The sequence below is a fragment of the Candidatus Poriferisocius sp. genome (assembly GCF_965214065.1).
Taxonomy (GTDB): Bacteria; Actinomycetota; Acidimicrobiia; order Acidimicrobiales; family Bin134; genus Poriferisocius.
In genome coordinates, this window is record NZ_CBDCAT010000027.1 from 55,683 (window position 1) to 286,368 (window position 230,686).

Here is a 230,686-nt window from a genome sequence, read left to right on the forward strand (position 1 = left end):
CCGCTAGTCGACGCGGGCACCAAGAGACAGTTGGCCTGATCGGCGAACGGGACCATCTCTTTGGTCCCGCTAAGTGCCCAGCCGTCGTCCGTCACCGCCGCCGAAGTGCTCGGGTGGCCGGGGTCGCGGCCCGGCTCGACCAATGCAGGCGACACCAGCACCGATCCGTCGGCCATTTGCTCCAAACAACGATGGTCGGGGCTGAACTCGGCCACCGCCATGGCTGCCACCGGGGCCAGAAACGGCACTCGTGCCGTCGCGCGGCCGATCTCCTCCAACATCAGGCAGGTGGCCATAAATCCCAGACCACCCCCGCCATGCTTCTCTGGCAGGGAGACGCCCACGAGCCCGGCTTCGCTCAGCGCCTGCCACGCTTGGACATCGTGGGCTGCGCCATCAGCCTCTAGTTGCTTGTGCCGTTCTGGGGTTGACAGGTCACCCAGGATCTGGCCGCTCAGATCGGCAACTGCCTGCTCCTGCTCTGAAAGGGAGAAATCCACGGTTTCAGTGTTGCACCCCTCTGTACGGAGAGCGCATTTGGGCCAAAATGGCTTCTCTGACACGTATTCGCACGCTCTGCGCGGCAATCTGCCTGCCGACCGCGGTCGCCCTATTGTCGGCCTGCGGCACCGACGCGCCCCCACCGGTGGCTTTGCCTGAAGCGACGGCTACCGAGGAGGCCCCGGCATCGCCAGAGCCGTCCGCTTCCCCCGCACCTACCGCAGCCCCCACCGCACCGACAACCCCGGGCCCCACCGCACCGACAACCCCCGAAACCACCGCCGCGCCAGCGGAACCGGCAACCCCAGCCCCCAAACCCACCGCCGCGCCGACCCCGGCCCCCACCGCACCGACAACCCCCGAACCCACCGCCGCGCCAGCGGAACCGGCAACCCCAGCCCCCGAACCCACCGCCGCGCCCATCCCGGCCCCCACCGCACCGGCAACCCCCGAACCCACCGCCGCGCCCATCTCGGCCCCCTCTTGGTCGGGAACGCTCAGCTATCAAGTGCTGGCCACCCATCCCCACGACACATCAGCATTCACCCAAGGGCTGCTGTGGTTCGACGGGCTGGTGTATGAGAGCACCGGGCTGCGGGGGCAGTCGGTGCTGCGAACAGTGGACTTGCCCACCGGCCGCGTGCTCCAGGAGACCCCCGGCGAGCCCCAGCACTTCGGGGAGGGCTTGGCCCTGGTCGACGACCAGCTCATCTGGCTCACCTGGCAGGCGGGCGCGGCCACGGTCCACCACCGGGACACGCTGGAGCAGACCGGCACCTTCGCCTACTCCGGCGAGGGATGGGGGCTGTGCCACGACGGCGACCGCCTGGTGATGAGCGACGGGTCGAACAGCCTAACCTTCCGACACCCCGAGACCTTCGAGGTGCTGGGCTCGGTGCCGGTTATCGATACCAACGGACAGCCAATCAACCGGCTCAACGAGCTGGAGTGCATCGGCGACGACGTGTGGGCCAACGTGTGGCTCACCGACCGCATAGTGGTGATAAACCCGGACACCGGCGCAGTCATCGCCGAAGCCGACATGGCCGGGATCATCAGCCCTCATCCGGAGCTGGCCGACAGCAACAACGTTCTCAATGGCATCGCCTACCGGCCCGACACCGGCACCTTCCTCATCACCGGCAAGCGATGGCCCACCGTATTCGAGATCCGCTTTGAATGACTCCGCTCTGGTCGCCGGAGTGGATGCGGCCAAGGGCGGGTGGGTCATGGCCATCACCGGCACCGACCCCGGCTCGCCAGTGGCGTTCTCATTGTGGCCGTCATTTGCCAAGGTGTGGGCCGAGGCCCGGTCGCAGGGGCTGCTGGCCGTTGGCGTTGACATGCCCATCGGACTTCCAGGCCAGGACCTGCGCCGATCCGACATCAAAGCCCGGGAGTTGCTCGGCCCCCGCCGATCCTCGCTGTTCTGGACCCCACCGCTGTGCGTGCTCGACGCCGCCGACCACGCCGAGGCCAACCAGAGGGGACGAGCCCACACCGGCCGGGGCCTTTCCATCCAAGCGTTCCATCTGCTGCCAAAGGTGCGAGAGGTACGTGCTGAGCTGACTCCAGAGAACCTAGACCCCCACGCCAAACCCCGAGCGGCCGAAGTCCACCCCGAGACCAGTTTCGCCGTTCTGGCCGGAAGGTCCATGGAATCATCCAAGCGCCAACCACCGGGGCGAGCCGAGCGATTGGCCGTGCTGGCGCCGGAGTTCTCCAACCTGGCCGAGGATCCCGCCCCTGTGCCGGGCGCTACCGTCGACGACCTGCTCGACGCCGCCGCAGCAGCCTGGACCGCCCGGCGCATGGCGGCCGGCACCGTGATGATCTTGGGACCAGACGAGGTAGACGCCACCGGCTATCCGATGGCCATCTGGGCCTGAGCTCTACGACAACTCGGTGTAGCCGGGAGTCTCCAAGTGAGGGGTCTTGAGGTAGACCTTGGCCTCGGGCGAGCCCTGGAACCGTCCATGGCTCCAGCGCACCTCCACATGGCCATCCACATGCACGGGAGTGTCGGTGGCCTTGATGATCAGATCTCCCCTCCACCGCACCACCGGCTGCACCCGGGCCTCGGGCCATACGTCGAACGACTTGAACGCGAACCGCTGGCGAAAATCCCACGGAGTGTCCACCCGATAGCGCACCGGTCGGCGGCAATGGTCGGTACCCAGCACGAAATAGGGCGCAGGCTGGAGACGCAGCAAGCGCCACAACGCCTCCTCCCGATTAGTCGCCCGACGTCCCAGCGCCTTCAGCCATCGCTCGGCGGAGGCCTGCGACACCGCCACTGAGAACCAGCGAGCCGGCTCAGACAGCGGTTCGGGCCATCGGCGGGCAAAGGGCCGTTTCAGCCGCTTGTGCTGGTCGGCGTTCAAATCGGTGACCGAAGGCGGCAGGTCGTCGAATCCTTCCTCGTGGGCGACCAGGTACTGGCGGGCGGCTTGATAGAGATCCTGGTACTCGGCCAGGGCCACCTCGGCGTACCAGTCCCCCGAACCTGCTCGCCTTACCTCCAGCAGCCGCTCGAACAGATGCCCCGGCGACACGTTGTGCAGCAGCCTCGACCCGTACTTGCAGCTCACCAGATACACATGGTCGATCCGCAGGTCAGCCGGCGTCTGCTCATAGGAGGGCGCCAGGTGCGGCCCCTTCCACTCCACCCGCTTCGGCCGCCTTCCCCGCAGCCCGTCCTCGGCCCCGGCGAAGGCCACACCGTTGGCCCAAGCCTCCTCGAACTGCACCCCGTACTTGCCGTCATCCCTCGCGGCAACCAGCTTTTCGTAGTGCTGGCTCTCCACCCCCACCATCTCCGCGGGACGGTTCGTCAGCGCCTCGTCCACCGACGCCAAACCGAGCATCCCCAGCCCGGTGACGATCTCGGTTATCTCGGTGCGAAGCGAAGCCATCCTCGCCCATCTTGGCCGCTGAACTGCCGCGGTGCATGGAGTTCAACTGGAAAGCGGGAGGCAGAAGAGGACGGGACACGCTGGAGCAGACCGGTACCTTCGCCTACTCCGGTACCGACACCGGCACCTTCCTCATCACCGGCAAGCGCTGGCCCACCCTATTCGAGGTCCGCTTTGAATGACTCCGCTGCCTTCCAGGCAACTCAGAGCCTTTGAGTGACGCCGCTGCCTCCCAGGCAACTCAGCGTTGGTCTTGCACGATGACGGTGTCGGTACCGGAGCGGCCGAACACCTCGGGGGCATAGATCTCCTCGGCCTTGGCCGGGGGCACCACGAAAGTGCCCGGTGTGGTGGCCCGGGCCACGTAGCTGTACTCGTGGACCCCGGCCCGCAGGTACGACGAGAAGGCCTCGGCCCGGTCGTCGCGGAGGTTCTGGTGCTCATACCAACTCCACCACCACGAGGCGCCGACCTCACCGCGGGAGGCGCCGACCTCACCGGTCACCGCCAACGCCGGATTGAGCGGCTCGAAGCCCGCCGGCATGGGGTCCACCAGCGCCATGTTGGTGCGCCGGCTGTCGTTGACCATCAATAGGTTCACCCGCACCTCGGCGCCGGACCGCACATGCCACACGCCGTCGTCGTCGAGCCAGACGTCGTCGGGGTCGTCGACTGCCTCATAGCTGCGCTGCACCACAAACCCCCGGTCGAGGGGATCCAGGTTCAGGTCTTCGGGGGCGTAGCGGAGCCCAAGGCGGTAGTAGAGACGGCCATCGCCGTCCTTTTGGACAATCAGGTCGGCGTCACCGTCGGCCAACAAATCCTTCATTGGTACCAGTGTGAAGCCGCGGTCGGTGCTGCGACCGGCGAACTCGTGCTGCGCCGCATAGAGGTCGCCCAGCCACACTCGGGCCACGAAGTCGGGGTCGGTGGCCTCAAAGGCGCCGAAGTAGCGGTTGAGGGCCAACAAGATGAACGAGTTCTCCTGGACGTTGTTCCAGCGTCCTTTGATCTGATTGCCCAACAGCCCGGCCACCACCTTGGGAATGAGGTCCGAATCGGGGGCCATAGCGATCAAGGCGTCCAGCACGATGCCGTCGGTGCGGCGGTCGGAGTCAAGGATCAAGTAGGCGTCTTCGCCGTAGTCGGTGGTAAAAGTGGCTGCGCCGGCTGTCTCCGTGACTCGGTTGTTGAAGACGCGTTCAATCTCGGCCTCGATTTCGTCATCTTCCACCAGCGGCCAGATCCAGGCCAGGGCGTCCAAGCCCAAATCCGCTCCCCTGCGGTTCCAGAGGCTGCGGGCATCGCGGCTTACTTCGTCTCCGGCTAGGGCGCGCACATGAAGCGCATAGGCGGTCAGCATTTCCCTGGACCGCGGGCCATACTCGTGGGGGATGTGGTCCTCAATGTTCTCCAAGTACCAAAGACCATCCTGGATGACATCTCCTGCAACCGCGAAGCCGTTTTCGCGAGCCGTCAAGAGCGCGTGCATGGCCTGAATCGACGGATAGGGATACGACCCGGCTCGGCGCGACCACCATCCGAAGCCACCGTCATAATTCTGAAGGGCCGACAGCTCGGAAATGTCGCGGCGAACCACCGCGTCGAGCTCATCAGGGCTGCCAAGACCCTCGGCCTCGAAGGCGTCGAGCACGTCTCGCAGAGCAGACACAGCCAAGATGCGGCTGGCATAGGCGTCGCTGCTCTCGTACCGATATTCGGCGAGATACAGCACCGCATCGGTCAGCGCTTGGAGCGCGGTGGAAGAGGTGTTGACCTCTAACCCGCCGAACTGGGGAATCACGTCGGTCGGCGCGGCAATCGGCTGGACGACGGAGCCCTGGTCCACCACGCCATAGGCGGCGAACGCCTCGCTGGTGGCCGGGGTGTACACCGGCAGGGCGACAGCTTGGGCGTCGGCGTGATCGCCCGACACCGACACCGCTGCGGCGCGCAGGCGGGCCTCACCCGGTGAGATCGTGCGAGCCGGGAATCGGACCTCGACCCGGTCGTTGGCGGGCACCTCGACCCGGCGTCCCGGCGATCCCAACAGTTGGAGGTTGGAGGTCTGCACCACCACATCCACCTCCATGACGGCGTCCGTCTGGTTCTGCACCACGATCGGCAACTCGAACTCGTCGCCGAAGTTCAAGAACCGCGGCGCCGAGGGGCGGACCTGGAGAGGCAACCGAGCGGTGATAGCCGATTCGGCTGTTCCGAAGCGCTCGGCGCCGGACACCGCCACCGCCATCACCCGGTAGCGGGTGAGGTTGTCGGGCAAATCGAACTCGACTGCAACCCGCCCGCCAGCGTCGGTAACCGCTTTCGGATCGAACAGTGCCAATGCACTGAGGTTCTGGCGGACGTCGATAGGGGATCCGCCTTGATCGGCGCCAACGGCGGCGGCGCCTCTGGAGTTGGCCGCGCCCATATCGTCGGCCGCGAAGTCTGCCTCGGCGGGTGCAATAGCTGCCTCCTCGGCAAATTCAGTAATCGCGCCCCTTTGCAGCTCCGCCCCATCGGTCGATTCGCCTACTCCTTCCAGCAGGATCTCGCCCCTGCTTCGGAATGTGCCCAAGTACACGCCCCAGGGGCTGTAGAACACGTCGATCGGGTCCATCAGCTCGTAGCCGGACAGAGCCAGCACCGCCTCGTCCACCACGATCAGCAAAACGTCGGCGCCCTCCACGGGAGCACCCTCGGCATCGCTTACCTCCACCTCGATGCCCATGGCTGCACCGGGCTCGGCCACATCAGACGATGGAGTCGCAACCACATCCAGAGCCCTCTTCATAGGCGGAACCCGTAAGATGACCCGGCCTGTGGCATAGGCGGGGCGGGGCGGGGCGCCGTCGATCACGGTCCCGTCGTCAGCGGTGCGCTCAGCGGTTGACACCAGCTCCACCTGCACAGTCAACTCAGGCACATGATCGTCGGTGATCGCAATAGCGAGCACCGCGGCGTGGTCGGAAACCTCGAAGGTCCGGGTCTCGATGATCTTGCTGTGGACGATGGTGACCAGCCCGGTTGCCGACTCAAACGGCGAGACGACGAGGATCTCGGCGGTATCGCCCGCTTCGTAGGCCTCCAAATCGGGGATGAGCTCGGCCTCCTCAAGCTCGACGTTGCGGCTCCGCGCGGAGTCTCCCCCGCCGGAAACCCACCGGGTCAGCTCGCTGCGGCTCACCTGCCCGTCGTCGTCGGCCACTCGGGCATCAATGCGGTAGCGGCCCCCGGTTGCGGCGGCGAATTCGCAGGACACCGGCGCTTCGGCCGAGGTGACAGCGCAAGTCTCCTCGTCCAATGCGACCTCAACCCATTCGCCGTCGATGAACTGGTAGACGATGCGTCCAGCGGTTACCTCGAACGGGCGCCCGGGCACGGCGTTGCCGTCGATGTCGGTCACCACCGCCTCGATGTCGAGCCCGTCTCCGGCTTTGACGAAGGAGCGGGCGGAGCGAAGGCCCACATACAGGCGGGCAGGGTGGACCAGAAGATCGGTTGAAGATGCCCATTGCTGGCGGTTCACGTCGATCACCTCGGCTTGTGCAGTCACCGTCGAGGGGAGGTGGTCGGCCTCGCCCTCGAAGTCGATGCGAAGGACATGGGTGCCGCCGGCATCGGTTCGTCCGGCCAGGTTCTCCCTTTCCGGCTCGACCCACGGATCGCCCGGCCAGAAGCTACCGCCGCCCCACCGCCAGGGGCGCCACACGCCAAACGTGAAGTCGCTCCAGTCGGGCGGGGAGTAAGTCGCCTGGCGGGTTGTGACAGTCCAGTACACATCGGCGTTAGGCAGGGCCCCGCCTGAGAAGTACTTGGCGTCCACGGCCACCTCAGCAGGCTCGTCCACGAAGTACGGCCCCGCGGCAATGGTGCGCGTGGTCACCTCGAACTCAGGTCGGCGGAACTCCTGGATTTGGAAGTAGTGGGTGTGCCCGCTGTCGGCGCCCGAGGAACGCCGTTCGAAGACGATCCAGGCGTTTCCGAGATTCGACTGCTCGCTCAATTCCACCTTGAGGTTGAAGCCGCCGAGCTTGTCTAGGCGGGTGGTGCCGCTGTCCAGTTGATTGCCGAATGGGTCGTACACCTGATAGGCGATCAGCTCGCCCTCGGGGAGAAACTCCAGACCTCCGTTGCCGCCCAGGTCCAGATTTCGGACCCAGCCCTTCAAATTCAACGACTCGCCGGGCCGGTACATGCCTCGATCGTCAGCGGCGTACCAGATTGTCCGGTCGGCTTGGGGCTCCCCTCGCAAGTAGACGGGATACACCGCCTCGTCCTCGCCAAGGGTTGCGGCCACCACCTCAATTGGGAATCGTCCGAGAGTGGTGCGGACTAGTCCGCTTTCGTCGGTCTCTAGGTTCTCCGCTGCTCCTTCGAACCTGATTCCCACCCCACCCAGAGGCTCGCCGGTTCGCAAATCGGTGGTCCAAACCACCAAGTCGCCTTGATGGCTAATGAGGTCTACCCCGATGTCGGTGTCTTGCACCCATGCCACAACCGGTCTGTTGCACCGAATCGAGTCGGCGGCCCCCGCTGGGCTGCCAACAGACTCAACAACGGCGACCACGTGGCCGTGCTGGCCGGCCAATACGGGGGACAGGTCAATGGGAACCTCAACTATGTCGCCATGGTCGATTCCGGTGTCGAGCATCTCTTCATGAGACAACGGCCACGGCACTTCGGGCAGACTCGGATTCAAGGGATCGGACCCGCACCAGTTTCGATCCAAATCCCTCAAGAAACCCTGGTAATCCTGTAATTCGCTCACCTCGACGCCATACAGACGAACCCGAAGCTGCTCCCACTGCCGCACAAGAATCGGGATCGTCTGCTGTGTCCCCAACGGGTCTATGGTGGCGAAGTCCCCCCCTTGTGACATCAAGAGCGGCTGTGGCTTTTCGATGGTGAACTCCAGAGTCTGCGGTGCCCCGAGGGTCTGGCCGAACTCGTCTCCCAAGGTGCCTGGAATCACCACTTCATAAACAGTGTCTCCCGCCGTTCGCCCCCTGATTTCGAGCCAGTTCCAGCTAGCCGAGATAGCGGCGTCGGGGAGTTGGGGGGAGATGGAGAAACCGGCCGCGTCAAGCGTGCTTGGATCGAGGGGATTGTTGAACTGCACGTCGAGCCCGTATCCCGGATAGCACTCATAGGTGGTCGGCTGGCAGCCTGCGTCAACAACTCGCAGTGGCCCGTAAGTGCGAGCCGACACCGTCCACGAGTCATCGCTGGTGTTCGGACCCTCAGCCGATGGCACATGAGGACCCACTTCGATGCTGATAGCGGAGTCGGCGTCCAGCGGTGTCGTCGGGCGGAATGCAAGCCAAGTCCCATCTGTCGCCGACTCGATCCGATCCTTGATCTGCTCGTCCGCCTCGATCTCTTCGTCGGTGGCAAGGCGGATTGCCCGCTCTTGCCCACCCGCGGTCAACATGGTGGATTCGAGAACGGCGGCAGGTTCGATCCTCTGGTCGAAGGTCACCAAGAACACCGGCTGAAGACCCAGAGAGTCGTGCTGGGGGTTGAGATCCAGCATGGTGGGCGGAGGGGTCTCGAACGTGAAACGCACAGCCTCCGCCAGTTCTTTGCCGGCTTGCGACCTCGTGCCGGCGGGGATTTCCACCGCATATGAAGTGGCCATCGGCAGGCGGTCCAGCACCTCCGGGTCGTGCTCGAAGCGGAGCGTACGGGTGCCGATCCACTGCCAGCGGCCCGGCAGCGTCGGCGTGATGGTGGCCGGCACGTCGAGGGTGTCAAGCTGTTCGAGGGTGGCAAGCGGCACCATTGGCTGGTTGAAGGTGATACTGGCGAATGGGGCGAGGCCCACCATTCCTGTGGGTTGAACTCTCAAGACTTCCAGTGGCCCGGGATCGACAGGAGGGGCCTGCGACTCCGGCCCAGCCGGGAACGGGTGCTCAATCGTCGTCCCAGTGCGGGGCGGGGGAAGCGACTCGGGCGGCCGATTGACATCGACGCTGCCGCCCGCGCCGTCGCCTACGGCGCCATCCCATGGTGGCAGTCGGTCGATCACCGCGGCGATCTCCGATTCGTCGAGCGCCTCGCCCTCCACCAGGGCCGCCTCTGGGGGGTCTTCGCCCGGTGTGGTTCCGCCGTGGCTTAGGCGAACCCCAAGCAGGGGTGCCTGGTTCGGATCTTCCACGCTGGCCACTCGGATTGCGGCCCCACCGTCGGCCTGGCCGCTGCCGTCGACGGAGGGCTCTTCTCCACCTAGGCATCCGGCAGCCAGCAGCGCTACTGCGAAGCCTGCGATCACCAGTTGTCTCAGATAGCTCTTCATCGTCTCCCATGCTTCCAGATCAGATTGCGGGTCACCATGGGAGGTAAGACGACGGGAACCGCTGATTAGTTCCCTCGGTGGCGGTCTCGGTTATCCCAGTGCGGAGCGGAGTCATCTTTGCCCATCTTGGCCGCTGGGCTGCTGCTGGGCACGGAGTTCAACCGGAAAGCGGGAGGCAGAAGAAGAGCGCGCCCAAGATGCCAAACCGCATCCGGTGATGGCATCCTTAAGGGGTTCCCCTGAGCCACTCGGAGCACAATGACGTTCAAAAAAGGTGACAAGGTCGTCTATCCCCACCACGGGGCAGCGACCGTCGTCAAAAAAGAGATGAAGCAGGCCTTCGGAGAGAAGACCGAATACTTGGTGCTGCGCATGGCCCACGGCGAGATGGTGCTCTCGGTACCCGTGGACAAGGCCGAGGAAGTGGGCATGCGGTGGCCCATCTCCACCGAGGATGTGGAAGACCTGTTCGAGGTGCTCCGCAAGCGCGACGTGCGGGAGCCAGCCAACTGGAGCCGCCGGTTCAAGAACCACCAGGAGAAGCTCAAGTCGGGCGACGTCTACCAGGTGGCCGAGGTGGTGCGGAACCTGGCGCTGCGGGACCAGAACAAGGGGCTGTCTGCCGGCGAGAAGAGCCTATTCAACAAGGCCCGCAACGTGCTGGTGTCGGAGCTGAGCTTCTCGCTCAACGTCTCCGAGGACGAAGCCCTCGATCGAGTCGAGCAAGCCCTGTCCTGAAGCCAGGACCAGAAAAACAAGCTTCTCGCTGCCACCCTGCCGGAGGGTACGCTTTCCCCCAACACGGGCTGTGGCGCAGTTTGGTCAGCGCACCTGCTTTGGGAGCAGGGGGCCGCCGGTTCAAATCCGGCCAGCCCGACTAGGCAACAACGTGACCGTCAAAATCATCACCCGCACAGGCGCCGAGATGATCGCTATTGCAGAACCGCCCCCCGACTGATTCTGATCGAGTGCCACTGCCGGGGCCGGCTTGCTCAAAGGCGGTTTGAAAACCCTTACCGGCATATTGCCCAACCTCTGGATCATCGGCTGCTGGACAAAGGCTAGCGTCTATGGCCATGGCCTATGACAGGTCTCCCCTGGACAGCTCTCCAGGCTTCTTCGATGAGGTCGTCGATGAGCAGGGGCGCGTTCGGGATCACTATCGGCCGGTGCAGGAGTGGTTCGACCGGCTCTCCTTGAAGCAGGTGAGGGCGCTCGAGGAGCAGCGCAACGAGTCATTCCGCCGCCAAGGGATCACGTTCACGGTGTACGGCGGCGACGAGGGCACCGAGCGCACTTGGCCGATGGACCTGTTCCCCCGGATCATCGACGCCGAAGAGTGGGCCACGCTGGAACGGGGCCTGATCCAGCGGGTCACCGCCCTCAACCGGTTCCTCGACGACATCTACACCGGCGAGCAGGCCATCGTCCACGACGGCATAGTGCCCCGACGGCTGATCACCTCGTGTACCGGCTTCGAGCGGGAGGCCATGAATGTGGCCGTCCCGCTGGGGGCCCGCTGCCTGGTGGCCGGCATCGACTTAGTGCGCGACGCCGATGGCGGCTACCGGGTGCTGGAGGACAACCTGCGCAACCCCAGCGGCATCTCCTATGTGATCGAGAACCGGGCCGCCATGACCAAGCTTTTGCCTGCGGCCTTCTCCGACCTGGCAGTCCGCTCGGTGGACCACTACGGACGCTCACTGCTGCGGGCCCTGCGCTCCATCGCCCCACCGGCCTGCGGAGACGACCCCACCGTGGCGGTGCTCACTCCGGGCATCTTCAACTCGGCCTACTTCGAGCACGCCTTTTTGGCCCGCAGCATGGGCGTGGAGCTCGTGGAGGGGCGCGACCTGGTGGTGGACGACCACGTCGTGGCCATGCGCACCACCCGGGGCCTTGAACGGGTGGATGTGATCTACCGCCGCATCGACGACCACTTCCTGGACCCGGTGGTGTTCAACGCCGGTTCCACCCTGGGAGTGCCCGGTCTGATGGCCGCGGCCCGGGCAGGCACGGTGTCTGTCGCCAATTCGGTGGGCAATGGAGTGGGCGACGACAAGGCGGTATACGCCTATGTGCCCGACATGATTCGCTACTACCTGGGCGAGGAGCCGGTCATCCCCAACGCCGACACCTATCTGCTGTGGGAGGAGGACCAGCGAGCCGAAGTGCTGGAGCGACTGGATCAGCTGGTGGTCAAGCCGGTGGCCGAGTCGGGGGGCTACGGCATCGTGATCGGCCCCAAGGCCACCGACGCCGAGCTGGCCGAGGCCCGCACCAAGATCTTGGACGATCCCCGCAACTGGATCGCTCAAGAGGTGGTCAACCTGTCCCGGCTTCCCGCATGGGCCGGCGACTCCTTCGCCCCCCGCCACATCGACCTGCGCCCCTTCGTGCTTTGCGGCGAGCAGGTGGAGGTGATTCCCGGCGGACTCACCCGGGTGGCCCTGCGGGAGGGATCGCTCATCGTCAACAGCTCCCAGGGCGGCGGCTCCAAAGACACCTGGGTGCTCGGCAACTCCGAGCAGCCCGCACCGGGAGTGCAGCGCTGATGCTGGCCCGACACGCCGAGGACATGTTCTGGGCCGGCCGCTACCTGGAGCGGGCCGAGGACACCGCCCGGATGGTGCGGGCCACGCTGCTCAGCACCGTGGCCGAGAGCCCGGCCCAGGCCATCGACCGGATGCAGAACCTGATCCGCACCCTGCGCCTGGAAATGCCCGCACCCCAACAGGACGTGCAGACCATGGCCGAGAACCTGACGCAGTCCCCGCCGATGCTGCGCAGCGAGGCCGGGCTGAGCATCGACGTGCAAGCCGCAGCTACCGGTCTGGTGGCCTCGCCTGATCTGGCCGGATCGGTGGTGTTCAGCATCGGCTGCGCCCGGGAGAACTTCCGGTCGCTCAGGGACCAGATCCCGTCGGAGCTGTGGGAGCAGATCAACCAATTCCACCTGCGGATCCGCCAAGACGACTTCCCCGCTGCCATGGAGCAAGACCCATTCCAAACCCTCGACTTCATCCGGGTGAGCTGCCAGTCGCTCACCGGAGTGATCAACTCGTCTATGTCCCAGGGCGAGGAGTACCGGTTCTTGGTGTTGGGCCAGATGCTGGAGCGGGCACTGATGACCTGCCGCCTCATCAGTGTCCGCTATCCCGAGCTCGACGGATCGTCCTACGACGAGATGGCGCTCACCTTGCGATCGGTCTCCGCGTTGGAGGCCTACCAGCGGACTAGCCAGTCGTCGCCCCTAGGGGCCGATGTGGCCCGGTTCCTGCTGGTCGACGGCTCGTTTCCCCGATCCGTCCTCTATTGCCTGAGGCTGAGCGAAACCCAGGTGGAATCCCTGGCCCCCCAAGACAAGCCTCCGCCTCTTCGCCGGCTGGGACAGCTCCGGTCAGAGCTGGAATATGCCGATTTCAGCTCCCTGGTTTCCGACCTGCCCAGCCACTTAAACGCCCTGGAATCCGGGGTGCGAGAGGTGGCCGACCTGGTGAGTGCTTACTTCTTCCGCAACGCCGAGGCCTTCGACCTCCACAGCCAGGCCGTAAAGCCGGGGGTGTCGGCGTGAGGCTGGACATCAGCTACCGCACGAAGTTTGCGTTTGACGCCCCGGTGCGGGAGTCCCAGAACGAGCTGCGGGCCTGCCCGGTTTCCGATGAGCGCCAGCAGCTTCTGAGCTACCGGGTGACCGTGGAGCCGTCGGCCAGGATGCTGTCTTTCACCGACTACTGGGGCACCAGGGTGGACCATTTCGGCGTAACCGAATCGCACGCCGACCTAGAGGTGACCGCCGAGGCCTCAGTCGAGACCCAAGACCCCCAGGCCCACTCCGCCAGCCCGGCAATGGAGTCGCTGGGCGATCCCGCCTTCCTCAATGAGCACGACGAATATCTGAAGCCCACCCGCCACACCGACTGGAACCAGGCCATGGCCCACCAAGCCCGGGAGATGGCCACCGCCGACGGGTCAAACGTGGTGAAGGCGGTGTCGGCGCTGAGCGAATTCGTCGGGGGCCGGCTGGCCTATGTGCCCGGGGCCACCGAGATCGGAGAGCCCATCACCGAGGTTCTGGCCAAAGGGGCCGGCGTGTGCCAGGACTATGCCCATCTGGGCGTGGCCCTGTGCCGAAGCATCGGCATCCCGGCCCGCTACGCGTCGGGCTATCTGTTCTCCAGCAACGAGCGCACCGGCAGCATCGACGGCGACCTCGTGCGAGTGCAGACCCACGCCTGGTTCGAAGCGGCCGTTCCGGGCGTGGGCTGGCTGGCCCTCGATCCCACCAATCGGCTGGCCGTGGGCCGCCAGCACGTGAAGATCGGCCACGGCCGCGACTACGACGACGTACCGCCCCTGCGGGGTGTGTATTCGGGACCAGGCACCCCTGAGCTAGACGCCTCCGTGGAAATCCGCCGCATGAACCCCTCCCGCCAGTCAACCTCGCTGATGCGCCCTTCGCTGTTGACCGCGGTCAAGTCCCCCCGTACCCGAAAACAGCAACAGCAGCAATAGCCCTTGTGGCGTGTCAGCGCTCGAGCCAGGTTTCTGCCAAAAAGACCCGGCCCAAGAAGATCTTGAGGTGCTCTCCCCCGTTGGGAAGCGTGAGGTTGTCGACACCGTTCACGTAGTCGTGAGCGGCGGTCAGCCACCGCGAGTGGTAGAGCCAAATGTTGTAGACGCCGTCGGCAAAAGCCCGATTGACCTCCTCGGCCAGCTCTCGCTTCCGCTCCTTGTCGGCGGTGGCGATGGCCTCATCCAGTGCCGCGTCTATCCGGGCGTCGGAAAAACGCCCGAAGTTGAGGGCCGGAACCGGCAGGGGCGGGCTGTAACCGCTGTGCCACCAGAACCGCTCCAACGCCAAGCTGTAACCGCTGTGGTTTACCGAAATGGACACGGAGAAGTTCCCGAACACGGCGGTGGTGACCGCCTCGGCTTGGAGCATCTGGTTGATTCCCACATCCAGCCCGCACTCACCCCACATCTGGACCAACAGCTCGGCTTGCAGAAGGTCCAAGGTGGTGACAGTGGTGGTGATGTCGAAACTGGGCGAACCGAGCCTCTCTATGACAGCCCGGCCGGCTTCGGGGTCGTAGTCGGGAAATCCTGAGTCCTCCAGGTAACCCGGGGTTCCTGGCGAGAACGGGCCGGTGGCGGGAGGCTGTCCGTCCCAAAGCACAGCATTGAGAGTCTGCCGGTCGGTGCATTGGGCCAACGCCCGGCGAAACTCCACGTTGTCGAACGGCGGTCTCGAGGTGTTCAGCAACACATTGATGGTGGCCGAGTACTGCTCGTCTTGCCAGTAGGTCTTGAACCCCTCGTTGTACTCCTCAACTCTCCTTCCCCCGTTGTCGAGGCTGGCGTCCACATCGCCGGCCCGAAGGGTGTTGTACCGGGCATCATCGTCTTCGATCGGGCGGAACTCGATGGCGTCAAGGTAGGGAAGCTGCCGTCCCTCAGCATCGGTGCGCCAGTAGTCGGGGTTGCGTACGAGCCGGGTTGTCTCGTGCTCGACCCACTCGTCCAACTTGAACGGACCGGTGCCGATTGGGTTGCGGGCGCTTTCAGTGCCGAGGTCGTGCATGGCCGGAGCTCCCAAGAGGCCGACCGCGCTGGTGAAGGCCAGGGGGAAATCGACGAATCCCCTTCCCAGGTTGACTTTTGCAGTCAAGTCGTCGACCGCCCCAAAGCTCTGTATAGAGGCTTCTGCAACGACCATTCGCGACAAGGCGCCCGCTTCCAGTTCCTCGAAATGGCGGACCAGGGCAGCCGAGTTCACCGGGGTGCCATCGTGAAACGTGATCCCCGGGCGCAGCGTGAATGTCCACTCGGTGAAGTCCTCATTGGGGGAGAAGCTCTCCAGCAGGAAGGGAATCGGCTCGCCGTCGGCACCCTCGATGACCAGGGGGTCGTAGAGCTGCCGCAGCACTATGTTGCCCGAGGTCGCGGCGGAGGCGGTGATCGGGTTCCATCCCCCAGTGGTCTCCGACTCCAACGCGAACACCAGGGTGCCGCCATAGATCGAGTCGTCTACCGCAGGCGGTGCTTCTACATTCGGATCGGTTGGCACCGCAGCAACAGAAGCAGAGCCCTCGTCGGGGCTGGATTGCTCGTCGGGGCCAGCCGAATCGTCAGGGCCAGCAGGTTCGTCAGGACCGGCCGGATCGTCCTCGCGGGCATCCGTGCCCTGCTCGCCATCGGGAGCGCCCTGTGTAGCCACGGGGGTGGTTTCGGCCACCGCGCCGCCGCGGTCGTCACCGCCATCGCCTTCCCCGCCGCAAGCCGAGGCAACCAGCGCTACTGCACAAACCACAGCCAGCCAACGACAGCGCGAGCCAATACCACTCCAAGACACACCCCTAATCACAGAAGAAGCCTCTCAACCAAAGAGGTCAGAATCGCAGTTCAGGCGAGAGGTAAGTTCCCCTCACCCGTTCGCCGAATTCGGGGCGAGCGAGAGCGTCGGGGCCGTCGGGCACGGCCACACCCCGCTGAGCGCAGTCCTCGGCCATGGTGGCGATCAACGTCGCCTCGTCGAGGTCGTCCAGCCGATGGTCGTACACCTCGGCCTCGTGGGCATCGGCAAACACGAAGGCCTTCCAAGAAAGCGACACCCGCACCTCGTTGAAGGCATGATGCACCGGCTCGTGTCCCGGCTCTTCGATCACCCACTCTCGGTCGGGTGTCAGCGTGATGGCGGCGTCGAATCCGTATTTGGCGTAGTCGGCCTGCGTGCCGATGGACTCCACCCGGTGAGGCATGTAGTCGTTGTCGCCCATCACGCCGTAGTTCCAAGGCGGGTCGACTGTGATCATGTCGCCGTCCCAGCCCTCGGGCCAGTAAGTGAACTCCCCGCCGTCGCCCTCGTAGTACCAGCACACCGCGGTGGCTATCCGCACCCGCCAGCGGTCGAAACACCCCGAGTGCATCATGCAATTGAGCAGCCAAGTGGGATATTGCTCGCGGCCCACCCCCCGGAAAGCGGGAATGTCGGTGTGCCGGGCATACTGGCCGCTGGGGGCGTTGATGTTTACGTAGGTGAAGTGGGGACGCACCACCTCAGCGCTGTAGAGCTGCCGGGCAGCCTCGATGAACCGGGGGTTGTTGACGATGGCATCGGCACCCTCCACCGCTTGGTGCTCGGCGCCCCAAGTGGTGCGAAATACCGGCGGAATCCGCGGCTCGCCGCCTACCACATCGACGAACGAGGGCACGTCGCCGGTCTTGGCGCCGGCCCGCAGGGAGGCTCTGCTCTCGGCGAACTCCGCGCCGGCCAGCGTCAGGGGATGGGGCGACTGCCGCTCCAAGATGCCAAGCAGCACCTCTGAATCCTCCAACGCCTGTTGCATGATGACCGGGGGCCGGGGCAGCGTGGTTGTGCGCATCGCGACACATTACGACACGGGGTAGGGTGAATTTATGGGACGCGTCGAAACCACCACGGTCCTGCTGCCCACCGGCGAGGTGACCGCGCCGGCTAAGCCGCTGGCCATCCGAAAGGACTCGCTGGCCGGCGCGGTGGTGGGCATCATTGACAACGACATGTGGCGGTCGATGGCCATCGTGGCCGACGAACTGTCCCACCGGTTGGTGGACCGGGGCGGAGCAGCCGGGGTAGTGGTGCGGGCCAGCGGCCCAATGCACGGTGCCGATCCCGAGCAGTACCAGCAGGAGATGGAGGCTTTCCACGCCGAAGTCGACGCGGTGATCAGCGGGCTGGGCAATTGAGGCTCGTGTACGGCGTGGTGTATCCACGCCAGCAGCACCCTGGAGGCCATGGGCACTCCGGCGGTGGGTTTGGTGACCGAGCAATTCCGAGGGTTGGCCGAGGCCACGGCCCGTGGGCTGCGGGTGGACAACCAACCTCTGATCGTGTTGCCGTCGGGCTATGACGAGTGGTCGGAGGATGACATCAGAGCCGACATCGCATCCCGCCTCGACGAGATCGTGGACGCATTGGTGACATGACCCAGAGCGTCGCCGTTGAGGGCGGCCCCGACGAGGTAGAGGCCTACCTGCGGGAACGGGGCATGACCGACGGGCTGCCCATCGTTCCCCCCACCCCCGAGCGGGTCGCCGCCGCGGTGGCGGCTTCGGGACTGCCCGCCGACCATGCGGTGGGCGACATACCTCCTCTGAACGCCGCGGCCACCGTGGAGAAGATCGCGGTCAACGCGGTGATGGCGGGATGCCCCCCCGAGGTGATGCCGGTGCTCGTCGCCGCCATCGACGCCTTCTGCGACCCGCAGATGAACGCCCACGGGGTTCAGACCACCACCAACCCGGTGGGGCCGATGTTGGTGGTCAACGGCCCGATCCGCAACCGGCTGGGCTTCAACTTCGGCGCGGGGTGCTTTGGGCCGGGGTCGCACACCAACGCCACCGTGGGACGAGCCCTGAGGCTGGCCCTGGTGAACATAGGCGGGGCCACCCCCGGAGAGGTGGACAAGGCCCCGCTGGGCTGGCCGGGCAAAGCCACCTCACTGTGCGTGGCCGAGAACGAGGAAGCCTCCCCGTGGCCGCCGTATCACGTCGATTTGGGGTTCGGGGCCGACGAAGACGTGGTGACAGTGCTGGCCGTGAACGGCATGTGGCCCATCACCGACATGCACCACGAGGCCGAACAGGTGCTGCACCATGTGACCCACGGCCTGGCCATCAGCGGGCCGTGCGGAGGCCACGACGCCCCAAACCCCTTCCCGACTGTGCTGGTGATGAGCCCGGTCATCGCCGAAATGGTGGCCGGCTTGTTGCCCACCAAACAGGAGCTTCAGGAGCACCTCTTTGCCGAGGCCCGGGTACCGCTGGACTTCTACCCGCCCTACCGTCGACAGCCCACCAGAGATGTGCTCGAAAAAATGGGAGTGGCCGTCGAGAACGACCGGGTGCCGATCGTGCCCTCTGCCGACTACTTCGTGGTCCTAGTGGCCGGCGGCGCGGGCGGGCTTCAGTCAGCAGGGCTGTCGTGCATGTTGGGCATGCCCACCAGCCGCCCGATTCTCAGCGATCCCGGAGGCTGAGCAACTAGATCAGTGGACCTCGAGGCCAAGTTGCTCGAATATCTCAGCTCGGCGGTCCTCGTAGGTTTCCTCGTCCATTCCCCCGGACTGGTATTTCTCGCTCAAGAGGCGGAAATCCTCATACAACTCGGCTTCTGACTTTCCGTTAGAAGAAGGAACTTCTTCCTCCGTCTCAAACGGGTCTTCAAGCTTGCCGTGGCGGCGGGCCTGCTTGGCCGCAGCCCGCTCCCGCTTGTTCTTTTCCCGCTGTCGTTTCTGAAAACTCTCTGATCCTCGACCCATGGCAATCCCTAGTCAGACGTTGTTTGCGCAGAAATGCCATTCTACGCCCCCCACTGGGCTTTTTGGCACATTCCCAGTCGGGGCGGTCAGGCGATAAACCGCTCCGCGAATCGCCGAAGCGAGTCAACCGCTTTGCTGGTGCTCTCCCAGGGAGTGACCACCAGTCGGTGGGCGCCGGCATCCTCCCACCGACGCAAGTCATCAAGCGTCTCGCACCGCCCTTGGGCCGTGATCTCGATGTCGGGCGCACCCAGCTCGGCAAGGCGGTCGGCCGCCGACCGGACCGATTCAAAGGTGTCGCTCATTCCCATCCAGCCCTGGAAGCGGGCCGCCCGTCGCAGCGCGGCATCCGACAGCCCGCCCACCAGAATCGGGGGATGGGGCCTTTGCACCGGCTTGGGCTCGAAGGCCACCGGCTCGAAATCGTAGAACTCGCCGCGGTGCTCCACCTCCGGCTCGGTCCAGAGCCGCACGCACACGTCTAGGGCCTCGTCAAGGCGGCGTCCCCGGGTTCGGGGGTCCATCCCGGCGGCGGTCCACTCGTTGCGCAGCCATCCCGCCCCCATACCGATCAGGGCTCTTCCATTGCTGACGTGGTCCAAGGTGGCGAAGGCCCGGGCGGTGGTGAACGGGTGGCGCAACCCGGCCAAATACACGTACACCCCAAGATTGATGCGGGTGGTCAGCCCGGCCAGATATGAGAGGTACGCCGGGGCGTCGTATACCGGCACGGTGGGCGGCACATTGGGGTGATCGACGTCGCCCAGCGAGCCCTCCATCTCCATTGGGAACACCAGGTGGTCGGCGATCCAGCACGACTCAAACCCGGCCTCGTCAGCGGCCTGGGCAACTTCGACCCATGCCCCCGGGTGCAGCGAGATGAAGGGGAAACCGAACTTCACGATGAAGCCGCCATCGACATCGGAAACCTAGCCGGGGTGAGGCGCAGGCGTGCCTGCACCCAAGCCGCCGTCAGCCGCATAGTCGCTGCCGGTGCAGTAGGAGGCTCGGTCGGATGCCAGCCACACCACCAAGTCGGCCACCTCACCCAAGTCGGCCATGCGCCGCAACGGCACGGTGGCACCGTAATGGCGCTCGTAGTCCTCGTCTTCCCATCCCGGTCGGCGGGTCATGGCCGTTCGCAGCGGACCAGGCACTACCGAGTTGACCCGAATACCGGAGTCGGCCAGCTCCAAAGCCGCGGTGCGGGTCAGCCCTCGGATCCCCCACTTCGACGTGGAGTAGGCCGACATCCCCACTGTGCCCTCGAATGCGCTTGGCGAGCTCAAGTTAACGATGGAGCCACCCCCGCTCGAAGCCATGACCGGGGCGGCAGCTTGGATGCCCAAAAGAGTGCCCACCACGTTGGTGTCGATCACCTTGCGGAACTCTGCGGGGTCGCAGTCCAAGATCGGGATCACCCGCGTGATCGCCGCGTTGTTGACCAAAATGTCCAAGCGGCCGGCGCCAGCGGCCGATGCAACCGCCTTTGACCATTGCCCGGCATCGGTCACATCAAGCTCGACGAATCTGGCCCCGGCCTCAGCAGCGGCCGCTGCTCCGTCGTCAACCCGCTTGTCTGCCGCGGTCACCTGGGCTCCGGTCGCCACCATGCGCCGAACGACCTCTGCACCAAGCCCTCGAGCCGCCCCGGTTACCAGAGCCACCTTGCCGGCCAACTCCTTTGACATCTTCTCCATAAGAGGGACAGGCTACGTCGTTATGAGAAGCCGGCTGGTGTGACCACTAACGCATCCACACACACTGGCCGCCGACTGGGTGAACGGGAGTTCATACTTTTCATCGCCATGGTCAGCGCCGTGTCGGCGTTGGCCATTGACACCCTGCTCCCGGCGTTCTCCGCCATGCGGGAGGCGTTCAACCTCCCAGAGGACTCCACCGGCCTGTCGTTGACCATCACGCTGTTCTTCGTTGGATCGGGCATCGGCAATCTTGTCTATGGCCCGATGGCCGACTCCCTCGGCCGAAAAAGAGTGCTCGTAGGAAGCCTGGTGCTCTACGCCCTGGCTTCGCTGATGGCCACTTTTTCGGTGACGCTGGGCATGCTCTACGTCAGCCGATTCATCTGGGGGTTTGCCGCAGCCGGCCCCCGGACCGCCTCCCAGGCCATTGTGCGGGACTACTACTCCGGCGATGCCATGGCCCGGGTGATGACCCTGGTCATGACGGTGTTCTTCTGGGCCCCGGTCGCCGGGCCGCCTTTGGGAAAGGGCCTGGTGGCGCTGGGGTCGTGGCGTTACGTGATGGCCTTCAGCGTGTTCACCGCCCTGGCGATTGTTCTGTGGTCGCTGCGACTGGAGGAGACGCTGAAACCCGAGCATCGGCGGGCACTGACATTTCGGACCACGTTTGACGGGTTCCGATCGGTTGCATCCCACCCGGTGACGCTGGGCTACACCCTGGCCACCATGTTCTCCGCCGGGGCCTTCTTCTCGTTCCTGGCCAGCTCCGAGCTGATCTTCGACGACGTATTCGATCAAGAGCGCTGGTTCGTCCCCTACTTCTCGATCATGGCCGCCGGCATGGGCCTGGTGGCGCTGCTCAACCATCGGGCGCTGCACTGGTTCCGGGCCCGCAACCTGGCGCTGGCCGCGGGCACCCTGCAAATGGCAGGAGCCAGCACCATGCTGGGCCTGGCCCTGGCCAACGGGGGAACTCCGCCGTTTGTCCTGTGGATCACGATTTTCAGTCTGACCAATGCCTGCCTAGTGGCGTTCTTTCCTTTGGGTCAGAGCTTGGCGTTGGAGCCCATGGGAGAGATGGCCGGCACCGCTTCAGCCGTGCTCGGTTTCACCATGGCCCTGTTCGGCGCCGGCCTAGCCGCCCTCATCGACCAAGCAGTTAGCGGCACCGTCACCCCAGTAGGAGTCGGCTACCTCGCCTACGGCACCGCCGCAATAGCCTGCCAACTGTTCGCCGTGCGGCATCAGCGAAAACTTGCAGTTGTACCCCGTACGGGATTCGAACCCGTGTTACCAGATTGAGAATCTGGCGTCCTAGGCCTCTAGACGAACGGGGCAGGAACGCCGAAGTTTACCGGCTGCGCCGCGGTTGGGGCGACCCAAATGGCGGGCATTCCCCGGCGAGGACACCTATCGGAGATCGCGCCACGCCCAGTCGGCAAATGGCAGCAGCAACTCAGGGTCACCGGTCCACAGCGGTGATTGGTGGCTGACCGCGGTGGCAGCGGCAAAGGCATCGGCGTAGGCCATAGGGTGGTCAGCCTTGATCCGGGCTGCCTGCATGATCCGGTCTGAGGTTGGCACCTCAGCGACGACAACTTCTTGGAGATCGCGGACAGCAGCAAGAGCGTCACGTTCTCCGGCACGCCTGCGGAGGATATAGAACACCTCGCCCAGATTGATCCAGCTGACAATCGGTTTCTGTTCTGCGAGCAGCCCGGCTACCGCAGACGCGGCTGGCTCCCGGTCCTCGAGAAATCTCAGAATCGCCCAGGAATCCAGTACTGCTCTCAATGGCGGGCCTCGCGCAGTCGCTCAGCATTGCGCTCTGCTTCGAGGTCTTCGCTCAGTCCAAGCTCGCGGAATCGCCCCTTGAGCGTTTCCAGGTCGCGGACAACCCGCATCCCAACATGGTCCTCGCAATCCCAGAAACTCACCTCGTCACCTGGCTTGATGCCGAACCGGTCGCGCATTTCCTTGGGGATGACCACCTGCCCTTTTGCTCCAACCGTGTGAGTCATACCATTGAGTATAACTTGTTGAAGCGCATCCAAGCGCAGCGATCTGCCCGTCAGGGGCGGGCTTGGTAGATGATGTTGGCGTTGGTCTCGGTGACACGCTCGAAGCTGGTGAATCCCGCTTGGGTGAACACCTCTCGCATGGCGGCTTCGCCGGACTGGGCACCCAAGCCCAAGCCCACCGGTTGGGCCAGCGAGCACGGGGTACAGAACACCGCTGATGCGCCGTAGGAGGTGGCTGCCATGGGGTTCTCGGCCAGGTTGCGGACGTGGCCATCGAGCGCGAATGGCTCCACCATGAGCACCGAACCGCCCTCGGCCAACTGGCTGCGGGCGTGGGCGGCAATGCCTACGGGGTCGCCCATGTCGTGGAGGCAGTCCAAGAAGAAGATCACGTCGTAGTTGCCCTGGTAGCCCTTGGAGTCGGCCACTTCGAAAGAGGCGTTTTCCAAGCCGGCCTCAGTGGATACCTCGATGGCCTGATCGATGGACGGGCCGTGGAAGTCGATCCCGGTGAAGTGCGACTCGGGATAGGCCGAGGCCAGGATTTGTACCGAGTCGCCACAGCCGCAGCCCACATCGGCTGCGGTCGCCCCAGCCCTGAGCATCTCATCGATCCCATCGGCGGCTGGGATCCACTCGTTGGCCAAGTACATCTCGTACTGGGGACGGAAGAACCGGGCGGTGGAGGTGAACAGGCAAGGGTGGTGATCGCCCCACGCCAGTCCGCCGTCGCCCCGGAAGGCTTCGAGAATGTCGTCCATGTCGGCGAACATGGCTCGGAACATGCCGATGCCGCCGGCCAAGAACGCGGGGCTGACCTCCCAGGCCAGCACTGCGGCGGCCTCGTCGGTCAGCTCAAAGGTGGCATCGTCGTCGCCTTCGCCGTCGAGCTCGACGAGTTCCACGGCGGCCTGTTGGCGCAGCCATTCGGTTACCAGTCGGGGGTTGCAGTCGACGGCTTCGGCCAGAGCGTCGGCAGTCATCGGTCCTGCCCCGGCCATGGCCTGATACAGGCCCAACTCGTCGCCGATGTGGACCATGGCCATGGTGGTGGCCCCGGCCATGTGGGTGGCAACCTCACCGGCCAGTTCGGTTATCCGATCAACGTCGATGTCCATGTCAGATCCTTCGCGGTGATGTATCGGCTGGAACCCTAGGCGGTTGGACTCACGTGGAGTAGCGGCCAGTGGTGCGGCGCTTCCATCCCGCGGCAGCGATGTTGCCGCCGTCGACGTGGATGGTGGTGCCGGTCACGAAGCGTGACATATCACCGGCCAGATACACCGCGGCGGCGGTGCAGTCGTGAACCGAGCCACCCTCCAACCAGGGCTGCGGGGCCAACCCCGACTCATCGTCGGTGCTCTCTCCGCCGAGCAGTCTCTCGCCTTCGGTAGGGATCACATCGGGGGCGATGCAATTGATCCGAATTCTCGACGAGGACAGCTCCAACGACAGGCTCATGGTGAGATTGGCCTGAGCTGCCTTCATGGCCGAATAGATGGAGAAGCCGGGACCAGCCCGATGGGCCTCAATGGAGGTGACGTTGATGATCGAACCGCCTTCTCCCATCAGCGGAAGGCAGCCTCGGATGAATCCGGTGACCTGGGTGAAGTTCTCGGCGATCAGCGCGGCCTCTCCCTTGGGACTGATGTCGGCAAACGGGGAGTTGAACGTGCCTCCGGCGTTGTTCACCAGCACGTCAACCCGCCCATAGGATTCGCCCACCTCTTCGAGCCAGGCATCGCGGGGCGTGGGATGGCGGACGTCGAACAGCCCGGTCAAACACCGTCGTCCCAGCGCCTCCACCGCGGCGGCGGTGCGGGCCATGTCGTCGGCTTCCCGGTCGCAGATGGCCAGGTCAGCACCGAAGCGAGCCAAGGCCACCGCGGTAGCCGCCCCGATTCCCCGAGCGCCGCCGGTGACGATGGCCACCTTGTCGGTGAGCAGCACGCTGGATGGCTCCAATACGTTGTCATCACTCCAGATGGGATCCACCGGGCTCTTGAGCCCGCCCAGAGTCCACTCCCAATCAGTCATACTCCTACCCCCACTGCGGAACCGATTCCATACGTCACGGCCGAAGCCGCAGCCACGAACGCTAGTTGTCGGAAAGAGCCCCGCAAGACAGACCGGCTGGTGGCCAATGCCAACGCGCTGCCAACCAGAACGGCGCCGACCGCACCGAGGATGATCGACGCCACGATGGCACCGTTGCCGCCCCCAAAGAACCAGGGCAGCAACGGCAGCACTGCGCCCAAGGCAAAGGAGATGAATGAGGACATGGCAGCTAACACCGGGTTGCCCAATTCGTTGGGATCGATGCCCATCTCCTCCCGGGCGTGGACCTCCAGTGCTTTCTCCGGGTCGTCCATGATGTTGGAGGCCATCTCCCGAGCCGTTTCCTGATCCACTCCCCTGGACTCGTAGATTTCAGCCAGCTCCTCCACCTCATGCTCCGGGTTGCGGGCGTGCTCCCGCCGCTCCATATCCAACTCCCGCTCCAGCAGCTCTCGCTGGGCTTGCATCGACAGATACTCCCCAGCGGCCATGGAAACCGCTCCGGCGATGAGGCCGGCAATTCCGACCAGGCGAACCAGGCCCTGTCCTGAGCTGCCTCCGGCTACTCCCAAGATGATCGCCAGATTGGACACCAAGCCGTCGCTCACCCCGAACACCGCGGCCCGATACCCGCCCCGGGTCACATTGCGGTGGTGCCCCTCGCCGAGATGCCCCGAGCCGCTGCTCTTTCGTGCGAACACCGTCTCAACCTACCGTTTGAATGGGCGCATGGGCGGTGTATGGTAGAAAAATAAATTCTTTTCTACCATAAGTGAATTTCAATGAGTCTCAATATCAAGAATGACGAGACATGCCGGCTGGCCAGCGAACTGGCCAATCTCACCGGCGAGACCATGACCGGGGCAATCACCGTGGCCCTGCGAGAACGCCTCGAACGCGAACAGCGCAGCCGTAGCGTTGAAGCCCGACTAGAAGCGATGCGGGCTATTGCGCAGCGCTGCTCCAAGCTTCTTCGTCCGGGGCCATCGGCGGTGGAACACGGCGACTTCTTGTACGACGAGCATGGGCTGCCCAAGTGATCGTCGACACTTCAGCCGTGCTGGCCATCCTCTTCGAGGAGCCTGACGCCGAGCACTACCGGAAGACGATTGCCGGGGCCGAGCGCTGCCTCATGTCGGCTGCGAGTTTCCTTGAGACCGCCATAGTGCTGGAAGGTCGTACCGGTATCGCCGGCGGCCTTGAACTCGATCTGTTGGTCGAGAGGGCCCTAATTCAGCTCGTTGCGGTCACGTCCGACCATGCCCAGGCCGCTCGCCGCGCCTGGCGGCAGTTCGGCAAGGGCAACCACCCCGCGGCCCTGAACTTCGGCGACTGCTTCGCCTACGCCTTGGCCAAAGAGACCCGAGAGCCACTTCTGTTCAAGGGCCGCGACTTCACCCTTACCGACGTCGAAGCTGTGCACCACTAGCAGTCAACGCAATCAGGCCCCGCCTTGGGGAGCCATCACCACCTGTTCGCCTTCGCCAGCCCGGACCACCCAGTTGTCGCCTCGGCGGAGGACTTCGGCGCCGGGGGCGCTCAGGTCATCACCTGCTCTAACCCAGCTCACCGCCTGGCTCATGGATACGCCGACCAACCCGGCACGACCAGCGGCTACGGCCTCGGCCGCAGCGCGACACGCCACCAAGCCAGCCACCGGATCGGCGGTAGCATCACCAACGAACCACGGCAATCCGCCGTCTGGGTCCGCCAGCCACAGGCCCCCGCTCACCGCAGCGTCGTCGCCGAAGGCGACCCGGTCGTTGCCGTGGCCGGTGATCGACACCCACACCAACCCGTAGCTCTCCGCTACCTCCAGCCGGTCGACACCCCAGTTGGCCCACACCCGGGGCCGCAACCCGTCGACCACCACGGCCGCCTGCTGGCACAAGTCCAGGAATCGGCGACGGCCATCGTCAGATGCCAGGTCGATGACGGTGTCTTTCTTGCCGTGGTTCAGCCGTTCGTAGAACGCAGGCGAGCCATATCGAGCGCCATCGGGTCGGCCTGGTGCCTCCACCTTCACCACCTCGAATCCGAAGTCGCCTAACAGCGAGGCGCACAGCGGGCCAGCCCACAGCGAGCTCACATCCAGCACCAGACTCCGACCAATTCCTGCCGGTCCGGCATCGGTGAGCGAACAGGGCTCCGTCGGCGGCGCCAGGCGGACTGCCTCCCCCACCGCCAAACCCACCCAATCGGCTCGCTCGATCAAATCGGCTACTGGCCTGTCCCGCACCCCCGCAACCACTGCGGACCACACGTCGTCCCCGACCAAATCACCCCTCTCCAGCCAAGCGGGAACCGCTTCGGTGTCGCTGGTGCGGGCCAACGACACTGCCAACACCCCGTCGTAGGCGGCCACCATGCGACACGCCCCCCCAACCGAGACCGTCCCGCGGCGAGTTCGCCCCACCAACGCCGCCCGCTCTCCCAGAAAACCAGCGGCATCAGTCCTGAGAGACCTGCCCCTCAGCTCGGCAATGTCATCCACCACGTCATCTAGCCGCTCCACCCAGCGCCCTGACGCCACCGCCGGGGGTCCGTGCTCGGGACCGCTCAAGCCCATCAACCCCGACTCGGCCCAGACAAGGGCCGAATGACGGTTACCGGAGGCAGTGTCCATTACCGCAGTTTGTACCTGTTGAGTCTGACGGGAAAAGATTGGAGGATATCTTTCAGGAGGTAGGAATGGACCTGAAACCGGGTAGCCGCCTCAAGAGCTTGGTTTGTGATACCGAGCTCATCGTGGTCAAAGCACCAGACGGCGACGTGGACATCACCTGTGGAGGCGCGCCAATGGCCGATCCGGCCGAGGCCGAGCGAAACGGCGACGTATCCGCCGATGCCACAGATGGCACCGCTCTGGGCAAGCGCTACGTGAACGAGGACGAGTCCCTCGAGGTCTTGTGCACCAAGCCCGGCGACGGCTCTTTGGCGCTGGGCGGCACCCCCCTCGGCCTGAAAGAGGCCAAACCCTTGCCGGCCTCTGACTAGCTGAGCCGCTAGGAGAAGCGTCGCAGGGGATGAACCCATGAACTTGATGATGCTGCTGGAAATGGCATCCAGCGGTTTCGGCGAACGCACCGCGGTTGGCTCTCTTGGACGGGGGCTCACCTACGAGCGATTGTTCCAGCGCTCTGGCGCCGCCGCTGTGCGATTCCGCGAGGCGGGAATCGAACGGGTCGGCATGGTGGACACCAGCAGCGAGGCGCTGCCCATCGCCCTGTTCGGCTCGGCCTGGGCAGGGGTGCCTTTCGTGCCCCTCAACTACCGGCTGACCGTGCCCGAGTTGCGGCACTTGGCCTCCGAAGTGGCCCCCTCGGTCACAGTGTGCAACGACGACGCCCTCGACGCCATTGGCGACCTCGACGGTGTGCGGGCCGTTGACCGGCCGGATTTCCTGGCCCAGTGGGCCGAGGGAAGCGCTCCCGACAGCGACTGGAATGGCGACCCCGACGAAATCGCCATCCTGTTGTACACCAGCGGCACAACGGGCGCCCCCAAAGCTGCGGTACTGCGACACAAGCACTTGGTGTCATACATCATCGGCTCGGTGGAGTTCATGGGGGCGGCCGAGGACGAAGCCACCCTGGTGTCGGTGCCCCCCTACCACGTGGCCGGGATGGCCGCGATCTTGAGCTCGGTGTACGCCGGGCGCCGCATCGTGCAGCTACCCAACTTCGACGCCGCCGACTGGGTGAGCTTGGTCCGGGCCGAGGGTGTGACCCACGCCATGGTGGTGCCCACCATGCTGGCCCGCATTGTGGACCACTTGGAGGAGGTCGGAGGTGGGCTCCCGTCGTTGCGAGCTATGTCCTATGGCGGGGGCAAGATGCCCGCTCCGGTAATCGCCCGGGCACTGGATGTGCTGCCCGAGACCAACTTCGTGAACGCCTACGGCCTCACCGAGACAAGCTCTACCGTGGCGGTGCTTGGACCGGAGGAGCACCGGGAAGCCCACCGATCCAACGATCCGGCCGTGCGGGCCCGGCTGGGATCGGCCGGCCGCCCGCTGCCTGCCATCGAGGTGGACATCCGCGACGAGGAGGGAACGCCGGTGCCCACCGGCAGCTCCGGAGAGATCTGGGTGCGGGGCGAGCAGGTCTCAGGCGAGTACCTGGGGCGGAACTCCCGGGTCACGCCCGACGGCTGGTTCCCCACCAACGACGGCGGCTCACTGGACCCCGACGGCTTCCTGTTTGTGGAGGGCCGCATCGACGACATCATCGTGCGGGGAGGCGAGAACATCTCACCCGGCGAAATCGAGGATGTGCTGCTGAGCCATCAGTCCATCGCCGATGCAGCCGCTATCGGAGTGCCCGACGAGCAATGGGGCGAATCGGTGGCCGCGGTGGTTGTGCCTGCCAGGGGCCAGACGGTGGACATCGCCGAGCTCCAGGAGTTCGTAAAGGCCCAAATGCGGTCGTCGCGCACCCCCGATCGCATCGAAGTGCGCGACGAGCTGCCCTACAACGAGACCGGCAAGCTCCTGCGCCGGATCCTGCGCGACGAGCTCGCCGAAAGCCGCTGATTCCCGCCTGGGCTAACCTGCGATCACTCAGTGATGGCTGCGCCAATCCAAACCACAGGCCTGGCTGAGGCCCATGCGCTCCTGTCCCACCCCTATGCCGGTGAGGACTTGGGACTGGCCGATTGCCCGGTGATCCTCGTCGAGTTGACCGCTGCCGACCTGTCGGCGCGGCCTTCCGAAGAGGTGGCCGTGATGGTCAAGAGCACCCCTGCGGTGATGGCAGTGGCCGTGCCCGACAGCATCGGCAGCGCCGATGGTGCCAGGTTGGCCGAGCTCTGTGAGCCCTTCGACATCGTGCTGGCCCCAAACGATGTACCGGCCCCTCTGGCCGTGCCCCCAGGCGAGCTGGACCAGATCTCGGCGGCGGCCATGGCGTCGCCGGCCGCGGCGGTGGCCTTGGTGCAGCTTCTCCGACTGAGCGAGAAATGCTCCACCGCCGACGGTCTGGTGGCCGAGTCGCTGGCCTATTCCACCCTCCAGTCCGGGCCACAATTCCAGGCCTGGCTGGCCACCCAGCCGACCCGGCTGGTGGCGGTCAACCCCGAGCCCGCGGTGCTGGCCGAGCGCGCGGGATCCACCCTGCGCCTCACCCTCAACCGCCCCGAGCGGCACAACGCCTTCAGCGCCGAGATGCGCGACGGACTGGTCGAGCAGCTCCGGGCCGCGTCGATCGATCCCAGCCTGGACGGCATCGTGCTCGACGGTGCTGGGGCCACCTTCTGTTCCGGCGGCGACCTGGCTGAGTTCGGCACCACTCCCGACCCCGGTACTGCCCATCGCGTTCGCTCGGTACGCAGCGCCGCGTTCTGGATCGACCGACTGGCGGCCAAGAGCCGGGTCATGGTCCATGGCACCTGCGTGGGGGCGGGCGTGGAGCTGCCCGCCTACGCCCACGACGTGGCCGCTCACCCCGACACCACCTTCCGCCTCCCCGAAGTGGCCATGGGCCTGGTGCCCGGCGCCGGGGGCACCGTCAGCATCGCCCGCCGCATCGGCCGCCAGCGCCTCTGCTACTTCGCCCTCACCAACACCGAAATCGACGCCGCATGTGCCCTGTCCTGGGGCCTCATCGACCGCATCAACCCGCGCTAGAACAGGCTGGGCACTCCTAGTTCGGTGCCGCCGGTTACCGGGAGGGTTGCCCCGGTGATGTAGGCGGCCCTGCGTGACGCCAAGAAGACGATGGCGTGGGCCACGTCGTCGGGCTCGCCCATGCGGCCCAGCGGGTAGCGGCGGCCGAAGTCGGCTTTCTCCTCGAGGGTCATCGACGCGGTGAGGTGCATGGTGTCGATCGGGCCGGGGGCCACTGCATTCACTCTCACATCTGGGGCGTATTCGGCGGCCAAGTCCCTGGTCATGGCGATCACCCCGGCCTTGGCCGAGGCGTAGGCCACATGGGGAGTGGTGAACCGCAAAGCGGCGATGGAGGCCACGTTCACCACGTTGCCCTCAGTCTCAGCCAGCGCGGGATAGGCCCGGCGGGTGAGAAGGAAGAACGACCGCAGGTTGGTGGAGAGCTGGTCGTCCCACTCCTCTGGGGTGATCTCAGCGGTGGGCTTGAGCAGCCACGCTCCGGCGTTGTTCACCAGCACGTCGAGACGGCCAAAGGCGGCCACTGTGTCGTCGATTATCCGATGGGCGCCGTCGGGGTCACCCACGTCGCCGCCCAGACGCAGCGACAGCGCCTCTACGGCCTCCATTGCTTCGACGTCTAGGTCGGCCCCGACCACAGTTGCCCCGGCGTCGGCGAACTGGGCTGCGGTGGATCGGCCGATACCCCGGGCTGCGCCGGTTACCAGCACCACCCGGTCTGCGAACTCGGCCATGAATCCGCTACAGGCGCTCGATGATGGTGACGTTGGCTTGGCCGCCGCCCTCGCACATGGTTTGCAGCCCGTAGCGGCCGCCGGCGCGCTCCAGCTCGTTCAACAGGGTGGTCATCAGCCGGGCCCCGGTTGCGCCCAGCGGGTGGCCCAGGGCGATGGCCCCGCCGTTCACGTTTACCTTCTCGTGGGGCACTTCGTGCTCGCCCATCCACGCCAGCACCACCGAGGCGAAGGCCTCGTTGCACTCGAACAGGTCGATGTCTTCGATGGTCATCCCAGTGCGGGCCAGTGCGTGCTCGGTGGCGGGGATGGGGCCGGTGAGCATGTAGATGGGATCCGCCCCCCGCACCGACATGTGGTGGATGCGGGCCCGGGGCTTGAGGCCGTGGTCGGCCACCGCCTGCTCCCCGCAGATCAGCATGGCGCAGGCCGCGTCGGAGATCTGGCTCGACACCGCGGCAGTCAGCCGCCCGCCTTCCACCAACACGGACAGACCGGCCATCTTCTCCATGGTGGTCCCCCGGCGGATGCCCTCGTCTACTTCCAAGCCGCCTAAGGGCAGGATCTCGTTCTCAAACCGCCCCTCGTCGGTGGCGGTGGCCGCCCGCTCATGGCTGGCCAGCGCGAACTCCTCCATCTGCTCCCGGCTGATATCCCAGTGCTCGGCGATCATCTCCGCACCCCTGAACTGCGACACCTCCTGGGTTCCGTAGCGGTCGACCCAGCCGTCGGAGCCGGTAAAGGGGTCGGGATCGGTCACCCCCACATGCTCGGCCACAGTCATGGCCGCCCCGATGGGGATCATGCTCATGTTCTGGACGCCGCCGGCCACCACCATGTCGTTCACTCCGGCCATCACCGCCTGGGCCGCGAAGTGGACGGCCTGCTGGGCCGATCCGCACTGGCGATCGATGGTGGTGCCGGGCACGTGCTCGGGCAGCCCGGCAGCCAGCCATGCGGTGCGGGCGATGTCGCCGGCTTGGGGGCCGAGGGCATCCACGCAGCCGTACATCACATCGTCGACCGCGGCCGGGTCGACGCCGGTCCGGTCGATCAAGCCGAGAATGGGATGGGCCCCAAGATCGGCCGGGTGGATCTGCGACAGGCTGCCGCCCCGTCGCCCCACCGGGGTGCGGACCGCGTCGATGATGTATGCCTCAGCCATGGCTGCTCCTCTTTCTGGTCTTAGAGATCATCGCGGCTCGCGAGGCAGGCCGAGAACCCGCTCGCCGATGATGTTTCGCTGTATCTCGTTCGATCCGGCATAGATGGTGTGGGCTCGGCTATACAGAAAGGTGCGCTGCCAGGAGTCCAGCGTGTACTCCTCGTCATCTTCGGCCGCCACCGCCATGCCATCGGCCCCCCGCACCCCCACCATCAACTCCCCCAACGAGCGGTGCCAATTGGACCACACCAGCTTGCCGATGGACATCTCCGGACCCGGCACTCCGCCGGCGTCCACCACGGTGAGCATCCGCAGGTTGTTGTACCGCATGATCTCCAGCGTGGCGTAGGCCTGGGCCAGCTCCTGGCGGACCACCAGATCACCGGCAGTGCCGTTGGCCCGGGCCTCGGCCATCAGCGCATCCAGCTCCTGGCGGAAGTAAGTCTGCTGGCCCAGCGTTGACGCCCCCCGCTCGAAGGCCAGAGTACCCATGGCCACCTCCCAGCCCCGGCCGGGCTGGCCCACCACGAGATCGGCTTCGGTCACCGCGTCGTCGAAGAAGACCTCGTTGAACTCGTTTCCCCCGGTGACCTGCACTATGGGGCGGATCTCGATTCCGGGCTGGTCCATGGGTACCAGCAGGTAGGAGAGCCCAGCGTGGCGGGCCGAGTCCGGGTCGGTGCGGCACACCACGAAGCACCAGTCGGAGTACTGGGCTAGCGAGGTCCAGATCTTCTGGCCGTTGACCACCCAGCGGTCGCCATCGAGCACCGCCTTGGTGCCCACATTGGCCAGATCCGAACCGGCATTGGGCTCTGAGTAGCCCTGGCACCAGAACTCTTCGCCCGACAAGATCGAGGGCACAAACCGCTCCTGCTGCTCAGGAGTGCCGTAGGCCACCAGGGTCGGCCCCAACAGCGTGACCCCCATATTGGGCAGCCGCCCCGGCGCCCGGGCCTCCACATAGATCTGGTGGAAGAGCACCTGCTCCGAAAGGCTGCACTCCCGGCCCCCCAAGCGGGCGGGAAAGTCAATGCCCAGCCACCCCCCGCCGGCCAGCTCGCGCTCCCATGCGATCTGCTGCTCAGCTGGAATGTCTTCTTGGCCCATACCGCCCCGGCCCCGCAACCCGGCAAACTCCCCCACCAAGTGCTCCTCCAGCCAAGTCCGCACCTCGTCGCGGAAGTCCTCTTCGGCAGGGCTGAGGTCGAAATCCATCTGGCGAGAATCTACCGGCGCGCCAGCCGATCAGCCCAAGGCACAATGGGGAATTAGGCCTGGTCGGCTCTTACTTGGATGGTGTGCCAGCCGGTGGCGCCGTCGGGGGCGGGGTTGCTGGTCTCTGAGGTCTGGGTGGTGCCGGTGCCGTCTGTGGCCCGCACCCGCACTAGGTGCTCGCCGGGGGTGGCGTTCCAGGTCACCATCCACTGCCGCCAGGAGTTTGTCGTGGTCTCGCGGCTGAGCTCGGCCTCCACCCAAGGCTCGTCGTTCACCTGCACCTCCACTTTGTCGATGGAGCGGCTGGGGGCCCAGGCCACCCCGGCAATGGCCGTGGGGCCGGGGTCGATGGTGGAGTCCTTGCGGGGCACATCAATGCGGGACTGGGTCTTGATCGGCCCCTCCTTTGACCAGCCGCGGGGTATCCAGTAGCCGTCGAAGCCCTCCCAGGTGGTGAGCTCGATGTCTGACAGCCACTTGGTGGCCGACACGTAGCCGTAGAGCCCGGCCACTACCAACCGGGCCGGAAAGCCATGAGAGATGGGCAGCGGTTCGCCGTTCATCTGCACGGCCACCAAGGCCACCCTTCCGTCGAGCGCCACCTCGGTGGGAAAGCCCGCTGTCCAGCGGTCTACCGAACGGCCCACGATCTGGGTGGCGCCGGGCTGTACCCCGGCCTGGTCCAACACTTTGGCCAGCGGCACGCCCACCCATTCGGCGTTGCCCACCAGGCGGCCGCCCACCCGGTTGGACACGCACGACAGGGTCACTTGCTCTTGAACCAGGCCCAGGTCGAGCAGCTCGTCGAAGCTGATCTCCACCTCCCGGTCCACCATGCCGTGGATCCGCAGCGACCAATCCGCCGGATCGATCTGGGGATATGAGAGTGCGGTGTCGATCAGATAGAAATCCTCGTTGGGAGTGATGAGCGGAGCGATGCCGGCGATGTAGTCGAAATTGGGCTCCCTCACCGGCTCAGCGGTCACCGAGGGAGTGGGCACTTCGGTGGCCTCGGGCATCGCCTCAGGAGTGCCATCGGCCGCGGGGGTCGATGCCGCTTCAGCCGTGGCCGTCGGGGTAGACCCGGCCGTAGCGGTGGCTGTCGGAGCAGGTCGGGTAGTCGGAGCAGGTCGGGTAGTCGGAGTGGCGATGGTGCGTCCTTGGAGGGATTCGGCAACCCCCTCGCGGGCGCCCTCCACGGTGTCGCGCCGCCGCAGCCACCGACCGAGCAGGCCGCCGGCCAGAGATGCACCGGCCATGATTCCCACTGCTCCCACGAAGCGGCGCCGGTCGTCGAACCGGCCCCGGCCCACCATCGGCACCTTCTCGGTTTCAGCATCGGAGGGAACTTCATCGACCGGCAGACGGGAGAACAGGGCCAGTGCATACAAGCTCATGAACACCGCAATGCCGAAGGCCCCCGACAACAGCCCCGACATCCATCCCAACCCGTCGCTGGACAAGGGGTTGCGGGCCGCGGCCCATCCACCGATCACGGCGAACACCACCATGCCAGCAGGCATCATCCACCAGCGCTGGCGGGAGAACCAACCCAGCACCGCGCCGAGAAGGATCGAAACCACCACAATGCCCCAGACCAGCACCGGCTTCTGGTTGCCTCCCAATTGCTCGATGGACCATCGGGCTATGTCGCCGGGCGTGTTGTCCACGATTATGTCGGCCACCGAGACCACCAGCGACGGGATCTTGCGGCTCAGCCCCGACAGGATCTCGCTCAAGCCCAGTGCAGCACCGGCGGCCACAATGCCCGCGGCAATCGCCTGGAGCGGCGAGATGACCGCTCGCCGCTCGGCAGATGCGGTCGCTTCCGATTCACTCATATCTGGATTCCGATCGGTCGGGGTTCTTGATCCGGCGGTGTGGATCTAAGGCTATTGTGATTTTCCGCTGTGTGGGTCAATCAAACCAGTACTTGGAGCTGAAACATGGAACTCTTGCCAATCTGTAGCCCATGACGCCGCTGGAGGCCTTGGGCGTCGACCAGCATTGGCGGGAGCTGGCCCAAAGGCAGGCGGGACGACTGGGCCGGGTGGTGCAGGTGGACCGGGGCGAGTGCGAGGTGATGACCGACGAGGGCCAGATCCGGGTCACATCTGACTCCCAGCGAGCCCAAGGCGATGTGGCCCCGGTGACCGGCGACTGGATCACCGTCGTTCCCGGACCCGACGACAGCCTCGTGGTGGAACAGGTTCTGGAGCGCCGCACTCGGGTGGTGCGGAGAGACCCGGCTGAGGAGGCCCGACCCCAGACCCTGGTGGCCAATGCCGATGTGGTGGGTGTCGTACACGGACTCGACCGGCGCATCAACCCGGCCCAACTAGAGCGCTTCTGCGTCGTCGGCTGGCAGTCGGGCGCGGCGATGGCGGTGATCTTGGCCAAAGCCGACCTTCGCCGCAACCCCGAGCGGGATGCTGAGAAGGCCGCCGCTCTGGCACCGGGGACGAAGGTGCTGGTAACCGCCGCGCTTCAGGGCGAGGGCCTCGACCGCTTGGCCGCCCTTTTGGAGGGGAACCGTACTCTGGCGCTTCTGGGGCCGTCGGGAGTGGGCAAGTCAACGCTCATCAACGCCTTGGTGGGGACCGAAGTCCAGGCCACCCAGCAGGTGCGGGCCGGAGACGGCCGGGGCCGCCACACCACCATCGCCCGGCGGCTCATCGCTCTCCCAAGCGGGGGTTCAATAGTGGACACCCCCGGCATCCGAGCCGTGGGGCCGTGGGATGCGTGGGAGGGGTTGGCCGCGGCCTACGCCGAGATCGACGCCCTCGACCACGAGTGCCGCTTTGCGGAGGACTGCTGGCACGAAGACCAGCCCGGCTGTGCGGTCGCAGGCAACGTCGACCCTGACCGCCTGCGACGCTACTTGGAGCTGGCCGAAGAACTGGCCGACCAAGATCTAGACCGGGCTCGGCGGCGGCGTAGGTAGCATTCCTCGGCCCAGCCGATCAGACGACCAGGGCCCCGGCGGCTCAGTTGGTGCCGCCCGTGTCGCGGAACGGGGGCACTCCCAGTCGCGTCAGCGGGCTTCGGCCTCGGCCTGGGCGCGGACTCGGATTTCCTCCTGCTCCTCGGTGCGGGCAGGCAGATGGTGGGTCAGCCAGCCGCCGTCCACGAAAAGGGTGTGGCCGGTTATGTACGAGGCCTCGTCGCTGGCTAGAAAAACCGCGGCGTCGGCGATGTCGCCGGGCTCGCCAAAGTGGTTGAGCGGAATCATCTCGGCCATCCCTTTCTCGAGTTCAGGCACCGCTCGCAACCCCTCGGTCATGCGGGTCGTCATATAGCCCGGCCCTACTGCGTTCACCCGGATGCCGAACTGCCCCAGGGCCATTGCCCCGCTGCGGGTCAGCGAGATCACCCCGGCTTTGGATGCGGCGTAGGCCGGGGTCTGGGGATGGCCTTCCGCCCCAAGGATGGAGGAGGTGTTCAGCAGCACACCGCCGCCGCCTCGCGCCACCATGTGGCGGGCCGCGATCTGGTTGCACAGAAACACCCCGGTCAGGTTCACCTCGAGCATCCGGCCCCAGAACTCGTCGTCAATATCCAGGTACGAGGGGGAATTGGCGATGCCGGCGTTGGCCACCATGATGTCGAGGCGCCTGTGGCGCTCGACTGCCCCGTCCACCAGGGCCTGCACCGATTCCCGGTCGGATACGTCGCAACTCTGAGCTTCCACCCCTAGCTCGTCGGCCACGTGCCCCATAGCCGCTTCGTCCACATCGGCGATCACCACCACCGCCCCCTCGGCGGCAAACTTGCGGCTGATGGCCTCTCCCAGACCGTTGGCCCCGCCGGTGACGATGGCCACCCTTCCTTCCAAGCGCATGCTCATGGCGACATCTTGGCAAACCCCGCCCTCCGGCATCGATGTCAGGCCAGCGCAATCGCCTCCTCGATAGGAGCGGGAGCAGACGGGATGCGCTAGAAACCTCAGATGCCAAGCGCTACGCCATTAGCCGACAAGATCGCAGCCGTCACCGGTGGGGGCGGGGGAATCGGAGGTGGGATCTCCCGATTGTTCGCCGAAGCAGGTGCCGCGGTGGTGGTCAATGACATCGACGCCGACCTGGCCAACGCCGCCGTGGGCGACATCACCGACGCCGGCGGGCGGGCCATCGCGGTGGTGGGCGACATCACCGACTCCGTAGTGGTGGCCGAGTTCCACCGGGCCGCAGTCGAGTTCGGCGACGGCCAAGTGGACGTGCTGGTCAACAACGTGGGCGACTACCGGCCGGGCGCGGGCAAGTTCATCCGCACCACCGAGGCCGACTGGGATGCCCAGATCAACATCACCTTCCGCCATGTGCTTCGCTGCACCCGCGCGTTTATGCCCACCATGGTGGAGGGGGGCGGCGGCACCATCGTGAATGTGTCCACCGTGGAGGCCATGCGGGCAATGCCCCGCATCGCGGTGTACTCGGCGGCCAACGCTGCCATTATCGCCTTCACCCGATCCATCGCCCTGGAGATGGCCGACCAGAACATCCGGGTCAACTGCATCGCCCCCGACATGGCCGTCACTCTGCAAACCCCCCTCGACCAGATGCTCCGAGACCGCCCCCTCGAGCAGGTGTCCCGGCTGATCCCCCTGTGCCGATTCGGCAACCCCGACGACTTCGCCGAGGTGGCCCTGTTCTTGGCCTCTGACCAGTCCCGCTTCATGACCGGCCAGACCATCCCGGTGGACGGCGGCACCATGACCGCCCAGGGCTGGTACCGCAGGGCCGACGGCCGGGGCTTCACCAACCTCCCCGACGCGCCCTGAGCACTCCGACCCTGCCGGGTTTGCTCAGTCCAGGCCGTACTGAGGGAGGCGGCCGTTGGCGATCATGGTGAGGCTGCCGGTGCCGGTCTCGTCGCCGTCATCGGTGGTGACGGTGACCGGGGCGATGCGGTGCATGGGGGTGAACACCTCGCCGGTGGCGGGCACCACATCGGCGGGATGGCTGACGTCCCATATCTCGTGTTCGAGACACGACTCGCCCCGATACACGCCGAGGCCGAGCTCGTCGTTCCAGCCGCCGCTGTAGCCCAGCCCGGCCATGGCCACCGCCGAGCCCAGCGGCGTCGAGCACAGCCGCAGCGAACCGCCGTCGTCCAAACTCACCGCCATATCGGCCGATGAGAATCGCCGGGTGCCAGCGAAGAACTCCAGGGACAGATCAGCCTGGGTGACGTGGCGGTCGACGTCGGGAGCATGCCGGTCTCGGATGAGCCCGGTGAGGTACACCCGCTCGGATCCCCGCTCCATGATCTGCACATGGCCGGCCCGCCGGTTGGTGGAGAAGAACAGGAAGTAGAACAGCGTGCCAACCTCGCTGTGGCGACGGGGCGGGCCCGTCACCGGCTCGGGGATGCCCATCGCGGGGCGCACTCCCCAGGAGTGGTCGCGTCCGCCCCACCAGCCGTCCACCGTCAGGCCCTCGTCTCCCACGGTTATCCAGCCGTCGACCACGCCCACCTGGTTGAACCGCTGGTAGTCCTGAGCCACCCGTCCCCTCTCCCGCTCCACGTGTGGCTTCTCTATCTCCGGGGCCAGCTCGGCCCGCCACACCAGATCGCAGGCGATGGAGTGACCGCCGGGGGCCAAGATCACCCTTAGCTCCTCCAGCGGGACCGTCGGCTCCACCCGCATCGGCCCTACCTCAGGCTCCAGGCGGGGGCGAAGGGCCCGAGACGCCCGCAGGTTGTGCTGCGTGCCGTCCCGCACCATCACCACCCCGCCGTCGAGCACGTTCATGTTGTTGTACGACCCCATGGTGAACTGCATCGCTCCCTGGCCAGCTGGGTCGTAGATGGCGAACCAATAGCGGTCGAAGAAGCGGGGATCGGACGTGCCGACGTGCTCGAACGGCTCGGCGATCTGGTGCCACAGTGTGTCGTCTAAGGGTCCGAGCATGTTCATCTCAGCCTTTCTGTTGATTCGGCCAGGTAGGCCCGCACCGCGGGGGACGGCTTAGACCCGCTCATGATCTCATCGGTCAGCCGAGCCCGGAGCCCCTGGTGATACTCCTCGGCCGCGGCCAGGTGGACCACCCCGGGCACCGCTTCTTCTAGTTCCGCTGATTCGACGCCCAAGACCTCTTCTAGAGCCCGGATGTCTTTCACCAGTTCGGGCAGCACCTCAGGCCATCGTGCCGCGGCGTGCTCGAGGGCCGCGGCCGCGAAGGTGATCTGCTCCTGCAAATAGGAGTCAGACACCTCGGGCGCGGCCAACTCCACCAACACCCGCCGGGCCCCCATGATCTGCTCGCTCAGTGTCGGTCTCATCCCAACTCCTCCGCGGTCTGGGCCAACAACACCTTTGCCAGAAGTCCAGCTCCAGACCACACCCGAAGGGTGCGACCGTCACAGAAGCTACGAACCCCCGTCATGACAATGGCCACCAGTTTGTAGTTGGCGAGCACCTGCCAGAATCGCAGAGCATCCCGGTCGACGGTCCGGCCGGTGCGAGCCTCGTAGGCCGACACAAGATCATCCGCCTCCCAGCGTCCAGGAATCTGGTGCTCAATCCGGCGAACCGGATTGGTCACCCATCCCACATCCTCGGCCGGGTCTCCCAAGTGGACGGTCTCCCAGTCCAGCAATACCTTCACCTGATCGCCGTCAAACAGCACATTGCCCGGTTTGATGTCGCCGTGGACCACAGTGACCTCGCCGGGCTCCGGCCGGTTGCGACGCAGCCACTGCTCGATCAGGGCCAACAACGGCTGAGGCTCCAATGACTGGCGCTCTATCACCGCGGCCCATTCGTCGATAGCTGCGGCTGCCGGATCGGCGGGTACGGCCAGCACTTGATCAAGCCCGGCACCCTTCCAGTCCAGGGCGTGGATCTCGATCATCAAATCCACCATCTGCGACGCGATGTCGGCTCGGGTGTCCTCGTCGAGCCGGCTGGAACCCCCATCCAGAATGAAGTGGTCGTTGTGCCCGTCGTAGCGGGTCATAACCAGCGCCGGGCGGCCCAACTCCGATCCGTCGGCATCAAGCCACACCACCTCTGGGGCCCGCACCGGCTGGTCGTGCAGCCGCCGCAGCACCTCGTACTCCACCCGTCGGTCAGTTTCCAGCACGCTGCCCACGGGGTCGCGCCGCAGAAACAGGCGTCGATGGTGCGACTGCCCGCCGTCTTCCCACAACAAGTCGAACGGCCAGTTCTCCCTCGATTGGCCGCCGGTGGCCCGGGCCTCGCCTTCCACCCGAAGCGCGTCCACACCCTCCAAGCGCCGCCGGATGAACGCCTCCAGCGCATTGTCGAAATCACTGGCCATCGCTAGAAAGGTACTTGCCGACCGCTTAGTGGAGCTGAGCGGACTCGAACCGCCGGCCTCCTCGTTGCGAACGAGGCGCTCTAGCCAACTGAGCTACAGCCCCAAGTGCGACCAGCCTACTAGCGGCCTACTCCTGAACAACGAGTGGAATCAGCCGCGGACGGTGGTCAGCTTTGTCCGCTTGAGGCCGCGCTCCACGGCTCATTCGTCGAGCCGTCGACGTCAAGCGGGCTGAGGCGCTCTTCGCTTGTCCGCTGGTGCTGCACCAGCAGCAGTGCATAGGCCAGCAGCAGGGCGTCGACCAGCAGATGGACCACGAGGGCGACTCCGCCGAAGTAGACGGCAAGCACGAACGTGGCCAGCGCGCCGATGATGAGCGTGACGAGGATACGCCGCCGACGGCGACGAGCGTCGATTGAGGAGAGAGACCTACCTCGCATCGGGGTAGAAGCCATCTCAGAAGCGTATACCGAAGGAGATATCCCGATGTTGGGGCGAAGGGCCACTACCGGTGCGGCTACCGCACCTCGTTCGGCCAAACGGGGATGTACCGATCGCCTGGGAACATTCATCCCCCACTGCGTTCGACGCCTGCCGCCAAGCTGACCGCTACGCGCTCGGCGGATCAAGGGCGGTATCAAAAAGGCAGCCCAAGCGGCAGCCAAGATCATAAGTAACACAGATGTCACCAATCTCGGAGGTCCCTTACAATCGAAATGGTAAACCACGGCAAGGTGCTGGCTGGTGAATGGTCGCGCTTTACACACCTATACAGGGCAAACGAACGCGCGGTCGCCATATGCGGTCGGACGTTACAGGGATCTGACACTTGTTACGGTTCTACTACAAAAAGTCCACCCTCGCCACCCGTCTTCCGCTCTCAGCCGAAGCGCAATTTCAAGTGTGGGTTCAATTGTCGTAGCCGACACCTTCATCCCCCGGGCGTCGGTAGTGGCCGGAGCGGCCCCCCGACTTCTCCCAAAGGGCCACTTCGCCAATCACCATCTCTTTGTCACGCGATTTGCACATGTCGTAAACGGTCAGCGCGGCCACCGTGCAGGCAGTGAGAGCCTCCATTTCGACCCCCGTCCGGTCCACCGTTTCCACCTCGGCCTCGATCTCAATGTAGGTGTCCTCGATCCGGAAGTTAACCAGCACCGCACCCACCAACAGCGGGTGGCACAGCGGAATCAGCTCGGGAGTGCGCTTGGCCGCCTGGATGCCTGCCACTCGGGCCACCGCCAATACGTCTCCTTTGGCCACAGCCCCTCGGGCCACGGCCGAGGCAGTGTCGGCGCTCATGAACACCCTGGCTCGGGCGATGGCCCGGCGGTGGGACGCCTCCTTGGGGGTGACGTCCACCATGCGCGCCCGGCCGAGGGGGTCGATGTGGGTGAACCCGGCATCAGACATGGTCAACCCCCGATCTGCGACATCGAACGGCCGGGGCGGATGAAGTGAACCTGGTTGATGGCGTGCCCGGCCCACTTGTCCTTCACGACATCGGAGATGACAGCGGCGATTTCATCGTCGCTCGCTCCTGAGCGCAGCAGCTCCCGGAGGTCGTGTTCGTCCACCGCGAACAAACAGTTGCGGAACATGCCCTCGGCGGTGAGCCGCACCCGATCACAACTTCCGCAAAAAGCGTCGGTCACGCTGGCGATCACGCCGAACGAGCCCTGGCCGTCGGCGTAGTGCCACACCGCGGCCGGCGAGTGCGAGCGCTCGACAGGGGCCAGCGGGAATGCCTCGGCCACCGTAGAGACGATCTCGTCAAGGGTGACCACTTTGTCGTTGCTCCACGACAGGTCGGCATCCAATGGCATGAACTCGATGAACCGGACCTCTACGCCCTTCTCCCGGCCGAACCGGGCGAAATCCACGATCTCGTCGTCGTTGACGCCCCTCATCATCACCGCATTGATCTTCACCGGATCCAGGCCAGCAGCCACCGCGGCGTCGATTCCGTCCAATACCCTGTCCAAATCGTTTCGGCGGGTGAGGCGCTCAAACCGTTCGGGGTGAAGAGAGTCGAGCGAGATATTGATCCTCCGCAACCCGGCAGCCACCAGCTTGTCGGCCAGTAGCCCCAGAGTGGCCCCGTTGGTGGTCAGGGCCAGGTCTACGCCCAGCGCGGCGAGCTTTTCCACCAATATCGGCAGGTTGGCCCGCACGGTGGGCTCCCCGCCGGTGAGCCGGATGCTGTCGATACCGAACCGATTCACCATCAATGCGGCTAAGCGCTCGATCTCTTCGAACGTGAGCAGGTCTTCGCGGGGCAGCCAGTCGAGCCCGTCGGCCGGCATGCAGTACGTGCAGCGAAAGTTGCACCGGTCGGTCACCGAGATGCGCAGATCCCGGTGGACCCGCCCGAAGGTGTCGATAAGCGGCACGCTCACCTTTACATTCTGACCGAATAATCCGCTGAGCACACTGTGGAGAGCCAAACTGGCTTCGGTCAGCGCAGTACCAGCAGCGACACCGGCTCGCCCTCATCGAGCCCAACGCCGTCGGGTAGCACAGCCAGGGCATCGGCTGCGGCCATAGCCGAGAGTTGGTGCGAGCCTTGGCCTCCGGCCGATCTGACCAAGAATTCGCCATCGGCGTATTCAACTCGCACTCGGGCGAAGTGGGTCTTGCCGTCGGGCCGGCGGCGCAGGCGCTGGGCCACGCGGCCCGTTACCCGCTGGCGGTGCCAAGTGTCGGGGGAATGGCCCATCATCTTGCGCAGACCGGGCCGGGCGAACAACTCGAAAGACACCATGGACGACACCGGGTTGCCGGGCAGCCCGAAAACAGGGATGCCTTCGACCAATCCGAAGGCCAAGGGCTTGGCCGGTTTGATGGCCACTTGCATCCACGACATATCGCCTATCTCTTCGAGCACCTTTTTCACATAGTCGTAATCGCCCATGCTCACCCCACCCGAGGTCAAAAGGGCGTCGCATTTCTCCACTCCAGCCCGGATACCGGCGGCGATTCCCGCCTCATCATCGGCCATGCTGCCCAGGTCCACCGGTTCGCACCCGGCCTCGGCCAAAAGGGCCAAGAGCGTGTGCCGGTTGGAATCGCGGATTTGGCCCATCTCCAGCGGCTGGGGCCCCTCCACCAGCTCATCGCCAGTGGACATGACCCCCACCCGGGCCTTTGGCCTCACCTTCACCTGATACATGCCCAAGCTGGTGAGCACCCCCAAGTGGCCAGGAGTAAGCACCTCTCCCGGTCCGAACACCGTCTGGCCCACCGTCAGGTCCTCGCCGGCCCCGCGAATGTGGTTGCCCGCGGGCACCGACTGGGCCACGGTCACTTCCTCGCCGTCAGGGCTGGTCTCGGTCAGCTCCACCATTACCACTGCGTCTGCGCCGGGGGGGATGACTGCTCCGGTCATTATGCGGACAGCCTGCCCGGCACCCACCGTGATGTCGGGCGGCACCCCGGCGGCAATCGTGCCCGCGATGTTCAGGGTCACCGGCGCATCGACCACATCGGCCGACCGCACCGCAAAGCCGTCCATCGCCGTGTTGTCGAACGGAGGCACCAACTCGGGCGCTACCACTGTCTCGGTGGTCACCAATCCCCGAGCGTCGCCGACGGCCAAGGTGACCTCATCCAGGATGCCGCAACCCGCCAGCACCCGCTCTTGGGCCTCGGCCAACGGAATCATCACCAAAGCGCCGGTTCTTGTCTGCGCCACATACGGCGAATGTTCTCATGGTGGCGGGCGATAACCACCACCGCCACCCCGGCCACCACCAACACCTCCACCGCTGGCCACCCCTGAATGGCCACCGCCGCCGGCGCCGCTGCCGTCGCCGCCAACGAGGCCGCCCCGGCCCGCTTGGTCAAAGCAAGCGACAGCGCCCACACGCCGATCAGGATCACGCCCACCACCGGGGCCAGCGCCAACAGCATCCCACCGAACGTAGCCACGCCCTTGCCTCCCTGCCGGTAACGCCCCAACGGCACGATGTGGCCCACCACTGCCGCCGCCCCACACGCCGCCCCCACCAGCTGGTCTCCGAATATCAAGCCGATCCCCGCAGCAATGACCCCCTTCCCCACATCGCTGAGAAGCACCCAAGCCGCTGGCCAGCGCCCCGCCACCCGGTACACATTGCTGGTCCCCGGATTCTTCGACCCCTCCCGCGTCGGATCATGCCCCGTATACCGCCCCACCAACAACGCCCCAGGAAACGTCCCCCACGCATAACCAACCAAGACAAGCCACCAAGCCCAGCCCACGACCCAACAATACTGAAACACGCCCCACCGCCCCCCTCTCTCTCCCAAAGCAGGTGAGCGCCCAGCCTGCCGGACGCTGGTACCCCCCCCTCAGATAGCCAGAAAACGCAACCCGCCTCTATCCTTAACCCTCGTGCCCGCCTACGACTACAACTGCCAAACCTGCGGCACCCGCTTCGAAGTCATCCAGTCATTCTCCGAAGACTCCCTAACCATCTGCCCCCAAGCCGACTCGATCGCCAGTCCCGCAGCCTGCACCCAGCCCGGTAAGGGCCAAGTCGCCAAGGTCTTCAGCGTCCCCAGCATCACCTTCAAGGGCGACGGCTTCTACCGAAACGACAGCCGCTCGGGCGCCAAGTCGTCCACCACGGCCGGCTCTTCAGCCAACGGCGACAGCACCAACGGCAAAGAAGGGTCAGACGCTGCAAAGCCCGACGCAGCCAAGTCCGACAACAGCTCGTCGGACTCCTCTGGCCGCGAGCCGGCCAAAGCCGCTTCGGGTTCGTCAGACGAATAAATGCCCGAGATCGGCGTCATTGGCGGCTCCGGTCTCTATTCCCTCTTGGACGACGCGGTCGAAATCCCCTGCGACCACGCATTCGGGCCGCCGTCAGGACCGCTCACCATTGGATCGGTCGACGATATCGAGGTGGCCTTTCTGGCCCGCCACGGCCCCGGCCACCGATTCCCCGCCCACAAAGTCAACTACCGGGCCAACCTGTGGGCGCTGCGCCAAGTCGGGGTGAAGGCCATCTTCGGCCCCAGCGCCTGCGGTTCGCTGCGCCCCGAGCTGGCCCCCGGCGATGTGGTGGTGTGCGACCAATTGGTCGACCGCACGTCGGGCCGGGCCGACACCTACTTCGACACCGTCACCAACCACGTCTCACTGGCCGACCCCTACTGCGATGAGCTCCGCCAAGCACTGCTGGATGCCACCCAGGCTGAGGGCATGACTGCCCACGACGGGGGAACAATGGCAGTCATCTCCGGCCCCCGATTCTCCACCCGAGCCGAGTCTCGCTGGTTCCGCGACAACGGCTGGGACGTGGTGGGGATGACCCAGTACCCCGAGGCTGCCCTAGCCGCCGAACTGGGCATCTGCTACGCCACTGCCGCCCTGGTCACCGACTACGACGTCGGCCTGGATGACGACCCGGACATCAAGCCGGTGACCCAAGACGAGGTGTTCGCCTTCTTCGCCCAGAACCTCGAACGCATGCGAGCCGTGCTCTTCGGCGCCATCAGAGCCATCGCCAGAAACCTGCCCGACTGCTCCGACCGCACCAATGGCATCGACCCTCCCAGACCTGCTTCTTGAGCCCCCTTCCCAAGACGGCCAACTCCCGCTAGCCTGACCAGCGCTTCCCCCTTGTCAACCTTGGTGGAGGGGCGCGCCCGTGGACGCAACTCCCGGAACTGTCGATCAACCTCTCACTTGGCGGGGCTCTGTTTTGGCTCGGCTGCCGGGCGGGCGGCGCAGCTACTGGCTGGTGGTGGCGGTGGCCGCGGCGGTCACCGGGCTATTAGTGGCCGCCGTCGCAGGGCTGGCCGGGGGAGAGCCGTCGCTGGGTGTCCTTACCCCGGTGGTCGTAGTCACACAGCCCATCGAAGCTGGAGAACCGCTCGACGAGGACAACGCCGAGGTGCGCCGGTATCCGGCCCAAACCCTGCCTCCCGATGCGGTACCCGCCTTGAGCGGCGTCGATGTGGCCTCGGCTGCCCTCCACCCCGGCGACGTGGTGACCACCGCTCGGTTGGGCGGCCTGCCCATTGGGGATCGAACCGAGGTGGCGATACCGGCCCACACCGCCCTGCCCCCGCTGGTCCCCGGAGACCACGTAGACGTGCTGGTGACCCTGCCGATCCCCACCGATAGCGGTGGCCAAACCCAGGCCACCCTCACGGTGGCCGCCGCCGCGGTGGTCACCGACAAGGCCGAGCACGCCATTACCATTGCCGTCACCGACGAGGAACTCCTCCCGGTGGCTTCTGCCGTGATCCAGGGCTCGGTCACCCTGGCCCTGGTGCAGTCAGGCTGACGAATCAGGCCCTCAGCGCACCGAAGCGGTAATCAGGCTGAGGACGAGCAGGGCTAGCAGGATCCGATATATAGCGAAGGGACCGAAGCTGCGGGTGCGAACTAGGGCCAGCAGCGCCTTGACTGCGGCGAACCCGGTCACCGCTGATGCCGCCGTTCCCCACACAAACCCGGCCCGGGCATCGGCGGGAATGCCTCCCCACCCGCCGATGTCTATGAACTGGAATACCCCGGCCCCGGCGATTACCGGCACGCTCATCAGCATGGCCAAGCGGGCGGCCGATTCACGATCGAAGTCCAGCAGGCGACCGGCAGTGATGATCACCCCTGAGCGAGATACTCCGGGCTGGAGCGAGCAAGCCTGGGCCAGCCCCAACAGCAGCGCGTCGCGCACCCCAATCGATCTGGCATCTCGGCGCTCCTGACGCCGGTCGGCCCACCACAGCAGCACCCCGAACACCGCCAGCATCACCGCGGTGAGCCAGACCTCGTCGTCGGCCTCGTCGATCACCGACCGCAATCCCACCCCCACCGCGGCGGCCGGCACGGTGGCCAGCACCAGAAGCCACCCCAGCCGGCCCTCAGCGGTCATGGGTCTTTGGCGCTTCACCACAGCGCCAATGCCATCGCGCACCAGTGTCCACACCTCCCGGCGCAGGCATGCCACCAGCCCCACCAGCGTGCCCAGGTGGAGGGCCACGTCGAACGCCCTCTTGAGGTCGTCATTGCCCTCGAAATCGTCCCACTCGGCCAGCCAGGGAATGATCTGCAAGTGTCCGCTGGAGGACACCGGCAGGAACTCGGTCAGCCCCTGAGCGATGCCCAGCAATATGGCGTGCAGGACCGACATGGTCCTTCTACTTGCTAGGCGCCGGACATGGTGACTTCGGCCACCACCAGCGTCACTCCTGCCGAGCTCATCGGCAGCCAGGTGAGATCGGACCCCACCGCGGCAACGTCCAGCAACATCCGCTGGAGGGTGGAGGCAATGGTTATCTCCCTCACCGGCTCGGCCAGTTCTCCGTTGCGGATGCGCAGTCCCTCAGCGCCAGTGGAGAAGTCGCCGCTCACCGAGTTAACCCCCGAGTGCAGGCCCGACACGCCTTGCACCAGCACCCCGTTGTCGATGCCGGCGATTAGCTCCTCCGGCGCAAGGTCGCCGGGTACCAGCGATAGCGCCTGGCAACCCACGCCGGGAGTGCTGGCGTAGCCCCGCACCGCCGAGCCGGTTGACGCGGTGCCCGAGCGCCGGCCGGTGTAGCTGTTGTGCAGGAACCGTTCGAGCTGGCCGCCACCGATCAATTGGTTGCGCCGCGTGGCCAAGCCCTCGCCGTCAGCGTCGGAGGCGGTGAAGGCCTCGGGGTTGGTGGGATCGTCAACCAGGGTGACCCCCAAAGCGGCCACCTGGTCGCCCAGGCGTTCGGCGAACAGCGAACGGCCCTTGAGCACCGCCTCACCCGACAGAGTGCCGCCGATGATGCCCAGAAACTGGGCGGTCACGAATGGGTCGAGCACCACGGTGACCCGCTCAGTGTCGGGCTGGGTAGCGCCCAACATACGGGTGGCTCGCTCCACAGCATCGGCCGCGGCGACGGCCACATCGAGACTGCCGGGCTCCCGGCCTACCGAGAATCCGAAGCCGGTCTGGGTCTCGTCGTTTTCTGAGGCCAGTGAGTAGGCGGTTAGGTAGCACGACGTGTCTCGCCCCGTGCTGCGGATACCGGTGGTAGTGGCAATGGCGTCGGCACCCACCGCGTCTCCGTAGTCGGCCGACTCCACCCCCACGATTCGGGGGTCGCCGGCCTGCACCGCCCGCTCCAGCTCCAGGGCCAGGTCGATCTTGGCCTCGGTGCTGAACGACAGCAGGGCTTCGTTGTAGAGGTCGAGCTCCGGCGGATTCACCCCGTCGGGCTCAGCCAGGCCGAAAAACTCGTCGGGGGCGCCGTAAACCGCGTTGTCGCGGGCTTCGGCCAAGGTCTCTTCCAGCACGTCGGGATCCAGGGTGCCGGCGTGGGCGAACCCTTGACGCCGCCCGGCGATGACCCGGATGCCAACCCCCTGCGACTCGGCCACCGACAGCGACTCGATCTCCCCCTCGTACACCCGCACCTCGGTTTCCTGGCTGTGGCCGACCACCGCCTCGATCTGCTCGCCGTCTCGGCCCCAGCCCACAATGCGCTCGGCGACCTCCAGCAACTCCTCGGGATTCATACGGCAGTCCTGTCGGTGTTCGGCCGCGTTCGGCGGGGGGTCACGCCGCGGTTCCGCCGATGGTCATCGACGCCACCCGCAGCGTGGGGGTGCCGTCGCCCACCGGCACGCCCTGACCGTCTTTGCCGCAAGTGCCCGGCGATCCCATGGCGAAGTCGTTGCCCAACGCCTCGATTCCAGTCAGCACCTCGGGACCGTTGCCGATCAAGTTGCCCTCCCGAATCGGGGGGCCGATCTCGCCGTTGACGATCAGATAGGCCTCGCTCATGCCGAACACGAAATCGCCGGTGGCGGTGTTCACCTGCCCGCCGCCCAAGTGGGCCACGTACACACCTCGGTCGGTGGCCGCGATGATGTCGGTGGGATCCTCGGTGCCGTTGGCCAGGTAGGTGTTGGTCATCCGCACCATGGGTAGGTGCTGGTAGCTCTGACGGCGACCGTTGCCCGAGCTTTCCCGGCCCTCTTTGCGAGCCCGCAGGAGATCCCACATGTAATCGGTGAGCACCCCGTTCTCGATGAGCACATTGCGCTGGGCAGGACGGCCCTCATCGTCGATGGCGTAGGCGCCCCACTCCCGGGCCATGGTCCCGTCGTCGATCAGGGTGACTTCGGGGTGGGCCACCTGCTCTCCCACCCGGTTGCGGAACACCGAGGCCTGCTTGGCCACCAGGTCGGCCTCGAGGCCGTGACCGCAGGCCTCGTGGAACAGCACGCCACCGCCGCCCGGGCCGATCACCACCGGCATCGAACCGCTGGGCGCGGGCTGGGCAGCCAATTTGGTGAGCGCCCGGTCGGCCGCGGTGCGGGCCAAAGCGTCTACTTCGTACTCATCGAACAACTCGAAGCCGATAGGTCGGCCCACGCTCTCGAAACCGGTCTGCATGCCGGTGTCGCCCACCGCCACGCATGACACCGCGAACCGGGTGCGCACTTGGTCGTCGCCAGCCAGCAGTCCGTCGCTGTTGGCCACCAGAATGCGGCGGCGGCCGTCGGCGTAGCGGGCCGACACCTGGGAAATGGCCGATCCGGCCGCTCGGGCGGCCTCATCGGCCCGGCCCAAAAGCTCCACTTTGGTCGCCTTGGCCACCGCTTCGGGCAGCACTTCGATCTCGTTGGGCGACGGAGCGTCCACCCGGTCGAGCGCCACCACTTGGTGGCCCCCACCACCTCCTCGGGCGGCGGCCGCCGCGGCCCGCGCCGCTTTGGCCATGCCGGCTTCGCTCAGATCGGAGGTGTGGGCAAACCCGGTGGTCTCCCCCACCACCACTCGGATCCCCGCTCCCCGGGTACGGCCTGAGGTCAGCTCCTCTACCTTGCCGTCGTCCAACAGCGCCGACGACGAGCGCCGGTCCTCCACAAAAACCTCGGCAAACTCACCGCCGGTGCGCAGCGCCTCCGAAAGCGTTCCCGCAACCACAGTCTCGTCAATCACGGCCGTTCTCTCCCCTTGTCATGACGCCGTAGCCTACCGATCCTTCACCCAACCCGGGAACAGGGGGCGCCGCCGGTGCGCTGACCTCAGCCCAAGTTGGAACGGCGGGGGTACGCGTGTTCCGGGTCGCAAATCACGTTGACCACGTAGGGGACCCCGGCGTCCAACGCCCGCTTTAGAGCAGGGGCGATGTCGTCGGGACGCTCTACTGTCTCCCCGGCCCCGCCGAGGGCAGCCACCACTTGGTCGTAGCGGCACCCCTCCTGGAGGTCGGCGGCGACGTCGTAGCCGTACATCTGGCGCATGGGGTGCTTCTCCAGCCCCCAGCAACTGTTGTTGCCCACCACAATGGCCACCGGCAGGTTGTGGCGGACCAGAGAGTCGGCGTCCATCAACGAGAACCCGGCGGCCCCGTCGCCCAATAACAGCACCACCTGGCGGTCGGGATGTACCACCCGGGCGGCCATGGCGTAGCCCAGTCCGGTGCCCAGACAGCCGTAGGGGCCCGGATCGAGCCAGTGTCCCGGCCGATAGGAGTTCACGAACCGCCCGGCGTAGGAGACGAAGTCACCACCATCGCCGATCACCACCGCATCTCGATCCAATACCTGGCGGAGCTCGCCGTACACCCGAGTGGGCAAGATGGGATCTGCCGCGGTGGTCAGCAGGTCCTCTTCGTCACCCTGAGCGGCATCTTCGGCGTCGCGAAGCTTCGCCACCCACCGATCTCGCTCAGCGGGATGAGCTGGCGCCTGGCCATCGGTCAGAGCCGCCAGCGTCTGAACCAAATCGCCCGACACTGTGGCCGAGGTATTGGCATGAGTGGATACCGACTCGGCGCTGTCGGTCAGATGCACCACCTGGGCATCGCCGAACCGGCCAAATGAGAGCCGGAAGTCGAGCGGGGTGCCGGCCACGATCACCAGATCGGCGTCGGAGCGCAGCATCCGCCGGGTGCGACTGAAAAACAGCTCGTGGTCGGCGGGCAGGCACCCTCGGCCCAATCCGTTGGCGAAGGCCGGCAGCCTCTGGGCCTCCACCCAAGCCCGCAGCTCTTCCCAAGCGCCGTCCCAGTACACATCGGTACCCACCAGCAGCGCGGGGCTCCGGGCGGCAGCCAACATGTCGGCCACCGCTGCCACCGCGTCGGGGTCGGGAGCCGCGCCCACCGGCATGGGCTCGTCGGGCACGGCGCCGGTGCCCTCAGAGAACAGCACGTCCATGGGGTAGTCCACGAATACCGGTCCCCGATGCGGGGTCATGGCCGACTGCACCGCCCGGTAGGTGGCCGCGGCCAGATCATCGCCGCCTCCCGCGGTGAGCGATCGCTTGGTGACCGGGGCCAGGATGGGGACGTGGTCCAGTTCTTGGAGCGAGCCCGACCCCCATCGGGCTTCCGGGGCCCGCCCGCCCAGCACCACTAGCGGGGCCCCGTTGAGCCAGGCGGTGGTCACCGCGCTCACCGAGTTGGTCACACCGGGACCAGCCGTGACCGCGGCCACCCCTGGCCGGCGGGTCAGCTTGGCCAGTGCCTCAGCGGCAAACACCGCGGTCTGCTCGTGGCGAACGTCGTAGAGCACCACATCGCCCTGCTTCACGGCAGCGTCATACAGTGGGAAAATATGACCCCCAGACAGGGTGAATAGCTCCTGCACACCGAAGGGGGCCAGTGCAGCCAGCACCTGATCGCCCCCGTGGCCCGTCACCTGTTTCCCCGACATTCGCCTCACCGTAATCTCCAATGAACCTCGCCGGGACAATAGCCTTGGCGGAATGACCCCGATGGCCGCCTCAACCGTTAGCGCGTGCCCGGAGTCACCCCTACACGTCAGCGAGCCCGGGCTTGTCTGAGAAGCACACCACCCGCCGGGTGCTCAGCATCGTGCTCCGGGTGGGCATCAGTGTGGCCCTGTTCTTCCTGTTGATCTGGTGGCTTCCATCATTCGACGCCAACAAGCTGTGGCCCGACTTCAACTCGGCCACTCCGTTCTGGCTGTTCGGCGCACTTGCCCTCACCGTCATCGGCAACATGGCGGCCACCGCCCGGTGGTATGAGGTAGCCAGCGCCCTCGGACTTCAGGTGAGGCCGAGGCGCATGTTCTCGCACTATATGGCGGGAATGTTCATCTCCAACTTCGTCCCCACCACTGTGGGCGGCGACGTGCTACGGATATCCCGTCTCTCCAACGACACCGGCGACGGCCCTCACAGCTTCGCCTCGGTGCTGTTGGAGCGGCTCAGCGGCTGGATCGTGCTGCCGGTGTTCACGCTCTTGGGCTTGGCGCTCGACGAAGAGCTGCGGGGACTGGGCGCGCCCGCCCGGGCGGCCGCCATCACCGCCGGGCTCACGCTGCTGGCCCTCGGCTTGATCTTGCTACTCGTGGGAAATCAGCGGTTCGGCCGCTGGGTCAGCCGGCGCAACGGCTGGGTCCGCTTCGTAAACGGACTGCACATGGGCATCGACGAGCTACGGGCCAAGCCCCGCGACACCAGTCGAGTGCTCATCACTGCCTTCGCCTACCAGGCGATAATGCTGGCCGCCGCTGGATGCGCGGCCAAGGTGGTGGGGATCAACGGCCTGGGGCCCACCGAGCTGATGACGTTCATCCCCGCGGTGCTCATCATCCAGGTGCTGCCCATCGGCCTGGGAGGGCTTGGCCTGCGAGAGGGCGCCCTGGTGCTGTTCCTCCACGACTTGGGCGTGATCGACGAGCGGGCCATCGCCATGGGACTGCTGCTGTACTTCCTCACCGTGGCCGGCAGTTTGGTGGGATTGCCGACTCTGGTCTTCGGCGGCCGCCATTGGCAGAGGGCCTCACGCTCACGGCGTGGTCGCTGACCGCATTCGGCGCTCGTAGCCATGGCACTGTCTTCCCTGAAGCTGGGCACTTCATCCAAGAACCGCACGCGGCCCCGCTGGTATCTGGAGTTGGCCGTAATAGGCGCGTTCTACGGCATCTACTCCTGGGTGCGCAACCAATTCGGCTCCGCCGCGGTGGAACCGGCCAAGGCTCAGGCCAACGCCGAGCTGGTGATCGACTGGGAACGCAGCATCGGGCTTTACTTCGAGCGCGACCTCCAAGACCTGTTCATCGGCTGGGTGGCATTCATCCAGTTCTGGAACCTGTTCTACGGGCTCTTTCATTTCGCGGTCACCGCCTTCACCCTGCTCTGGCTCTACTGGCGCTTCCCCCGGCACTACCCGTTCTGGCGCACCACCGGGCTGCTGACCACCGGGTCGGCCCTCGTGGGGTTCGCGCTGTTCCCGCTGATGCCACCCCGGCTGCTGTCGGTGGGCGGCCGCTACGGCGGCGACCTGCCCGAAACTGGATATGTCGACACGGTGACCGATCTAGGCGGTTTGTGGTCGTTCACCTCAGGCGCGGCCGAAACACTCTCCAACCAGTACGCCGCCATGCCCAGTCTGCACTTTGCCTGGGCCATGTGGTGCTATCTGGCGCTGCGCCAGCATTTGGTGAACCCGGCCGGCAAATGGGCAATCGCGGCCTACCCCTGGCTCACACTGTTCGCTATCGTGGTGACCGCCAACCATTTCTGGATCGATGCGGCGGGCGGGCTGGGCGCGCTGGGGGTGGGCTGGGCGGCAGCTTGGGGCTACCACCGATGGAGAAACCGCGAGTAACCTTGAGTCCCCAACCTTTTGGAGGGACGTGGACACCAACCATCTTGAGAAGATCACTCGTCCAGCCGATCTGCGCCGATTGGGCGACGAGGAATTGACCGAGCTGGCCGAGGAGATCCGCGAGTTCATCGTCGAAACGGTCAATACACATGGAGGCCACCTGGGCTCCAACTTGGGCGTGGTGGAGCTGACGCTGGCCCTTCATCTGGTGTTCGACTCGCCCCGGGACATCATCTTGTGGGACACCGGCCATCAGGCCTACGTACACAAGATGCTGACGGGGCGGACCGATCAGTTCAAAACCCTCCGCAAGCCTGGGGGCCTGTCGGGATATCCGAGTCGAGAGGAATCCCCCCACGACTGGATCGAGAACAGCCACGCCTCCACCGTGTTGAGCTATGCCCACGGCCTGGCCACGGCGCAGGGGGCGTCCGGTGGCGAACAGCGACGGGTTGTCGCGGTGGTGGGCGACGGATCCCTCACCGGGGGGGTGGCCTTCGAGGGTCTCAACAACATCGGACATTCGGGCTGCGACGTGACCATCGTGCTAAACGACAACGGGCGCTCCTACGCCCCCACCGTCTCCCGGCTGTCGGAAAGCCTGCTGCGAGTTCGGATGGACCCCCGCTATGTGCGCACTGACAATCAGATTCGCAAAGTGCTAAAGGACATCCCCTGGGTGGGCGATCTGGCCGGTCGAGCCCTCGGGGCCACCAAGGCTGCGGTGCGGGAGATGGTTGAACCCCGCACGTTCTTCGACGAGCTGGGCATCAACTACTTCGGCCCGTTCGACGGCCACGACCTGGGCAAGCTGGAGCGGGTATTCAGCCGAGTGTCCCACTTGGAGGGCCCCTGCCTGGTGCATGTGCTCACTCAGAAGGGCCGGGGATACGCGCCAGCCGAGAACGACACGGTCAAGAACATGCATGACATGTCGATGTCCAAGCCGGGGAGCTACACCGAGGCGTTCACCGAGGCGATGATCAAAGAGGCTGAGGCTCGACCCGAGATGGTGGCCATCACCGCGGCCATGCCCGACTCCACCGGGCTGTTGCCATTCGCCGAGCGGTTCCCCGAACGGTGCTTCGACGTCGGCATCGCCGAGCAGCATGCGGTGACCGCGGCGGCCGGTATGGCCATGGGCGGACTCCGCCCCGTGGTGGCCATCTACTCCACTTTCCTCACCCGGGCCATCGACCAGGTGAACCTCGATGTGGGGCTGCACGGCCAGCCAGTGGTGTTCTGCCTCGACCGAGCGGGCATCACCGGCGACGACGGTCCGTCGCACCACGGCGTGCTCGACATGGTGCTGCTCACCAAGATTCCCGGTATGACCGTGTTGGCGCCGTCGTCATATCAGGAGATCCAGCAGATGTTGCACGACGCCTTGGAGATCACCACCGGTCCGGTGGCCTTGCGGTGGTCCAAGACCGCTGCTCCTTCGGTGCCCGAAGATGAGGTGGGTCACGGACTCAAGGGCCGCAAGGTCAAAGAGGGCACCGAGGTGTGTCTGCTGGCGGTGGGCAAGATGCTGGCCAACGCCCAAGAAGCCGCTGAGCTCCTAGAGGCCGACGGGGTGTCGACCACAGTGTGGGACGTCCGCTGCGTCAAACCCCTCGACGAGGACATGCTGAACCACGCGGCCGGACATCGGGCGGTGGTGACCATGGAGGACGGTTGGCGAGAGGGTGGCGCGGGCAGCTCCGTGGCCGAGCGGCTGTTACTCACTGAGCGCGACGGCCCGGCGCCGGTCATCCGAGTACTGGGCGTGCCCAACGAGTACATCCCCCAGGGAGTGCCCGACAAGATCCTCGCCGACTGCGGACTCGACCCCGCTGGCATCGCCAACACCGCCCGAGAAGCGCTGTCCGTAAAGGCTTAGGCGAACTGGCCAAGGACTTCCTTGACCGCCTCGCCGTAGGCGTCCAGCTTCGCCGGTCCGATTCCGGAGATGGCTCGCAGCCCGGCGTCGGAGGTGGGGCGTTGGGTGGCCAGCTCGATGAGGGTGGCGTTGCTGAACACGATGTAGGCGGGCACATTGTCGGAGCGGCTTCGCTCCAAGCGCCATGCTTTCAGTGCTTCGAACGCGGCCACTCCCACAGGGTCGGCCGGAGGCTGGGGCTTGGGGTGTTGAGTCGGCTTGGCCGGTCTAGACGAATGTGCTGAATCAACCACACTTGGTGGTGTAAGCAGACCGATCGTTGGGCCCTGTTCCGGTTCGGGAGGGGGCTGGTAGCGAGTGGCGAGCTCGCCCCGAAAGTCGGTGGGCGGGTCGCCGCAGATGAGGGTGACCGATTCCGAACACCGGGTGATGGCCACATGAAACACCCGCCGCTCCTCTTCGAGGTCGCCGGCCAGGCGGTGGGGTATCAACCCCTTCGACGCTTCATAGACGATCACGTGGGGCCACTCTCGGCCCTTCACCCGGTGGACGGTGGCCAATTGCACGCCGCGGCCGCCGCGCTCCCCCTCGAACCCGTCCGAAAGCCGGTCGAACAGCCATCTCCGAAAATCGGTCGGGTCGGGATGCAGGTGGGCCACCGAGATGAGCGCCCGCAGGTCATCGCCGTGAGCCGAGCGGTCGACAGAGCGGCGGGATGCGTCCAACCGGGTGTCCAGGCTGCCGCCGAGACCCATTTCGTCTCGCACCGTCTCCAACAGCGATCGGGTGGTGACGTCTCCGCTTGCCTTCTTGAATTTTGACCGCAGCATCTCAATGTCGTCGGCAAACTCATCAACCTTCTTGGAAGACCGCTCGTCTTTGATCCGACCCGCCAAGGCTTTGATCTGGGAGGTGCTCTGCTGCTCGGCGATCCACTCGATGACTCGGGGGGAAATGCCCCGGGGTGGACGGCGGGCCGCGTCCGAAAGCGCCCGGGCCGGCAGGTCGCGCTCGGAAGCGGTGGCGATGTCGAGCCAGGCCAGCGCGGCAGCCACCCCCGTGCGCTGCAAGAACAGGCGGCCCACCGGCTGATTGGACGGCACTCCCATGTCGCCGAGGACGACCTGGGGAACCAGCAGAGTGCTGTTCACCCTGGTCAACACCGCTATTTCATGGGGCTGGGCACCGGCTTCAAGAAGCAAACCTATGGCTTGGCGCAGCACAGGCGCCCCATCAGATGCCGTTTCGACGGTGATCGCCGAACTCCGGTCGCATTCGACCCGGTCAGCGCGGTTCGGATCCGCGGCGATCTGTTTGTCGATGCGGCGGCGGTTGTGGGTGAGCAGGTTCGACGCCGCCTCCACTACCTCGGGAGGGCAGCGATAGTTGACGTGGAGCTCGTGGCGCTGCGCTCCGGGAAAGTGCTTGTCAAAGCGGATGAGCCATTCCGGGGAGGCACCCGAATACCCGTAGATGGTCTGGTCGTCGTCGCCCACCCCGAACACGTCCGCCCGAGGCCCGGCCAGCAACCGCACCAGCAACAGGTGGGCTGGTGTTAGGTCTTGGAATTCGTCCACCAGCAGGATCCCGCAGGTCCGCCGGGCGGCAACTCGAGCAGCAGGGTCGCACAGCAAGATGTCGATAGCCCGGATGATCTGCTGGTCGAAGTCCACCAGACAGCGCTCGTCGAGCAGGTCCACATATTGGGGGGCGATCATCGAGAAGTCGGGCACATCAGGGTGGTAATCGCGCTCCACTTCAGCGGGATCCCGCAAACCCAGTCGGGACGCGCCCAGCGCCTCGATCCAGGGGGCGAGCTGGTCAGTCATGGCCCGCCGCTTTCGGGGCACCATGCCATCGAGCAGATCTCGCACTCCCCGCTCGTCCACCACCTCCACTCGGCTGTGGTCGCGGGGACGGGTAAACGGCCCGGTGCCATTGCAGATGGCCAAAGCCAGGCTGTTGAGGGTGCGCACTTCCAGGCCGGGCAGATCGGCAGTGCGCTCCTGCATCTCCGCTCGAGCCCGCACGTTGAACGCCACCAGGCACACGGCTCGGGGGTCGACGCCGAGGTCGCGCACCAGGTATCGAGCCCGCTCAGTGAGCACGCGGGTCTTGCCCGAACCGGCCGGGGCCACAATGCAGGCCGCTCCGCCCAAGTGGCCGACGGCAGCTCGCTGGTCATCGGCCAGATCAGCCTGGGGGGGCGCTGGAGTCAGCGGTGCCAGGCTGCCCACCGCCAAGTTCGCCGCCGGAATCAATCCGGCACATTCTGCATCAAGTTCCTCAGGCGCCAACACCGCAAACGGGCCGCCGTCGCACCACATTGGCCCGGCATCGGTTGTCACATCTCCCGGCTCGCCGGCAGCCGCCAATCGCGCTCCCAAGGCCACAGCCCGACTGCTCGCCTCGAATCGCGGCTGTTCGGGGTCGCGACAATCCACGGTGTTCGCAAGCAGCAAATGGCGTAGCACCTCAGCCGGCATAGTGAAGCCGGGCTTGAGGTCCCACCATTGGGCGTGCATCACCGGTTCTGATGGAGGCAGCTCGCCGTCCAGCTCGAATACCAGCGGATCGCGCTCTACCCAAGCCCTTCTCAGCTCCCGCCCAACCTGGGGGTCGAATTCACCAGAGGGAAGCGTCAGCCGTTGGCAATCCTTCCACTCCTCAGGTGCCTCCTGGCCCAAACCGACCAAGACGCTTCGGCCCAGGCACGTAGGGCCTCTCACAGCCACTTCGGTGCTCGTCGCTCGAGGAGAAGTAGCTAACCGCGGATGAGGGTGCCGGGGCGGGCCCCGGTGGGTTGGCCGATCCGGAAGGTGACCTGGCCGGCGCAGACGGTGGCGTCATAACCCTCGGCGGATTGCAGGAGGCGGCAGGCGCCGGTGGGCAGATCGCCCACTACTTCGGGCAGATGCAGGCGCATTCCGTCTAGGTCGATCACGTTTACATCGGCCCTCTTGCCCACCGCCAGCACTCCCCGATCGTCAAAGCCGTACAGCTCGGCCGGCTCAGAGGTGAGCATCTTCACTGCCTCGGCGATGGACAGCTTCGGACCCCGCTGCCGGTCGCGCACCCAGTGCTGGAGCATATAGGTGGGCAGGCTGGCGTCGGAGATCACGCTGCAATGGGCTCCGCCGTCGGCCAGCCCGACCACGGTCATGGGATGCACCATCATCTCCCGCAGGTCTTCCAGGTCGCCGTGGCGATAGCCGGTGAAGAACACCTGGAGCATTCCCCGCTCGCACATCAAGTCGTATATGAGCTCGATCACATCGGCACCGGTGTTTTCGGCCATGGCAGCCAGCGACTCGGACGGGTCGGGCTCGAATACTGGGCCACCGTCGAAGGGGAACGTGGCGTGGAGGGAGTGGCGCAGGATGCCCATGGCCGGATCACCCGGGAGGTCTTCGGACAAGATGGCAGATCGCACCTCGGGACGGCGCAGCTCAACTAGCCTCTCCTCCAGCGGTAGATGGTCTAGCGGCTGATATGTGGGCCGCTTCTTGAACGGATTGAACTGGTCCCAGCCGGCCAACAGCCCGCCGGGGCGTCCCTGAACCTGGGGCACCAGCTTGGCTCCTTCGGCGTTGGCCCGCTCCACGATGTCCATCTGCTGGCGCCACTGGCCGGGGTTGACGTGGACCTGGACCATGGTGAAGGTGATGGCCCGGCCGGTCTCCAGGCTGAGGCGCCGGTAGAGCTCCACCTCGCGGATGGGGGCATCGGGATCCTCGCCCATAGAGCCGGCTGGTACCACTTCCACCAGCGACTGGCCATCGAGAGCGCCCATGATGGCGGCCAGCTCCTCGTGGTCGGCGAACGTCCCCGGAACCGGCACCCCCGACAGCGAGGTGTGCATCGGCAGCCGATTGGTGGAGAAAGCCACCGCGCCGGCCTGCGTCCCCTCGCCCACGATGCGGGCCATCTCGGCCAGCTCGGACGCGGAGGCCGACTCGGTTGTGGCCCCTCGGTCGCCCATCACATACGCCCGCACCGCACCGTGGGGCACCTGGGCAGCCACGTCGATGGTGCGGCCCAGCCGCTCCAACTCGTCGAGGTACTCGGGAAAGGTCTCCCACCGCCAGGTGATCCCTTCATGGAGGGCTGCGCCCGGGATGTCCTCCACGCCCTCCATCAACTCGATCAGCCAGTCATGGCGGCTGGGATCGGCTGGGGCGAACCCCACCCCGCAGTTGCCCATCACCACGGTGGTCACGCCGTGCCAAGCCGAAGGGGCCATGATCGGATCCCAGGTGGCCTGGCCGTCATAGTGGGTGTGAACATCCACAAACCCGGGGGTCACAAAGCGCCCCGCGGCATCGATCACCTCGGCGGCATCGGCATCGATCCGGCTCTCCATGGCAGCCACCCGCCCGCCCGAAACCGCCACATCGGCCACAATCGGCGCACCCCCGGACCCATCGACAACCGTGCCCCCGCGAATCAGCAGATCAAACATGGGGCCATTCTGTCAGGGCGCAGTGACAACGCCCATGCCGTGAATCCTCCCCGAATGCAGTCCGGGACTCAGGCCCGGGCGAAATACGGGTTGTCGCCCGCCTCGTGGTCGGTGGCGTCCACCACTTCGGTGATCTCGGGGATGGCCTCGGTGATCATTACCGTGATGCCTTCCCGCAGGGTGGCCGCGCTCATGGCGCATCCCTGGCAGCCGCCGCCCATGGTGATGTAGGCGGCGTGCCCCTCAACTCCCAATAGGTTGGCGAAACCACCATGGGACGCTAGAGAGGGATTGATGTGTTGGTCGAGGAGCTGCTGGAGCTTCTCGGGGATTGTGCCGCTGAGCTCTAGGTCGGCACCCTCCAAGAGATCGGGTTTGTTGGGGTTGCGGATTACCAGTCCGCCCTGCATGGGGTTATTGGGCAGATCCAGGGTGCCGCCGGTGAGGTTCTCCACCGACTCCTCGGGGATCATCACGGTAAGGCCCTCCGAGGTGAAGTGGCGGTGACCTTCCGTGCAATTGGCTACCTCTTCGAACGCCAGATCATAGGTGTAGTCGGCGCCGCCGACCCCGGTGATCTCGATGCGCAGGCCAAGGGCTTCGGGGTCGTCCTCGTTGGACCGGATTTCGAGCACCTTGGCAATGGCCGCCTCGGTGACATCGAACAGTTGGGCTTCCACGGTTTCGCTCACGGCCACCAGCCTACCCGAGCCCGACCCCGGCCACCATCGCCCAGAAGCCTCATTTCGGACCGGAGTCAGCCGCGGCGGATGCGGCCCCGCAACGACCGGAAGGCCAGTGTTTGGGCCAAAAGTCCCACCACGGCGATGGCCAGCAGCGCCCGCCCCAGCGCCCAGCCGTCCCAGCCCGAGAACAGCGAGCGCATTCCCTCCAGGGCATAGGTCATGGGGTTGAACCAGGTTATGGCAGCCAACCAGTCGGTCATAACCTCCCGGCTCACCCAGGCGGTGGTCAAAAACATGAACGGGAAGAAGAGCAAGAAGCTGGAGTTGACCGCCCCCGGATTCCCGGTGCGCAGCGCGATGGCGTAGGGAAAGCCGGTGAAGGCCAGGCCCCAGAGCGCCCCGAACAGCACGAACACCAAAAGGCCCAGCACCCCGGTAGCCCCGAAACTCACCCCAATGGCGAAGCCCAGAGCGATCACCGGCACCGCCATGACCACGAACAAGGTGAAGTCGGCCACCATCAACCCCAACAGCAGGGCGTAGCGGTTCACCGGGGTCAGCAGCAGTCGGTCGAAGTAGCCATCGGAGATGTCGATCACCAGCGCATTGGCCCGGGACATCCCGGTCACCGAAGTCATGATGGCTACCGGCAGCTGGAAGGCCTTGTAATCGATGTCGGAGACCACATCACCGGCCAAGTTCTGGATGGCCCCGATGGTGACCAACAGGAAGAACAACGGGATCAGCATGGCGGGGACGATCGCCTCCAGATCACGGGGCAGCAGTCGCAGCGCCCGGCTGGACACCGAGGCCATGTCGCTGAAGAACCCCGACGGCCGAGCCCTCATCACCTCGACGGGCGACAGGGCAGCGGGGGCGACCTCGCTCATTCCTCCACCTCGATCCGGGCCCCGGTGAGCTCCAAGAACACGTCGTCGAGCGTGGTGGGGTGGATCGATAGATCGCTTACTTCCACCCCGGCGGCCGACAACGCCACCGCCACCGGGCTTACAACCGAAGCCCCGTCGCCGGTGGCCGCACTCACCTCGTTGCCGTATACCTCGACGTGGCTGATGCCCGGCACACCACCGATGGCCTGGGCGGCCGCCTCAGGATCGCCGGCCACTCTGGCCACCACCACGTCGGAGCCCACCGTTCGCTTCAGCTCATCGGGCGTGCCCTCGGCCACCAGTCGGCCATGGTCCAAGATGCCCACTCGATGGGTCAGCGCGTCGGCCTCCTCCAGGTACTGGGTGGTTAGAAAGATGGTCATGCCCAGGTCTCGGTTCAAACGCCGGACCTGCTCCCACACCACTGCCCGGCTGATGGGGTCGAGACCGGTGGTGGGCTCGTCTAGAAACAAAACCTCGGGGTTGTGCATCAGCGCCGCAGCCAAATCCAATCGGCGCTTCATTCCCCCCGAGTAGGTGGACACCCGCCTGTCGATGGCATCCATCTCCAGCAGGGGGGCCAGCTCCTCAATGCGGGTCTCGATGTTTGGCCGCTCCAAGCCGTAGTAGCGGCCTTGCAGCATAAGCGTCTCCCGCCCGGTGAGCTTACCGTCGAGGGCGGCATCTTGAAGAGCCACTCCGATGCTGAGGCGCACCAGGTCGCCCTGGATGCCAACGTCGTAGCCCGCCACCGAGGCTGACCCCGCGGTCAGCGAAGCAAGGGTGCACAGCATCCGCACCACCGTGGACTTGCCCGCGCCGTTTGGCCCCAGGAATCCGTAGACCTCTCCGGCGGCGACCTCTAGATCGAGCGAGTCAACCGCCACCACTTCGCCATAGGTGCGGCGCAAACCACGAGCGGAAATAGCAGCTGACACGACTAATGATGCTACCGATGAGCACCGCGATATCCTCATCGCCCATGTCCGAGACATCGTGCCCCTCAGTCAGCTATGGACTGACCGGCGACGTGGCCACCGTCCGCCTCGATGACGGCAAAGTCAACGTCTTGACCCACGAAGTGATCGCCGCCCTGCACGACTGCCTGGACCGAGCCGAGCAAGAGGCCAAAGCGGTGGTGATGGCGGGTCGTCCCGGCAAGTTCACCGCCGGTTTCGACTTGAAGGTGATGCAATCCGGCCCTGAGGCGGCCAGCGGCCTGTTCCGGGCCGGCATGGACCTATTCGTGCGGCTCTACGAGTTCCCCTTGCCAGTGGTGGCCGCCTGCACCGGCCATGCCTTTGCCGCCGGAGCCATCTGGCTGATGTGCTGCGATGTGCGCATCGGCGCTGACGAGCCCACCAAGATCGGCCTCAACGAGACCGCCATCGGCATGGTGCTGCCGGCGTCGGTGGTCACGCTGGCCCGCGATCGCCTATCGCCCCGCCATGTCCACTCCTCGGTGCTGCTGGCCCGGCTCTATTCCCCGTCCGAAGCAGCCGAAGTCGGCTATCTGGACTGGGTGGTTCCGACCGAGGAGCTCGAAGAGGCCGCGATTTCCGAAGCGGCTGGGCTGGCCGAGGGACTCGCATTGAAGGCCTTTGCTGGCACCCGGCGCGTGATCCGGGGACCGGTGGCCGAGTCGGTGCGGGAGATGCTCGACCACGACACCCGGTCATTCACCGTTGGGTTGACTTGATCGGTCGAATACAGGAGGACGGCAAGAATGAGCGACCCGGTTGTTGATCTGTTGGAGTCGGTCTGGGTATCGATCGCCCACCTCGGCGCCGACTTGAGCAACGAGCAGTGGGACACTCCCACGGAATGCCCCGGATGGTCGGTGCGGGACCAGGTGAGCCACATCACCGGCCTCGAGCTGATGCTGGCCGGGGAGAATCCCGAGCCTCCCGCCACCGAGGGCGGACTCGAGGGCATTGCCGCCTTCAACGAGGGGCAGATCGCGCCCCGCCGGTCCCGCCCTGGCGCAGAGGTGCTGGCCGAGATGAACGACATATGCGCCCGGCGGCTGGAAATGCTGCGCGGTTTGCCCGAGGAGAAATGGGATGAGGTGGGCTTCACCCCCATCGGCGATGCCCCTTACCGAACCTTCATGCATATCCGAGTGTTTGACTGCTGGGCCCACGAGCAGGACATGCGCCGAGCGCTGGGCATTCCTGGCCACCTGAGCGGCCCGGTGGTGCAGCACTGCCTCGACTGGCACACCCGCAACATGGGCTATGTGGTGGGGAAGAAGGCCGGAGCCCCCGACGGCAGCACCGTGGTGTTCGACATCGTCGGCGACGCCGACGGCCCCCGGGCCGTTGCCGTGGCCGACGGCCGGGCCAAGCCCTCGGCTCCACCCGACAACCCCACCGCAACCGTGCACGCCGACGTGGACACGTACAACGCTCTGTGCTGCGGCCGAACCGATCCCTCCGGTGCACTGGCAGGCGGACTGGTGACCGTCGCCGGCGACATTGATCTGGGCGAACGGGTGATCTTGGCCCTGCCCTACGTTTCGTGAACGCCGAGGCCCCGGTGGAGGCCGTTACGTTTTTTTGGCGGCCGGGATGTGGGTTCTGCGCCCACTTGCACCGGGAACTGGACAAGCTCGACGTGCCCATGGAAATGCACAACATCTGGGAGGACCCAGCAGCGGCCGCCTTCGTCCGCTCGGTTGCCAACGGCAACGAGACGGTGCCCACCGTGATGGTGGGCGACACCTCGATGGTGAACCCCACCCCGGCCCAGGTGATGGCCGCGCTCGCCGACTGCGCCCCCCAACTGGTGCCCGAGGGATACGAGCCCTCCAAGCCCGGCCCGGTGGGCCGCATGCTCAACCGACTCATGGGCGGTCAGTGACCGCTAGAGAGCAGCTAGCCCCCGCCCATTCGAGCCTCTAGATAAAGGGCCCGAGGGCTCACTGAGAGGTCGAAGTCGGTGCTGCCCAGCGTGCCTTCGTTCCACACCTCCCGGTCAGCCAGCCAGTTGCCCCAACCAGAGAACCAGCCGTCGTGATACGACTCGAATTGGGGTGCCCACCAGTCCCGCAACGGCATGCGGGTTACCTGGTGTTCAGCCAGATCGGGAGCAACCCCGGCGATGCCACTCTCGGGAAGGCTGAGCACGAAGTCGGCGGAGGCGTGCTGCGCCGAGGCGCTGTCCGACCACACGAGGGCCTCGTAGTTGCGGAAGTACCACAAGTTGGGCACCGAGATGGCGGTGTCCACCGCCACCGTCACCGGCCCCTCGCCGACGGACTTGCTGTAGGTATTGAGCGCCTCGATGCGGTGAACGGTGTCGAGGTAGTCATCGGTGGTGTGAACCTGGGTCAAGAGCTCTCGAGGGTCGCGCTGGTTCACATAGTTGGATCTCCAGGAGATGAACAGCGTGCTGGCCAACAGCCCGGCCAGAATCACCCAAACCGGAAGCATCCACGCCTTTCTCCTCCTCCGCCACAGCACCTGGACGCCATAGCCAGCCAAAAAGGCCATCGGCACCAGAATGTGCAATGCCAGCCAGGGGAACCGCTCGCTGGCCCAGGAGTACGAGAACCAGCTGGCCACCGCAGTCCAAACCATGAACTTGCCTACAAAAGTGGGGTTGCGGAACACGTGAACCGCCCCGATCACCGCCAAGATGCACACCAGATACTCATAAAGCGGGATGGTGTACAGGTAGTAGTGCCACGGCTCGCTGCCCCGGTTGGTGTCCTGTTCGCCCCGCCAGTAGGTGATCCCCTCGGTGAGACCATCGATGAAGCCCTCTGATTTGGTGAAGAAGACGGTGAACCACAGGGCGAAAAAGACCAGGAACACCGCGGCGGCCAGCGCCCACCCCCATCCGGGCACGCCCCGAGCGGCTCGCACCACCGGCAGCTCCCATATCGACTGGGGGCTGGACTTCATGAGGATGAACATCACCATGATCACCCCGTAGACGCCCAGGGTGAGGAAGACCTCCGCCTCGTAGTAGGCGCTCACTCCGAAGGCGATGCCCATGGGGACCAGCCCGGTGGGCAACATCCAAGACCACCCGGCGAGCCCGTTGCGCGGGCTCTCGGCACTCCCCTCGCTGTTTGCTGAGACTGCCTGTTCGCCCAAAAGGGCCAACAAGAAGCCGCCGAAGATGAACACAACAATGAACGTGGTCTCTTTGACCGCGAAGCCCGCGGCTAGCAAGAACCCGATAAGCACAGCCAGCAGCAGCCGGGGGCGGTCCAGAAATCTGACGATCACCACCATCATGGCCAGCGTGATGAACGCAGTGAGCGAGTCTTCCCGGCCCAAGCGAGTCATGTAGAGGGCAATGGGGCTGAACGCCAGCACCGCAGAAGCGGTGAGCGTCACCGTTCGGCCGAGGGACCGGCGCAGGAACCACGGAAGCACGATCATCCCCACCCCGGCGAGGACAGCCACCATGCGAGCGGTGGTGTGCGACTCCCCGAACACCCAGAAGAACGCCGCGGTCAGATAGAAGCGCAGTGGCCCGTGGTACACCGGGTCGTAGCCCTCGTAGGTGCCCTCCAAGAACTTCCACGAGTACCAGGCATCGATGCTCTCGTCGTGATGCAGCGGACGGTCGGCCAGCTCGACGAGCCGCAGCACCAGCCCGGCCACCGCCACTGCCGCCACGGCGATGGCCAGCGCCGTCTCAGGGCGGCGGCGCCAGAACTCCGCTGGGCTCCGGCTGTCCAATGCCACCTTTCCCTCGCGTTTCATTGCTCGCACTGCTTAGCGCACCTCATAAATCGCATACTCGCCCTGGGCAAACGCCAGCGCTCCCCGGGAGGCCCAAAACTCCTCGCTCACCCCGACCCGCCGCTCGATAGGTCCGACCACCACGTAGTCCACTCCATAACCATTCAACAGTTCCTCGGTACCCTCGAATCCGCCCAGCATGGTACGCGCCTGCTGATGGCGCATCGGCCAGTCGGTTACACCGAGGTCGTTGATCCAGCCGGCGAAACCCACCACCGTCTGTCGACCGCTGAGGGCCGGAACGGGATGGGTGTGCTCGAAGCCGATCAGAAACACACTGTCGGGCGGCGTCTCATCTCGGGCCCACTCACCGGCGGCCACCCCGTCGCCCGACGCAATCGGATGGGGCCACACATTCACCTCGGGGTCGACTGCCTTCCAGACGTCGAGCGCCCCGGCGAAGGTGAGGGCAAAGAACAGCAGCACCGCCCCCACCAGCCCCAGCCATCCGATGGAGGCCATTCTCACCAGCACCGCGGCTGCCAATAGCGACCCCAGCAGGATCGCAGGGACGAACCAATGGGTGTTGTTCCAGGGGTGGGATGGCGCCACCCGCACGAAGTTGGGAACAATGAGCCACAGCCACACCGGAATGGAACCCCACTGAAGTACTCGGGGCAGCGTGCCCTTCCACACCTGCGCCGCCAGCATCAACACCAAGAACACACCGGCGTTGCGCCACCAGAACGTGAGCGGGTTGTCTTGCTCGATCGAGTAACCGGGGGGCTGCATCCAGGGACCGTTCACCCAGGTCTCCCACACGATCTCGGTGTTCAGCGGCTCGATCCACAAGGCCGCGGGCAGCGAGAACACCAGTGCCGGTATCGCGAACAGAGTCCATTGCCAGCGGCGGTCCAGCACCGCCCAGATCAACCCCAATCCCAACGCCATCCCGAAGGAGTACACGTGGAATATCGGCATCAACCCCACGATCACCCCGGCGGCGGCAAACAGCCGGCGGGATCCCGACTTGTGGGCCTCCCGCAGTAGCACAACAACCACCAGCAGCAGGGAGAATCCGGCCAGGGTCGGCCGCTGGGGGAATAGATTCCCGGTGACCGCGTTCTCCATCAATATGTTGCCCACGTGGTGGCGGGTGTAGTCGGTGGGCAGGTCCCAGATGACGCTCCAGCCGCCCTCAGCCCGATCGTGGAAGAAGCGGAGCCATCCCAGCCCGCCGAACAGGGTGAACACCAGCACGGCGGTCACCCCCACCGCTCGGCTGGAGAACAGCCTCACCCCCGTCAGATAAAGCACGGGCACAAACGCGAACGCCAGATAGCCCGACGACACCTCCAACCCGCCGAAGGCGCTCAACCCGGCCCGGTCGAGCATGGCGGCGAAGAAGTCGATGCCGAAGTGATAGGGCAGCCGATCAACGCCCAATGCAGTGGGCAGCTCGGGTGGGAAGTTTTCGGCGTGGGCGAACGACGAGGCATAGGTCAGATGGGCCTGCCAGTCGGTCCATGACGAGAGGTGCCCGGCCAGCACGCCCCCTGAGCCGTCGGGCAGGTAGGCCTGGTTCAAGATCCAGGCGGTGATCGCCCAGGCCGGGGCAGTCAGAAGCAACAGTGGCGCCGGGTTCTCCGGACGGGAGATGGGCCGCATCAGCCGGCGTCGGAAATCGTGGCACTCGGCGCCGATCTGCTGAACACCCGACCGCCAACCGGTTGCCGAAATCGCGGTGGCCACCAAGGCGGCTGCCAATACCACTGGTCCGCTCAACCTGCCGGCAGCCCAGCCAGCGGCATAGCCCACCAGGGTGATGGCCATGAACCCGACCACCGCCCCGTATGCCACCCGCTCCTCGATACGGAGCTTCAAACCCGTCAGGTAGGTGAGCCCAATGCCGATGAGCACGCAGTCGGCCAGAAGCAACGCCACCCACAGCTTCATTGGCTCACGAAGCTAGTTCGCAGGGAGCCACCGGCCGCAGTAGTCCCGGGGCCAAGGCTGGTCGCCCCTTCGGGCATAGAGAAGGCGAGCTCGGGCATCTTGTTCTTCGGGCGGGGCGTGAGCCGGATTGCCGACACCGCCCACAGTCCTCCACGTCCGAGGCTCAAACTGGTAAGCGCCGTAGAACAGGCCGTTGGCGCTCTCGGCGGTGTAGTTGTTGGTGGACTCGCAAAAACGGAGGTTGTACCAGTGCCGTTCTGTGGGCTCGATAAACCCGTTCTGGACCCGCTCGCGGTCGGCCATATCGTTGATCTCCGCGATGTACACCACCCACTCGGCCGCTTCGACCGACTGCTCCGCATCGAACAGGCGGCTGCTCAGATAGGGGATAGCGTCGTTGAGCCGCCCAATGCGGGCCTCGGTTCGCTCCCGCTCCCCAGGCACATCGTCCACCGCGTTCAAGGCCTGGTCAACGAGCTCGGAAACCTCCGACAGCAGCGCCTTCCGCCAGAGGGCGTCAGTGGCCTCCGACACCCCCAGAATCAAGACCACGTCTTCGACGTCGCCCCCCGATATGTACTCCTGCACGACCAGTCGCTCGGCCTCGTCCATGAGCAGCTGCTTGCCGGTATCGGTGTCGAGGAGTTGGTCTAGCCGGGCCAGTTCGAGGTGGAGTTCGTCCACGGTGCGGTTCATGGCCACCTGAACGGAATCGCGGACTCCCAGGGCCAACTCCAAGTCCGTTTGGGCCCGGTCCAGATCGCGCCACGCCGGTATCGACGACTCAACCTCGACGGGCTGCGCGGCCTCGTCACCGCTGTCGGATTGTCCAACAGCGGCACCGGCGGCGGCCGCCAAGGTGGCGACCATCACCACAAGCAGAACCGTCAGGCGACTGCGTTCTTGAGCCCGCAAACTCTCTCCCAAGTTCGGCTACCCTCGAAACGGGTTTACCGCACTATCGCTTTGGGCGGCAAAGCCCCCTACTCGCCCCCAGAAGCCTACTGACCATGCCCACTGCACCTTCAAACGATCCTGCACAGCTCGGATCGGCCGTCGAGTTCGACGCGATACTGCTCGTGTCGTTCGGCGGGCCGGAGGGACCCGACGACGTGATGCCGTTCTTGCGCAACGTGACCCGGGGTCGGGGCATCAGCGACGACCGATTGGCTGAGGTGGCCGAGCACTACCACTTGTTCGGCGGCGTTAGCCCCATCAATCAGTGCAACCGCGACCTCATCGCCGCCCTGGTCGAAGAGCTCGCTGAACGGGGGGTAGATCTCCCTGTGTACTGGGGCAACCGGAACTGGTCGCCCATGCTGGCCGACACGGTGGCCCAGATGAGCGACGACGGCGTCTCCCGGGCGGTCGGCTTCGTCACCTCGGCCTTCGGCTCCTACTCGGGCTGCCGCCAATACTCCGAAGACATCGAGCAGGCCCGGATTGCGGCCGGCCCCGACTCTCCAACAATCCGCAAGCTGCCGCCGTTCTGGGACCAGGAGGGCTTCTTGTCGGCCATGGCCGACCATCTGGCCGCGGCCCGCCAGACCGAGCCGACCGCCCCGGTGGTGTTCACCGCCCACAGCATTCCCGACACCATGGCCGCCACCGCCCCCTATGTGGCCCAACTCAATGAGGCCTGCGGCCGGGTAGCGGCCCGAACCGGAGTGAGCCAGTGGTCGCTGGCCTATCAGAGCCGCAGTGGCCCGCCCCAGGTTCCCTGGCTCGAGCCTGACATCAGCGAGGAGTTGGACAGGCTGGCCGACAACGGAGCCGACGCGGTGATCGTGGCGCCGATCGGTTTCGTAGCCGACCACATGGAGGTGATCTACGACCTCGACACCGAGGCCCGCCAGCGGTCCGACATGCTGGGACTGCGGTTCACCCGAGTGCCCACCGCAGGCACCCACCCGGCGTTCGTCAAGATGATCGCCGACCTGGTGCTGGCTCCCCCACCAGCCTTCTGCCCGCCAGACTGCTGCCTGCGCTAGTCCGAATTATTCGCGAGAGCCGATCTCGGTGTTGATCCAGGCGATGAGCTGCGCCTGGTTGCGGGTCTGGGTCAAGATGTCGCCCGGGCCGGCGAAGTGGAACACAAAGCCCTCGCCCGACTTCATCGACTGAATCGAGCGGCCTTCTACTGCCCGGCGCAACTCGTAGCTGACGGTGTCGGGGAAGGCCAGCATGTGGCTGGTGTCCACCACCACCGTCTCGCCCGCGGCCAGCGAGATCACGTCGATGGCACCGTAGGAGGCCACCACCACGTTGCCGGTGCCCTCAGCGTGGGCCATGAAACCGCCCTCGCCGCCGACCAGCGACTTGAAGCCGCCCCACTTGGTGTCCATAACCACCGAGGCGTCTGAGGCCAGCCAATTGCCCCGCTCGATGATCCAAGACTGCGAGCCGTCCAACTCGATCACCCGAAGGTCGCCGGGCAGCTTGGCGGCCACATCCACCCAGCCGCCTTCCGCTGGAGCGGTGTAGGTGGACACGAACAGCGACTCGCCGCCCAACACGCTCCGCTTGAGCCCCTTGAGCATCCCGCCCTCCACCTTGGCCTCCAGCGACATCCCGGTGGAATGGGCCGACATGGCCCCGGCTTCCACTTTGACCTGTTCGCCCCCGCCCAGGTTGCACCGGGCGACCGCGAAGCTGGGGGCATGACGAATTTCTACCTGCATGACCGGCAGCCTACCCACCGCTTCCAGCGAATTGGGGGCGGGCTAGGGCGATTTTCCCCGGCTGTTACCCGACGTTTTTGTCCTGGCCCTCCCAGTAGGGGGCCCGCAATTCCCGCTTGAGCACCTTCATGGCGCCCGACAGGGGCAGAGGCTCCGCCCGGAACTCCACCGACTTGGGCACCTTGTAGCCGGCGATGGTCTGGCGGGCGTGCTCGCACACCTCTTCTTCGGTGAGCTCGCGGTCGGGAGCGGGCACCACCACGGCATGGACCGCCTCGCCCCAAACCGGATCGGGAATGCCGATCACCGCCACCTGGGCGACGCCTGGATGGGTGGAGATGGCGCTCTCCACCTCCGAGGAGTAAACGTTCTCGCCGCCGGACACAATCATGTCCTTCACCCGGTCGACCAAGAACAAGTAGCCCTCGTCATCGAGGTATCCGGCGTCGCCGGTGTGGTACCAGCCGTCCCGGAACGCCTCGGCGGTGGCCTCGGGCTTGTTCCAGTACTCGCTCATGAAGTTGCCCCCCCGGGCGCACACCTCGCCAATATCGCCGGTGGGCAGCATCTTTCCGTCCTCGTCTTGGATGCAGAGGTTCACGCCCAACACCGGGAGGCCCACCGACCGCAGCCTGGGGCTGCCAACCACGTGGTCTTCGGCCGAGAGAAGGGTGAGCACCGAAGAGCACTCGGTCATGCCGTAGCCCTGGCGCAGGTTGACGCTAGGCAAGTGCTCCAGCAGGTGGCCCAAGACAGCCTCGGGCATGGGTGAAGCGCCGTAGACCAGCTCTCGCAGCGACGCCAGCCGCTCGGGCCGGTATTCCGGGTGTTGAAGGCACATGCCGATCATGGTGGGCACCATCACCGTCTGGGTGATGCCCTCGGCCTCGATGAGGCTCATCACCCCGGCGGGGTCGAATGCCGGAATGGTCACCATCTTGGAACCAGAGGCAGGAATCACCAGCAAACTGGCCATGGAAGCGGCGTGGAACAGCGGCGTCTGGCTCAAGAACACGTCGTCGTCTCTGGTGCCGCCCAGCCCCATGCCCACGTGGTACACGTTGAGCATCTCGGCCCGCTGCTGCAACAGCACTCCCTTGGGCAGCCCGGTGGTGCCGCCGGTGTACATGAGCACAACCGGGTCTTCTTCCTCGGGCTCCGGCGGAGTGGTGTTGTCGCCCGCGGCCACCAAATCCTCGTAGGCCACGTCGTGGGGCACATCGCCCTGTCCTATTAGCACCACCTTGCGGATGGGGCTGTCGCCCGCGGCCTCCATGGCCTTGACAAAGGGCTCGGCAAAGAAGGAGTCGACAAAGGCCACCTCGGTACCCGAGTCCCGAACTATGTAGTCCAGCTCTGGGCCAGCCAGTCGCAAATTCAGCGGGTTCACCACCCCTGCACCCAGATAGCAGGCGTGATACAGCTCCAGGTAGGACGCGCTGTTGAGGGCCATGATCGCCACCCGGTCGCCCCTTTTGACACCGAGCTCGCTGCCCATGGCATTGGCCAGCTTGGTGACCCGTTCCCCGTGGGCAGCAAAGTCTGCCCGGTACGCACCGTCGACGATGGCCTCTTTGTTGGCGTACCGCTCCACTGCCGGGTAGAACAGCCGGTGATAGATCAGCTCTTTCATGAGGGCAACCGTAGCGCGAGACCGAGTGTGCCGGAGCGGGTCGAAGGAGGCGAGATGAACGTCGAAACCACAGTGCGCTGGCTGAAGGATCGGGAGCTGATCAAAGAGGTTCCCCAGCGGTACGCCCGGGGAATCGACCGCATCGACTTCGACCTGGTGCGGTCAAGTTTCCACCCCGATTGCCAGATCTACGGGACGGTCATCTCCGGACCCCTCGACCCCTACTTGGACTGGACCGAGAAGGAGCTGCACAAGTTCGAAGCCACGCTGCACTTCATGGGCAACCAGTATGTGGACTTGGAAGAAGGCGCCGATGAGGGCCACATCGAGACTTGGGCGGTGGCCTACCACATGCGCCCTGAGGACTCGGGCGTCGACGACCTCATCTTGGGCCTGCACTACTGCGACGACGTGGCCCGCTTCGACGACGGCTGGCTCATCACCTCCCGCACCGCCAGACCCCAATGGGCCCGCGGCGCCTTCCCCGACCCACCCGACGAACTGCGCAGCGACTGGCACGACGTGGACATCCGCCACGTGTGATGGATTAGAAGGCCCAAGACCACACCACCCAGCGCGACGACGCCGACTAGTCGCTTTGGCCGCAGCAGGGCAAAGGCAGGCAAACTACGGGCCATGAGTGATCGACCTGTCGCATTCGTTACCGGGGCTAGCCGGGGGATTGGGAAGGCGTGTTCGGTGTATTTGGCCCGGGCGGGCTTCGATGTGGCGGTGTCGGCCCGCACTGTGGCCGAGGGCGAGCAGCGGGAGCACTCCTCGACGGTGCAGCGGTCGGACACCTCGCCGCTGCCCGGCAGCCTGTCGGCTACGGCCGCTCTGGTGGCCGAAGCGGGGGGCGACGCGCTGATCGTGGCCGCCGACTTGCTCGACTACGACTCCTTGGAAGCGGCAGCCGCTACAACGTTGGAGCATTGGGGCCGGGTGGACGTGCTGGTGAACAACGGGCGCTATATCGGGCCGGGCCACATGGACCGCCTGCTGGACACGCCCATCGAGCTGCTCGACAACCACCTGAAGGCAAACTGCCTGGCTCCGCTGGTGCTCACCAAGGCGCTGTTACCCCAGATGATCGAGCGGGGCAGCGGCACCATTGTCAACATCTCGTCGGCCTCTGGCTACGCCGATCCCACCGAGGCGGCGGGCGACGGGGGCTGGGGAATGGGCTACGGCATCAGCAAGGGTGCCTTTCACCGGGTGGCCGGGTTCATGGCCGTGGAGCACGGCAAAGACGGCATCAACACCTTCAACGTGCAACCCGGCTACATCTCCACCGAGCGCATCGCCCAGGACATGGCCCAGTTCGGCTTCGAGGACAACGGCCAGCCCCCTGATGTGATTGGCGCAGTGGTGGCCTGGCTGGCCACCGACCCCGAGGCCCGGGAAATGAACGGCACCAACGTGGAGGCTCAGTTCTTCTGCCACGAGCGGAGACTGCTGCCCGGCTGGAAGGGCCCGGAGCCCAACACCGCCGCCATCCGCTACGACCTGAGCGGCGCCATCTTGGCCGAGAAGGAGGCGCAGCTACTGGCTGAGAGCTCCCAAGAGTGACCCCCGAGGTCCGGCTCGACCTGTGCGCGGTCATGCCGGTGTACAACGAGGAGGAGATCGTCGGGGAGGTGGCCGAGAGCTGGCTCGGCGTGCTCGACGGGCTAGGAATCGAATACGAGCTGGTGGCCATCGTGGACGGGGCTACCGACTCCAGCGAGCAGGTATTGCGGGCGGTGGCTGAACGCCATCAGCGCCTGGTAGTGGACGTGAAAGCCAACAGCGGCCACGGGCCGACAATCTTGCGGGGCTACCGCCGGGGGGCGGTCACCGCCGACTGGGTTTTCCAAACCGACTCCGACCACGAAATGCCCGCTGCTTCATTCGGTGAGCTCTGGGAGCATCGCCACAGCGTCGACGCAGTGATCGGCATCCGCACCAACCGGAATCAGTCGGCGGGCCGACGGGCCATCACCAGATCGGCCCGGCTGACCGCCCGTGCGGCCTTCGGGAGTCGACTGGCCGACGTGAACTGCCCCTACCGGCTCATGAGTTCGAGCGCTCTGGCCCCGCTTCTGGCCGTGATTCCCGACGACACCTTTGCCCCCAACGTGGCGATATCGGGAATGCTGGCCCGATCCGGAGCCCGTTTGGCCGAGGTGGCGGTACCCCACTGCGACCGCACCACCGGAACGGTGTCGATCCTTGGCTTGAAGGCGCTGCGGGCTGCGATTCGCTCCTTTGGCCAGACCGTGCGCCTCAGCCGCACCCGGATTCCCGCCAACTGACCAAAATACCGGGTTGATCTGCCTGATTGACCCCTATATGTCGCAGCTACCGGGTACCTTCTAAACAGGGGTAAAACCCGTATTTCCCCCTACGAATATCCGCTAAGGGAATCATGCCCCCACAATCACAGTTGTCCCTCGACAACGTGTCCGACGACCGCCACACCGATGTCGATTTTGCCCGCGAGATCGTGCCCGTCCCGGTGGCCGAGGAGATGTCGGAGTCGTTTTTGGCGTACTCCCTGTCGGTCATCACTTCTCGGGCCATCCCCGACGCCCGCGACGGCCTCAAGCCCGTGCAGCGCCGCATCCTCTTCTCCATGCTCAACATGGGGATCCGCCCCGACGGACCCCACCGCAAGAGCGCCCGGGTGGTGGGCGACACCATGGGCAAGTACCACCCCCACGGGGATGCCGCCATCTACGACGCCCTCGTCCGGCTGGCCCAGGAGTTCTCCCGGCCCGTCACCCTGATCGACCCCCACGGCAACTTCGGCACCCTTGACGATCCCCCGGCCGCCCCCCGATACACCGAGTGCCGCCTGGCCGCCGCCGCCATGGAGATGCTGGCCGAAATTGACGAGGACACCGTAGACCACCGGCCCACCTACGACGGCGAGAGCTCCGAGCCCGAGTGCCTGCCGGGGCGGCTGCCCAACCTGCTGGTGAACGGCACCACCGGCATCGCGGTGGGCATGGCCACCAACATGGCCCCCCACAATCTGCGGGAGGTCGCCGAGGCCATCCGGCTGGTCATGACCAAGCGTCGGCCCAAGCCCACCATAGAAGAGCTCTTGGGTGTGCTGAAGGGCCCCGACTTCCCCACCGGGGGAAGGGTGATCGACTCCGAGGAGGGGGGCCTGCGCCAGGCATACGCCACCGGACGGGGATCGATCAGGGCCCAGGCCAAGATGAAGCCGGTAAAGCTGACCCGCAGCCGAAAGGGGATCGAGGTCACCGAACTGCCCTACATGGTTGGGCCCGAGAAGGTGGTCAAGCGCATCAACGACCTCATCGTCGACGGCAAGCTCCCCGGCGTCCACGATGCCCGCAATCTGTCCGACCGCCACCACGGTTTGCGCATCCTCATCGAGTGCGAACCCCACGTGGAGCCCGAGAAGCTCTACTACGACCTGTTCCGGCTCACGCCGTTGGAGGAGACCTTCGGTGTCAACAACGTGGTGCTGGTGAACGGGGTTCCCACCACCGTGGGGCTCTACGACCTGTGCTGCCACTACATCGACCACCGTCTCGACGTGGTGGTGCGGCGCACCCGGCATCGCTTGGGCCGGGCCCGAGACCGCCACCACATCCTGGAAGGGCTGATCGTCGCCCTCGACAACATCGACGAGGTGGTGGCCATCATCCGGGGCTCCGATGATGCCGCCGAGGCCCGCCTGCGGTTGCAGGACGCCCTAGACCTGACCGAGATCCAGGCGGCCCATATCCTCGATATGCAGCTTCGGCGGCTCACCGCGCTGGAGAAGCAGAAGATCATCGACGAGCGAGACGAGCTGATCGCCGAAATCGACCGGCTTGAGAAGCTGCTGGGCTCGGAGCAGCGCCAGCGCACGTTGGTGCTCAAGGAGCTCGATGATTTGGTGGAGCGGTTCGGACAGGATCGCCGGACCGAGATCGTGGCCCACCAAGACGCACCGGTGTACGAGCCCACCCCCGCGGCTGAACTGGCCCCCAAGGCCGATGGGCCGTGTGTGGTCACCCTGTCCACCACTGGCATCGTGGGCCGGGCATCGGCTGGGGGACGCCGTCGTTCCCAGTTCGGCCGTCACGATGTGCTGACCGCTTTGCTGGAGGCCGACTCTGGCGACACGGTTCTGGCTGTCACCTCGGGGGGCCGGGTTATTGCGTCGCCAGTCATGGCCCTGCCCGAAGTCTCGGGCCGCAGCCGGGGTGCTGGGGCATCCGAGGTGTTCGGGACCATCCGCAGCGAGGCAGTGCTGACCCTGGTGATGCCGGGGGACGATCCCCTGGTGCTGGTCACCGCCGCAGGAACGGTGAAGCGAGTCGATCTGTCGGATGCCGACAAGGGGCGGGCGGCCAAGCAGGTCATCAAGCTGAAGCCCAAAGATAAAGTGGTCGCCGCCTTCTGCGCCCCCCAGGCTGTGGAGATGGTGCTGGTCAGCGCCCAAGGCCGGGCGCTGCGGACACCGGTCGAATCGGTACCGGTCCAGGGGCGGTGGGCTTCAGGGGTCAAGGGCATGGCCACCCGCGACGGCGACCGGGTGATTGCGGCCGGAGGCGTGAGCGGGGACGAGGCCGTCATCTTGGTGGAAGTCACGGGGTCGGTCGCCATCAAGTCGGTCACCGACATCCCACCCACCGGCCGGGGCGGGGTGGGTACAACCCTGGGAGGCGATAACCAACTAGCCATGGCCGCAGTGACGCCTCCCGCCGACCTGTTGGCCGAAGTGGACGACAACGGAAAGCCGGCCAAAGAGCCAGTGCCCTTCTCGCTGGCTCACGGAGAAGACCACCGCGCGGTGGTCTTGAGCGTGGGGATGCCCCGATGGTGACCAAGACCTCCAGCGGCCAGGGCAAGAGCGGCGACCTGTTCGCCCCTCCAAACGGCGGAAACGGCAACGGCAGCTACGACGCCTCCGATATCGTCACCCTGCAAGGGCTGGAAGCCGTGCGCAAGCGCCCTGGCATGTACATCGGGGGCACCGGCAGCGAGGGCCTGATGCACCTGGTGTGGGAGCTGATCGACAACGGGGTGGATGAGGCGGGCGCCGGGTTCGCCAACCGCATCGAAGTGACGCTTCATGCCGATGGCTCCGTGGAGGTGAGCGACAACGGCAGGGGCATTCCGATCGACCCCCACCCCATCAAGAAGGTGTCCGCCCTGGAAGTGGTGCTCACCGAGCTGCACTCAGGGGGAAAGTTCGGCGGAGGGGTGTACGGGGCCTCGGGCGGCCTGCACGGGGTGGGCGCCTCGGTGGTCAACGCCATGTCCACCCAGCTCCGTGCAGAAGTGGACCGCGACGGAGCGACTATGCAGCTCTGGTTCGTCAAACAGAAGGCCGGCCAGTTCGATGGCGACAAGTTCGTCAAAGGGCACAAGCTCCGCCGGGTCCGCTCCACTCGAAAGACCGGCACCCGGATCCGCTTTTGGCCCGATCTGGACATGTTCGACCCCGATGCCGCCGTCGATTTCGAGGCAATTCGCCTAAGGGCCCAGCAGGCCTGCTTTTTGGTTCCCGGATTGCGAATCAAGCTGGAGGACAAGCGCCGCGGCTTCGACAACCAACCGGTCGAGCTGATCTCCCACGGGGGCCTCGCCGACCTTGTTGCCCACCTGTCTTCCGCGGAGACCGTGACCGAGGTCATCTCCATACCCGGCGAGGGCGAATTCGAGGAGAAAGTCCCAGTGGATGGGGCCATGACGACGGTCACACGGCAATGCCAGGTGGACATCGCCATGCGCTGGGTAAAGGGCTACGACTCCAAGGTGTCGACCTTTGTGAACACCATCCCCACCCCCCATGGCGGCACCCACTTGGCCGGCTTCGAGCGGGCCTTGACCAGGGCGGTCAACGACAGCTTGCTGGCCGACTCCAAGAAGCTGGCCCGTCTGGCCAAGCAGGGCAACGACCGGGCTCAGCGCGAAGACGTGCAGGAGGGTCTGGTGGCTGCGGTCAAAGTCACCCTGCCCGAGCCACAGTTCCGAGGCCAGACCAAACAGGAGCTGGGCACGCCGCCGGTGCAGTCCATCGTCTACAACGTGCTCAAAGACGGCTTGGAGAGCTGGTTCCAAACCGGGCCCAAGAGCCATGTAACCGCTTTGCAGTCGAAGATCGCCGATGCGGTTGTGAATCGGGTGTCGGCCCGCCAGACCCTGGAGAACAAGCGCCGGGCGGCCTCGCTGGGTTCCACCGGGATGCCCGACAAGCTGGCCGATTGCCGGGTACACGGCCCGGAGTCGGAGCTGATCCTGGTGGAGGGAGATTCGGCCGCCGGGCCGGCCAAAGCGGGGCGCAACGCCGAGAACATGGCCATTTTGCCCCTGAGGGGCAAGGTGGTGAACGCGGCCAAGTCCTCGGTGAAGCAGGTGCTGGACAACGCCGAGGCCCAGGCTCTGTTCACCGCCATGGGGGCTGGCTCCGGCGATGATTTCGACATCGACAAAGCCCGTTACGGCCGCATCGTCATATTGTGCGACGCCGACGTGGACGGCAGCCATATCCGCTGCCTGCTGCTAACCCTGATCCACCGCTTCATGCGCCCGATGCTCGATGCGGGCCGGGTGTTCGCCGCCCAGCCCCCGCTGTATACCGCCAAAGTGGGCGACCAAACCCACCGGGCCTGGTCGGATGCCGAGCGAGACCGAGTTACCGCCAAGCTGTCCAAGGGCAACCGCAAGGCCGAGAACATCCGCTGGTCCCGCTTCAAGGGACTGGGCGAGATGGACACCGACGAACTGGCCGAGTGTGCCCTCGACCCCGAAACCCGGACCCTTCGCCAGCTCACCCTCCACGACGCCAAGACCGCCGAGGAGATGTTTGAGACCCTGATGGGCTCCGACGTGAGCCGCCGCAAGGACTTCCTCATCGCCCACAGCGAGCTTGTCGACCGCGACGCCCTCGACTACTGACCATCAACAGAGAAATCGGGTAAACAGACATGACCATGACCCAATCCGCCGTACAGACCGAGTCGGCTGAAAAACCCGCCAGCGACAAGCTCATGGAGATTCCTGAGCGCTACGTGCCCAAGTATCTGTCCCCCTCTAGCGCTTCGTCCTTCCGGGAGTGTGCCCGGCGCTGGAAGTTCCGCTACGTCGACCGCCTGCCCGACCCGCCCGGCGAGGCCGCGGTAACCGGCACCTTCGCCCACATGGTGCTGGAGAGGCTGATGCAGGAACCGGTAGAGAACCGCACGGTGGACCGGGCCAAGAAGCTGGCCCGCGAGCTCTGGCCCAAGATGGAGAACCACCGTGACTACCAGGGCCTTGAACTAGATGAGCAGGGGGGTTTGGGCTTCCGCAAGAACAGCTGGCGGGCCATCGAGGGTCTCTGGGAGCTGGAAGACCCCCGCCAGGTGTCGGTGGCGGCCACCGAGCAGGATGTGAGGGTAGAAATCAACGGGGTCCCGTTCCGGGGCATCATCGACCGAGTTGACGAGACCGAGGAGGGTTTGGTGGTAACCGACTACAAGTCGGGCAAAGTCCCCTCCGAGCGGTTCTCATCCAACTACGCCACCCAGATGCTGCTCTACGCCGCGGCTCTAACCGAGCTGGAGGGCCGCAAGCCGGCCAAGGCCCAGCTCTTGTATCTGGGCCAGAAAGTGGTGGAGTTGGAGATCACCGACGACAACCTCGCCGAGGCGGTCGACGAATTGCGGTCAACCTGGCTGGCGATCATGGAGAGCTGTATCTCCTTAGAGTTCGAAGCCTCCACCGGCCCCCTGTGCGGCTGGTGCCCGTTCGTAGCCCAATGCCCCGAGGGCACCGCCGAGGTGCTCCACCGCGACAAGATCGGCAAACTGCGGTCCGATGCCCCCGCCCTCGAGCGGATCGCCCAAGCCTCTGGAGCAAGCACAGACGCTGCCGACTAGAGCCTGGCCAGTCGCGTCCCGGCCAGGCGGCCCATGGCGGGTCGCATGAGCGATTCTTGTCGCTGAGTGGCTCGGGCCCAATATTGGGCGGCCTCAGCGTCATCGTCCATGTCGAAGCGCTCACGGTCGATGAGGTCCTGTTCGGCCAGCTTCGGCCCGATGCGGTCCACCATGTCCAGATAGCGCACCAACCGGGCCACGGACTTGGACCGAGCAGACGCGTACCCGTCCACCGCGGGGGTGATCACCGTGCGAAGGTCATCCAGCACCGCCTGGTAGGCCTCGCTGGCCTCGGTGTCAGCCGGCTCGGGCACATCAACCGGCTCCGGCACCACTCCGAGGGCCTCGCACAGCAGCTCAGCGGTCACCCGGCGATGGAGGGTGGAGAAGAGCATCCGCATGCCCAAGTCCCCCCCGGCTGCCCCGGTAACTCCCAGCCCGATCAGATTGCGAACCTGGCAGGCGAGCTGCCAATAGCGCACCCGCTCGGCGTCCACCGGGCCGCCGTACCAACCGAAGGCGGTGTCGGTATCCACAAATGGGGTGAGCATGGCCCGCACCGTGATCCAGCCCAGATCCTCCATGGGATCACCCACATGGGCTAGCTCCCAGTCACACAGCCCAGTCACCCTGCGGCCGTCATGCAGCACATTGCCCGGCCCAAGATCGCCGTGAACCAGCACCGCCCGATCCGGAGGTCCCGGCGCAGTCTCCTCTAGTCGGCGCAATCCCAGATCAATAAGCGGGTCGGGCTCAGCGCAATGCTCCCGATAGAGCATGGTCCACACCGCCAGGTCATCGTGGGCCAGATCAGCCGGCGGCTCCAGCCCATGGAGAGCGTTGACCTGCTCCATGAAGTCCCTGGCGAGGTCTGGATCGTCCATCGGACCCGGCCCCCCGTCTACGAAGTCCAATAGCAGCGCCCGCCCATCAGGACTGACACCGCAGAATCCGGCCGCTCTCACCGGCTTGTCGGTCAGCCACTGATACGCCCGGGCCTCTCGAGCCAGGTCGTAGCCCACCGCAGACAGCGCCGAGGTTCCCGCGTCCATCCGCAAGAACCGCTTCGCCCCGTCATCCAGCCTCACCACCCAAGCCTGCCGAGAAGCACCTCCTGGAATCCGAACAGCATCAGCGACCCCTTGCCCACTGCACTGTTCCACCCACGCCAACAGATCGTGATCCAATTCGCTCACTCACCCAGGCTAAGCCCATCGGCTACCCGGAATAAGGCCCGAGGGCTCTCCGCCGTCGTTTCTGCTCAATACCAGCCGTCGTTTCTGTATCATGGGCATCGGCCCCAGTCCACCAGATGGCCGACCCGGCCCTTGCCGCCCGGCTCCTCGGCGTGACAGATGAATCCCTCCTCACCGGCGCCGACGGGACCATCCCCGCCGCCAGACCGGGCTCTCTTATGGGCGCGCTGTTCCAGTCCCTGGTCACCCAGTCGGCACGCGTCTACGCGCAAGCCAACGAGGCCAACGTCTTCCACCTCAGAACCCAAGGCGGCGAGCACGAGATCGACCTGATAATCGAGCGACCCGACGGGCGGGTCGTGGCGCTCGAAGTCAAGCTCTCCGCAACGGTCAAAGACCGCGACATCCGGCACTTGGCATGGCTCGCGGATCGGCTTGGAACCGATCTGCTCGACTCAGCCGTGATAACCACCGGCCAATACGCCTACCGCAGAAAAGACGGCATAGCCGTCATCCCCGCAGCGCTCCTCGGCCCCTGACCTCTTCAATCGACTCGGCCAAGCGCCTAGGAGAAGGCGGGTCTTCGGTGGGCATTGCCGCAAGGCCCCCAGCCCGTCGATCGGCATGCAGGACTTGGCCGATCATCTATGATCCCAAGCGCCGAACCCGTCTGAGCGAAGGAAACGACCATGTCGCCGAACAGGAAGCTAGCTGCCGCCATAGCGGCGGTGTGCATGGTGCTGTCAGGCCTCGCCGCGGCCGTTCCGACAGCCGCGGCGGCGGGTTCGCTTGTCGAGGAGATCGAGGTGCGCGACCGGCTGATCGCCGACCAAGAGGCCCTGTTGAACGCCTACCGGTGCATGTTCACAGTCGATGTGGCAGCAGTGCCGGGAGGATGTGCGAACGGGGCGCCGGCGCAGCCGGCGGGAGAGCCGGGCCCTCCACCCCCCAACCCAACCAAAGCCGACAAAGACGCCAGGGACAACCTGATCGCAGCCCAAGAAAACCTGCTCAACACCTACCGCTGCAACCACAACATAGACACCCAACTAGTCCCCAGCGGCTGCAAAACAACCCCAGAGCTTGGTGATGATATCCCAGTTGATGACACTTCAGAAGCTCCAGAGGATGATACAGAGACAAACCAACAATCTGACGATGATGGAAGCGATTCTGGTTCTGACGATGGTTGTTCGCATTTGGGTGATGGATGGACAATGGTACCTAGTACTGGTCAATGTGCTCCTCCTCAAATCAGTGTATGTCTACCGGGTGAGGTTTTGGTGGAAGAGAACGGCCAGACAGTTTGTCGTTATTCTGATTCAGATGAGAATGATTCTTGAAATGAGAATCATCATTTAAGTTGTGCTTTCTAGCTAAAAGCACAGCAACAGGTTGCTACTCCCTCCTTGTTTTTAACAAGTGAGGGAGTGGTAATCTACATATACTAAAGAATTTATTATTAGGATTTAAATGAAGCGGGTATCTAGTCTTACTTAAGTAAATCTAGATGCCCGCGGGCGGGGCGGGGAGTCGACCCGTAGGGCGTCTAGGTGAGCCCGATGCCTAGCATGGTGCCCCAGATCGTGAGCATGAACCCCGACATGATGAACACCATCGTATGGTCGACGTCGAGACCGGGGAAGTGTCATAGCAAGTCTCTAGAGTCAGACCCGTGAGCATTCAGGTGATCTGCACGCCCTATGGGCCGCCTGCCGCAAAGCGGCTGGGCGAGCAGATCGCCGTGCTCAAGAACGGCGACCCGTTGGCGCCGGTCACGGTGGTGGTGCCCACCAACGTTGCTGGGCTGGCCACACGGAGGGCGTTGGGGGCACAACAGCACGGCATCGCCGCGGTGGACTTCCCCAGGCTTTACGACCTGGCCGAACGCCTGGCCGGACGGCAGATGGCCAACCAGCACGATCGCAAACCGCTCTCAGACCGAGTGCTCGGCGCGTCGGTGCGGAACGCTTTGAGCGCCACCCCCGGCCTTTTCCAAGCCACCGCCCGCCATCCCGCCACCGAACAGGCTCTTGTTGCTTCCTACAAAGACCTAAAAGAAATCCCCGACCACGCTCTCGACAGCTTGGCGGCCCAGAGCGGTCGGGCCGCCGACGTTGTCCGCATCTGCCGCCGTGTCCGAGACCATCTCCAGGGCGATTGGTACGACGGGCCCGACTTGATCGACATGGCCATGGAGCGCATCGAATCGGGGGCAGCCGATGCCGCCCTCGACGAGATCGGCCCAATCATCGTCTATTTGCCCCAGCGCCTCACCCCATCCCAAAGCCGCCTCATCGCCGCCCTCGCGCAATCAGCCGGAGTGTGGGTGATCGCCGGCCTCGCCGGCGACGAGAGGGCTGACGCTCCGGTCATAGAATCCATAGACCTCATAGGGTCAGGGCCGCTAAACCCATCTCGCATCGAAAAACCCCACGGTCAGCGGGTCATAAGCGCCGCCGACGCCGACGAGGAGATGCGGATCGCCGTCGAAAGGGTGGTCTTGGCCGCCCGAGAAGGCGTCCCGCTGAGCCGTATCGCCGTGCTCTGCGGCGGTGGATCAGACGCCGTCCGCCAACTCCACGAGCATCTGGATGCCGCAGGGATACCCTTCAACGGGCCCAGCGGCCGCACCCTGGCCGACTCGCTGCTCGGCCGAGGTCTTACCGCCCTGTTAGATCTGGAAGACCGGGGGTTTCGGCGCGACGACGTTTTCGCTCTGCTGGCGGCAGCCCAACCCGACCTACCAGGTGCTGAGCGGGCCGATCCCACCCCTGCACCGGTGATGGCATGGGAGCGGGCATCGCGTCGGGCCGGAGTGTCCCAAGGCGCTGAGCTGTGGGGGGCAAGGCTGAAGCAACACGCAACCGACCTGCGCAACAGAGCCGACGACATGGGCAACGGCGCTGACGATCCAGATCTCGTCGAATACCGCCAAGATCGGCTGCGGCGAGATGCCGGCCATGCCGATTCCCTAGCCCAGTTCACTGCCGAGCTGATCTCCGACTTGACGCCCGACCCCTTGCCCACAACCTGGATCGAGTGGCACCGATGGATTTGCAGCCTCATCGGTCGCTATCTCGGCGATGAGGAGCAGCGCCGAGACTGGCCCCCATACGAGAAGGCGGCAGCCGAGGAGATCCATTCGGCGCTCGACCGCCTAGCCGAGTTGGACGAGATCGAACCCAGGCCGAGGCCCGGGGCTTTCCGAGCGAGCCTGTTTGCAGAACTGGCCGCCCCGACACCGCGTGTGGGGAGCATTGGCAACGGCGTGTTCACCGGCAGGATCGGCGATTCGCTGGGCATGGAGTTAGACCAGGTGATCTTGCTGGGGCTGGCCGAGGGAGTCTTCCCCCACAGCCCCCCAGAAGACCCGCTGCTGCCCGATAGGGAGAGAACCGCCGCCGGCGGGCACCTGGCCCAGCTCTCCAGCCGAACCGGCGACCTTCACCGCAGCCTGCTGGCAACCATGGCCTCGGCCGGCCATAGCACGCTGGTCTACGCCCGAGGAGACTCGCGGGGCGGCGCCGAGCAGTACCCCTCTCGGTGGCTGCTGGACACTGCCACCGCCCTGGCCGGCCGAGCAGTGGACAGCACCGGCTTGGAGAAACTGGCCGGCGACGAAACCGCGGCCTGGTTCGAGCATGTCCCGTCGTTCTCGAACAGGATCGCCAACGCCGAGTTCTGTGCCACCGCCCAAGAGCACCGGTTGCAGGCTCTCCTCAGGCACCCCAACCCTGCCGAGGCGCTTGGTGCCAACGACTGCTCAGGCAATGGCGACCCCGGCTGGGACATCGACGATGACATTCTCAGCCTTGGGGCTGAGATGGTCGCCGGGCGAGCCTCTGATCGCTTCACCCGCTTCGACGGCAACCTGGGTGGCGAAAAGATCCCCAAGTCAATAGCGGTGTCGCCCACCAGTTTGGAGGCATGGGCAGACTGCCCCATGCGCTACTTCTTCCAGAGGGTCTTGCAGGTCCATACCACCGACCACCCCGAGGATATCCTGGAGATCTCCGCGTTGGAAAAAGGCTCGCTGGTACACAAAGCCTTAGAGGAGTTTCTCAAAGAGCAGCTAGGGAAACAGGCTGTACCCTCTCCAAGCCAGCCTTGGAACACCGAGCAGAGAACCCGGCTGCTGGCCATCGGCCAAGAGCTGTGCGACGAGGCCGAGAGCAAGGGATTGACCGGCACCCCGGTGTACTGGCGCCACCATCGCCAGCAAATCCTCGCCGACTTGGAGCGCTTCTTGACCGCAGACGACGAGCAGCGCCTAACCCGAGGGGCCAGCCCCATCGCCAGCGAGCTGGGCTTTGGGGAAGACGGCGAACTGGAGTGGGTTGCCATCATTTTGCCCAACGGAAAGCAGGCGCTCTTTAGAGGCCAGGCCGATCGGGTGGACGCCATCAGCTGCGACCGCAGCCTTTTGGTCACCGACTACAAGACCGGCAAATCCGATCGGTACAAGAAGCTGGAAAAGGGCAAACAGGGCGACGACTGGGATCCCGTTCAGCGGGGGACCCGGCTTCAGCTCCCGGTATACGCGCTAGCCGCCCGAACCCACACTGGCGATCCCCGGGCCCCAGTGAGAGCCCAGTACTGGTTCGTCACCGCCAAAGAGGGCTTCAAAACCTATGGATTCGACCTGGACGATGCCGTGCTAACCCGCTTCTGGGAGGCGACAACTGCCATAACCGAGGGCATAGAGGCCGGAGTTTTCTGCGACAGGCCCCAAGCCGACAAGACCGATGGCCCGTTCAGCCAACGGTGCGAGTACTGCAATCCCAATCAGCTGGGCACCGCTGACCAGCGACGGGCCTGGGAGCGGAAGCGAGGGCAGCCGGAACTGGCCGCATACCGCGACCTGTGCGAGCCGCTCAGCGAGGAGGAGGGCGACAATGGCGCCGGCCAGTGACATCCCCGCCCGAAGCGACACGCCGCAACGGGTTGAGCCTCAGCCCACCCCTGGCGACCAAGCCGACCGGGATGCCATCGCCGCTGATCTGGATTCGACGCTGTTCGTTGAGGCCGGCGCCGGGTCGGGCAAGACCACTGCCTTGGTGGGGCGGGTGGTGGCCCTGCTCGACGCCGGAGTGGCCATGGATGACATCGCGGCCATCACCTTCACCGAAAAGGCCGCTGCCGAGCTGAAGAATCGCCTGCGCAAGGAGCTGTCGGAATCCGGTGGCCACCGAGAGGCCCTAGACCAGCTCGACACCGCCGCCATCACCACCCTCCACGGGTTCGCGCTGCGCATACTCTCCCAGCACGCCCTCGAGGCCGGGCTCCCGCCCAAGATCGAGGTGAGCCCTCTCGACGCCTTTGAGGACCGCTGGGAGCAGATGCTCCGTCACCTGCTGCACGACCCGGAACAGGAGGCTGCACTGGTGCTGGGGCTGATAATGGGCATCACCGCTGGCCACCTCCACAACCTGGCCCAAGCCCTCGACAACAACTGGGACCTGGTGGAGGAGCGCATGGGACGAGGGCCGGCCCCAACCGACCCGGTCGGGGGATTCGACTTCGGCCCCCTGGTAGGCCAGATGGCCCAAACCGCCGAATTGGCCCGGTATTGCTCGAACCCTGAATGCACGCTGTCGTCCCGGCTCTCAGAGATCGACCAATCCGGGGAGCGCCTGGCGGAGGCCGGATCAGACGAGGAGGCGGTTCGCGTTCTGTTCGGGCCGATGCCCAGCTTCAAGGCGGGGAATCTGGGGCGCAAAGAAGACTGGACCAGCGATCTCCCGGTAAGGGATGTCCGCAAACTGGTGGCGGCTCTGGGCACCGCGGTGGAGAAGGCCAAGCTCCATGTAGCCGACGCGGTGATCGGAAGGCTGGCCCGGGTGCTGGGAGCGCTGATCCTCGCGGCCGCCGAAGACCGGTGCAAGCAGGGGGTGCTGGAGTTTCACGACCTTCTGGTCTTGGCCAGGAACCTCCTGAGGCACCCTGAGCACGGCCCCCCTGCGAGAAGGGTGCTGGCGGCGCGCTACCCGAAGCTGCTGATAGACGAGTTCCAAGACACCGATCCCATCCAAATCGACCTTGCCAAGCTGATTGCCGCGCCCGCTGAGGACACCAGCGCGTGGCCCGACCTCCGCGACGAACCCGGACGGCTGTTCTTCGTCGGCGACCCCAAGCAGTCGATTTACCGGTTCCGACGAGCCGATATAGCCGTCTTTGCCCAAGCGGGCCGCGCCCCAAACGTTGTGCAAAAGTCGCTCACCCGCAACTTCCGCTCTGCCGAGCCGATCATCTCCTGGGTCAATGGGCTGTTCCAAAGCCTGATGGGTGAAGAAGGCGACCATGTCCAGCCTCCCTACACTCCGCTCGATCCGGTGCGGGGGCACCCACCGGAGGGTCCGGCGGTGGCCGTTTTTGACACGGAGCACTCCAAAGGGACCGAGATGGCCAAGCTCAGAGAAGCAGAGGCCAACGAGGTAGCCCAAGCCGTGTTGACCGCAGTGAAACAGGGATGGTCTGTTGGCGCTGGCAAAGGAGACGCCAGCCAAGAGGCGTGGAGGCCGGCGCGGCTGGGAGACATCTGCATCCTTCTCCCCACCCGCACGTCGCTGTCACAGCTCGAGGTCGCACTGCAATTCCACTCCATCCCCTACCGCATCGAGGCGGGCTCGTTGATATGGGCTTCCCAGGCCATCCGGGAGACCATGAGCGTGCTGCGGGCACTAGCCGACCCCACCGACGAGGTCGCCTTGGTCAACGCGCTGCGCTCCCCCGCCTTCGGCTGCGGCGACGACGACCTGCTCACCTTCAAGACGACTCACAACGGCCGGTGGGACTATTCGGCCCGACTTCCCGAGACGCTGGGCGATGAGCACCCGGTGGGCCGCGCGATGGGGTGGCTCGCCGAGCAGCACGCCACAGTGAGGTGGACCAGCCCCAGCCACCTGTTGGAGCGCATAGTGCGGGAGCGCCGCCTGCTGGAGACAAGCTGTTTCGGCTTTCGCCGGGCCCGAGACGTGTGGGGCAACCTCCACTGGCTGATCGATCAGGCCCGCCAATTCGAGAGAACCGGCGGGAAAGGCGTGCGAGAGTTCATCGCCTGGGCCGACCGCAGGATCAGTGAGCGGGCCCGGGACTCCGATGTGGTCGCGTCAGAAACCGATGACGACGCTGTGCGCATAACCACCATTCACGCGGCCAAGGGTCGCGAATTCCCCATCGCAGTGCTGTCAGGCACCTACAGCCGGCCCCGCCCCATGACCGCCAACCTGCTTTGGCCTCCCGAAGGCGGCTTCGGCGTTCGCTTCAGCAACTCTCTGCTGACCAGCACCTTCGCCGACCAACGAGATTCCGAGGACGGAAAAGCCAAGGCCGAGCAAGTGCGCCTTCTCTATGTGGCTACCACTCGGGCCAAAGACCACCTGGTGGTATCGGCACACCGCATGGCGCCGGGCGGCGCCGACTCGGATACGGATTCAGCGTCGAAGCGGTCGATGGCGCACATGGTGGCCGACGGCGCGCCTGCCCTGCCCGGCTGGCAGTGGGCGCCCGCACCCCTGGGCAAAGCGCCTGCTGCGGCGCCACAGGCCAGCGGCGCTTTGTCGCTGTATGAGTGGAAGACGCAGCGAGACCGCGCCATCGAGGAGGCCCAGCGTCCGCTGGTGGTGAGCGCCTCGGCGATATCCCAGCAACACACCCCCGGCCTTTCCGAAGACTCTGAAAATTCAGCCCAAGACCCGGGCTTGGCCAAGGACGGTCCCGTGGACGGCGACGACCATCGGCCGCCCTGGCTCAAGGGCCGCTACGGAACCAAAGTGGGATCAGCCGTCCACGGCGTGCTGCAAACCGTGAGCCTGGACGCCGATCTGGGACTCATCGAACCTGTTGCCGCAGCCCAGGCCGAAGCCGAGGGGGTGGCCTCCAAGTGCAGCTCAGTGCTTGCCCTGGCCCAGTCGGTGCTGAGGACGCCGAGCGTGCGCGAGGCGGCACAGGCCGAACACAGAAAAGAGGTGTATGTAGCCTCAAAAGTGAAAGACGCCGTGTTGGAGGGCTACATCGACCTTCTGTATCGCACGCCGGAAGGACTGGTGATAGTGGACTACAAGACCGACGACATCCACGACGACGAAACGCTCCAGGCCAAAGTGGACCGATACCGGCTTCAGTTGGCCGCCTACTCCCTGGCGGTGGAGCAGGCGGTAGGAGAGGCGGTGGCCCGCTGCGTGTTGGTGTTCGCCCGCAAAGGTAAACAAGCAAGAGAGGTCGTCATCGCCGACGGCGACCTAGCCTCGGCCCAGCAAGAAGTCCGCCGTAGGCTGGTGTTTTCGGCAGCCTGAGAAAGATAGAGCATGTTCACACTGGTGGTGATGGCCGCGGGGCTGGGGTCGCGCTTCGGCGGAACCAAACAGCTCGCCCAGGTGGGGCCCAACGGCGAGGCCTTCTTGGACTTCGCCATCTGCGACGCCCAAGCCGCGGGTGCCGACCGGGTGGTGCTGATTGTGCGAAGCGACATCGAGGCCGACGTGAAACGGCACTTCGAGTCTCGTGGGGGCCTGCCTGCCGACCTCGAAGTGGCCTACGTGCGCCAGAACGAGCACGGCCCTCCCCGGCCCAAACCGTGGGGCACCGCTCACGCCGTGCTATCGGCCTCCGACGCGGTGACCGGTCCGTTCGTGGTGTGCAACGCCGACGACTACTACGGCCCCACCGCGTACGGCGCCCTGGCCCAGGCCATCGAGAGTATGGCCCCAAACGAGGGCTGGCTGTGCGGCTACCACCTCGACCACACCCTGCCCGCCGAGGGCACCGTAACCCGGGGGGTGTGCCGAGTAGACGGCGGCCGCCTCACTGGAATAGTCGAGCAAGAGGGCATCTCCCGAGCCGACCACGCGCTCCCTGCCAGCACCATCGTGTCCATGAACCTGTGGGCCTTCTCCCCGCGATTCATGGACAGCCTGCAAAACGGCTTCACTCAATTCCTCAAAGAACACGGCGACAGCCCCACCGCCGAATACCTCCTTCCCCACGCCGTCGCCTCCGAAATGGAGAAGGGCGCGCTCACCGTCCGAGTAGTAAACACCGAAGAGACCTGGATCGGCGTAACCAACCCCGACGATCTAGAGGTCGCCCGCGCCGCCCTCAGTTCCCGCTAATCCGTGCCCGAACTGCCCGAAGTCGAGACGATCCGCCGTCAACTCGCAGCCCGGCTGCAAGATCGCCTCATCAGGGAGGCCGACAGCCACCCCTCAGAGAAGTTCACCCCCGCCAAAGAAGCCATCGGCACCACGATCCAGGGACTGCGCCGCAAAGGCAAGTACCTAATCGCGCCGTTAGACGATGGGCAAGAGCTCATCATCCACCTGGGCATGACCGGCGCCCTCGCCATCGCATCAGAAGTCCCCGACAACCCCTACATCCGAGCATGGTGGCAACTCGACCGCGACGAAGTCCTCGTCTACCGAGACGTCCGCCGGTTCGGGCGCATCCGCTGCGTGACCGCGGGCCAGTACGACACCATTCCCACCCTGGCCGCCCAAGGCCCTGACGCCCTCAGCCCTGAATTCACCCCAGAGGCCTTCTATCAAGCCCTCCGAAAGAGCCGCCGCCGCATCCCCACCCAGCTCCTGAGCCAGAAACCGGTGGCCGGCGTGGGCAACATCTACGGAACCGAAGCGCTATGGATCGCCCGCATCCACCCGGCCAAACGCCAGATCAGTCGGCCCGCGGCCACCAGACTCCACGGCGCCCTAGTTGAGGTACTCGAGGCCGGCTTGGCCAATGGAGGCACCACCCTGCGGGACTATCGCAACGCCGAGGGAGACGAGGGCAGCCATCAGCACGCCCTGGCCTGCTACGGCCGCTCGGGCCAACCCTGTCTGCGCTGCGCCACCCCGCTCCAACATCGCACCTACGACGCTCGCACGCTTACTTTCTGCCCTCAATGCCAGCCGCGATAACGTCCGCTCCGGTCGAAGGGGAGAGAACATGAGCGACGAGATGACCGACGCGCAGAAAGAGGCGTTCATGGCCAAGCTGCGCCGAGAGGTTGGGAGCACCGGCACTCCGACAACTGCTCGCGATCCGGTCAACCAGCCCATGATTCGCCACTGGTGCGATGCCACGGAGGACGCCAACCCCCTCTACACCGACCCCGACACGGCCAGCAGCGGCCCCCACGGGGAAATCACCGCCCCTCCGGCCATGCTCAACGCCTGGACCATGATCGGGTTGGTCCCCCGGGTAAACGACCCCAAAGACCCAGCGTCCGGGGTGTACGCCATGCTGGACGAAGCCGGCTATGTCGGCGTGGTGGCCACGAACTCCGAGCACGTCTACCACCGCTACCTCAAGCTCGGCGACCATCTCACCGGCGTGGTCAAGCTGGTGGACGTCTCCGAAGAGAAGCAGACCGCTCTGGGCATCGGACACTTCGTAACCACCGAGACCGAGTACCACAACCAGCACGGCGACCACGTCGGTTCCATGTTCTTCCGCATCCTCAAGTTCCGACCCGGCACCGGACGTACCGCCAGCCCCAGCGACGGCGACATCGCATCCGAGCGCCCGCCCCGCCCCCGGCCCAGCCGCAACCAGGACACCGACTTCTTCTGGCAGGGCAGCCGGGCCGGCGAACTCCGCATCCAGCAGTGCCTCAATTGCGGGCGACTCCAACATCCACCCGGCAACCGCTGCCCCGCTTGCGGGTCCACCGAAATGGGCTACACAGTTGCCTCAGGCAAGGGCACGCTCTATTCCTTCGTGGTGTCCCACCACCCCCGGGTCCCCTCCTTCGACTACCCGCTGAACATCGGGCTGGTGGAGTTGGAAGAAGGCGTCCGCTTAGTCTCCAACATCACCGACTGCGACCCCGGTCAGCTCAAGGTGGGCATGCCGCTGGAGGCTTGGCACATGCAGACCCATGAGGATGTGAGCCTGCCGGTATTCAGACCCGCCCGGGTGCCTCGCAACCCAACCACGCTCACCTTCGACGAGGTGAGCGTGGGCGATGAGCTGCCCCTTTGCCCGATTCCGCTTACCCCCACGCTGATCGTGTCCACCGCCATCGCGTCGCGCGACTACCAAGATGTGCACCACGACCGGGACATGGCCCTAAAGAAGGGGTCTGAGGACATCTTCATGAACATCTTGACCTCTAGCGGCCTCTCCGCTCGCTACATCAGCGACTGGGCCGGCCCCGACGCCGTGTTCAAGAACCTGAAGATCCGCCTCGGGGCCCCCAACTACCCCTACGACTGCATGACTATGTCGGGATCGGTAACCGCCAAGCGGGAAACCGATGGCACCGACATCGTCGAAGTTTCGTTCCGAGGACAGAACAGTCGCGGCCCCCATGTGACCGGAACCATCGACCTGGCCCTGCCCCGCCACTAGGAGATCACCATGACCCTCAAATACGCCTACCACTCCGCCATCGCTGGGATCGGTGCCACCCCGTTCACCAAGGACTCGGGCCGCACTCCTATGGACCAGGCGGTGGAAGCCTGTCTGGCCGCCTGTGAGGACGCCGGCCTTCCGCCTGAGAAGGTCAACGGCATGGTGACCTACTCGGCCGAGCAGAACCCCGAGATCGAGGTGGCCAGAAACCTGGGCATCGAAGAGCTGACCCACTTCTCCATGGTCCATCACGGCGGGGGCGCGGCGTGTGGCGTGGTCGCGGTGGCATGCCAAGCCGTGTACTCCGGCGCCGCCGACTACGTGCTGTGTTACCGGGCCTTCAACGAGCGCTCCTGGCACCGCTTCGGGGCTGGGGTGCAGGACCGGCCCGCCGGCGCCGAAGCGGTCGAGGTCAGCTTCTCGTGGAGCTCGCCGTTCGGGTTAGTCACGCCGGCCTCATGGGTGGCCATGTTCGCCACCCGCTATATGCACGAGTACGGCGCCACCACCGAGGACTTCGGCCGGGTGTCGGTGGTCGACCGGGCCTTCGCGGCCACCAACCCCTACGCCCACTTCTTCCAGCGGCCCATCACCCTGGAAGACCACCAGAACAGCCGCTGGATCGTCGAGCCGCTGCGGCTGCTGGACTGCTGCCAGGAGACTGACGGCGCTCAGGCTCTGCTGGTGACCACCGCCGAGCGGGCCAAAGACCTCAAGCAGACACCGGCGGTCATCGCCTCGGCCGCTCAAGGGGTAGCCGAAGACCAGCACATGATGAGGAGCTATTACCGGGACAACATCACCGGCATCCCCGAGATGGGACTGTGCGCCCGCCAGCTCTACCAGTCGAGCGGCCTGTCGGCCGACGACATCCAAACCGCCATCATCTACGACCATTTCACCCCGCTGGTGCTCCCCCAGCTAGAGGAGTTCGGGTTCTGCGACCGAGGCGAGGCCAAGGAATTCATCCGCGACGGCCACCTCGAAAGAGATGGCCGCCTGCCCATCAACACCAACGGGGGACAACTCGGGGAGGCCTATATCCACGGCCTCAACGGCATCGCCGAAGGCGTGCGCCAGATCCGGGGCACATCGATGAACCAAATCGACAACGTGGAGAATGTTCTGGCCACTGCCGGCACCGCCGTTCCCACCAGCGCGCTCATCCTCTCCCAGCCCAGCTGACCTCTATCTCTGGCAATTTCTCAGTTACGCGGGCCCATCTGGCTTCAAATTGGCGCTTCTCTGTCCTTGGGTCCATTGGCTTGTGTATCATTCCGGCTGACAAAATGATCCAGGACAGGACCCAACAAGAGAGGCCCACAACATGGAATTCAGTCACGACCGCTCCGGCGACACCCTGGTCGTAAATGCATCTGGCCGGGTCGACGGATCTAACGCCTCCGACTTCCTCGAGTCTCTGCAAGGGATGTTCGATCCCGGCGACCAAAAGATCATCTTGGACCTCGGCGGTCTTGAGTACATCAGTAGCGCCGGGCTGCGCGTGCTGCTCATGGCGGCCCAGAACCTCGATAAGCAGAATAAGTCGTTCAGCATCTGCTCTCTGACCGAAGCAGTAGGCGACGTGTTCCGCATTAGCGGCTTCGATCAGATCATCAACGTATTCCCCTCGGTAGACGACGCCAAACAGGGGTAATCCCTTGACCCAGACCTACAGGATCCTGGTCGTCGACGACGAGCCGGATCTTGAGCCTCTGATCTTGCAGCGGATGCGCCGCCAGATCCGGTCAAACGAATACGAGTTCGTATTCGCCCGTGACGGAGTGGAGGCCCTGGAGAAGCTCAACGCCGACCCCACCATCGACATGGTGCTGTCCGACATCAACATGCCCAAGATGGACGGGCTCACCCTGCTCCAGCAGCTTCCCGGGGTGGATCCCAATCTGCGAGCGGTGATCATCTCCGCCTACGGCGACATGGACAACATCCGCACTGCCATGAACCGGGGGGCGTTCGACTTCATCACCAAGCCCATCGATTTCGACGACCTCAAGATCACCATCACCCGCACGCTGGAGCACTTGGCCGAGTGGCGCGAGGCGCTGTCCTCGCGGGACCAGCTCGTGGCCCTCCAGAACGAGTTGAGCATCGCCAGCCAACTCCAGCAGTCCATCTTGCCCAAGAACCCGCCGGTCACCGAGACGTACGAGGTCTCGGCCAACATGGAGCCGGCCCGCAACGTAGGCGGAGATTTCTACGACTTCTTCAAGCTCGATGAGCAAGTTGCCCTAGTCGTGGCCGACGTATCCGACAAGGGCATTCCCGCATCGATGTTCATGATGTCCAGCCGGACCGCGTTGAAAGGAGCGGCCATCGGCGTCCGGGACCCCCAGATGGTGCTGGAGGAAGTCAACAACCAGCTCCACCAGGACAACCCCACGTTCATGTTCGTCACCCTCATCTACGCCCTGTTCAACCCGGATACCGGCACGCTCACCTATTCCATCGCGGGCCACGACCCCCCGATGCTGGTAAGCGCCGACGGCGCCGTCACCGAACTGCCGCTCACCAAGGGCGTGGCGCTCGGAATCGCCCCCGACATCGTCTACACCCAAGAAACGGTCACCTTGGCACCAGGCGACACCGTCGTTTTGTTCACCGACGGGGTGACCGAGGCCATGAACGCCGAAAACCAGCAGTTTGGGCTGGAGCGGTTGGCGGATGTGTTCGACGGCAACCCGCCCGCCAGCGCTCTGGCCGCCAACGAGACAATATTCGAGCAGGTGCGGGATTTCGCAGGTGATGCCCCCCAATCCGACGACATCACCTGCCTGACCCTTCGACGCCCCTGATGTTCGCACTCCTCGACCGGTCACTGCCTCCCCTGCCCGACACGAGGAACTGGTGAAATGCAAAGATCCCTGCACTTATCTCACCCACCGGAACAGGGTCATCCCTCCGACGCATTGCCCCTGATCGAGGACATCCTCAATGAGATGGCCGAGGAAGGCGACTGGCCGATAACGCTGACCATGAGGGCCAACCTGGTCCTAGAAGAGCTAGTGCTCAACACCCTTACCCATGGCGACACCAGCGGCCTCACCAAGATTGACCTTGAGCTGGAGTCCGCGGAACATGTGCTCACCATCTGCCTCACCGATGACGGGGCACCCTTCAACCCGCTCACCGACGCCCCCGAGCCCGATGTCACCCTTCCCTTGGCCGAGCGGCCCATCGGGGGGTTGGGGGTCTATCTGGTGCGGACCATGGGCGAGGAGCTGGAATACCGCCGGGAAAACAACCGCAACCACCTCAAGCTCGTCGTACACCCCGAGTCGTGAGGCATTCGGCACAAAGAAGCCTGCCTAGAGCGCGGCAAGCTGCCCTGGCAATTGCCGCAGTTGCCCTCGTGCTGTCGGGATGCGGATCCAATTCTCCCGACGACCCCTTACAACCTGAAGCCACTCCCGTAGCGACCTCCAGCGCCCCTGAGACCCTCACCCAAAGCGGTGGGGTTCCGGGGGTCTTCGACGACCGTGTGGTCTTCGGGCAGTCGGCCGCCTTCAGCGGCCCTGCCCAACAGTTGGGCATCAACATGAACTTGGGAATCATGGCGGCCTTCGAAGAGGCCAACCGAAATGGCGGTGTGCACGGACGCACGTTGGAACTCACAACTCGAGACGACGCCTACGAGCCCGAAGCGGCCATCATCAACACCCAAGCACTGATCAACGACGAGCAGGTGTTCTCATTGATCGGCGCGGTGGGCACGCCTACATCCCGCTCGGCCACCCCGGTGGCTGCCGAAGCGGGCATCCCCTATGTCGCTCCGTTCACAGGCGCCGGCTTTCTCCGAGACGACAACTGGGACAACATCATCAATCTGCGGGCCTCCTACGCCCAAGAGACCGAGGAGATGGTCGAGCGGCTGACCACCGATCTGGGCATAACTCGAATCGCGGTGATGTTCCAAGACGACTCCTTCGGCAGGGCCGGGTACAACGGGGCGCTGGCCGCGCTCGAACGCCGGGGGATGAACCTGGTGGCCACCGGCGTCTATCCCCGCAACACCACCGCGGTGAAATCAGGACTGCTCGACCTGAGGCTGGGCAACCCCGAGGCGGTGATCCTTATAGGCGCCTACCAGCCGGTGGCGGCCCTCATCTCCTGGGCCCGCCACATCGGGTTCGACCCCATCTTCATGACCGTCTCGTTTGTGGGCAGCAACGCTCTGGCCGACGAACTCGGCGCCAGGGGCGAGGGCGTTTACGTCACCCAAGTGATTCCCTTCCCCACCGACCTCTCCATCCCCGTTGTTGCCTCCTACACCGATGCCCTGGTGGCCTACGACCCAGAAGCCGACCCGGGATTTGTGTCCTTGGAGGGCTATATCGCCGGCCGATTGGCCATTTCGGGCTTGGAGGGCTGCGGGGAAGATCTCACCCGCGATTGCTTCTTGGAGAACATCTTGGGCGCCGGCCGCTTCGAAATCGATGGATTCGTCCTGGATTTCGGCGACGAAAGCACCCAGACAGTGGACAACCAGGGTTCCGATGCGGTCTTTTTGACCGCGATAGACGCCAACGGCAGGTACCGCTCGGAGACTTCAATGGGAGATGCCAACCCATGACCGAGCCAATCGACCTTGAAACCTCGGCATCGGGGGACTCCAACACCCAGGCTCAGAGGCCCGCGATCCACCGACGGATCTCCAGCCAGCTTTACGCGGGGATTTTCAGTGCAGTCATCTTGACAATTGTGGCCAGCGTTGTGAGCTGGATCTCGTTCACCAATGTGGATCGCAGCCAGAAGCGGGTAAGCGAGGAGAGTGTGCCTGAGCTGGCCCGCGCATTCAGCCTGGCTGAGTTCAGCAATGCGCTGGTGGCCGCCGCCCCCCGGCTGACCACTGCGCCACCCGACCAGTTCATCGAGATCTCTGCCGAAGTGTCCGAAGCTCAGACCCAGTTCCAAGAGCGCTTGAGGCCCCTTTTGCGCGACAACCCCGATGACATCCACGTTCAGGGCATCGCCGAGGCCGCCGATGCCCTGGAGAGCAACATCACCACGATTACATCCGACATCCCCCACTTCTACGGCTTGAACAGGCAGATCGAAGGACTCCAGGTCCAGATTCCCGCGCTGAGAGATGAGGCCCAGGCCATCATCATCCCTGCCATTGACGACCAGCTCTTCTTCCAGGTGACGGGGTTTCGAGACTTCACCACCGAGCCGACGGATGCCATTACCCGAACTTCAGGTGACGAACTCCTCCTCTACCGACACCTGAACGCATTGCAGGCCGATGTCGCCCGGGTATCCGAACTCATGGGCAGCGCCCTCATCGCATCGGAGTCCGAATTCGTCGAACCGCTTATAGAGAGCTTCGAATCAGCCGCCGATCGCATTCAAATCAGCCTGTCGTCCATTGCCGAGTCGGCAATGGTCCCAGGGCTGGAATCATCGATCAACGACCTGTTGGCTCTAGGCAGCGGTGACCAGAGCGCCTTCCAAGTCTCGGCTGACCGGTTGGAGATCATTGAGCGCCAAGACAGCCTTCTGGCCCAAAACCAGGAAGTGGCCGTCGATCTCCTAGCTGAGGTCAACGCCATCGTCCAAACCGCCCAGGCCAGCGCCGACGAGGCCACCGAGAACTCAGCGCAGACCATCAGCACCGCCCGCATCCTGCTGGTGCTGATCAGCACCATCGGCGTCCTCGTCGCCGGACTGATCTCCTGGCTCTTCGTAGGCCGTGTTCTGCTGCGCCGGATCGGACGGCTTTCCGCTCGCATGCGGACGCTGGCCAAAGGCGAATTGGAAGAGGAGGTGGAGGTCAGCGGTCGCGATGAGATAGCCGAGATGGCGTCAGCGCTGGAGATGTTCCGCCGCCAGGCCCTGGAGATCCAGCGGCTGAACCTGGTCGAGGAGCTTGCCCAAGAGCTGAGTGAGCGCAACAACGAGCTGCAAGTGGTGCTGGCCGAGCTGAGCCAAGCCCAGGACCAAATTGTCGCCCGGGAAAAGCTGGCCGCGCTGGGCGAGGTCACCGCCGGCGTTGCCCACGAGATCCGCAACCCGCTCAATTTCATAAACAACTTCTCCGCGGCGTCGGCTGAACTGCTGAAAGAGATGGCCGAGATATATGAGGAGTTCGAAGAAAGCCTCACCGATGAGCAAAAGGACTTGATTGCAGATATCAACCAAGACCTGAACGACAATCTCGAGCGCATCCAGAACCACGGCAAACGGGCCAACCGAATTGTTCAGGACATGCTGCTGATGGGCCGAGGCGGGGGCGAGACGCAATTGACCAACATCAACGATCTAATCCACGAGCACTCGCTGCTGGCGTACCACAGCGCCCGGGCCCAAGACAACGAGTTCCAGGTCGCCCTTGAAGAGGAATTCGACCCCGATATGGGTGAACTTGAAGTGGTCCCTCAAGACATGGGGCGAGTGTTCTTGAACTTTGTGGCCAACGCCGGCTACGCCACTAACAAGAGGCAAAAGGAGCTCATGGAGTCGGGCACACTCGGCGACTACGTGCCCACCGTGGTGTTGAAGACCCGCCGTACCGAAGAAAGCGCCATCCTCAGCGTGCGGGACAATGGAGGCGGCATCCCTCCCGATGTGGCCGCAAAGATCTTCGACCCGTTCTTCACCACCAAGCCCACCAACGAGGGCACCGGCCTGGGCCTGGCGCTCTCCAACGACGTCGTTCGCGAGCACGGCGGCACCATCACCGTGGAAACCGAGCCCGGAGAGTACACCGAGATGGTGGTGGAATTGCCGTTGACCCGCCAGCAGCCCAACACCGTCCTCACCGAAGACACAGGCGACCCAGACGACGAGGGTGACGACGTTTAGCCAGCCATTCTTATCTGGCAGGTCTGAGCAGTACACTGCCAATTGCGGCTGCCGCCCCTCCCGCATAGGCCACAAACAGACCCAGGCCAACCTGGGTCCCGGCCAAATCCAGGTCACCATCCATTGCCAGTCCTTCTGCGATGCAGAAGCCCATTTCTGCCAGTCCCACGATTAAAGTTGCCAGCCACATTCGTTGGCTCTTCCCAGCCAACGCAAACACCTGAAGCGCCCACAGCGTAAAGGCGGCCATCAAGATCAGCAGCCACGAATCAGCCACGCCCCCTGGGCCCACCAGCCACGGTAAGTCGCCGTCCAGAACTCCCTGATCGCCTGCGTCGTCTTCGGCCCAGGGAAGAACCAGTCCGGTGACCAGCAAGGCCACCGCAGCTCCCAAAAAAGCGAGCCCGATTCTTTGCTGGCTCGAAGAGGGTCGGTTGCCGTTCCCGCCCCCGACCGGCCTGGCCAGCTGCTCGACCCACAACCCACCGTCCCAATATCGATACTTACCCTTACCCTGCTCGGCGTACCAGCCCGGTGGCGCCCGGCGAGTTGGCGGGTCGCTCATTCTGGCTCCACATAGTCGGTGTAGCGCACGTCTCCCTTGGAAAGGTCGAAGGTGAGGTGCTCGCGCATATCCCCTATCTGGTCGACAATTACCATCCGTCGGGCGAATCGCCACTGCTCGTCAACCAAGGCGAAGTCGTCTTCGTAACGGCCGGCGACAATGGGCTGCAACGGCAGCGCATCGGTGCCCTGATGAACGGCGAAGTACGAGCGGGCAGTGGCCGTCTGACCGTCTTCGGCGACGTCGACGATCACGTTGCTGGCCACATGCCGGGTGCGCAGGGTGCCATCGCCGTGGACTTTGTTGGTGGCGGCGTAAAAGGCGGCAACATCGTCGCCCGACATGCCGTCGCCAGAGTCGGCTGCGCTGGTGGACGTGAGCTCGCCGTGGGAGAAGAGCTCGCCGAGCTCGTTGAAACGGGCCAAGTCCACGCATTCGGCATAGGTGTACATGAGAGCCTTGATCGACCGCACTGCCTGCTCGTAAGGGGACACGAGAGCAAAGCTAACCCACCGCAACCAGCTACGGCCCGGTAGCGTCGGAACCGTGAACCCGAAAACCGGAAGGCTCACGGCTTACTCCCACGGCGCCGGTTGAGCCGGCAAGCTCGGGCCAGCCGAGCTGGCGCAGGTCGTGCGCTCTCTGCCAACCCCGGTCCACGAGAACCTGATCGTGGGCACCGAGACCGGTGACGACGCTGCGGTGTGGCGTCTTGGGGAAGGCCGCGCCCTGATCTCGACCGCCGACTTCTTCGCTCCAGTGGTCGACGACCCTCACACGTGGGGTCGCATCGCCGCCACCAACGCCGCTTCCGATGTCTACGCCATGGGCGGCACGCCGCGGTTCGGGCTGAATCTGGTGGCCTGGCCCCATGGCGAGCTTCCGTTGGAGGTGCTCTCAGAAGTGCTGGCCGGCGGGGCGGCAGCCGCTGCGGAGGGAGGTTGGGCAGTAGTCGGCGGCCACACGGTGGACGGTCCCGAGCCCATGTACGGCCAGGCCGTCACCGGAGAGGCCGACGAGGAGACCCTGTTGACCAACGCCGGAGCCCAACCCGGGCAGTCGCTGGTACTGACCAAACCGCTGGGCACTGGGCTATTGGCCACCGCGGTCAAGCGATCCAAGCCCGAGGCGATCCAGTCCGGCGGCTGGCTGGCGGAGACTTATACCGAAGCCGTGGCCCAGATGACCCGGCTGAACGACGAGGCCGCTTCGGCTGCCATCGAAGCCAATGCCACCTCGGCCACCGACATCACCGGTTTCGGATTGCTGGGCCACCTCCAGAAGCTGGCCGCCGCCAGCGGCACCGGCGCGGTGATACGGGCAGAAGCCGTGCCCGTGCTTCCCAGCGCCTGGGAGCTGCTGGACAATGGGTTTGCACCGGGCGGAACAACCCGCAACCTCGACCATGTGCGTCCTTTGGTCAGAGGATCTGACGACCAGCGGATCTTGACCATGCTGGCCGACGCCCAGACCTCCGGTGGCCTGTTGTTTTGCTGTTCAGCAGGCGCGGCTGCCGATGCGGTAGCTCGATTGAACGACACTGGTCACACCGCGGCCGTAGTAGGCGAAATTACCGCAACTGATCCCGGCGCGATCGTGGTGAGTTGAGCCGCCTGGTCTATTCGGCAGGCTCGGTGCGGGGTGGCATTCCGTCCAAATGGGCGGCGTCGTTGTATCGCACCAGCCGCCACACTCCGGGCTCATCTGTGGTCACGAACTCGGTGATGGAGGTGTTCAGGGTCCACAGGACGAACTGCGAATTCATCCCCAGGCCCATAAAGAGCCTCATGGCGATGTCGATCACGCCGCCATGGCACACCACCATCATGGTGGTACCCGGATATCCCTCAACCAGTTCATAGAGCGCCTGGCCGGTGCGATAGGAGAAGGCCGCCAAGCTCTCCCCTCCAGGTGCGAGTGGCAAGTGGGGGTGGAAGTCCCCGGTCCACTCGAACAAGGAGCCGAACTCCTGGTAGCCCACACCGTCGGCCTCTCCAGGGCGGCGCTCTACCAGGTCGGGATGGGTATGCACCTTCAATCCGCCCAGCGAAGGAGACAGCAGATCGGCCGTCTCTATTGCCCGGGGCAGCGTGCTCGACCACAGCGCATCCACCTTGGGCTCATAGCTCTGCATGTATCGCTCTCCAAGGGCTTCGGCCTGTCGGCGTCCCAGCGGCGACAAACCCGTGCACGCCAGATCACCGCCGATGACCTGTTTGACCGTTACCTCCGATTCACCGTGGCGAATCAGCAACAAGCGGGTTCGTTCACCGGAGCTCATCTCGGCCCCATCTTGCCACGCCAAACTCTCATACCGGGCCTCGAGAGATTCATCTTCATCAACCTGTGGCAAAGCAGCCCTGGCTTGGGGCAGAATCTCTACCGATGATGTGGGGGACTTTGGTGCTAATAGTGGCTTTTGCGGCCGGTGCGGTCCCGTTCTCCTACATGATCGCCCAGTCGCTGGCCCGAACCGACCTGCGCCAGGTGGGTACAGGAACGGTTTCGGGAACCAGCCTCTATCACGTAACGGGGTTCATCCCCTTGGTAGTGGGCGGCCTGTGCGATGTGGGCAAGGGCGCCCTCGGCCCATTCTTGGCGGGTGACCGCTGGCTGCTCATGGCATTCGCCGGCGCAGTGTCGGTGATCGGCCACAACTGGTCGATGTTCCTCAACGGTGCCGGAGGTCGGGGCCTGTCACCAGCCCTGGGTGCGTTCGCGGTGATTGCCTGGCCGGCAGCGCTCTTCCTGTTGGGGGGATTGGCCCTCGGCCGCATCCTGCGCCACACCGGCTTGGTGGTGTTCATAACCATGCCCGCGCTGCCCCCCTTCCTGCTGCTGGTGGCCGGCGGCCAAGCCGCCATCGCCAGCACAGTGATCATTGTCCCGATACTGATCAAGCGCGTTTTGGGCAATGGGCCGCTGCCGACCCCGAACCGCTTGAAGGCCGCCGCCCACCGACTGGTTTTCGACAACGACAGCTGGGTCTCGGCAACCCCGTCCAACCCTTGAGACTGAGAAGCCCCGGCCAAACCAACAGCCCCGTGAGACTTCCTACTCCGGCCCCAGGTCGGCAACCTAGAGAACGTTGAGCCTTCGCACCCAGGTCGACTTCCGTCGCCTCCTCGTCGGGCAGGGGGCGTCCGCGCTCGGCGACTGGATGGGCACCTTCGCCCTCATGGCGCTGGTAGATCACCTGAGCGACTCGGCCGCCGCGGTGGGCGGCATCTTGGCCTTCCGGCTCATACCCGCGGCGTTGGGGGGCACGCTGGCCGCCAAGCTGGTGAACCGCTGGGATCGCCGCCGAACCATGATCACCATGGACTTGCTGCGGGCCGGGATGATCGCCGTGGTCCCCTTCGTACAGGAGCTGTGGTGGGTGTACTTGTGGGCATTAGCGCTGGAGGCCCCCAGCGTGGTGTTCCTGGCCTCCCGGGACTCCTCCATACCCGAATTGGTCGACGAGTCCGACCTGCCTTTGGCCAATGCCGCCATGATGGGATCGTCCTACGGCAACATCCCGATTGGTGCAGGTCTATTCGCGGCGTTCGCCGCCCTTCCGCTCGACGATGGCTGGCTGGGCTCGCACCCCTACGCCTTGGTGTTCTGGATCGACGCCCTCACCTTCGGTGTTTCCGCCTTCTTCATCGCCCGAGCCCTCGGCCTTCAGGGCCGGGGCACTTCCACCGAGGCAGCCGGGGAGAGTCCAGTGGCGCTGGACAGTGAATTATCGGTTTCCCCCGGCCGCTTGCGCGACGCCTGGTCGGTGCCGCTGGTGCGCCGGATTCTGCCGGCCACCGCCGCCGCCGCCATCGGATTGGGGGCGCTTTTCTCGCTGGGAATCAAGCTGGTGCGAGAGGAGCTGAATGCCTCCGACATCGAATACGGCGTGCTCATCGTGCTGTTCGGCGCCGGAGCGGGCATTGGACTGGCGCTCACCCACAAATCCCGACATGTCGATCTGTTGGTCCTCACCCGGCGCGGTGCACTGGTTATGGGGGCACTCGTGGCGCTGATGAGCCAGAGCCCCACCGTTTGGCTGACCTTCCTCGGGGCGGCCGGTTTCGGGGCCGGCGCCACCGTGGCTCTGACATCGGGGATGAGCGCTCTCCAAGCCCGGATCCCCCAAGAGGAGGAGCGGGTGCTGGCCTTCTCGGCGTTCCACGTGGTGATCCGTATCGGTCTGGGCGCCGCCGCGCTCGGTGCAGGGGCCATCGGCGACGGGCTGAACGGGGCTGGGCTGCCCGGCACCCGTTCGGTGCTGTTGGCCTCGGGTCTGATTGTGCTGGCCTCGGCCGCCACCGTTCGTCCGATTGTCGATGTTGACAAGGTGGCTTGAGTGGCCGTTGGCATTGTCACCGACAGCACCGCCGCCCTACCCGGGGAGGTGCGCTCCCGCTGGAACATTGCCGTGGTCCCGCTGATCATCACCGTGGACGGCCAAACGGTGGACGACGGGGAGCTGGACACCGCCGAGATCTTGGCCGCCAAGAACCAATCGTCTTCCGGCCCATCGCCAGGGGCATTCGCCGAGGCGATTGCCGGACAAAACCAGGGCGACGGCGTGGTGGTTGTGACGGTGACGTCCTCGCTGAGCATCACCCACCAGTCGGCGATACTGGCCTCCAAGGGCGCGGCTTGCCCGGTGTCAGTGGTGGACAGCCGCACTGCGGCCGGGGGGCAGGGGCTGGTAGCGGTAGCCGCCGCCCGAGCGGCGCAGGCCGGGGCAACACTCGACGAAGTGGTCGCCCGAGCCGAGCAGATAGCCGGGCGGGTCAAGCTCGTGGGGGCGCTGGCCAACCTCGACCAGCTGATCCGCAGCGGAAGGGTGCCGGGCCTAGCTGGCCGGGCCGGAAACCTGCTCGGTCTGCGTCCCATGTTCGACATTCATGACATGGTGATCCGCCGACTTCGGCCCGCACTCAGCGACGACGCCGCCCTTCAGCGTCTCCTAGGCATCTGGCGGCGCACAAAACCGACTGGCGGCGACGGCCAGCTCCATCTGGTGTGCATCCATGCCGGCGTTCCCGAGCGGGCCGCCGAGCTTATGGACGCAGTCACTTCCGAGGTCGTGCCGGCCGACGCGTTCATCTGCGAGTTCGGGCAGGCCATGATGATCAATTCCGGGACCGGAGTCCGCGGCCTGGCCTGGTACTGGGACTAGAGCCCGGGAACAGTTTCGGGGGCGGGTGCCCATTCGCCCAAGTCGGGCACCAACTGGCGGGACACGTAGCGCCACTTTCCGTCCTCTTTGCGCAGTTGGTCGCGGTACACGCCGGTGATGGCCAGCTCACGAGGCTGACCGGGAGGTGCGGTGTGGTACACCTCCAGGTACACCGACGCAATCGCTTCGTTGCCGTCCCCGTCGATGGACAGATTGCTGATCACATGGCGGGTGGCCGGGTTTATGGCCGCGCCGAACGCGGCCAGATCCTCGTGGCCCTTGACCCCTTCGGGCATGCCGAACTCCAGCGTGCCGTCAGGCACGAAAAGCTGGGCCCAAGCCTCAGCTGAGCCGCTGTCGATCAGGTGGTTGTAGTCGGCGGCCAGCTTCTGGATGGCCAGGATGTCTTCAACGGGAAGTGCCATGGCCCCATCATGGCAAGTTTGCCCGTCCTCAGCTAATGCCGAGTCGGTCAGTCCCCGGAAAAGACCTCGGCAGCACCTTCTCCCGCGGGAGTGCGGGTGAGGATCTCCGCACCGTAGTCGAGGCACAACAGGGTGTGCTCGAACTGAGCGCTGCGGCGCTGGTCGGCGGTCACCGCCGTCCACTGGTCGTCCCACATGTACAGGTCGGGGGAACCCAGTGTGAGCATGGGCTCGATGGTGAAGGTCATGCCGGTGGCCAGGGGCGTGTTGTGGTTGCGCTCGTAGTAATGGGGGATCTGGAGCCCGGAGTGGAACTCGGTGCCAACGCCGTGGCCGATGAACTCCCGCACCACTCCCAGCCGATGAGTGCGGGCGTGGGATTCAATGGCCCGGCCGATGGCGTTCACCGGCGCGCCGTCCTTGACTGCGGCGATGCCCAGGTACATGGCGGTACGGGTTTCCCGCACCAACAGGCGGGAGTGCTCGTCCACCTCTCCCACTTCGAAGGTGGTCGATGTGTCGCCGTGAACGCCGTCTAGGAATACGGTCACGTCGATGTTCACGATGTCGCCGTCGGCCAGCGCCCGGCTGTCGGGGATGCCGTGGCAGATGACCTCGTTTATCGACGTGCACACCGACTTGGGATAGCCCCGATAGTTGAGCGGGCTGGGATAGGCCCCCCGGCGCACGATCTCCTCGTGGACTTCGGCATCGATACTGTCGGTGGTGACCCCAGGGGCCACCAGTTTCCCGGCGAACAGCAGTACCTCGGCAGCCATCTGCCCCGCCCGGCGCATGGCTTGTATTTCCGCCGCGCTCCGCACCGACGACGCCGCCGACGGCCCCGGCTCCCCCGTCCGAGCATACGGAGGCCGCTCGATATGACCAGGCACTCGCCTCCGGGGACCGACCAGCCCCGGCCGCACCGGCGGATCCGAAACCGGCACCCGCTCCAACGTCGCGCCCCGCGACCGCTTGCGCTTGGCCATCGCCCGCTAACTCTACTGGGCTGCGCCGTATCAGGGCTCAGCGCAGGTAGCGGGTGAGGCTTTCCACGACGCAGGCGGGTTTGGGGCTGTCCTCGACTTCGACGGTGATGGTGATGACGGCTTGCACGCCGCCGGTGATCTCGTCCACTGAGGTGAGTTCGGCGCCCACCCTGACCTTTGACCCCACCGGGACCGGGGCGGGGAACCGCACCTTGTTGACTCCGTAGTTGATGCCCATCGAAAGCTGCTCCACGGTGATGAGGCTGGGCAGGAACATGTTGGTCAGCGACAGGGTGAGATAGCCGTGCGCGATGGTGGTGCCGTAGGGGCTCTCGGCTGCGGCTCGCTCAGGATCGATGTGGATCCACTGGTGGTCGCCGGTGGCGTCGGCGAACTGGTTCACCCGCTCTTGGGTGATCTCCATCCAGTCGCTATAGCCCAAGTGCTGGCCGACGGCGGCAGGCAGGTCGTCAACAGTGGCAAAAACGGTTCCCATGGGCGGGAAACTACTGCCCTTGGCGGCCCGACCACGAGGGGGAGCGCTTGGCCAAGAAGGCATCGATGCCCTCTTGGGCGTCGGCGGTTGCCGAGTTGGCCGCCATGACCTGTTTGGTCAGTTCGTAAGCCTCGGGCTCTCCGCAGTCGAGTTGGCGGTAGAACGCCTGCTTGCCGATGGCGATGGTGTGGTCGCTGAACCGGGTGATCCGGCCGGCCAGCTCGTCGACCGCGGCCCGCAGCTCATCGGGAGGCACCACCCGGTTCACCAGGCCCCAATCAGCCGCGGTAGAAGCGTCGATGGGCTCGCCGGTGAGCAGCATCTCCATAGCCCGCTTGCGGCCCACTGCCCGGGAGATGGGAACCATCGGAGTGGAGCAGAACAGGCCGATGCGCACGCCGGGGGTGGCGAAGGTGGCCTCGGTGGATGCCACCGCCAAGTCGCAGGCCGCCACCAGCTGACAACCGGCGGCGGTGGCCACCCCAGCCACCTCGGCGATCACCGGCTGGGGCACGGCGTGGACGGCCTCCATCAACTCGGTGCACACTTCGAACAGGTCGTCGTAGAACTGGGCGTCCCGGTCGACCATCTCCGACAGGTCGTGGCCGGCGGAGAACGCCGGACCCTCGGCCGCCATCACGATCACTGCGACGTCGGTACGCTCCCCCAACTTGTGGAGCGCCTCGACGAGGGCCTCCATCAACTCTAAGCTCAGCGCGTTGCGCCGCTTCGGATTGTTGAGGGTTACGCGGGCTACCGGTCCATCGCTCTCAATGCTGAACACAACACGAGAATACCCGCCCTAGGTGTGCTACCCATTGGGGCATGGCCGCAGGAGGCAGCACCAAGGCAGTATTGGCCGCTCTATTCGCCAACTTGGCCATCGCCATCGCCAAGTTCGTGGGCTTCGCCGTGACCCGCTCGGCCTCCATGCTGGCCGAGAGCGTCCACTCCTGCGCCGACACCGGCAACCAGGCCCTGTTGCTTTTGGGCGGCCGGCTGTCCAAGCGGGATCCCACCCCCCGACATCCGTTCGGCTACGGCCGGGAGCGCTACTTCTGGTCGTTTGTGGTCTCCATCATCCTGTTCACCCTGGGCGCACTGTTCGCCATCAACGAAGGGATCGAGAAGGTGCGCCATCCCCACGAACTGGAATCGCTCTGGGTGGCCATCGGGATCCTGATCTTCGGCATCGTGGTGGAGTCTTTGTCGTTCCGCACCGCCATCGTGGAGTCCAACAAGGTGCGGGGCAAGCTCTCGTGGGGCACGTTCATCCGTCGCTCCCGCACCCCCGAGCTGCCGGTGGTGCTGCTCGAAGACCTGGGCGCCATGTTCGGCTTGGTGTTCGCCCTCATTGCCGTGGTGCTGGCCGAGGTCACCGGCGAGCCCCGCTGGGACGGCGTGGGCACCCTGGTGATCGGCGTGCTCTTGGGGATCATCGCCATCGTGCTGGCCATCGAGATGAAGAGCCTGCTGATTGGCGAGAGCGCCACCGCTGAAGACCGGGAGCGACTGCGGTCGGCGCTGGAGAATTCGCCCGAGATCGACCGGCTGGTGGACCTACGCACCCAGCACCTCGGCCCCGAGGAACTGCTGGTGGCCGCCGAAGTGGACTTCGCCGACCACTTATCCGGCGACCAGATGCCCGCGGCCATAGCCGCGGTGGAGGCTCGCCTGCGCGACACCGTCCCCGCTGCCACCCACGTCTACTTGGAGCCCTCCAGCTAGCCAGTGGTGTGTCGTGGGTTTATTCGCTCGTGTCCTGCTAGGCATCGACGCCCCTCGCGGCGTTGCTCCTCCTCGCCGTACGCTCTGAGTATGGCTGCGTCGGTGCGCCTTGCGAGGAACGCCGCTGCCGTCGCAATCCACGGCGCTAAACCCACGACACACCACTAGCCAGCCGGCTCGAAGTAGGGCAGGGTGATTTCTTCGCTCATCTCCACGAAGACGGTCTTGACCCGCATTCCGACGTGAACGGCGTCGACTGGGCAGTTGATGAGGTTGGCCAGCAGCCAGAAGCCTTCGTCCAGTGTCACGATCACCGCCACGTAGGGAACGGTGAATGCCGGGGTCTGGGGGCGCCACACGGTGGTCCAGGAGTACACCTCGCCCTGCCCGGTGCTGACCTCCCAGTCGAGGTTGGGCGAGAAGCAGGCCGAGCAGGCCGGTGCCGGGTCCATGGTGATGGCGCCGCAGTCCCGGCACCGCTGGTAGCGGAGCTCGCCGATCTGGCAGCCATCCCAGTAGGGCTGGGAGAACAGGGTGGGCACCGGCAGGGGGATGCCAGGCGACTGGGGTTGCAGGATTTCGCTCATGGGGTCTCCGCTCCCAGCAGCATCACATCGGTGAACAGCGCACCGGCACCGCCGTTGGAGCACATGGCCACTTGGGCGTCGGGCACTTGGGCCGTGGCGCAAGTACCCCGAAGCTGCTCCACCCCCCGTATGACCCGCTGGAGCTGCTGCACCGCGGCTCCACCGTGGCTGAACGACATGGTGCCCCCGTCGGTGGTCACCGGACACCGGCCGCCGGGGCCGATGCAGCCGTCCATTATAAAATCGCCACCCTCGCCCTCCTCGCAGAACCCGTAGGCCTCGAACTGGCGGATGATCTCGAACGAGAACGGGTCGTAGAACTCGCACACGTCCACATCGGTGGGGCCGAGCTCGCCCATGGCGAACGACTTCTGGGCCGCCCACCGGCCGGTGTAACCGTTGTTGCGGCCGCTGGGACCGGCCAGATCCCACGCCGGGGGATGCTGGTAGGAGGGCCCGAAGCTATCGCACGCCCCTCCCAGGATGTACACCGGCTTGGTGGGCAGATCCTGGGCCCGCTCCCGGGTGGTGAGGATCAGCGCACACGCCCCCTCTGAGGTCATGGCGCAGTCGAGCAGGTGGAACGGGTCGGCCACCATGCGCGACGCCAAGATGTCGTCTGGGGTGAACGGCCCTCGCCCGTGGTACACCGCCTCGGGGTGGGCGTGGCCGTTGTTGCGGATGGTGGCGGCCACCGTGGCCAACTGCTCAGGGGTGGTGCCGTGCATGTGCATGTGGCGCTGGGCGATCAGGGCGAACTCAGCCGCCGTGAACATGCCGTAGGCCACCACAAACTCGTGGGCTGGCCGGGTCCACGGCGCGGTGGAGGCCCGCTCGGTGTAGACGCCGGCCGATCCGTGGGCCACCAACACGGTGTGGCACTGGCCGGTGGCGATGGCGGAGGCGGCATCCAGAATGATGGGGATGGACGGGGCCATGTGGTTCCGCCAGGCTGGACCATTGCGCATGTAGTAGGTGAGCGGGCCGCTAAATGGGCCGGCGGCGATGCCGTCTATGTCTGATGGGGTCAAGCCGGTGTCGGCTAGGACGCGGTGGACGGCTTGGAAGGTGATCGTCGTGGAGTCATGGCCTTCGAGGACACGGGCCTGTTCGGAGTTGGCGATGCCGACGATGGCGACGTCGTGAAATGGGTGTTTGGCCACGAGCTAAATGTCTAGTCGCCCCTGCACGCCCCCGGCGACACGACCGCCACCATGCCTCCAGTTTCCCGAGAAAAAGCCCTCGGATTTCCCGAGATAAATGCCTCTAGTTATCCAGAAACTCGTCTGAAGTGGTACTTTATTGCTATTCGGGAGCTGATCCGCCGAATTGAGGATGTCGTCGTCCAGCAGATGGACGAGATACCCGTGATGGCCCTTCAGGGGCCTCGGTCGGTGGGAAAATCCACCCTCCTGCGCTCGCTGGCATCAGCCGCGGGCCATAAGGTGATCGACCTCGACGACCCGGACACCAGCTTCTGCCGAACAGTCCGCGGAGAATAGGGGCCAACAGGCTGGATTCACCTAGTGGATGCAACACCTTGTGGCTGTATCACCGCGGTAGGGCGGGAGGCCACGGAGCCTTCCGCTCACGAAAGACACCGACCATCAACAACCTCCGTGAGTAAGCACCCGAACCACGCGCAGACTTCCACGCTCCTAGTCGTGGGATAGGTCTCGGTGGAGGGAGGGATGCGGAGTTTGGGGAAGACGGTGACCTAGTCGTAGACGTCCTCGGTTCTTGTCTCTCCGGTCGGCTCTTCTCTGTATTCGCCGGTTTCGCGGTCTTGCCATTCGCCCTCGTGGGCATAGGCGGTGGCCCCCGGCACTAAGGCGGCGACCAAGGCCCAGACGACAATAGCGGCCAGGGTTGCCCGGCTTGTGCGCTGGAAGCGGCGGACGAAGCGCTCTTCGCTCAAGAGGGACCTGTCTCGCGGCTTACTCCACCGGTCGAAGAAGAAGCCGAAGCCGATGAACGCGGGAACCGCGATAGAAACGAAGCCCCACAGAATGTCGTTGTCGATCGGCTGGGAGAACTGGAGCAGCAGACATGTCGCGGCGATGATGGCCGCTGTGGCCAGCGAAGCGAGGAATCCCATTTGGCTCTCCTTGTTGGAGCTTGTGGTCGCAAGGGAAACCGCATGTTTGGTGGCCCCAGGTCAAGGATTTCGACTGCAACTCCAGACCGTAGCTGATTCCTCGCATGGAGGCAGAAGACCAGCTACGGCATCACTCGCCCTTGGGGAGCTGACCGCCACCAGTTCCGCTGGAGGCCTCGGGCTTCGAGGCCCTGGGCCCCTAGAGCGCCCCTGGGGCATCTGAGGCCACCGCGCCGGAACTCATTGCCCTGAGCGCTCACGGCAGCAGCTGAGGCGCTGAGGCCACCATGCCGGACGCTGGCCGCGTCGGGCGCTGAGCGGCAACCGCGCCGACATCTGGGGCGTTCCACGTATGAACAGACCCCCTCCCCAGCAGAAGTTATGCCGGGGAGGGGCCCATCTCTGCCTTAGGCGATCACCACGACTTGTAGTACCAGGCGGTAGCCCCGCCTGGTGCCATCTGCCCATAGGTCCAGGTACCGGCGCAATAGTTGCCAGGCTTGTGAGGTCTTGGATCAGGGGTCGGCGTCAGATCAGGGGTCTGCGTCGGATCGGGCGTCGGACCCGGCGTTGGGTCGGAGCGAGGTATGGAGCAATAGCCAATGTGGGCAACCATGATGGTGAGACCGACATATCCGGCGGCTCTGGCCACCTGGGTGGCGGTGCGGCCCGCTTCCAGGGCTGCTTGATGTGCCGCTGAGGCGGTCCAATAGGAGCCGTAAGCTCCACCGACTTGGCCATAGGGCGTGCAAACGTAAGTGAAGATCACCCTGTCTAAAGCTTGGTAGCTGCGCGACTTCTCCAGTTCTGCTTCGCCCAGGTATTCCATGATGCCGTTGATGTAGTCGCGTATGCCGCTGCCGATTCGGCTCCAGGGAATCCGAAGGCTGGAACAGGTAGGGCGCATCGGGGCCCAGCGGAGTCGTCGTTCGCAAGAGGGAGCGATAAGCGGTGGCGGGCTAGCCGCACTTGTTCCGGGTTTCCGCCTCGGCGGCGATCATGTCGGCGCGCACGCTGAGGAGCATCTCTGCCGAATGGTCGTGGTCGGCGAGCGCGGAGCTTGATCCGGGGTTGTGCAAGTAGGCTTCGTCGGCGAGGAGGTGCCGCTCGAACTCCTCCTGCCACCGCTGCTCGGCGTGGGCTTGGCCCATAGCTGACTGCTCTCAGTCTCCGGCGCTGCCGGATGCGCAGCACGCTACGACCAGGAGTCCGGCCAGCGCCAAGGCGACGCCTAGCCGGGTCACCGCCCGCGCCGGTCGCAGCGCCTCGGGATTTCAGCGCCGACGAGCGTCGCCGCGACGAGCACCGCCAGGCTGACGGCCAGCTTCGCATTACCCGACAGGTCGAACACCGCGGTGGCGACCAGGATGGCGATGCCTTCTGCGGCTGTCACCCCCAGAATGAAAACGAGCATGGCGACCATCGACGTGCACAGCCGCCCCGATAACGGTACCGTCGGGCTCCAGAGCGACCTGCCCAGCGGCAAAAGCCATCCGACCGGAGTCGCACACGATCCCCTGGGAGAACGGCTGAGGATGCTCAAAGCCCGCATCAGACGGGTCCCACACCCCTGCCGGTCGCAAAACGTGCTTATCGACCATAGGTTTCAAGCCTCCACGCAGAAAGCGCTGACAATCCCCTGCCGGGCAAACCCTACGGTCCGATTTCGTCCCAATGGGCGAATTCTCAGGCATTTGGCAAATCACCTCAAGATGGCGGCGAACTCCTCGACTAATCGGTTTCCGCCCCGCTTTTCTCGCTGTACTCGAGAAGGCACCGAGCCGATTGACTCGATGCTTTCTCAATTGCCAGATGTTGTCAGGCAGGAGCTAGCCCAGCAGCCACAGCGTCAAAACGACTGCGAAGGATGCAACAGCGACCACCTGAATGGCGATCTTCTCGGTCCTTGTCAGCGGAGTGTCCAAGTCGTAACGGAACGTCAGGAACCTGCCGATGTCCTTGGCGACAGCTCTAATTGTGCCCATGTGGCTATATCTATCCCCTGACTCGCTGCCAGACCCATCGCCCTGTGCACACGAGAGCGACGGTAGCACCAGCATACCCAACGTTGGCAGCTACCCTGGCAGCCCCAGCAGCGCTCTTGGCCAACCCCGCTCCAGCAAGCCCGCCGCCCGTCACGGGGTGGCATGTCACCACCCAGACCTTGACCCACACCCAGGTGACGATTTGGTTGGTGAGTTCCGCTGCATCACTTGCAGGGTGCCCCTCACACATCCAGCTGGGGAGGAAGCACTGAGCCGAAGCCTGTTCGTCTGTGCCGCCGATCAGCGGCACATCGTCAGATATCGGAGTCACTGTGAGCGCCGTGGCGAGAACAGCGGTCACAAGTGCCAGGGATAGGGCTCTCCTCGCAGAGCCCAGGGTAAGCAGTCGAGGCATTTGATTCCTCCATTTTGAAGGTGGCGGTTAATTGCCCTTAAGCACTGCTTTGGAGCCACGGCCTCAAGGGATAGGCGGTGGCGGGCGAGACTCGGAAACCGCTGCGGTACAGGGGGATCGCTCAGTTTGGGTCTGGCGGGCTCAAACCGGGTTCTCGGCTTTGGGCGGGGCTGCTATGGCGGTGTGGCCAGTATCGCTCAGCGCCAATTCGGGCCGGTTCCCGCCTCGGAGGCTGTCCATCCCGAAGGTTTCAGCTAGCGGAGGGGCCGGACATAAACCCAGGCCCGCGAGCTGTCGGCATTACCTGGCCGGACCTCCGGGCTGGCAAGGTTTCCAGGTTGGTTGACAAGCGCCCCGGTTCCCAGCTAAAGGTTAAGGGCAATTAACCGTTGCATAGGTGTATGAGCGGTTTGTAGCTAGGGCATGGGCATGCGATGATGCCAGCGCTCCGCCGGGCTGCTATTGCAGCGGCCATGAACCCCACAACAGGAAGTTTCACCAACACTGCGCGGGGCGACGTCGTCGCGTGCGTATGCGGGGCCGACAGCCCCAACGGCGCGCCGATTCCTGATGCCTCGCCCGGCCCCGGGTTGAGCGCTGAGGACATGGACCGGTTGGTCGCCGATGCCAAAGCAGCCAGTCTTGCCCCCAGCACCCGCAAGACCTACCGGTGCGGGTGGAGGAACTGGTCGTCGTGGGCGTCCGACCACGGTGTGCCGGTGCTTCCCGCCCGCCCCCAAGACCTCCAGAGGTGGCTGGTCTGGCTGGCCGACCAGGGCAAAAAGCCCAACACCTTGGACGTCTACCTCGCCGCAGTCGCCCACAAACACGACGAACTACTCGATCCCAACCCCGCCCGCGACCCCCGGGTGCGCCGTGTGCGGTCGGGGCTGAGACGCCAGGCCGCCGAAGAGGGCTATATCCCCAAACAGGCCGCCCCCCTGCGCCGGCACCACCTCGATCTGATCGCCGACGCCGCCTTCGAGCCGCGGCGCAACCAGCCCGGCGCGCGGCTGGAAACCCCTGAACAAGCCGCACAGCGCGCGGTGATCGACATCGCCCTAGTCGCCGTCGCCCACGACCCCCTGCTGCGCAGTTCCGAGCTCCTCGCACTCAGGTGGTCCGACATCAACATGGCGGAAGACGGGAGATGCGGCTTGGTGCGGATCCGCCGCTCAAAGACCGACCAGACCGCCAATGGCGCGTTCGCGCCCATCTCCGAGTCCGCCTACCAGGCACTCCAGCGCATCAACCCCCCAGACGCCGATCCCGAAGACCGCATTTTCAACTTCTCAGCCACCACCCTCAACCGCCGTATCAAAGCAGCCGCCCAAGCCGCCAGCATCGACCCCGCCAACATCTCCTCCCACTCCCCGCGCGTAGGCATGGCCCAAGACCTCGTCGCCAACAACGTCGACATGGCCGCCATCATGCTCGCAGGCCGATGGACCACCCCCGCAATGATCGCCCACTACACCAAACACCTCGCCGCCAACGACAACCCAGCCGCCAAACACCTCCAAACCCAACACCCCCCCACCGCCAAAAGACCACGCCGACAGCCCCTGTCGCAGACCAAGGCCAACCCACTAGCCGCATAGGCCGCGCAGACCTCCAGGGTCTGTCAGACGCTCCCTTGTCAAGCGGCGAGCGCGAGTGGCTGGTTTCGGGTTTGTTCGTCGCGCCACATTCGGCGGATGACTCAGTTGGCGAGGTGGCGTTTGTGGCCTCGGCAGGCTTCGCGTCGGGTTTTGCCTTCGCCTGTTTTGCGGGTGAGGTAGGCAATCGCTTCGGGCTGGCTGCGCTGCTGGGTGACCGACGCGATGTGCAGCACTGAGTTGATGCGCCGGTTGCCTTTGAAGTCGAGCCGGTGCTTTACGGGATCCCCGTTGCCTTCGCCCGAGGACAGGGCGACGGCGCCGGTGCCGCACCAGCGGGCGAATTCGGGGCTCGCGGTCGAATCGGGTGGGGTCGCCGACCTCGCACAGCAGCGTGGCAGCTGAGATCGGGCCGATGCCTGGCTCGTCGCGCAAGGTGGTGCCGTGACGGTCGAGCAGCTCGTCGATCAGCCGTTCCAATCGGCGGATCTCGCTACGGGCGGCACGGTGTTGGCCGGAGAAGTTCTGGAGCCATTGGTGCCGGTGCCGGCCCGCTGGGGTCGTGCATGTTTCGGGGTCGATGTGTTCGAGGCGGCGCAGCCGGGCTTCGATCTTGCCGCCGGTGTCGAGCTGGTCGCGCACCTCGGTGGGCAGCTTGGCGATCTGGTCCCCGACGTGGTGAAGCATCAAAGTGCGAGCTGAACCTCTCCGGGTTTTGCGCAGGCTGTGGTGGTCCCTGGGTTTGGTGTAGGCGTGATGTTGGATTCACGCTGCCGGTGAGGTTCAGTGCGGGTTGTTGACTTAAGTTGTAGTGCCGGTATCTAATGGGCGGCGAAAGCCAAATGCAGATGACATTGGATGTGTTCGGCTAGCTGGCCCATTTGACGCCTTGGGGCAGATTGGTGGTCCAGTCCCAACAGGTGATGGCACGGTCAGTCCCGATGGCGCAAGTGTGCGTGCTTCCAGTCGAAACGGCTGTACTGCGGCCGGTGGGCACGGCACGCGGGGGCAGAATCGAGGTTGGGGCTGGAACAGGAGCCGCGGGAGCACCACTGGCATTTGCCTCAGCTGCCGATGCAGACGGGACAACGTCAGCAGACCGCGGATCAGGATCCGCCTTAGCAGCAGAATCGGCGATGGCTGCGCTGGGTGTCGGCGCTCCGGGATCGTCTCTCGCGGCGCAAGCCGTGATGACAAGCGCAGCCAGCAGACCAAAGCATCTAGGACTAAGGGTAAGGATCAGTTCCCCGTCCACCCGTCTTGGGTGTTTGACCATGGGCAAAATGACTGGTCGCCGACTTGGTGGGTTGCGACTTGAGGAGTGATAAGCAAAAGAACATGAAGCCGTTATCGGGGGTTCGGGTTGTTGACTTGACTCGGGTGGTTTCGGGGCCGGTTTGTACTTGGTTGTTGGCTTCGCTGGGGGCGGAGGTAATTCGGGTTGATCCACCGGGTGGGGATGTGACTTGGCGGATTCCGCCTTGGGTGGGGGCTGATGGTGAGCAGTCGGAGGCTATGGGGCCTGATGACATCGGGATCAGCTATCTGCGCAAGGGGCGGGGGAAGCGGAGCGTGGTTCTGGATTTGGGGCGTTCCGAAGGAGCGGACGCTTTTCGGCGGCTGGTGGCCAATGTTGACGTTTTGGTGGACAACTTCCGGCCTGGGGTCATGGACTCGCTGGGGGTGGGCTATGAGATACTTTCGGAACTGAACCCCCGGCTGATTCATGCCTCCATTACCGGCTATGGGCCAGATGGTCCCGACGCCGATCTGGCTTCTATGGACCTCATCATTCAGGGGCGGTCGGGGCTGATGGCCAAGTCTGGGTTCCCCGACGGTCCGCCCATCAAGGCCGGGGCCACCGTTGGCGACCAGTTTCCCGCCGCGTTGTGCGCCCTCGGCGTAGTAGCGGCATTGCGCCAACGGGACATCGACGGGCAAGGCCAGCACATCGACGTGGCCATGCTCGACAGCCTGGTCACCATGCTGTGGGACGAGCCTCTGGACCTCTACCGAGAGCGGGGCATGCCCGACCGGATCGGCAACGGCGACCCCCGGGGCATCTTGGACACCTTTGAATGCCAAGACGGCTGGGTGACCCTGGTGGTGACCTCCGACTCCCAATTCGAGCGTCTCACTGAGGAGATGAACCGCCCCGACCTATGGGATCTAGGACCCACTATTCCGGTTCGAGCAGCCAATCGGGCCGAGATATGCGAAGGGGTCTCAGAGTGGATGGCGGCCCGCACCACCGAGGCGGCGCTGGCCCGTCTTCACGCCATCCGGGTACCCGCCGGAGCAGTGGCCTCGGCCTACGCATCGGCCGACGACCCCCAGATCCAGCACCGCCAGGCCCTAGTCCCCCTCCACCATCCCCACTCCTCCGAACCCAGCGATCGGCTCGGACCGGCCTTCCCCATCAAATTCTCCCGCTCTAACACCGACCAAACCCCAGCCGAAACCCTCGGCACCAGCACCTATTCAGTCCTAAAGAGCATTGCCGGCCTCACGGAAGAGGAAATCAACCGCCTTAAGTCCGCAGGAGCCCTCGGGTAGGCGGGCTTCGGGGGGCCGCAAAATGGGTCGTGGTGGGGGGTGGCCCGGCCCAGCCCGCCGCCCGCAGCTCTGCGAAGACGGCGGGCTGGGCCGGGACAGGACCCGCCACCAAGACCCCATCAAACAGAGCCCCCCGATGCCCGCCGGGTGGTGGTAACAACAAAGTCCGCCGTCCCGCCGGATGGAGCAACCAACGACACGTCTGAAAGGCTGGCGGGATGTTCAGAGCCCTACTCCTTAGCCAAGACGACGACGGCAACCGCTCCCACGCCATCACTGAGTTGGACGATGCCGAGCTGCCCGACCGGCCGGTGATCGTGGACGTGGACTACTCCACGCTCAACTACAAAGACGGCCTGGCCATCGTGAACGGCGTCCCCATCGTGCGCAACTGGCCGATGATCCCCGGCATCGATCTGGCCGGCATAGTGGCCAGCAGCGGCGACCCCGCGTGGTCGCCGGGCGACGGGGTAATCGTGAACGGCTGGGACCTGGGCGAGTCGTACTGGGGGGGAATGGCCGCCAGGGCGGCACTGGACGGCGGCTGGCTCACCCCCTTGCCCGACGCCTACACCACCCATCAGGCCATGGCCGTGGGCACCGCGGGCTACACCGCCATGCTGTGCGTACTGGCCTTAGAGGAGCACGATATCGCCCCCGATTCCGGCCCGGTGGTGGTGACCGGCGCCGCCGGCGGGGTGGGTAGCGTGGCCGTGGCTGTACTGGCCGAGCTTGGCTATGAGGTGGTGGCCTCCAGCGGCCGCATCGAGTCTGAAGGCGACTACCTGCGAGAGCTGGGCGCGGCCGAGCTGATCCACCGCGACGAGCTCTCCGGCCCAGCCCGACCCCTGGGCAAGGCCCGCTTCGCTGGAGGAGTCGACACCGTGGGCAGCCACACCCTGGCCAACATCATCTCCCAGACCCAGCCCCACGGATGCGTGGCTGCATGCGGACTGGCCCAGGGCATGGACCTTCCCAGCTCAGTGGCCCCGTTCATCCTGCGGGCCGTCACCCTGGCTGGCGTCAACTGCGTCTACGAGCCCGCCGAGCGCCGAGCCCAAGCATGGAACCGCCTGGCCCGCGACCTCGACACCGCCAAGCTCGACGCCATGACCACCACCATCGGCCTTGCCGACGTCCCCGCCGCCGCCACCGACATCCTCGCCGGCGCTATCCGCGGCCGGGTAGTCATCGACGTGAACCGCTAGCCCGCTGCGGTCCATTTCCGTCTACTCGCCCCAGACAAAAGCGCGAGGGCGCCTATAGCCAAAAGCAGTGGTATATACGTCAATCGACTTGTATATACTAATTTTTCGTGGGAAAACACCTGATAGACATTGATGAGAAGGCTCTTTCTGCGGCCCGTGCAGAATTGGGGACCGACACCATCAAGGCAACAGTCAATGCAGCACTAGAAGCCGCGGGCCTCCCCCGCGCTCCGCGAGTTACCGAAGCGCTCGACTTGCTCGCCGAAGCCGATCTTGAAGACCGTGAGCACGCGTGGCGGTGACCCACCTTCTTGATACAAGCGTTTTGACCCGACTGTCTCAGCCCTCGATTCGAGTGGTTGTAGAGCCGCTGGCTGTTGTTGGTCGCGCTGCTCGGGCTGGCATCACCGACCTGGAGATCGGATTCTCTGCCCGAAACGCCCAAGAGTGGGACAAACTCGCTAACAGCCTTTCGGAACTGGGACTTATCGAGACAACCGCCGTGCACATGCGTCGAGCACGCCAAACGCAGCGTCTACTGGCCGAACAAGGCCTAAGAGGGCGAAAAGTCCCCGACCTGCTCATCGCGGCCGCCGCCGAACTGGAACAGCTCACCTTGCTTCACTACGACTCCGACTTCGACTTCATCGCTACGGCAACCGGCCAAAAGTGCGAATGGATCGTCACGCGGGGGTCAGTGGATTAGTGGTGTGTCGCAGAAATAATCGCGCGTGTCCTGCTAGGCATCGACGCCCCTCGCGGCGTTGCCCCTCCTTGCCGTACGCTCCGGGTATGGCAGCGTCGGTGCGCCTTGCGAGGAACGCCGCTGCCGTCGCAATCCACGGCGCTATTTCTGCGACACACCACTAGCTGTGCTACGTGGGGATCACCTGTCCAAACCTAAGATGGCAAACATCAGCCGGATCGCTCCATAACGGGAGAAACCGATGGAACATCACATCGTCATCAGCGCAGACACCCATTGTGGGGCTGATCTGCGGGACTACAGGCCCTATTTGGAGTCGCGCTATCACGCCGAGTTCGACGAGTGGGCCGACTTTATGGACGGCCTCAACGAGCGGCGCAAGGAGATGTTCGCCGGCATGGAGCGGACCCCTATGGAGGTCGGGGTCGACGGCGATCCCGACGTGTGGGGCCACCGCAATTGGTCGTCGTCTGACCGCCTAGCCGAGCAGGAGGCCGACGGATTCATCGCCGAGGTGCTGTTCCCCAATACCCAACCCCCGTTCGCCCCTCCGGCGGCCACCGCCTTCGAGGCCCCGCCCTATAGCGACAACTTCGAGCACCGCTGGGCCGGACTGCGGGCTCACAACCGGTGGGTGGCCGACTTTGTGAGCCAGGCCCCCGGGCGCCGGGCCGGCATCGCCCAGGTGTTCTTGGGCGACGTGGAGGGCTCGGTCAAGGAGATCGAGTGGGCGGCCGAGAACGGCCTGACCGGTGGCGTGCTGATCCCCGGCGCTCCGCCCGACTCGCCATTTGAGCCGCTGTACTCCAAGAGCTACGAGCCCATCTGGGCAGCCACCGCGGCTGCCGGTCTGCCGCTGAACCACCACGCCGGGGGCGGATCGCCCAACTACGGCAACCACTTCCCCTCGTCGTTGGCCATGTTCATCCTGGAGGCCACCTGGTGGACCCAGCGGGCGCTGTGGCACCTCATGTTCTCGGGGGTGTTCGAGCGCTATCCCACCCTGAAGTACGTGACCACTGAGACCGGTACCGCCTGGGTGCCCGAGACTCTGGAGAAGCTGGAGAGCTTCTTCCACCGGATGAAGTACTCCAAGTACGGCTCCGAGACCGTGTTCGGCAGCCAGGCGGTGGCCGACATGTCGCTCACCCCCAGTGAATACTTCGCCCGCCAGTGCTATATCGGGGCATCGTTCCTGAGGCCCTCTGAGGCACTGACCACCCGCACGGTGGGGATCGACCGCGTCATGTGGGGCTCCGACTATCCCCACATCGAGGGGTCGCACCCCCACACCCGCCAGCACCTGAGGCTCACCTTCGCCAACCTCACCGAGGCAGAGACCACCAAGATCCTCACCACCAATGCTGCTGAGGTTTACGGGTTTGACTTGGAGGTGCTGGCCCCGCTGGCCGAGCAGTTCTGCCCCACCAAGGCCGAGGTGGCCACCCCCATTGACTACGCCGAGATCCCCGAGCGGGCCAAGGGCTGCCCGGGGATGAACCCCCTCAACCAGGTCCAGCCCGCGGCCTAGATCCCCGGGGTCAACGAGGCCAGGAACTCCCGGGTGCGCTCGCTGGAGGCGATGAGCTCGTCGCGGCCGTCGCCTACCGGCAGTACCCGCACCGACAAGTCGGTTACCCCGGCGTCGGCGAACGACCGCAGTCGGGCCAGCACCGCGGCCTCGTCACCCACAGCCATGATGTCGGACACCCCGTGGGCGTCGCCCCGGTCCAGCAGCCGCTGGTAGTTGGGGGACACCTCGGCCTCGGCCAGCAACCGCTCGGACCGAGCCTTGGCGTTGTCCACCTCGCCGGGAGCGCACAAGCACACCGGCACCCCGGCCACGATCCGAGGCGGGGGGCGACCGGCCTCAGCGGCCGCGGCGTTGATCCGGGGGGCGATGAACTCGCCGACGGCCCGCTCGTCGGCCAGCCACAGCGTTGTGCCGTCGGTGCGGGTGCCGGCCAGCCGCAGCATCACCGGCCCCAGCGCGGCCAACAGCACCGGGGTGGCGGGCTGGTCGGCGATGTCCAGCGGGTTGTCGATCTGGAAGTGCTCATTGTCAACCTGGACCGGACCGGGACCGGCCAAGGCCTGGTCCAGCACGTCCAGGTAAGAGCGGATCTGAGCCGCAGGCCGGTCATAGGACAGCCCCAGCATGTCCTCCACGATCCAGTGGTGCGACGGCCCCAACCCCAGGGCGAAACGGCCTTCGCAGGCCAACTGCACCGATAGCACCTGTTGGCACAGGGCGATTGGGTGGCGGGTTTGGGCCACCACCACCGCAGTGCCCACCTCCACCCTCGAGGTGGCCGTCCCGATCAATGTGGCTGCGGTCATGGCGTCGAACTCGTCGGGGATCTGGGGTATCCAAATCGAGGCAAAGCCGTCATCTTCGGCCTGTTGGGCCGTTTCGATCATGCGGGCCGTCTTGGTGGCATACCGGCGCCGCTCAGGCCCGACCATCAGTCCTAGCCGCATGAAGACCCCCTGCGACAGACCACTAGGTTCCCAGTTCGAAAAGGGGAATGCCCATCGAGCGGGCGACCGCAGTCATCCGCTGGTCGTAGCTAGCCAGCGCCACCCCCTGGCCTTGGTCGATCAGATACCCGCATGAGGCCAGATGCAGGGCATCCAGAGTCCGCAGCTGAACAGGTCCGGGAAAGGGGTCCAGTGCTCGAGCCAGCACCTTCGGGGACATCTCCAGGATCGCAATCCTTCCGATGAGCTCCCGGACAGCCTCACCGTGGGACTCGGTCAGCCCTCGCGCATGAAGCGGCGTCCACATCTCGTATTCCAACAGCCTGCTTGAGACCAGCGTCTCCTCCCACAGCGAATCCGGGGGCCGGCGATCCTCCGCCAGAAGTTGCGCAAGCGCGACGGATGTATCGAGGTAGATCACCGATCGCGTCGATTTCCATCCAATTCAGCCATGACCTCGTCGAATGAGGCAATTGGGCTGGGACGCGGTGGAGGCCCCGAAGCAGCTAGTGCTGGAGGTTTCAATACCCCGGACCGCACGGCGTCGGCCAGAAATGCGTCAGCAAGGATCGGGCTACGGGTCTCCCTCAGCGGGCCCAATTCCGCCACAACCCGGTCGCGATCGGTAACCAGGATTGTCTCTCCCGACGCGGCGAGACGGACATACTCGCTCAATCGGCTATTTAGTATTTTTATCCCAACCGACCTCATGGACATAAAGTAGCTACAAGTAGCGCCTTTATCAACAATCAGCACCGGCTAGGTTCGATTACCATCCGGGCAGAAATGCAAGGAGGATTGGGTGAGCAGCTCGGCCGACAACACCGACAACCTTGGCAGGAGGCCGCGGATAGCCCCGCTGGAGTTGCCGGAGTGGACGACCGAGTCATTTGCCGCCATGGAGCCCATGCGCCCCCCAGCGGGATCGGCCTACGACAAGCGCAAAACCGACCGCAAACAGCAGGTGAGGCGGCCCAACAACGCCTTGTCGGTGCTGGCCCACTATCCCGAGTTGGCCGAGGCGTTCTTGTCGTTCAACCGCCACCTCCTCTACTTCAACACCCTGCCTGGACGGGCTATCGAGCTGGTGGTGCTGCGGGTGGCGTGGCTGCGCCGCAGCGAATACGAATGGGTCCAGCATTCGGCCGCCGCCATCGAAGTGGGTCTGACCGCCGAGGAGGTCGATCGTACCGCCGCCGGATCCATTGAAGGATGGGCTGCTGAGGATGCACTGGTGCTTCGGGCGGTGGACGAGCTTCACCACAACCACCGATGGTCGGATGCCATCTGGAATGAGCTGGCCGAGGCCTACGACACTCGGCAGATCATGGACCTGCTGTTCACCGTGGGGGCCTACGACACTTTGGCAGTGGCCTTCAATTGCTTCGACCTGCCCCTCGACCCCGAACTCGAGGGCAAGGGCTTCCCCGCCGACCCCGAGCGTTAGTGGTGTGTCGTCGATATTCCCGCCACTGGAATATCCCCAGGGCATCAGCGTTCACAGCCTATTGGAGTCGGCCGCTGATCGGATCGGAGACCGGGTGGCCATCCGGTTCGAAGACCAAGCGCTGAGCTATCGGGAGTTCAATCGACAGGCCGACGGGTTCGCTCGCCTGCTGGCCGATCGCGGTGTTCGTGCCCACCAGCGGGTGGCAGTGATGGCCTCCAATCGACCAGAGTTCTTCACCTCCGTATTCGGGATCATCAAGCTCGGAGCTTCGGCGGTGATGATCAGCTCTGCTTGGAAGCAGGCCGAAACCGCCCACGCCGTAGACCTCACCGAGCCGGTGCTGGCCGTGACCGACGGTGACACCCATCTTCGCCTACCTCCTCAGCTGGTCGACCGGGTGATCCACCTCGACGACGATCCCGCGGTCGCAGCCGTGGCCGACAGTCCGGTCGAGCCCGTCACCGTCGACCTCGACTGGGACCAAACCGAGGCCATATTGATGTTCAGCTCGGGTACCACCGGGATGCCCAAAGCGGTGCTCCACACCCATGCCAGCATCAACGCAGCCACCATCATTTGGGGGTCAGTGCTAGGCCTGATCCCAGAAGACCGCTTTCAGATCACCACCCCTCCGTTCCACATCCTCGGGCTGCTCAACCTGCTCTCCTCGGTGTGGGCCGGATCATCGGTGCGCCTCCACCCCCGGTTCGACCTCGACGCCATGCTCGCCGCCATCGAAGCCGATCGCATCACCCTGGAGATGGCGGTCGCCCCCATTGCGATCGCCATGGCCAACCACCCCGACCTGGAGCGGTACGACCTGTCGTCGTTGCGCTACATCATGTGGGGGGCCACCCCGGTGACCGAGAGCGTGGCCCAGCGGGTAACCGAGCGCACCGGCGTTCCGTTTATGCCCGCCTACGGCGCCAGCGAGGCCCCTGTGCTCACCAGCAACCCGGTAAACCGGCCTGATTTGTGGCGGCTCGACTCTCCCGGACCGCCGGTTCACGACGTGGAGCTTCGCATCGCCGACCTTGAAACCGGAGAAGTACTGCCACCAGGCGAGGTCGGCGAAATCCAGGCTCTGAGCCCGGCCATGATGGCCGGTTACCTGCCCACCGAGGCCAACGCCGACGCTTTCACCGACGGCTGGTACCGCACCGGCGATGTGGGATGGATGGAACCCGACGGATGGCTGCACATCACCGACCGGGTCAAGGAGATGATCAAGGTCAAGGGCTTCCAAGTGGCTCCCGCCGAGGTGGAGGCCGTGTTGCTGGGCCATCCCGCAGTGGCCGACTGCGCGGTTTTCGGAGTGCCCGACCCCGACGCCGGCGAGGCGGTGACCGCCGCGGTGCAGCTCATCCCCGGAGCCGATGCCACAGTCGAGGAGCTGAAGGCGCTGGTGGCCGATTCGCTGGCCGCCTACAAGCGCCTCCATACGTTGCACATCGTGGAGGCCATCCCCCGTCTGCCCTCGGGCAAGACCCTCAGGAGGGAGCTGAAGCTCCAGTTTGCGCCGCCGTCGGCTTAGTTGCCGGCCAAAAGCTCGTCTTTCATCACCTTGCCGGTGGCGTTCATGGGGAACGACTCCCGCAGCACCACCGATCGGGGCACCTTGTAGTTGGCCATGCGCTCCCGGCTCCAGGCGATCAGCTCGTCGTGATCGACAGCCGCGCCGGGCCGGGGCACGATGAAGGCCCGGCCCACCTCCCCCAACCGTTCGTCGGGCACACCCACCACTGCGGCCTGGGCCACGTCGGGATGGCCCAGCAGCATGTTCTCGATCTCGGCGGGGTAGGCGTTGAAGCCGCCGACTATGAACATGTCCTTTATCCGACCGACGATCTTGAGGGATCCCCGGTCGTCCATCGTTCCCAGGTCGCCGGTATGGAGCCACCCGTCGTCGTCGATTGCCGCCGCGGTGGCCTCGGGTTCGTCGAAATAGCCGGTCGTCACGCTGAAACCCCGCACCAGAACCTCGCCGACTTTCCCTCGGGCTGCTTCATGGTCGCCGTCGGCTACCCACACTTCGAGGTCGGGCATGGCCCGGCCCACAGTGGTGGCGATGGTCTCGTAGTCGTCGCCGGATCGGGTTCCTGTGCAGGTCCCCGCCTCGGTGAGGCCGTAGCCGGTGCAGATGCGCTCGAACGGCAGTTCCTCGTGCAAACGGCGGATCAGCTCCACCGGGATATCGGCCGCCCCGGTGACCGCCACCCTCAGGCTGGACAGGTCGCGATCAGCGCGAGAGGGATGGTCGAGGATGGTCTGGTACACGGTGGGAGGGCCGGGAAACACGGTGATCTGCTCGGCTTCCACCAGCTCCAGCACCCGGTCGACATCGAACACCGGCAACGGGTACACCACCGCCCCCCGCATCAGGCAGGCCAGCCAACCGGACTTGTAGCCGAACATGTGGAAGAAGGGGTTGACGATCAGATACCGATCCTGCTCTCGCAGATCGGCAAAGTCGCACCAGTCGGAGAACTGCCGCAGGGTCTGGCCGTGGGTCATCATCACCCCCTTGGGGGCGCCGGTGGTACCCGATGTAAAGAGGACGTCGCTGATCAGGTCGGGGACCACCGCCCGGCGCCGGGATTCCACCGCGGCGGGGGGCACGGCGTCGCCGGCGGCCAGGAAATCTGTCCATGACACGCTGCTGGGAACCTCGCCTGACTCTCCGGGCGACAGCACGACAATCTGTTCCAGCTCGGATAGGTCGGCATCGGCTTGGTCGAACAAGCCAGCGGGGTCGATACCGGCGAATCCGGCTTCGACCACCAGCAGTCGAGCTCGGCTACGGGCCAGGATGTAGGCGGTCTCGGCCGGTTTGAATCGGGTGTTCACCGGCACTAGCGCAGCCCCGGCGGATTGGAGTCCCAGCGCGGCGATGATCCACTCCGAGCGGTTGGAGGCCCAGACCGCCACCCGGTCGCCGGGCTGCACCCCGGCAGCCTGCATAGCTGCGGCCGCCTGATCGATTCGCTGTCCCAGCTCGGCGTAGGTCATGACGTTGTCACCCTCGACAACAGCAGGGGCACCACCAAACCGCTCGGCGGCTGATTGGGCCATCAGCGGAATACTGGCCCACTCTCCCGTTTCTGCCATGTCGGCCCCGGCCCGATGGTCAGGCGGCCGGTTCGGCCAGGGTCTTGATCTCGAGGAACTCCTCGAAACCGGCCACGCCCATCTCCCGGCCGATGCCCGATTGCTTGAAGCCTCCGAAGGGAGCGTCGGGGGCGTAGTACAGCCCGCCGTTCACGCTTATGGTGCCCGAGCGGATTTGCCGGGCCACCGCCCGAGCCCGTTCGGGGTCGGCGCTGCTCACCGCGCCCGACAGTCCGTAGATGGAGTTGTTGGCGATCCGCACCGCTTCGTCGTCGCCTCCCTCGTATCCAATGATGGCCAGCACTGGCCCGAAGACCTCCTCTTGGGCAATGAGGTCGTCTTCACCAACCCCGGTGAGCACGGTGGGCTCGTAGTAGTAGCCCACTGGCAGGTGATCAGGGCGCTTGCCGCCGGCGGCCAGCGTCGCCCCCTGGTCCACCGCCGCGGTCACCAGATTGTGGACCTTGTCTCGCTGGCGGGCGTTGATGAGCGGTCCCATCATCACGCCGGGATCGGTGGGATCGCCGTAGGGGATGGCGGCCAGCGTGGCCGAGATCACCTCGGCGGCGGTGTCGGCCATCGACTGGGGGACCACCAGGCGAGTGGTGATCGCGCACCCCTGCCCGGCGTGGGTGCAGATCATGAACGAGCTCATGGCCGCCGCGCCCTCCACGTCGGCGTCATCCAACACCACATAGGCGCTCTTGCCCCCCAGCTCCAAGAAGGTCTTCTTCACCGTGGCGCTGGCTGCGGCCATGATCTTTCGCCCGGTGGCGGTGGAGCCGGTGAAGGTCACCATGTCAACATCGGGGTGGGTGGTGAGCACCTCGCCCACCGAGTTCTCCGCCGAGCTCAAGATGTTGACCACACCGGGTGGGATGTCGGTCTCGTTGGTGATCAGATGACCCAATGCCAGCGCCGACCACGGGGTGTCGGGCGCCCCCTTCAGCACGACTGTGTTGCCAGCGGCCAGGGCCGGTCCTAGCTTGGCCAGGTTGAGCTGGACTGGGAAGTTGTAGGCGGTAATGGCGGCCACCACCCCCACGGGCTCCCGCTCGATCCACCGCCGGTGGAGGCCGCCGTAGGCCTCAACCTCCCCAAGGTCCTCGGTCCACTGGTAGTCGTCCATCATGTCGGCCACCCACTTGACCGAAGCCACCGGGGCTTCAAGCTGCGGGCCGCCGTGGGTGAGCATCACCGGCGAGCCCACCTCGGCCACGGTCAGCTCTCGCATCTCCTCAAGATGGCGCTCCATGGCAGCGTGGAACTGGCGCAGGCACCGGGCCCGGAACTCATGGTCGCGAGCCCAGTCGGTGGTGTCGAACGCCCGACGGGCCGCAGCCACTGCGGCCAAAGCGTCGGCTTCGGTGGCGTTGGCCGCCACGCCGAGAGCCTCCTCGGTGGCCGGGTTCACCGTCTCGAAAACACCGCCCCCGCCAGCGTCCCGCAGCTCGCCGTCGACCAATAGCCGCTCCTCGTGCCACATGGCTGTTTTCTCCCTGATTGCCTGAAAACTGGCCTCACCCTAGTGGTGTGTCGCAGAAATAATCGCCGTGAACCTGCCGAAGCTCAGGAGCAACTATCGTCCCGCCGATGGACTCGGAGATGCTCCACCCCCGGCGGTTCGCGGCCCAGATGCCCGACCGTGCCGCGGTGATCATGGGGCGTACCGGTGAGGTGATCACCTATCGGATGCTGGACGAGGAGGCCAACCGGCTGGCCCATCTGCTCCGGTCCCGGGGCCTCAAGGCCGGTGACCACCTGGCCATCGTGTCGGAGACCACCCCGCAATCGTTGGCAGTGTTCTGGGCTGCCCAACTGGCCGGGTTGATCTACACCCCGATCAATTATCACCTCACCGTTGGCGAGCTACAGGCAGTGCTCGACGACTGCGGAGCCGCCGCCGTGGTCGCTTCGGGTCGAACCACCCCGGTAGTGGCCGAGCTGGATCTGGCCCGGGTGCCGGTTCGCCTCACCACCGGCACCAAAGGGATCGCCGGATTCGAGCCGATGGCTGAGGCCGCGGCCGGCCTGCCCACTGCGCCGATCATCGACGAAGGCGAGGGGCGGGAGATGGTGTACTCCGGGGGCACCACCGGGCGGCCCAAGGGCATCCGCAAGCCGACGGCCCAAACTGCCATCGGCGACCCTGCCAACCCCGCGGTGCAGACTGCGCTGGGCATGGCCAACTACGGCGTGGACCACACCAGCGTGTATCTGTCGCCCGCTCCCCTCTACCACTCGGCCCCGCTGGTGTTCTGCATGTGCGTGCATCGGGTGGGGGGAACCGTGGTGCTCATGGAGCGGTTCGACCCGGCCGACTGCCTTCGCTTCATCAGCGAGTACCGGGTGACCCACGCCCAGTTCGTGCCCACCATGTTCTCCCGGATGCTGAAGCTGCCCGCCAACGTTAGGGAGGTCGCCGATGTGTCCAGTTTGCAGTTGGCCATACACGCCGCCGCCCCCTGCCCGGTGGAGGTCAAACGGCAGATGATCGAGTGGTGGGGGCCGATCCTGTTCGAGTACTACGCCGGCACAGAAGACATCGGCCATAGCGCCATTTCATCGCAGGAGTGGCTGGCCCACCCCGGATCGGTGGGGCGGCCGTTGCAGCCGGTACACATCGTGGGCCCCGACGGCAACGAGGTGCCGCGCGGTGAGATCGGAGTGGTGTACTTCGACGGGGGGCGGGACTTCAAATACCACAACGATCCCGAGCGCACCGCAGCCGCTGCCCACCCCAACGGCTGGCGCACGCTGGGCGATATGGGGCGGCTGGATGGCGACGGCTACCTGTACCTCACCGATCGGGTGGCCCACACCATCATCAGCGGCGGGGTCAACATCTACCCCCAGGAGATCGAGGACGCGCTGATCATGCACCCCGAGGTGGCCGATGCCGCGGTGATTGGCGTGCCCAACGACGACTTGGGCGAAGAAGTACTGGCCGTGGTTCAGCTGATCGACCCGGAACGGACAGGCGACGACATCGAGGCTGCTCTGCTGGCTTTGTGCGCCGAGCGGGTGGCTGCCTTCAAGTGCCCTCGAGCGGTGGACTTCGATGAGTCGCTGCCCCGCGACCCCAACGGCAAGCTGATGAAGCGCTATCTGCGAGACCGCTACTGGTCGGCCGATTCCGAATCACGCATCGTCTGATCTGGCCCGCCGGGGCCGGCGCAACGGACCACTAGCGAGGCTCATCGCCCTCGAAGGTGATCCGGTGCATGACCCGGAGTTGGCCGTGGTAGTCGTTGATCGGGTTGTGCATGGCGCAGCGGTTGTCCCACAGCGCCAGCGATCCCACTACCCAGCGGAACCGGCAGGTGAACTCTGAGCGGGACTGGTGGGCGAACAGATACCGCAGCAAGGGCCTGCTCTCCTCCTCGGTCATTCCCTCGAACCGGGCGGTGTGGGCCACGTTGACGTATAGAGACTGGCGGCCCGTCTCTGGATGGGTGCGGACCACGGGATGAACAGCCTCGTAGTCTTCACCGGCCTCGTGTCCAGCGTTGGCGGCATCGGCGATGCGGTCTTCCCGAGTCTTGGACACGTCGGCCAGCGCCGAGCTGTTCACCGCCCGCAGACTCCGCAGGGAATCTTTGAGACCGTCGGACAGCGCGTCGAAGGCGGCGTACATGTTGGCGAACTCGGTGTCACCGCCCGCGGCGGGCACCTCCCGGGCCAGCAGCATCGACGCCATGGGCGGCCGCTCCAGATAGGCCGTGTCGGTATGCCAGATGCCGCCAAAATTGATTGTCTCGTGGGGCAGCTTCTTCACCTCGATGATCTCAGGGTGGTCAGGCAGCCCCGGCACGAACGGGTACCGACCGGGAGTGCCGATGCGGTGGGCGAACGCCGAGAACTGGTCGAGAGTCAGATGCTGGCCCCGGAAGAACACCACTAGATGGGCCAGCCAAGCCTGGCGAATCTCGGCGACTACATCGTCGGCCAGATCCTCGCTCAGATCCACTCCACCGATCTCCGCGCCTATGCAACTCCCCACCGGGGCCACCGTCAAGTGCCGGTACTCGCCCACGTAAGCTCCACTGTGAATGGCATCAAGTCATTAGGGTAGCGATACGTGCAGAACTCTGAGCCCTTTGACCTGTTCGGGAAGGTAGTGCTGATTACCGGGGCCAGCCGGGGAGTGGGCGCGGCGATTGCCTTGGCCGCGGCAGCCAAAGGGGCCAAGGTGGCGTGCGCAGCCCGCTCTACCAAGGCATCCCCCAAGCCGCTTCCCGGCACCATCGACGAGACCGTGGAGACGGTGGTCACCGCCGGAGGCGAGGCGCTTGCCGTCCCCACCGACCTGACTTCGGCTGACGATATCGAGGCCATGGTGGCTGCCCCGGTGGAGGCTTGGGGCCGCCTCGACGTGGTGGTCAACAACGCAGCGGTGACATTCGTCGGCGAAGTGGACATTCCGCTGAAGCGCTACGACCTCATCATGGACATCAACCTGCGGGCCCCGCTGCTCACCGTGCGAGCCGCCCTTCCCCACCTGCGGGCCGCAGGGAGAGGACGCATCATCAGCCTGTCGTCACAGGCCGCCCTCCGCCCGGTGCCGGGCCTTATGTCTTATGGCATGTCGAAGTTGGCCCTAGAGCGGATGACCACCGATTTGGCCCGGCAGCTCTATCCCGACCGCATTGCGGTCAACTGCTTCCGCATCGACATCCCGGTGGCCTCCGAGGGCACGCTGGCCAACATGGGCGACATCGATCTCTCCGATTGGGAGCCCACGTCGGTGCCCGCCGACGGCATCATCTGGATGCTGGAGCAGCCCGACCAGTACTCGGGGCGGTGCGAGAGCATGTGGGACCTTCGCCACCGGGAGAAGATCATGCCCACCCAGGCCGAGCGGGAGTTCACCACCAAGCCCCCGCTCCAGTTCATAAACGGCCTCTTCGACCTCGACACCGAAGACGCCTTCGCCCGTGGCGCCCAAGAGTCCGGGAGATGAGCGTGGACCTCCAAGGTAAGACCGCGCTGGTTACCGGGGCCGCGTCGGGCATCGGGGCGGCCTGTGCCCGCCGCTACTCCGCCGCCGGGGCCCACGTGATCTGCACCGACGTGGCCGACGGCGCCGGTCAGCAGGTTGCCGATGAGATCGGGGGTTGGTATCGCCACCTCGATGTGGCCGACTCCTCGGCCTGGGCCAAATTGGCTGCCGAGTTGACCGATGACCCAGGCAGACTCGATCTAGTCCACCTCAATGCTGGGGTCATGCTGGGGCTGGGCGACATCGCCGCGATGACCGACGAGGACTACCACCGCATCATCGGATCAACCAGCACGGCGCGGTGTTCGGCCTGCGGGCTGCGCTGCCTCTGCTGGAAGCCGCCGGGGGCGGACACGCGCTGGTCACCGGCTCAATGGCCTCGTTCAGCCCGCTGCCGGTGGACTTGGGATACTCCATGTCCAAACACGCCATAGCCGCCCTGGTCCGCAGCGCCGCCCCCAACCTCGCAGAGCGGGGAATCAGCCTCAACGCCATCTGCCCAGCCACCGTCGGTACTGGATTCTTGGGCGGCAATCGAGACCGTCTAGAGGCCGCGGGCATGGTCATCATGGACTCAGAAGAGGTGGCCGAGGCCGCCATGGCCATCCTCGATTCGGGCCTCACCGGCGAGTGCTTCGCGCTGTTCAAAGGCCGAGAGCCCGAGCCATTCCCGTTCGCCACCGTCCCCGGCAGCGACTACCGATCGCGCCGCTGACTTCCCATGCCTCCTCAATCGTCGCCCAACGCCAATATCGGCCTAACCGTCGCAGAGTCCACGCCCCGCCCCCCGAAATTGCCCCGAGCTCCTCAGGGGGCGCCCAACGTATTGGTGATCCTCCTGGACGACACCGGTTTCGCCCAGCTCGGCTGCTTCGGGGCCGACATCGCCACCCCAAGCATCGACCGGCTGGCCGCAGGCGGCCTGGCCTACAACCGCTTCCACGTGACCGCCCTGTGCTCGCCCACCCGGGCCTCTCTGTTGACAGGGCGCAATCACCACGCGGTGGGCATGGGCTTTCTGTCCGATATGACTATGGGGTTCCCCGGTTACACCGCCCGCATCCCCTCGTCGGCCGCCATGCTGCCCCGCATCCTGCGGGATGCCGGCTGGGGAACCATGGCCATCGGCAAATGGCACCTCGCCCCCCGCGGCGAGCGCAGCGCGGCCGGGCCGTTCACCCTGTGGCCCACCGGGGTGGGTTTCGAGCGCTACTACGGGGTGCTCCACGGCGGGGCCAACTGCTGGGCCCCAAATCTGGTGCGCGACCAGCACTACATCGACCCCCCGGCCCACTACGAGGACGGCTACCACCTCAGCGCCGATCTGGGCGACCAAGTGATCGCCACCATCACCGACCAAAAGCATGCCGCCCCCGACAAGCCGTTCTTCTGCTACTACGCTGAGGTGGCCACCCACGCCCCCCACCAAGTGTCCCCCAAGTGGGTGGAGCCCTATCGGGGAAAGTTCGACGACGGGTGGGACCGATGGCGGGAGCGGACCTTCGAGCGCCAACTTGCCTCGGGCATCGCTCCAGAGGGCACCACGCTCACCGAACGGCCCCCGTGGGTTCAGCCCTGGGAGGACCTCGATGACGATGCCCGACGGCTGTTCGCCCGCATGCACGAGGTGTACGCCGGATTCGTCACCCACACCGACGCCCAGATCGGCCGGGTGATCGACCACCTCGAGGCGATCGGCGAGTTGGACAACACCGTGGTCATGCTGTGCTCCGATAACGGGGCCAGCGCCGAGGGGGGCCACGTGGGCTCGGTGAACGAGCACCGGTTCACCAAGGGCCTCCCCGAGTCGGTCGCCGCCAACCTGGAGTGGTTCGACGAGTTGGGCGGACCCCGCACCTACAACCACTACGCCTGGGGGTGGGCGTGGGCCGGCAATACCCCGTTTCGGCTGTGGAAGCGCTATGCGTGGCTGGGGGGAACTCGCACCCCGCTGGTGGTGCACTGGCCCGCGGGCATCGCCGCCCGAGGTGAGGTCCGCTCCCAGTTCTGCCACGCCATCGACTTGGCCCCCACCGTGCTAGAGCTCTGCGGGGTGGACGCCCCTGAAGAAGTGGACGGGGTGGCCCAGATGCCGATGCACGGCGCCAGCCTGGCTGCCACCTTCGACGACGCCGATGCTCCTGCATCCCGATCCGAGCAGTACTTCGAGGTCCAGGGGTCGCGAGCCATGTACTTGGATGGTTGGAAGGCCACCACCGACCATGTGGGCCAGGCCCACGGCGACGAAGTGGCTCTGATGGAGGGAAGCCGCTCGTTTGACGACGACACTTGGTCGCTGTTCAGCCTCGACGAGGACTTCTCTGAAGCCCATGACCTGGCCACCGAGCACCCCGAGAAGCTGGCTGAGTTGCAGGCTGCCTGGTGGTCAGCAGCCGGGCGCTATCACGTGCTGCCCTTGGACGACGGTTACGCCGGGCGCATGCCCGCCATATACCCCCCGGCCTATCCGCCCCCCGCCCGAGCCCGGTATCGACCCGGTGGCGGTCGAGTGGCCGACGAAGTTATGCCCGTGCTGGTACGGGGATTCACTATCGATGCCAAGGTGACGGTGGACCCAGCCGGTGCCGAGGGCATCGTGTGGGCCATGGGCGACTGGACCAGCGGCTTGGCCCTCTACGGATTGGATGGTGCCCTGGTGCTCGGCCTGTGCCTGTCGGGCGACCAGTACCGACTGGCCACCCCGCCGATTCCCGCTGATGCCACCAGCCTGGGATGCCGCTATCAGCCGACTTCGCCGGCCTCAAGCCTCGTGGAATTGCTGGTGGACGGCGAGGTGACGGCCCAACTGGAACTGGACCGGACGCTGCCCAACTCATGGCAGAACGGCGGTACCGGTTTGATCATCGGCCACGACTCCGGCTTCCCGGTCAACGACGAATACCAGCCTCCGTTCCCGTGGACTGGAACCATCGCTCACGTCGATGTCACCACCCCGAGCGCCGCACCTCCCGACCCAGCCCAAGTCGCCCGGGAATCTCTCAACGCTGATTGAGCCTGAGCGGTCCGTTGGGCCGGCCGCGAAAAAACTGCTAAACCACAGCCGTCGGCCATCACAGGAGGCACCATGAGCAGCGATACCCCATCTGAGCGACTCGACGTCAACGGCATGGTGGCGGTGGCCACCGGCGGGGCCGGTGGCATCGGCAAAGGCATCGTGACCGCGCTCTTGCAGCGGGGTGCCACCGTGGTGATCGCCGACATCGAGGCCGACACGACTGAGGCCACCGTGGCCGAGCTGTCCGATATCGGACCGGTGTCTGGCTGTCCCACTGATGTGGCCAACGAGCACTCGGTGGCCGCCCTGGCCGACTACGTCTACGACACCCACGGCCGCTGCAACCTGCTCTTCAACAATGCCGGGGTCACCTCCGGCGGGGGCGGCAAGCCCTGGGAGCAGGAGCCCAACGACTGGCGGTGGTGCTTCAGCGTGAACGTGTTCGGCGTGGCCATCTGCACCACCGAGTTCGTGCCCCGCATGTTGGCTGGCGGGCTGCCCGGTCAGATCATCAACACCTCCTCGGGCGACGGCGGCTTCGCCCCCGTTCCCACCGCCTCGGTGTACGCCGCATCCAAGGCGGCGGTGAGCTGTTTCACCGAGACGGTCCACACCAACCTGATCCGGGAAGGCAGCGACCTGCGGGCCTCGGTGCTCTATCCGTCGGGCGGCATGTTGGACACCGGCCTGTTCACCGCCCAGCGCAACCGTCCCGCCCACCTGGCCCGGGTGGGCGACGCCACCGGACGGCGCAGCATGACCTTCCAAGAGCTCAAGGACATCATGACGGAGATCCGGGGATATGAGCCCGAGGTGGCCGATCTACTGGAGCACGGCAATTTCGTGGTCGACTGCGTGGAAGAGCGCCGCTTCATCATCGGCCGCAACATCGAGGACACCGTCGCCCTCCTCCACCGCCGAGCCGAAGCCATCGGCCGCTACGAAATGCCCGACTACCACGACATGGGGCTCTGATCGCACAAATCGTCGCTCAGAGGCCGAAGCACCTCTGGGCGTTGAGCCCCAAGATCTTGTCTTTGCGGCCTTCGGTCAGGTCCTCCCGATCGGCCAGCGCCTTCACCACGCCGGGGAATACGCCGTCGGGGTGAGGGTAGTCGGTGGCGAACACCACGCAGTCGTCGCCCAGGCAGTCCATCACGCCCGGAACGGTCCGCTCCTCGGGGTCGCAGGAGATGAAGCACTGCCGCTGGAAATACTCGGTGGCGTTCAGCTCCAACGGGGCCGAGGCGTGGCCCCAGGAGTCCAAGTGGTCGTCGATGCGCTCCAGCCAATGGGCGATCCAGCCACAACCCGACTCCAAGAACACCACCCGCAACTCGGGATGGCGCTCCAGCACACCGCCGGCGGTCAGCTCCAAACAGCCCATCTGCTGCTCGTGGGGATGGGAGCACACGTGGCGGAACATGAAGTTGTCGTATCGGTCCAGCCCCGACTGGGGCACATTCTGGGTGGTGCCCTCGTGCAGAGCCGCGGGCACGCCCCGGTCGGCTAGCAGCGACCACAGTCCGTCGTAGGCCGGATGGTCGAGGGTCCGGCCGGCAATCACATTGGGGCGCAGCATCACGGCCACGAAACCCAAGTCATCGATGGCTCGGCGGGCCTCGGCCAACATCAGCGCCGGGTCCACTTGGGGCACCACCGCCACCCCCAACAAGCGGGATGTGTCGGTGTCGCAGTAGGTGCGGAGCCAGTCGTTGTAGGCCCGGCACAAGGCGTTGTTCACCGCGGCGTCGGCAATGCCCCCGAACATGAGCCCGGTCGTGGGAAAGATCACCGAGACGTCCATGCCCTCGCTGTCCATATCGGCCAACCGGGCGTGGGGATCAACGCCCCCTTTGGGGCGTTCCTTGTCATAAGCGTCAGAGTCAAAGGGGATGTAGGGGGCCATCTCCCCACCCACGAAGGTGCGGGGCCGCCCCTGGCTGTCGAGCACCCGTCGGGGGGCGAAGGCCAGGAACTCTGGATCGCAGAACTCCTCCCACAGTTCGGGGGGCTCGCTGATGTGCCCGTCTGCGTCTATCACCAATCTGCGCATGGCATTGCCCTCTCTGCTGCTCACCGCAGCGTGGCCCGGCCCTTGTCGAAGACCGTCGTGCCCCGATTGGAGACCACTCGGAACAGCACCCCGTTCTCTTCAGCGGGGTTGTGCCAGATCTGGGTGGTGAGCACATCGCCGTTGTAGCCGGGGGAGGCAAAGCGTCCGGCCATCGAACCCAGAGCTAGCGGGTCGCCCCCGCATACCGTCTCTACTAGGGCTCGGCAGGCGAAGCCGTAGGTGTTCAGCCCCATGAGGATGGGGCCGTCGAAGCCGGCCGCCGCCGCCACCGCAGGGTCGTAGTGAATCAGGTTGGGGTCGTTTCCCCCGTGCCGGTAGAGAAGCGACTGCACCGGCAGGGTCTGCCAGTCCACGGTGGCGTCGGGCGGAGACTCACCGACATTCCAGGGCGGGGCCTTGGGCCCGGGATCGCCTCCGAAGCCGCCTTCGCCTATCACGAACAGCTTCGAACCGGTGGTGAACAGCGGCTCACCGGTGGCGGCGTCCACCGACTCGCTCTGGGAATGGATCACCGCACCTGAGCCTTTGTCGTAGATACCCACCACCGTGCTTGTTCCAATCACCGACCCCGTTGGGCCGATCTCGCCGTGAATGGTCAGCTCCTGCTCGCCGTGAACCAGTTGGTGGACTTTGTAGTCGCCAAATCGGAACATGGGATTCCCACCGCTGCCGGGCTTGTCTGACCGCCCTCCCGAGCAAACGAAGCTGGGATAAACCTGCTGGGGGTGGCCCGACGCCTTCTCGCCCACGAACGCCAGATCGTCGAACCCCGCTCCCACGCTGAGCGCATACAGCGTGCAATCCCGTGGCAGCCATCCCCGCTGGGACGGCTCTCCCCGGTGCCCTACCAAGTCCATGTACATCGCCATGGGTGCCATTGTGTCCCAAATCGGCACCATTCTTCCCGCCGGCCCAGCGACATATACGGTGAGGCCATGGCCGATGAACGAGTACAGCTCACCAGGGACGGGCACATCGCTGTTATCACCAACAACAACCCCGCCAAGCACAACGCCTTCGACGACGAGATGGATTTTGCGCTGTTCGAGATCCTGGACGAGATCAAAGCCGACAAATCCATTCGGGCCGTGGTGTGGAGGGGCGAGGGCAAATCGTGGTCGTCGGGCCGCGATGTGGCCGCCATCGGCGGCCAGCAGGTGGAAATGGCCCACCACGCCCTTATGGAGCGAGGCCAACGGGGCATCCAGCAGCTCTGGGAAATCGATGCCCCGGTGATCGTGGCCATCCAGGGATGGGCTATCGGCGGCTCCTTCCAGCGGGCCCTGCTATGCGACATCCGAGTGGCTGCCGAAGGCGCTCGGTTCATGCTCCCCGAGGTGACCCACGGGGTGATCCCCGACACCGGTGGGGTGGGCCGCCTATTCGAGATCTGCGGATCAGGGCTGGTCAGCGACATGGTTCTCACCGGCCGTGTTCTCAACGCGGATGAGGCCCTGACCCACGGCATCGTTTCGCGCATCGTGGCGCCTGAGGAGTTGGACGACACCGTAATGGAGATGGCCAACAAGGTCGCCGCCGCCTCGCCCTATACGGTGCAGCTCGCCCGACGGGTGATCCGCAACCTGGCCGACGAGAATCTGCGCCGCTCCATGAACGACGAGTACGCCTACCAGACGCTGGTCAACCGATCAGACGACTACGCCGAGTTCCGGGCAGCCCGAGCCGAGCAACGCGATCCCGAGTACAAGCGTTCTTGAGAAACGACCCCAAGGAGGACTTGAGCCATGGCTGAGATAATCGGACTGCCCGAGCCAGCCCCGGAGGGCACCACCGCGCTGGTGCCGGGAACCTACGACGGCCAAACGGTGTTTGTCACCGGCGGGGGCACCGGCCTGGGCAAGGCCATCGCCACCGAATTCGCCCGTCTGGGGGCCAACCTGGTTATCGCCAGCCGCAAGCCCGATCACCTTGAAGCCGGCCAGGCGGCCATCGAGGCGGTCGGCGCCGAGGTGCTGGTGGTGGGCTGCGACATCCGCCAGGCCGAACAGATTGCAGAGGCTTTCGACGCGGCTGCCGACCGGTTCGGCCTGCCTGATGTGCTCATCAACAACGCCGCGGCCAACTTCCCGGTGCCCTCGGAGGACATGTCGCCCAATGCGTGGCGCACGGTGGTGGACATCACTCTCAACGGCACCTTCTTCTGCGCCCGGGAGTTCGCCCGCCGCCATCTGGCCGCAGGAACGCCGGGGTCGATCGTCAACATCGGGGCGTCCTACGCCTGGACCGGCGGCCCCGGATTTGCCCATTCGGCCGCGGCCAAAGCCGGGGTCAAGTCGATGACCGAGAGCCTGGCCGTGGAATGGGGACCCTACGGCATCCAGGTGAACGGCCTGGTGCCGGGGCTGTTCCCCCACGAGGACATGACCGCCGATATCCGCTCCAGCCTCGACCGGACCCACGAGAAGGATCCCTGCCAGCCAGCCATGCGGGTGGGGCGGCTGCGGGAGCTGGGCTGGGCGGCCACCTTCTTGGCCTCCCCCTTCGCCCAGTTCATCAGCGGCCACACCATGGTGGTGGACGGAGCCAACTGGCAGCGCCGCTCCATGACAAATCCGGCGGTGACCACCATCCGCGACCAGATGGGCAAGGGTCCGTTCGAGCTTTGAGCGCAGGGCTCTGATTGCCATGGACCACGCCTAACCGATGAGCACCGATCACCGCCCCTCCGATCCCATTGCGCTGGAGGTGGTGAAGAACGCCTTGGGAGCCATCGCCGAGGAGATGGGGCTCACCACGGTGCGATCGGCCTACTCTTCGGTGGTCAAAGAGGGTGGCGACTCCACCGCCGCGGTTTTCGACCACCAGGGCCAGTTCATCGCCCAATCGATGGGCGCGCCGCTCATGCATTTGTCCAGCCTGCGGCCGTCGCTGCGCTCCCTGCTGGATGACTTCCCGCCCGACTCCATGGCCGACGGCGACGTGTACGCCTCCAATGATCCCTACCGGGGCGGCATCCACTCCAACGACGTAATGGTGTTCCGCCCGGTGTTCATCGACGAAACCCTGGCGTTCTTCGCCTGCGCCCTGCTGCACGTGGCCGATCTGGGCGGCATGGCCGCCGGCGGGCTGCCGGCCAATGCCACCGACATGTTCCAGGAGGGCCTGGTGCTGCCCCCGGTGCCGCTAACCAAGGCCGGGGTCCCCAACCAGCCGATGCTGGATGTGATCGCAGCCAACAGCCGCACCCCGGAGAAGGTGCTGGGCGACATTCGGGCAATGATCGCCGCCACCAACCTGGGGGCCGACCGGCTGGCCGATCTGGCCAATCGCTACGGACTGGAGCGGCTGCACCAGATCACCGACGAATTGTTGGACTACACCGAGCGCCGGACCCGGGCTGGCATCGAGGCACTGGCCGACGGCACCTACACCGGCTCGTTCATCATCGACGACGACGGCGTGAACCCCGATGCCGACCACGAAGTGCGTGTCTCCCTCACCATTAGCGGCTCGACCATCACCGCCGATTTCGAGGGCACCTCACCCCAAGCGTCGGGACCGATCAACGCCGCGGTATCGCAGACCACCTCCGGGGTGCTGTTCGCGGTTCGCTGCCTGCTGGCCCCCGACATCCCGGTGAACGACGGCGCCTTCCGGCCCTTGGAGTTGCGCCTGCCTCAGGGGACCCTGGTGAACCCCAACCCGCCCGCCGCGCTCAACGCCCGCATGGCTACAGTCATGGCTGTGGCGGAGGCCATGTTGGGTGCGTTCTCGCAACTCGACCCGGCCCGAGCGGTGGCCGCCTCCTGCAACGTCCACGTTTACATCATGAACGGAACCGGGGCCGACGGCCGTCCATGGGCGTTCATGGACCCCCAGTTCGGCGGCTCTGGCGCCCGCTCCGACCGCGACGGCGTAGACGTGACCGGCCCATTGGTGCTCGGTGCCGGCGGAGCGTTCCACACCGTTGAGGCCTATGAGCAAGAGCACCCGGTGCGCTTCGAGCGCTTCGAACTGTGGACCGACTCGGGAGGACCGGGACGGTGGCGGGGAGGAACCGGAGCGCGCCGCGACATCCGCATCCTGGCCGACGGCCAGTTCACTGGCAGGGCCACCGACCGGTGCCGCCGCCCTCCTCCCGGCATCTACGGTGGCTCACCCGGCGCAGGCGGGGGCTGGGTCCTCAACCATGGAACTCCCGACGAACAGCCGCTTCCGGCCAAGGTCACCGCCCACACCCTGCGGGCCGGAGACATGATCACCATGCTCACCTCCGCTGGCGGGGGCTTCGGCGACCCGTTCGAGCGCGACCCTGAGTTGGTGGGCGCCGATGTGCGAGACGGGCGAGTGTCGCCCGAGGCCGCCCGCCGGGACTACGGGGTGGTAGTCCTTGAAAGCGGGGAGGTTGACCCGGCGGCCACCGCGGCGTTGAGAAGCCGATGACCGTCGCCTTGGGCATCGACATCGGCGGAACTTTTACCGACGTGGTGCTGATCGATCGCACCGACGGCAGCATCTGCACTGCCAAAGTGCTTACCACCCCCGACGACCCCGCAACCGGGGTGCTCAACGGGATTGCCGAGCTACTTGACGACGCCGGGTGCAACCCAGACGAGGTCTCTCAAGCGGTCCACGCCACCACCTTGGCCACCAACCTGATCTTGGAGCGCAAGGGGGGCCCGGTGGCCTACGTCACCACCGCCGGGTTCGGCGACGTCTTGATCATTGGCAATGAGCGCAAGGGCGACGCCGAGAAGTATGACCTCTTCTACACCAAACAGGCGCCCATTGTCCCCCGGCGGCGCACCGTGGACGTGGTGGAGCGCACCGGGGCGGACGGCTCGGTGGTGGTGCCACTCGACACCGAGCAAGCCCGCACGGCGCTGGCCGACCTATTGGCCCGCGAGCCGGTGGAAGCAGTCGCGGTGTGCTTTCTCCATTCCTACGCCAACGGGGAGCACGAGCGCCGGATGGCCGACATCATCGCCGAGCTGAACCCCGACCTTTACGTGGCGGTTTCCAGCGAGGTGTGGCCTGAGTACCGGGAACTGCCCCGAGCGTGCACCACGGTGATGTCGGCCTACGTGGGCCCCACCGTTACCCGCTACATAGCCCGGCTGGACGAAGAGCTGGCCCAACAGGGCATCGGGGCTCGATTGCAGATTATGGGCTCGTCAGGCGGCATCATCTCGGCGGCCACCGTGGCCCGGCGGCCGGTGCAGTTGGTGGAGTCGGGGCCAGCCGCCGGGGTGATGGCCGCCGCTCACATCGGCCGCCTCAGCGGCATCGACGATCTGATTTCCTTCGACATGGGCGGCACCACCGCCAAAGCGGGGCTGGTGCGCAACGGCCAGGCGGCCATCGCCCATGAGTTCTTCGTGGGGGGCACCGCGTCTTCGGGCGTGAAGCAGATCAACACCGGCTATCCCATCAAGATCCCGGTGATCGACCTAGCCGAAGTGGGCGCCGGCGGCGGATCGATCGCCTACCTCGACAGCGGGGGTGCATTGCGGGTGGGACCGGATTCCGCCGGGGCCGAGCCGGGTCCAGCCTGCTACGACCGGGGCGGAACTCGACCCACGGTGACTGACGCCGACCTGCTGCTGGGCTACCTGAACCCGAACTTCTTCCTCGGGGGCCGAATGGCCATCCGGGCCGATCTGGCCCATGACGCCCTGGCTGAGCTGGCCGAGCCCATGGCGCTGTCCCCGGAAGAGGCCGCCGCCGGTGTGTACGAGGTGGTCAACGCCACCATGGCCGCCGCAGTGCGGGTGGTGACCCTGGAGCGGGGCATTGACCCCCGCGACTTCACCCTGCTGGCCTCGGGCGGCGCCGCCGGAGTGCATGTGGCACGTCTGGCCGAGGAGTTCGGCATCGCCGCGGTAGTCATTCCGGCCAACCCCGGCGTGGGCTCGGCGGTGGGCCTGCTGGCCTCCGACGTGGTGACCGATCACGTCCGCACCCAGGTGATCGACTCGGTTGGCGTCGATACCAGTGTTATCGAGGCCATCTACACCGAGCTGGAAGCGATGGCCGTCGCCGAGATCGGGGCGGAGGGGTTCGGAGCCGACGAGATCGTGCTCGAGCGCGAGATCGACGTCCGCTACCGCCACCAGGCCCACGAACTGACCGTCCCCCTCCATGGCGGCGACCTTAACGGGGCGGCCGCCGCCTTCAACGAGCAATACGAAGAGCTCTATGGCATCCGCCAAGCCGACCCGGTGGAGTTCGTCAACTACCGGGTGAGGGTTATCGGCACAGTCCCGAAACCCGACTGGTCAACCGACGAAGTAGCAGCCCAACCGCCGGTACCCCTCTCCTTCCGCCCCGCCTGGTTCGACGGCAAAATGGCCGACACCCCCGTCTACCGCCGCCACACGCTCCTGCCCGGCCCCACCATCGCCGGCCCCGCCATCATCGAAGAGTCCTCCTCCACCGTCGTCGTCCCCGAAGGCTGGACCGCATCAACTGACCGCCACCTCAGCCTGGTGCTGCGCCCGGGCTAGGCAGGGTAGGCCAGGAGATCGCGGACTCGGACTCGCCTGCCGACTGGATGGCCTGCCATACCCGCTCGGGGGTTAGCGGCAGGTCTATGTGGCGGATGCCGAGGTCGCTAAGGGCGTCGATCACCGCGTTTTGCACCGCGGGGGTGGCGCCGATGGTGGCAGCCTCGCCGATGCCCTTCACCCCTAGGGGGTTGAGGTGGGTGGGAGTGATGGTGCTGTCCACGGTGAAGTCGCAGAACTCGGCGGCCGACGGCATGGCGTAGTCGGCCAGGCCGGTTGTCAGAGGATTTCCGTCGGAGTCGTACACGACGTGTTCGTACAGCGCCTGGCCGATACCCGACGCCACCCCGCCGTGCTGCTGGCCGGCCACGATGATCGGGTTGAGCAGGTTCCCGGCATCATCCACTGCCACGAAGCGCAACAGCGTGACCATACCGGTCTGGATATCCACCTCAACCGCACAGATGTGGGTACCGAACGGGAAGGTCGGTCCGTCGGTGGTGTGGTCCAACTCGGCCCGCAGCGGCTCCTCGGCCAATGCAGCTACCTGCTCCCAGCTGACCGCCGCACCGGGCACCCCGGCCACCCCCAGGCGGCCGTCGTCGGTAACCACGATGTCATCAGCGCTGGCCTCCAGTAGCTCCGCCGCCCGCTGTCGGGCGATGTCCAGCACCTCCATGGAGGCAGCATGGATGGCGCTGCCTCCGAGCTGGGCGCTGCGCGAACCACCGGTCCCGTCGCCTCTCGCCACCAGTGCGGTGTCGGACTGCACGAAGGCGATGCGTTCCATGTCGATTCCCAGCCGATCGGCGGCGATCATGGTGAAAGCGGTCTCATGGCCCTGCCCGTGAGAAGCGGTGCCAACTGACACTGTGGCCGACCCATCCGGATGTACTTCAACCGAGGCGTGTTCTTGCTGCCCGACCGGCGCGGTCACCTCCACATAACTCGACACCCCTAAGCCCAACCGGCAGGGGTCGCCCGCGGCCCGGCGGTCGGCCTGCTGTTGGCGCAGCTCTTGGTAGCCGGCCAGCTCGCATGCTCTGTCCAACGCCTTTTCGTACTCGCCGCTGTCGTAAGCCCCGCCAGTTGGGGTCACCAACGGAAAGCTCTCGGGTGCCAAGAAGTTGCGGCGGCGAAGCTCCACCGGGTCGATCCCCAACTCGGCAGCGGCCAAGTCGGCCATGCGCTCGATTGTCAGGGTGGCCTGAGGCCGGCCCGCGCCCCTGAAGGCGCCCAGTGGCGCCCGGTTGGTTGCCGCTACTGCGTAGTCGAACTGCACCTTGCCGATGCCGTAGACCCCCGGCGACATAAGCCGAGTTGCAAAGGGCAAAACGCCCCCCAACCCCGGATAGGCCCCTGCATCCGCCACCGCCACTACCTCCAGAGACACCATTCGGCCGTCGTCGGTCACCCCCAGACGGGCGTAGTGAACATGGTCGCGGGCCTGCATGGAGATGAGGTTCTCGGCCCGGGTCTCAGTCCACGCCACAGGACGGCCCAGTCGCCGGGCAGCGGCAACCACTGCCACATGCTCAGATCCCCACCCCCCCTTAGCCCCAAATCCGCCTCCTACCCAGGGCGCGATCACTCGAATATCATCGTGCTCCAGCCCGAGGGAGTCTGCGATGCCATCTCTTGTGGCGTGAACACCCTGGGTGGATACCCAGACCGTGAGTTTGTCTCCCGTTGGGTCGGCCAACAAGGCGTGGGGCTCCATGGACACCACCGCCATCCGGTTGTGGACGATGCGAGCAGTAATCACCTTGTCGGCCTCGTCGTGCAGGCCCTCAACCGGGCCGAATGCCGCGACGATTGCATCTGAGCCCCGCTCTGGAAACAGCAGCGCCTCGCCACCAGTCACTACGGCCTCGGCGTCCATCGACACCGTCAACGGCTCGTATTCGACTATGACCAAATCGGCAGCATCCTGGGCTGCGGACAGAGTCTCGGCCACCACCATGGCCACCGGCTCACCCACAAAGCGGACCCGGTCGCCGGCCAGAGCCTCCCGATCGAAGTGGGCGTCGAGTTGCATGCGAGGCTTCACTTTGCCCAAACCCAGCGTGGCTGCGGTGAACACGGCCAACACACCGGGATGCCTGGCTGCCACCTCGGTTTCGATGGACTCGATAGTGCCGTGGGCCACCGGCGATCGTACAAAGCAGGCCGTCAACAGCCCCTCGGGTCTAATGTCGCCGGTGTACCGACCCTCCCCGGTGAGCAGGGTGCCATCCTCCCGGCGGATAACTTCAGTCCCCAGAATCGATCCAGCCATAGGGTGGCCATTATGGATGGCGCACTGTCAGAACCTGGAATGGGAGGGTGAATTGGGATGGAACTGCGTGAGATAATCGATCCCGCGACCACTGCTTTGGTGCTTCAGGAGTGCCAGAACGGGGTGATCGGGGAGCTATCGGCTCTTCCCGCTCTGGCTGAGGCCGCCAAGGAGGGGCTGATCCCCAATGTGGCGGCGCTGGCGGCCGCAGCCCGAAACGCAGGGGTGCGGGTGATCCACTGCACGGCACAGCACCGGGCCGACGGGTGGGGCGGCAACCGCAACGCCCGGCTATTTCGGGCCATGCCTAAGATGCCGGTGCAGTTGCACATGGGCACCCCCGCGGTGGAGGTTGTGCCCGAGATCGGGGTGGCCGACGCCGATGTTGTGCTGCCCCGCCACCACGGCCTGTCGCCGTTCGAGGGCACCGAGCTCGACTCGCTGCTGCGCAACGAGAGCATCCGCACCATCGTGGCCGTGGGGGTGTCGGTGAATGTGGCCATCATCAACCTGACTTTCGACGCCGTCAACGCCGGCTACACGGTGGTGATCCCCCGCGACGCGGTGGCTGGCACCCCGCCCGAATACGTAGACGCCGTGTTCGAGCACACCCTCGGCATCGTCGCCACCATCACCGCCACCGCCGACGTGGTCGGCGCCTGGGCGGGCTAGGTCAGCCCAGGCCGCCTCTCACGTAGGCCACCACGGCGGCGATCCCAGGGTCGGTGAGCTTGGAACCGAACTCGGGCATCTCACCAAGGCCATCGCGCACTATTGCCTCCATCGCCTCAGCCGAGGCGTACTTCTCCAGGACCTTGCCGGGGCGGATGTCGGGGCCGACGATGCCGCTACCGTCGACGGCGTGACACCCCACGCAGCGCTGCAAGTACACACCCTTGCCCGTGGCGATCTCCTCAGGAGATGCGGGTTGGCTTTCCGGGGGATCCTCCGGTGCAGCTGGCTCCACGGGATCGGTCCCCTCACTACAGCTGGCAACAGCCGCCAGTGCTAAGCAGCCGCTCAGCAGCAGTGCTCCAAGGCTCCTTCCCCGATGGGGACGAGACAGGGTCAAGCTCCCACCGGGGCGCTGGGGGTGAACGTCACCGGCATTGCCTCGGGGCCGACAATGAAGTTGGACGCCCGCCACGGCAGCAGGTCGTCGTTGGCCAACTGGATGTCGGGCATTCGCTCGGCCAGCCGCTGGAACATGATCTTGAGCTCCAGGCGGGCCAAAGACGCCCCCAGGCAGAAATGCGTTCCCCATCCGAAGGCCAGATGGTTGTTAGGATCGCGCTCCAAGTCGAACTTGAACGGGTCGTCGAACACCCGGTCGTCCCGGTTGGCCGACGGATAGAACAAGATGATCTGGTCGCCCTCGCCGATCGTCTCACCGTGCATATCCACATCCCGGGTGGCGCTGCGGGACATGTTTTTGATGGGCGTCACCCACCGCAGAATCTCCTCCACCGCCTGCTCCATCCAGGGGTCGTCAGCCGCCCGCTGATCGAACAGCGCCATCTGGTCGGGATGCTCCAGCAGGGCCAGCATCCCCCCGCTGATCACATGGCGAGTGGTCTCATCGCCGCCGATGAGTATCAGCAGCGTCTCTTGTACCAGCGACTCGTCGTCGAGCTTCTCGCCGTCGACTTCGGCATGGCACAGCACGCTGACCAAATCGGATTGGGGCGGGCGGGAGCGCCGGTCGGCAATCACCTCAAGCTGGAATTCCCGGTAGGCGATGCCGGCCAGCATTCCCTTCTCGGCGGCGGCCGGGTCGGTCTCGGTGGTGGCCCGGATCATGTCGTCGGACCACTCCAGCAGGCTGTCATAGCTCTCGCGGGGAAAGCCCAGCATGTCGCCGATCAGAATCAGCGGCAGCGGAGCGGCAATGTCCCACACGAAATCGCACTCGCCCCGCTCGCACACCTTGTCCAAGATCTCGTCGCAGATGGCGGTGACCTCGGCGGCGCGGTCTCGCACCCGCTTGGGGGTGAAGCCCCGGTTAACCAGCTTGCGGCGCTGCTTGTGCAGAGGGTCGTCCATCGAGATCATCATCGGTAGCGAGTCCCCGTGAGGCCGGGGACTGCGGTGCGACGAAAACGTCTTGGGGTCCTTCTCGATGGCCAAGATGTCGTGGTAGCGGGAGATGCCCCAAACGTCGCTGTTGGCGTCGTAGTACACCGGGGCGTGCTCCCTCATCCAGGTCCACGCCTCGTGGGGCTCGTGCTGGAACCAGTATCCGTCCATGAAGTTGACCCCGTCGAAGGTGGGGTGATTGGGCATGACTCCTCCTGGTGCTCGTACTGCTGGTTAACCCTCGCCCATGAGCCGGGCGATCATCTGTTGGCCCTTCTCGGCGTCCCACGCCGCCACCATGTCGTCGATGCCGTCTTGCCACGACACCGAACACGGTCCGGTGATGGAAATGCGCCTGGCGCTGTCGTAGGCCCGGCTATGGGTGCCCATCGGGAAGTACTGGAAGTCGGGCTCCACCCCGACCTGCTCCCCCATGCGGCGGCACATGTCCTCGATGCTCACGTTCTGGTCGCCGCCCCAGTTGACGATGGTGGCCGGCACGGTGGCCGACTCCAAGAAAGCCTCGGCGTGGGCGCACATATCTTGCTCGTGGACCGGCGAGAACATGTTGGGCTCCGAGTCCTTGAGCATGACTGGCATGCTGCTGGTCATCATGGCCAGCAAGATGGCCGGTAGACCCCCGTTTTGGCCGTAGGCCACATTGATGCGACCGATCACGGTGGGCAGGTCGTAGAGCCGGCACATGGTCCGGGCCACCGCCTCGGCGGCCATCTTCGTCACTCCGTAAGTCTCCGAATAGGGCTGCTCGCTGTCGCCTAGCGGATCGCCCTCGGAGTAGACGTAGGTGTGGTCGGGGTTGTTCTTGTACGCGGCGGCGGTGGACGCGTGCAGAAAGCCCTTGGCATTGCGGCAATGCGCCATAAGCAGGCCGGTGGCCTCGGCGTTCTGGGTGAGGGCGAAGTCGTAATCAGGGGTCGCGGCCATGAATGCGGCCATGTGGATCACGTAGTCGAAGTCGTCAGGCAGTCCGTTCAGTTCGCCGGAGGCCAGATCTGCGGCGTGGGGAATGGCCCCGGCCTCTTCCACCTGCTCCCGGGATCCCGGCTGGCTGAACCGGGCCAGCCCCCACACCTCGTTGTTCTGAGCAAAATGGCGGGTCATGGGCAGGGCAATCTGTCCTGCGGTCCCGGTAATCAGAATCTTTTGGCCTTCCACAGCGGTACCTCCTCGACTATTGCTGACCTTGTACTAGCACGGCGAGCACTCAGCGTTGACATGATAGGGATAGAGACATGATTCGCACCGAGCCCATCGACGCTCCCCTGGGTGCGCTGGCATCAGGCTGGGATCCGGGCATGCCGCTGTCCGACGACGACCTTGCCGCTCTGCGCCAGGCACTGGCCGACCGGCTGGTGGTGGTGCTGCGGGGCCAGAGGGAGTGCGACGCCGACGAGTTGGCCGCGCTGGCCCGACAGTTGGGCGAGCCGTTCCCCGCCGATGAGCTCTACAACATCCCGACCGAGGTACCTGAGGTGCTGGCTGTGTCCAACGAGTTGAACGACGACGGCCACGAGATCGGCACGGCCGGCAGCGGCCCCCTGCCGTGGCACACCGACTACGCCTTCCTAAACACCATCGCCCGGGAGTCACTGCTCAACGCCCAGCGGGTGCCTGCCGACGGCGGGGCCGACACCTCATACTGCGACATGTACGCCGCCTATGAGACTTTGCCCGGCCATCTGGCCGAGAGGCTGGCCGGACGCATCGGGCGCTACACCATCACCTCGGAGAACAACACCCGGCTTCACCAGAACCACCACGACGAGGATCCATCTGCGGCAGCCGACCGCCGACTGCGGGCCAACCCCGACATCGTCTATCCCGGTTCCGGCGAGGTGGTGGAGCACCCGGTGGAGATGCCCCATCCCGACACCGGACGGGTGGCGCTCTATGTCTCGTCGTTCTCCTGCGGCTTCGAGGGCATCGACGACCCTGAGGAAGCCTACGCACTCACCCAGGCGGCCCTGGACCACGCCATCGTCGGTGAGCGCACCTACACCCACCGCTGGCGCCAGGGCGACGTGGTGATCTTCGACACCGTGGGCACCGTCCACCGCCGGGAGATGCCCCACAGCACCGGCCCCCGCTCCCTTCGCCAGCTGTCCATCAAATACCCCTGACGCTGCTGAATGCCCGATAGCCGGCCGCGCCCGTAGTGGTCCGTCTGTGAATTGGCAGGTGCGGATTGCGACGGCAGCGGCGTTCCTCGCAAGGCGCACCGACGCAGCCATACCCGGAGCGTACGGCAAGGAGGAGCAACGCCGCGAGGGGCGTCGATGCCTAGCAGGACGCCCTGCTCAATTTGCAGACGGACCACTAGGCTGGCGCCATGCCAACGCCCGCCCGAGTCGCCGTCGTCCCACAGGAAATGGGCCAGCCTTTGCGGATTGAATCAGTAGAGCTGCCCGACCCAGGACCATTCGATGTGGTAGTGCGCCAGTACGCCAGCGGGGTTTGCCACAGCCAGCTTCATGAGATCCACACCCCCCGGGCCAGCGACGTCGTGCTGGGCCACGAGTCCACAGGTGAGGTGGTGGCGTTGGGTGACGAGGTGAGCCACGTGGCCCCTGGCGACCGGGTGTTCGTGACCTGGCTGCCCCGTAGCGTCCACCCCCCTGATCGCCGTCCGGCCATGGCCCAGGTCGTCCAGGGCGACGGCTCAACGGCCAACAGCCTGGGGGTGTTCACCTGGGCCGACCACACCATCGCCGATGAGTTGTTCGTCGTTCCGCTCCCCGATGATTCGCCCACCGACGTGACCGCCATCATCGGCTGCGCGGTGATGACCGGTGCCGGGGCGGTCATGAACACCGCCGGGGTCGCCGCTGGTTCTTCGGTGGCGATATTCGGCTTAGGCGGCGTGGGCCTCTCGGCGCTGGCCGCGGCCAAAGCGCTGGGCGCCGACCCCATCATCGCGGTGGACCTCTCCGAGGAGAAGTTGGACTTCGCCCTCCGCCATGGGGCCACCATCGGGGTGAACGCCTCCGAATGCGACCCGGTGGCCCGCATCCACGAGCTCACCCCCCGAGACGGCCTCGACCTAATGGGCGCGCCGTGCTCGGGGGTGGACTTCGCCTTCGACTGCATCGGCGCCGCCGTGTCCCAGGTGGTGCCGTCGCTGCGCAACAAACGCTGGGGGTCCGACGAGCGGGCGGTGGCGGTGCTGGTGGGGATCCCCACGGCCGCACTCGACGTCGACATCGGCGATCTGCTGATGCACGAGAAACACCTCACCGGGAGCATCGGGGGCACCTGCCATCCCGAGCAGGACTTCCCGATCTTCATGGACTGGTACCGCCAAGGCATCCTCGACCTCGACAGCCTGGTCACCCAGCGGTTCGCCCTCGACGAGATCAACGACGCGGTGGATGCCCTGGAGAACGGGCGGATCGCCGGTCGGTCCATCCTGGTATTCGACTGAGCTCGGAAAGACAGGAGCCAGCCATGCCCGACACCGTGCTGTATGAGCAATCCGGCCATGTGGCCACCATCACCTACAATCGCCCCGAGGCGCTCAATGCGGTCAACGGTGAGCTGCGCCAGGACTTGAATGCGGCCTGGGACCGGTTCCGGGGCGACAACGATGCCTGGGTGGCCATTCTCACCGGGGCGGGCCGGGCGTTCTGCGCCGGAGCCGACATGCGCGACGGCGCCGGGTCTGTTGGCGTGTTCGAAGGCACCTTCTGGGAGAAGCCCACCATAAACTCCTTCGAGTCGGGCTTGGAGTTGTTCAAGCCCACCATCGCCGCGGTGAACGGCCACTGCCTGGGCTATGGGCTGACCGCTGCGCTGGCCTGCGACTTCCTGATCGCCAGCGACCGGGCCACTTTCGGGTTCCCCGAGGTGCGCCTGGGAGTGCCCACCATCGTGGGCGCCATCACGCTGCCTCGGCGGGTGCAGTGGGCCGACGCCATGGAACTGCTGTTGACCGGCGAGCGGGTGGACGCCGAGCGAGCCCGGGAGATGGGTCTGGTGTGGCGGGTGGTGCCCCACGATGAGCTCATGGACGAAGCCCAGGTTCTGGCCGAGCGGCTCGTCTCCTCGGCACCGCTGGCCGTAAGGGCCACCAAGGAAGTGGCCACCCGCACCCGTACCATGTCATGGGTGGAGGCAGTGCGCTTCGGCGAGACCATGCGGCTGGTGGCTGGGGCCACGGATGACGCCGCCGAGGGCATGACTGCCCGGGCCGAGGGCCGTCCTCCCGACTGGCAGGCCTGCTAGCTCGATGGGCGTACGGGCCATTATCTTTTGCGTGGCAGTGGCTGGCTTGGCCTTCGTTGCCCTCTCATTTGCGGGCTTCGTTTCCACCTGGGGCTTCGACTGGGTAACCATCGAATCGGAGGAGCCCGATCCCGATTCCACCCCCGAGCCCACTCCTACCGCCACGCAGACACCCCCGCCCGCGCCCGTGGAGGTCGAATTGGAGATCGACCCCCGCTATCCTCCCGACACCCAGTGGAGGGTGTTCGACGTACCCTCAGCCCTAAACGTGCGAGCCGGCCCCAGCACCGCTCACGAGGTGTTGGGAACAGCCAGTTTGGATTCCACCGTCACCCTCACCGGCCAAGTGGTGGAGTCGCCCACCAGCGGCACCTGGGTGCAAGTCCACGCCAATTCCGTCTCCGGCTGGGTCTTCGCCGCCTACCTCACCCCTGTCAGCTAGAGCTTCTTGGCCCCCTGATGAGGGCTATGAGGTTCCCAGGGAGCCAACAACGGGAATCTGGTCGTCTGGGATGGGAACCATGGGGGTGCGGCGGGCGAGGGCGGCTTCAATGTGGGGGGCGAGACGGGCGGCTTTGGCTGCTTCGCGCTCGTCTTCGCCCTCTTTGAGGACCGGCATGACCTCTTTGGCGAACATTTCCAGCGACTGGCAGATGTGGTCGTGGCGGTTGCGGCCCGACTGCTGGATGAACATCACCTGGTCGACTCCGACATCGGCGTAGCCCTGGAGCTGGCGGGTGACCATCTCAGGTGTGCCGATACCCATCGTTTCGCCCAGGCCTTCTAATGACTCCTTGGTCGTCTGGAAGTTGTCCCACACGTTGGTTCGCCCCGGCTGGTGCTGGCCGGTCACGTAGTAGTGGAGCAGGCCGTGGCCGAAGAACTGGAAGCCCTCGAGGCCGCGGCGCTCGGCCTCTTCTCGATCCTGGTGCATCGACAGACCTACCACCATGGCGATGTTGGGGTTGACGGTGTGGCCGATGGGCACGCATTCTTCCGACAGGATCCGGTAGTAGTCATCCACCCACTGGGCGGCCTCATCGGGGTCCACGAAGGCAAACGTAAGCGCTCCCATACCCAGGCGGGCGGCCAGCTTGATGGTCTCCCGATTGGAGCACGCCACCCATAGCGGCGGATGGGGCTTCTGGGCCGGCTTAGGCACCACGTTGCGGCATGGCATGGAGAAGTACTCGCCCTCATAGCCCGGGTAGGGGTCCATCACCATCATGTTGCAGCACTGCTCGGTGGCCTCGGCCCACGCTGGGCGCTTGTCGGCATGGGCGATGTTGAACCCACCTAGCTCTACCGCGGCCGACGACTCACCGGTGCCGAAGTCCACCCGGCCATTCGAGATCAGATCCAACGTGGCGATGCGCTCAGCCACCCGGGCCGGGTGGTTGTACTTGGGGGGCATCTGCACGATGCCGTGCCCCAGCCTGATCCGCTCGGTGCGCTGGCTGGCCGCGGCCAAGAACACCTCGGGGGCCGAGGAGTGCGAGTACTCCTCCAAAAAGTGGTGCTCCACCTCCCAGGCGTAGTCAAAGCCCAGCCGGTCGGCCATTTCCACCTGGTCGAGGGCCTCGTGCAGCAGCCGCTGCTCATCGCCGGGTTGCCATGGCCGAGGCAGCTGATGCTCATAGAAAACGCCGAACTTCACAGGCGGAGCCTAGGCGGTGCCCACCACCGGAGGGTCACCCGCCCTCAGAGGCAATCCACCGCCACTTCCAATGCGGCACACACCTCCCGCATCCGGTCGTCGCTCAACCGGCCTAGCCGCTGCACCAGATATCCCAGGGGTGCGTTCTCCACCGAGTCGAGATTCACCGCCGACACGGCTGGAACGGGGTCATCGCCGGGCTCAAGGATCACCTCGCTCGGCAGTCCCCTGATTGTGGTGGTGCAGGGAGCGACAATCGCCATCTTGCGCCGGTCCATTGCCGCGTCCCGAGAGAGAACCACCACCGGTCGCCGGCCAGCGTGGGGCGACTCCCACCACCAAACTTCGCCCCTGCGAATCGACGCTGTCATCAGCGCGATCCGGTGGCGTTAGGCGCCTGGTCGACTGCGGCCCCAGCCTCATGGCGAGCGGCTCGATTCACCTCGTGAAAGGACGCCAGATCGCCCCACTCATCAGGCTCATCCAGGGGAAGGTGGTCGTAGGCCTCATAGGCGGCATCGATCACCGCCGCTCGATAGCGGGCAACAAGCGCTTCAAGAGCGGCATCCAGCATCGCCGCATCGTTGGGCCACGGCTCAAGATGGCGAGCCCGGTAGAGCAGACCGTCGTCCACTGTGGTGCTCACTCGCATTCGACCCATGCCATAACCATACCACTATTGTGCTACCGAGATTGAGGGCTTCCTACCGCTGGTTTGCTCCGACCAGCGGAGCGTGCAGGAAAGTGTCTACCATCGCCGCGATGAGCAGCGATCGGGCACCGGTGTTGGTGGGCGTGGCCCAGTACGTGGGGCGGGAGACCGATCCAACGGCCGCTCCCGACCCGTTGACCATGATGATCGATGTGGCCACCCGAGCCGCCTATGACACCGGGGTGGGCCAAATCCTGTTCGACCATGTTGACGCCTTCATTCAGATCCCCTTGGCCTTCTGGACTCCGGTGAATGGTGCTGCCCTTACCGCCGAGCAGTTGGGCATCAACCCTCGGGCGAGGGTGCAGAACACCGGGGGAGGCGGGGAGATGGGAGTGCTGGCCGCCAACCATCTGGCCGATGAGATCATGGCCGGCCGTACCGAGGTGGCGGTCATGACTGGCGGCCAAGCTTGGAAGACGGCCGAACGAGCCAAGGCGGCCGGCGTGGAGCTGGACTGGCCCACCGGCGGCAATCCGGCTGGCGCCGACGACCGTTTCGCCCTGACGACCAAGCCCATGGTGTCGGGGTTGGAGGAGCGCCACCAGCTGACCCGGCCCATCCATGCCTACCCCCTGTTCGAGAACGCCCTGCGGGCTGCTCAGGGAATGACCCTGGTCGAGCACGCCCAACGGCTGGGCGAGATGATGACCGAGTTCACCGCGGTGGCCGCAGCCAATCCCTACGCCTGGTTCCCCACCGAGCGCAGCGCCGAGGAGCTGGCTACCCCCACGGCCGAGAACCGCATGATCGGATTCCCCTACACCAAATACTTGAACTCGGTGCTCAACACCGACCAGGCCGGGGCCTATGTGATGACCTCGGTGGCCAAGGCCCGGGAGTTGGGGATCCCGTCCGACCGCTGGGTGTATTGGTGGGGCGGCCACAACGCCGCCGAGGAGGCCTGGTTCGCCAGCACCCGCCCCAACTTCGCCGAGTGCCCCTCGATGAAAGACTCGTCAACGGGGGCGCTGGATCAGGCCGGCGTGGGCGTGGACGACATCGCATTGTTCGACTTCTACTCCTGCTTCCCCGTGGCCGTGCGGATGGCCTGCGCCATGCTGGGAATCGACGAACTGGACCCCCGGCCCTTCACCGTCACCGGCGGCCTCCCCTACGCTGGCGGGCCGGGCTCGGCCTACAACATGAACTCGATTGCTGCGATGGTCGAGCGGCTGCGGGACGCCGACGGCTCGATCGGGCTGGTCACCGGCAACGGCTTCTTTCTCACCAAGCACGCCGCCGCGGTGTTGTCAGCACAGCCCAAGCAAGGGGGCTGGGACCGCCCCGACGGCCCGCCTCCGTCTGCTGCTATGGAAACCGCCCCGGCCATTCCCGACGAATCGGCCACCGGTCGAGGCCGCATCGAGGCCTACACCGTGATGCACGACCGCGACGGCCAACCATCAATGGGCTACATCTGTGGACACCTCGACAACAACGGCTCTGAAGGCCACCGCTTCCTGGCCAACACCCCCGAAGACCCCGACCTGCTCCGCGATCTGCTGGCCGCCGAGACCGTCGGCCGAACCGGCGACGTGCGCTACGACGCCTCCACCGGCCGCTGCATCTTCACCCCCGCCTAAGCCTGCGGGGCCTGACTGGACCGCACCTCAGTCGGTGGGAACCCCGACAGGGCAGGTAACGCCGGTGCCGCCGAGACCGCAGTAGCCGCCGGGGACTTTGGCCAGGTACTGCTGGTGGTAGTCCTCGGCGTAGTAGAAGGACGGGGCGGCGATGATCTCGGTGGTGATCTCTCCGTAGCCGGCATCTTGCAACCGGGCGCCGAACTGCTCCCTTGACGCCTCGGCGGTCACCTTCTGGTCATCGTCGAAGTAGTAGATGCCCGACCGGTATTGGGTACCTACATCGTTGCCTTGGCGCATTCCCTGGGTGGGATCGTGGTTTTCCCAGAACAGCGCCAGCATCCGCTCGTAGCTGGTGGCCTCAGGATCGAACACAGCCAGCACCACCTCGTTGTGGCCGGTGAGGCCGGAGCAAACCTCCTGGTATGAGGGGTTGGGGGTGAAACCTGCGGCATAGCCCACCGCGGTGGTGAACACGCCGGGCGCCGGCCAGAACACCCGCTCCGCCCCCCAGAAACAGCCCATGCCCACCACGATCTGCTGCATCCCTTCGGGGAAAGGCGGCTTCAGCGGATTGCCGTTCACGTAGTGGAATTCCGGCACCGGCATCTCTTCATCCCGACCGGGCAGCGCATCAGCCGGCTCCACCATCAACGACTTCTTCATCCCGAAAAAGGCCATGCCTCGAAGTGTAGAGGCTGCCGCAGACAATACCTTCCGGTTGCAGAATCGGTTTGCACGGAGATAAGACCGGAATCAACAAGCTGTTGAGGTCGTTTGACTGCATTGAGACCGCATAGTCTTGCCATCGCGTCTCAAACGAAGAACGTCACTATGCCCACTAGCTAATGAGGAGTACGGGGTGAAACGAGCAAAGAGGACAATGAGGACGGCGTCAACGGCTGGGGTGGTCGGCGCCCTACTGGCGGGGATGCTGGCCTTTGGCGGCACTGGAGCGGCTTCAGCCCAGGAGCCGGTCCTGATCAGCGAAGAGGTAACCACTCAGGAAGAGCCGAGCTGTGAGACCGTCGATCTGGGCATGCTGGACAGCACTCCGGGCAGTTCGTTGGAGGCGAGCGGTCGCTGGAGTGCCGAAGACTGCGATTCGCGATTCCGTAGCAACAGCGACGCTCACACCTACCGGTTCGAGATCGCCGAGACCGGGCGAATCAGAGTCGACTTGACGTCCCCCGATGCCGATTCCTACGTCTACCTGCTCAACGAGGAGGGGAACCGGATAACCGAGGATGATGATGGCGGCGTGGGAGCCCTCGATGCTCGCATCGAAAGGGAGCTCCAGGCAGGCGTCTATCTTGTCGAGGCCACCACCACCGCGGGCCGGGTCCGGGGGGCGGCTGATTTCGAGGTTGTCGTCACGCAGGTCGCCACCTGCGATCCGCAAGTTCTGGGCGCTTTGATGCCCGGCCAGGACATCGAGGTGACGGGCTTTTGGACCCCCGAGTCCTGCCAGTCGATCTTCCTTACCGGACACCCCTCCAACTACTTCGTGTTCACCCTGCCCGAAGGGGCAAGGGTGCGCGTCGATCTGACATCCGAGATTGGCGATCCCGCGCTCATCGTGGCGCCGATCGTCGCCCTGCGGTCGGTGGTTCCCGGCCAAGTCGCCCACAACGATGACGCCGGCGGCACCCGCAATTCCCGCATTGAGCAGTACTTTCCGCCTGATGTCTACGGGATCGAGGCAACCACGTACCGGGCCAGAGACCTTCAGGGCCCGCTGATCGATTTCACCCTCACCCTCACCATCGTGGAGGAAGAGGCATATCAAAACAGTCCTCTGCTCAAGATCGAGGAGATCGACATCCCCACAGAGGTGGTGGTCGGCGATCCCCTGCCGGTGAATTTCCGCATCGGCAACGTGGGCGGTGACGGCTTCCCTGACCAGGCCGGCTACGCCATCTCGTATGCAATCGGCCCCCGGGTGTACGACAGCTCCGAACCTTTGTTGTCTCGTCTCTGGCCTGCTGGCGCCTCGTATCACACCAACGAGGAGACAGCCAGCACAACAAGCGCAGCGTCGTCGCAAGTGGCCCCGTACTCGGTGACATTCCGCAGACCTGGTCCTACATGGGTGTTCACCGCGGTCATCGCGTTCGACGGCAACGAGGATGAGCTCGGATTCCACGGCCTCTGGCACGACCTCCTGGTGTTGAGCAACCCGACCTACGACCCCGTGCTGGTGGAAGTGGACGGCGTGGCCTACTCGGTGTCCGCAGCGCTCGCCGAGGTGGTTCAAGGCGAAGAAGAGGAAGAGGAGATCGAAGAAGGAACGGTGGTCACCACGGTGACTTCCGTGGACGACCCAGAAGCCGATATCGACCCTGAGACTCAAGAGAAGGCCCAATACGCCGCCGGGGTCCGCACCCAACTGCTCGACGGCATCTTCGATCGGCCGGCGATCGCGAGGCTGGCAGAATCGGCTGATCCGGTTTCGATCGCCGTCACAGGAGCCTCGTCGAGTGCACTCCTAAAGGCGACTGCGCCGCAGTATGAGGCTGTGGTACAGGCTTCGGGGCTACTCGAGACCCTGGCCGACGGGGAGGCGATCAGCCCCGTAGCAGTTGAGGATCTGGTGCTCGCCATGGCCGACGGGGCGTCAGGGACCTACGCGTCTGTGGCTGCTTCTTGGCGCGGCCTCTTGGAGCGGGTCGACAGCGGCGGAGCGTTAACGTTCGACGAATCATCAGCCGTCCAGGCCCAGTTGGCCTACGCAGAGCGCGTCATCGCCCCAACAGTGTCGGCCGGGGAGATCGTGGCTTCGGCCCGGGCTGCTGAGCTGGGCTGGAATGATCCTGAAGTCCAAGCAATGCTGTCTGGCCAGCCGAGCTGCGACACCGGCGATGATCCGCTGAGCGACCCGCTGGCGCTGGCCGGCACCGAAGACGCCGACACTCTGGTGGCCCTCGATGCCGAAATGAGGGCGGCACTGTTCGCCTACATCGTGGCCATCGACAACGTGCTCTGCGCTATCGAGAACGTCGATGCCGCCAACTCCCGGTTCCTTGAGCGCCTAGGCCTCGGCCAGAGCGAACAGCTTCTGGCATTGATCGAACCCGAGTCGCTTCCCGAGCCGGAGCCGGAGGAGGAAGAGGATCCGACTCACCGCCTGCGCATCCTGGCCCGCCTCGGCGAAGACGGGCGCATCGAGCACGGTGTGGAGCTGTTCAGCGGTTTCGAGATTCTGCCCGAGAGGCGCTACCTGCCCTCCGATACAACGGTCGGCACGTGGTACTCCACCCAGGATGTTGAGCTCGACGGCGTCTCCATCGGCCAGATTAGGGCTCGGCGCTTGGCTGACGGCCGTGTGGAGCTGAGTTTCCGCGACTTCGACGGCGATATCGTCGCCCCCGACATTGCCTACCTGCCCGCCGACCTCGACGAAGGCGTCTGGTACCGCAGCAGCCTGGTCGAAGTCCCCGTGCCCCCTGAGCCCGAAGAGGACGAGGAGGAAGCCGAAGCTGACGAGGCAGCCGAGGGGTAGCCCGAGGGCAACCTCTCGGCTGCCATCACATCGGCGGACGGCATCCGCGAGACTGTCGCGCCATGGCTGCCCGATTGACCGGCCAGAGCGTTGACCGCGTCGAAGGCCCTCGGCTGCTGCGCGGCGAGGGCCGCTTCGTGGGCAACATCCGCCATCCCGACCTTCTTCACATCGCCTTCGTGCGCAGCCCGGTGGGACACGCCGACATCCTGGGCAACGACATCGAGGCGGCAGAGAACACCCCCGGCGTGGTGGCGGTGCTCACGGCCGACCACCTTGAGGGGGTGGTGGCCCCCATCGCCGTCGCCGGCCCCCCCGAGTTGGCCGTAACGCCCTTTACCGCGCTGGCCAGCGACCGGGTTCGCACTGTAGGCGAGCCCATCGCAGTGGTGGTTGGCCGAACCAGGGCCGCGGCGGCCGACGGCGCAGCCGCGGTCGGGGTGGACTTCCACCCCCGGCCCGCAGTGGTGGACATGCACCAGGCCGCCGCCGACGGCGCTCCGTTGCTGTTCGAGGAGCTGGGCACAAACGTGGTGTACGAGACCAAGCAGTCGTGGGGCGCCGACATCGACGAGACCTTTGCCCAAGCCGACCATGTGTTCGCCCGCACCTTCACCCAACACCGCTTCGGACATGCCCCCCTTGAAGGTCGGGTGTTGGTGGCGGGCTACACCCCCTCGGACGGCCAGCTCGACATTCAGATGGCCACCAAGCGCCCCCACGCGGTGAAGCTCAACCTGGCCAACCTGCTGGGCCTGCCATTCAGCAACATTCGGGTGCGCACCGGAGACATCGGTGGCGCCTTTGGCTCCAAGGGTCAGCTAGGGCGAGAGACGATCTGCACAGCCGCGGCCGCCGTGCTGCTAGGCGCCACCGTGCAGTGGACCGAAGACCGCTCCGAAAACCTCCAGATGGCCGGGCATGGGCGTGAGGAAGATCTGGTGGTGGAGTTTGCCGTCCAAAGCGACGGCACGCTTATGGGTATCCGGGCCGACATGACCATGGACCAGGGGGCGTATCCCATGCCGCCCTATCCGTCGTCGCTGTTCTGCAACCTGGTGAAGATGCTCATCCCCAACGCCTACCGAATGGAGGCTTATGCCTTTCGGGGCCGAGTGGTGGCCACCAACAAGTGCAGCTACATCGCCTATCGGGGGCCGTGGGCGGCGGAGACCTGGGTGCGGGAGCGGATGCTGGACGAGATCGCCGCCGAGTTGGGCATCGACCGGGTGGAGATCCGCCGCCGCAACCTCATCGACGAGGATCAGCCCTCCAAGATGATCACCGGCCCCACCGTTTCGGGAATTACCGCTCGCCAGACCCTGGACCGGGCCGTGGAATTGATGGACTTGGACGGCTTCGCCGCTGAGCAAGCCGCGGCCCGAGCCGAGGGACGACTACTGGGCCTGGGGTTTGCCACCTTCATCGAGATCGCCCCCGGCCCTCCCGATTTCGCCCAGTCAGCGGGCTTCGATTTGCGGGGCGAGTTGGCGTGGGCCCGGTTGGAACCCACCGGAGATCTGACCATCGCCAGCTGCCAGTCGCCCCACGGCCAGGGACACGAGACCACTATCGCCCAAGTAGCTGCCGATGAGCTAGGGGTGAGTCTCGACCAAGTGCGGGTGGTGTTCGGCGACACGGACTCAACCCCGTTCACCGTCTTGGGCACAGGTGGCAGTCGGGCCTCGATGATGGCTGCCGGGGCGGCCCGGGCCGCCGCCGCCAAGGTGAAGGACAAGGTTCTGGCAGTCGCTGCTGAGCGGTTGGAAGCCAACCCGGCCGATCTGGAAATCGTGGACGGGAACGTCTCGGTAAGGGGCACACCCGGACACTCGGTCCCCCTCGCAGGCATAGCCCAGCAGGCCTGGTTTGCGCCATCGTCGCTGCCCAATGGAATGGACCAGGGCATCGAAGTGACGGTGGAATACCGCACGCCGCCGGGAGGCTGGGCGTCGGCCACCCACTGCTGCTGGGTGGAGATCGACCCCGACACCGGCGAGATCACCATTCCCCGCTATGTGGTGGTGGAGGACTGCGGGGAGATGATCCACCCGGCCATCGTGGAAGGGCAGATCCAAGGCGGCGTTGCCCAAGGCATCGCCGCCGTGCTGTTCGAGCGCCACCACTATGACCAAGACGGCAACCTGCTCACCGCCTCTCTGGCCGACTACCTGGTGCCCTCAGCCGCCGAGATGCCCGTGATCGAAGTAGAGCACCTGGAAGTCGAGCCCCTGCACGACGCCGATTGGCGGGGTGTGGGCGAAGGCGGCCTTATCGGCGCACCGGCCGCAGTGACCAACGCAGCGGCCGACGCTGTCCGCCACCTTGGCCTCGACATCACCGAGCAACACCTCCCACCCCAGCGAATGCGCGAGCTACTGAACGCCGCGACAAGCTGACTCTCGACTTCCCATCCTCCCCATGGGACCGAGCCCGCGGTTGGCAAGTAGGCTCGGCGGCCTACTGATGAATGAACCCAGAATCCATTAGGGGGATACCGATGGCTGTCGCACCGGAGAAGATCCGCAACGTCGCGCTGGTGGGGTCACAAGGATCGGGAAAGACCACGCTGGCTGAGGCGCTGCTATACCGGGCCGGGGTCATCGACCGCACGGGCCGGGTGGAGGAGGGCACCACGGTGTGCGACTTCAGCCCCGAGGAACAGGCCGCCACCCACAGCCAGTCGCTGGCCCTGGCCAGCTTCGAGTGGCACGACCACAAGATCAACCTGCTCGACACCCCCGGCGCCCCCGACTACGCCGGCGAGCTGCACGCCGCCCTCCAAGTAGCCGATTTGCTGGTGTTCGTGATCGACGCCTCCAGCGGCGTGGACCACCGCACCACCGCCATCTGGCGACAGGCGGCCGACGCCGGCCTGCCCCGCATCGTGTTCGTCAACAAGCTCGACCGGGAGCACTCCAGCTTCGACAACGTTCTCTCCGAGCTGCAAGATGCCTTCGGCACCGGCGTAGCCCCCTTGGAGCTGCCTATCGGCACCGGCCCGGACTTTCACGGCATCGCCGATCTGCTCACCGACAAGGCTTACATCTACGACAGCGGCGCAGCCGAGGAAGCCGAGATCCCCGCGGAGATGGAGGACCAGGAGGCTGAGGTCCACGAGCAGCTCGTAGAGAACATCGTGGTGGCCGACGACGAGATGCTAGAGCAGTATTTCGAGGGCAACACCCCCAGCCCGGAGGAGCTCGAGGTGGTGCTCGGACGAGGTGTGGCCGACGGCTCGGTATTCCCTGTGGTATGCGGCTCGGCCACCGGTCCCATTGCGGTGGACCGGCTGGCCAACTTCCTGGTGGAGATCGGCCCACCCCCCACCGCCCGGGCCATAACCGTCACCATGAGCGACATCGACACCGAGCCGGCCTGCGATCCCGAAGGCGACCAGCTCGCCTGCGTGTTCAAGACCATCAGTGACGACTACGTGGGCCAGATCTCGCTGTTTCGGGTGCTCTCGGGCACCATCCGCCGCGACGACAACCTCACCAACTCCACCTCCGGCGACAGCGAGCGGTTGCGAGGCCTCGTAAACCTAGTGGGCGGCAAGCAGCAGGACATCGACGGCATTTCGGCCGGCGACATCGGCGGGGTCACCAAGCTCCAGCAGACCCGCACCGGCGACACCCTTACCAACGCCGGGCGAGCCGTCGTCCAGCTCGATGCATGGCCCGAGCCGGTGCTGGCCTATGGGCTGCTGCCCAAAACCCGGGCCGCCGAGGACAAGCTGGGCACCGGGCTGCGGCGGCTCACCGACGAAGACCCGTCTTTGATCCTGGAGCGCAGCGAGGAGACCCACCAAACGCTGCTTTGGGGTCTGGGCGAGGCCCATTTGCGGCTGGCCATTGCCCGCCTCGACCGAATGGGCATCGAGGTGGAGACCGAAGACCTGCGGGTCCCCTATCGCCAGACTGTGACGGGCAACGGCGATGCCGAAGGCAAGCACAAGAAGCAATCCGGCGGGCACGGCCAATTCGGGGTGGCCTATGTGCGCATCGAGCCGCTGCCCCGGGGCAGCGGATTTGAGTTCGTAGACGCCATAAGCGGCGGCGCAATCCCTCGGTCGTATATTCCCGCGGTGGAGGCTGGCATCCGCGACGCCATGGCCGACGGCGGAGATCTGGGCTTTCCCATCGTGGACATCAAAGCCACGGTTTACGACGGCAAGCACCACTCGGTGGACTCATCGGAATTCAGCTTCAACATGGCCGGCAAGCTGGCGTTCAACGCCGCCTTTGCCCAGGCCAACCCAGTGGTACTGGAGCCCATGGCCCGGGTGGAGATCACCGTGGCCCCCGAATACCAGGGAGACGTGATGGGCGATCTGTCGTCCCGCCGGGGCCAGGTGCAGGGCACCGACGCCGGACCGTGGGGCGAACAGGTCATCCACGCCATCGTCCCCGAGGCAGAGCTGGTGCGCTATGCCATTGAGCTGCGGTCGCTCACTGGCGGCCGGGCCCGGTTCAAGGCCGAGCGGGTGGCCTATGAGATTCTCAGCGGCGCCCTCCCCGAGGCGGCCACGGCGTAGACCGTTAGACTGAAGAGATGCCCGAGCCGGAAAAATCCGAAGACCTGGAGGCGGGATTCCAGCAAGAAGGCGCTGATACCGAGGATCTGGAATTCCAGTGGACTGATCCCCGGGACTACCAGCCAGCCGATGGCATAGTCCGCAAGGTGACCGGCTCCGCGGGTGGATCCGCGCTCGGCGCGGCCATGGTGGCGCTGGGCGAGATCTTGGAACCGGAGAAGACCAGGGTGGAAGTCCAACAGGAAGACGACGAGCCCGAACCGGACATGCCCTTCACGATCGACTTCGGCGACCTGCCCCCGCTGACCTAGCGATCCCCAACCCCGGCGACCACCGGGCTGAGAAGGCCGACACCGAGGCTATGGCCGCGGCCAGCACAAAGATGGCGAAGAATCGCTCGGCCGAATCGCTCGATCCCAGCACGGTGATCATGATGGTGATGCCGGTGGCCGCTCCGATGTGGCCGATCATTTGGTGGGCGCCCGATGCCACCCCGAGATCGGCGTCGTCTACCGAGTTGGCCACCCCGGCCACCGCGGCGGGTCGAATGGTCCCCTGGCCTACCCCGGCCACGAAGAGCAAGACGATCACCGCGGCCAGCCAACCGGCCAATATGGCCGCCCCGGTCCCGGCCAGCGCCGCCGACATGATCAGCCCTCCGGAGATCATGATTGTCCGACCGCCCAGCCGGGACTCCACTCTTCCCGCGTACCAGGCGCCCACGCTGAAGCCCACTGGACGGGCAATGAGAGCTGCGGAAATGCGGCTGACATCGGTGATTCCGAACGCCCCCTCCAGCATGAATGGGGCCACGACGAGCGTGCCCATATACGCCATGTGGCCCAAGAACGTGACCAGATTGGGAACCACGAACCCGCGACGGCCCAGAAAATCGAGGGGAAAGAGCGGATCTGCGGTAAGGCGCTCGATGGTGCAAAACGCTGCTATAGCAGTGGGGCCAACCGCCAGCCCGGCCAGCACCAGCGGGTGCCCCCATCCCCATTCCGGCCCCCGATTGATGGCCATAAGAAGGCCGGCCACCGCCAGTCCCAAGCTGACTGCGCCACCGATGTCGAAGCGCACCTCAGGCTTGCGGGCGGTTTCGGGCAGAAGCGGAATGGCAGCTAGCAGCGCGATCATCGACGGCACCGCCTGGATGAAGAAGATGGTGCGCCAACCGAAGGCGTCCACCATGAACCCGCCTAACGCCACCCCGATGGCCGGAGACAATGCCGTGACCGCCGACCAATAGCCCAGGGCCAACGCCCGCTCCCGACGGGCGAACACCGTCATGATGATGGCCATAGACGCAGGGAGCGTGGCCGCCCCGATGAATTGGCCCAGTGTTCGCATGGCCACCAGTGAGCCGACGTTCCACGCCAACCCGGTCAGCACCGCGAAGCAGGTGGCCAACGCGTAGCCCCAGAGGTACAACCGCCGATGGCCGTATAGATCGCCGACCTTGCCGGCAACGGGAGTGCCCACCGCCATGGCGATCAACGGTGCGGTTTGCACCCAGCTCACTGCGCTCTCCGAGGTAGTGAGATCGGTGGCGATCTCGGGCAGCGACGCCGACAAGACGGTGATGGGAAAGCTGGTCGAGGCGATCCCGGCCATGGTGAGACCCAGCACCGCCCAGCGGTAGTTGGGCCAATCCTGGAACCGCCGACGCCGGTCAGTCCACGGGGATGAGGTGCTCACCCCCCGGCCGCAGGACCGGCGCTAGGCCCGAGTTTGGCCCGCAGGTCGGCCTCGACGGCCTTGATCAGCTCTCCGGCGTGCTGGTCGCGCAGCTCAGCTAGCCAGGGGGCGCCAGCGGCCGACTCGGCGTCCCACTCGTCGGCAAACCGACCCGAGGTGATGTCCTCCACCAACTCCCGCATGGTGGTGGCCACGTCCACGTGGTCGAATCGGCCCCGTCGGGAGAGCTGGCCGTACTGGCTGGCCGGGGAATGGTGGTCGAGTTGGGCCACAAACCCGGTCTCCCGCAACAGCCGGTAATTGCGCTCCACCTCGCCGGAGTAGAACAGCTCGGTGGTGATTGCCTCCAGCGGGATGCCCAACTCCAGCATCACCAATACAAAGTTGGTGTTCACATGGGTCAGCACCGGCGACAGAAGCTGCTCCACCGCCAGATCCAGCACCGCCTCTTGAGTGGGCGTCATGGCTATAGCCCCCTGGCGCAGCCCGCCGATGGCCTGGGCCACGGCCAGCATCCGGGCCTGGGCGGTGCCGGTGACGTCTTTGTGCACGCCCACCGCGGTGATGAAGCCGACTTCCTCCTCGTAGCAGCGCCGCACCTCGGGGCCCAGCATCCGGGGGGCGACCATGGCGATGTCGCCGTCAGGAGCGAACCGGTTGAAGGCCAGGGTGTAGCCGCTGGCCACGATGGTGAGCGCTTCGGGTCCCGGAGAAATTCCCAACCCTTTGATCGAGTCGTCGGGAATCAGCACGCAGATGACATCGGCCGACGAGGCATCGGAAATGTCTCCAGCGTCGAACCCGTCTGCGATGGCCTGCTCCCTGGTCTCGTCGGCCCGCACATGAACCGACACCGACAGACCCGAGTCCCGCAGGTTGAGCGCCCACGGCCTGCCCTGGTTGCCGTAGCCGACCACGGCCACCCGCTGGCCGTCCAGAGCGGAGAGATCCGCGTCCTGCTCGTAAAAGAAATCGGTCATGTCCCCACTCTCCCAAATCGTCAGACGATCAGCCGAGGCGGGCTGACGCCTTCGCTGTGCTTGTGCCAGTATTTGCCATGAGCTCGACTGCCCCATCCACCGCCCCATTGGAGGCTCGGACAGTCATCGATCCCCATGTCTGGGCCGATCCCTACTCATTTTTCGAGCGGTTGCGCCGAGAGCACCCGGTGTGGCTTGTACCAGGGCTCGACATGGCTTTCGTGGCCACTCACGATCTCATCGTGGACGCCCTTCGCCGGATCGACGACTTCTCCAGCCACCTCGATGTGTTGCTGGCCACCGGCGAAGACGGCAATCCCATGCTGTTTCGCACCGAGGAGTTCGGCGAGGGAACCACCACCCTGGCCACCGCCGACCCGCCCGAGCACACCATGCATCGCAGCGTGGTTTTCCCCGAGCTGGTGGCTCGTCGCATGGAGGCCATGCGACCCGAGATCGAGGCCTATATCGGCGAACAGTTCGAAAATGCCCGATCTCAAGGCACCAGGGTGGAGTGGGCCAACACCGTGGCTCATCCAGTTCCCGCTCGGGTTATCGGGCGATTAATCGGTCTGCCCGACGAGGACTGGCCCAATGTCATGAGGTGGGCTCTCCACGGTGGCCTGCTGCTGGCTGGTTTCCACACCCCGAAAACCATGAACGCCATCTCCCAAGAAAACTCCGATGCGAGCCGCTTCTTGTACGCCAAACTCGCCGAAGCCGGCAACGACCCGGGTGACGACCTGGTCGGGGTGTGCGCCAAGGCAGTGGCCAACGGCGATCTGACTAGAGGCGAAGCCATCGGCACTCTCACGGTACTTCTCGGCGCAGGCGGCGAATCCACCGCATCGCTGATCGGCAACGCGGTGCGAATACTGGCCGACGATCCCGCTCTGCAAGAGCAAATCCGTGCTGACCACAGCCTCATCGAGAACTTCATCGAGGAGGCCGTGCGACTGGAGTCACCGTTTCGAGGCCATTACCGCCAGGTCAAGCGCGACTGCGAACTGGGAGGCGTCACCCTCCCCGCTGGCACCACTGCGTTCTTGCTGTGGTCTTCGGCCAACCGCGATCCCGCAGAGCTCGATCGTCCCGACGAGGTTGTTCTGGACCGTCGCATACCCCGCAGCCACTTGGCCTTCGGCCGGGGCATTCACCACTGCGTGGGCGCTCCGCTGGCCCGCTTGGAGACCCTCTGCTCGTTGGAGCGGCTGCTCCAGGAGACCTCATGGTTCTCTCTGGCCGAAGACGATCCGCCCCGCTGGGAAAAGAGCATGTTCATCCGCCGCCACGAGCACCTGCCTTTGCACGTGACCTGGAACTAGCCGGCGGTCAATGGCGCGAGCAGTGCGCCGCTCAGAGGGGTTTGCGGACCAAGAAGCAGTACAGCGGTGTGAAGATGCCGGCCTTGCCTCCTGCTACATAGGCGTTGGCGGTGCGGTCCATCAGCTTGATTACATCCGCGGCACCCTTGGGGAAGACTCCGATCACCTCGGCCACTCTTGTCGCCCCGAACATCACCTTGCGGCCTAGCGGCGTCCTGCGCAGGGCGTTGCCCAGGGTATTGCGTTGACTGGCCATCGGCTGATACCACGGAGTGGTCGTATCACCCTCGCCAACGGCGTGGTCCCCTGCCTCAAGTACTTGAAATCCCACCGCGGCGAGGGCTTTGTTCACCTCGTCCATAGTCGCGATGTCATTGAGCGCTATGCCGTGCTTGAGCTCTTCCTTGATAGCCCGGTGCCGGTCGTCGTCGACATCGAACTCGTCAGTCAAGCACATTTCCTGACCCCACAAGAGGGCTCCGGGTTTCAGCACACGGAAGATCTCGGCAAATGCACCCTCTTTGTCCGGGGCATGGCATGTCGACTCAATCGCGTATCCCCGGTCGAATGTGTTGTCGGCAACGGTGCCCATGTCCATGAAACTGCACGGCAGGTACTCAACCATGTGGTCGAGCTCCGCCGAAGCATTCAATGACTTCGCCTTCTCCAACTGGTACTCGCTGCTGTTGACTCCGACAACCTTGACACCGGTGTCGCGGACAACCTGGCGCATTGGGCCGCCGATCCCACAGCCGACATCGATCACCTCCATGCCTTCTTGCAGTTCCAGCTTGGAGATCATCAAGCGCTGATGTCGGAGCTTGGATTCCTCCAGGCTCTCCTGGGGCGACAGCGGCGCGAAATGGAGCGACTCACCCCAGCCGAACACCATGATCTCGGTGCAAAGGTCGTAGTAATCCGCGACGGTCTTGGCGTGGTCGTAGTCTGTCGTGTCGGCATCACCCGATGACGCTCTGCCCATCCATCCGTTGAATTGCTTTACCAGGCTGCGGGCATCTGAACCGCGGTACGCGTCCTTCATCCCGGCGGACAGCTTGTGGAATTGCCGCAGTTGCTTTGAAATCGGGACTTGCATTCCCCACCCAACTAGAAATTCGGAAGCTGGGCGCGCCACAGCAACCAGCAGGTCTTAGGGCACTGTAACCGTATGAACGGGCTGTTCTACAAGCGTAGCGTCGGCTGGAATGGCCAGTAGGGTTCCGCATGTGAGCGATTTCTCTGGCCGGTCTGGCGGGGCGCTGGTCACCGGGGGCAGCGGCGGCATCGGCGCAGCCATATCCGTGATGCTGGCCCAGCGGGGCAGCCCGTTGGCATTCACCTACCGGTCCAACGCAGAAACCGCCGAACAGGTGGCCGCCACGGTGCGCGCCGCTGGCGTGGACGCCCATATTGGAAATCCCCCGCTGGAGGACGCCGATGCGATGCGGGCGTTTGCCGACGAGGCGGCCGAGCGGCTGGGCGGGCTGCACACCGTGGTGAGCGCGGCGGGGCCCCACGTGCCCCAGATGTACCTGTCGCAGACCGACCCCGCCCTGTTCGCCCAGCAAATTGAGGCCGACGTGATCGGGGCCTTCAACCTGACCGTGGCCGCGCTCCCCCATCTGCGACCCTCGGGGGGCAGCATCGTGTATGTGACCACCGCGGCCACCACCGTGTTTCCCAAGCGCGACGCCCTGTCTTCGATACCCAAGGGCGCGGTGGAATCGCTGATGCGGGCGGTGGCGGTGGAAGAGGGCCGTTTTGGCATACGAGCCAATTGCGTGGGGCCCGGAATGCTGGAAGACGGCATGGCCGCCCGGCTCATGGCGGACGGCGATCTTGATGAGCGGGCGCTGGAGGTGGCCCGGACCAATATCCCGTTGGGCCGTTTCGGCAAGGCGGTGGACGTTGCCGAGGCCGCTTGCTTCCTCGCCTCCGACGCCGCCAACTACATCAGCGGCCAAAAGCTCGACATCGACGGCGCGTTCACCATCTAACGCTGAGCGCCTAGTCCCACTCCTCCACCGTTACCCGGTGCATGAGGCGGCGCTCGATGTAGTCGGGGACGGCGAAGTGCTGGACGGACCGGTTGTCCCAGAAGGCGATGGAGTCGGTGCCCCACCGGAATCGGCACTGGAACTCGGGGGAGCGCACATGGTTCAACAAGAACGGCAGCAGAACGATGTTCTCGGCTTCGGATACCCCCACTAGGCGGGAAGTGAAGTTGCTGTTCACGAACAGGGCCCGCCGCCCCGTTTCCGGGTGCACCCGCACAACCGGGCGGATCAACTCCGGGTATTCGTCCTGCATCGTGTCGAGGTGCTCCTTGGCCAGACCTTCGTCGATGGCCCGGGTGAGGGTATAGGTGAGGTCGTGAGCTGCCTCCAGCCCGTCGACAAGCGTCCGCATCGGCTCAGACAGCTGTTCATAGGCCTTGTACATGTTGGCGAAGCAAGTGTCGCCCCCCACATCGGGCATCTCCACCGCCCTCAGGATGGTGCCGAGTGGCGGTTTGGGCATGTAGGTGTTGTCGCTGTGCCACCGGGCGGCCAATCCCCCCACGGGGGCGACTTGGTCGAGCACGGTAATCTCCGGGTGGGAGTCCAGCTTGGGACCGAACGGCGCCACGTTGATGGGGCCGAATCGCTGGGCGAAGGCCAAATGCTGATCGGGGGTGATGGCCTGGTCGCGAAAGAACACCACCAGGTGGTCGAGCAAAGCCTGGCGGATGGCGGCGACGGTGGCGTCGTCAAGTTCTTGGCGCAGATCCACCCCGAATATCTCGGCACCGATATCGGAGGTCAGAGGACGGATATCCAAGGCAGTCATGAGCTTGCTACTCAGCAAAGTCTCCGGCATCGTGGCGGAGCGTGCGGATGGCGTCGTCCAACGCTCTAAGGGTGTCCGCCGACAGCCCTGCCAGCCCGAACTCAATGTCGGCCAACGCATCGGCCGCCTTGGCCACCACCCGACGGCCCTCATCAGTGATCTCGGCCAGCACGGTGCGGCGGTCGTCGGCATGGGGCATCCGTCGAACCAGTCCATCGCGCTCCAAGCGGTCGATGGCGTTGGTGACGCTGGTGGGATGGACCATCAGCCGATCGCCCATCTTTCCCAGTGGCAGCGAGCCACGGCGGGAGAAATGGAGCAGGGCCAAGGCCTCGAATCGGGAGAAGGTCAGGTCGAACGGCGCAAGGGCTTCGTTGATCCGTCCGATTACCAGTTGGTTGGCGCGGGTGATCGAAGTGGCCGCCGACATGGCGTCAACGGCTCGCCAATTGTTGGCCTTCCAATTTCGCCGGGCCTCGCCGATGGGATCGAATGGGAGCATTCGACCGCCACTTTAGGTGACCACCGCTCGGCCCACGCCTGTCGGGGGGCGATCCCTCCACCTGCCTCACGAATGGCTAATCTTTACCCGCTTGCCCCACCATGAGGAGCTTCCATGATCGTCGTTGCTGGTTCCGTTACCGTCCCTCCCGACAACTCGGAGGCATTCATGGTCGCCGCCGCAGACGTCTCCGCTACGTCACGAACCCTTGACGGCAACATCGACTACTGCATCTCGATGCAGGCGCCGGGCGTGTTCAGGTTCTTGGAAATCTGGGAGACCGAGGAAGCCATGATGGCTCAATTCGCCGGTCCCCACTTCGGAGCGTTCCAGGCCGCGGTCAACGAACTGGGCATGGCGGGGATGGACGGAATGAAGTACGAGGTTTCCTCGGTCGCCCCGCTGTTCGGTTAGCCGCAACGATAATCAGCCCGATCGCGATTCCTACTGCCCCTCTGGCTACGCTGTGACCGCTCATAACCACTTTGAGGAGATCCCATGATCGTTATAGCCGGCACTGGCTCCCTTTCCCCCGAGAACACCGAGGCGTTCATGGCGGCCGCCAACGAGATGGCCGCCGCGTCCCGGGCCGAGGACGGCAACGTTGAGTACGTCTTCTCGGTGGAAGCGCCGGGCAAGATCCGCTTTTTCGAGATATGGGAGAGTGAAGAGGCGTTGGGCGCCCACTTCACCGCCCCGCATATCGCGGCATTCGGCGCTGCTATCAACGAATTGGGCATCACCGGGATGGACGGGAAGAAATACCAGGTCTCCTCGGTCAGCCCGCTCTTTGGGTAGCCCGTTCGGCCACCTTTCGTCCAGGGTGGCGTGAAGAACCAGCGGGAGACGGGCAGACTGAACACGGTGGAGGACTATTTCCAGCAACTGGTGCGCTCTTGGCGCAGCGTCACCTCCCGAACGGTGCGCGAGGCCGTGGCCGTTCTGTTGCTGTTGATCGTGGTGTTAGGGTCGGGTTTCTCCGCGCTCACCACCTATGCCGATCTGGTGGTGTTCGACGAAGACCGCTTCACCGAGGAACTCGCCGGGATCTTTGACGACGAAGACGTCCACAACGTGGTGGCCGCTTCCTTCATCACCACCACAATTGAGATGGCCGATCTGCCGGTCACGCCCGCAGGCTCGGCCGGCGCTCAGCAGGCCATCCAGCAGGAGGTCCCCGCGGTGGTGGGGGAGTTGCTCACTGATGAGGCCAATAGCCAGCTGCTGCAGCAGGCAGTGCGACAGGCTCACGGCGATGTGTTGGCCGTAGTAGGCGGCACCCGGGTGGCCAACCCGCCCATCCGGAGCGTTGAGATCGATTTGGGGCCGATCTTCAACCAGACGCTGGCTGAAATCGCCACCGGCGAAGAACTGGCCTTTTTGAACAGCGTGACACCGCCGGTCGACGCCGGGGTGGTGACCGTGCTCCAGCGCACCGAGCCGGGCGACAGATTCTGGGAGTTCCTCGGTCAGCTCCAAGACCGGCGGTCCTCCACCATCACCCTGATCCTGCTGTGCGGCATGGGCGCACTGTTGATATCGCCGTCTCGCACTCGCGTGTTGTGGAGCATGGGCGCCGGCATCGTCGCCATGGCCGGGATCCTGGGGGTGGGAATCTACGGCTCCCGGGCGCTGCTGGCTGTGCTCATCGACAATACCGACACCGTGCGGGCCGCCCAGTCGATTCACGAAGCCCTGCTGGGGGATTTGAGCGGCCGATTGGTTGATATGGCTCTCATCGGGGTGCTGATGATCGTCATCGGCGCGGCCCTCGGCTGGCTCTGGCGCCGCTTCGGCCCCACACCTCCCGAAGAGAGGGCCTTGGCCGTTTCCGAGGCCAACCCAGTTCTTTGACCCTGATGATTATGAACCGGTGAACTTCGCCTTGCCGGGGCCGCTCTCGAGGAAGCTGGCTATGCCGATGTGGGCGTCGTCGGTGTCGAAGCAGGCGGCGAAGGCATCCACCTCTACCTCTAGGGCGTCATCGAGGGAAAGGAAGTAGCCGTCGAGGATGGCTTTTTTGGCCAGGGTGATGGCGGCAGGGCCTGAGGCGTAGCGGGCGGCCAGCTTGATCGCCTCGTCGTACAGTTCGTCTTCGGGATGGACGGCAGAGGCCAGTCCTATGGCCACCGCCTCATCGGCTCGCACGTTACGCCCGCTGTAGATCAGTTCTTTGGCCATGGTTATGCCCACCAGGCGACTAAGCCTCTGCGTGCCTCCCCCGCCGGGAATAAGGCCCAGCAGAATCTCCGGTTGACCCAACACCGCGCTTTCCCCAACCAGGCGGAATTCGGCGGCCATGGCCAGCTCGCACCCTCCACCGAGGGCGTAGCCGTTGATGGCGCAGATTGTGATCTGGGGGAGAGACTCCAGCGCCCGAAAGGCGTCGTTGATCCGCTGGCTCAGGTCCCGTGCGTCCTCGATGCTCATCCCGGAGAACTCAGTGATGTCGGCGCCGGCGGCAAACACCTTGGGCCCGCCCCAGATCACCACCGCTCGGATGTTTCTGCGCCCGGCCAGCTCGTCGGCCGCCTGATGCAATTCGGCCACGACCTGGGCATTCAAGGCATTGACCTTAGGTCGGTCTAACCGCAGCGTCGCCACCCCATCGGCGGTGCCGGTCTCAATCCTGACAAATTCGCCCATTTCCATGCTCCTTGCCATTTGAACCCGCCAACCGTATTCCCTCCACAAGGCGGGTACTCAGTCATCCCGAAATGGCACACTCAGGAGATGTGGGCAGAAACCATCAGGGCGTCGGGCAAGCGGTTCTCTGACCGTCCGGCCCTTGTGGCCGAGGAGGGATGGCGGGTCAGCTTCTCTGACCTCGACCAGCTGACCGACGAGGTTGCGGTGGGTTTGGCCCGCAGAGGCGTAAGCCACGGCGAGGTGGTGGCCCTGCTGGTGCCATCCTCGGTGGACTACATCGTGCTGTACGGGGCGCTGGCCAAGCTGGGGGCCATCACCGCCGGAGTTAGCAGCCGCCTGCCCGCTCCCGAGCGTGCCGTGCTGGTGGACGAAGTGGCCGGCGCCGATCGGGCCATCGCCACCGCCGCCATGGCAGAAGGGATGAGCCTGGACATCGACGTCATAGAGGTCGCCCTTGCCAACAGGCCTGGTTCGGTGTGCGCCGATCTCCGGGTGCGTGACGAGGCTCCTACGCCACTTCCCCCCGACGGCAACCGGCCGGTGGCGGTGGTGTTCACCTCGGGAACCACCGGCGTGCCCAAGGGGGCGACGTTCACCGACCAGATATTGGCCGACATCGCCGTCGTCGACACCGGCAACGGTTGGGGGGAAGGAGGCCCCATCACCTCCAACACCCAGATGGCCCATATCGGAGTGATGGGCAAAGTGCCGGCCCAGTTCGCGGTGGGCACCACCCTTCATGTGATCGACAAATGGAACGCCACTGCGGTGTTGGATGCCGTATCCCGCTACCGGATGCCCGCAATGGGCGGCGTGGCCCCGCAGATCGCCCTCATGCTCCGCCATCCCGACTTCGACCAGTACGACTTCTCATCGGTAAGGCTCGTGGTCACTGGCGGGGCGCCTTCGCCCCCCAATGTGATCGAGGAGGCCCGCCAGCGATTCGGGGCCGACTGGACTCAGCGGTACGCCTGTACCGAGGCCGGGGGAATTGGAACTTTCACCTGGATCGACGCCCCCATGGAGGAGATGCTCTACACCGTGGGGCGGCCTCGACCAGGCATCAAAGTGGAGGTGCGCGACCCCGACAGCGATTTGGCCGTGCCCCCCGGGACAGTGGGAGAGGTGTGCTTTCGATCCCCCACGGTGATGGCCGGGTACTGGCGCAATCCCACCGCCACCGCCGAGGCGCTTCGGGGCGGCTGGCTCCACACCGGTGATCAGGGCTGGATCGACGACACCGGTTGCCTGCGCCTGGTGGGCCGCCGGGGAGAGGGTTTCCACCGGGGCGGTTATGTGGTTTTTCCCGTGGAGGCCGAGAAAGTGCTGGCCTGGCACCCCAAAGTGGCCGGTGTGTGCGTGGTTCCCCGGCCCGATGAGGTGATGGGAGCCGTCGGAGTGGCCGTGGTGATCCCCGCCGACCCCGCCGACCCACCCACCCTGGCAGAGCTGCGAGCCTTCGGCCAGCAGCACATCGCTGCCTACAAACTCCCCGAGCACCTCCACCTCACCGATGCCTTCCCCCTAACCCCCATGTCCAAAATCAACCGCAAAGCCCTAGAACTCCAACAAGTTGAAGAAGCGGAGAAGCGGTAGGCGGGTTGGGGGGTGGCCGGGCTCAGGGTGCCTGCCGCCCGCAGCTCTGCGAGGACGGCGGGCTGGGCCCGGACAGGACCCGCCAACCCGCCGGAGGATGGTAAACCCAGTCAGCGCGGCTCCTTCGGCAACCCCAAAACCGCTTCTCCCACGCCGTTCTTCATAACCTCGTCGGTGCCACCGCCGATGCGAATGGCGCATGCTCCAAGCAGGAGCTGCTTCCACGCGTAAGTGCCCCACTCGCCGGTGTCGGCGCAGATGCGAGGGCCAAGCAGCCGGGCGATCATCGACGCCGCCCAGTTCATGTGCCGGGCGGTGCCGTACTTGGTTGCCGCCGGGGCCAGCGGAGGCCGCCGGTTGGCATTCCACTCCACCAGCCGGTAGCCGGTGTACAGGCGAGCCAGGTCTTGGCGCACCACCGGATCGTCAGCCAGGCCGAATTGTTGAGCAAGCTGCACCACCTTCTGGGGGGCAGCCAACCCCGCCAGCCCGCTGCCGCCGTATCCTGCACCCCGCGAGCCAATCGAGGCCCGCTCAGATTGCAACGAGGTGCGGAACACCGACCACCCAGCGTTGACATCGCCCACTCGGTAGCGGTCACTGATGCGGGCTCCGTCGAAGAAGACCTCGTTGAACTCCGCTCCGCCCGTCATCTGCCGGAGAGGCCTCACGTCAGTGCCCGGGGTGTCGAGCGGGTAGATGAAGGCGGTGATGCCCTGGTGCTTGGGTGCTTCGAAGTCGGTGCGGGCCAGCAGAAGGCCGATGTCGGAGAAGTGGGCCCGAGAGCTCCACACCTTCTGTCCGTTGATCACCCACTCGTCGCCATCGGCAGTCGCCCGGGTGCTTAGCGAGGCCAAATCCGACCCGGCCTCCGGCTCGCTCAGTAGCTGGCAGGCCAAGACGTCCCCCCGGTGCAGCCGGGCCAGGTACTGGTCTTTGAGCCATTCAGAGCCGTGGGCCAAGATCGTGGGGGCCACCACCCCCAGCGAACTGCCGAACATGGTCTGCGACGGCACCTGGTAACCAGCCTCCAAGTCGAGGTAGATGCGTTCGTATTCCGGGTCGAGGCCCCGTCCCCCGTAGGCAAGCGGCCCGGTGATCCAGCCGAACCCCGACTCCCACATCTTGGCCCGCCACTGTTGAGCGGCCCTGACTGCCGCCTGCTCATCCGCAGCGCTCTTCTCGGCATACACGGTAATCTCGTCAGAGCCGATTCCCCAGATGAACTCGCCCGCAAAAGCCCGCTCGGCGTTGGCATCCAAGAACGCCCGGGCCGCATCGCAGAACTCAGCCAGAGTCGGGGTCACGCCCCAAGTTTGGCTGCTGCCCGAACGCCACTGGAAGGCCAAAGCCCAACTTGGACGTGCCATCTGCCCGTACGCTTTGGCCAAATCCGTGCGATTTAGTTTCACATCTGAAAAACTGTGGTCAGTTTTGACTACTGGAGTCGGACACAACGGACCGGGGGTATGACGTGTTGTCATCTTTGAGTGCCATTCAGCGCGGAGGCGTGTACATCTTTTTCGGGGGCGTGATATCTGCCATCGGCAGGGCGCTCAAGCCAGGGGTTTTCGTTGACAGCGTCGACTGGAACAACATCGACGGACTAGTGCGTGCCATGGACGACAATGCGGTTCTCACCCATACCTCAGCGGTGCTGTACGCCTTTGGACTGATGTTCCTCCTCACTGGCCTCAACAGCATTAGGCACTTTGTAACCGAGCAAGGTCTGGCAGGAGACATGATTCGCGGCGGGACGCTGCTGGGAATGCTGTGCCTCTTAGTCATGGCAGTGATCGAAGGGTTCGACCATATGGCCGTCAGGGTGCTCGACGACGGCATCGGCAGGAACGGCCTCGCCAGCATGGACATCGCAGTTTCTATGCAGTCGGCCAAGCTCGCGATGCTGCTGATCACCTGGCCGATCTTCTATGCGTCAATAGGCATCGCCGGCCTCGGCGGCCTCCGCCTGCTGCCCGCAGGAGCTCACCGAACCATTCAGGGTGTCGCCTCACTGGTGATGCTGCTGATCTCAGTGCTGCTCCTCATGTCCGCGGCCCTGGAGGCCAACGGCTTCTGGATGGCCATCCAGTGGATCATCGCCGTAGTGCTCGCTATCTGGAGCTTGGCTCTGAGCCATGCCTCCTTCATCGGCAAGGTTTCGGAATCGAGTTCCTAGCCACTTGATCATCACGACTTTTCTGGCGTCGGCCGAGGAGGGCTGAAGCCAGAAAGATCCTAAACAATTTGACAATATCAATGGCGCAGTGACCGGAGATGGGTGGCCGAGTCTTCCCGTTTACCGGTCGCTGCGCCATTTGGGCCTCTGATCGGCTAAGCAAGGCGCCATGACAGCGCTGCTCTCCATCAATCTCCGCACCTTCGCCGCCTCCGACCCTGGCCCCGGAGGTTGGCAGCCCGTGCTAGATCTGGCCAAGGCCGCCGATGCCGCCGGTGTGGACAAGGTAGTGGTCAGCGACCATGTGGTGTTCGGCGAGCGCCTCGAGGCCTACGGCCAGCCCGAATTGGGGGGCATGGCGGGAGGTCGCCAACCCACCGGACCCGATGGCCACTGGCTGGAGCCAACCACGGTGTTGACGGCGCTGGGAGCCACCACCAGCAACCTTCGGCTGGGCAACAACATCTTGTTGGCCGCTCTGCGCCGCCCAGTGATCCTGGCCAAGCAGCTGGCCACCCTCGACGTGCTCACCGGCGGCCGCGTTGATCTCGGTGTGGGCGTGGGGTGGCAGGCCGAGGAGTACGAGGCCGCCGGACTGGACTTCGCCGAGCGGGGTGCCCAGCTCGACCACACCCTGGCGGTGTGCCAGGCCCTATGGGGCTCCTGCCCGGCCGATTTCAGCGACGACCAGCTCGAGTTCTCCCGCATCTACATGCAGCCCCAGCCGGTGCAGCCCGGCGGGGTGCCCGTTTGGGTGAGCGGCACGGTCAACCCCCGGGCCATGCGCCGCCTGGCCCGCTTCGGCGCCGGCTGGATCCCCTGGGGCGACTACATGGGCGGCGACATGGCCTCCCACATCGACCAGATGCGGGCGGCGGTGGCCGGTTTCGACCGCGACCCGTCTGACATAGGGGTGGTGGGCACTCTCCCGATCGTGCGCACCGACGACGGCGTTGACCTGGCCGCCACCATGGACAGCGTCCCGGCCCTGGTCGAAGCCGGCGTCACCGACTTCCGAGCCCACCTCCCCATTCCCTCCGACGCCGCCGAGGCCCACGACTTCCTATCCGAGGTAGTAGCCGCCTTCCGCCCCTCCGCCGGCCGCTAGATGTTCAGGGCGACCGACCCGAGCCAGATGTTCTTGCCGAAGGTGGCGAGGATGGACTTGGGGGATTCGTAGGCGGGCATTAGGCGGGCGACGATGGCCCAGAACTCGGGGGTGTGGTTGGTTTCGTGGAGGTGGGCGAGCTCGTGGACAACGATGTAATCGATGAGGCTGGGCGGGAGCTGGAGGGCGGCCCAGTGGACGTTGATGCGCTGAGGGCCTTCAGTGGGGCGGGCTGAGCCCCAGCGGTAGCCCAGGTCCCTCACAGCAACATCGATGGAGCCTTCTCCTATCCGAGCGGCCCAGGGGCGGATCCTCTTTCGGAGCCATTGAGTGCCGGTGCTGGTGTACCAGCGGCGCATAGCCGCCGGTCCCTGATCTACCTGAGACGGGTTCATGAGGAAGCGGCCTCGCTCAAGGCGGACGTCGGCTACCTGGTCAGTGAGGGTAAGGCGGTAGCTGCGACCGAGATAGGCGAAGCCCTCCCCCTCGACGAATTGCTTTGTGATCGGCGGTCCGGTCAGGGCGTCTTTCTCAGCCAGCTTGCGGTACACCCACCGGCGCTTGTCGATCACGAACTGGGTCGCCCGTTCGATGGATGTGTCTAGAGGAGCTCTGAGAATCAGCGAGGCATCCCGCTCAACGGTGATCTCAATCGTGGTGCGGTCGCTGGGGGGAGCGATCGCCAAAGCGAGGTCGCCCACAACAAGCTCGGGAAGCTCGTGGAGACAAACGACAGCAGCGGCCGTCATGCCAGTCGCTGCTGATTGGCCTTGGCCAGGTCGACGAGCTCAACAGCCAACTCGTCGAGGCTCTTGAAATCAAACAGGTCGCTCTTATCGAGCTTGCGCTTCACGGCCTTGCGGAGTTCGTCTTGTTTGGTGGGGTTGTCCCAGAATCCAACGGTCTTGATAGTGCGTCGGATATCGGAGACGATCTCCCGGGTCTGGGCGATGAGCTGATCGGAAGCATCAGGATCGGAGCTGGCCACCTTCTCGGCCATCTGCCCGTGGAAGGGCAGCTCAGTGGTCGGGTCGAGCCCGGTGTTGTCCTCATCAGTGCGTCCGACGTTGATATCGGCGATCAGCTCTTCGAATTCAAGGGCAATCTGATCCCACCGGTCTTCAAGCCGCTCAAGAATCTCGTCGATGCGCTTGGAGAGCTTGCCGTAGTAGGCGGGATCTTCGTCGAGGTGCTCGCGGATGTGGTGGCGGGCCGCGTGCTCCATCTCGGACGCCTTGGCCCGATCAGAGTTGATTTCCTTGATTCGGCTCCGGAAATCGGGGTCGGTGATCCTCAAAGGCGCGATCTTCTGAGACAGGTCGAGCACCGTGATGTGCTCGTCGATCAGCCGACGGACCTTCTCCTTATACTTGAGCGGATCGAAGTCGCCATCGGGCGTATCCCGGTAGCGGCGCCGGGTGGCAATCTGGATCTCGCCGAAGAGGTTGGCGTCGTCCACGAACCGAAGGGCCTCGGGCCGGGGCAGCACGGTGTCGAAGGTGGTGAGGAACATCCGCAGCGCCACATCGAATTCGGCTCGTAGCCGCTCATCACTGAGAAGGTGGACGCAGTCTTCGATGGCATCGACGGTTACAGCCGGCTCGATCCCCCGCTGCACGAAGATCTGGCGAACCCGTTGGCGCTGCGGCTCCAGCTTCTCGATCTCAGCCGCCAGCGGACGAAGCGCACCTTCCACGTCCGGATCGATTTCGCCATCGTCGCCGGCGTAGGCGGCCAGTGCCTGGGTTAGCTGCGAAGACACGCCGTAGTAGTCCACCACCAGCCCGTAGGTCTTCTTCGGTGCTGTCCGATTGACCCGAGCGATTGCTTGGAGCAATTCGGCCTCTTGGATCATCCGGTCGAGATACAGGACTTGGGCCCAAGGTGCGTCGAATCCGGTGAGCAGCATCGACTTCACAATCAAAAGCGACAGTGGACTGCGGTTGTCGCCCTCTTCTCCCAGCGGCGATTTGAAGCTGTTGATTCGGGCCTCTTGGTTCGCCTTGTCGGTCCACTCGGCGTAATGCGGAGGATCGTTGTGATCGCCCGAGATCACCGGCGCGAATTCCAGCGCACGGATCAAATCCACCTGACCCGCCGCTCCCCGCAGAAACGACTCTTCAGGATCGAGGAGACGAGAGTCGCTAGAACGGTCCAGAAGGTCGTTCCGGCGCTGGTCGAGCTCGATAACCAACTCGTCTCTGGCTGTGTTCAATGCGCCGAAGTACCGCAGGCATGCCTCCCGGCTTGTGGCCACGATCATGCCCTTGAACCCGTCGATCAAGTTGGCGTGCAGCGTCGACGCCTGTGAGCGATGCGCCTCATCGACCATCACCAGGATCGATTCCGACTCGTTCAGCGTTTCGAACGTCTCGCCTTCGCCCAACCCATCGGCGTCGTCCCCAGAGGTGTCGCGGTACTTCTGGATCATCGCCATGACCACGGCCGGGCCTGGCTGGCGCAGCAGTTCTCGGACTTCGGCCGCGCTTCGGGCGACCTTGACGGTCTCGCCGACCAGTGCTGCGGTGCTGTTGAGCTGAGCCTGAAGGTCGGTGCGGTCGGTGACCAGGACAATCTTGAAGCTTCGGAGCTGGGGGTGGCTGCGCATGGCCCGGATCAGGAAGACCATGGTCAGGCTCTTGCCCGAACCCTGGGTATGCCAGATGATTCCGCCGCGGCGATCGACATGGCCATCGACGGCGCGTGTATCTCCGGTGAGCAGCCGCCGAAGTGCTTTCTGGACGCCGCGGTATTGCTGATACCGACCGACGAGCTTGATCGTGCGGCCCGCTCCGATGTTGGTGAACAGCGTGAAGTGCCGGACGATGTCCAGCAGCCGCTCGGGCGCCAGCATTCCTGCCGTCAGCAACTCCTGTTGCGTGACGGCATCGGCGGGCTTGCCGAGCGAGGCGGCGACCTCGTCGACAGTGGCGGGGCATGGGTCTTTCCATGCCATGTAGTGCTCGGGTTCGGCCGAGAACGTCCCCGCCTGAGCGCGCTCGCCCGTCGTGGCGACGGTGAGCTGATTCGTCCAGAAGAGCTGCTCGGCGCCTTCATTGGCTCCACTGTCTCGTTGGTTGGCGTATCGGCGGAGCTGGTCAATTGCATCGGTGATAGCGCTGTCATGGCCAGGCGGTTTGGCCTCGATCACGACCAGAGGAATGCCATTCACGAACAGCGTCACGTCGGGCCGGATGTTCGGCGCCTGCCCCGGCGTGGCCACCGAGAACTGCGATACGGCAAGGAAATCGTTGGCCGGCCAGTCATCCCAGTCGATGTGGTTGACGACTTGGTCTCGGCCTCTGTCCCAGCCGTCGAGCCCCTCGACCGTGGTTCCGCCCAGCAGCAAGTCGGTCGACAACCGGTTTGCCTCCAGCAACTTGGCACCCGCCGGCATCGACCGCAGTTCCGCGATCGCAGCGCTGATTCGAGCCTCGTCCAGCCACGCGCTGCCGTCGGGACCACGGTTGATCTCTTTCAGCGCCTCACCGAGCCGCCGTTCCAGAAACACATCGCGATCCGCCGCACGGGCGTCGACTCCGTCAGCCTGCCGTTCGGACCAGATCAGCGTTTCCCAACCCAACGAGGACAAGTGCTCCAGCAGCGGCCGTTCCACCCGTTCCCATTCCGGGCCCGACGTCACGTCGCCACCGTCCGAACCCGTCCCGACAGGAGGTCCGCTGCGAGACCGGCACGAAGCCGCCGCAGCTTCGCCAGCTCAGCCTCCTCTGCCGACACACGCTTTTCGTGGGCCTGATACAACGTCACAACCCGCTGCTGCTCGGTCAAGGAAATTCGATCTACCAAGAGCGCTCCCAGAAGCGGCATCTGCAATCGGCCAGTGCCATGGCTTGCCTCGTCCACGAGCCTCAGCACCTCTGACTCCCGCGCAGAAAGCTGCAGGTGGAGGTATGCGGGAAGCCAGTCGCCCGTTGCCTGCAGCGCCTTGCAGTCCTGCCCGAACGCGAGCGGCACGGCGGCGACACCGACGCGGAACTCGCTCTTGAGACTCATACCGCGCACCACGCAGATCAGTGTTCCCGGCGGCACGAGTCGGCTCCCGGCGCGCACCCCGGCGGCCGTGAGCGTCCGCGTCGAACGCGAGAGGTACTTCTCGCGAAGGCTCGACGCCGTAATCCAAGGAATCGGTCCGCCCCAGAAAGACGGCTCATTCGTATTCGGCGTACCTCCCGAGAGCCAGTCACCGACGCTATTGAGCGGCACCGGCGTCCCGTTGTCGGCGCACTGAAGGGCCAGTTGGGCCAGCAGGGCGCTCCGTAGATCGCCCAGCTTGGCGAGCACGCTTTCTGAAGCGCGGATGGATCCGTCGATTGTGTCAAGGACATCTGCGATCCGCCGCTGCTCTTCCAATGGCGGCACGCGGACTAGCCATCGAAGAGTCTCAGCAGGCTTTACTCGGACGTGCGAATTCGTAGTTCCGGTTGCTACTGCCTGCAGCCTCCGTGCGTACCGCGTGCCCGACAATAAGTGCTTTAGGTAGGGCAGGTTGAGGTCGTCGACGCGCGGCACATACACCATGAACTCGGTTGATGCCACAGCTCGACGCTCGCCCGTGAACTCAAACGCTTGTACTCGCATCTTTCGTGGATTGAGCTTCGATACGAGCACCGCAGACTGCACTAATCGAAACTTTCTGCTTTCAATGTGCCGTCCCGCTTGGGCAAGTGGGCCACCGATGGCGTCGAAAGCCGGCAGGCTGTAGTGGGAAAATATCTCGTCCGGAAAGGCTGTTGGCGCGATCTGCTGACTCTCAATCTCGACAATGAAGCCAAGTTCCTTAGTGACCCAGTCAGCCATATCCCAGCCTCATTAGGTGCTCATCGAGACGAGCAACGGAAGTGTCGCGTTTGGCTTCGAGATCGCGCAGGGTGGTGCCGTACTTGCTGACAAGACCGTCGTACCAGGCGAGGGCGCTGCGTTGGATGTCGGAGAAGTGATCCCCCATCAGCGCCTCGATGCGGTCGTGCAACACGCCGATGGTCTCGTGGTGAGATTCGACCTCCGACATGGCAGCGAGGGTTTGGCGGGCCGTAGCAAGAAGTGACGTGTCGATGGCCTTGAGCAACTTCTTGGACCAAGAGCGCTCCGACCTCATCTTCTTAATCTCGGTGGATGTCGGGCTGTCCTCGTGGAGCTCTTCCTCCTCATCGCCGGAAACCTCGGCCACCTTGATCTCGGCATCCAAGCTGGCGAGCGCGGTAGCAATCTCGGTCCGGGAGTTCAGCTGGGGCCCGGCCAGGAGTCTGATCGCAATCTGATCAGTCAAATCGACAGCGTTCTTGTCGTCTTGGCTGGCTTCGGCAGTGGTGAGCCAGGCCTCGATGACTGCCTTCCAACCCCGGCTGGCCGCAGTTTGAAGTTCGTGGACGCTGTCCTCCCACCATGTGGCTGCAATGCCGGCCGCGACGAAGCCGTCTACACCGGCATCGGCCATTTTGGCGCTGAAGTCCTCGACAAGCTGTCGGCGTACGCCGGCGAGGCTGTCCAAACCGGGCAGGTCGCGCAGCATTGGCTCGACGGTGCCGGCCCACCATTGGGGCCATGAAGTGGCGGCTGAACGTTGGGCCACGGCGTAGCCGATGGCACCGTGTGCGGCTTCTCGCCCTTCGGGAGAGGCGATGTTGTGGCACCAGTCGGCGTAGCCATCGCCGCGATCGGAGAACAGGACCTCAAGGGCATTCAAACCAGCCCGCCCCAACAGCTCTGCGGCATCGGCGATCTCAACAATGGGCACGCCGCCGTGGAGGTGGGCTCGAACGTCGTGGGGCTCGGGCGGTGGGGAGTTATCGGCATAGCGTCGGATGTTGCAGTTGAAGTCGTTCTCGGCCAACTCGTCGATGGTGGCGATCTTGGCGAAGCCGTCCACGTCGGCGAAGTCCCGGTAGGTCGCCGTGATCTTCTCTTCGTCCCGGGGACGCAGGTGATTCTGCGCACGGCCCTCGCCGTAGTCGCGATCGGCGTTGATGAACAGCACCTTGCCCCGCCGCTCGGATGGCTTCGAACCCTTGGCTCTCAGGATCAGGATCGCAGCGGGGATGCCGGTTCCATAGAACAGATTCGGGCCGAGACCGATGACGGTGTCGAGGAGGTCGTCTTCGACGATCTTCTGACGGATGGACCCTTCGACCCCGCCTCGGAACAACACCCCGTGCGGCATGACCGTGGCGACGATGCCGTCGTCGGTGAGGACGGCCAGCATGTGCTGCAGGAACATGAGGTCGGCCTTCTTGCCGCCCTCAGGGGTGTAGCCGTAGTGGAACCGCTCGGTGTGGGCGAGCGAGTCCTTGTCGTAGTTCTGGCTGAACGGCGGGTTGGTGATGACACGGTCGAACCGCTTCAGCTCGCCGCCGCTGGTGTGCTCGGGGTTGGTGAGCGTGTCGTTGTTCTTGAGGTCGGCGTCCCGGATGCCGTGCAGCAGCATGTTCATCTTCGAGATCGACCAAGTGGTGCCGTTGTTCTCTTGGCCGGCCAGTACGAGGTTTGCAGGATTGCCGCCGTTGTCGACCACATGGTTGCGGGCGTAGATCAACATGCCGCCAGAACCCGAGCACGGGTCGTAGATGCTCATGCCGTCCTGCGGGTCAACCAGGCGCACCATCAGCTGGACGACCGGGCGAGGTGTGTAGAACTCGCCGCCCTTCTTGCCCGCAGAGTCGGCGAAGTCTCGGATCAGGTACTCGTAGGCCGCGCCCAGCAGGTCGGGAAACTCGAAGTCTTCGTTGCGCAGCCGGTACTTGGTGAAGTGGTCGATGAGGTCGCGCCACTTCTTGTCGGTGACCGTCGATGTGCCCACCCGCCGGTTGAAGTCGATGTGCTGCAGGACGCCTTCGAGCGAGTGATTGTGCTCTTCAAGTGCAGCGAGCGCCTTGTTGAGCCCGTCTCCGACCTGGTGGTGCAGTTCGTCGCGCAGCGTCGACCAGCGAGCCTGAGGCGGTACGAAGAACGCTTCGTTGTAGTAGTCGGGGTCGTCGGCGCGCTGCTCGGCTTCCTCCTGCGAGCGGCCCTGCGCAAGCTGGTCCTCGATGACCCGGCGGCGCTCCTCGTCGAACACATCGCTCGCCCGCTTCAGGAACAGCGCTCCGAAGATGTACTCCTTGAACTCCGACGCATCCATCTTCCCCCGCAACGAGCTAGGAAACTACGTAGAGACCCCTTAGCTATCAGTATTGGAGTGGTCGTCCATTGCAATGCTGGCTGGAAGGTACTTAGCATGAGTGCGTCGCAAATATTCGATTGCGGAACCTTCGTCAGCATGGTGCTCTAAAGCCTCCTTCATGAATAAGAGACGCCGACGATGGTCCTCAATGAGACGGGACCATGGAAGGACCCATATCGAATAGTTGTCGCCAAGGTCTGCAAGACCAGGTTGGCGGTCTTTCTGATTTTCAACTAGTCGCGTAAGTGATCCATCAAGCTCGTTGCCGAGCAGCCAAAACTCCCAATGCGTCTCCGAATTGTGAAATCTTGAATTCCCCAGCACAGCCGTTGCATAGTCTTGAACTTGACCATATTCACTCATGCTCAAAGTCACTGAAGGTGCCTTCAGCTCGACGACAAGGTGTTCGGCCTTCCTCGAACCACGCCCCGCAATGCGAGCCGACAGCATCAAGTCAACCCTTGCTGTCGTGCCATCTTCCCGCAATACTGGCTCTTGTATCAGTTCATCCCGCCCAAGAATTGATATGTGCTCCCTCAGGACGTTTGTGAGTCCTCGTTCGCTTATTGCTGATTCGAAGTGGTCACCGAACACCCATAGTTCTCCTTCAAGGATCGGATGCAATTGTTTCCGTTCACCTATCTCAGAACTGAGATCAAACAAGAGGAGATCGAGCGCCTGAATGAAGTTAAGCCGATCAGTCACTTGTCGAGTTGCTGCGATAATTTTCGACAGTTCAGTATGCTCCAGCAATTCGGCAAGTTCATTCAGTCTTTGTACATCTAAACGCGCAACTTGCCCAAGTATCCGGTGGATGCTGTCAGGTGAGAGTTCAACCGCCTCTTGAAGTAGGCGGAGTGTGACCCTTTTGTTTGCTGGTTCTGATCTTGCAAATGCTGGGCTAGCGGCGTTCATCGTGAGAGCAACCAGATCGAACACCTGCCGCTCTGCCTGCTCTGCAGAAGTAAGTGTCACCGCCTCCTGATCTTCATAAGGATAAGCACCCTCTTGCTTCCACTCCTTGATGACTTCCGAATCTCGCTCATCAGCGCGGCGGCGAAAGTGCTCTCTGAGTTGGTCTTGGGCAACCCGAATTATCGGGGCGATATCCTGGCTCAACTCGCCCAAGCCGAGAACCTGTTCATATTCTCGAAAACCATCCCAGTGGGCATAGGCTGTGAAGTTGAAGGTGGGAGCCTGAATCCCCGGAGGTATGGAGTGAAGCGAGAAACCAGCCAAATCACATAGGTGAAGGGCACGGTCAACCTCCTGGTTCCACTCGACAATTGTGAGCGATGCCCTACCATGCTCCTCGTTCTCCAACTCCATCTCATACTCAGCAACGTTTGATTGGATCGATTCTGGGTCGAGTTTGACGCCGTTCAGTCGAATCTCAAGACCGCGCTGCTCGCGAATGCGGAGGGCAAAAGTGCCTGTGAGCTTTGCCCGGACCTGGTCTTCATCGACAAACCACTGGGCCAACTTTGCGGGATCCCTGATCGAGACAGTCGTACCGACTTCATCGCCGGCCTCCTCAGGACCTTGAACTTTGCAACACTTCAAACTGGCCTTATGGATCGAAAGGCGCGTACGGATGCGGTCCTCTCCAATTGCTGCAACGCTGTTCCACTCAGCCACTCCGCCCAACGCAAGGGCCTTGAAGCGTCCCTGACCCGCATGACCATGAAGCTGGACTTTTCGATTTCTGCTCCGGTCGCTCGTAGCCTTCCACGAACCACCTAGATGACCGAATGCATCAGATACCTCTTCAGGGGCAATTCCATGGCCGTTGTCAATGACCTGAATCCATCCCACCCCTTGATCGCCTGCCAGAGCGGAAGGGTGGATGACCACATCGACTACATCAGCCTCAGCGTCGAGCGCGTTCCAAATGAGCTCGCTGACTGCTGCAAGAGCCGTTGCCTTGGCCACTCGTTCGAGATGGTCTCCCTCCACGACAAGGTCTAAGTTCTCCACTACTTCAGCCTCCCACGAGGGTGCGACACCTCGAAATCAATCTTGCCCCCCGGTAGACGAAACGGAACGGCGGTCTGCCAGCCCGTTTGCGCTTGGGGAGCGTCATCGCCACTTGGCGAAATCCAACCTGTCAAGCCTCCTGACCTGGCCTTTTGAGGTCCTGCATGACAAATGCGGGTCAGTGATCTTAGGTTTTTGGGACGGTTAGTTTGCGTCAAGCACCATCCCTGTTGAGCGTAACACCTTGCTTAGCACAGTGCTGCGGGATTCCGAATGGACGAGCAAAACAGCGGCGGTACGGGGACAACTACTCGTCCCCGCATACGATCGGGAGGTCTGGCACGCGAGTCACAAAGTACTGCGCCCATGTGTTCTCTCACGCTACAGGTGGTAGGTCTTCCTCGGTAAGCACATCACCCCATATCAGCCAAAGGTCACGAAGCAAGGGATTGTCGAGGCGATCTTCCTTGCCAAGCTCGTAGAACCTGCGCAAGCCAAGCCCGGTCGCTTCCGCATTCCTCCTCAACATCTCAACGATGTCCTCTCGTGGAACAGTCAAACTGGCCATGGGGCCTCCTTAGCGTCTCCCCAGGTTGTGGCACTTGGGGAGCACCTGCTTAGAGCTTGCTAGCGGTAGCCACAGCCAGTACCACTGCTTGTAGAGCAAGTAGCCGGGGAGTCTGCTGATGGCGTCGCTGTCTTCCCGCCCTCTGCTGGTTGCTAGTGCCGAATCGGCCTCCACCGCGGATAGCCTCAATTCGGCTGCCTGGCGGCACCAATAGCGACCTCCCGGTCGCCCTCACTTCCACCCACCAAGACGTAACCCCGGCCGTTTGCCGAAGCATTGACGGTTCCGGGGTTTTCACGAGTGAGGATACCGACCGATGCCCGCTTCGTCAACGTTCGATCCCCAGGTCATCCTAAGTCGCCTGACCATCGACCGACTGAGGTCGTACCTCGAGGACTGCGACGACGACCTAGATCTGGCACTCGACCTCTACGCTTGGAACGCGCAGATTGCTGCCGCCTTCCTCGAAGACCTTGGACGGCTCGAGGTGGTACTCCGCAATCGATTCGACGAGGCCCTAACCGCCCTTGCCGCATCGGACGGCTTGCCCCACCCCTGGTACGACCACCGCCCGCTCTTCCCCGGCCGCGGCAGCAGGCATATTCTCAAGGTGATCGCGAAGGCTAAAGGGCGGGCTGCTCGACATGGGCAGCCACATCCACCCCAAAGCAATGTGATCGCCGAGTTGGGATTCGGGTTCTGGCGCTTTCTATGCACAGAGCGCTATCTCACATCACTGTGGAGTCCGGCCTTGGCCTCAAGATTCCCGCACCATCCCACACCAAATAACGCTGTTCAGATTCAGATCGACGTTGAGTCACGGATAGATCGTCTCCACTTCTTGAGAAACCGTGTCGCCCATCACGAGCCCTTACACCGTCGAGAATTGGCAGCTGACGCTGCGTTGATCTTGGAGCTCATACGATGGATGTGCTCCGACACGTATGCCTGGATGGCTGACTTGTCCCGCATCCCTGCCGTATTGGCGTCCAGACCGGCCTGACAATCTGCTCAGTCCCAAGAAAGTCGTTGCCCCAAACTTCTGCGCCTCGCAAACTTGGTGCCCTAGACCTCGGAACCGTTCCTGCTTCGGCACGCGGCCGGGGTTACGCCTTTGTGAGGGTCTTACTGATCGCTGCGACAAGTGTGTCGGATTCTGCTTCGAGGAATTCGCTCACGTTGCGGGCGGGAGGTCTTCCTCGATAAGCACATCACCCCAAATCAGCCACAGGTCCACGTGAGGGGGATTGTCGAGGCGATCTCGCTGCTCATTCTGTTTCGTGTAGAAATCAGAACGTGATCACGATCATTAATGGGGGGACGCAGGGGTTGGGTGAGGCGGTGGCGCGCAAGTTGGTGGAGGATGGGGGATCGACGGGGTTGGTGCTGGTGGGGAGGTCTGCCGATCGGGGTCAGGCGCTGGCTGATGAGCTCACCGGGCTGGGCACGCCGTCGGTGTTTGTGGCGGCCGACATTGGGGAATCGGATGCGCCGGGCATGGTGGTGGAAACTTGTGTAGAGCGGTATGGGACGGTGCAAGGGGTGGTGAACGTGGCGGCGCTCACTACCCGGGCCACGCTGTTCGACGACACCCCGGAGCATCTTGACCGTCACTTCGCAGTCAATGTCAAGGGGCCGTACTTCCTCATCCAGGCTGCGACTCGGGTGATGATCGAGACCGGTGTCGCGGGATCGATCGTGAATGTTGGCTCGACCAGCGGCCACGGCGGGCAGCCCCGGCTGACTGCCTATTCGATGTCCAAGGGGGCGCTAGCCACTATGACCAAGAACCTGGCCTACGCCCTGATGCGCCACGACATCCGAGTGAACCAGGTGAACCCAGGGTGGATGGAGACCGAGTCGGAGCACCACACCCAGATGACCCAAGACGGAGCTCCGGAAAATTGGCTGGAGTTGGCCGCCCCTGCCCGACCGTTCGAGCGCCTCGTACAACCCTGGGAAGTGGCCAATGCCATCGCATTCTGCCTGTCGCCCGATTCGGGCCTTCTTACCGGCAACGTGATTGACATCGACCAAACCGTGCAGGGTGCCGGCGAACCACCCCTGCCTGGCAGCGAGGAAACCCCGCTGTTATAGGGCCGCGTACCAACGACTGAAGAAATCTCCTCAGCGGATGATCGAAAAGATTTCGTTTCTTGGTGACATTTATGGAGTATCCTGCCAACGCCGATTTCTGAGAGGACGTGAACATGTCAGGAGCAGTCGGAGTACGCCACTGGTCGCACGTGATCATTCACCCAGTGGACGTTGATGCCTCGCTGGAGTTTTACACCAAACTGCTGGGCTACGAAGTCCTGTCCGACGAGCAGATCTCAGGACCAGGACTGGACGCCATCGTCGGCAGAGAAGGGGTCCAGGGCCGGGTGGTAGTCGGGCTGGTCGGAGGGCAGAAGGTGGAGTTCGTCTACCTGGGCGACACGGGGATGAGCGACCCTCAGGAGAACCAGCGCGGCTTGCAGGGATTTACCGTCCGGGTTGCCGACATCAATGAGGCGGCGGACGCCTGTGAGGCTAACGGTGTCCCAATTGTCAGCGGCCCTTCGGAGATCAAGGGATTCTGGCAATTCATGATCCTGGACCCCGACGGCGTGATGATCGAGATCTCCCAGACGCCCCCCGGCGTCGAAGTATCAGGACCGTTGTCGTGAGCAATCAAGCTCAGCAAGCGTCCAGCCCGGTTGCGCTGGTTACCGGCGCGAGCCGGGGAATCGGCCGGGCCAGTGCGTTGGCTCTCGCCAATGTGGGATACGACGTGGCCATCACCGCACGGACGGTGAGGGAGGGCGAAGGGACGATCGGGCCGCCGACTTCGGACGGCGGAGGCGACGTGGCCGTGCCCGGGAGTTTGGAAACAACGTCCGCCGAGATTGCCGACCGAGGACAGCGTGCCCTGCCCATCACCATGGATCTGCTGTCTGAGGAGTCGGTGCGTGCCGCCGCCGATACAGCCCTCAGCGAATGGGGTCGGGTCGACGTCTTGGTGAACAACGCCATCTGGAGCGGCCCGGGCTTGCTCGACCCGGTGGGGGTGCTCGACCTCGGGGCCCTCGATACCGCGTTTACCGCCAATGTGCTGCGCCAGGTGCTTCTCACCCAGCTCATCCTGCCCTCGATGATCGAACGGGGATCGGGGCTTATCTTGAATCTCACCTCGTCGGCCGGCCAGGTCGACGATCCGCCCTATGAGGTGGTCAAGATGAAGATGCTCGGCTTTGCCCACTGCGCCTCTAAGGGCGCCTTCCACCGCATGGCGCCGCTGATTCAAGCCGAGCACGAGTCAGATGGAATCACCGCGGTGAACATCGATCCCGGATTCACCTGGACCGAGACGATGGAGGCGCTCGACTTGCACAACTTCGGCGGAGCGCCCCCCGAAGCCACCGGGACGGTGGTGGCCTGGCTGGCCGAGGACCCCGAGCGAACAGCACGGTGGCGTGGGCGCACCCTCAATTCGCTGGAGCTGTGTGCGGAACTCGGGCTGGTCGAGGGATGGCCACCCCAAGACGGCTGATGGCGACCTCCGACATACCGCCGACGATTCATCTTCGGAGCCTCCTGCCCAGCTTGACTCCGAAGCTTGCCATCGTCGCAGAAGAGATCCTGGCCGATCCCGCGATGGTGGTCCGTCTTTCGGTCTCGGACTTGGCCCAGCGAACCGGAACTTCGATGTCGACCATTGTGCGACTGTGCCAAGAGCTCGGTCTGCGCGGCTTTCAAGATTTGAAGCTCCGCCTCGCCGCGGAGGGAACGGCCACTGGTTTCGACGGGCCGTTCGACGCTGACGACCGGGAATCGGTGCTATCCAAAGTCCTGGCTTCAACGGTGGATGCGATCAGCCACACCCAGCACACGCTGGACAAGGCCAGCTTCAATCAGGTCGCCGAGCGGCTCTTCAGGGCCGGCACCATCATCTTCTTGGGTGCGGGGGCCAGCGCAGCAGTGGCATTCGACGCCGCCTTCCGGTTCCGGACGCTGGGATTCCGAGCCGAATTCCACTCCGACTCACATATGCAGCTCACCGCAGCCCGATTCCTCCGGCCGGGAGACGTCGCGATGGCTATCAGCCACTCGGGGTCCACCCGTGAGACCCTTACCGCAATCGAGGCAGCTTCAAGCGGAGGCGCACATTCGGCCGCCATTACGACGTTTGCCCGATCTCCGCTGGCCGAATCGGTTGACCTCGTTTTGCTGGCCGGGGGTACCGAGTCGGAGTTCCGAATCGCCGCGGTCTCCAGCCGACTGGCCCACCTAGCGGTTGTTGATGCGCTGTTCGTCGCAGTGGCCAACTTGCAACCGGAACGGGCTCGAGCCGCCCAGGGGCTGTGGAGTGAAATGATCGCCGAACACCGACTAAGCCCTCCGTGGGCAGCCCGCCGAGAGCCACACGGCTGATTCACGGCTGTAGCAGGTGTTGCCCTAGAGCGTTGATCTCGGCAGGGGACAGAAGCAGTTGATCACGGGCGTACCTGTCGATCCCCCCGAATTCGTGGTCGATGATATCGAGCGAACACTCAATGTAGACCGGATTCGCCAATCCCAATGCCAGAAGAACATCGCGCGAATCCTCGGGGTATTCCGCCAGCCTGAGTTGGAACGTACTGGACTGTTCGACCAACCGATCGTTGGTCAGCATGTAGTCGGCGACGATCTGGTCTCGGCCCACGCCCAACAGCGAGAAGATGACCGCGGCCGCGACGCCGGTTCGGTCTTTGCCCCCCGCACAATGGAAGAGGACTGGGGACTGCCCAATGATCGAGCGGATCAGCGCGGCGAACATCGGGCCACCGGTTCTGGTGATGTGACGATAGGAGTCGAAGAGAATCTCATGGGCATCGTCTGGGGTCAGCTCACCGCCAACCAGAAGCTCCATGATCTCAGCAGCTGTCCTTTCCCCCGGGGGGAACGGTGCGGGCATGATCCCAGCACCGCGGGGAAGCCGAGACGGCCGGGCTTCTATCTCCTCGGAGTTGCGGAAATCCACAATCGTGCGGACTGAGCGCTGTTCAAGCTCGGCCAGATCGACTGCGCTGAGGTCAGCGAGGTCATCAGATCGGTAGACGAGACCGAACCGCACCTGTTCTCCCGCCACTGTGGTCACCCCACCGAGATCTCGCACATTGAGAGCGCCGTCAAAACGAAGAACCCGGCGGAAGTAGCGGGACGCCTGCTCCTCGACGCCATCGGTATTGTCGTGTGCTGGCTGCATCGTCCTGCTAGCTGCCTAGAGATCGGATCGGGCAATGGCCCGGTCGTCGGTTCCCAAATAGCTGGCGACGACCAGTGGATCGGAGCGAACCTCGGCTGGGCTTCCCTCAGCGATGACCTGCCCCGCCTCCAAGCAGTAAACGTGATCGCTCACGCTCATGATCAGCGGCATGTCGTGCTCGATGATCAGCATCGAAGACCCGAGTTCGCTGTTGATGCTGACCAGCAGTGGGCCAAATGCCTCGGCCTCTCGCTGGGCGACGCCCGCGGTGGGCTCGTCCAAGCACAGGAGGTGGGCGTCGAGGCCCAGAAGGCCTCCGATTTCGACGATCCGCCGCGTACCGGTCGACAGGTCGCCCACATAGGAATCGCCGTATCGGCCCAAGCCGAGGAAGTCGATGATCTCGTCTGCGGCCTGTCTGTGCGCCCGGGAGATCCTGTTCGAGGGCGGCAGGCCCGCTGCGGTGGCGATAATCGGCGTTCGCTCCCGGGCCTCAAGTGCCACTTGTACCGTCTCGCGCACGGTGAGCTCGGGAAACAGCGTCGCCCCCTGGAACGTCCGGCCCAAGCCGAGCCTGGCCCGGCGATGGGGGGCGAGCCGGCTGATCTCCGTTCCATTGAGCCTCACGGAGCCGCCAGCCGAGACGAACCCTCCGACGGCGTTCATGAACGTCGACTTTCCCGCGCCGTTGGTGCCGATGAGCCCGACGATGCGATTGTGGGGAATCGACAGCGATGCACCGCTCAATGCCTGGTTTCCGCCGAACGCCACGCTCAGATTGTCGGTTTCGAGAACCGCAGGCCCAGTGTCGGCGCGGACGCGATTCGTTCTCGGCAGCCGAACCGACCCCTGGACACCCTTGGGCGGGATCGACAAACCGTAGCGGCTCTCCGCCCAACTCAGCGCCGACGACCTCCACGAATAGAGGACCTGAACAAAGCCGCCGGGGAAGTACATCACCACCAGCAAAAGCCCGATGCTGGAGGTGAACAGCGCCACCACGCTGCTGTCGTTGAACAGGGCCGGGAGGCCCTCGATCCAAAGAGCGCCGAGCACCGGTCCGATGATCGTTCCGAGACCGCCGATAACCACGATGCCGACCAGCCTTATGGAGTCGTCCACGGTGAAGAACCGCTCCGATAGCGGGACGCTTTGGACCAATCCAGCGAGCACCGCCCCGCCTAGGCCGACAATGCCGCCCGCCAGAGCGAAGGCCGACAGCTTCACACGAGCGGAGCTGACGGTATAGGCCGACGCGGCGTCGACGTTGTCTCTAACCGCGATCGCCCCCCGGCCGATGCCTGATCGGCGAAGCCGCGACAAGACGAATAGGACAACAGCCAAAAGGGCTAGGCAGAAGTAGTAGTAATTGCGCTGGCTGGACAGATCGATGCCGAACAAGTCGCCGCGCAGAAATGAAACTGTCCGAGCGTTGCCGTCGTTGAAAATCGGCCGCCGGAAGATGTAGAGCGACGCGGCCAACGCCAGCACAAGGGTGGTGACCGCCAGCATGAGTCCTTGCACCCGAAGAGCGCCCACTCCCACCACCACGGCCAGCAGGGCTATTGCCGCCGGCGCGATGAACACGGCCAGCCCAAACGGTATGGGGGCGGCGTGGAAGTCAATGAACCAGAAGTCCATCTCGAGGCCGCGGGTCAACGCGGCGGCAATCAGCGCGCCGATCCCGGCAAAGCTCATCTGGGCTAGCGAGACCTGGCCCGACCAACCGGTGATGACGGTGAGCGAGCTAGCGCACAACGCGAAGGCGAGAACCGACGCATAGGCCAGGTTCCGGCTCGGCTGAGTAACGATGAGCGGCAACAGGATCAACGCCAAAAGCCCAACGCCGAATCCGAGCCGGTTCATGTGGCGAATCCACCAGATCTGGCGGAGGTGATCGGGTATCGGGGGGATCTTGGGGGTGAACGAGAACGACTCGGCCGACAGTTTCTGGCTTCGCTGCATGGCTACCGCGCCCAACACGGCAACCAGCAGTAGAAAATCGAACAGCCCCGGTTGGCCTAGGAAATTGAACTGAATCGTGAACTCGATGACCCCCAGATAGATGCCGGCGGCCATGGCCCGGGGGAATGAGGTCATCCCCGCAATTGCGGCGGCAACCAGGGCCCGCGCCAGCGTCGAAGGGCCAAGCCCCCCAAGACCGGACACACTGCCGCTTTGCCCCGACAGCAAGACGATGGCAATCGTGGAGATGAGCCCGGCAAGTACCCACACGAACGTTGAGACGACTTTCGGGTTGACGCCTGCCAGCCGGGAGAGGTCGGAATCTTCGGCCGCGGCGGCCACGTTCTTGCCGAACCATGTGCGGTTGAGAATCACATATAGGCCGAGAGCGACGAGCGGGACCGCTATGAGGATGGTGAGCTGAGTCCCAGAAATGCGAATCCCCTTGGGGTCTCCCCCGCCCGAGACCAGCGCGAGCACTCCAAAGGTCAGCGCCAACCCGACCACCCATGTCCTCAGCCAAATGTTCCGCCGGCTAGAGCGGAATTGCGGGGGGCGGAGTGCCAGCAGCCCCCAGCCGACCGCGGCGATCACCGCCGGGGCGGCCAGCACCGTCCAGAGCTGGACTTCGCTCACCCCCAATCCTTCGAAGGGTCGCCAGCTAGCCGACGTGACCACTGGATACCGCCGAACACCTTTGACATTGAGCTCTGGGTACGTGAGGGGGATCACCTGACAGAGCTGGGCTACACCCACCGTGGCCACCAGCAAGATGACCCTGGGCGACCGGAAGAGCCGCCGGATGACGGTGAGCTCGACGATGCCCCCGAATACCGCGCCCATCACCAGAACCAGAGCGACGGCCACCCAAAACGGGAAATTGTACTGAAGAACGAGCAGCGGCAAGAGCACCCCGCCGATAAGGCCCATATTCCCCACTGCAAAGTTGATCACCTTCGTCGACCGGTATGTCAGCACGATCCCCATCGCCAACAGGCCTATGACGATGCCGGTAACCGCGCCGTTGAACATCACCTGTGGATTGATTCGGCTCGCCGCGAGAATGGCCGGAAGCACCGCTAACCGCCCTCTTCTCCTAGGAAGACTGCTCGAACGATGTCGTCGCGCTCGGCCAAATCGGCGGTAAGCCCTTCGAACCGCACCTCGCCCTTCTCCAAGAAGACGGCCCGCTCGGCGATAGACAGCGCCACGTTCAACGATTGCTCGACGATGACCATGGTCTGGCCAGCCGCCTTCAAAGACTCGACGAGCTCTAGAAGCTCAGCCACTACCGCTGGCGCAAGCCCGAGCGACAGCTCGTCGATTAGCAGGATCTCGGGCTTGTGGAGCATGACCCGGGCCAGGGCGAGCATCTGCTGCTGTCCGCCGGACAGGTCGCCGGCCAACTCCTGTTGGCGATCCTTCAGCATGGGAAACAGGTCGAATACGTAGTCCAGCCTCTGGTCCAGTGAGGCGCGATCCTGGCGGTAGCGGCCAGCGCCGACCAGGATGTTGTCGGCAATAGTCATCGACCTGAACACCCCGCCGCCGCCGGGAAGCATCTGGACGCCCATGGCGACTCGCTGCTCGGGAGTGGCGAAGGTGATGGTACGGCCGTTGAGACGAACGATCCCCCGCTCCGGCGTGTTCAAGCCGGTAACGACCTTGAGGGCAGTCGACTTTCCCGCCCCGTTGGTCCCCAGCAGGGCTAGCGTCTCGCCCTTTTGCACCTCAAAGCTGAGATCGAACAGCACCTGCACTTGGCCGTAGCTGAAGTCGATGTTGTGGAGTTGTAGCGCGGGGACGCTCGCCCCTGGCTTGGCCCGGCGCTCTTGCTCTTCTTCCTCCTCTTTGAGCTCGGCCACCACCAACGACAGGTCGCGGCGCATCCGGCTCGACCCCCGCATGATGTAGAAGGCTCCGAGGGGCATGGCGATCAAGGTGATCGTGATGATGGTGGATCGCTCTCCGATCTCGTCTTGGAGGACCGACGCGAGCAGCCCGCCGCCCACCGCGCCGATGGCGAACATGAAGAACAAGATGATGGCCATCCCCATGCCGCGTAGGCGATAGGGAAGGACCGTTTGGACGGCGGGCCCGATCATCGCGAACGAGGCTCCGAGGAGCGTCCCATTCACCACCGCCATCGCCACAAAGAGGTAGACGTTGGGCATGAAGTACTGGATCGGCACCGTCACCGCCAGCGGGAACAGCAAGGCGCCGAGGATACGGAGAGCCCGATTGGGATCCCGCTTGAACGTCTGGTCGAACCGCTTGCCGATGAAGGGCAGAAATAGAAGCAGGCCGAAGGCGGTCGGCGAGGTGGCCATCCCCCGTTCCAGGGCGTCCAAGCCGAACTCCTCCTCAAGGAAGAAGCTCTCGATCGACCCAGCCGGGAAAAGGGCGAACCCGAGGGCGGCCAGAGCGATAGTCATGTAGCGGATGGTGTCGATGCGCCAGATGCGGGCATAGGCGGCTTCGACAGAGATCTCCATGTCGTCCTCGGCGTCGAGCCCTTTGCCGAGGACCTCGCGCTTCTCCCACTGGCCGCGTTCGGGCTCGGGGAGGCGCAAGGCGTAAAACCCCATAACCGCAATCGGGATGCTGAAGATCAGGTAGGCCCATCGCCAGCCCTCATCACCCCCCGCGACGGTAGCCACGGCACCGACCAGGATTGGGCTGATCGTCCCGGCAACACGGGAAATGCTCCTCTCCAGCGCGTACATGCGGCCCCGGATGGCAATCGGATAGGCGTCGGCCAACAGCGCGGGGTGAATGGTGAGGCTGTTGGCCTTGGCAATGCCAGCGCCGAAGCGCAGCCAGAACAACATGAAGGCGCTCACCGCCAGGCCGGTGGCAAAGGAGAAGAAAGAGAAGACGATGGTCGCGATGGCAACTATGGGGGTTCGGCGCATTCGATCAGCCAGCCATCCCATGGGGGCGGCGCCGAGCACCAAGAAGGCCGCCGACGCTACCGAGATGAAGGTGATGGTCCCGTCGGAGACGCCGAAAGTGTTGGCGATGTCTGGGCCCAAGACGTTGAGAGCAGCGCCCTCCAACTCGTCGAAGGCCTCGATGGCGGCAAGGGTACCGAACGTGAGCATGCCGCCCCGTCGAAGGCCGTCTCGCAGATTCATCTCTTCAACGCCAACGCCGGGCAGCACGGCGTCCTCGTAGACCACATCGCGCCTGGCGGCTTCAGCGGCCTGCGTCCGGGCCTCCTCGTTGTCGAGGATGGTGGAGCTCAGCGTCGAGGCGGCCCCCTGACTCGGGCCGTCGGCAGTCTCCATGTCACTGGCCACGCCAGATGGATAGCACCCAAAACCACTTCGGGAAAGACAGAGTTTCGATTCTTGTCTACAGTTATCGAAATTGTTGCGAAATATTCGGCGGCTTCTCGCTGAGATGCCACCTTGTTTCGCTACGTTGTCACCACAACGGAGACTTTGGAGGTTCAAGTGTTCAAGCGACTTCTAGGGGTGCTCATCGCTCTATCAGTGCTCGTCACCGCCTGTGGGGGGGATTCAGATTCCGACACCACCGGCGACACTCCGGTGGAACAACCGACCGGCGAGCCCGCCGCCGAAACCGAAACGACTGACGAACCGGCGGAGGAAGAGCCTGCCGCCGAACCCGAGCCCGCGGACAACGAACCCGAGCCCGCGGACAACGAGCCCGCTCCCGATCCCGAGCCCGCGGACGACGAGCCCGCCGCCGAACCTGAACCGACCCCAGAGCCGCTGACGGCCTCATTCCGGGGTGTGACCGAAACGGAGATCCGCATCGGCATGACCTCCCTCAATGCGGAGATGTTCGGCTTCGACCAGGGCGACCTCGCGGCCAAGTGGCAGGTGGCTGTGGACGCGGTGAACGCGGCCGGCGGGATAAACGGCCGGATGCTGGTCCCCTTCATCGAAGTCTTCGATGTGCTCGGGTCGGTCGGAGCAGACGCAGCCTGCGTGAAGTTCGTCGAGGACGAGATGGTCTTCGCGTTCGTCGGGTGGCTTCGCGAGGACAACGAACTCTGCTACACCGAGCTCAACAACACCATTGCCGTGAACGGCAACGATGTGACCCCTGATGCCATTAGCCGCTCCAATGGGTTGCTCTTCGCCACCGAGGCCACCACGCTGGGCATCGAGGTGAACATGATCGCCGCGGCTGCGGCTGACGGGCTTCTCGATGACAAGAGCGTCCACCTCAGCCTATTGGTCACCGAAGAGGCTCTCATCGACCCCCTCGTTGCTGCGCTAGAGGCTGGCGGCGCCTCCATCAGCTCGGTCAGCACGGTCACCGCGGTGGACGATGTGCCAGCCGCCGAGGCCAACCACGACGTGATAGTCCAGCGGATCGCCGATGAGAGTCCTGATCTGGTGTACTCGCTTGAGCCTTCGCTAATGACCGCGGCCCTCATCAGGGCGGGGATCGACATCCCGGTGATGACCAGCGAATCTGACGAAGACATCTACCTGAACTTGGGCGTGGATCCCAACGACATCCAGCTACACGTATTCGCACCGGCCCAGAACAAGACGATCTGGGACCAAGGGAACGACCCCTTGCTCATCGAGTGCGTCGAGAATTACAACAACGCCCAGATCACCGACGAGGATGGCAACGTCGAAATGGTCAACGTGACCGAAGACCCCAGCCAGCCCATCAACTTGGATCTGGTCGTGAGGGCATGCCAAACGGTCCAGCTGTTCGCGGCCATCGCCACCGCGGCTGGCCCCAATCTCACCAACGAGACCTTCCTAGAGGCGGCGGCCAACCTCGGGTCCATCGACTTGCCGGGTATGTCTGCGGCCTCAATCAGCGAGGGCAAGATCGGAGCCGACGACTCACCGATGATCAAGGTGGTGTGGGATCCCGACGAAGAGGAGTTCGTACCGGCCGGCTGATGGGCGTTGACGTCTTCGAGCAGTTGGTCCCCGTGAGGGGCACCAAGAACCTGCGCGACCTCGGCGGCATTCAAACGGCCGACGGCCGCGTGGTTCGAGGAGGGGTTCTGTTCCGCTCCGACACGCTGCATGAAGCAATTGGGGAGGACTTGGCCAGCCTTGATCTGGCCTGCGTGGTCGACTTCCGCAGCGCCGCCGAGGTGGAGCGCCGACCCGACCGGCTCGATGGTTTCGACGTGCGCTGGGTGAATCTGCCCATCGACAACCCCCGAAGCTCCACTGCCCTTCTCGCCGGCCGAGAAGAAGAACTGTCGGAGTTCCGGGCTGAGATCATCCATCATTGGCTCAACCGGGACTTCGATGCTGTGCTCAAGCTGACCAATGAGCTGGACCTCGACATCGCGGGCGACCGCGTGAAGCGGTATGTGAGCTTTGCCACCGATTTCGCCCCCGTCTTCGCCGAATTCTTCGCCGAAGTCGCAACGGTCTCCGGTCGACCCCTCCTCTTCCACTGCGAGGGCGGAACCGACCGGACTGGAGCGGCCACCGCCTTGTTGCTCGGCGTGCTCGGCGTCGAGCGCGAGGCAGTGGTGGAGGACTACCTGGCCACAAACACCGTGACCGCCGACGAGCTAGAGGAGCTGCGCCAATTGGCTCCGCCTTCGCTGTGGCCAATACTCGGCGCCCACGAAAGCCAGATCCAGGCCTTCCTCGACCACATAGAAGACAATCTTGGCGGCTTGGACTCCTACGCCCGTTCCCACCTCAAACTCTCCGATGAGGCCATTGCTCAGCTCAGGTCGAACTACCTCGGCCCCCCGCAGTAGTTCAGTGGGTGGCCCGACGGTGTCGGTGGGCGGTTAGCTGCGCGGCGAGCTCGTCGGGGGTGGTCTTGATGGCGAGGGCTTCGAACACCAGATCTTGCTGTGACGGTGGCGTGAGGCCGCCTATGGGCACGTCGCGGTCGAGGTTGGTGGGAAAGGCATAGCCCTCCGCGCTGGCCGCCACCGCGCAGGCGATGAGAGCGGGGTCGAGCCCCTCTTCCTGGCGGCGCAGCAGTGCGGGGTAGATGGCGTTGACGATGCGCTCTCGATCCACGGCCTCGGTGGCCCGGCCCATGGCCGAGGAGATCTGCAACAGGTTGGCCATCCGCCGCACATCGTTGGTTTGGTTGTGGCCCCCGGCATGGAACACCGCAGGGCTGAAGAACACCAGGTCGCCCTTGTGCAGCTCGATCTGCACGTGGTGCTCGGCGAAGTATTCGATCAGCTCGGGGCGCCGCCACGCCAGATAGCCAAGCTCGTACTTGTGGGAGTGGGGCAACAGCATGGTGGCCCCCGTCTCCGGCGGCATGTGGCAGTGGGCCACACCCCCCTGGAGGGTCAATATCGGCGACATGCGGTGGGCGTGGATGGGATAGCGCTCGGCCACCTCGTCGGTCATGAAACCCATGTGGTAGTCCCGGTGGGGCATCTGCGCCGCGCCGCCAGGGTTTATGGCATTCACCTGGGCGGTTATCTGGTAGCCGGGTCCGAGCCAGGCCAGCGAAGCCAAGTCGATCATGTCGCAGGCGTGGTAGTCCACAAAGGTCTCAGGATCGGCCACGGCCAGTTTCTCCAGCGCATTCCACAGCCGGTCGTTGGCCCCAGGCTTGGCATAGTGATCGCCCCCGCCGGTTCCGGCCTCGCGCTCGGAGGCGATGATCTGCTCGAACACCTCGGTAGCCCGGTCGACCACCGCAGGCTCGATGGCCCCGGTGATCACGATCACCCCCGGACCGTCATAAAGTGCCCGGGTCAGCTCGTTGCAGACGGCGGCGGCCTGGTCGAGCTCGCGCAGGGGTCCCTGCAAGTCCTCGGTGCGATATACCAGCGCCCGATCGACCACTGCATCGGCTAACGGATAGTCCTCCAGCGCCTCATCGACCTCCACAATGCAGCGCAGTTCGTCGAGGTCAAACCCCTCCCGACTCGTAACCGCAGCCTTTCCCGCATTTGCTCGGAATGAGTCGAATGGTGTGGTGGTCATACCAGTGAAAACCTCATATCCGCTTTCTGGCAACGGTACTCCACGTCTGTTAGCGTCGCCGCGAGAATCGTCTAGCGGTGAGCCCGGAGGGGAATCCGATGAGTCACATCAAGTGGCGTAACGTCATTTTCGCGTTAATTGCAGTGTTTGCGCTGGTCGCAGCGTCGTGTAGTAGTTCGGAGGATGCTGACGAACCCCAGGTTGTCGAGCCAGCGCCCACGAGCGCTCCAGAGCCCGCCGAGGAGCCTGAGCCCGCTGATGAGCCCGAACCCGCCGAGGAGCCCGAGCTGGCCGAGGAGCCCGAGCCCGCGGATGAGCCGGCCGACGAACCCGAACCTGAGCCCGAGCCGACGCCCGAGCCCACGCCAATCCCCGTGCCCGAAGGGTCAACGGTGGGCATCACCGACGACACCATCAAAGTGGCCATCCTGCGGAGCGACTCTAAGTCCCTCGAAGAGGCAGGCATCTTGCCCGACACCGGCGATATCCCGCGCAACTACGAGGTCTTCGCCGAGCAGGTCAACGCCCGGGGTGGCGCGGGCGGCCGCAACATCGAGATTGTGCATCACGACTATCCGCCGGGGGCGTCGGCCACCGACCAACAGGCGGCCTGCATTGCTGCTACCGAGGACGACCAAGTGGCCATCGTCCACTTCGTGGGCGGTGTGGCGGCCGAAACCGTGCTGTGCGCCACCGAGGGCCACGAGCGGATCGCCTACATGCTGTCGGGCATCTTGCCCCAGGAGATATACGACCGCTCCGACGGGCGGCTGTTCTCCCAAGCCATGACCACCGAGAGGCTCGTGGGGGCTTGGCCGACCATGGCCGATGCCCAGGGCCTGCTGGAAGGCCGCACCCTCGGGCTGATGCGGGGCGACATCGGCGAGCACGAGGTGGCCGCTGAAGCGCTGAAGGCGGCACTGGCCGACGCCGGCTATGAGCTCGCCGACGAAGTGGCCCTGCCCTGCCAAGGCACTTCATGTTCTCAGGTGGACATCGGCTTGGAACGCATGCAGGCCGCCGGCGTGGACACGGTGTTCTCCATACTGCCTCCCTCGCCGTTCGGAATCGGGGTGTTCCTGGCCAGTCAGGGGGGCTGGGAGCCGCAGTGGCTGGTCAGCGATATCGAGAACCTGGTGTTTGCCTCGGTGGCCCAAGCAGTGTTCAGCCGGGGTCCCGATCCCACCCTCTTCTACGGCTTATACGGTCTGAGCTATGGCCTCGACCGGCTGAGCCCTGACGAGCACTCCATCGAGTGCAACGCCGTCTTCACAGAGGTCACCGGCATTGAATACGACATAGTCGAAAACGAAGACGCTTGGAGCGCGGTGGGCAGCACCTGTTTGTTCATCAAGAACCTGGAGGCGGCGGGCAACTGGTCTCAAGAGACCTACGGCACCGTCAACCAGACCACTCTCATCCAGGGCTTCGAGTCGCTCACCGACTACAAGCTCGGGGACATCACCGGCTCGTGGAGCCCCACCAAGCACGACGCCCCCGACGCGATCACGCTCAAGGAGTACAGAGCCGATTGCGCCTGCTGGGTCGAGATCGACGGCGCCCGGATGATGCTCGACCAATAGACGATCCGTATTGGTCTGACGGCTCTCGGAGCCATCTGAAGGGATGACCGAATCCCCACGGTCGGAGACACCGGCGGACCTGGTTGCCAGGGTCTTCGACGAAGAGGAGCGCCGCCAACAAGAGATCGCCGCTGCCGAGGCCGCCCAGCGCGGCCCGGCGGGTAGTTTCGACGCCGAACAGCTCACCTTGCGCCAAGGCCTGCGCCGAGGCGGAAAGGGGCTGATCGGGTTCATCGGCCTGCTCGGCTTCGTGGAGACTCTGGAGACGTCGGCCTTCGCGGTGATCGCCCCCGACATCCAGAAATCGCTCGACGTCTCCGACGGAACCATCGGCGCCATCGGCGGCGCCTTCGGCATCTTGTTCTTGCTGGGCTCCATCCCGCTGAGCTCGCTGGCCGACCGCGTGCCCCGCAAGCTGGTGGTAGGGGCGGCGATGTCGCTGTGGTCGGTCGTGGTCATGGTCACCAGCGCCATTTCCAATGCCTTCTTGCTGTTCATCGCCCGAATGGGCGCCGGACTCGGGCAGTCGTATTACATCCCGGTGGCCGGACCCATGCTGATGGACGGCTACCCAATCGGAGCCCGGGCCAAAGTCTTCGCTCTGAACGGCTGGTTCCAGATGGCCGGCCAAGCTCTGGGACCGCTGGTGGCTGGCCTGGTGGTGCTCATCGCCACCGGCGACGAGGGCTGGCGATGGGTGTTCCTCACCATGGGAGTCATGGGCATTCCTTTAGCCCTCAGCGCCTTTTTTGTGCGCGAGCCCCGGAGAGGCAGCCACGAAATGCAAGCCGTGCTCGGCAAGGAGCTAGAGCAGTCCGACAATGAACTGCCCATCTCGCTGTCGGTGGCCTTCGAGCGGCTCCGCAAGATCAAGTCGTTCTACTACTACCTCACCGGCATGGCGGCCATCGGCTTCGCCATTTTCACCACCATCATCTTCATCAACCTCCATCTGGAGGACCACTTCGAGCTGAGCGCGTTCGAGCGGGGAGTCTTCGGGTCGCTGACTGTTCTGCCCGGCTTCGTGGGTGCTGCGGTGTCGGGCAAGCGGGCCGACGCCCTGTTCAAAGAGCACCCTTCCCGGGCCATGGTCTTCATCGGCGTCCTCGTCGTCACCTTCGGCGCCATCCAAGTGGTGGGGATATGGATGCCCACGGTCCTGCTGCTCGGAATATTCCTGGGCGCCTCAAACGCCTTCGCCCGAGCGGCCTTCGCCATCCTGCCGGGCGTGATCGCTTCGGTCATCCCCTACCGGCTCAGGTCGCGGGGCACCGCGCTTGTGGGCATCTACATGTTCTTGTTCGGGGCTTTTTTGGGCGCGGTGATCACCGGCATGCTCAGCGATGTCCACGGCGAGCAGACCGCCCTCACCATCGTGATCCTGCCGGCCACTCTGGTGGGGGGATCGCTCATGGCCTACGGCTCCCGGTTCATCGAGGGTGACATCGCCTTGGTCATCGAGGAACTGCACGAGGAGCAAGACGAGGCCGAGCGCATGGCGGGCGCCGACGCGGCCGACATTCCGGTGCTCCAAGTGCGCAACCTGGATTTCTCCTACGGCAAGGTGCAGGTGCTGTTCGATATCGGCTTCGAAGTACACCAAGGGGAGTCACTGGCCCTTTTGGGCACCAACGGCGCGGGCAAGTCGACGGTGCTGCGGGTGGTGAGCGGGCTGGGTGTGCCCCAGCGGGGCGTGGTACGGCTCCACGGGCGCACCATCACTTATGCCGACCCAGGGATGCGGGCCAAGATCGGGATCGTGCAGTTGGCCGGAGGCAAGGCCATCTTCCCCGGCTTGTCGGTGGAGGAGAACCTGCGCATGGCCGGGTTCCGCTACGGCCCCGCCGAACTAGAACCGCGCCTTGAGCGGGCCTACGACCTGTTCCCGGTTGTCGCCGAGCGCCGGTCGGCTGTGGCCGGTGATTTCTCCGGAGGCCAGCAGCAGATGCTGTCGCTGGCCATGGCTCTTATGCACGACCCGGAGATCTTGATGATCGATGAACTGTCGCTCGGCTTGGCCCCCGTCACCGTGCAGTCGCTGTTGGAAGTGGTGGAGCGGCTGCGGGCCGAGGGCCAGACCATGATCATCGTGGAGCAGTCTCTGAACGTGGCCCTGGCGGTAGCCGACCGGGCCATCTTCTTGGAGAAGGGGCAGGTCCGCTTCGAGGGTCCGGCCCAAGACCTGGCCGAGCGCGACGACCTGGCCCGAGCCGTCTTCCTGGGACAATCGGGATCGGGCGGCTGAGCGTGCTGGCCACTATCAACGGTGTGCTCGGCACCGTCGACAGCGTGCTGGCGTTCACCTTCAACCGCCAGATCGTGTTCAACGGGCTGGTTACCGGCATCACCTATGGGGTGATGGCCGTTGGCCTAGTGCTGATCTACAGATCCTCACGGGTGATCAACATCGCCCACGCCGAGGTTGGGGCGTTCGGCGGCGCGCTACTGGGCCTGCTGGTGGCCAAGTACGGCGTGCCGTATCCGATAGCGCTCGTTGCCGGGCTGGCCGCGGGGGCTGCATTCGGCGGGATCATCGAGCTCACTGTGGTGAGACGCCTGGCCAATGCTCCCAAAGTGATCTTGTTCGTAGCCACCATGGGCACCGCTCAAGTGGTGTTCTTGGCCGGCTTCTGGTTGCCCAACTACACCGCCATTGCCAGCTTCCCTACCCCGTTCGACGGCCGCTGGGAGCTGTTCGACATCAGGATTCGCAGTGCGCAGCTACTGGTGCTGATCGTGGTGCCAGTGCTCGTAGCCGCGCTGGCGCTTTTCTTGGAGCGGACCAAATACGGCACGGCCATACGGGCCTCGGCCGAGAACCCCGATGCCGCCCGGCTGTCGGCCATCAGCACCAAGGCCATGTCCACCGCGGTGTGGACCATCGCCGGGCTGTTGTCGGCCATCACCGCGGTGCTGGTCGCCCCGCTCAAGGGCCAGGGCACCGTGATAGAGGCGGCCACGCTGGGGCCGGGGCTGTTGCTGCGGGCCCTGGCTGCGGCTCTGATCGCCCGGATGCACTCGCTGCCAGTTGCGCTCTTGGCCGGTGTAGTGATCGGCGGGGCCGAGGCGACGCTGCTGTTCAACTACTTCGAGGAGCCGGGGCTGATCGACGCGGGGCTCTTTGCCGCCATGTTGATCTCGGTGCTGTCTTACCAACGGCGACAGCGAGGCAGCGAAGGGGCCCAGTCGATGTCGTTCGCCCCCCGGGTGCGACCGGTGCCCCGCCAGCTCCAACAACTCTGGTGGGTGCGCTATCTGCCCCAGATCACCGTCACCGTTGCGCTGGCGGTGGCCATCGTGCTCCCGCTGATAGTGACCCGACCGTCGCGCCACTTCCTCTATTCCCTCATGTTGTTGTTGGCCATCGTGGGCATGTCGCTCACCCTGCTCACCGGTTGGGCTGGACAGCTCTCGCTGGGGCAGTTCGCCTTCGCCGGACTTGGCGCCATGCTCACCACCGCCATGGTGCGGGGGGTCAGCTTCTCCATTGGCGGCAGCGATTTCGAACTGCCGGTGATCCCGTTTGAGGGGGCCATATTCCTGGCCGCCTTCGCCTGCCTGGTAACCGCGGTGGTGGTGGGGTTGCCCGCGCTGCGCGTCCGGGGGCTGTTCTTGGCCGTCATCACGCTGGCCTTTGCGGTAATGGCCCAAAACTGGCTGTTCGAGCGCGACATTCTCACCGGGGGCGACTTGGTGGTGCGCCTGCCCCGGGCCCGGTGGGGCGACAGCTTCGACCTGAAGTCGCAGCGCACCTATTACTACGTGTGCTTGGGGGTGCTCTGCTTGTGCGCCATCTTGGTGAGCCGAATACGCCGCAGCGGGGTGGGGCGGTCTCTAATCGCGGTGCGCGACAACGAGCAGAGCGCGGCGGCGTTCACCGTGTCGCCCACCCGCATGAAGCTGGTGGCGTTCGCCATCTCCGGGGCGCTGGCCGGACTGGCCGGCGGGCTCATCGCCGGGCTGCGGGTGCAGTTCGGGCCCACCGCGTTCTCCCCCGATGAATCGCTGCGGGTAGTGGCCATTGCCGTCATCGGCGGACTTTCGTCGATCTGGGGGGTGATCCTGGGTGCGCTGTGGGTGGTGGGCATCCCGTCGTTCTTCGCCGAGTCCGAGCAGGTGCGCCTGCTCACTTCAGGGGCGGGCGTGTTGATCCTGCTCATGTACCTTCCCGGCGGACTGATCCAGGTGGCCTACTCGATTCGCGACGCCATCTTCGCCGCGGCAGCCAAGCGGATCCCCGACACCTCCACCGAACGGGAGCCCGCCCCCATCCCCGCTCGAGCGGCCTCGGCCGCGCTGGCCGACCGAGCAACCCCGGCCGGAGTGCCCGCTCTGGCCACCGGCGGAGTATCGGTGCAGTTTGGCGGGGTACACGCAGTGGAAGAGGTCGATATCTGTGTGCAACCCGGCGAGGTGGTCGGCCTCATCGGCACCAACGGCGCGGGCAAGACCACGCTCATGAACGCTATCGGCGGGTTCGTGCCGTCGGTGGGCCAAGTAGAGATATTCGGCACCGACGTGACCCGGTACTCCCCCAGCCGCCGGGCCAGCCTGGGGCTGGGTCGCACCTTCCAACAGGCCGACCTGTTCCCCGACCTCAGCGTGCGGGAGACCATCCAGGTGGCGCTAGAAGCCCGAGGCCGCTCCCAGGTCATACCCACCCTATTGGGGCTGCCCAGCGCCCGGCGCCGGGAGCGCAACCGCCAAGCCGAGGGCGACGAGCTCATCAGCTTCTTCGGATTGGGCCGCTATGCCAGCTCATTCATCAGCGAGCTCTCCACCGGAACCCGCCGCATCGTGGAGCTTTCGTGCCTCATTGCGCTCGAAGCCCGTGTGCTGTGTTTGGACGAACCCACCGCGGGGGTGGCCCAGCGGGAAACCGAGGCGTTTGCCCCGCTGGTTCTGCGCATCCGCGAGGAACTGGGCGCATCGCTGTTGGTGATCGAGCACGACATGCCGTTCATCATGGGCATCAGCGACCGGGTGTACTGCCTGGAGGCGGGGGCCATCATCGCCGAGGGGACCCCCGACGAGGTTCGGAACGACCCGCTGGTGATCGCCAGCTACCTCGGCACCGACGAGCGGGCCATCGCTCGCAGCGGCGTAGCCGCGCCCCATGACAGACTCGAACCCGCAGAGGAGCCCAGCCATGACTGATCTGGAAAGCCGGAACTTCTTCACCGACAAAGAACTGGTGGCCAACCCCTACGAGTACTTCGACCGCCTCCGGTCGCAGTGCCCGGTGCACCCCGAACCTCACCACGATGTGATGATGATCACCGGATATGGCGAGGCCATCGAGGTCTACAACGACAACGACGGTTTCTCAGCCTGCAACTCGGTGACAGGGCCCTTCCCCGGCTTCCCGGTGCCGCTGGAGGGCGACGACATAAGCGACCTCATAGCCGAGCATCGCGACAAGCTACCCATGTCGGATCAGCTCCCCACCATGGACCCGCCCGCCCATACCGACCACCGGGCACTGCTCATGCGCCTCATCACCCCCAAGCGCCTGAGCGAGAATGAGGAGTTCATGTGGCGCCTGGCCGACCGCCAGCTCGACACCTTCATCGAGCAGGGTCAATGCGAGTTCATCCGAGATTTTGCCCAGCCCTTTGCCCTGTTGGTGGTGGCCGACCTGCTGGGGGTGCCCGACGACGACCGGGACCGCTTCACCGAGAACCTCCTGCACCGGCCCAAAGAACACGGCATCGGGTCGACCGACGAGCACGCCATGGCCCACAACCCCCTCGAGTTCCTCTATGGCCAGTTCACCGCCTATATCGAGGATCGCCGGGCCAACCCCCGAGACGACGTTCTCACCGGGCTGGCCAGCGCCACGTTCCCCGATGGTTCGACCCCGGAGGTGATCGACGCGGTGCGCATCGCCGCCAACTTGTTTGCGGCCGGCACCGAGACCACCGTGCGCCTGCTCAGCACCATGCTCTACTTCGTGGCCGAAGACCCCGAGCTCCAAGAGCGCCTCCGCAGCGACCGCTCACTGGTCGGCAACTTCGTGGAGGAGTCTCTGCGCATAGAGAGCCCGATCAAAGGCGACTTCCGCCTCACCCGCCGCCCGGTAACCGTCGGCGGAGTTGATGTGGGGCCAGGCACAACGGTGATGGTGCTCAACAGTGCGGCCAACCGCGACCCCGGCCAGTTCCCCGACCCCCACACCCTCGACATCGAGCGGGACAACGCCCGAACGCATTTGGCCTTTGGCCGGGGGGCACACACCTGTCCCGGCGCTCCCCTGGCCCGGGCCGAGGCCAAGGTGAGCCTCAACCGCATCCTCGACCGCATGACCGACATCCGCATCTCCGAGGAAGTTCACGGGCCGCCCCGCGATCGGCAATTCACCTACGTACCCACCCATATCCTACGGGGTCTCGCTTTCCTCGGTCTCGAATTTGACGGGCAGTAGCGGTGCGAGTTTCGGTGAACGACGACCTCTGCGGGGGCCACGGCGTGTGTACAGTGCTCTGCCCAGATGTCTTTGCCCTTGAGGACGCCGGCTACGCCCGGGCGCTGGTAGAGGAAGTACCCGCCGAGCACGAGACCGCGGCTCGCGAGGCCAAGAGGCGGTGTCCGACCCGGGCCATTCAGATCAGGTGACAGGAGAAGAGCCATGTCAGATGCAAAAGGCACTCCGCCCTACTACGACCCCTACGACTTCGAGATCGATGCCGACCCCTACCCGGTGTGGAAGCGCCTTCGCGATGAGTATCCGCTGTACTACAACGACAAGCACGATTTCTACGCCGTCACCCGCTGGGACGACGTCGAGTCGGGCCTGAAAGACCACCGCCGGTTCATCTCGAGCCGCGGCTCAGTTCTGGAAATCATCAAGTCCGGGGCTCAAATGCCCCCGGGCCTGCTGATCTTCGACGATCCTCCCAGCCACACGGTGTACCGGGGCCTGCTGTCCCGGGTGTTCACACCGCTGCGCATGAACACCATTGAGCCGCAGGTCCGCCGCTACTGCGCCGACGCGCTCGACGGGCTCCGGGGCACAGACCGCTTCGACGTGATCGCCGAGCTCGGCGCCAAGATGCCGATGCGGGTCATCGGCATGCTGCTCGGCATTCCCGAGGACGACCAAACCGTTTTGCGCGAGCAGATCGACGACGGGCTTCGGATAGAGGCCGGTGAGATGCCCGAGGCCATGCAAGAGTTCAACAACGATGCCGCCGAGGGGAACTTCGGCGCATATCTCGACTGGCGAGCGGAAAACCCGGCCGACGACGTGATGACCCAGCTCGTGCACGCCGAGTTCGAGGACCACACCGGCGTCATCCGATGCCTGACCAGGGACGAGATTCTGGGTTATGTCAGCCTTCTGGCCGGAGCGGGGAACGAGACCACCACCAAGCTGATCGGCTGGATGGCCAAGACTCTGCCCGAGTACCCGGATCAGCGCCGCGAGCTGGTGGAGAACCCCGCGCTCATCCCCAAGGCTGTCGAAGAGATGCTCCGCTTCGAGGCGCCGTCACCAGTACAGGCCCGCTACGTGGCCGAAGACGTGGAAATCCATGGCCAATCCGTCCCCGAAGGCAGCGCCATCGCCTTTGTCAACGCCTCGGCCAATCGCGACGAGCGCAAGTGGGGCGACACTGCCGACCGGCTCGACATCCACCGCCGGATCGATCAGCACCTCTCGTTCGGCTTCGGACTGCACTTCTGCTTGGGAGCGGCACTGGCCCGCCTGGAGGGCAGGGTTGCGCTCGAAGAATTCCTGAAGCGCTTCCCGGAGTGGTCGGTTGACTTCGACAACTCCGAGCGGTCGCATACCTCTACCGTGCGGGGTTGGGACCGCCTCGAGCTGGTAGTCGGCTGAGCACGCGATAACCCAACAGGCTGCAACTGGTGGATTCGCTCACCAAGCAGATCATCTCTGATCGGCGTGGCGCGCTTGGAGGGACTCGAACCCCCGGCCTTCTGATCCGTAGTCAGACGCTCTAATCCAACTGAGCTACAAGCGCGAGCAGCAACCAGTGTACCCGGCGGCCTGAGTGTGTTCGCTAGTGGTTTGACACCTGGCGGATGGAACGGGTCAGGATGATCCCTCCCACCAGTGCGACGAGGGGGCCAGAGCCGAAGGATCGGAACCCGAGGATTGCCGACCCCAAGACGTTTGATCCGGCGATCACCACGATGGCCACTCCAGCCGTCTGCGAGATCATCAAGAGCCACTGCCGCCTGCCCTCCAAGACCATGCGGGGAACGGAGATGAGTTCCACGATGAATACGAGGGCGATCCCTCCCAGGATGAGGACGGGCAGCCCGAAGAGTACGTCGGGATCCAATCCGTTGGCGACCTCCCCGAGCTGAGGGTTTCCACCGCCGAGGAAATAGGCGGACGCCAATGCCCAATCAAGGAAGATGGAAGCGGCGATCGCCAATGCTGCTCCCAACGCCCCCTCCATAGGATGAAAGTCCAGGGCTGGTCGTTCGTCCGACTCGTATACCAGTAGCAGCGCTCCCACCACGGCGACGGCCGTAGCCACCAAGCCGAGCCACGCCCCAAATCCCAACACGTCGTTGTCGGTACCAATCACCATGATCAAGGTCAGGGTGGCACCGAAGGCCCCCAGGGCCATTCCCAGGGTGGCTGCCATCGACCTATGGCGCAGGAGAAGAGACAAGCCCACCAAGAAAACAGCCAAGCCGATGCCGATAGTTGAATCCCCTACACCTGCGATATTGGGAAAGCTGTCTGCTCCAATTTCCACCCAACTGAACAGCGTGGAAAGAGCCATGACCGCCCCGCCGATCCCCACCAGCATGCGTCCGGTGGAGGGGATCTCGAGGGGTCCCATCATTCCGGAATCGCCGCCCCCTTCGCCGTCCTCGTCAGCGGATTCGGGGGAGCCTTCGCCCCTGGGCAATTCAGGCTCCTCGGCAGCGGAATCCTCCGACATTGGTTGGTCGGATTCAGTGGTGGAGACGTCGTCATTCATGGCTCTCCCCTTCCCGATTGACTACGCGCCCAGACTACTCCCGACACCCCAGACCGGGTCCTAGGATCAATCGGGTCAAAGCCCGTAACGGTCGGCTAATTGATGGTGGGCAGCTGTTCGAATGGAACCACTTGGGTCTCGGCTCCAGGGAGGGGGGCGTTGGAGCGGAACCAGCGGAGGCTGAGCGATCCTTGGGGGTGGCCGGCGGTGTCGAGCCAGTTGGGAATGCCGGGGTCTTGGTGGGCCACTATTAGGCGGACCGATCCGTCGTCGCGACGCACTGCGGTGTCGCCGTTGATCACCGCTGTGCGGTTCCGCCAATCCACCGTCTCGCCCCAGTGGCTGAGCAGCACCCAGGCCCAGTAGTCGGCCCCGGCTGAGGGGTCGAAGTCCACCACCAGTGCCTCGTTTGGGGCGAGCTGCCAATCGCCGGAGAGGTAGCGCACGTTCTCGGGAGTGAGCAGGTCGCCCTCGTCGGGCAGCGGTAGGAAGGCGTTGAGGGGAAACTCACTCGGTACCTTTTTCCTCTGATTTACCCACCAGCCGAACGAACCCGTGGCATGAAGCGCAGCCAACTCCAGACCTCGGCGCAGCTGCTCGGGAGTGAGCATGGGCGAGGGCCCGCCCAAGGGGATGGCCTCGATGGTGGGGCGGGGGTGGGCCAGGCGCACGTTCAGGTCGGTGAAGTAGGTGCGGATGAGCACAGAGCTCGAATCGGGGTCCAAGCGCAGTTGATTGGGGTTGCCGGGTTCGGGGTCGGGCGTTAGCAACAACACATAGCCGCCCTCGGAATCGACTTGTAGCGTGGTGTCCTCCACTGCGTCCACCAGCCGACGGCCCCCGCTGCTGCCGAAGCTGCCGGCGTAAACCCCGATCTCCACCGCCACCGCATCGGCCATGGTGGCGTTGATCCGGTAAGACCGGTCGCCGCTGACCGGGGCAGAGAAATAGGTCTGGTCGGGATTGTCCCCCATGTACTTGCGGATGGTGGTCTGCACATCCACGAACTCGGGGCGGACCGAGTCGGCTCGCTCCAGACACTGCTCGAGCCCAAACGTCACATAGCGACTCAGGGCTCGAATGCCCTCGGCCCGGGCCCCAGCATGGTCGGGGGTCCCCGCAGCCAGCACCAACTCACCGGCATCGGCCATCGCCTGGCAGTACGCCTGCCAAGCCGCTACTGAGGCATCCACGGCGCTAGTGCCCAGCGGGGCAGATGCGGTGGAGGATCTTCACCGGCCCAGACAGCTCAAAAGGGTGTTCAATGCCAAGTGCGCCGCCCATGGGCCGGATACTACTTCCGCAAGAAGACAGTCATCCGCGATGCTTGGACCATCGAAGATCCAGTGACCGAGGCGAATTTAGATGTCGTGATCATCGGGGCCGGTGCTGCGGGGCTCTATGCCCTTCACCGGGTTCGCGGGCTCGGCTTGTCGGCCAAGGTCTTTGAGAAGGGGGACGGCGTCGGAGGAACCTGGTACTGGAACCGCTATCCGGGCGCTCGGTGCGACGTGGAGAGCTGGGACTACTGCTACACATTCTCCGAGGAGCTCGAGCAGGAGTGGGAGTGGACCGAGCGGTTCCCCACCCAGCCGGAGCTCGAGCGCTATTTCAACCACGTCGCCGACCGCTTCGACCTGCGCCGCGACATCGAGTTCGACACCCGGGTGGAGCAGACCCGCTTCGATGAGGGCGAGAACCGGTGGATCGTCCGCACTTCAAAGGGAGCGACCGTCTCGGCCCGGTTTCTCATATCGGCCGCCGGTTGCCTCTCGGAGGTGAACACGCCGCGATTCAAGGGGGCGGACACTTTCAAGGGACAGCAGATCCACACCGCTCGCTGGGCAAAGGGCGGCTTGGACGTCACCGGTATGCGAGTCGGCGTGATCGGCACCGGGTCGACCGGCGTTCAGGCCATACCCCAGCTGGCGAAACAGGCCGACCACCTGTTCGTATTTCAGCGCACTCCGCAGTTCGCCATCCCGGCCCGCAATCGGCCGCTCGACGCCGACACTCTCGAGGAGCTCAAGCACAACTACCGCGAGCGGTGGGCGCTCAAGCGATCCAACCCGGTCGGGATGGGGCGACGACCTCCTGAGGTCTCATCGGCCCTCGAAGTGGATGAGACGACGCGCAACAGGGTGCTGGAGGAATCGTGGGCGCTCGGCGGGCCGGGCTTCGCCCGCACTTTCGACGACGTGATGACCAACGCCGAGTCGAACCAGATCACCGCGCAATTCGTTCGGGACAGGATCAAAGACAAGATCGAAAGCCCCGACGTGGCCGACGCGCTATTGGAGATCGACCACCCCCTAGGCGCTCGCCGGCTGATCGTCGAGATCGACTACTTCGAGACTTACAACCGACCCAACGTGACCCTGGTAGACGTGGCTGCCAACCCCATCGCCGAAATCACGCTCCAAGGCCTGCGGACCGCCGACGGCTCCTCCTACGACCTCGACCTGATCGTGTATGCCACCGGATTCGACGGCATGACCGGTGCCCTTCTGGCCATGGACATCCAGGGAGTCGGGGGCCTGGCTCTTCGCGACAAATGGGCCGACGGGGCCGGCGCCTATCTCGGTCTGGTGGCGGCCGGGTTCCCCAACCTGTTCATGATCACCGGCCCCGGCAGCCCGGCGGTGTACAGCAACGTGATCTTCTCCATCGAACAGCACGTCGACTGGATCGCCGACTGCCTGGCCCACATGCTCGACCACGATCTAGACCGCATCGACTCTGACCCTCAGGCCGAGGCTGAATGGACCCGACAGGTCCACGAGATCGCCGCCCAGAGCATCGTCGGCAAAACCGATTCCTGGTGGACCGGTTCAAACATCGGCGGCAAGCCCCGAGGCGTCACCTTCTACCTCGGCGGCACCAACACCTACGCCGCAATCTGCGACGAGATCGCCGCCAACGGCTACGAGGGTTTTGCCTTCGGGTGACGCATATCGCTGGCTCTCGACGACACCCGAGTCGTGAGGACGGGCTGTGGATCAGAGATGGCGGTCTGTAGGATATTGGGGCATGTTTCGGGTCACCCATTAGCTCGGCTGATCGACCTGGCTCCCGCTATCAAGGGGGTTGGAGCAGGCCACACGCACACCTACACGGTTGTGGATTGTGCCGGGCACCCCGTCCACCAGTGCCCCTTGCTCTCGGTAAACATAGACTTCGAGGACTTCACCACGCTCCCGCCCGGATACCGCACGTACGAATTCTGTGACGATGGCTCGATCCAAACCGAAGCGCACCTCGTGGGGGAAAACAGGTGGCCCAGCAGCGCGCTTCCCGAAATCGCCTGTCGACTGCTCCGCGGCGAGATCAGCTACTGGGAGATGCAAGAGGAATGGCATGGCGTGCATGCCCACCAGCCGCCACGTTATCGGTAGTATGCAATTCTGAGTTCACGTGAATAACAGACTCAGTGCCAAAGAAGGGCAGCCTTTTCGCTGGTTGCACCAGCAGACGGTGAGGGGGAAGTGATGCGCCGATGGAATTGGCTGGCCTTGGTGGTTGTGGCGGCGCTGTTGCTTGCCGGCTGTGGTGGGGGTTCGGACGGATCGTCGCCCGCAACGGCTGGCGCGAGGGAGCCGACGGCGGCACCTGAGCCTGCGACCGCTCCCGATAGCGACAGTGCCGATACTGAAGACGCTGGCGATTCGGCGTCTGTTGACGGAGGTTCTGAGCAGGGCAGCGCCGCAGACAGCGAAGCTTCTGAGGAGGCCAGCGACTCCGCCGCCGATGGTGCTGAGCAAATCGGCGGCGCCGACAGCGGAAAGGCCGACGGCGGGGTTGTCGAGCTGACAGCGACTGCTCGGGGGGTGACGGCCGACACCATCACACTGGGCGTCGCCATCACCGACGTGACTGTTTTCGCTGACGTGGGCGACATCTTGGCCCGGTACCAGCCTCTCGTCGACGCCACCAATGCCGCCGGCGGGATCAACGGTCGCCGGGTGGAGATCATTACCGAGCAGTGGGACATCATCGACCAAACGGCGTTCGAAGCAGCGTGCGTGGCCCTGACCGAGGACAACGAAGTGTTCTTGGTGCTCGGATTCCTCATCTCTGGCTGGGGCAACATCTTCTGCTACACCGACCTCAACGAGACCATCGTCATCAACACCGCCGACTTGGACCAGCAGGATCTTGCAGTCAGCGACGGGCGATTGATTACCACCCGCCCGTACCAGTTCGGCTCGCTGCTGGCCGGACTGGAGCTGTTGAGGCCCGAACTTGAGGGGGCCAGGGTGGTCATCTACGGCGCTTCTGTCGACGGGCGGATCGAGATGGCCGAGGAACTGCTTCGCGGTTTCGGCGCCGAGATACTCGAGGTCACCAGACAGCAGATTGGGGGGGAAGATCTGATTGCTGCGGAGTCCGAGATCGGCATCCACGTCGAACGGTGGCGGACCCACGATCCCGAGTGGGTCATCAACGTCGACGGCGCCGTGGGCGGTGTCCTGCACGGTCTTGAGCGGGCAGGGCAGACCGACTGGAACATCGTCACCCCGGCCAACGATGTGGCTACCAACACCGCGCTCGGAGCCGATCTGAGCGTGTTCTCCAATCTGATCGCCACCGGTGAGCCCGGCGTAGACGAACTGGCCGCCCAACGCCTGTACGGCATACCCGAGTGCTTCGAGACAATCAACGAGGCGACCGGGCAGGGCCTGGGGACATCCACCGAAGGCGAAGACGCCGAATCCGGGACTGCCGTCGAGGTCTGTGCGTCGTGGGACATCTTCGTGGCGCTGGCGACGGCCGCAGGGCCGGAGCTCACCCCCGAGAGCTTCCTCCAGGCCGGGTACGACCTCGGACACTTCCCCATGACAGGGTCGCCGAGCGGATCACTAACGCCCGACAAGCCGTGGGTGTCCAACGCCCAGCCCGCGCTCTTCGTCTACGACGCGGAGTTGGACGCCTTCGTTCCCCGCTGACCAGTGCCGGCCGGCGTCCAATGGCTACCGAATCGATTTGGCGGAAGGTGTGGGATTCGAACCCACGGTGACCCGGAGGCCACAACGGCTTTCGAGGCCGCCCCATTCGTCCGCTCTGGCAACCTTCCGCTCTTCAGGATAGTGAGCGGTGTCAACGGCCTCCCAGCCCATAACCTGACCAAGTGACCGATGACCGCCAGCTCATGGAACTGGCATTGGCCGAGGCCCGGCGAGCCGGTGAGCGCGGCGAGGTGCCCATCGGTGCAGTGGTAGCCATGGACGGGGAGGTGGTGGCCGCCCGCCACAACGAGCGGCTTAGCACCAACGATCCCACCGCCCACGCCGAGATCCTGGCCCTGCGGGCTGCGGCTGCGGTTCGTGGCTCCTCCCGGCTAGATGGGGCGGTGCTAGTCACCACGCTGGAGCCGTGCCCGATGTGTGCAGGGGCGGCGGTAATGGCCCGGGTGGGCCGGGTGGTGTTCGCCGCCGAAGACCCCAAGGCCGGGTCGTGTGGAACGCTCTACAACCTGGGCGCCGACCCCCGGCTAAACCACAACTTCGAGGTAGTGGGCGGGGTGGGCAGCGACGAAGCGGCCGCGTTGCTCAAGGACTTCTTTGCCGCTCGCCGCTGAATCAGCGGAGGCGTTTGCGCTGGGCGCTCTTCCGCTTGCGGGGCCAGAAGACCCAGGCGGCTAGGACCACGGCCACGGGGATTACCACCACCAGCGCCAGGGTGCTGCCGCTGATGCCTCCTCCGCCGCCTGAGCCTTCGGCGGCAGACGCGGGGAGCCACTCGGGTGAAGCGGCGGCCGGGTCGTAGGTGAATTCTAACTCCTCGGGGGGGTTCCAGTCTCCATCGGAGTCGTCGAGCAACTGCCATATCACCTTGTACGTGCCGGGCTCAGTGAGCGTGTCGAAGCGGCCCCGTACCAGGTGTCCGTTCACCTCTATCATCGTCAGAATGCGGGTGCCGTCGGGATAGAGAAGCCCCACTCCATTCGACTGGTGGGGCCGTATGGGATCTCGGAACTCCATCTCCACCCGGTCGACAACTCCACCCACCAGTTGACCGGGACTCGGAGCCGACCGGCGCATCTCGGCATGGGCCGCGGCGGTGCTGCTGAACACCGCCAGAAGCGAGAGCAACAAGGCGAGCACGATGGCGATTGCCACCACCAACGCCACGATCTTTCGGGCTCGAACCCGCATTTCCAAACCCTAGGCCGCTACTTGTCCTTCCAAACAGCCGACCGTCACACCTGCGGCGTATCGTGCAGGAAGTGCATGCGATGGGCGGCGCCCACGGCGCCATCGGCCACGACCCTTCCGGGGTCAAAGGCAAGCAGATAGCCGGGCAGACGATACGCCGAGTGGCCGGTTTTGCGCGGCCATACCGGAACATGCTCATCGGATTCGTGGTGGTGCTGCTGCTGGGAGCGCTGCTGTCGCTGGTGCCGCCGCTTTTGTTCCGCCAGATCATCGATGACGCCATCGCCAACAGCGACCGGGGCCAGGTAAACCTGCTGGCCGCCATCATCGTTTTGGCCGCTTTCGGGGAGGCGGCCCTGGCGTTCATCGAGCGCTATTGGTCGTCACGCATCGGCGAGGGTCTGATCTACGACCTGCGAGTGGGGCTCTACGACCACGTGCAGCGCATGCCGATGGCGTTTTTCACCCGGGTGCAAACCGGCTCGCTCATCAGCCGGATGAACAACGACGTGATCGGCGCCCAGCGGGCCTTCACCGGCACGCTGGGGTCGGTGGTGTCCAACACCATCGTGCTGACCACCACGCTGGTGGCCATGTTCCTGCTGGAGTGGCGGCTCACGCTGATGGCTCTGGCCCTGCTGCCGGTGTTCATCCTGCCAACCAAGCGGGTAGGCCGGAGGCTCCAGGCCCTCACCCGGGAGTCCATGGAGCACAACGCCTCGATGAACACGGTGATGACCGAGAAGTTGAACGTGTCGGGGGCGATGCTGGTGAAGCTGTTCGGGCGCCACAACCAGGAGCGAGACGGGTTCGGGTTCACCGCCGGGCGAGTGCGGGACATCGGGGTGCGCAGCGCCATGTACGGGCGGGCGTTCTTCATCGCGCTGGGCCTAGTGGGGGCGGTGGGGGCCGCGATGCTGTACTGGGTGGGCGGGCATCTGGTGATCTCCGAGACCATCACGGTGGGCACGCTGGCGGCCATGGGGCTGATGGTGGTGCGGATCTACACCCCGCTTACCAGCCTGACCAACGCCCGGGTGGACGTGATGACCGCGCTGGTGTCGTTCGAGCGGGTATTCGAGGTTTTGGACACGCCCAACCCCATCGCTGACCGGGCCGACGCGGCGAAGCTGCACAGACCTAAGGGACGCATCGAGCTCGCCGACGTTACCTTCACCTACCCGCCCAGCGACGACCGGCTGGCCTCGCTGCAAGCCAACTCCGCTGCGCCGGAAGCCACCGGCAGTCCGGTGCTGCGCCACGTGTCGGCGGTGATCGAGCCGGGCCAGCTGGTGGCGCTGGTGGGGCCGTCGGGAGCAGGCAAGACCACATTGGTAGCGCTGCTGAACCGGCTCTACGACGTGGACAGCGGGGCGGTTCTGATCGACGGCACCGACGTGCGGGACGTAACCCAGGAATCGCTGCGAGCCTCGGTGGGGGTAGTTCCTCAAGACCCGCACCTATTCCATGAGACGGTGGCCGACAACCTTCTCTATGTCCGGCCTAGCGCGACCCAAACCGAGATGGAGGCCGCCTGCCGCTCGGCCCACATCCACGACCTGATCGCCTCGCTGCCCGAGGGCTACAACACTTTGGTGGGCGAACGGGGCTATCGGCTGTCGGGGGGAGAGAAGCAGCGGGTTGCCATCGCACGGGTGCTGCTCAAAGACCCGGCCATCGTGGTGCTGGACGAGGCCACCAGCCATTTGGACAGCGAGAACGAGGCGCTCGTGCAGCAAGCGCTGGCCATTGCCCTCCAAGGCCGGACCGCGGTGGTGATCGCCCACCGGCTGTCTACGGTGACCAACGCCGACCAGATCCTGGTGCTCGACCAGGGGGAGCTGGTGGAGTCGGGGCGCCATGATGATCTTCTGGGCGCCGGGGGGCTGTACGCCGAGCTGTACCGCACGCTGGTGCGCAACGAGCAGCGGTCATCGGCGGAGAGCGCGCTGTGAGCCTGTTCAACTCTGCTGCGGAGAGGGTCGCCAGCGAGCCGATGACGTTCACCGTGGCCGAGTTGGCCAACCGGATCAAGCAGGTTTTGGGCGACGCCTTCGGCGACGAGCTATGGGTGGAGGGCGAGATCCGCAACCTGAGCCGAGCCCGCAGCGGCCACATGTACTTCGACTTGGTTGAGCCTGACCCCGACAATGGCTCCTCTAAACAGCCCGAGGCGTCGATTTCGGTGGCGTTGTTCCGGTTCAACCGGGAGAGGGTGGAGGAGACGCTGCGCCGCCAGGGCGGCATGGCCATGGAAGATGGAATGAAGGTCCGCATCCAGGGAAAATTGGATTTCTGGCCGCCCGGTGGCCGGCTCCAGCTCTACATGTCGGGCATTGACCCCAACTTCACGCTGGGCGAACTGGAGGCCGAGCGGCTGCGCCTGCTGGAGATGCTGCGCGACGAGGGCCTGTTGACCAAGAACCAAGGCGTGCCTTTCCCGGTGGCCCCGCTTCGGATTGGGCTGGTCACCTCCAACGGGAGCGCGGCCCATCACGATTTCTGCGACGAGCTGGTTGCCAGCGGGCTGGCCTGGGAGGTGGCGCTGGCCGACACACCGGTGCAGGGGGTGGACGCGCCTCCGCGCATCGCCGCGGCAATCCGGGCGGTGGGCCGGTCTGGAGTTGATGTGATCGCGGTGGTGCGCGGCGGTGGGGCCCGTACCGATTTGGTGGCCTTCGACAGCGAGGTCGTGGCCCGGGCCGCGGCCGGCGCCCCGGTGCCGGTGGTGACCGGAGTGGGCCATGAGATCGACCGGACCATCATCGACGAGGTGGCCCACGAGGCCCAGAAGACGCCCACCGCGGCAGCGGTGTTCATTGTGACCGCCGCCCGGGTCCACTTGGAGGCCGCCGAGCAGGCGTGGGACGGCGTCTCTTCGTGGGCCCAACGGCTGTTGGGCAACGCCGATCAGCGGCTGGTGAACGTGAGCCAGACCACCGCTCGAGCCGCTGAAGGCCACCTGCACCGGGCGGGCAGCACGCTCAATGGCCGAGCCGGGCGAATTAGGGAGTTGGCCGAGACCCGGACCCGAGGGGAGACCCGTCGGGTGGACGGATGTGCCGGGGCCATGCGCCATCGGGTGTCGACGGCCATTGTCGACAGTCGGCGCACGCTTGACCAGGTGAAGTCGAGGACGACAGCCCAGGCCCGGCGAATCCCGAAATCCGCTGCCAGAGAACTGGCCAATCTGGAGGGCCGGGTGCGCCTGCTCGATCCTCGGGCAATCTTGGCCCGCGGTTGGTCGATCACCCGCCATAGCGGCAAAGTTGTGCGCAATCCGGCGTCGCTGGCTGTCGGCGATGAGCTGGTGACAACCCTGGCCGAGGGCGAACTGCACAGCACCGTGTCTGAGAATCAATGAGGAGCACAACACGATGAGCACACCAGAGATCGGCTACGCCGACGCGCTGAGCGAGCTTCAACAGATTCTCGGCGAGTTGGAGGCCGAGGACATCGACATCGATGTGCTGGCCACCAAAGTCGAGCGGGCCGCGGAGCTGATCCGGGTGTGCCGGGGGCGGATCAACGACGCCGAGGTGCGGGTCAAAGAGATCGTGGCGGGCCTAGACCACCAAGAAGATGAGCCCTCCCCAGCTGACAATGAAGACGACTGGGACGACGCTTTCTCAGACGACTAGAACGACACCCACCAACGTGCGGTTGATTGCCGCGAATGCGGGGAGCAGGTCTTGCCCATAGAGAAACTCGAGACGGTCGATGCCTTCATCGTGTTCGACTTGGCCGACGCTCCCGAGTCGGTGGGCATGGTTCGGTCTGCCCGCAAGATCCTGCCCGGGGGAGCCAGCGACCTGGCCCGGTCTATGACCTACGCCCTCGCCACCTTCGAGATGCGCCGCAGCGGGGCCGCAGCGGGGATCAACGCCGTTGACGACGATCGGGCCGACTCGGTGGCCAAGTTCACCGCCGAGATCGCCCCCATGGTGGCCTCCGGCCGCTTTCTGCCCGAGCCGGGCACCCGGGTGCCCCGAACCGCGCTGGCGGCATTGGCCCAGGCCGACCCCCGTGCGTCGGTTGGTGAAGTGGCCGACCAGGCGGCTGTGGCCGGAGTGGTGGCCGCGGCGGTCTCCGCCGCCGGCGGGTTGGACGGCCGCACAGTGGCCATAGAGGGCTCGGGATCGATTTGCGATGCCCTGACAATCGCGGTTGAGGACCGAGGCGGCACGATCGTGGAAATGAATGGCCAAGCCGACGTACTGTTTGCCGGTTCGCGGATGGGAGCGGTGAATCACACGGTCGCCGAGGGTTTGGAAGTGGGCACCCTAGTTCCCTACGGCCCCATCCCGGTCACCGCCAAGGCTCTGGCCGTGTTCGGCCGATCCGGCACCACCGTGGTCCCCGATTTCATCTCCACCGCCGGCTCGCTGTTCGCCTGGTGGCCCACCGGCAACGCCACCCCCGAGGCCATCACCGCCGACGCCACCGCCAAGATCACCGCCTCCTTAGAGGAGATCGCCGATCACCCCGACGGCCTCTTCCTCGCCGCGGCCCAAAGAGCCGAGTCGTTCCTTGCCACCTGGCAAGATTCTCTCCCCTTCGGCCGCCCCCTAGCGTCGTAGGGGTTCTGCGCAGCTAGCCGCTGCGGGGGACTTGGTTGAAGGGGAGGTCGCGGTCGGCGGCGGGTTCGCGGGGCATGCCGAGGATGCGCTCGCTGATGATGTTGCGGGCCATTTCGGTGGTTCCACCGCCGATGCAGGCTTGCTGGCGCTGAATATATTCCAAGCCGAATGCACCGGTGGACTCCCCCTGGTTCCACACCAAGGCGCTGTCGCCCTGCATCTCCATGGCCACGGTCTGGCGCTCAGTGCGGGACAGTCCGTGGAACAGACGCACCAACGAACCGGCTGGGGCGGGCAGAAAACCGCCCTCGATACCCTTCACCACCCGGTCTGAGAGCAGTTCCTCCACTCGGCTGAGCGTCTCCATGTATCCAAGCCGCTGGCGGTGGCGACCCATGTCGGCGCCGCCGTGGACCCGGGCGATGGCAGCCAGATCCTCCACCCCGTCGGCGGTCCGGTTGCGGTGCCGGCCCTGGGTGTAGGGGGAGGCGTTACCCACTGCGGCCCGCTCGTGGAACAGCAGGCGGCTGGCCACCGTCCACCCATCGTTCACCTTGCCGACCACATTCTCCGCCGGAATGGCAACGTCGTTGAAGAACTCCTGGCAGAACTCCTCGGTGCGGTCCACCATCTGGATGGGGTGGATCTCGATGCCGGGATGGTGAATGGGGACGATGAACATGGTCAGCCCCCGGTGCTTGGGCACCTCCCAGTTGGTGCGGGCCAGCATGAGGGCGTAGTCGGAGCGCTGGGCAAACGTGCTCCAGATCTTGGACCCGTTGATGATGAACTCGTCGCCGTCCCGGTCGGCCCGAGTCAGGGCACCGGCCATGTCGGAGCCGCCGCTGGGCTCGGAAATGAACTGCACCCACAGCTCATCGCCCCTGATCCACGCCGGTATGTAGCGCTGCTTCTGCTCCTCAGTGCCGAACTCCAAAATGACCGGCCCGCAGATCGACAGGGTGGGAATGCTGAACAAGACGGGCATGTCAAAGTCCATGCTCACGTCGTCGATGATCTTCTGGTGGGCGGCGGTCAGGCTCTGGCCTCCGTACTCCTTGGGGTAGCACACCGCGGCGTACCCCCCGTCGTACAGCCGCCGCTGAAGCTCCCGGTTGCGGCTGCTCCTCAGGTCATCGTCTTGGGTGGGGTGCCAGGGATTGACGGGGTCGCGACGGGGCATGTTCTCGTTCATCCACGTCTCGACCTCCTCTCGGTATTGGTCCAACTCAGCAGGATCGGTTTCGGCATACACGAAGTCGTCCATCGCTCCCCCTAGTACCCCATCATTTTCGACAAGGTCACACGGTGGTCGCCCGGCGTTCCGAACAACCCCCGGTTGACGGTGGCCCGCCTCAAATACAAGTGAAGATCATGCTCGTAGGTGACTCCGATGCCGCCGTGCATCTGCACGCAGTCGTGCATGAGCTCCACCGAGTGATCGCCCACGTACGACTTGGCCACACTCACCATCCGAACCTCGTCTTGACCTTTGGCCAAGGCGTCGGCCGCCCCATCCACCGAAGCCTGGGAAGCCTCCGACCACAGCTTCATGTCGGCGAAACGGTGCTTGAGGGCCTGATACGACGCCAGAGGACGCGCGAAGGAGTAGCGGTCGAAGGCGTACTCGATGGTGAACTCCAGCACCTTGGCCGACGACCCCGCATTGTCGGCGCACTGGAGCAGCTGCATTAGGAGGCATTGGCGGGCCACCTCGGCCTCGGTAGCCGCTCCCGGTGCCCCCACCAGGGCTTCGGGGCCGACAGGCACTCCAACCAGCCGCACTTCGGCGAAGCGACGGCCCAAGTCCAGCGACTCCTGGGGGTTGACGGTCACACCAGGAGCATCAGAGGGCACCAAGAACTGGGCCAAACCGTCGGCGGTGCGAGCGGTGACCAGCAAGTGATGGGCCTGCGCACCGGCCTCCACCCCCACCTTGGTGCCGGTGAGCGCATAGCCGCCGTTCGACGGAACAGCCGCGGCAGCAACGTGGCCGGGGGTCCAGTCGCCGCCCGGCTCGCAGAACGCCCAGGCCAAAACGACCTCGCCAGCCATAACCCCCTCGAGCAGCGCCTGCTGGTCGGGCGAGCCCGATCGGGCCAAGGTGTCGGCCACGACGTTGGTGGGCATGAACGGCCCCGGCGTAACTCCCCGGCCCATCTCGTCGGCCACGATGGTGAGGTCCACGATCGGCCGCCCAGAGATGCTGCCGCCGCCAAGCGACTCGGGCACCAGCAGCGAGGTCCACCCCAGCTCAGCAGCGGCCTGCCACCAGCTCTCGGGGCACCCGTCAGGGAGCTCGTGCCACTCTCGCACCACGCTGATCGGAACCTCGGCCTCGATGAATCGCCGGGCCGTTTCCCGGAAGAACTCCTGATCATCGCTCAAATCGAAACGCACCGGGGCCATTCCACCACGACAACGCCAACCGGTCACATTGAGCGGGCTATTGGGTCGTTGGCCCCGCAAATCGCCCGGTACGCTTGAACACTCCGGGGCTGTAGCTCAGCTGGCTAGAGCACCTGCTTTGCAAGCAGGGGGTCGTGGGTTCGAGTCCCATCAGCTCCACAAATGGCGGTTACCTCCACCATGCCCCCGGCTGCTTTCGACAGCTTCCACGCTCAGGGGTTCTTCATCATGGACGGATTCGCCCCAGCCGAGGTGGGCGACCAAATGCTCGACGACGTAATCAGTGTCGTCCGGGAGGCAGACGAGAGCGGGATCACCCCGGCAAGGATGTTCGTCGCCCCCGAATCCCAGGGGAACCTGAGCGGCACTCACCCTGAAGACACCGTGTCCAAGGTGTTCACCCTCCACGACCGGCCAGCGTTCTTGTCGTTTCTGCGCGACGACCGGATCGCCGGGATTTTGCGCGACCTGATCGGCCCCGACGTGGACTGCTTCTTGTCGCAGTTCATCTTCAAGAACCCCGGAGCGTGGGGCCAGCCCTGGCACCAGGACAGCTTCTATTTCCCGTTCGACCCGCCCCGACCCATCGTGGGGCTGTGGCTGGCGGTGACCGAGGCCACGATGGAGAACGGCTGCCTGCACATCCTGCCCGGCAGCCACGCCGAGCCGGTCCACGAACACGTCCCCGACCGGCGGCTCAACGCAAACCTGGGGTACGTGGAGATCGTCGACCACGACATGTCCGACCGCCAGGCCGTGATGACGCAACCGGGCGATTTGCTGGTGTTCGACAGCCACCTGATGCACTGCTCCACCGACAACATGTCCGACGGGATACGAGCCGCCATGGTGTTCCACTGCTGCGCGGCCGGCACCGTGGATCTGGGCTTCGAGCAATACGACGGCTTCAAGAACCCCCTGCACCGCTTCGACCCCCTGCTCCGCGACGGCCAACTCGCGCACTAGCCCCAAAGGGCACGCCAAATACCCCCACCGCGTAGGCTGCCGCCATGGCCACGCCCACAGCCACGGTCCTGGTCGATCCGAGGCGGACGACGGGGGCGATCGATCAGCGGGTGTACGGGCAGTTCTTGGAGAACATGGGGCGGGCCATCTACGGCGGGGTGTTCGAGCCGGGGTCGCCCTTGGCCGATGCTGACGGGTATCGCTCCGACGTGTTGGAGGCGGCCCGGGAGCTGGCCCCGCCGGTGCTGCGCTGGCCGGGCGGGAACTTCGCCTCCGGCTACCACTGGCGTGATGGCATCGGCCCGCCCGAGGACCGGCCGGCCCGCTTCGATCTGGCCTGGTCCACGCTGGAGCCCAACCGCTTCGGAACCGAGGAGTTCTTGGCCTACGCCCTACTGCTGGGCTCGACGACCTATCTCAACTTGAACGCCTCCACTGGGACCATCGACGAAGCACTGGAGTGGCTGGCCTACTGCAACAGCGACCTGCCGGTTCCCGAGGTGGGCTTGCGGCAAAGCGGCCCCCACCCCGAGCGCCACGACGTGTCCATCTGGGGAATAGGCAACGAGAACTTCGGCTGGTGGCAGCACATGCACACCTCCGCGGAGTCTTACGCAGAGCTGGCCCGGGAGTGGGGCAAGCTGCTGCGGTGGGCCGACAACCGCATCTCGCTGGTGGGGGTGGGTGCCGATGATCCCGACTGGAACTGGACGGTTCTCAACGAGGCCGGGGTGGTGCTCGACTGGCTGTCGCTGCACTTCTACTGGAACGAGCTCAGCTACGAGGGCGCGCTGGCCGGCCCGATGTCTTCAGAAGCGGCGATCTGCGATACCTGGGGGCTTATCGGTACAGCCAAGCGGCGGCGCAAGCTGCACCACGACCTGCGGATCTGCATAGACGAGTGGGGGGTGTGGCCCGAGCCCTACCTGTCGATGGCCAACCAGCCCGAGGTGATCAACCGACGGCGCCGGGCCGAGGTCGGACCCCCGGTGCACACCGAGCCCGTCCCCATGATCGAATACCACTTCGATCTCAAGGACGCCCTGGCCCACGCCACCTGGCTGCATGTGCTGTGGCGCCACCCCGACAAGGTGTCGCTGGCGACCCAAGCACAGATGGTGAACGTATTGGGCCCGATATACACCACCCCCGAAGGAGTGGTGCGCCAGACCACCTTCCATCCTCTGGCAGTGGCTCGCCGCTGCGCCCAGAGCACCGGGTTGGACGTGGCGGTGTTGACCGACGCCGGGATCGACGCCGCCAACGCGCCAGACGGCGGGCTGTCGGCACTTGATGCCGCAGCCACTTGCGACCCCGACTCCGGCCAAATCCACCTGTCGCTAGTCAACCGGCTGCCCGACGACGAGCTATCAGTCGACCTAGACGGCATCGGAGGAACGGCAACGCTCATCACCCTGTGGGCTGACGACCCTGCCGCAGCCAACACCCCAGAAGAACCCAACCGGGTGGTGCCGGTTGAAAACCGTATCGACATCGACGGGCCGCTAACCCTGCCGCCCCACAGCCACGTCACCCTGGTGTTCTGATGACCGTCAGCGCCTACACCCCTCACCCCTGGAACCAAGACTTCGCCTGGAAGCCAGCCACCTCGTCGCCCGCGGCACTGACCCCCGAGCAGACCGAGGCGTTCAACCAACAGGGGTTCTTCGTGATGGAAGACCTGCTGGATGCCGACACCATCGCCGCGGCGGTCGAGGAGATCGACGCCATCGAGGCCGAGACCGAGGCCGGACTTCGCCAAATCGAGGGCGAGCGGCTGATGATCGCCGAGGCCGGGGCCATCACCTTCACACCCCACCTTGTGGCCCGCTCCAACCTTCTGTGCCAGGTGGCCGCCGATCCCCGCATCGCCGCGGTGTGCATCGACCTCGTGGGTCCCGACGTGAACCTTTACTGGGACCAGGCGGTGTACAAGAAGCCCGAGAAGCCCCGCCGGTTCCCCTGGCACCAAGACAACGGCTACACCTTCATCGAGCCCCAGCAGTACCTCACCGTGTGGATGGCTCTCACCGACACCACCGTGGAGAACGGCTGCCCGTGGGTGGCCCCCGGCGTCCACCTCCAC

At 65.0% G+C, this 230,686-nt stretch carries 202 protein-coding genes, 6 tRNA genes and 5 pseudogenes (2 of these 213 only partly in view); 113 read left to right on the plus strand and 100 right to left on the minus strand.

Features of this window, described 5'->3' with window-relative positions; all coding sequences use genetic code 11:
- On the minus strand, positions 1–500 hold the 5' portion of the coding sequence (locus tag ACOOGG_RS06540) for an acyl-CoA dehydrogenase family protein (RefSeq protein WP_420433507.1). Its footprint begins 586 nt before the window's first position; 500 of the gene's 1,086 nt are visible here — the first part of the coding sequence; the start codon lies at positions 498–500; its stop codon lies off the left edge, out of view.
- A gap of 4 nt (positions 501–504) precedes the next feature.
- Positions 505–972, minus strand: a complete 468-nt coding sequence (locus tag ACOOGG_RS06545) for a hypothetical protein (RefSeq protein ID WP_420433509.1) — start codon at positions 970–972, stop codon at positions 505–507.
- 37 nt (positions 973–1,009) lie between these two features.
- On the opposite strand from ACOOGG_RS06545, the gene ACOOGG_RS06550 reads away from it, so the two are divergent.
- Both ACOOGG_RS06550 and ACOOGG_RS06555 read left to right on the plus strand, forming a co-directional pair.
- Positions 1,010–1,684 carry a glutaminyl-peptide cyclotransferase gene (locus tag ACOOGG_RS06550; RefSeq protein ID WP_420433511.1) on the plus strand — a complete coding sequence of 225 codons (675 nt, stop codon included), beginning with the start codon at positions 1,010–1,012 and terminating at the stop codon, positions 1,682–1,684.
- On the plus strand, positions 1,677–2,390 hold the full coding sequence (locus ACOOGG_RS06555) for a DUF429 domain-containing protein (protein ID WP_420433513.1): 714 nt from the start codon (positions 1,677–1,679) through the stop codon (positions 2,388–2,390). Before ACOOGG_RS06550 ends, ACOOGG_RS06555 begins: the two co-directional genes overlap by 8 nt.
- A gap of 3 nt (positions 2,391–2,393) precedes the next feature.
- Here ACOOGG_RS06555 and ACOOGG_RS06560 read toward each other — a convergent pair whose 3' ends face one another.
- Entirely contained in the window at positions 2,394–3,416 is a 1,023-nt protein-coding gene (locus ACOOGG_RS06560) for a hypothetical protein (protein ID WP_420433515.1), read from the minus strand.
- A gap of 11 nt (positions 3,417–3,427) precedes the next feature.
- Here ACOOGG_RS06560 and ACOOGG_RS06565 point away from each other — a divergent pair, with 11 nt between their 5' ends.
- Complete coding sequence (locus ACOOGG_RS06565; protein WP_420433517.1) at positions 3,428–3,598, plus strand: hypothetical protein; 171 nt, start codon at positions 3,428–3,430, stop codon at positions 3,596–3,598.
- Between the two features lie 59 nt (positions 3,599–3,657).
- Here the strand turns inward: ACOOGG_RS06565 and ACOOGG_RS06570 are convergent, their stop codons facing one another.
- Positions 3,658–9,714, minus strand: a complete 6,057-nt coding sequence (locus tag ACOOGG_RS06570) for an alpha-2-macroglobulin family protein (RefSeq protein WP_420433519.1) — start codon at positions 9,712–9,714, stop codon at positions 3,658–3,660.
- Positions 9,715–9,972: 258 nt separating this feature from the next.
- Here ACOOGG_RS06570 and ACOOGG_RS06575 point away from each other — a divergent pair, with 258 nt between their 5' ends.
- From ACOOGG_RS06575 to ACOOGG_RS06595, 5 genes are all read left to right on the plus strand, one after another.
- Positions 9,973–10,452 (plus strand): CarD family transcriptional regulator, encoded by a 480-nt coding sequence (locus tag ACOOGG_RS06575; protein WP_420433521.1) that lies wholly within the window; start codon positions 9,973–9,975, stop codon positions 10,450–10,452.
- Between the two features lie 64 nt (positions 10,453–10,516).
- Positions 10,517–10,591, plus strand: a tRNA-Pro gene (locus ACOOGG_RS06580).
- Between the two features lie 199 nt (positions 10,592–10,790).
- A complete protein-coding gene (locus ACOOGG_RS06585; protein WP_420433523.1) occupies positions 10,791–12,269 on the plus strand; it encodes a circularly permuted type 2 ATP-grasp protein in 1,479 nt (492 codons plus the stop codon).
- Positions 12,269–13,288: an alpha-E domain-containing protein gene (locus ACOOGG_RS06590; protein WP_420433525.1), complete on the plus strand. Its 1,020-nt coding sequence runs from the start codon at positions 12,269–12,271 to the stop codon at positions 13,286–13,288. Before ACOOGG_RS06585 ends, ACOOGG_RS06590 begins: the two co-directional genes overlap by 1 nt.
- Positions 13,285–14,229, plus strand: a complete 945-nt coding sequence (locus tag ACOOGG_RS06595; RefSeq protein WP_420433527.1) for a transglutaminase family protein — start codon at positions 13,285–13,287, stop codon at positions 14,227–14,229. The genes ACOOGG_RS06590 and ACOOGG_RS06595 overlap by 4 nt, the downstream gene beginning before the upstream one ends.
- 13 nt (positions 14,230–14,242) lie before the next feature.
- On the opposite strand, the gene ACOOGG_RS06600 is transcribed toward ACOOGG_RS06595, so the two are convergent.
- On the minus strand, positions 14,243–16,027 hold the full coding sequence (locus ACOOGG_RS06600; RefSeq protein ID WP_420433529.1) for an ABC transporter substrate-binding protein: 1,785 nt from the start codon (positions 16,025–16,027) through the stop codon (positions 14,243–14,245).
- 79 nt (positions 16,028–16,106) lie between these two features.
- A complete protein-coding gene (locus tag ACOOGG_RS06605) occupies positions 16,107–17,099 on the minus strand; it encodes a hypothetical protein (protein WP_420433531.1) in 993 nt (330 codons plus the stop codon).
- Positions 17,100–17,133: 34 nt separating this feature from the next.
- Between ACOOGG_RS06605 and ACOOGG_RS06610 the strand changes: the two genes are divergently transcribed.
- Together ACOOGG_RS06610 and ACOOGG_RS06615 are read left to right on the plus strand one after the other, a co-directional pair.
- A complete protein-coding gene (locus ACOOGG_RS06610; protein ID WP_420433533.1) occupies positions 17,134–17,682 on the plus strand; it encodes a UGSC family (seleno)protein in 549 nt (182 codons plus the stop codon).
- Entirely contained in the window at positions 17,679–18,734 is a 1,056-nt protein-coding gene (locus tag ACOOGG_RS06615) for a hypothetical protein (RefSeq protein WP_420433535.1), read from the plus strand. The genes ACOOGG_RS06610 and ACOOGG_RS06615 overlap by 4 nt, the downstream gene beginning before the upstream one ends.
- 9 nt (positions 18,735–18,743) lie before the next feature.
- On the opposite strand, the gene ACOOGG_RS06620 is transcribed toward ACOOGG_RS06615, so the two are convergent.
- From ACOOGG_RS06620 to ACOOGG_RS06630, 3 genes are all read right to left on the minus strand, one after another.
- Positions 18,744–19,016, minus strand: coding sequence for a hypothetical protein (locus tag ACOOGG_RS06620; RefSeq protein ID WP_420433537.1), 273 nt, complete (start codon positions 19,014–19,016; stop codon positions 18,744–18,746).
- Between the two features lie 86 nt (positions 19,017–19,102).
- Entirely contained in the window at positions 19,103–19,918 is an 816-nt protein-coding gene (locus tag ACOOGG_RS06625; RefSeq protein ID WP_420433539.1) for a TIGR03619 family F420-dependent LLM class oxidoreductase, read from the minus strand.
- Positions 19,919–19,945: 27 nt separating this feature from the next.
- Positions 19,946–20,716 (minus strand): SDR family NAD(P)-dependent oxidoreductase, encoded by a 771-nt coding sequence (locus ACOOGG_RS06630; protein ID WP_420433541.1) that lies wholly within the window; start codon positions 20,714–20,716, stop codon positions 19,946–19,948.
- 108 nt (positions 20,717–20,824) lie between these two features.
- On the opposite strand from ACOOGG_RS06630, the pseudogene ACOOGG_RS06635 reads away from it, so the two are divergent.
- A pseudogene (locus ACOOGG_RS06635) lies at positions 20,825–21,844 on the plus strand (MFS transporter); the annotation flags it as partial.
- A gap of 139 nt (positions 21,845–21,983) precedes the next feature.
- Here the strand turns inward: ACOOGG_RS06635 and ACOOGG_RS06640 are convergent.
- From ACOOGG_RS06640 to ACOOGG_RS06665, 6 genes are all read right to left on the minus strand, one after another.
- Positions 21,984–22,056 (minus strand) — tRNA-Glu (locus ACOOGG_RS06640).
- 73 nt (positions 22,057–22,129) lie between these two features.
- Positions 22,130–22,513: a PIN domain-containing protein gene (locus tag ACOOGG_RS06645; protein WP_420433543.1), complete on the minus strand. Its 384-nt coding sequence runs from the start codon at positions 22,511–22,513 to the stop codon at positions 22,130–22,132.
- Entirely contained in the window at positions 22,510–22,740 is a 231-nt protein-coding gene (locus ACOOGG_RS06650; RefSeq protein ID WP_420433545.1) for an AbrB/MazE/SpoVT family DNA-binding domain-containing protein, read from the minus strand. Before ACOOGG_RS06650 ends, ACOOGG_RS06645 begins: the two co-directional genes overlap by 4 nt.
- Before the next feature lie 50 nt (positions 22,741–22,790).
- The gene (locus tag ACOOGG_RS06655) at positions 22,791–23,852 is read right to left on the minus strand and encodes a methyltransferase domain-containing protein (RefSeq protein WP_420435179.1); all 1,062 of its coding nucleotides are present in this window, start codon (positions 23,850–23,852) and stop codon (positions 22,791–22,793) included.
- A 55-nt stretch (positions 23,853–23,907) separates the two neighbouring features.
- Positions 23,908–24,777, minus strand: coding sequence for an SDR family NAD(P)-dependent oxidoreductase (locus tag ACOOGG_RS06660; protein WP_420433547.1), 870 nt, complete (start codon positions 24,775–24,777; stop codon positions 23,908–23,910).
- Positions 24,774–25,499, minus strand: a complete 726-nt coding sequence (locus ACOOGG_RS06665) for a VIT1/CCC1 transporter family protein (RefSeq protein WP_420433549.1) — start codon at positions 25,497–25,499, stop codon at positions 24,774–24,776. Before ACOOGG_RS06665 ends, ACOOGG_RS06660 begins: the two co-directional genes overlap by 4 nt.
- Positions 25,500–25,580: 81 nt before the next feature.
- Here ACOOGG_RS06665 and ACOOGG_RS06670 point away from each other — a divergent pair, with 81 nt between their 5' ends.
- Both ACOOGG_RS06670 and ACOOGG_RS06675 read left to right on the plus strand, forming a co-directional pair.
- On the plus strand, positions 25,581–25,838 hold the full coding sequence (locus ACOOGG_RS06670; RefSeq protein WP_420433551.1) for a type II toxin-antitoxin system VapB family antitoxin: 258 nt from the start codon (positions 25,581–25,583) through the stop codon (positions 25,836–25,838).
- Positions 25,835–26,227, plus strand: coding sequence for a type II toxin-antitoxin system VapC family toxin (locus tag ACOOGG_RS06675; RefSeq protein ID WP_420433553.1), 393 nt, complete (start codon positions 25,835–25,837; stop codon positions 26,225–26,227). Before ACOOGG_RS06670 ends, ACOOGG_RS06675 begins: the two co-directional genes overlap by 4 nt.
- A gap of 12 nt (positions 26,228–26,239) precedes the next feature.
- Here the strand turns inward: ACOOGG_RS06675 and ACOOGG_RS06680 are convergent, their stop codons facing one another.
- Complete coding sequence (locus ACOOGG_RS06680; RefSeq protein WP_420433555.1) at positions 26,240–27,424, minus strand: CoA transferase; 1,185 nt, start codon at positions 27,422–27,424, stop codon at positions 26,240–26,242.
- Between the two features lie 65 nt (positions 27,425–27,489).
- Between ACOOGG_RS06680 and ACOOGG_RS06685 the strand changes: the two genes are divergently transcribed.
- From ACOOGG_RS06685 to ACOOGG_RS06695, 3 genes are read left to right on the plus strand one after another with little or no spacing between them, the layout of a single operon-like run.
- Positions 27,490–27,795, plus strand: coding sequence for a hypothetical protein (locus ACOOGG_RS06685; RefSeq protein WP_420433557.1), 306 nt, complete (start codon positions 27,490–27,492; stop codon positions 27,793–27,795).
- Positions 27,796–27,832: 37 nt separating this feature from the next.
- Positions 27,833–29,332 (plus strand): class I adenylate-forming enzyme family protein, encoded by a 1,500-nt coding sequence (locus ACOOGG_RS06690; protein ID WP_420433559.1) that lies wholly within the window; start codon positions 27,833–27,835, stop codon positions 29,330–29,332.
- Positions 29,333–29,365: 33 nt separating this feature from the next.
- Positions 29,366–30,424 carry an enoyl-CoA hydratase/isomerase family protein gene (locus ACOOGG_RS06695; RefSeq protein ID WP_420433561.1) on the plus strand — a complete coding sequence of 353 codons (1,059 nt, stop codon included), beginning with the start codon at positions 29,366–29,368 and terminating at the stop codon, positions 30,422–30,424.
- Here ACOOGG_RS06695 and ACOOGG_RS06700 read toward each other — a convergent pair.
- From ACOOGG_RS06700 to ACOOGG_RS06715, 4 genes are read right to left on the minus strand one after another with little or no spacing between them, the layout of a single operon-like run.
- Positions 30,421–31,158 (minus strand): SDR family NAD(P)-dependent oxidoreductase, encoded by a 738-nt coding sequence (locus ACOOGG_RS06700; RefSeq protein WP_420433563.1) that lies wholly within the window; start codon positions 31,156–31,158, stop codon positions 30,421–30,423. The genes ACOOGG_RS06695 and ACOOGG_RS06700 overlap by 4 nt on opposite strands.
- A 7-nt stretch (positions 31,159–31,165) precedes the next feature.
- A complete protein-coding gene (locus ACOOGG_RS06705) occupies positions 31,166–32,323 on the minus strand; it encodes an acetyl-CoA C-acetyltransferase (RefSeq protein ID WP_420433565.1) in 1,158 nt (385 codons plus the stop codon).
- Positions 32,324–32,350: 27 nt separating this feature from the next.
- Positions 32,351–33,541, minus strand: coding sequence for an acyl-CoA dehydrogenase family protein (locus ACOOGG_RS06710; protein ID WP_420433567.1), 1,191 nt, complete (start codon positions 33,539–33,541; stop codon positions 32,351–32,353).
- Positions 33,542–33,594: 53 nt separating this feature from the next.
- Positions 33,595–35,382: a molybdopterin-dependent oxidoreductase gene (locus ACOOGG_RS06715; RefSeq protein WP_420433569.1), complete on the minus strand. Its 1,788-nt coding sequence runs from the start codon at positions 35,380–35,382 to the stop codon at positions 33,595–33,597.
- Between the two features lie 131 nt (positions 35,383–35,513).
- On the opposite strand from ACOOGG_RS06715, the gene rsgA reads away from it, so the two are divergent.
- Complete coding sequence (rsgA, locus tag ACOOGG_RS06720) at positions 35,514–36,485, plus strand: ribosome small subunit-dependent GTPase A (RefSeq protein ID WP_420433571.1); 972 nt, start codon at positions 35,514–35,516, stop codon at positions 36,483–36,485.
- Positions 36,486–36,575: 90 nt separating this feature from the next.
- On the opposite strand, the gene ACOOGG_RS06725 is transcribed toward rsgA, so the two are convergent.
- Positions 36,576–37,388, minus strand: a complete 813-nt coding sequence (locus ACOOGG_RS06725) for an SDR family NAD(P)-dependent oxidoreductase (protein ID WP_420433573.1) — start codon at positions 37,386–37,388, stop codon at positions 36,576–36,578.
- 102 nt (positions 37,389–37,490) lie between these two features.
- Between ACOOGG_RS06725 and ACOOGG_RS06730 the strand changes: the two genes are divergently transcribed.
- The gene (locus ACOOGG_RS06730; RefSeq protein WP_420433575.1) at positions 37,491–38,321 is read left to right on the plus strand and encodes an SDR family NAD(P)-dependent oxidoreductase; all 831 of its coding nucleotides are present in this window, start codon (positions 37,491–37,493) and stop codon (positions 38,319–38,321) included.
- A 24-nt stretch (positions 38,322–38,345) separates the two neighbouring features.
- Here ACOOGG_RS06730 and ACOOGG_RS06735 read toward each other — a convergent pair whose 3' ends face one another.
- The 9 genes from ACOOGG_RS06735 to ACOOGG_RS06775 all read right to left on the minus strand — a co-directional run bounded on the left by ACOOGG_RS06735 (position 38,346) and on the right by ACOOGG_RS06775 (position 45,090).
- Positions 38,346–39,461, minus strand: a complete 1,116-nt coding sequence (locus ACOOGG_RS06735) for a hypothetical protein (RefSeq protein ID WP_420433577.1) — start codon at positions 39,459–39,461, stop codon at positions 38,346–38,348.
- Positions 39,458–39,826: a hypothetical protein gene (locus ACOOGG_RS06740; protein ID WP_420433579.1), complete on the minus strand. Its 369-nt coding sequence runs from the start codon at positions 39,824–39,826 to the stop codon at positions 39,458–39,460. The genes ACOOGG_RS06735 and ACOOGG_RS06740 overlap by 4 nt, the downstream gene beginning before the upstream one ends.
- A complete protein-coding gene (locus ACOOGG_RS06745) occupies positions 39,823–40,827 on the minus strand; it encodes a phosphotransferase family protein (protein ID WP_420433581.1) in 1,005 nt (334 codons plus the stop codon). The genes ACOOGG_RS06740 and ACOOGG_RS06745 overlap by 4 nt, the downstream gene beginning before the upstream one ends.
- A gap of 29 nt (positions 40,828–40,856) precedes the next feature.
- Positions 40,857–40,930, minus strand: a tRNA-Ala gene (locus ACOOGG_RS06750).
- A 64-nt stretch (positions 40,931–40,994) separates the two neighbouring features.
- Complete coding sequence (locus ACOOGG_RS06755) at positions 40,995–41,282, minus strand: hypothetical protein (protein WP_420433583.1); 288 nt, start codon at positions 41,280–41,282, stop codon at positions 40,995–40,997.
- Between the two features lie 454 nt (positions 41,283–41,736).
- A complete protein-coding gene (gene moaC, locus ACOOGG_RS06760; RefSeq protein ID WP_420433585.1) occupies positions 41,737–42,240 on the minus strand; it encodes a cyclic pyranopterin monophosphate synthase MoaC in 504 nt (167 codons plus the stop codon).
- 2 nt (positions 42,241–42,242) lie between these two features.
- Entirely contained in the window at positions 42,243–43,226 is a 984-nt protein-coding gene (gene moaA, locus ACOOGG_RS06765) for a GTP 3',8-cyclase MoaA (RefSeq protein ID WP_420433587.1), read from the minus strand.
- 59 nt (positions 43,227–43,285) lie between these two features.
- Positions 43,286–44,521: a gephyrin-like molybdotransferase Glp gene (gene glp, locus ACOOGG_RS06770; RefSeq protein ID WP_420433589.1), complete on the minus strand. Its 1,236-nt coding sequence runs from the start codon at positions 44,519–44,521 to the stop codon at positions 43,286–43,288.
- Positions 44,491–45,090: a glycerol-3-phosphate acyltransferase gene (locus ACOOGG_RS06775; RefSeq protein ID WP_420433591.1), complete on the minus strand. Its 600-nt coding sequence runs from the start codon at positions 45,088–45,090 to the stop codon at positions 44,491–44,493. Before ACOOGG_RS06775 ends, glp begins: the two co-directional genes overlap by 31 nt.
- Before the next feature lie 112 nt (positions 45,091–45,202).
- Here ACOOGG_RS06775 and ACOOGG_RS06780 point away from each other — a divergent pair, with 112 nt between their 5' ends.
- From ACOOGG_RS06780 to ACOOGG_RS06790, 3 genes are all read left to right on the plus strand, one after another.
- The gene (locus tag ACOOGG_RS06780) at positions 45,203–45,586 is read left to right on the plus strand and encodes an FmdB family zinc ribbon protein (protein WP_420433593.1); all 384 of its coding nucleotides are present in this window, start codon (positions 45,203–45,205) and stop codon (positions 45,584–45,586) included.
- Positions 45,587–46,387, plus strand: a complete 801-nt coding sequence (locus ACOOGG_RS06785; RefSeq protein ID WP_420433595.1) for an S-methyl-5'-thioadenosine phosphorylase — start codon at positions 45,587–45,589, stop codon at positions 46,385–46,387.
- A 79-nt stretch (positions 46,388–46,466) separates the two neighbouring features.
- Positions 46,467–47,108 (plus strand): SAF domain-containing protein, encoded by a 642-nt coding sequence (locus ACOOGG_RS06790; protein ID WP_420433597.1) that lies wholly within the window; start codon positions 46,467–46,469, stop codon positions 47,106–47,108.
- Positions 47,109–47,120: 12 nt separating this feature from the next.
- Here the strand turns inward: ACOOGG_RS06790 and ACOOGG_RS06795 are convergent, their stop codons facing one another.
- The 4 genes from ACOOGG_RS06795 to ACOOGG_RS06810 all read right to left on the minus strand — a co-directional run bounded on the left by ACOOGG_RS06795 (position 47,121) and on the right by ACOOGG_RS06810 (position 52,471).
- Positions 47,121–47,957, minus strand: coding sequence for an undecaprenyl-diphosphate phosphatase (locus ACOOGG_RS06795; RefSeq protein WP_420433599.1), 837 nt, complete (start codon positions 47,955–47,957; stop codon positions 47,121–47,123).
- 14 nt (positions 47,958–47,971) lie between these two features.
- Positions 47,972–49,318, minus strand: a complete 1,347-nt coding sequence (locus ACOOGG_RS06800) for a TldD/PmbA family protein (protein WP_420433601.1) — start codon at positions 49,316–49,318, stop codon at positions 47,972–47,974.
- A gap of 40 nt (positions 49,319–49,358) precedes the next feature.
- Positions 49,359–50,750, minus strand: coding sequence for a TldD/PmbA family protein (locus ACOOGG_RS06805; RefSeq protein ID WP_420433603.1), 1,392 nt, complete (start codon positions 50,748–50,750; stop codon positions 49,359–49,361).
- An 86-nt stretch (positions 50,751–50,836) separates the two neighbouring features.
- Complete coding sequence (locus ACOOGG_RS06810; RefSeq protein WP_420433605.1) at positions 50,837–52,471, minus strand: acetolactate synthase; 1,635 nt, start codon at positions 52,469–52,471, stop codon at positions 50,837–50,839.
- Between the two features lie 122 nt (positions 52,472–52,593).
- Here ACOOGG_RS06810 and ACOOGG_RS06815 point away from each other — a divergent pair, with 122 nt between their 5' ends.
- The 3 genes from ACOOGG_RS06815 to dxs are packed head-to-tail and all read left to right on the plus strand — an operon-like array spanning position 52,594 to position 56,275.
- The gene (locus tag ACOOGG_RS06815; RefSeq protein ID WP_420433607.1) at positions 52,594–53,589 is read left to right on the plus strand and encodes a lysylphosphatidylglycerol synthase transmembrane domain-containing protein; all 996 of its coding nucleotides are present in this window, start codon (positions 52,594–52,596) and stop codon (positions 53,587–53,589) included.
- Positions 53,590–53,610: 21 nt separating this feature from the next.
- Positions 53,611–54,393 (plus strand): phosphatase PAP2 family protein, encoded by a 783-nt coding sequence (locus ACOOGG_RS06820; RefSeq protein WP_420433609.1) that lies wholly within the window; start codon positions 53,611–53,613, stop codon positions 54,391–54,393.
- A gap of 28 nt (positions 54,394–54,421) precedes the next feature.
- Positions 54,422–56,275, plus strand: a complete 1,854-nt coding sequence (gene dxs, locus ACOOGG_RS06825) for a 1-deoxy-D-xylulose-5-phosphate synthase (protein WP_420433611.1) — start codon at positions 54,422–54,424, stop codon at positions 56,273–56,275.
- Here the strand turns inward: dxs and ACOOGG_RS06830 are convergent.
- The 5 genes from ACOOGG_RS06830 to ACOOGG_RS06850 form a co-directional block, all read right to left on the minus strand.
- Positions 56,272–59,010, minus strand: a complete 2,739-nt coding sequence (locus ACOOGG_RS06830) for an ATP-dependent DNA helicase UvrD2 (protein ID WP_420433613.1) — start codon at positions 59,008–59,010, stop codon at positions 56,272–56,274. The genes dxs and ACOOGG_RS06830 overlap by 4 nt on opposite strands.
- Before the next feature lie 29 nt (positions 59,011–59,039).
- A complete protein-coding gene (locus ACOOGG_RS06835) occupies positions 59,040–60,737 on the minus strand; it encodes an N-acyl-D-amino-acid deacylase family protein (protein WP_420433615.1) in 1,698 nt (565 codons plus the stop codon).
- A 68-nt stretch (positions 60,738–60,805) separates the two neighbouring features.
- Positions 60,806–61,429 carry a NifU family protein gene (locus ACOOGG_RS06840; RefSeq protein ID WP_420433617.1) on the minus strand — a complete coding sequence of 208 codons (624 nt, stop codon included), beginning with the start codon at positions 61,427–61,429 and terminating at the stop codon, positions 60,806–60,808.
- A 65-nt stretch (positions 61,430–61,494) separates the two neighbouring features.
- Positions 61,495–62,313: an ABC transporter permease gene (locus ACOOGG_RS06845; RefSeq protein ID WP_420433619.1), complete on the minus strand. Its 819-nt coding sequence runs from the start codon at positions 62,311–62,313 to the stop codon at positions 61,495–61,497.
- Positions 62,310–63,251: an ATP-binding cassette domain-containing protein gene (locus tag ACOOGG_RS06850; RefSeq protein ID WP_420433621.1), complete on the minus strand. Its 942-nt coding sequence runs from the start codon at positions 63,249–63,251 to the stop codon at positions 62,310–62,312. The genes ACOOGG_RS06845 and ACOOGG_RS06850 overlap by 4 nt, the downstream gene beginning before the upstream one ends.
- A gap of 44 nt (positions 63,252–63,295) precedes the next feature.
- Here ACOOGG_RS06850 and ACOOGG_RS06855 point away from each other — a divergent pair, with 44 nt between their 5' ends.
- Genes ACOOGG_RS06855 through ACOOGG_RS06865 form a run of 3 tightly spaced genes read left to right on the plus strand, consistent with a single transcriptional unit; the run spans position 63,296 to position 65,175 of the window.
- The gene (locus ACOOGG_RS06855) at positions 63,296–64,012 is read left to right on the plus strand and encodes a crotonase/enoyl-CoA hydratase family protein (protein WP_420433623.1); all 717 of its coding nucleotides are present in this window, start codon (positions 63,296–63,298) and stop codon (positions 64,010–64,012) included.
- Positions 64,013–64,039: 27 nt separating this feature from the next.
- Complete coding sequence (locus ACOOGG_RS06860; protein ID WP_420433625.1) at positions 64,040–64,837, plus strand: maleylpyruvate isomerase family mycothiol-dependent enzyme; 798 nt, start codon at positions 64,040–64,042, stop codon at positions 64,835–64,837.
- A gap of 14 nt (positions 64,838–64,851) precedes the next feature.
- The gene (locus tag ACOOGG_RS06865; protein ID WP_420435180.1) at positions 64,852–65,175 is read left to right on the plus strand and encodes a glutaredoxin domain-containing protein; all 324 of its coding nucleotides are present in this window, start codon (positions 64,852–64,854) and stop codon (positions 65,173–65,175) included.
- Between the two features lie 14 nt (positions 65,176–65,189).
- Here ACOOGG_RS06865 and ACOOGG_RS06870 read toward each other — a convergent pair whose 3' ends face one another.
- From ACOOGG_RS06870 to ACOOGG_RS06880, 3 genes are read right to left on the minus strand one after another with little or no spacing between them, the layout of a single operon-like run.
- Positions 65,190–67,034 (minus strand): flippase activity-associated protein Agl23, encoded by a 1,845-nt coding sequence (locus tag ACOOGG_RS06870; RefSeq protein WP_420433627.1) that lies wholly within the window; start codon positions 67,032–67,034, stop codon positions 65,190–65,192.
- A gap of 12 nt (positions 67,035–67,046) precedes the next feature.
- Positions 67,047–68,969, minus strand: coding sequence for a hypothetical protein (locus ACOOGG_RS06875; protein ID WP_420433629.1), 1,923 nt, complete (start codon positions 68,967–68,969; stop codon positions 67,047–67,049).
- A 12-nt stretch (positions 68,970–68,981) separates the two neighbouring features.
- Positions 68,982–69,896: a transglycosylase family protein gene (locus tag ACOOGG_RS06880; protein WP_420433631.1), complete on the minus strand. Its 915-nt coding sequence runs from the start codon at positions 69,894–69,896 to the stop codon at positions 68,982–68,984.
- Positions 69,897–69,979: 83 nt separating this feature from the next.
- Between ACOOGG_RS06880 and ACOOGG_RS06885 the strand changes: the two genes are divergently transcribed.
- On the plus strand, positions 69,980–70,960 hold the full coding sequence (locus tag ACOOGG_RS06885; RefSeq protein WP_420433633.1) for a ferrochelatase: 981 nt from the start codon (positions 69,980–69,982) through the stop codon (positions 70,958–70,960).
- A gap of 6 nt (positions 70,961–70,966) precedes the next feature.
- Here the strand turns inward: ACOOGG_RS06885 and ACOOGG_RS06890 are convergent, their stop codons facing one another.
- Both ACOOGG_RS06890 and ACOOGG_RS06895 read right to left on the minus strand, forming a co-directional pair.
- Complete coding sequence (locus ACOOGG_RS06890; RefSeq protein WP_420433635.1) at positions 70,967–71,650, minus strand: TIGR00266 family protein; 684 nt, start codon at positions 71,648–71,650, stop codon at positions 70,967–70,969.
- Between the two features lie 64 nt (positions 71,651–71,714).
- Positions 71,715–73,283: a long-chain-fatty-acid--CoA ligase gene (locus ACOOGG_RS06895; protein ID WP_420433637.1), complete on the minus strand. Its 1,569-nt coding sequence runs from the start codon at positions 73,281–73,283 to the stop codon at positions 71,715–71,717.
- Between the two features lie 54 nt (positions 73,284–73,337).
- On the opposite strand from ACOOGG_RS06895, the gene ACOOGG_RS06900 reads away from it, so the two are divergent.
- The 6 genes from ACOOGG_RS06900 (at position 73,338) to ACOOGG_RS06925 (ending at position 81,151) form a co-directional block, all read left to right on the plus strand.
- Positions 73,338–73,826, plus strand: a complete 489-nt coding sequence (locus ACOOGG_RS06900) for a nuclear transport factor 2 family protein (protein WP_420433639.1) — start codon at positions 73,338–73,340, stop codon at positions 73,824–73,826.
- A gap of 93 nt (positions 73,827–73,919) precedes the next feature.
- Entirely contained in the window at positions 73,920–74,852 is a 933-nt protein-coding gene (locus tag ACOOGG_RS06905; protein ID WP_420433641.1) for an SDR family NAD(P)-dependent oxidoreductase, read from the plus strand.
- Complete coding sequence (locus tag ACOOGG_RS06910) at positions 74,849–75,577, plus strand: glycosyltransferase family 2 protein (protein ID WP_420433643.1); 729 nt, start codon at positions 74,849–74,851, stop codon at positions 75,575–75,577. Before ACOOGG_RS06905 ends, ACOOGG_RS06910 begins: the two co-directional genes overlap by 4 nt.
- A 113-nt stretch (positions 75,578–75,690) precedes the next feature.
- Positions 75,691–78,111, plus strand: a complete 2,421-nt coding sequence (locus ACOOGG_RS06915; protein WP_420433645.1) for a DNA gyrase/topoisomerase IV subunit A — start codon at positions 75,691–75,693, stop codon at positions 78,109–78,111.
- The gene (locus tag ACOOGG_RS06920; RefSeq protein ID WP_420433647.1) at positions 78,105–80,189 is read left to right on the plus strand and encodes a DNA gyrase/topoisomerase IV subunit B; all 2,085 of its coding nucleotides are present in this window, start codon (positions 78,105–78,107) and stop codon (positions 80,187–80,189) included. Before ACOOGG_RS06915 ends, ACOOGG_RS06920 begins: the two co-directional genes overlap by 7 nt.
- 35 nt (positions 80,190–80,224) lie before the next feature.
- Positions 80,225–81,151: a RecB family exonuclease gene (locus ACOOGG_RS06925; protein WP_420433649.1), complete on the plus strand. Its 927-nt coding sequence runs from the start codon at positions 80,225–80,227 to the stop codon at positions 81,149–81,151.
- Here the strand turns inward: ACOOGG_RS06925 and ACOOGG_RS06930 are convergent.
- Complete coding sequence (locus ACOOGG_RS06930) at positions 81,148–82,347, minus strand: phosphotransferase family protein (RefSeq protein ID WP_420433651.1); 1,200 nt, start codon at positions 82,345–82,347, stop codon at positions 81,148–81,150. The genes ACOOGG_RS06925 and ACOOGG_RS06930 overlap by 4 nt on opposite strands.
- A 68-nt stretch (positions 82,348–82,415) precedes the next feature.
- On the opposite strand from ACOOGG_RS06930, the gene ACOOGG_RS06935 reads away from it, so the two are divergent.
- The 13 genes from ACOOGG_RS06935 (at position 82,416) to ACOOGG_RS06995 (ending at position 100,524) form a co-directional block, all read left to right on the plus strand.
- Positions 82,416–82,886 carry a DUF4143 domain-containing protein gene (locus tag ACOOGG_RS06935; protein WP_420435181.1) on the plus strand — a complete coding sequence of 157 codons (471 nt, stop codon included), beginning with the start codon at positions 82,416–82,418 and terminating at the stop codon, positions 82,884–82,886.
- A 150-nt stretch (positions 82,887–83,036) separates the two neighbouring features.
- Positions 83,037–83,690, plus strand: a complete 654-nt coding sequence (locus tag ACOOGG_RS06940) for a hypothetical protein (RefSeq protein WP_420433653.1) — start codon at positions 83,037–83,039, stop codon at positions 83,688–83,690.
- 332 nt (positions 83,691–84,022) lie between these two features.
- On the plus strand, positions 84,023–87,262 hold the full coding sequence (locus tag ACOOGG_RS06945) for a PD-(D/E)XK nuclease family protein (protein ID WP_420433655.1): 3,240 nt from the start codon (positions 84,023–84,025) through the stop codon (positions 87,260–87,262).
- Positions 87,246–90,644 (plus strand): UvrD-helicase domain-containing protein, encoded by a 3,399-nt coding sequence (locus ACOOGG_RS06950; RefSeq protein WP_420433657.1) that lies wholly within the window; start codon positions 87,246–87,248, stop codon positions 90,642–90,644. Before ACOOGG_RS06945 ends, ACOOGG_RS06950 begins: the two co-directional genes overlap by 17 nt.
- A gap of 12 nt (positions 90,645–90,656) precedes the next feature.
- On the plus strand, positions 90,657–91,460 hold the full coding sequence (locus tag ACOOGG_RS06955; protein WP_420433659.1) for a nucleotidyltransferase family protein: 804 nt from the start codon (positions 90,657–90,659) through the stop codon (positions 91,458–91,460).
- Positions 91,461–91,463: 3 nt separating this feature from the next.
- Positions 91,464–92,264 carry a bifunctional DNA-formamidopyrimidine glycosylase/DNA-(apurinic or apyrimidinic site) lyase gene (mutM, locus tag ACOOGG_RS06960; protein ID WP_420433661.1) on the plus strand — a complete coding sequence of 267 codons (801 nt, stop codon included), beginning with the start codon at positions 91,464–91,466 and terminating at the stop codon, positions 92,262–92,264.
- A gap of 28 nt (positions 92,265–92,292) precedes the next feature.
- On the plus strand, positions 92,293–93,699 hold the full coding sequence (locus tag ACOOGG_RS06965; protein ID WP_420433663.1) for an OB-fold domain-containing protein: 1,407 nt from the start codon (positions 92,293–92,295) through the stop codon (positions 93,697–93,699).
- Between the two features lie 9 nt (positions 93,700–93,708).
- Positions 93,709–94,887 carry a lipid-transfer protein gene (locus ACOOGG_RS06970; protein ID WP_420433665.1) on the plus strand — a complete coding sequence of 393 codons (1,179 nt, stop codon included), beginning with the start codon at positions 93,709–93,711 and terminating at the stop codon, positions 94,885–94,887.
- A 142-nt stretch (positions 94,888–95,029) separates the two neighbouring features.
- Entirely contained in the window at positions 95,030–95,359 is a 330-nt protein-coding gene (locus tag ACOOGG_RS06975) for an STAS domain-containing protein (protein ID WP_419927546.1), read from the plus strand.
- A 4-nt stretch (positions 95,360–95,363) separates the two neighbouring features.
- Positions 95,364–96,515, plus strand: a complete 1,152-nt coding sequence (locus tag ACOOGG_RS06980; RefSeq protein WP_420433667.1) for a PP2C family protein-serine/threonine phosphatase — start codon at positions 95,364–95,366, stop codon at positions 96,513–96,515.
- A 57-nt stretch (positions 96,516–96,572) separates the two neighbouring features.
- The gene (locus ACOOGG_RS06985) at positions 96,573–97,004 is read left to right on the plus strand and encodes an ATP-binding protein (protein ID WP_420433669.1); all 432 of its coding nucleotides are present in this window, start codon (positions 96,573–96,575) and stop codon (positions 97,002–97,004) included.
- A gap of 68 nt (positions 97,005–97,072) precedes the next feature.
- A complete protein-coding gene (locus tag ACOOGG_RS06990; protein WP_420433671.1) occupies positions 97,073–98,293 on the plus strand; it encodes an ABC transporter substrate-binding protein in 1,221 nt (406 codons plus the stop codon).
- On the plus strand, positions 98,290–100,524 hold the full coding sequence (locus ACOOGG_RS06995; protein WP_420433673.1) for a sensor histidine kinase: 2,235 nt from the start codon (positions 98,290–98,292) through the stop codon (positions 100,522–100,524). The genes ACOOGG_RS06990 and ACOOGG_RS06995 overlap by 4 nt, the downstream gene beginning before the upstream one ends.
- Positions 100,525–100,534: 10 nt before the next feature.
- Here ACOOGG_RS06995 and ACOOGG_RS07000 read toward each other — a convergent pair whose 3' ends face one another.
- From ACOOGG_RS07000 to ACOOGG_RS07010, 3 genes and pseudogenes are all read right to left on the minus strand, one after another.
- Positions 100,535–100,906 (minus strand): hypothetical protein, encoded by a 372-nt coding sequence (locus ACOOGG_RS07000; RefSeq protein ID WP_420435198.1) that lies wholly within the window; start codon positions 100,904–100,906, stop codon positions 100,535–100,537.
- Between the two features lie 84 nt (positions 100,907–100,990).
- A pseudogene (locus tag ACOOGG_RS07005) lies at positions 100,991–101,089 on the minus strand (DUF2510 domain-containing protein); the annotation flags it as partial.
- Positions 101,086–101,583 (minus strand): nuclear transport factor 2 family protein, encoded by a 498-nt coding sequence (locus ACOOGG_RS07010; protein ID WP_420433675.1) that lies wholly within the window; start codon positions 101,581–101,583, stop codon positions 101,086–101,088. The gene ACOOGG_RS07010 and the pseudogene ACOOGG_RS07005, both read right to left, overlap by 4 nt.
- 52 nt (positions 101,584–101,635) lie before the next feature.
- Here ACOOGG_RS07010 and selD point away from each other — a divergent pair, with 52 nt between their 5' ends.
- Positions 101,636–102,697 carry a selenide, water dikinase SelD gene (gene selD / locus ACOOGG_RS07015; RefSeq protein WP_420433677.1) on the plus strand — a complete coding sequence of 354 codons (1,062 nt, stop codon included), beginning with the start codon at positions 101,636–101,638 and terminating at the stop codon, positions 102,695–102,697.
- A gap of 10 nt (positions 102,698–102,707) precedes the next feature.
- Here selD and ACOOGG_RS07020 read toward each other — a convergent pair whose 3' ends face one another.
- A complete protein-coding gene (locus ACOOGG_RS07020) occupies positions 102,708–103,370 on the minus strand; it encodes a histidine phosphatase family protein (RefSeq protein WP_420433679.1) in 663 nt (220 codons plus the stop codon).
- A gap of 104 nt (positions 103,371–103,474) precedes the next feature.
- Here ACOOGG_RS07020 and ACOOGG_RS07025 point away from each other — a divergent pair, with 104 nt between their 5' ends.
- The 3 genes from ACOOGG_RS07025 to ACOOGG_RS07035 all read left to right on the plus strand — a co-directional run bounded on the left by ACOOGG_RS07025 (position 103,475) and on the right by ACOOGG_RS07035 (position 106,253).
- Positions 103,475–104,101: a glycerol-3-phosphate acyltransferase gene (locus ACOOGG_RS07025; RefSeq protein WP_420433681.1), complete on the plus strand. Its 627-nt coding sequence runs from the start codon at positions 103,475–103,477 to the stop codon at positions 104,099–104,101.
- 76 nt (positions 104,102–104,177) lie between these two features.
- Entirely contained in the window at positions 104,178–105,428 is a 1,251-nt protein-coding gene (locus ACOOGG_RS07030; protein WP_420433683.1) for an MFS transporter, read from the plus strand.
- Positions 105,429–106,253: a DegV family protein gene (locus ACOOGG_RS07035; RefSeq protein ID WP_420433685.1), complete on the plus strand. Its 825-nt coding sequence runs from the start codon at positions 105,429–105,431 to the stop codon at positions 106,251–106,253.
- Here ACOOGG_RS07035 and ACOOGG_RS07040 read toward each other — a convergent pair.
- From ACOOGG_RS07040 to ACOOGG_RS07055, 4 genes are read right to left on the minus strand one after another with little or no spacing between them, the layout of a single operon-like run.
- Entirely contained in the window at positions 106,250–106,678 is a 429-nt protein-coding gene (locus tag ACOOGG_RS07040; protein WP_420433687.1) for a nuclear transport factor 2 family protein, read from the minus strand. The genes ACOOGG_RS07035 and ACOOGG_RS07040 overlap by 4 nt on opposite strands.
- Positions 106,679–106,725: 47 nt before the next feature.
- On the minus strand, positions 106,726–107,667 hold the full coding sequence (gene map / locus ACOOGG_RS07045; RefSeq protein WP_420433689.1) for a type I methionyl aminopeptidase: 942 nt from the start codon (positions 107,665–107,667) through the stop codon (positions 106,726–106,728).
- Positions 107,668–107,704: 37 nt separating this feature from the next.
- Complete coding sequence (locus ACOOGG_RS07050; protein ID WP_420433691.1) at positions 107,705–108,163, minus strand: MaoC family dehydratase; 459 nt, start codon at positions 108,161–108,163, stop codon at positions 107,705–107,707.
- Between the two features lie 10 nt (positions 108,164–108,173).
- Positions 108,174–108,947 carry an enoyl-CoA hydratase gene (locus ACOOGG_RS07055; protein WP_420433693.1) on the minus strand — a complete coding sequence of 258 codons (774 nt, stop codon included), beginning with the start codon at positions 108,945–108,947 and terminating at the stop codon, positions 108,174–108,176.
- Between the two features lie 41 nt (positions 108,948–108,988).
- On the opposite strand from ACOOGG_RS07055, the gene ACOOGG_RS07060 reads away from it, so the two are divergent.
- On the plus strand, positions 108,989–109,891 hold the full coding sequence (locus ACOOGG_RS07060; protein ID WP_420433695.1) for a cation diffusion facilitator family transporter: 903 nt from the start codon (positions 108,989–108,991) through the stop codon (positions 109,889–109,891).
- Between the two features lie 164 nt (positions 109,892–110,055).
- On the opposite strand, the gene ACOOGG_RS07065 is transcribed toward ACOOGG_RS07060, so the two are convergent.
- Together ACOOGG_RS07065 and ACOOGG_RS07070 are read right to left on the minus strand one after the other, a co-directional pair.
- Positions 110,056–110,478 (minus strand): Zn-ribbon domain-containing OB-fold protein, encoded by a 423-nt coding sequence (locus tag ACOOGG_RS07065; protein WP_420433697.1) that lies wholly within the window; start codon positions 110,476–110,478, stop codon positions 110,056–110,058.
- The gene (locus tag ACOOGG_RS07070; protein WP_420433699.1) at positions 110,475–111,641 is read right to left on the minus strand and encodes a thiolase family protein; all 1,167 of its coding nucleotides are present in this window, start codon (positions 111,639–111,641) and stop codon (positions 110,475–110,477) included. Before ACOOGG_RS07070 ends, ACOOGG_RS07065 begins: the two co-directional genes overlap by 4 nt.
- 189 nt (positions 111,642–111,830) lie before the next feature.
- On the opposite strand from ACOOGG_RS07070, the gene ACOOGG_RS07075 reads away from it, so the two are divergent.
- Positions 111,831–111,980 carry a hypothetical protein gene (locus ACOOGG_RS07075; protein WP_420433701.1) on the plus strand — a complete coding sequence of 50 codons (150 nt, stop codon included), beginning with the start codon at positions 111,831–111,833 and terminating at the stop codon, positions 111,978–111,980.
- A gap of 215 nt (positions 111,981–112,195) precedes the next feature.
- Here the strand turns inward: ACOOGG_RS07075 and ACOOGG_RS07080 are convergent, their stop codons facing one another.
- From ACOOGG_RS07080 to ACOOGG_RS07100, 5 genes are all read right to left on the minus strand, one after another.
- A complete protein-coding gene (locus tag ACOOGG_RS07080; protein ID WP_420433703.1) occupies positions 112,196–112,576 on the minus strand; it encodes a hypothetical protein in 381 nt (126 codons plus the stop codon).
- A gap of 415 nt (positions 112,577–112,991) precedes the next feature.
- Positions 112,992–113,483: a hypothetical protein gene (locus tag ACOOGG_RS07085; RefSeq protein WP_420433705.1), complete on the minus strand. Its 492-nt coding sequence runs from the start codon at positions 113,481–113,483 to the stop codon at positions 112,992–112,994.
- Positions 113,484–113,535: 52 nt separating this feature from the next.
- Positions 113,536–113,727, minus strand: a complete 192-nt coding sequence (locus ACOOGG_RS07090; protein ID WP_420433707.1) for a hypothetical protein — start codon at positions 113,725–113,727, stop codon at positions 113,536–113,538.
- Between the two features lie 89 nt (positions 113,728–113,816).
- Positions 113,817–113,999, minus strand: coding sequence for a hypothetical protein (locus ACOOGG_RS07095; RefSeq protein ID WP_420433709.1), 183 nt, complete (start codon positions 113,997–113,999; stop codon positions 113,817–113,819).
- Positions 114,000–114,405: 406 nt separating this feature from the next.
- Entirely contained in the window at positions 114,406–114,561 is a 156-nt protein-coding gene (locus tag ACOOGG_RS07100; protein ID WP_420433711.1) for a hypothetical protein, read from the minus strand.
- An 888-nt stretch (positions 114,562–115,449) separates the two neighbouring features.
- Between ACOOGG_RS07100 and ACOOGG_RS07105 the strand changes: the two genes are divergently transcribed.
- Positions 115,450–116,577, plus strand: coding sequence for a tyrosine-type recombinase/integrase (locus ACOOGG_RS07105; protein ID WP_420433713.1), 1,128 nt, complete (start codon positions 115,450–115,452; stop codon positions 116,575–116,577).
- A 236-nt stretch (positions 116,578–116,813) separates the two neighbouring features.
- On the opposite strand, the pseudogene ACOOGG_RS07110 reads toward ACOOGG_RS07105, so the two are convergent.
- Both ACOOGG_RS07110 and ACOOGG_RS07115 read right to left on the minus strand, forming a co-directional pair.
- A pseudogene (locus ACOOGG_RS07110) lies at positions 116,814–116,975 on the minus strand (hypothetical protein); the annotation flags it as partial.
- Positions 116,926–117,054 (minus strand): annotated as a pseudogene (locus ACOOGG_RS07115) (transposase); the annotation flags it as partial. The pseudogenes ACOOGG_RS07115 and ACOOGG_RS07110, both read right to left, overlap by 50 nt.
- Between ACOOGG_RS07115 and ACOOGG_RS07120 the strand changes: the two are divergent.
- From ACOOGG_RS07120 to ACOOGG_RS07145, 6 genes are all read left to right on the plus strand, one after another.
- Positions 117,019–117,276: a hypothetical protein gene (locus ACOOGG_RS07120; protein ID WP_420435199.1), complete on the plus strand. Its 258-nt coding sequence runs from the start codon at positions 117,019–117,021 to the stop codon at positions 117,274–117,276. The pseudogene ACOOGG_RS07115 and the gene ACOOGG_RS07120 sit on opposite strands and share 36 nt — an antisense overlap.
- Before the next feature lie 636 nt (positions 117,277–117,912).
- Positions 117,913–119,130: a CaiB/BaiF CoA transferase family protein gene (locus tag ACOOGG_RS07125; RefSeq protein WP_420433715.1), complete on the plus strand. Its 1,218-nt coding sequence runs from the start codon at positions 117,913–117,915 to the stop codon at positions 119,128–119,130.
- Between the two features lie 218 nt (positions 119,131–119,348).
- Positions 119,349–120,338: an MDR family oxidoreductase gene (locus tag ACOOGG_RS07130; RefSeq protein ID WP_420433717.1), complete on the plus strand. Its 990-nt coding sequence runs from the start codon at positions 119,349–119,351 to the stop codon at positions 120,336–120,338.
- 107 nt (positions 120,339–120,445) lie between these two features.
- Complete coding sequence (locus ACOOGG_RS07135; protein ID WP_420433719.1) at positions 120,446–120,640, plus strand: hypothetical protein; 195 nt, start codon at positions 120,446–120,448, stop codon at positions 120,638–120,640.
- Entirely contained in the window at positions 120,637–121,044 is a 408-nt protein-coding gene (locus ACOOGG_RS07140; RefSeq protein WP_420435182.1) for a PIN domain nuclease, read from the plus strand. The genes ACOOGG_RS07135 and ACOOGG_RS07140 overlap by 4 nt, the downstream gene beginning before the upstream one ends.
- 241 nt (positions 121,045–121,285) lie before the next feature.
- Positions 121,286–122,575 (plus strand): amidohydrolase family protein, encoded by a 1,290-nt coding sequence (locus ACOOGG_RS07145; RefSeq protein WP_420433721.1) that lies wholly within the window; start codon positions 121,286–121,288, stop codon positions 122,573–122,575.
- Here ACOOGG_RS07145 and ACOOGG_RS07150 read toward each other — a convergent pair.
- A complete protein-coding gene (locus ACOOGG_RS07150) occupies positions 122,572–123,525 on the minus strand; it encodes a TIGR03564 family F420-dependent LLM class oxidoreductase (RefSeq protein WP_420433723.1) in 954 nt (317 codons plus the stop codon). The two genes, ACOOGG_RS07145 and ACOOGG_RS07150, sit on opposite strands and share 4 nt — an antisense overlap.
- A 22-nt stretch (positions 123,526–123,547) precedes the next feature.
- Positions 123,548–123,946, minus strand: coding sequence for a PIN domain-containing protein (locus ACOOGG_RS07155; protein WP_420433725.1), 399 nt, complete (start codon positions 123,944–123,946; stop codon positions 123,548–123,550).
- A 381-nt stretch (positions 123,947–124,327) separates the two neighbouring features.
- Here ACOOGG_RS07155 and ACOOGG_RS07160 point away from each other — a divergent pair, with 381 nt between their 5' ends.
- Together ACOOGG_RS07160 and ACOOGG_RS07165 are read left to right on the plus strand one after the other, a co-directional pair.
- A complete protein-coding gene (locus tag ACOOGG_RS07160) occupies positions 124,328–124,972 on the plus strand; it encodes a carboxymuconolactone decarboxylase family protein (RefSeq protein ID WP_420433727.1) in 645 nt (214 codons plus the stop codon).
- A gap of 82 nt (positions 124,973–125,054) precedes the next feature.
- The gene (locus ACOOGG_RS07165) at positions 125,055–126,509 is read left to right on the plus strand and encodes a class I adenylate-forming enzyme family protein (protein WP_420435183.1); all 1,455 of its coding nucleotides are present in this window, start codon (positions 125,055–125,057) and stop codon (positions 126,507–126,509) included.
- On the opposite strand, the gene ACOOGG_RS07170 is transcribed toward ACOOGG_RS07165, so the two are convergent.
- On the minus strand, positions 126,506–128,047 hold the full coding sequence (locus ACOOGG_RS07170) for a FadD3 family acyl-CoA ligase (protein ID WP_420433729.1): 1,542 nt from the start codon (positions 128,045–128,047) through the stop codon (positions 126,506–126,508). The genes ACOOGG_RS07165 and ACOOGG_RS07170 overlap by 4 nt on opposite strands.
- Positions 128,048–128,102: 55 nt before the next feature.
- Complete coding sequence (locus ACOOGG_RS07175) at positions 128,103–129,569, minus strand: aldehyde dehydrogenase family protein (RefSeq protein WP_420433731.1); 1,467 nt, start codon at positions 129,567–129,569, stop codon at positions 128,103–128,105.
- Positions 129,570–129,676: 107 nt separating this feature from the next.
- On the opposite strand from ACOOGG_RS07175, the gene ACOOGG_RS07180 reads away from it, so the two are divergent.
- Positions 129,677–131,239, plus strand: coding sequence for an AMP-binding protein (locus tag ACOOGG_RS07180; protein WP_420433733.1), 1,563 nt, complete (start codon positions 129,677–129,679; stop codon positions 131,237–131,239).
- A gap of 31 nt (positions 131,240–131,270) precedes the next feature.
- Here the strand turns inward: ACOOGG_RS07180 and ACOOGG_RS07185 are convergent, their stop codons facing one another.
- Entirely contained in the window at positions 131,271–132,119 is an 849-nt protein-coding gene (locus tag ACOOGG_RS07185; RefSeq protein WP_420433735.1) for a TauD/TfdA dioxygenase family protein, read from the minus strand.
- Between the two features lie 45 nt (positions 132,120–132,164).
- Here ACOOGG_RS07185 and ACOOGG_RS07190 point away from each other — a divergent pair, with 45 nt between their 5' ends.
- The 4 genes and pseudogenes from ACOOGG_RS07190 (at position 132,165) to ACOOGG_RS07205 (ending at position 137,076) form a co-directional block, all read left to right on the plus strand.
- Positions 132,165–133,046 (plus strand): SDR family NAD(P)-dependent oxidoreductase, encoded by an 882-nt coding sequence (locus tag ACOOGG_RS07190; RefSeq protein ID WP_420433737.1) that lies wholly within the window; start codon positions 132,165–132,167, stop codon positions 133,044–133,046.
- Positions 133,043–133,800: pseudogene (locus tag ACOOGG_RS07195) on the plus strand (SDR family oxidoreductase). The gene ACOOGG_RS07190 and the pseudogene ACOOGG_RS07195 overlap by 4 nt, the downstream one beginning before the upstream one ends.
- 6 nt (positions 133,801–133,806) lie before the next feature.
- On the plus strand, positions 133,807–136,098 hold the full coding sequence (locus ACOOGG_RS07200; RefSeq protein ID WP_420433739.1) for an arylsulfatase: 2,292 nt from the start codon (positions 133,807–133,809) through the stop codon (positions 136,096–136,098).
- 72 nt (positions 136,099–136,170) lie between these two features.
- A complete protein-coding gene (locus ACOOGG_RS07205) occupies positions 136,171–137,076 on the plus strand; it encodes an SDR family NAD(P)-dependent oxidoreductase (protein WP_420433741.1) in 906 nt (301 codons plus the stop codon).
- Between the two features lie 16 nt (positions 137,077–137,092).
- Here ACOOGG_RS07205 and ACOOGG_RS07210 read toward each other — a convergent pair whose 3' ends face one another.
- Entirely contained in the window at positions 137,093–138,157 is a 1,065-nt protein-coding gene (locus ACOOGG_RS07210; protein ID WP_420433743.1) for an amidohydrolase family protein, read from the minus strand.
- A 20-nt stretch (positions 138,158–138,177) separates the two neighbouring features.
- Positions 138,178–139,047: a MaoC/PaaZ C-terminal domain-containing protein gene (locus ACOOGG_RS07215; RefSeq protein ID WP_420433745.1), complete on the minus strand. Its 870-nt coding sequence runs from the start codon at positions 139,045–139,047 to the stop codon at positions 138,178–138,180.
- A 66-nt stretch (positions 139,048–139,113) separates the two neighbouring features.
- Between ACOOGG_RS07215 and ACOOGG_RS07220 the strand changes: the two genes are divergently transcribed.
- From ACOOGG_RS07220 to ACOOGG_RS07235, 4 genes are read left to right on the plus strand one after another with little or no spacing between them, the layout of a single operon-like run.
- Positions 139,114–139,896, plus strand: coding sequence for an enoyl-CoA hydratase/isomerase family protein (locus ACOOGG_RS07220; protein ID WP_420433747.1), 783 nt, complete (start codon positions 139,114–139,116; stop codon positions 139,894–139,896).
- Between the two features lie 27 nt (positions 139,897–139,923).
- Entirely contained in the window at positions 139,924–140,805 is an 882-nt protein-coding gene (locus ACOOGG_RS07225) for an SDR family oxidoreductase (RefSeq protein ID WP_420433749.1), read from the plus strand.
- Between the two features lie 37 nt (positions 140,806–140,842).
- Positions 140,843–142,582, plus strand: coding sequence for a hydantoinase B/oxoprolinase family protein (locus ACOOGG_RS07230; RefSeq protein WP_420433751.1), 1,740 nt, complete (start codon positions 140,843–140,845; stop codon positions 142,580–142,582).
- Positions 142,579–144,645 (plus strand): hydantoinase/oxoprolinase family protein, encoded by a 2,067-nt coding sequence (locus ACOOGG_RS07235; protein ID WP_420433753.1) that lies wholly within the window; start codon positions 142,579–142,581, stop codon positions 144,643–144,645. The genes ACOOGG_RS07230 and ACOOGG_RS07235 overlap by 4 nt, the downstream gene beginning before the upstream one ends.
- Here ACOOGG_RS07235 and ACOOGG_RS07240 read toward each other — a convergent pair.
- Positions 144,620–146,923 (minus strand): xanthine dehydrogenase family protein molybdopterin-binding subunit, encoded by a 2,304-nt coding sequence (locus ACOOGG_RS07240; RefSeq protein WP_420433755.1) that lies wholly within the window; start codon positions 146,921–146,923, stop codon positions 144,620–144,622. The genes ACOOGG_RS07235 and ACOOGG_RS07240 overlap by 26 nt on opposite strands.
- A gap of 57 nt (positions 146,924–146,980) precedes the next feature.
- On the opposite strand from ACOOGG_RS07240, the gene ACOOGG_RS07245 reads away from it, so the two are divergent.
- A complete protein-coding gene (locus tag ACOOGG_RS07245) occupies positions 146,981–147,595 on the plus strand; it encodes a cysteine hydrolase (RefSeq protein WP_420433757.1) in 615 nt (204 codons plus the stop codon).
- A 1-nt stretch (position 147,596) separates the two neighbouring features.
- Here ACOOGG_RS07245 and ACOOGG_RS07250 read toward each other — a convergent pair whose 3' ends face one another.
- The 3 genes from ACOOGG_RS07250 to ACOOGG_RS07260 form a co-directional block, all read right to left on the minus strand.
- Positions 147,597–147,890 (minus strand): c-type cytochrome, encoded by a 294-nt coding sequence (locus ACOOGG_RS07250; RefSeq protein ID WP_420433759.1) that lies wholly within the window; start codon positions 147,888–147,890, stop codon positions 147,597–147,599.
- Between the two features lie 101 nt (positions 147,891–147,991).
- A complete protein-coding gene (locus ACOOGG_RS07255; RefSeq protein ID WP_420433761.1) occupies positions 147,992–149,206 on the minus strand; it encodes a cytochrome P450 in 1,215 nt (404 codons plus the stop codon).
- 27 nt (positions 149,207–149,233) lie between these two features.
- Positions 149,234–150,175, minus strand: coding sequence for an NAD-dependent epimerase/dehydratase family protein (locus tag ACOOGG_RS07260; protein WP_420433763.1), 942 nt, complete (start codon positions 150,173–150,175; stop codon positions 149,234–149,236).
- Positions 150,176–150,252: 77 nt separating this feature from the next.
- Here ACOOGG_RS07260 and ACOOGG_RS07265 point away from each other — a divergent pair, with 77 nt between their 5' ends.
- The 4 genes from ACOOGG_RS07265 to ACOOGG_RS07280 all read left to right on the plus strand — a co-directional run bounded on the left by ACOOGG_RS07265 (position 150,253) and on the right by ACOOGG_RS07280 (position 153,683).
- Positions 150,253–151,140 (plus strand): TauD/TfdA dioxygenase family protein, encoded by an 888-nt coding sequence (locus ACOOGG_RS07265; protein WP_420433765.1) that lies wholly within the window; start codon positions 150,253–150,255, stop codon positions 151,138–151,140.
- Positions 151,141–151,349: 209 nt separating this feature from the next.
- The gene (locus ACOOGG_RS07270) at positions 151,350–152,441 is read left to right on the plus strand and encodes a zinc-binding dehydrogenase (protein WP_420433767.1); all 1,092 of its coding nucleotides are present in this window, start codon (positions 151,350–151,352) and stop codon (positions 152,439–152,441) included.
- A gap of 23 nt (positions 152,442–152,464) precedes the next feature.
- Positions 152,465–153,241 carry an enoyl-CoA hydratase/isomerase family protein gene (locus ACOOGG_RS07275; RefSeq protein ID WP_420433769.1) on the plus strand — a complete coding sequence of 259 codons (777 nt, stop codon included), beginning with the start codon at positions 152,465–152,467 and terminating at the stop codon, positions 153,239–153,241.
- A gap of 31 nt (positions 153,242–153,272) precedes the next feature.
- Positions 153,273–153,683 carry an SH3 domain-containing protein gene (locus tag ACOOGG_RS07280; RefSeq protein WP_420433771.1) on the plus strand — a complete coding sequence of 137 codons (411 nt, stop codon included), beginning with the start codon at positions 153,273–153,275 and terminating at the stop codon, positions 153,681–153,683.
- Between the two features lie 24 nt (positions 153,684–153,707).
- On the opposite strand, the gene ACOOGG_RS07285 is transcribed toward ACOOGG_RS07280, so the two are convergent.
- The 3 genes from ACOOGG_RS07285 to ACOOGG_RS07295 are packed head-to-tail and all read right to left on the minus strand — an operon-like array spanning position 153,708 to position 155,559.
- The gene (locus ACOOGG_RS07285) at positions 153,708–154,898 is read right to left on the minus strand and encodes an LLM class flavin-dependent oxidoreductase (RefSeq protein WP_420433773.1); all 1,191 of its coding nucleotides are present in this window, start codon (positions 154,896–154,898) and stop codon (positions 153,708–153,710) included.
- Positions 154,899–154,942: 44 nt separating this feature from the next.
- Positions 154,943–155,269: a type II toxin-antitoxin system PemK/MazF family toxin gene (locus ACOOGG_RS07290; protein WP_420433775.1), complete on the minus strand. Its 327-nt coding sequence runs from the start codon at positions 155,267–155,269 to the stop codon at positions 154,943–154,945.
- Positions 155,269–155,559, minus strand: a complete 291-nt coding sequence (locus tag ACOOGG_RS07295) for a DUF2191 domain-containing protein (RefSeq protein ID WP_420433777.1) — start codon at positions 155,557–155,559, stop codon at positions 155,269–155,271. Before ACOOGG_RS07295 ends, ACOOGG_RS07290 begins: the two co-directional genes overlap by 1 nt.
- A gap of 101 nt (positions 155,560–155,660) precedes the next feature.
- Here ACOOGG_RS07295 and ACOOGG_RS07300 point away from each other — a divergent pair, with 101 nt between their 5' ends.
- Positions 155,661–157,196: an acetyl-CoA acetyltransferase gene (locus tag ACOOGG_RS07300; RefSeq protein WP_420433779.1), complete on the plus strand. Its 1,536-nt coding sequence runs from the start codon at positions 155,661–155,663 to the stop codon at positions 157,194–157,196.
- Between the two features lie 27 nt (positions 157,197–157,223).
- Here the strand turns inward: ACOOGG_RS07300 and msrA are convergent, their stop codons facing one another.
- Complete coding sequence (gene msrA / locus ACOOGG_RS07305; RefSeq protein WP_420433781.1) at positions 157,224–157,877, minus strand: peptide-methionine (S)-S-oxide reductase MsrA; 654 nt, start codon at positions 157,875–157,877, stop codon at positions 157,224–157,226.
- Between the two features lie 181 nt (positions 157,878–158,058).
- On the opposite strand from msrA, the gene ACOOGG_RS07310 reads away from it, so the two are divergent.
- From ACOOGG_RS07310 to ACOOGG_RS07325, 4 genes are all read left to right on the plus strand, one after another.
- Positions 158,059–160,698, plus strand: a complete 2,640-nt coding sequence (locus ACOOGG_RS07310; RefSeq protein WP_420433783.1) for a PPC domain-containing protein — start codon at positions 158,059–158,061, stop codon at positions 160,696–160,698.
- A gap of 62 nt (positions 160,699–160,760) precedes the next feature.
- Positions 160,761–163,097 (plus strand): xanthine dehydrogenase family protein molybdopterin-binding subunit, encoded by a 2,337-nt coding sequence (locus ACOOGG_RS07315; RefSeq protein WP_420433785.1) that lies wholly within the window; start codon positions 160,761–160,763, stop codon positions 163,095–163,097.
- A gap of 101 nt (positions 163,098–163,198) precedes the next feature.
- Positions 163,199–165,235 (plus strand): elongation factor G, encoded by a 2,037-nt coding sequence (gene fusA, locus ACOOGG_RS07320; protein ID WP_420433787.1) that lies wholly within the window; start codon positions 163,199–163,201, stop codon positions 165,233–165,235.
- A gap of 17 nt (positions 165,236–165,252) precedes the next feature.
- A complete protein-coding gene (locus ACOOGG_RS07325; RefSeq protein WP_420433789.1) occupies positions 165,253–165,546 on the plus strand; it encodes a hypothetical protein in 294 nt (97 codons plus the stop codon).
- On the opposite strand, the gene ACOOGG_RS07330 is transcribed toward ACOOGG_RS07325, so the two are convergent.
- Complete coding sequence (locus tag ACOOGG_RS07330; RefSeq protein ID WP_420433791.1) at positions 165,509–166,936, minus strand: MFS transporter; 1,428 nt, start codon at positions 166,934–166,936, stop codon at positions 165,509–165,511. The two genes, ACOOGG_RS07325 and ACOOGG_RS07330, sit on opposite strands and share 38 nt — an antisense overlap.
- Positions 166,933–167,916: an NAD(P)-binding domain-containing protein gene (locus tag ACOOGG_RS07335; protein ID WP_420433793.1), complete on the minus strand. Its 984-nt coding sequence runs from the start codon at positions 167,914–167,916 to the stop codon at positions 166,933–166,935. Before ACOOGG_RS07335 ends, ACOOGG_RS07330 begins: the two co-directional genes overlap by 4 nt.
- Positions 167,917–167,993: 77 nt before the next feature.
- Between ACOOGG_RS07335 and ACOOGG_RS07340 the strand changes: the two genes are divergently transcribed.
- Positions 167,994–169,241 carry a cytochrome P450 gene (locus ACOOGG_RS07340; protein ID WP_420433795.1) on the plus strand — a complete coding sequence of 416 codons (1,248 nt, stop codon included), beginning with the start codon at positions 167,994–167,996 and terminating at the stop codon, positions 169,239–169,241.
- 31 nt (positions 169,242–169,272) lie between these two features.
- Here the strand turns inward: ACOOGG_RS07340 and ACOOGG_RS07345 are convergent, their stop codons facing one another.
- The gene (locus ACOOGG_RS07345; RefSeq protein ID WP_420433797.1) at positions 169,273–170,283 is read right to left on the minus strand and encodes a methyltransferase domain-containing protein; all 1,011 of its coding nucleotides are present in this window, start codon (positions 170,281–170,283) and stop codon (positions 169,273–169,275) included.
- Between the two features lie 184 nt (positions 170,284–170,467).
- Here ACOOGG_RS07345 and ACOOGG_RS07350 point away from each other — a divergent pair, with 184 nt between their 5' ends.
- The gene (locus ACOOGG_RS07350) at positions 170,468–171,238 is read left to right on the plus strand and encodes an SDR family NAD(P)-dependent oxidoreductase (RefSeq protein WP_420433799.1); all 771 of its coding nucleotides are present in this window, start codon (positions 170,468–170,470) and stop codon (positions 171,236–171,238) included.
- Positions 171,239–171,248: 10 nt separating this feature from the next.
- On the opposite strand, the gene ACOOGG_RS07355 is transcribed toward ACOOGG_RS07350, so the two are convergent.
- Positions 171,249–172,070 carry a TauD/TfdA dioxygenase family protein gene (locus ACOOGG_RS07355; RefSeq protein ID WP_420433801.1) on the minus strand — a complete coding sequence of 274 codons (822 nt, stop codon included), beginning with the start codon at positions 172,068–172,070 and terminating at the stop codon, positions 171,249–171,251.
- 7 nt (positions 172,071–172,077) lie between these two features.
- Entirely contained in the window at positions 172,078–172,572 is a 495-nt protein-coding gene (locus ACOOGG_RS07360) for a MarR family transcriptional regulator (protein ID WP_420433803.1), read from the minus strand.
- Between the two features lie 114 nt (positions 172,573–172,686).
- On the opposite strand from ACOOGG_RS07360, the gene ACOOGG_RS07365 reads away from it, so the two are divergent.
- The 3 genes from ACOOGG_RS07365 to ACOOGG_RS07375 all read left to right on the plus strand — a co-directional run bounded on the left by ACOOGG_RS07365 (position 172,687) and on the right by ACOOGG_RS07375 (position 174,426).
- Positions 172,687–172,986 carry a putative quinol monooxygenase gene (locus ACOOGG_RS07365; protein ID WP_420433805.1) on the plus strand — a complete coding sequence of 100 codons (300 nt, stop codon included), beginning with the start codon at positions 172,687–172,689 and terminating at the stop codon, positions 172,984–172,986.
- A gap of 84 nt (positions 172,987–173,070) precedes the next feature.
- A complete protein-coding gene (locus ACOOGG_RS07370; RefSeq protein ID WP_420433807.1) occupies positions 173,071–173,370 on the plus strand; it encodes a putative quinol monooxygenase in 300 nt (99 codons plus the stop codon).
- A gap of 30 nt (positions 173,371–173,400) precedes the next feature.
- Positions 173,401–174,426 (plus strand): hypothetical protein, encoded by a 1,026-nt coding sequence (locus ACOOGG_RS07375; RefSeq protein ID WP_420433809.1) that lies wholly within the window; start codon positions 173,401–173,403, stop codon positions 174,424–174,426.
- Between the two features lie 9 nt (positions 174,427–174,435).
- On the opposite strand, the gene ACOOGG_RS07380 is transcribed toward ACOOGG_RS07375, so the two are convergent.
- The gene (locus tag ACOOGG_RS07380) at positions 174,436–175,218 is read right to left on the minus strand and encodes an enoyl-CoA hydratase/isomerase family protein (protein ID WP_420433811.1); all 783 of its coding nucleotides are present in this window, start codon (positions 175,216–175,218) and stop codon (positions 174,436–174,438) included.
- A gap of 87 nt (positions 175,219–175,305) precedes the next feature.
- Here ACOOGG_RS07380 and ACOOGG_RS07385 point away from each other — a divergent pair, with 87 nt between their 5' ends.
- Entirely contained in the window at positions 175,306–176,817 is a 1,512-nt protein-coding gene (locus tag ACOOGG_RS07385) for a class I adenylate-forming enzyme family protein (protein ID WP_420433813.1), read from the plus strand.
- A 110-nt stretch (positions 176,818–176,927) separates the two neighbouring features.
- On the opposite strand, the gene ACOOGG_RS07390 is transcribed toward ACOOGG_RS07385, so the two are convergent.
- The gene (locus ACOOGG_RS07390; RefSeq protein WP_420433815.1) at positions 176,928–178,124 is read right to left on the minus strand and encodes an acyl-CoA dehydrogenase family protein; all 1,197 of its coding nucleotides are present in this window, start codon (positions 178,122–178,124) and stop codon (positions 176,928–176,930) included.
- Positions 178,125–178,348: 224 nt separating this feature from the next.
- On the opposite strand from ACOOGG_RS07390, the gene ACOOGG_RS07395 reads away from it, so the two are divergent.
- Complete coding sequence (locus ACOOGG_RS07395) at positions 178,349–178,996, plus strand: hypothetical protein (protein WP_420433817.1); 648 nt, start codon at positions 178,349–178,351, stop codon at positions 178,994–178,996.
- A 169-nt stretch (positions 178,997–179,165) separates the two neighbouring features.
- Positions 179,166–180,104: a TIGR03619 family F420-dependent LLM class oxidoreductase gene (locus ACOOGG_RS07400; RefSeq protein WP_420433819.1), complete on the plus strand. Its 939-nt coding sequence runs from the start codon at positions 179,166–179,168 to the stop codon at positions 180,102–180,104.
- Here ACOOGG_RS07400 and ACOOGG_RS07405 read toward each other — a convergent pair.
- Genes ACOOGG_RS07405 through ACOOGG_RS07425 form a run of 5 tightly spaced genes read right to left on the minus strand, consistent with a single transcriptional unit; the run spans position 180,101 to position 189,258 of the window.
- On the minus strand, positions 180,101–180,853 hold the full coding sequence (locus tag ACOOGG_RS07405; protein ID WP_420433821.1) for a M48 family metallopeptidase: 753 nt from the start codon (positions 180,851–180,853) through the stop codon (positions 180,101–180,103). The genes ACOOGG_RS07400 and ACOOGG_RS07405 overlap by 4 nt on opposite strands.
- The gene (locus ACOOGG_RS07410; RefSeq protein WP_420433823.1) at positions 180,850–183,747 is read right to left on the minus strand and encodes a type I restriction endonuclease subunit R; all 2,898 of its coding nucleotides are present in this window, start codon (positions 183,745–183,747) and stop codon (positions 180,850–180,852) included. Before ACOOGG_RS07410 ends, ACOOGG_RS07405 begins: the two co-directional genes overlap by 4 nt.
- Complete coding sequence (locus ACOOGG_RS07415; protein WP_420433825.1) at positions 183,744–184,922, minus strand: hypothetical protein; 1,179 nt, start codon at positions 184,920–184,922, stop codon at positions 183,744–183,746. The genes ACOOGG_RS07410 and ACOOGG_RS07415 overlap by 4 nt, the downstream gene beginning before the upstream one ends.
- Positions 184,915–187,251, minus strand: coding sequence for an N-6 DNA methylase (locus tag ACOOGG_RS07420; protein ID WP_420433827.1), 2,337 nt, complete (start codon positions 187,249–187,251; stop codon positions 184,915–184,917). The genes ACOOGG_RS07415 and ACOOGG_RS07420 overlap by 8 nt, the downstream gene beginning before the upstream one ends.
- Before the next feature lie 27 nt (positions 187,252–187,278).
- Entirely contained in the window at positions 187,279–189,258 is a 1,980-nt protein-coding gene (locus ACOOGG_RS07425; RefSeq protein WP_420433829.1) for an ATP-binding protein, read from the minus strand.
- 884 nt (positions 189,259–190,142) lie between these two features.
- On the opposite strand from ACOOGG_RS07425, the gene ACOOGG_RS07430 reads away from it, so the two are divergent.
- From ACOOGG_RS07430 to ACOOGG_RS07450, 5 genes are all read left to right on the plus strand, one after another.
- Entirely contained in the window at positions 190,143–190,829 is a 687-nt protein-coding gene (locus ACOOGG_RS07430) for a hypothetical protein (RefSeq protein ID WP_420433831.1), read from the plus strand.
- A 293-nt stretch (positions 190,830–191,122) separates the two neighbouring features.
- Positions 191,123–191,923 carry an SDR family oxidoreductase gene (locus ACOOGG_RS07435; protein ID WP_420433833.1) on the plus strand — a complete coding sequence of 267 codons (801 nt, stop codon included), beginning with the start codon at positions 191,123–191,125 and terminating at the stop codon, positions 191,921–191,923.
- Between the two features lie 113 nt (positions 191,924–192,036).
- Entirely contained in the window at positions 192,037–192,495 is a 459-nt protein-coding gene (locus tag ACOOGG_RS07440) for a VOC family protein (protein WP_420433835.1), read from the plus strand.
- Positions 192,492–193,358 (plus strand): SDR family NAD(P)-dependent oxidoreductase, encoded by an 867-nt coding sequence (locus ACOOGG_RS07445; protein ID WP_420433837.1) that lies wholly within the window; start codon positions 192,492–192,494, stop codon positions 193,356–193,358. The genes ACOOGG_RS07440 and ACOOGG_RS07445 overlap by 4 nt, the downstream gene beginning before the upstream one ends.
- A 53-nt stretch (positions 193,359–193,411) precedes the next feature.
- Entirely contained in the window at positions 193,412–194,239 is an 828-nt protein-coding gene (locus tag ACOOGG_RS07450; protein WP_420433839.1) for a MurR/RpiR family transcriptional regulator, read from the plus strand.
- A gap of 1 nt (position 194,240) precedes the next feature.
- Here ACOOGG_RS07450 and ACOOGG_RS07455 read toward each other — a convergent pair whose 3' ends face one another.
- Genes ACOOGG_RS07455 through ACOOGG_RS07465 form a run of 3 tightly spaced genes read right to left on the minus strand, consistent with a single transcriptional unit; the run spans position 194,241 to position 200,320 of the window.
- Positions 194,241–195,053: a tyrosine-protein phosphatase gene (locus tag ACOOGG_RS07455; RefSeq protein WP_420433841.1), complete on the minus strand. Its 813-nt coding sequence runs from the start codon at positions 195,051–195,053 to the stop codon at positions 194,241–194,243.
- 15 nt (positions 195,054–195,068) lie between these two features.
- Complete coding sequence (locus ACOOGG_RS07460) at positions 195,069–198,095, minus strand: ABC transporter permease subunit (protein ID WP_420433843.1); 3,027 nt, start codon at positions 198,093–198,095, stop codon at positions 195,069–195,071.
- 2 nt (positions 198,096–198,097) lie between these two features.
- Positions 198,098–200,320 (minus strand): MFS transporter, encoded by a 2,223-nt coding sequence (locus tag ACOOGG_RS07465; protein WP_420433845.1) that lies wholly within the window; start codon positions 200,318–200,320, stop codon positions 198,098–198,100.
- A 156-nt stretch (positions 200,321–200,476) separates the two neighbouring features.
- Between ACOOGG_RS07465 and ACOOGG_RS07470 the strand changes: the two genes are divergently transcribed.
- Together ACOOGG_RS07470 and ACOOGG_RS07475 are read left to right on the plus strand one after the other, a co-directional pair.
- On the plus strand, positions 200,477–201,919 hold the full coding sequence (locus ACOOGG_RS07470; protein ID WP_420433847.1) for a hypothetical protein: 1,443 nt from the start codon (positions 200,477–200,479) through the stop codon (positions 201,917–201,919).
- The gene (locus tag ACOOGG_RS07475; RefSeq protein WP_420433849.1) at positions 201,919–202,746 is read left to right on the plus strand and encodes a tyrosine-protein phosphatase; all 828 of its coding nucleotides are present in this window, start codon (positions 201,919–201,921) and stop codon (positions 202,744–202,746) included. The genes ACOOGG_RS07470 and ACOOGG_RS07475 overlap by 1 nt, the downstream gene beginning before the upstream one ends.
- Position 202,747: 1 nt before the next feature.
- On the opposite strand, the gene ACOOGG_RS07480 is transcribed toward ACOOGG_RS07475, so the two are convergent.
- Complete coding sequence (locus ACOOGG_RS07480) at positions 202,748–203,947, minus strand: phytanoyl-CoA dioxygenase family protein (RefSeq protein ID WP_420433851.1); 1,200 nt, start codon at positions 203,945–203,947, stop codon at positions 202,748–202,750.
- A gap of 98 nt (positions 203,948–204,045) precedes the next feature.
- Between ACOOGG_RS07480 and ACOOGG_RS07485 the strand changes: the two genes are divergently transcribed.
- From ACOOGG_RS07485 to ACOOGG_RS07510, 6 genes are read left to right on the plus strand one after another with little or no spacing between them, the layout of a single operon-like run.
- Positions 204,046–205,530 (plus strand): ABC transporter substrate-binding protein, encoded by a 1,485-nt coding sequence (locus ACOOGG_RS07485; protein ID WP_420433853.1) that lies wholly within the window; start codon positions 204,046–204,048, stop codon positions 205,528–205,530.
- 43 nt (positions 205,531–205,573) lie between these two features.
- Complete coding sequence (locus ACOOGG_RS07490) at positions 205,574–207,775, plus strand: ATP-binding protein (RefSeq protein ID WP_420433855.1); 2,202 nt, start codon at positions 205,574–205,576, stop codon at positions 207,773–207,775.
- Positions 207,776–207,777: 2 nt separating this feature from the next.
- Positions 207,778–210,687, plus strand: coding sequence for an ABC transporter permease subunit (locus ACOOGG_RS07495; protein WP_420433857.1), 2,910 nt, complete (start codon positions 207,778–207,780; stop codon positions 210,685–210,687).
- Positions 210,680–211,954 (plus strand): cytochrome P450, encoded by a 1,275-nt coding sequence (locus ACOOGG_RS07500; protein WP_420433859.1) that lies wholly within the window; start codon positions 210,680–210,682, stop codon positions 211,952–211,954. The genes ACOOGG_RS07495 and ACOOGG_RS07500 overlap by 8 nt, the downstream gene beginning before the upstream one ends.
- A 2-nt stretch (positions 211,955–211,956) precedes the next feature.
- Complete coding sequence (locus ACOOGG_RS07505) at positions 211,957–212,145, plus strand: ferredoxin (protein ID WP_420433861.1); 189 nt, start codon at positions 211,957–211,959, stop codon at positions 212,143–212,145.
- Between the two features lie 13 nt (positions 212,146–212,158).
- Positions 212,159–213,367 (plus strand): cytochrome P450, encoded by a 1,209-nt coding sequence (locus tag ACOOGG_RS07510; RefSeq protein WP_420433863.1) that lies wholly within the window; start codon positions 212,159–212,161, stop codon positions 213,365–213,367.
- Between the two features lie 67 nt (positions 213,368–213,434).
- Here the strand turns inward: ACOOGG_RS07510 and ACOOGG_RS07515 are convergent.
- The 3 genes from ACOOGG_RS07515 to ACOOGG_RS07525 all read right to left on the minus strand — a co-directional run bounded on the left by ACOOGG_RS07515 (position 213,435) and on the right by ACOOGG_RS07525 (position 215,641).
- Positions 213,435–213,512, minus strand: a tRNA-Arg gene (locus ACOOGG_RS07515).
- A 39-nt stretch (positions 213,513–213,551) separates the two neighbouring features.
- Positions 213,552–214,490 (minus strand): hypothetical protein, encoded by a 939-nt coding sequence (locus tag ACOOGG_RS07520; protein WP_420433865.1) that lies wholly within the window; start codon positions 214,488–214,490, stop codon positions 213,552–213,554.
- 95 nt (positions 214,491–214,585) lie between these two features.
- Positions 214,586–215,641, minus strand: a complete 1,056-nt coding sequence (locus ACOOGG_RS07525) for a hypothetical protein (protein ID WP_420433867.1) — start codon at positions 215,639–215,641, stop codon at positions 214,586–214,588.
- Positions 215,642–215,761: 120 nt separating this feature from the next.
- Here ACOOGG_RS07525 and ACOOGG_RS07530 point away from each other — a divergent pair, with 120 nt between their 5' ends.
- Together ACOOGG_RS07530 and ACOOGG_RS07535 are read left to right on the plus strand one after the other, a co-directional pair.
- On the plus strand, positions 215,762–217,438 hold the full coding sequence (locus ACOOGG_RS07530; RefSeq protein ID WP_420433869.1) for a flavin-containing monooxygenase: 1,677 nt from the start codon (positions 215,762–215,764) through the stop codon (positions 217,436–217,438).
- Positions 217,439–217,978: 540 nt separating this feature from the next.
- Complete coding sequence (locus ACOOGG_RS07535) at positions 217,979–219,436, plus strand: hypothetical protein (protein WP_420433871.1); 1,458 nt, start codon at positions 217,979–217,981, stop codon at positions 219,434–219,436.
- Positions 219,437–219,474: 38 nt separating this feature from the next.
- On the opposite strand, the gene ACOOGG_RS07540 is transcribed toward ACOOGG_RS07535, so the two are convergent.
- Positions 219,475–219,564 (minus strand) — tRNA-Ser (locus ACOOGG_RS07540).
- A gap of 54 nt (positions 219,565–219,618) precedes the next feature.
- On the opposite strand from ACOOGG_RS07540, the gene ACOOGG_RS07545 reads away from it, so the two are divergent.
- Entirely contained in the window at positions 219,619–220,068 is a 450-nt protein-coding gene (locus ACOOGG_RS07545; protein WP_420433873.1) for a nucleoside deaminase, read from the plus strand.
- A gap of 1 nt (position 220,069) precedes the next feature.
- Here the strand turns inward: ACOOGG_RS07545 and ACOOGG_RS07550 are convergent, their stop codons facing one another.
- On the minus strand, positions 220,070–220,645 hold the full coding sequence (locus tag ACOOGG_RS07550) for a copper resistance CopC family protein (protein WP_420433875.1): 576 nt from the start codon (positions 220,643–220,645) through the stop codon (positions 220,070–220,072).
- Positions 220,646–220,725: 80 nt separating this feature from the next.
- Between ACOOGG_RS07550 and ACOOGG_RS07555 the strand changes: the two genes are divergently transcribed.
- The 4 genes from ACOOGG_RS07555 to ACOOGG_RS07570 are packed head-to-tail and all read left to right on the plus strand — an operon-like array spanning position 220,726 to position 225,225.
- Positions 220,726–222,600, plus strand: a complete 1,875-nt coding sequence (locus ACOOGG_RS07555) for an ABC transporter ATP-binding protein (RefSeq protein ID WP_420435184.1) — start codon at positions 220,726–220,728, stop codon at positions 222,598–222,600.
- Positions 222,597–224,009 carry an exodeoxyribonuclease VII large subunit gene (xseA, locus tag ACOOGG_RS07560; protein WP_420433877.1) on the plus strand — a complete coding sequence of 471 codons (1,413 nt, stop codon included), beginning with the start codon at positions 222,597–222,599 and terminating at the stop codon, positions 224,007–224,009. The genes ACOOGG_RS07555 and xseA overlap by 4 nt, the downstream gene beginning before the upstream one ends.
- Before the next feature lie 13 nt (positions 224,010–224,022).
- A complete protein-coding gene (gene xseB, locus ACOOGG_RS07565) occupies positions 224,023–224,286 on the plus strand; it encodes an exodeoxyribonuclease VII small subunit (RefSeq protein ID WP_420433879.1) in 264 nt (87 codons plus the stop codon).
- Positions 224,287–224,337: 51 nt separating this feature from the next.
- Complete coding sequence (locus tag ACOOGG_RS07570) at positions 224,338–225,225, plus strand: hypothetical protein (RefSeq protein WP_420433881.1); 888 nt, start codon at positions 224,338–224,340, stop codon at positions 225,223–225,225.
- Positions 225,226–225,238: 13 nt separating this feature from the next.
- Here the strand turns inward: ACOOGG_RS07570 and ACOOGG_RS07575 are convergent, their stop codons facing one another.
- Positions 225,239–226,492, minus strand: coding sequence for an acyl-CoA dehydrogenase family protein (locus tag ACOOGG_RS07575; protein ID WP_420433883.1), 1,254 nt, complete (start codon positions 226,490–226,492; stop codon positions 225,239–225,241).
- 8 nt (positions 226,493–226,500) lie between these two features.
- Positions 226,501–227,634 (minus strand): acyl-CoA dehydrogenase family protein, encoded by a 1,134-nt coding sequence (locus tag ACOOGG_RS07580; protein WP_420433885.1) that lies wholly within the window; start codon positions 227,632–227,634, stop codon positions 226,501–226,503.
- A gap of 85 nt (positions 227,635–227,719) precedes the next feature.
- Here ACOOGG_RS07580 and ACOOGG_RS07585 point away from each other — a divergent pair.
- The 4 genes from ACOOGG_RS07585 to ACOOGG_RS07600 all read left to right on the plus strand — a co-directional run.
- Positions 227,720–227,793, plus strand: a tRNA-Ala gene (locus tag ACOOGG_RS07585).
- 3 nt (positions 227,794–227,796) lie between these two features.
- On the plus strand, positions 227,797–228,600 hold the full coding sequence (locus tag ACOOGG_RS07590) for a phytanoyl-CoA dioxygenase family protein (RefSeq protein ID WP_420433887.1): 804 nt from the start codon (positions 227,797–227,799) through the stop codon (positions 228,598–228,600).
- 44 nt (positions 228,601–228,644) lie between these two features.
- Entirely contained in the window at positions 228,645–230,147 is a 1,503-nt protein-coding gene (locus ACOOGG_RS07595) for an alpha-L-arabinofuranosidase C-terminal domain-containing protein (protein WP_420433889.1), read from the plus strand.
- Positions 230,147–230,686, plus strand: the 5' portion of a protein-coding gene (locus ACOOGG_RS07600; protein WP_420433891.1) for a phytanoyl-CoA dioxygenase family protein. The gene runs 312 nt beyond the window's last position; the window shows 540 of its 852 coding nt (coding positions 1–540); its start codon is at positions 230,147–230,149; the stop codon falls past the right edge of the window. Before ACOOGG_RS07595 ends, ACOOGG_RS07600 begins: the two co-directional genes overlap by 1 nt.

Bases quoted from the DNA above. Each gene is read 5' to 3' on its own strand.
- ACOOGG_RS06545 (WP_420433509.1), bottom strand. From the start codon at position 972: ATGGGCGCGGCGGTGGGTTCGGGGGTTGCCGGTGCGGTGGGGGCCGGG.
- ACOOGG_RS06560 (WP_420433515.1), bottom strand. From the start codon at position 3,416: ATGGCTTCGCTTCGCACCGAGATAACCGAGATCGTCACCGGGCTGGGG.
- ACOOGG_RS06570 (WP_420433519.1), bottom strand. From the start codon at position 9,714: ATGAAGAGCTATCTGAGACAACTGGTGATCGCAGGCTTCGCAGTAGCG.
- ACOOGG_RS06575 (WP_420433521.1), top strand. From the start codon at position 9,973: ATGACGTTCAAAAAAGGTGACAAGGTCGTCTATCCCCACCACGGGGCA.
- ACOOGG_RS06585 (WP_420433523.1), top strand. From the start codon at position 10,791: ATGGCCTATGACAGGTCTCCCCTGGACAGCTCTCCAGGCTTCTTCGAT.
- ACOOGG_RS06590 (WP_420433525.1), top strand. From the start codon at position 12,269: ATGCTGGCCCGACACGCCGAGGACATGTTCTGGGCCGGCCGCTACCTG.
- ACOOGG_RS06605 (WP_420433531.1), bottom strand. From the start codon at position 17,099: ATGCGCACAACCACGCTGCCCCGGCCCCCGGTCATCATGCAACAGGCG.
- ACOOGG_RS06615 (WP_420433535.1), top strand. From the start codon at position 17,679: ATGACCCAGAGCGTCGCCGTTGAGGGCGGCCCCGACGAGGTAGAGGCC.
- ACOOGG_RS06620 (WP_420433537.1), bottom strand. From the start codon at position 19,016: ATGGGTCGAGGATCAGAGAGTTTTCAGAAACGACAGCGGGAAAAGAAC.
- ACOOGG_RS06630 (WP_420433541.1), bottom strand. From the start codon at position 20,716: ATGGAGAAGATGTCAAAGGAGTTGGCCGGCAAGGTGGCTCTGGTAACC.
- ACOOGG_RS06650 (WP_420433545.1), bottom strand. From the start codon at position 22,740: ATGACTCACACGGTTGGAGCAAAAGGGCAGGTGGTCATCCCCAAGGAA.
- ACOOGG_RS06660 (WP_420433547.1), bottom strand. From the start codon at position 24,777: ATGACTGATTGGGAGTGGACTCTGGGCGGGCTCAAGAGCCCGGTGGAT.
- ACOOGG_RS06670 (WP_420433551.1), top strand. From the start codon at position 25,581: ATGAGTCTCAATATCAAGAATGACGAGACATGCCGGCTGGCCAGCGAA.
- ACOOGG_RS06680 (WP_420433555.1), bottom strand. From the start codon at position 27,424: ATGGACACTGCCTCCGGTAACCGTCATTCGGCCCTTGTCTGGGCCGAG.
- ACOOGG_RS06685 (WP_420433557.1), top strand. From the start codon at position 27,490: ATGGACCTGAAACCGGGTAGCCGCCTCAAGAGCTTGGTTTGTGATACC.
- ACOOGG_RS06690 (WP_420433559.1), top strand. From the start codon at position 27,833: ATGAACTTGATGATGCTGCTGGAAATGGCATCCAGCGGTTTCGGCGAA.
- ACOOGG_RS06695 (WP_420433561.1), top strand. From the start codon at position 29,366: ATGGCTGCGCCAATCCAAACCACAGGCCTGGCTGAGGCCCATGCGCTC.
- ACOOGG_RS06700 (WP_420433563.1), bottom strand. From the start codon at position 31,158: ATGGCCGAGTTCGCAGACCGGGTGGTGCTGGTAACCGGCGCAGCCCGG.
- ACOOGG_RS06705 (WP_420433565.1), bottom strand. From the start codon at position 32,323: ATGGCTGAGGCATACATCATCGACGCGGTCCGCACCCCGGTGGGGCGA.
- ACOOGG_RS06710 (WP_420433567.1), bottom strand. From the start codon at position 33,541: ATGGATTTCGACCTCAGCCCTGCCGAAGAGGACTTCCGCGACGAGGTG.
- ACOOGG_RS06715 (WP_420433569.1), bottom strand. From the start codon at position 35,382: ATGAGTGAATCGGAAGCGACCGCATCTGCCGAGCGGCGAGCGGTCATC.
- rsgA (WP_420433571.1), top strand. From the start codon at position 35,514: ATGACGCCGCTGGAGGCCTTGGGCGTCGACCAGCATTGGCGGGAGCTG.
- ACOOGG_RS06725 (WP_420433573.1), bottom strand. From the start codon at position 37,388: ATGAGCATGCGCTTGGAAGGAAGGGTGGCCATCGTCACCGGCGGGGCC.
- ACOOGG_RS06730 (WP_420433575.1), top strand. From the start codon at position 37,491: ATGCCAAGCGCTACGCCATTAGCCGACAAGATCGCAGCCGTCACCGGT.
- ACOOGG_RS06735 (WP_420433577.1), bottom strand. From the start codon at position 39,461: ATGAACATGCTCGGACCCTTAGACGACACACTGTGGCACCAGATCGCC.
- ACOOGG_RS06740 (WP_420433579.1), bottom strand. From the start codon at position 39,826: ATGAGACCGACACTGAGCGAGCAGATCATGGGGGCCCGGCGGGTGTTG.
- ACOOGG_RS06745 (WP_420433581.1), bottom strand. From the start codon at position 40,827: ATGGCCAGTGATTTCGACAATGCGCTGGAGGCGTTCATCCGGCGGCGC.
- ACOOGG_RS06755 (WP_420433583.1), bottom strand. From the start codon at position 41,282: ATGGCTTCTACCCCGATGCGAGGTAGGTCTCTCTCCTCAATCGACGCT.
- moaC (WP_420433585.1), bottom strand. From the start codon at position 42,240: ATGTCTGATGCCGGGTTCACCCACATCGACCCCCTCGGCCGGGCGCGC.
- ACOOGG_RS06785 (WP_420433595.1), top strand. From the start codon at position 45,587: ATGCCCGAGATCGGCGTCATTGGCGGCTCCGGTCTCTATTCCCTCTTG.
- ACOOGG_RS06795 (WP_420433599.1), bottom strand. From the start codon at position 47,957: ATGTCGGTCCTGCACGCCATATTGCTGGGCATCGCTCAGGGGCTGACC.
- ACOOGG_RS06800 (WP_420433601.1), bottom strand. From the start codon at position 49,318: ATGAATCCCGAGGAGTTGCTGGAGGTCGCCGAGCGCATTGTGGGCTGG.
- ACOOGG_RS06810 (WP_420433605.1), bottom strand. From the start codon at position 52,471: ATGTCGGGGAAACAGGTGACGGGCCACGGGGGCGATCAGGTGCTGGCT.
- ACOOGG_RS06820 (WP_420433609.1), top strand. From the start codon at position 53,611: ATGGCACTGTCTTCCCTGAAGCTGGGCACTTCATCCAAGAACCGCACG.
- ACOOGG_RS06835 (WP_420433615.1), bottom strand. From the start codon at position 60,737: ATGTTTGATCTGCTGATTCGCGGGGGCACGGTTGTCGATGGGTCCGGG.
- ACOOGG_RS06845 (WP_420433619.1), bottom strand. From the start codon at position 62,313: ATGAGCGAGGTCGCCCCCGCTGCCCTGTCGCCCGTCGAGGTGATGAGG.
- ACOOGG_RS06855 (WP_420433623.1), top strand. From the start codon at position 63,296: ATGTCCGAGACATCGTGCCCCTCAGTCAGCTATGGACTGACCGGCGAC.
- ACOOGG_RS06860 (WP_420433625.1), top strand. From the start codon at position 64,040: ATGAGCGACCCGGTTGTTGATCTGTTGGAGTCGGTCTGGGTATCGATC.
- ACOOGG_RS06870 (WP_420433627.1), bottom strand. From the start codon at position 67,034: ATGAAACGCGAGGGAAAGGTGGCATTGGACAGCCGGAGCCCAGCGGAG.
- ACOOGG_RS06875 (WP_420433629.1), bottom strand. From the start codon at position 68,969: ATGAAGCTGTGGGTGGCGTTGCTTCTGGCCGACTGCGTGCTCATCGGC.
- ACOOGG_RS06885 (WP_420433633.1), top strand. From the start codon at position 69,980: ATGCCCACTGCACCTTCAAACGATCCTGCACAGCTCGGATCGGCCGTC.
- ACOOGG_RS06890 (WP_420433635.1), bottom strand. From the start codon at position 71,650: ATGCAGGTAGAAATTCGTCATGCCCCCAGCTTCGCGGTCGCCCGGTGC.
- ACOOGG_RS06895 (WP_420433637.1), bottom strand. From the start codon at position 73,283: ATGAAAGAGCTGATCTATCACCGGCTGTTCTACCCGGCAGTGGAGCGG.
- ACOOGG_RS06900 (WP_420433639.1), top strand. From the start codon at position 73,338: ATGAACGTCGAAACCACAGTGCGCTGGCTGAAGGATCGGGAGCTGATC.
- ACOOGG_RS06905 (WP_420433641.1), top strand. From the start codon at position 73,920: ATGAGTGATCGACCTGTCGCATTCGTTACCGGGGCTAGCCGGGGGATT.
- ACOOGG_RS06915 (WP_420433645.1), top strand. From the start codon at position 75,691: ATGCCCCCACAATCACAGTTGTCCCTCGACAACGTGTCCGACGACCGC.
- ACOOGG_RS06920 (WP_420433647.1), top strand. From the start codon at position 78,105: ATGGTGACCAAGACCTCCAGCGGCCAGGGCAAGAGCGGCGACCTGTTC.
- ACOOGG_RS06925 (WP_420433649.1), top strand. From the start codon at position 80,225: ATGACCCAATCCGCCGTACAGACCGAGTCGGCTGAAAAACCCGCCAGC.
- ACOOGG_RS06940 (WP_420433653.1), top strand. From the start codon at position 83,037: ATGTCGCCGAACAGGAAGCTAGCTGCCGCCATAGCGGCGGTGTGCATG.
- ACOOGG_RS06950 (WP_420433657.1), top strand. From the start codon at position 87,246: ATGGCGCCGGCCAGTGACATCCCCGCCCGAAGCGACACGCCGCAACGG.
- ACOOGG_RS06955 (WP_420433659.1), top strand. From the start codon at position 90,657: ATGTTCACACTGGTGGTGATGGCCGCGGGGCTGGGGTCGCGCTTCGGC.
- ACOOGG_RS06965 (WP_420433663.1), top strand. From the start codon at position 92,293: ATGAGCGACGAGATGACCGACGCGCAGAAAGAGGCGTTCATGGCCAAG.
- ACOOGG_RS06970 (WP_420433665.1), top strand. From the start codon at position 93,709: ATGACCCTCAAATACGCCTACCACTCCGCCATCGCTGGGATCGGTGCC.
- ACOOGG_RS06975 (WP_419927546.1), top strand. From the start codon at position 95,030: ATGGAATTCAGTCACGACCGCTCCGGCGACACCCTGGTCGTAAATGCA.
- ACOOGG_RS06985 (WP_420433669.1), top strand. From the start codon at position 96,573: ATGCAAAGATCCCTGCACTTATCTCACCCACCGGAACAGGGTCATCCC.
- ACOOGG_RS06995 (WP_420433673.1), top strand. From the start codon at position 98,290: ATGACCGAGCCAATCGACCTTGAAACCTCGGCATCGGGGGACTCCAAC.
- ACOOGG_RS07020 (WP_420433679.1), bottom strand. From the start codon at position 103,370: ATGAGCTCCGGTGAACGAACCCGCTTGTTGCTGATTCGCCACGGTGAA.
- ACOOGG_RS07025 (WP_420433681.1), top strand. From the start codon at position 103,475: ATGATGTGGGGGACTTTGGTGCTAATAGTGGCTTTTGCGGCCGGTGCG.
- ACOOGG_RS07040 (WP_420433687.1), bottom strand. From the start codon at position 106,678: ATGGCACTTCCCGTTGAAGACATCCTGGCCATCCAGAAGCTGGCCGCC.
- map (WP_420433689.1), bottom strand. From the start codon at position 107,667: ATGGCCAAGCGCAAGCGGTCGCGGGGCGCGACGTTGGAGCGGGTGCCG.
- ACOOGG_RS07050 (WP_420433691.1), bottom strand. From the start codon at position 108,163: ATGGGAACCGTTTTTGCCACTGTTGACGACCTGCCTGCCGCCGTCGGC.
- ACOOGG_RS07060 (WP_420433695.1), top strand. From the start codon at position 108,989: ATGGCCGCAGGAGGCAGCACCAAGGCAGTATTGGCCGCTCTATTCGCC.
- ACOOGG_RS07065 (WP_420433697.1), bottom strand. From the start codon at position 110,478: ATGAGCGAAATCCTGCAACCCCAGTCGCCTGGCATCCCCCTGCCGGTG.
- ACOOGG_RS07075 (WP_420433701.1), top strand. From the start codon at position 111,831: ATGGACGAGATACCCGTGATGGCCCTTCAGGGGCCTCGGTCGGTGGGA.
- ACOOGG_RS07080 (WP_420433703.1), bottom strand. From the start codon at position 112,576: ATGGGATTCCTCGCTTCGCTGGCCACAGCGGCCATCATCGCCGCGACA.
- ACOOGG_RS07085 (WP_420433705.1), bottom strand. From the start codon at position 113,483: ATGCGCCCTACCTGTTCCAGCCTTCGGATTCCCTGGAGCCGAATCGGC.
- ACOOGG_RS07090 (WP_420433707.1), bottom strand. From the start codon at position 113,727: ATGGGCCAAGCCCACGCCGAGCAGCGGTGGCAGGAGGAGTTCGAGCGG.
- ACOOGG_RS07095 (WP_420433709.1), bottom strand. From the start codon at position 113,999: ATGGTCGCCATGCTCGTTTTCATTCTGGGGGTGACAGCCGCAGAAGGC.
- ACOOGG_RS07100 (WP_420433711.1), bottom strand. From the start codon at position 114,561: ATGGGCACAATTAGAGCTGTCGCCAAGGACATCGGCAGGTTCCTGACG.
- ACOOGG_RS07105 (WP_420433713.1), top strand. From the start codon at position 115,450: ATGAACCCCACAACAGGAAGTTTCACCAACACTGCGCGGGGCGACGTC.
- ACOOGG_RS07125 (WP_420433715.1), top strand. From the start codon at position 117,913: ATGAAGCCGTTATCGGGGGTTCGGGTTGTTGACTTGACTCGGGTGGTT.
- ACOOGG_RS07130 (WP_420433717.1), top strand. From the start codon at position 119,349: ATGTTCAGAGCCCTACTCCTTAGCCAAGACGACGACGGCAACCGCTCC.
- ACOOGG_RS07145 (WP_420433721.1), top strand. From the start codon at position 121,286: ATGGAACATCACATCGTCATCAGCGCAGACACCCATTGTGGGGCTGAT.
- ACOOGG_RS07150 (WP_420433723.1), bottom strand. From the start codon at position 123,525: ATGCGGCTAGGACTGATGGTCGGGCCTGAGCGGCGCCGGTATGCCACC.
- ACOOGG_RS07170 (WP_420433729.1), bottom strand. From the start codon at position 128,047: ATGGCCCAATCAGCCGCCGAGCGGTTTGGTGGTGCCCCTGCTGTTGTC.
- ACOOGG_RS07175 (WP_420433731.1), bottom strand. From the start codon at position 129,569: ATGTGGCACGAGGAGCGGCTATTGGTCGACGGCGAGCTGCGGGACGCT.
- ACOOGG_RS07180 (WP_420433733.1), top strand. From the start codon at position 129,677: ATGGACTCGGAGATGCTCCACCCCCGGCGGTTCGCGGCCCAGATGCCC.
- ACOOGG_RS07200 (WP_420433739.1), top strand. From the start codon at position 133,807: ATGCCTCCTCAATCGTCGCCCAACGCCAATATCGGCCTAACCGTCGCA.
- ACOOGG_RS07205 (WP_420433741.1), top strand. From the start codon at position 136,171: ATGAGCAGCGATACCCCATCTGAGCGACTCGACGTCAACGGCATGGTG.
- ACOOGG_RS07210 (WP_420433743.1), bottom strand. From the start codon at position 138,157: ATGCGCAGATTGGTGATAGACGCAGACGGGCACATCAGCGAGCCCCCC.
- ACOOGG_RS07215 (WP_420433745.1), bottom strand. From the start codon at position 139,047: ATGGCGATGTACATGGACTTGGTAGGGCACCGGGGAGAGCCGTCCCAG.
- ACOOGG_RS07220 (WP_420433747.1), top strand. From the start codon at position 139,114: ATGGCCGATGAACGAGTACAGCTCACCAGGGACGGGCACATCGCTGTT.
- ACOOGG_RS07225 (WP_420433749.1), top strand. From the start codon at position 139,924: ATGGCTGAGATAATCGGACTGCCCGAGCCAGCCCCGGAGGGCACCACC.
- ACOOGG_RS07230 (WP_420433751.1), top strand. From the start codon at position 140,843: ATGAGCACCGATCACCGCCCCTCCGATCCCATTGCGCTGGAGGTGGTG.
- ACOOGG_RS07235 (WP_420433753.1), top strand. From the start codon at position 142,579: ATGACCGTCGCCTTGGGCATCGACATCGGCGGAACTTTTACCGACGTG.
- ACOOGG_RS07240 (WP_420433755.1), bottom strand. From the start codon at position 146,923: ATGGCTGGATCGATTCTGGGGACTGAAGTTATCCGCCGGGAGGATGGC.
- ACOOGG_RS07245 (WP_420433757.1), top strand. From the start codon at position 146,981: ATGGAACTGCGTGAGATAATCGATCCCGCGACCACTGCTTTGGTGCTT.
- ACOOGG_RS07255 (WP_420433761.1), bottom strand. From the start codon at position 149,206: ATGCCCAATCACCCCACCTTCGACGGGGTCAACTTCATGGACGGATAC.
- ACOOGG_RS07265 (WP_420433765.1), top strand. From the start codon at position 150,253: ATGATTCGCACCGAGCCCATCGACGCTCCCCTGGGTGCGCTGGCATCA.
- ACOOGG_RS07270 (WP_420433767.1), top strand. From the start codon at position 151,350: ATGCCAACGCCCGCCCGAGTCGCCGTCGTCCCACAGGAAATGGGCCAG.
- ACOOGG_RS07275 (WP_420433769.1), top strand. From the start codon at position 152,465: ATGCCCGACACCGTGCTGTATGAGCAATCCGGCCATGTGGCCACCATC.
- ACOOGG_RS07290 (WP_420433775.1), bottom strand. From the start codon at position 155,269: ATGACAGCGTCGATTCGCAGGGGCGAAGTTTGGTGGTGGGAGTCGCCC.
- ACOOGG_RS07295 (WP_420433777.1), bottom strand. From the start codon at position 155,559: ATGGGTCGAATGCGAGTGAGCACCACAGTGGACGACGGTCTGCTCTAC.
- ACOOGG_RS07300 (WP_420433779.1), top strand. From the start codon at position 155,661: ATGAGCAGCGATCGGGCACCGGTGTTGGTGGGCGTGGCCCAGTACGTG.
- msrA (WP_420433781.1), bottom strand. From the start codon at position 157,877: ATGGCCTTTTTCGGGATGAAGAAGTCGTTGATGGTGGAGCCGGCTGAT.
- ACOOGG_RS07315 (WP_420433785.1), top strand. From the start codon at position 160,761: ATGGCTGCCCGATTGACCGGCCAGAGCGTTGACCGCGTCGAAGGCCCT.
- fusA (WP_420433787.1), top strand. From the start codon at position 163,199: ATGGCTGTCGCACCGGAGAAGATCCGCAACGTCGCGCTGGTGGGGTCA.
- ACOOGG_RS07325 (WP_420433789.1), top strand. From the start codon at position 165,253: ATGCCCGAGCCGGAAAAATCCGAAGACCTGGAGGCGGGATTCCAGCAA.
- ACOOGG_RS07335 (WP_420433793.1), bottom strand. From the start codon at position 167,916: ATGACCGATTTCTTTTACGAGCAGGACGCGGATCTCTCCGCTCTGGAC.
- ACOOGG_RS07340 (WP_420433795.1), top strand. From the start codon at position 167,994: ATGAGCTCGACTGCCCCATCCACCGCCCCATTGGAGGCTCGGACAGTC.
- ACOOGG_RS07345 (WP_420433797.1), bottom strand. From the start codon at position 170,283: ATGAAGGACGCGTACCGCGGTTCAGATGCCCGCAGCCTGGTAAAGCAA.
- ACOOGG_RS07355 (WP_420433801.1), bottom strand. From the start codon at position 172,070: ATGACTGCCTTGGATATCCGTCCTCTGACCTCCGATATCGGTGCCGAG.
- ACOOGG_RS07360 (WP_420433803.1), bottom strand. From the start codon at position 172,572: ATGCTCCCATTCGATCCCATCGGCGAGGCCCGGCGAAATTGGAAGGCC.
- ACOOGG_RS07365 (WP_420433805.1), top strand. From the start codon at position 172,687: ATGATCGTCGTTGCTGGTTCCGTTACCGTCCCTCCCGACAACTCGGAG.
- ACOOGG_RS07370 (WP_420433807.1), top strand. From the start codon at position 173,071: ATGATCGTTATAGCCGGCACTGGCTCCCTTTCCCCCGAGAACACCGAG.
- ACOOGG_RS07380 (WP_420433811.1), bottom strand. From the start codon at position 175,218: ATGGGCGAATTTGTCAGGATTGAGACCGGCACCGCCGATGGGGTGGCG.
- ACOOGG_RS07385 (WP_420433813.1), top strand. From the start codon at position 175,306: ATGTGGGCAGAAACCATCAGGGCGTCGGGCAAGCGGTTCTCTGACCGT.
- ACOOGG_RS07400 (WP_420433819.1), top strand. From the start codon at position 179,166: ATGACAGCGCTGCTCTCCATCAATCTCCGCACCTTCGCCGCCTCCGAC.
- ACOOGG_RS07405 (WP_420433821.1), bottom strand. From the start codon at position 180,853: ATGACGGCCGCTGCTGTCGTTTGTCTCCACGAGCTTCCCGAGCTTGTT.
- ACOOGG_RS07415 (WP_420433825.1), bottom strand. From the start codon at position 184,922: ATGGCTGACTGGGTCACTAAGGAACTTGGCTTCATTGTCGAGATTGAG.
- ACOOGG_RS07430 (WP_420433831.1), top strand. From the start codon at position 190,143: ATGCCCGCTTCGTCAACGTTCGATCCCCAGGTCATCCTAAGTCGCCTG.
- ACOOGG_RS07440 (WP_420433835.1), top strand. From the start codon at position 192,037: ATGTCAGGAGCAGTCGGAGTACGCCACTGGTCGCACGTGATCATTCAC.
- ACOOGG_RS07455 (WP_420433841.1), bottom strand. From the start codon at position 195,053: ATGCAGCCAGCACACGACAATACCGATGGCGTCGAGGAGCAGGCGTCC.
- ACOOGG_RS07475 (WP_420433849.1), top strand. From the start codon at position 201,919: ATGGGCGTTGACGTCTTCGAGCAGTTGGTCCCCGTGAGGGGCACCAAG.
- ACOOGG_RS07480 (WP_420433851.1), bottom strand. From the start codon at position 203,947: ATGACCACCACACCATTCGACTCATTCCGAGCAAATGCGGGAAAGGCT.
- ACOOGG_RS07485 (WP_420433853.1), top strand. From the start codon at position 204,046: ATGAGTCACATCAAGTGGCGTAACGTCATTTTCGCGTTAATTGCAGTG.
- ACOOGG_RS07490 (WP_420433855.1), top strand. From the start codon at position 205,574: ATGACCGAATCCCCACGGTCGGAGACACCGGCGGACCTGGTTGCCAGG.
- ACOOGG_RS07500 (WP_420433859.1), top strand. From the start codon at position 210,680: ATGACTGATCTGGAAAGCCGGAACTTCTTCACCGACAAAGAACTGGTG.
- ACOOGG_RS07510 (WP_420433863.1), top strand. From the start codon at position 212,159: ATGTCAGATGCAAAAGGCACTCCGCCCTACTACGACCCCTACGACTTC.
- ACOOGG_RS07520 (WP_420433865.1), bottom strand. From the start codon at position 214,490: ATGAATGACGACGTCTCCACCACTGAATCCGACCAACCAATGTCGGAG.
- ACOOGG_RS07525 (WP_420433867.1), bottom strand. From the start codon at position 215,641: ATGGCCGATGCCGGTGAGTTGGTGCTGGCTGCGGGGACCCCCGACCAT.
- ACOOGG_RS07535 (WP_420433871.1), top strand. From the start codon at position 217,979: ATGCGCCGATGGAATTGGCTGGCCTTGGTGGTTGTGGCGGCGCTGTTG.
- ACOOGG_RS07550 (WP_420433875.1), bottom strand. From the start codon at position 220,645: ATGCGGGTTCGAGCCCGAAAGATCGTGGCGTTGGTGGTGGCAATCGCC.
- ACOOGG_RS07555 (WP_420435184.1), top strand. From the start codon at position 220,726: ATGGGCGGCGCCCACGGCGCCATCGGCCACGACCCTTCCGGGGTCAAA.
- xseB (WP_420433879.1), top strand. From the start codon at position 224,023: ATGAGCACACCAGAGATCGGCTACGCCGACGCGCTGAGCGAGCTTCAA.
- ACOOGG_RS07575 (WP_420433883.1), bottom strand. From the start codon at position 226,492: ATGGACGACTTCGTGTATGCCGAAACCGATCCTGCTGAGTTGGACCAA.
- ACOOGG_RS07580 (WP_420433885.1), bottom strand. From the start codon at position 227,634: ATGGCCCCGGTGCGTTTCGATTTGAGCGATGATCAGGAGTTCTTCCGG.
- ACOOGG_RS07590 (WP_420433887.1), top strand. From the start codon at position 227,797: ATGGCGGTTACCTCCACCATGCCCCCGGCTGCTTTCGACAGCTTCCAC.
- ACOOGG_RS07595 (WP_420433889.1), top strand. From the start codon at position 228,645: ATGGCCACGCCCACAGCCACGGTCCTGGTCGATCCGAGGCGGACGACG.